The 230,686-nt window shown below is 68.6% G+C and carries 194 protein-coding genes and 1 pseudogene (2 of these 195 cut by a window edge); 89 read left to right on the top strand and 106 right to left on the bottom strand.

Features of this window, described 5'->3' with window-relative positions:
- Both AC3AP7_RS23485 and AC3AP7_RS23480 read right to left on the bottom strand, forming a co-directional pair.
- A protein-coding gene (locus AC3AP7_RS23485; protein ID WP_487362708.1) for an autotransporter strand-loop-strand O-heptosyltransferase crosses the window boundary here: on the bottom strand, positions 1-1,003 show its 5' portion. The gene continues 341 nt to the left of window position 1, outside the view; 1,003 of the gene's 1,344 nt are visible here — the first part of the coding sequence; its start codon is at positions 1,001-1,003; the stop codon falls past the left edge of the window.
- An 80-nt stretch (positions 1,004-1,083) separates the two neighbouring features.
- On the bottom strand, positions 1,084-11,211 hold the full coding sequence (locus tag AC3AP7_RS23480; protein ID WP_487362707.1) for an AIDA repeat-containing protein: 10,128 nt from the start codon (positions 11,209-11,211) through the stop codon (positions 1,084-1,086).
- Positions 11,212-11,720: 509 nt separating this feature from the next.
- On the opposite strand from AC3AP7_RS23480, the gene AC3AP7_RS23475 reads away from it, so the two are divergent.
- Positions 11,721-12,671: a hypothetical protein gene (locus tag AC3AP7_RS23475; RefSeq protein WP_487362706.1), complete on the top strand. Its 951-nt coding sequence runs from the start codon at positions 11,721-11,723 to the stop codon at positions 12,669-12,671.
- A gap of 138 nt (positions 12,672-12,809) precedes the next feature.
- On the opposite strand, the gene AC3AP7_RS23470 is transcribed toward AC3AP7_RS23475, so the two are convergent.
- Positions 12,810-17,072, bottom strand: a complete 4,263-nt coding sequence (locus AC3AP7_RS23470; protein WP_487364928.1) for a hypothetical protein — start codon at positions 17,070-17,072, stop codon at positions 12,810-12,812.
- A gap of 435 nt (positions 17,073-17,507) precedes the next feature.
- Here AC3AP7_RS23470 and AC3AP7_RS23465 point away from each other — a divergent pair, with 435 nt between their 5' ends.
- From AC3AP7_RS23465 to AC3AP7_RS23455, 3 genes are all read left to right on the top strand, one after another.
- A complete protein-coding gene (locus tag AC3AP7_RS23465) occupies positions 17,508-18,581 on the top strand; it encodes a leucine-rich repeat domain-containing protein (RefSeq protein WP_487364927.1) in 1,074 nt (357 codons plus the stop codon).
- 63 nt (positions 18,582-18,644) lie between these two features.
- Complete coding sequence (locus AC3AP7_RS23460) at positions 18,645-20,339, top strand: hypothetical protein (RefSeq protein ID WP_487364926.1); 1,695 nt, start codon at positions 18,645-18,647, stop codon at positions 20,337-20,339.
- 357 nt (positions 20,340-20,696) lie between these two features.
- Entirely contained in the window at positions 20,697-21,506 is an 810-nt protein-coding gene (locus AC3AP7_RS23455) for a hypothetical protein (protein ID WP_487364925.1), read from the top strand.
- Positions 21,507-21,594: 88 nt separating this feature from the next.
- Here AC3AP7_RS23455 and AC3AP7_RS23450 read toward each other — a convergent pair whose 3' ends face one another.
- Positions 21,595-23,121, bottom strand: coding sequence for a UxaA family hydrolase (locus AC3AP7_RS23450; protein ID WP_487364924.1), 1,527 nt, complete (start codon positions 23,119-23,121; stop codon positions 21,595-21,597).
- 144 nt (positions 23,122-23,265) lie between these two features.
- Between AC3AP7_RS23450 and AC3AP7_RS23445 the strand changes: the two genes are divergently transcribed.
- Positions 23,266-23,982, top strand: a complete 717-nt coding sequence (locus tag AC3AP7_RS23445; protein WP_487364923.1) for a FadR/GntR family transcriptional regulator — start codon at positions 23,266-23,268, stop codon at positions 23,980-23,982.
- A 389-nt stretch (positions 23,983-24,371) separates the two neighbouring features.
- Positions 24,372-26,012 (top strand): L-lactate permease, encoded by a 1,641-nt coding sequence (locus AC3AP7_RS23440; protein ID WP_487364922.1) that lies wholly within the window; start codon positions 24,372-24,374, stop codon positions 26,010-26,012.
- Positions 26,013-26,066: 54 nt separating this feature from the next.
- Here the strand turns inward: AC3AP7_RS23440 and AC3AP7_RS23435 are convergent, their stop codons facing one another.
- From AC3AP7_RS23435 to AC3AP7_RS23405, 7 genes are all read right to left on the bottom strand, one after another.
- Positions 26,067-26,801 (bottom strand): FadR/GntR family transcriptional regulator, encoded by a 735-nt coding sequence (locus tag AC3AP7_RS23435; RefSeq protein ID WP_487364921.1) that lies wholly within the window; start codon positions 26,799-26,801, stop codon positions 26,067-26,069.
- A gap of 198 nt (positions 26,802-26,999) precedes the next feature.
- Complete coding sequence (locus AC3AP7_RS23430; RefSeq protein ID WP_487364920.1) at positions 27,000-28,589, bottom strand: acyl-CoA synthetase; 1,590 nt, start codon at positions 28,587-28,589, stop codon at positions 27,000-27,002.
- Positions 28,590-28,652: 63 nt separating this feature from the next.
- Positions 28,653-29,825: an acetyl-CoA acetyltransferase gene (locus tag AC3AP7_RS23425; protein WP_487364919.1), complete on the bottom strand. Its 1,173-nt coding sequence runs from the start codon at positions 29,823-29,825 to the stop codon at positions 28,653-28,655.
- Between the two features lie 44 nt (positions 29,826-29,869).
- Complete coding sequence (locus tag AC3AP7_RS23420) at positions 29,870-30,673, bottom strand: SDR family NAD(P)-dependent oxidoreductase (RefSeq protein ID WP_487364918.1); 804 nt, start codon at positions 30,671-30,673, stop codon at positions 29,870-29,872.
- A gap of 25 nt (positions 30,674-30,698) precedes the next feature.
- On the bottom strand, positions 30,699-32,603 hold the full coding sequence (locus AC3AP7_RS23415) for a TRAP transporter large permease (protein WP_487364917.1): 1,905 nt from the start codon (positions 32,601-32,603) through the stop codon (positions 30,699-30,701).
- Positions 32,604-32,606: 3 nt separating this feature from the next.
- Complete coding sequence (locus AC3AP7_RS23410) at positions 32,607-33,626, bottom strand: TRAP transporter substrate-binding protein (RefSeq protein ID WP_487364916.1); 1,020 nt, start codon at positions 33,624-33,626, stop codon at positions 32,607-32,609.
- 102 nt (positions 33,627-33,728) lie between these two features.
- Positions 33,729-34,925, bottom strand: coding sequence for a sigma-54-dependent Fis family transcriptional regulator (locus AC3AP7_RS23405; RefSeq protein WP_487364915.1), 1,197 nt, complete (start codon positions 34,923-34,925; stop codon positions 33,729-33,731).
- Positions 34,926-35,128: 203 nt separating this feature from the next.
- Between AC3AP7_RS23405 and AC3AP7_RS23400 the strand changes: the two genes are divergently transcribed.
- From AC3AP7_RS23400 to tssA, 9 genes are all read left to right on the top strand, one after another.
- Positions 35,129-36,028 (top strand): LysR family transcriptional regulator, encoded by a 900-nt coding sequence (locus AC3AP7_RS23400; protein ID WP_487364914.1) that lies wholly within the window; start codon positions 35,129-35,131, stop codon positions 36,026-36,028.
- A gap of 477 nt (positions 36,029-36,505) precedes the next feature.
- Positions 36,506-37,096 (top strand): PPC domain-containing DNA-binding protein, encoded by a 591-nt coding sequence (locus AC3AP7_RS23395; protein ID WP_488324870.1) that lies wholly within the window; start codon positions 36,506-36,508, stop codon positions 37,094-37,096.
- On the top strand, positions 37,093-37,527 hold the full coding sequence (locus AC3AP7_RS23390; RefSeq protein ID WP_487364912.1) for a PPC domain-containing DNA-binding protein: 435 nt from the start codon (positions 37,093-37,095) through the stop codon (positions 37,525-37,527). The genes AC3AP7_RS23395 and AC3AP7_RS23390 overlap by 4 nt, the downstream gene beginning before the upstream one ends.
- 233 nt (positions 37,528-37,760) lie before the next feature.
- Entirely contained in the window at positions 37,761-39,173 is a 1,413-nt protein-coding gene (locus AC3AP7_RS23385; protein ID WP_487364911.1) for an MFS transporter, read from the top strand.
- Positions 39,174-39,392: 219 nt separating this feature from the next.
- Entirely contained in the window at positions 39,393-40,019 is a 627-nt protein-coding gene (locus tag AC3AP7_RS23380; protein WP_487364910.1) for an MFS transporter, read from the top strand.
- Positions 40,020-40,247: 228 nt separating this feature from the next.
- Positions 40,248-41,102 (top strand): alpha/beta fold hydrolase, encoded by an 855-nt coding sequence (locus AC3AP7_RS23375; protein WP_487364909.1) that lies wholly within the window; start codon positions 40,248-40,250, stop codon positions 41,100-41,102.
- 265 nt (positions 41,103-41,367) lie between these two features.
- A complete protein-coding gene (locus tag AC3AP7_RS23370; protein ID WP_487364908.1) occupies positions 41,368-43,782 on the top strand; it encodes a sensor histidine kinase in 2,415 nt (804 codons plus the stop codon).
- Positions 43,782-44,516, top strand: a complete 735-nt coding sequence (locus tag AC3AP7_RS23365; RefSeq protein ID WP_487364907.1) for a response regulator — start codon at positions 43,782-43,784, stop codon at positions 44,514-44,516. The genes AC3AP7_RS23370 and AC3AP7_RS23365 overlap by 1 nt, the downstream gene beginning before the upstream one ends.
- Before the next feature lie 38 nt (positions 44,517-44,554).
- On the top strand, positions 44,555-46,192 hold the full coding sequence (tssA, locus tag AC3AP7_RS23360) for a type VI secretion system protein TssA (RefSeq protein ID WP_487364906.1): 1,638 nt from the start codon (positions 44,555-44,557) through the stop codon (positions 46,190-46,192).
- A 58-nt stretch (positions 46,193-46,250) separates the two neighbouring features.
- Here tssA and AC3AP7_RS23355 read toward each other — a convergent pair whose 3' ends face one another.
- The 18 genes from AC3AP7_RS23355 to AC3AP7_RS23270 form a co-directional block, all read right to left on the bottom strand.
- On the bottom strand, positions 46,251-50,177 hold the full coding sequence (locus AC3AP7_RS23355; protein WP_487364905.1) for a type VI secretion protein IcmF/TssM N-terminal domain-containing protein: 3,927 nt from the start codon (positions 50,175-50,177) through the stop codon (positions 46,251-46,253).
- On the bottom strand, positions 50,174-50,845 hold the full coding sequence (locus AC3AP7_RS23350; protein ID WP_487364904.1) for a DotU family type IV/VI secretion system protein: 672 nt from the start codon (positions 50,843-50,845) through the stop codon (positions 50,174-50,176). Before AC3AP7_RS23350 ends, AC3AP7_RS23355 begins: the two co-directional genes overlap by 4 nt.
- 1 nt (position 50,846) lies before the next feature.
- Complete coding sequence (gene tssK, locus AC3AP7_RS23345; RefSeq protein WP_487364903.1) at positions 50,847-52,235, bottom strand: type VI secretion system baseplate subunit TssK; 1,389 nt, start codon at positions 52,233-52,235, stop codon at positions 50,847-50,849.
- 31 nt (positions 52,236-52,266) lie between these two features.
- Complete coding sequence (tssJ, locus tag AC3AP7_RS23340) at positions 52,267-53,025, bottom strand: type VI secretion system lipoprotein TssJ (RefSeq protein ID WP_487364902.1); 759 nt, start codon at positions 53,023-53,025, stop codon at positions 52,267-52,269.
- Between the two features lie 164 nt (positions 53,026-53,189).
- Positions 53,190-53,966, bottom strand: coding sequence for a hypothetical protein (locus AC3AP7_RS23335; protein WP_487364901.1), 777 nt, complete (start codon positions 53,964-53,966; stop codon positions 53,190-53,192).
- 19 nt (positions 53,967-53,985) lie between these two features.
- The gene (locus tag AC3AP7_RS23330) at positions 53,986-54,381 is read right to left on the bottom strand and encodes a DUF4150 domain-containing protein (RefSeq protein WP_487364900.1); all 396 of its coding nucleotides are present in this window, start codon (positions 54,379-54,381) and stop codon (positions 53,986-53,988) included.
- A gap of 9 nt (positions 54,382-54,390) precedes the next feature.
- Positions 54,391-55,056, bottom strand: coding sequence for a DUF3540 domain-containing protein (locus AC3AP7_RS23325; RefSeq protein WP_487364899.1), 666 nt, complete (start codon positions 55,054-55,056; stop codon positions 54,391-54,393).
- Between the two features lie 22 nt (positions 55,057-55,078).
- Positions 55,079-56,080, bottom strand: a complete 1,002-nt coding sequence (locus AC3AP7_RS23320; RefSeq protein ID WP_487364898.1) for a pentapeptide repeat-containing protein — start codon at positions 56,078-56,080, stop codon at positions 55,079-55,081.
- 47 nt (positions 56,081-56,127) lie between these two features.
- A complete protein-coding gene (locus tag AC3AP7_RS23315) occupies positions 56,128-58,800 on the bottom strand; it encodes a DUF2169 family type VI secretion system accessory protein (protein ID WP_487364897.1) in 2,673 nt (890 codons plus the stop codon).
- A 4-nt stretch (positions 58,801-58,804) separates the two neighbouring features.
- Entirely contained in the window at positions 58,805-61,366 is a 2,562-nt protein-coding gene (locus AC3AP7_RS23310) for a type VI secretion system Vgr family protein (RefSeq protein ID WP_487364896.1), read from the bottom strand.
- Between the two features lie 87 nt (positions 61,367-61,453).
- On the bottom strand, positions 61,454-64,105 hold the full coding sequence (gene tssH / locus AC3AP7_RS23305; RefSeq protein WP_487364895.1) for a type VI secretion system ATPase TssH: 2,652 nt from the start codon (positions 64,103-64,105) through the stop codon (positions 61,454-61,456).
- Between the two features lie 70 nt (positions 64,106-64,175).
- Entirely contained in the window at positions 64,176-65,168 is a 993-nt protein-coding gene (gene tssG, locus AC3AP7_RS23300) for a type VI secretion system baseplate subunit TssG (RefSeq protein WP_487364894.1), read from the bottom strand.
- Entirely contained in the window at positions 65,132-66,853 is a 1,722-nt protein-coding gene (gene tssF / locus AC3AP7_RS23295) for a type VI secretion system baseplate subunit TssF (RefSeq protein ID WP_487364893.1), read from the bottom strand. Before tssF ends, tssG begins: the two co-directional genes overlap by 37 nt.
- Before the next feature lie 57 nt (positions 66,854-66,910).
- Positions 66,911-67,324 (bottom strand): type VI secretion system baseplate subunit TssE, encoded by a 414-nt coding sequence (gene tssE, locus AC3AP7_RS23290; protein ID WP_487364892.1) that lies wholly within the window; start codon positions 67,322-67,324, stop codon positions 66,911-66,913.
- A 23-nt stretch (positions 67,325-67,347) separates the two neighbouring features.
- On the bottom strand, positions 67,348-67,836 hold the full coding sequence (locus AC3AP7_RS23285; RefSeq protein WP_487364891.1) for an Hcp family type VI secretion system effector: 489 nt from the start codon (positions 67,834-67,836) through the stop codon (positions 67,348-67,350).
- 229 nt (positions 67,837-68,065) lie between these two features.
- Entirely contained in the window at positions 68,066-69,553 is a 1,488-nt protein-coding gene (tssC, locus tag AC3AP7_RS23280) for a type VI secretion system contractile sheath large subunit (RefSeq protein WP_487364890.1), read from the bottom strand.
- 24 nt (positions 69,554-69,577) lie between these two features.
- Entirely contained in the window at positions 69,578-70,072 is a 495-nt protein-coding gene (tssB, locus tag AC3AP7_RS23275) for a type VI secretion system contractile sheath small subunit (RefSeq protein ID WP_487364889.1), read from the bottom strand.
- 367 nt (positions 70,073-70,439) lie between these two features.
- Entirely contained in the window at positions 70,440-70,565 is a 126-nt protein-coding gene (locus tag AC3AP7_RS23270) for a hypothetical protein (protein ID WP_488324869.1), read from the bottom strand.
- 162 nt (positions 70,566-70,727) lie between these two features.
- Between AC3AP7_RS23270 and AC3AP7_RS23265 the strand changes: the two genes are divergently transcribed.
- The 4 genes from AC3AP7_RS23265 to AC3AP7_RS23250 all read left to right on the top strand — a co-directional run bounded on the left by AC3AP7_RS23265 (position 70,728) and on the right by AC3AP7_RS23250 (position 73,109).
- Positions 70,728-71,072, top strand: a complete 345-nt coding sequence (locus tag AC3AP7_RS23265; protein WP_487364888.1) for an STAS domain-containing protein — start codon at positions 70,728-70,730, stop codon at positions 71,070-71,072.
- A 303-nt stretch (positions 71,073-71,375) separates the two neighbouring features.
- Positions 71,376-71,864: an Hcp family type VI secretion system effector gene (locus AC3AP7_RS23260; protein ID WP_487364887.1), complete on the top strand. Its 489-nt coding sequence runs from the start codon at positions 71,376-71,378 to the stop codon at positions 71,862-71,864.
- Positions 71,865-72,048: 184 nt separating this feature from the next.
- The gene (locus AC3AP7_RS23255) at positions 72,049-72,393 is read left to right on the top strand and encodes an STAS domain-containing protein (protein WP_487364886.1); all 345 of its coding nucleotides are present in this window, start codon (positions 72,049-72,051) and stop codon (positions 72,391-72,393) included.
- Positions 72,394-72,620: 227 nt separating this feature from the next.
- Positions 72,621-73,109, top strand: a complete 489-nt coding sequence (locus tag AC3AP7_RS23250) for an Hcp family type VI secretion system effector (RefSeq protein ID WP_487364885.1) — start codon at positions 72,621-72,623, stop codon at positions 73,107-73,109.
- A 127-nt stretch (positions 73,110-73,236) separates the two neighbouring features.
- Here the strand turns inward: AC3AP7_RS23250 and AC3AP7_RS23245 are convergent, their stop codons facing one another.
- Genes AC3AP7_RS23245 through AC3AP7_RS23230 form a run of 4 tightly spaced genes read right to left on the bottom strand, consistent with a single transcriptional unit; the run spans position 73,237 to position 77,016 of the window.
- Entirely contained in the window at positions 73,237-73,581 is a 345-nt protein-coding gene (locus AC3AP7_RS23245; protein WP_487364884.1) for an STAS domain-containing protein, read from the bottom strand.
- Between the two features lie 15 nt (positions 73,582-73,596).
- Positions 73,597-74,037 carry an ATP-binding protein gene (locus AC3AP7_RS23240; protein WP_487364883.1) on the bottom strand — a complete coding sequence of 147 codons (441 nt, stop codon included), beginning with the start codon at positions 74,035-74,037 and terminating at the stop codon, positions 73,597-73,599.
- Entirely contained in the window at positions 74,034-76,037 is a 2,004-nt protein-coding gene (locus AC3AP7_RS23235; protein WP_487364882.1) for a SpoIIE family protein phosphatase, read from the bottom strand. The genes AC3AP7_RS23240 and AC3AP7_RS23235 overlap by 4 nt, the downstream gene beginning before the upstream one ends.
- Complete coding sequence (locus tag AC3AP7_RS23230; protein WP_487364881.1) at positions 76,030-77,016, bottom strand: hypothetical protein; 987 nt, start codon at positions 77,014-77,016, stop codon at positions 76,030-76,032. The genes AC3AP7_RS23235 and AC3AP7_RS23230 overlap by 8 nt, the downstream gene beginning before the upstream one ends.
- 763 nt (positions 77,017-77,779) lie before the next feature.
- On the opposite strand from AC3AP7_RS23230, the gene AC3AP7_RS23225 reads away from it, so the two are divergent.
- The 18 genes from AC3AP7_RS23225 to AC3AP7_RS23140 all read left to right on the top strand — a co-directional run bounded on the left by AC3AP7_RS23225 (position 77,780) and on the right by AC3AP7_RS23140 (position 102,264).
- Positions 77,780-79,045: a 2-hydroxycarboxylate transporter family protein gene (locus AC3AP7_RS23225; RefSeq protein WP_487364991.1), complete on the top strand. Its 1,266-nt coding sequence runs from the start codon at positions 77,780-77,782 to the stop codon at positions 79,043-79,045.
- An 83-nt stretch (positions 79,046-79,128) separates the two neighbouring features.
- A complete protein-coding gene (locus AC3AP7_RS23220; protein ID WP_487364880.1) occupies positions 79,129-80,991 on the top strand; it encodes a sensor histidine kinase in 1,863 nt (620 codons plus the stop codon).
- Positions 80,981-82,336, top strand: a complete 1,356-nt coding sequence (locus AC3AP7_RS23215; protein ID WP_487364879.1) for a sigma-54-dependent transcriptional regulator — start codon at positions 80,981-80,983, stop codon at positions 82,334-82,336. The genes AC3AP7_RS23220 and AC3AP7_RS23215 overlap by 11 nt, the downstream gene beginning before the upstream one ends.
- A 297-nt stretch (positions 82,337-82,633) precedes the next feature.
- A complete protein-coding gene (locus tag AC3AP7_RS23210) occupies positions 82,634-83,107 on the top strand; it encodes a hypothetical protein (RefSeq protein WP_487364878.1) in 474 nt (157 codons plus the stop codon).
- Positions 83,108-83,179: 72 nt separating this feature from the next.
- On the top strand, positions 83,180-85,552 hold the full coding sequence (locus AC3AP7_RS23205; protein WP_487364877.1) for a DUF2345 domain-containing protein: 2,373 nt from the start codon (positions 83,180-83,182) through the stop codon (positions 85,550-85,552).
- A gap of 4 nt (positions 85,553-85,556) precedes the next feature.
- Positions 85,557-87,929 carry a hypothetical protein gene (locus tag AC3AP7_RS23200; protein ID WP_487364876.1) on the top strand — a complete coding sequence of 791 codons (2,373 nt, stop codon included), beginning with the start codon at positions 85,557-85,559 and terminating at the stop codon, positions 87,927-87,929.
- Between the two features lie 43 nt (positions 87,930-87,972).
- Complete coding sequence (locus tag AC3AP7_RS23195; RefSeq protein WP_487364875.1) at positions 87,973-88,674, top strand: hypothetical protein; 702 nt, start codon at positions 87,973-87,975, stop codon at positions 88,672-88,674.
- 45 nt (positions 88,675-88,719) lie between these two features.
- Positions 88,720-89,244: a hypothetical protein gene (locus AC3AP7_RS23190; protein ID WP_487364874.1), complete on the top strand. Its 525-nt coding sequence runs from the start codon at positions 88,720-88,722 to the stop codon at positions 89,242-89,244.
- A 189-nt stretch (positions 89,245-89,433) separates the two neighbouring features.
- Positions 89,434-90,072 carry a hypothetical protein gene (locus AC3AP7_RS23185; protein ID WP_487364873.1) on the top strand — a complete coding sequence of 213 codons (639 nt, stop codon included), beginning with the start codon at positions 89,434-89,436 and terminating at the stop codon, positions 90,070-90,072.
- 12 nt (positions 90,073-90,084) lie between these two features.
- The gene (locus AC3AP7_RS23180; protein ID WP_487364872.1) at positions 90,085-90,345 is read left to right on the top strand and encodes a PAAR domain-containing protein; all 261 of its coding nucleotides are present in this window, start codon (positions 90,085-90,087) and stop codon (positions 90,343-90,345) included.
- A complete protein-coding gene (locus tag AC3AP7_RS23175; protein WP_487364871.1) occupies positions 90,345-91,625 on the top strand; it encodes a hypothetical protein in 1,281 nt (426 codons plus the stop codon). The genes AC3AP7_RS23180 and AC3AP7_RS23175 overlap by 1 nt, the downstream gene beginning before the upstream one ends.
- A complete protein-coding gene (locus AC3AP7_RS23170; RefSeq protein WP_488324868.1) occupies positions 91,570-95,367 on the top strand; it encodes an ImcF-related family protein in 3,798 nt (1,265 codons plus the stop codon). Before AC3AP7_RS23175 ends, AC3AP7_RS23170 begins: the two co-directional genes overlap by 56 nt.
- A gap of 138 nt (positions 95,368-95,505) precedes the next feature.
- Entirely contained in the window at positions 95,506-95,958 is a 453-nt protein-coding gene (locus tag AC3AP7_RS23165; RefSeq protein ID WP_487364870.1) for a MarR family winged helix-turn-helix transcriptional regulator, read from the top strand.
- Positions 95,959-96,220: 262 nt separating this feature from the next.
- The gene (locus AC3AP7_RS23160) at positions 96,221-97,450 is read left to right on the top strand and encodes an MFS transporter (RefSeq protein ID WP_487364869.1); all 1,230 of its coding nucleotides are present in this window, start codon (positions 96,221-96,223) and stop codon (positions 97,448-97,450) included.
- 601 nt (positions 97,451-98,051) lie between these two features.
- Positions 98,052-98,555 (top strand): hypothetical protein, encoded by a 504-nt coding sequence (locus tag AC3AP7_RS23155; protein WP_487364868.1) that lies wholly within the window; start codon positions 98,052-98,054, stop codon positions 98,553-98,555.
- A gap of 225 nt (positions 98,556-98,780) precedes the next feature.
- Positions 98,781-100,307 carry a cytochrome c gene (locus tag AC3AP7_RS23150; protein WP_487364867.1) on the top strand — a complete coding sequence of 509 codons (1,527 nt, stop codon included), beginning with the start codon at positions 98,781-98,783 and terminating at the stop codon, positions 100,305-100,307.
- A gap of 4 nt (positions 100,308-100,311) precedes the next feature.
- On the top strand, positions 100,312-101,532 hold the full coding sequence (locus tag AC3AP7_RS23145) for a hypothetical protein (RefSeq protein ID WP_487364866.1): 1,221 nt from the start codon (positions 100,312-100,314) through the stop codon (positions 101,530-101,532).
- Between the two features lie 30 nt (positions 101,533-101,562).
- A complete protein-coding gene (locus AC3AP7_RS23140; RefSeq protein ID WP_487364865.1) occupies positions 101,563-102,264 on the top strand; it encodes a c-type cytochrome in 702 nt (233 codons plus the stop codon).
- A 159-nt stretch (positions 102,265-102,423) separates the two neighbouring features.
- Here the strand turns inward: AC3AP7_RS23140 and AC3AP7_RS23135 are convergent, their stop codons facing one another.
- From AC3AP7_RS23135 to AC3AP7_RS23125, 3 genes are read right to left on the bottom strand one after another with little or no spacing between them, the layout of a single operon-like run.
- Positions 102,424-102,777, bottom strand: coding sequence for a DUF6587 family protein (locus tag AC3AP7_RS23135; RefSeq protein ID WP_487364864.1), 354 nt, complete (start codon positions 102,775-102,777; stop codon positions 102,424-102,426).
- Complete coding sequence (gene feoB / locus AC3AP7_RS23130; protein WP_487364863.1) at positions 102,777-104,636, bottom strand: ferrous iron transporter B; 1,860 nt, start codon at positions 104,634-104,636, stop codon at positions 102,777-102,779. The genes AC3AP7_RS23135 and feoB overlap by 1 nt, the downstream gene beginning before the upstream one ends.
- Entirely contained in the window at positions 104,633-104,878 is a 246-nt protein-coding gene (locus AC3AP7_RS23125) for a FeoA family protein (protein WP_487364862.1), read from the bottom strand. The genes feoB and AC3AP7_RS23125 overlap by 4 nt, the downstream gene beginning before the upstream one ends.
- Before the next feature lie 358 nt (positions 104,879-105,236).
- Between AC3AP7_RS23125 and AC3AP7_RS23120 the strand changes: the two genes are divergently transcribed.
- Positions 105,237-105,602 carry a DUF2946 domain-containing protein gene (locus tag AC3AP7_RS23120; RefSeq protein WP_487364861.1) on the top strand — a complete coding sequence of 122 codons (366 nt, stop codon included), beginning with the start codon at positions 105,237-105,239 and terminating at the stop codon, positions 105,600-105,602.
- Between the two features lie 261 nt (positions 105,603-105,863).
- Positions 105,864-106,319 (top strand): copper chaperone PCu(A)C, encoded by a 456-nt coding sequence (locus tag AC3AP7_RS23115; protein ID WP_487364860.1) that lies wholly within the window; start codon positions 105,864-105,866, stop codon positions 106,317-106,319.
- A 145-nt stretch (positions 106,320-106,464) separates the two neighbouring features.
- Here the strand turns inward: AC3AP7_RS23115 and AC3AP7_RS23110 are convergent, their stop codons facing one another.
- From AC3AP7_RS23110 to AC3AP7_RS23100, 3 genes are all read right to left on the bottom strand, one after another.
- Positions 106,465-106,899: an Hsp20/alpha crystallin family protein gene (locus AC3AP7_RS23110; RefSeq protein ID WP_487364859.1), complete on the bottom strand. Its 435-nt coding sequence runs from the start codon at positions 106,897-106,899 to the stop codon at positions 106,465-106,467.
- 115 nt (positions 106,900-107,014) lie between these two features.
- Positions 107,015-107,704, bottom strand: a complete 690-nt coding sequence (locus AC3AP7_RS23105) for a CBS domain-containing protein (protein WP_487364858.1) — start codon at positions 107,702-107,704, stop codon at positions 107,015-107,017.
- Between the two features lie 100 nt (positions 107,705-107,804).
- Positions 107,805-109,247, bottom strand: coding sequence for an efflux transporter outer membrane subunit (locus AC3AP7_RS23100; RefSeq protein ID WP_487364989.1), 1,443 nt, complete (start codon positions 109,245-109,247; stop codon positions 107,805-107,807).
- Here AC3AP7_RS23100 and AC3AP7_RS23095 point away from each other — a divergent pair.
- Positions 109,235-109,420 (top strand): hypothetical protein, encoded by a 186-nt coding sequence (locus AC3AP7_RS23095; RefSeq protein WP_487365065.1) that lies wholly within the window; start codon positions 109,235-109,237, stop codon positions 109,418-109,420. The two genes, AC3AP7_RS23100 and AC3AP7_RS23095, sit on opposite strands and share 13 nt — an antisense overlap.
- Here the strand turns inward: AC3AP7_RS23095 and AC3AP7_RS23090 are convergent.
- The 5 genes from AC3AP7_RS23090 to AC3AP7_RS23070 are packed head-to-tail and all read right to left on the bottom strand — an operon-like array spanning position 109,417 to position 113,127.
- Positions 109,417-110,502: an HlyD family secretion protein gene (locus AC3AP7_RS23090; RefSeq protein WP_487364857.1), complete on the bottom strand. Its 1,086-nt coding sequence runs from the start codon at positions 110,500-110,502 to the stop codon at positions 109,417-109,419. The genes AC3AP7_RS23095 and AC3AP7_RS23090 overlap by 4 nt on opposite strands.
- Complete coding sequence (locus AC3AP7_RS23085; RefSeq protein ID WP_487364856.1) at positions 110,499-111,197, bottom strand: ABC transporter ATP-binding protein; 699 nt, start codon at positions 111,195-111,197, stop codon at positions 110,499-110,501. Before AC3AP7_RS23085 ends, AC3AP7_RS23090 begins: the two co-directional genes overlap by 4 nt.
- A gap of 1 nt (position 111,198) precedes the next feature.
- Positions 111,199-112,344, bottom strand: a complete 1,146-nt coding sequence (locus AC3AP7_RS23080; RefSeq protein ID WP_487364988.1) for an ABC transporter permease — start codon at positions 112,342-112,344, stop codon at positions 111,199-111,201.
- Between the two features lie 17 nt (positions 112,345-112,361).
- On the bottom strand, positions 112,362-112,586 hold the full coding sequence (locus AC3AP7_RS23075) for a DUF2964 family protein (RefSeq protein ID WP_487364855.1): 225 nt from the start codon (positions 112,584-112,586) through the stop codon (positions 112,362-112,364).
- 7 nt (positions 112,587-112,593) lie between these two features.
- Complete coding sequence (locus AC3AP7_RS23070) at positions 112,594-113,127, bottom strand: universal stress protein (protein WP_487364854.1); 534 nt, start codon at positions 113,125-113,127, stop codon at positions 112,594-112,596.
- Between the two features lie 292 nt (positions 113,128-113,419).
- Between AC3AP7_RS23070 and AC3AP7_RS23065 the strand changes: the two genes are divergently transcribed.
- Positions 113,420-113,761, top strand: a complete 342-nt coding sequence (locus AC3AP7_RS23065; RefSeq protein WP_487364853.1) for a c-type cytochrome — start codon at positions 113,420-113,422, stop codon at positions 113,759-113,761.
- Between the two features lie 46 nt (positions 113,762-113,807).
- Here the strand turns inward: AC3AP7_RS23065 and phbB are convergent, their stop codons facing one another.
- The gene (phbB, locus tag AC3AP7_RS23060) at positions 113,808-114,557 is read right to left on the bottom strand and encodes an acetoacetyl-CoA reductase (RefSeq protein ID WP_487364852.1); all 750 of its coding nucleotides are present in this window, start codon (positions 114,555-114,557) and stop codon (positions 113,808-113,810) included.
- 245 nt (positions 114,558-114,802) lie between these two features.
- Between phbB and AC3AP7_RS23055 the strand changes: the two genes are divergently transcribed.
- From AC3AP7_RS23055 to AC3AP7_RS23035, 5 genes are all read left to right on the top strand, one after another.
- Positions 114,803-115,636, top strand: coding sequence for a universal stress protein (locus AC3AP7_RS23055; protein ID WP_487364851.1), 834 nt, complete (start codon positions 114,803-114,805; stop codon positions 115,634-115,636).
- Between the two features lie 47 nt (positions 115,637-115,683).
- On the top strand, positions 115,684-116,097 hold the full coding sequence (locus tag AC3AP7_RS23050) for a response regulator transcription factor (protein ID WP_487364850.1): 414 nt from the start codon (positions 115,684-115,686) through the stop codon (positions 116,095-116,097).
- Between the two features lie 195 nt (positions 116,098-116,292).
- On the top strand, positions 116,293-116,664 hold the full coding sequence (locus tag AC3AP7_RS23045) for a DUF3564 family protein (RefSeq protein ID WP_487364849.1): 372 nt from the start codon (positions 116,293-116,295) through the stop codon (positions 116,662-116,664).
- Between the two features lie 325 nt (positions 116,665-116,989).
- The gene (locus AC3AP7_RS23040) at positions 116,990-117,658 is read left to right on the top strand and encodes a nitroreductase family protein (protein ID WP_487364848.1); all 669 of its coding nucleotides are present in this window, start codon (positions 116,990-116,992) and stop codon (positions 117,656-117,658) included.
- Between the two features lie 139 nt (positions 117,659-117,797).
- Positions 117,798-118,880, top strand: a complete 1,083-nt coding sequence (locus AC3AP7_RS23035) for a CorA family divalent cation transporter (protein ID WP_487364847.1) — start codon at positions 117,798-117,800, stop codon at positions 118,878-118,880.
- A gap of 21 nt (positions 118,881-118,901) precedes the next feature.
- On the opposite strand, the gene AC3AP7_RS23030 is transcribed toward AC3AP7_RS23035, so the two are convergent.
- Together AC3AP7_RS23030 and uraH are read right to left on the bottom strand one after the other, a co-directional pair.
- On the bottom strand, positions 118,902-119,093 hold the full coding sequence (locus tag AC3AP7_RS23030; RefSeq protein ID WP_487364846.1) for a hypothetical protein: 192 nt from the start codon (positions 119,091-119,093) through the stop codon (positions 118,902-118,904).
- Between the two features lie 347 nt (positions 119,094-119,440).
- On the bottom strand, positions 119,441-119,866 hold the full coding sequence (uraH, locus tag AC3AP7_RS23025; protein WP_487364845.1) for a hydroxyisourate hydrolase: 426 nt from the start codon (positions 119,864-119,866) through the stop codon (positions 119,441-119,443).
- A gap of 573 nt (positions 119,867-120,439) precedes the next feature.
- Between uraH and AC3AP7_RS23020 the strand changes: the two genes are divergently transcribed.
- Genes AC3AP7_RS23020 through AC3AP7_RS23005 form a run of 4 tightly spaced genes read left to right on the top strand, consistent with a single transcriptional unit; the run spans position 120,440 to position 125,025 of the window.
- Positions 120,440-122,137: a methyl-accepting chemotaxis protein gene (locus tag AC3AP7_RS23020; protein ID WP_487364844.1), complete on the top strand. Its 1,698-nt coding sequence runs from the start codon at positions 120,440-120,442 to the stop codon at positions 122,135-122,137.
- A 13-nt stretch (positions 122,138-122,150) separates the two neighbouring features.
- The gene (locus AC3AP7_RS23015) at positions 122,151-122,990 is read left to right on the top strand and encodes a CheR family methyltransferase (protein WP_487364843.1); all 840 of its coding nucleotides are present in this window, start codon (positions 122,151-122,153) and stop codon (positions 122,988-122,990) included.
- Positions 122,987-123,463: a chemotaxis protein CheD gene (locus AC3AP7_RS23010; RefSeq protein WP_487364842.1), complete on the top strand. Its 477-nt coding sequence runs from the start codon at positions 122,987-122,989 to the stop codon at positions 123,461-123,463. The genes AC3AP7_RS23015 and AC3AP7_RS23010 overlap by 4 nt, the downstream gene beginning before the upstream one ends.
- 14 nt (positions 123,464-123,477) lie before the next feature.
- Positions 123,478-125,025 carry a chemotaxis protein CheW gene (locus AC3AP7_RS23005; protein WP_487364841.1) on the top strand — a complete coding sequence of 516 codons (1,548 nt, stop codon included), beginning with the start codon at positions 123,478-123,480 and terminating at the stop codon, positions 125,023-125,025.
- Between the two features lie 27 nt (positions 125,026-125,052).
- Here AC3AP7_RS23005 and ftsH read toward each other — a convergent pair whose 3' ends face one another.
- Positions 125,053-127,197 (bottom strand): ATP-dependent zinc metalloprotease FtsH, encoded by a 2,145-nt coding sequence (ftsH, locus tag AC3AP7_RS23000; protein ID WP_487364840.1) that lies wholly within the window; start codon positions 127,195-127,197, stop codon positions 125,053-125,055.
- Between the two features lie 222 nt (positions 127,198-127,419).
- On the opposite strand from ftsH, the gene AC3AP7_RS22995 reads away from it, so the two are divergent.
- The 4 genes from AC3AP7_RS22995 (at position 127,420) to AC3AP7_RS22980 (ending at position 131,926) form a co-directional block, all read left to right on the top strand.
- Positions 127,420-128,847 carry an MBL fold metallo-hydrolase RNA specificity domain-containing protein gene (locus AC3AP7_RS22995; RefSeq protein ID WP_487364839.1) on the top strand — a complete coding sequence of 476 codons (1,428 nt, stop codon included), beginning with the start codon at positions 127,420-127,422 and terminating at the stop codon, positions 128,845-128,847.
- A 285-nt stretch (positions 128,848-129,132) separates the two neighbouring features.
- Positions 129,133-129,915 carry a helix-turn-helix domain-containing protein gene (locus AC3AP7_RS22990; RefSeq protein WP_487364838.1) on the top strand — a complete coding sequence of 261 codons (783 nt, stop codon included), beginning with the start codon at positions 129,133-129,135 and terminating at the stop codon, positions 129,913-129,915.
- A gap of 242 nt (positions 129,916-130,157) precedes the next feature.
- Entirely contained in the window at positions 130,158-131,189 is a 1,032-nt protein-coding gene (locus AC3AP7_RS22985) for an Acg family FMN-binding oxidoreductase (protein WP_487364837.1), read from the top strand.
- A 443-nt stretch (positions 131,190-131,632) separates the two neighbouring features.
- On the top strand, positions 131,633-131,926 hold the full coding sequence (locus AC3AP7_RS22980; protein ID WP_487364836.1) for a c-type cytochrome: 294 nt from the start codon (positions 131,633-131,635) through the stop codon (positions 131,924-131,926).
- 73 nt (positions 131,927-131,999) lie between these two features.
- On the opposite strand, the gene AC3AP7_RS22975 is transcribed toward AC3AP7_RS22980, so the two are convergent.
- The 3 genes from AC3AP7_RS22975 to AC3AP7_RS22965 all read right to left on the bottom strand — a co-directional run bounded on the left by AC3AP7_RS22975 (position 132,000) and on the right by AC3AP7_RS22965 (position 134,846).
- Positions 132,000-132,308, bottom strand: coding sequence for a hypothetical protein (locus AC3AP7_RS22975; protein WP_487364987.1), 309 nt, complete (start codon positions 132,306-132,308; stop codon positions 132,000-132,002).
- A gap of 396 nt (positions 132,309-132,704) precedes the next feature.
- Complete coding sequence (locus AC3AP7_RS22970; RefSeq protein ID WP_487364835.1) at positions 132,705-133,307, bottom strand: CBS domain-containing protein; 603 nt, start codon at positions 133,305-133,307, stop codon at positions 132,705-132,707.
- A gap of 462 nt (positions 133,308-133,769) precedes the next feature.
- Positions 133,770-134,846 (bottom strand): J domain-containing protein, encoded by a 1,077-nt coding sequence (locus AC3AP7_RS22965; RefSeq protein ID WP_487364834.1) that lies wholly within the window; start codon positions 134,844-134,846, stop codon positions 133,770-133,772.
- Positions 134,847-134,985: 139 nt separating this feature from the next.
- Here AC3AP7_RS22965 and AC3AP7_RS22960 point away from each other — a divergent pair, with 139 nt between their 5' ends.
- Entirely contained in the window at positions 134,986-136,929 is a 1,944-nt protein-coding gene (locus AC3AP7_RS22960; protein ID WP_487364833.1) for a putative bifunctional diguanylate cyclase/phosphodiesterase, read from the top strand.
- Positions 136,930-136,964: 35 nt separating this feature from the next.
- On the opposite strand, the gene AC3AP7_RS22955 is transcribed toward AC3AP7_RS22960, so the two are convergent.
- The 10 genes from AC3AP7_RS22955 to AC3AP7_RS22910 form a co-directional block, all read right to left on the bottom strand.
- A complete protein-coding gene (locus AC3AP7_RS22955) occupies positions 136,965-137,702 on the bottom strand; it encodes a GntR family transcriptional regulator (RefSeq protein WP_487364832.1) in 738 nt (245 codons plus the stop codon).
- Between the two features lie 39 nt (positions 137,703-137,741).
- Positions 137,742-138,140 (bottom strand): oxalurate catabolism protein HpxZ, encoded by a 399-nt coding sequence (hpxZ, locus tag AC3AP7_RS22950; protein WP_487364986.1) that lies wholly within the window; start codon positions 138,138-138,140, stop codon positions 137,742-137,744.
- 14 nt (positions 138,141-138,154) lie between these two features.
- On the bottom strand, positions 138,155-138,817 hold the full coding sequence (locus AC3AP7_RS22945) for a cysteine hydrolase family protein (RefSeq protein WP_487364831.1): 663 nt from the start codon (positions 138,815-138,817) through the stop codon (positions 138,155-138,157).
- Positions 138,818-138,890: 73 nt separating this feature from the next.
- Positions 138,891-140,531 carry an ABC transporter ATP-binding protein gene (locus AC3AP7_RS22940; RefSeq protein ID WP_487364985.1) on the bottom strand — a complete coding sequence of 547 codons (1,641 nt, stop codon included), beginning with the start codon at positions 140,529-140,531 and terminating at the stop codon, positions 138,891-138,893.
- A gap of 45 nt (positions 140,532-140,576) precedes the next feature.
- Entirely contained in the window at positions 140,577-141,269 is a 693-nt protein-coding gene (gene biuH / locus AC3AP7_RS22935; protein WP_487364830.1) for a biuret amidohydrolase, read from the bottom strand.
- 78 nt (positions 141,270-141,347) lie between these two features.
- Positions 141,348-142,274: an ABC transporter permease gene (locus AC3AP7_RS22930; RefSeq protein ID WP_487364829.1), complete on the bottom strand. Its 927-nt coding sequence runs from the start codon at positions 142,272-142,274 to the stop codon at positions 141,348-141,350.
- The gene (locus AC3AP7_RS22925; RefSeq protein ID WP_487364828.1) at positions 142,267-143,382 is read right to left on the bottom strand and encodes an ABC transporter permease; all 1,116 of its coding nucleotides are present in this window, start codon (positions 143,380-143,382) and stop codon (positions 142,267-142,269) included. Before AC3AP7_RS22925 ends, AC3AP7_RS22930 begins: the two co-directional genes overlap by 8 nt.
- A 51-nt stretch (positions 143,383-143,433) precedes the next feature.
- Positions 143,434-144,534: a BMP family ABC transporter substrate-binding protein gene (locus tag AC3AP7_RS22920; RefSeq protein WP_487364827.1), complete on the bottom strand. Its 1,101-nt coding sequence runs from the start codon at positions 144,532-144,534 to the stop codon at positions 143,434-143,436.
- The gene (gene atzF / locus AC3AP7_RS22915) at positions 144,531-146,429 is read right to left on the bottom strand and encodes an allophanate hydrolase (RefSeq protein WP_487364826.1); all 1,899 of its coding nucleotides are present in this window, start codon (positions 146,427-146,429) and stop codon (positions 144,531-144,533) included. The genes AC3AP7_RS22920 and atzF overlap by 4 nt, the downstream gene beginning before the upstream one ends.
- Before the next feature lie 374 nt (positions 146,430-146,803).
- Positions 146,804-147,856: an NAD(P)/FAD-dependent oxidoreductase gene (locus AC3AP7_RS22910; RefSeq protein ID WP_487364825.1), complete on the bottom strand. Its 1,053-nt coding sequence runs from the start codon at positions 147,854-147,856 to the stop codon at positions 146,804-146,806.
- Positions 147,857-148,050: 194 nt separating this feature from the next.
- Here AC3AP7_RS22910 and AC3AP7_RS22905 point away from each other — a divergent pair, with 194 nt between their 5' ends.
- The 3 genes from AC3AP7_RS22905 (at position 148,051) to AC3AP7_RS22895 (ending at position 152,050) form a co-directional block, all read left to right on the top strand.
- Positions 148,051-149,448, top strand: coding sequence for an AAA family ATPase (locus AC3AP7_RS22905; RefSeq protein WP_487364824.1), 1,398 nt, complete (start codon positions 148,051-148,053; stop codon positions 149,446-149,448).
- A gap of 5 nt (positions 149,449-149,453) precedes the next feature.
- Positions 149,454-151,235, top strand: a complete 1,782-nt coding sequence (locus AC3AP7_RS22900; RefSeq protein WP_487364984.1) for a cobaltochelatase CobT-related protein — start codon at positions 149,454-149,456, stop codon at positions 151,233-151,235.
- Between the two features lie 398 nt (positions 151,236-151,633).
- A complete protein-coding gene (locus AC3AP7_RS22895; protein WP_487364823.1) occupies positions 151,634-152,050 on the top strand; it encodes a hypothetical protein in 417 nt (138 codons plus the stop codon).
- A 30-nt stretch (positions 152,051-152,080) separates the two neighbouring features.
- Here the strand turns inward: AC3AP7_RS22895 and AC3AP7_RS22890 are convergent, their stop codons facing one another.
- Together AC3AP7_RS22890 and AC3AP7_RS22885 are read right to left on the bottom strand one after the other, a co-directional pair.
- The gene (locus tag AC3AP7_RS22890) at positions 152,081-152,914 is read right to left on the bottom strand and encodes a class II glutamine amidotransferase (protein WP_487364822.1); all 834 of its coding nucleotides are present in this window, start codon (positions 152,912-152,914) and stop codon (positions 152,081-152,083) included.
- Positions 152,915-152,961: 47 nt separating this feature from the next.
- Positions 152,962-153,633: a MarC family protein gene (locus AC3AP7_RS22885; RefSeq protein WP_487364821.1), complete on the bottom strand. Its 672-nt coding sequence runs from the start codon at positions 153,631-153,633 to the stop codon at positions 152,962-152,964.
- 368 nt (positions 153,634-154,001) lie between these two features.
- Here AC3AP7_RS22885 and AC3AP7_RS22880 point away from each other — a divergent pair, with 368 nt between their 5' ends.
- The gene (locus AC3AP7_RS22880; protein ID WP_487364820.1) at positions 154,002-154,217 is read left to right on the top strand and encodes a DUF3311 domain-containing protein; all 216 of its coding nucleotides are present in this window, start codon (positions 154,002-154,004) and stop codon (positions 154,215-154,217) included.
- Positions 154,214-155,692, top strand: coding sequence for a sodium:solute symporter family protein (locus tag AC3AP7_RS22875; protein WP_487364819.1), 1,479 nt, complete (start codon positions 154,214-154,216; stop codon positions 155,690-155,692). Before AC3AP7_RS22880 ends, AC3AP7_RS22875 begins: the two co-directional genes overlap by 4 nt.
- Positions 155,693-155,847: 155 nt before the next feature.
- Here AC3AP7_RS22875 and AC3AP7_RS22870 read toward each other — a convergent pair whose 3' ends face one another.
- The 3 genes from AC3AP7_RS22870 to AC3AP7_RS22860 are packed head-to-tail and all read right to left on the bottom strand — an operon-like array spanning position 155,848 to position 157,299.
- Positions 155,848-156,171 (bottom strand): DUF805 domain-containing protein, encoded by a 324-nt coding sequence (locus AC3AP7_RS22870; RefSeq protein WP_487364818.1) that lies wholly within the window; start codon positions 156,169-156,171, stop codon positions 155,848-155,850.
- A 38-nt stretch (positions 156,172-156,209) separates the two neighbouring features.
- Positions 156,210-156,668, bottom strand: coding sequence for a hypothetical protein (locus tag AC3AP7_RS22865; protein WP_487364817.1), 459 nt, complete (start codon positions 156,666-156,668; stop codon positions 156,210-156,212).
- A gap of 52 nt (positions 156,669-156,720) precedes the next feature.
- A complete protein-coding gene (locus AC3AP7_RS22860) occupies positions 156,721-157,299 on the bottom strand; it encodes a hypothetical protein (RefSeq protein WP_487364816.1) in 579 nt (192 codons plus the stop codon).
- Between the two features lie 423 nt (positions 157,300-157,722).
- Here AC3AP7_RS22860 and AC3AP7_RS22855 point away from each other — a divergent pair, with 423 nt between their 5' ends.
- On the top strand, positions 157,723-158,649 hold the full coding sequence (locus AC3AP7_RS22855; protein ID WP_487364815.1) for a flagellar brake protein: 927 nt from the start codon (positions 157,723-157,725) through the stop codon (positions 158,647-158,649).
- A gap of 328 nt (positions 158,650-158,977) precedes the next feature.
- On the top strand, positions 158,978-159,634 hold the full coding sequence (gene bluB / locus AC3AP7_RS22850) for a 5,6-dimethylbenzimidazole synthase (protein WP_487364814.1): 657 nt from the start codon (positions 158,978-158,980) through the stop codon (positions 159,632-159,634).
- Positions 159,635-159,662: 28 nt separating this feature from the next.
- Here the strand turns inward: bluB and AC3AP7_RS22845 are convergent, their stop codons facing one another.
- From AC3AP7_RS22845 to AC3AP7_RS22820, 6 genes are all read right to left on the bottom strand, one after another.
- Positions 159,663-160,292, bottom strand: coding sequence for a DUF4136 domain-containing protein (locus tag AC3AP7_RS22845; RefSeq protein WP_487364813.1), 630 nt, complete (start codon positions 160,290-160,292; stop codon positions 159,663-159,665).
- A gap of 29 nt (positions 160,293-160,321) precedes the next feature.
- A complete protein-coding gene (locus AC3AP7_RS22840; RefSeq protein ID WP_487364812.1) occupies positions 160,322-162,772 on the bottom strand; it encodes a CHASE2 domain-containing protein in 2,451 nt (816 codons plus the stop codon).
- 97 nt (positions 162,773-162,869) lie between these two features.
- On the bottom strand, positions 162,870-164,246 hold the full coding sequence (locus AC3AP7_RS22835) for a FecR family protein (protein ID WP_487364983.1): 1,377 nt from the start codon (positions 164,244-164,246) through the stop codon (positions 162,870-162,872).
- A gap of 56 nt (positions 164,247-164,302) precedes the next feature.
- The gene (locus AC3AP7_RS22830; RefSeq protein ID WP_487364811.1) at positions 164,303-165,001 is read right to left on the bottom strand and encodes a response regulator transcription factor; all 699 of its coding nucleotides are present in this window, start codon (positions 164,999-165,001) and stop codon (positions 164,303-164,305) included.
- A 436-nt stretch (positions 165,002-165,437) separates the two neighbouring features.
- Positions 165,438-165,836: a hypothetical protein gene (locus AC3AP7_RS22825; RefSeq protein WP_487364810.1), complete on the bottom strand. Its 399-nt coding sequence runs from the start codon at positions 165,834-165,836 to the stop codon at positions 165,438-165,440.
- 199 nt (positions 165,837-166,035) lie between these two features.
- Positions 166,036-169,335 (bottom strand): DEAD/DEAH box helicase, encoded by a 3,300-nt coding sequence (locus AC3AP7_RS22820; RefSeq protein WP_487364809.1) that lies wholly within the window; start codon positions 169,333-169,335, stop codon positions 166,036-166,038.
- 189 nt (positions 169,336-169,524) lie between these two features.
- On the opposite strand from AC3AP7_RS22820, the gene AC3AP7_RS22815 reads away from it, so the two are divergent.
- The 3 genes from AC3AP7_RS22815 to AC3AP7_RS22805 all read left to right on the top strand — a co-directional run bounded on the left by AC3AP7_RS22815 (position 169,525) and on the right by AC3AP7_RS22805 (position 171,814).
- Positions 169,525-170,358, top strand: a complete 834-nt coding sequence (locus AC3AP7_RS22815; protein ID WP_487364808.1) for a transcriptional regulator — start codon at positions 169,525-169,527, stop codon at positions 170,356-170,358.
- A gap of 110 nt (positions 170,359-170,468) precedes the next feature.
- On the top strand, positions 170,469-170,987 hold the full coding sequence (locus AC3AP7_RS22810) for an RNA polymerase sigma factor (RefSeq protein WP_487364807.1): 519 nt from the start codon (positions 170,469-170,471) through the stop codon (positions 170,985-170,987).
- On the top strand, positions 170,984-171,814 hold the full coding sequence (locus AC3AP7_RS22805; protein ID WP_487364806.1) for an anti-sigma factor family protein: 831 nt from the start codon (positions 170,984-170,986) through the stop codon (positions 171,812-171,814). The genes AC3AP7_RS22810 and AC3AP7_RS22805 overlap by 4 nt, the downstream gene beginning before the upstream one ends.
- A gap of 21 nt (positions 171,815-171,835) precedes the next feature.
- On the opposite strand, the gene ribA is transcribed toward AC3AP7_RS22805, so the two are convergent.
- Positions 171,836-172,483, bottom strand: a complete 648-nt coding sequence (gene ribA, locus AC3AP7_RS22800) for a GTP cyclohydrolase II (protein WP_487364805.1) — start codon at positions 172,481-172,483, stop codon at positions 171,836-171,838.
- Between the two features lie 226 nt (positions 172,484-172,709).
- On the opposite strand from ribA, the gene AC3AP7_RS22795 reads away from it, so the two are divergent.
- Complete coding sequence (locus AC3AP7_RS22795; RefSeq protein WP_487364804.1) at positions 172,710-173,153, top strand: CBS domain-containing protein; 444 nt, start codon at positions 172,710-172,712, stop codon at positions 173,151-173,153.
- Positions 173,154-173,162: 9 nt separating this feature from the next.
- Here the strand turns inward: AC3AP7_RS22795 and AC3AP7_RS22790 are convergent, their stop codons facing one another.
- Entirely contained in the window at positions 173,163-174,317 is a 1,155-nt protein-coding gene (locus tag AC3AP7_RS22790) for an acyl-CoA dehydrogenase family protein (RefSeq protein WP_487364803.1), read from the bottom strand.
- Positions 174,318-174,465: 148 nt separating this feature from the next.
- Between AC3AP7_RS22790 and AC3AP7_RS22785 the strand changes: the two genes are divergently transcribed.
- A complete protein-coding gene (locus tag AC3AP7_RS22785) occupies positions 174,466-175,548 on the top strand; it encodes a calcium:cation antiporter (RefSeq protein ID WP_487364802.1) in 1,083 nt (360 codons plus the stop codon).
- A gap of 28 nt (positions 175,549-175,576) precedes the next feature.
- Here the strand turns inward: AC3AP7_RS22785 and AC3AP7_RS22780 are convergent, their stop codons facing one another.
- Entirely contained in the window at positions 175,577-176,464 is an 888-nt protein-coding gene (locus AC3AP7_RS22780) for a LysR substrate-binding domain-containing protein (protein WP_487364801.1), read from the bottom strand.
- A gap of 651 nt (positions 176,465-177,115) precedes the next feature.
- On the opposite strand from AC3AP7_RS22780, the gene AC3AP7_RS22775 reads away from it, so the two are divergent.
- Genes AC3AP7_RS22775 through AC3AP7_RS22765 form a run of 3 tightly spaced genes read left to right on the top strand, consistent with a single transcriptional unit; the run spans position 177,116 to position 179,398 of the window.
- Entirely contained in the window at positions 177,116-177,943 is an 828-nt protein-coding gene (locus AC3AP7_RS22775) for a transporter substrate-binding domain-containing protein (RefSeq protein ID WP_487364800.1), read from the top strand.
- 55 nt (positions 177,944-177,998) lie between these two features.
- Entirely contained in the window at positions 177,999-178,745 is a 747-nt protein-coding gene (locus tag AC3AP7_RS22770) for an amino acid ABC transporter permease (RefSeq protein WP_487364799.1), read from the top strand.
- The gene (locus AC3AP7_RS22765) at positions 178,742-179,398 is read left to right on the top strand and encodes an amino acid ABC transporter permease (protein ID WP_487364798.1); all 657 of its coding nucleotides are present in this window, start codon (positions 178,742-178,744) and stop codon (positions 179,396-179,398) included. The genes AC3AP7_RS22770 and AC3AP7_RS22765 overlap by 4 nt, the downstream gene beginning before the upstream one ends.
- A gap of 293 nt (positions 179,399-179,691) precedes the next feature.
- Here the strand turns inward: AC3AP7_RS22765 and AC3AP7_RS22760 are convergent, their stop codons facing one another.
- The 3 genes from AC3AP7_RS22760 to AC3AP7_RS22750 all read right to left on the bottom strand — a co-directional run bounded on the left by AC3AP7_RS22760 (position 179,692) and on the right by AC3AP7_RS22750 (position 183,809).
- Positions 179,692-180,945, bottom strand: a complete 1,254-nt coding sequence (locus AC3AP7_RS22760; RefSeq protein WP_487364982.1) for a c-type cytochrome — start codon at positions 180,943-180,945, stop codon at positions 179,692-179,694.
- A 121-nt stretch (positions 180,946-181,066) separates the two neighbouring features.
- Positions 181,067-183,352, bottom strand: coding sequence for a xanthine dehydrogenase family protein molybdopterin-binding subunit (locus AC3AP7_RS22755; RefSeq protein ID WP_487364797.1), 2,286 nt, complete (start codon positions 183,350-183,352; stop codon positions 181,067-181,069).
- Between the two features lies 1 nt (position 183,353).
- The gene (locus AC3AP7_RS22750; protein WP_487364796.1) at positions 183,354-183,809 is read right to left on the bottom strand and encodes a (2Fe-2S)-binding protein; all 456 of its coding nucleotides are present in this window, start codon (positions 183,807-183,809) and stop codon (positions 183,354-183,356) included.
- 339 nt (positions 183,810-184,148) lie between these two features.
- On the opposite strand from AC3AP7_RS22750, the gene AC3AP7_RS22745 reads away from it, so the two are divergent.
- On the top strand, positions 184,149-184,565 hold the full coding sequence (locus AC3AP7_RS22745; RefSeq protein ID WP_487364795.1) for a hypothetical protein: 417 nt from the start codon (positions 184,149-184,151) through the stop codon (positions 184,563-184,565).
- A 116-nt stretch (positions 184,566-184,681) separates the two neighbouring features.
- Here AC3AP7_RS22745 and prpR read toward each other — a convergent pair whose 3' ends face one another.
- Positions 184,682-186,628 (bottom strand): propionate catabolism operon regulatory protein PrpR, encoded by a 1,947-nt coding sequence (gene prpR, locus AC3AP7_RS22740; RefSeq protein ID WP_487364794.1) that lies wholly within the window; start codon positions 186,626-186,628, stop codon positions 184,682-184,684.
- Positions 186,629-186,832: 204 nt separating this feature from the next.
- On the opposite strand from prpR, the gene prpB reads away from it, so the two are divergent.
- The 4 genes from prpB to prpF all read left to right on the top strand — a co-directional run bounded on the left by prpB (position 186,833) and on the right by prpF (position 193,125).
- Entirely contained in the window at positions 186,833-187,729 is an 897-nt protein-coding gene (gene prpB, locus AC3AP7_RS22735; RefSeq protein WP_487364793.1) for a methylisocitrate lyase, read from the top strand.
- Between the two features lie 29 nt (positions 187,730-187,758).
- Entirely contained in the window at positions 187,759-188,928 is a 1,170-nt protein-coding gene (gene prpC, locus AC3AP7_RS22730) for a bifunctional 2-methylcitrate synthase/citrate synthase (protein ID WP_487364792.1), read from the top strand.
- Positions 188,929-189,253: 325 nt separating this feature from the next.
- Positions 189,254-191,848: a Fe/S-dependent 2-methylisocitrate dehydratase AcnD gene (gene acnD / locus AC3AP7_RS22725; RefSeq protein WP_487364791.1), complete on the top strand. Its 2,595-nt coding sequence runs from the start codon at positions 189,254-189,256 to the stop codon at positions 191,846-191,848.
- A 71-nt stretch (positions 191,849-191,919) separates the two neighbouring features.
- Positions 191,920-193,125, top strand: coding sequence for a 2-methylaconitate cis-trans isomerase PrpF (gene prpF / locus AC3AP7_RS22720; RefSeq protein ID WP_487364790.1), 1,206 nt, complete (start codon positions 191,920-191,922; stop codon positions 193,123-193,125).
- A 188-nt stretch (positions 193,126-193,313) separates the two neighbouring features.
- Here the strand turns inward: prpF and AC3AP7_RS22715 are convergent, their stop codons facing one another.
- The 3 genes from AC3AP7_RS22715 to AC3AP7_RS22705 all read right to left on the bottom strand — a co-directional run bounded on the left by AC3AP7_RS22715 (position 193,314) and on the right by AC3AP7_RS22705 (position 196,097).
- Positions 193,314-194,318 (bottom strand): peptidoglycan DD-metalloendopeptidase family protein, encoded by a 1,005-nt coding sequence (locus AC3AP7_RS22715; RefSeq protein WP_487364981.1) that lies wholly within the window; start codon positions 194,316-194,318, stop codon positions 193,314-193,316.
- A gap of 368 nt (positions 194,319-194,686) precedes the next feature.
- Complete coding sequence (locus AC3AP7_RS22710) at positions 194,687-195,841, bottom strand: porin (RefSeq protein ID WP_487364789.1); 1,155 nt, start codon at positions 195,839-195,841, stop codon at positions 194,687-194,689.
- Between the two features lie 64 nt (positions 195,842-195,905).
- A complete protein-coding gene (locus AC3AP7_RS22705) occupies positions 195,906-196,097 on the bottom strand; it encodes a hypothetical protein (RefSeq protein ID WP_488324867.1) in 192 nt (63 codons plus the stop codon).
- 215 nt (positions 196,098-196,312) lie between these two features.
- Here AC3AP7_RS22705 and opgC point away from each other — a divergent pair, with 215 nt between their 5' ends.
- Positions 196,313-197,425: an OpgC domain-containing protein gene (gene opgC, locus AC3AP7_RS22700; RefSeq protein WP_487364788.1), complete on the top strand. Its 1,113-nt coding sequence runs from the start codon at positions 196,313-196,315 to the stop codon at positions 197,423-197,425.
- Positions 197,426-197,655: 230 nt separating this feature from the next.
- On the opposite strand, the gene AC3AP7_RS22695 is transcribed toward opgC, so the two are convergent.
- The 5 genes from AC3AP7_RS22695 to choX (AC3AP7_RS22675) form a co-directional block, all read right to left on the bottom strand.
- Positions 197,656-198,588, bottom strand: a complete 933-nt coding sequence (locus AC3AP7_RS22695; protein ID WP_487364980.1) for an alpha/beta hydrolase — start codon at positions 198,586-198,588, stop codon at positions 197,656-197,658.
- Between the two features lie 113 nt (positions 198,589-198,701).
- Complete coding sequence (locus AC3AP7_RS22690; RefSeq protein ID WP_487364787.1) at positions 198,702-199,193, bottom strand: thioesterase family protein; 492 nt, start codon at positions 199,191-199,193, stop codon at positions 198,702-198,704.
- Between the two features lie 31 nt (positions 199,194-199,224).
- Positions 199,225-200,190 (bottom strand): L-carnitine dehydrogenase, encoded by a 966-nt coding sequence (locus AC3AP7_RS22685; RefSeq protein WP_487364786.1) that lies wholly within the window; start codon positions 200,188-200,190, stop codon positions 199,225-199,227.
- Positions 200,191-200,242: 52 nt separating this feature from the next.
- Positions 200,243-201,172, bottom strand: a complete 930-nt coding sequence (gene cdhC / locus AC3AP7_RS22680) for a 3-dehydrocarnitine:acetyl-CoA trimethylamine transferase CdhC (RefSeq protein WP_487364785.1) — start codon at positions 201,170-201,172, stop codon at positions 200,243-200,245.
- Between the two features lie 44 nt (positions 201,173-201,216).
- A complete protein-coding gene (choX, locus tag AC3AP7_RS22675) occupies positions 201,217-202,167 on the bottom strand; it encodes a choline ABC transporter substrate-binding protein (RefSeq protein ID WP_487364784.1) in 951 nt (316 codons plus the stop codon).
- A 457-nt stretch (positions 202,168-202,624) separates the two neighbouring features.
- Between choX (AC3AP7_RS22675) and AC3AP7_RS22670 the strand changes: the two genes are divergently transcribed.
- Entirely contained in the window at positions 202,625-203,605 is a 981-nt protein-coding gene (locus AC3AP7_RS22670) for a GlxA family transcriptional regulator (protein WP_487364783.1), read from the top strand.
- Positions 203,606-203,948: 343 nt separating this feature from the next.
- On the top strand, positions 203,949-204,710 hold the full coding sequence (locus AC3AP7_RS22665; RefSeq protein WP_487364782.1) for an SDR family oxidoreductase: 762 nt from the start codon (positions 203,949-203,951) through the stop codon (positions 204,708-204,710).
- A gap of 62 nt (positions 204,711-204,772) precedes the next feature.
- Here the strand turns inward: AC3AP7_RS22665 and AC3AP7_RS22660 are convergent, their stop codons facing one another.
- A complete protein-coding gene (locus AC3AP7_RS22660; protein WP_487364781.1) occupies positions 204,773-205,297 on the bottom strand; it encodes a hypothetical protein in 525 nt (174 codons plus the stop codon).
- Positions 205,298-205,587: 290 nt separating this feature from the next.
- Positions 205,588-205,920, bottom strand: a complete 333-nt coding sequence (locus AC3AP7_RS22655) for a hypothetical protein (protein ID WP_487364780.1) — start codon at positions 205,918-205,920, stop codon at positions 205,588-205,590.
- A gap of 519 nt (positions 205,921-206,439) precedes the next feature.
- On the opposite strand from AC3AP7_RS22655, the gene AC3AP7_RS22650 reads away from it, so the two are divergent.
- Positions 206,440-207,138 carry a hypothetical protein gene (locus AC3AP7_RS22650; protein ID WP_487364779.1) on the top strand — a complete coding sequence of 233 codons (699 nt, stop codon included), beginning with the start codon at positions 206,440-206,442 and terminating at the stop codon, positions 207,136-207,138.
- 23 nt (positions 207,139-207,161) lie between these two features.
- Entirely contained in the window at positions 207,162-207,821 is a 660-nt protein-coding gene (locus AC3AP7_RS22645; RefSeq protein WP_487364778.1) for a hypothetical protein, read from the top strand.
- A 304-nt stretch (positions 207,822-208,125) separates the two neighbouring features.
- On the opposite strand, the gene AC3AP7_RS22640 is transcribed toward AC3AP7_RS22645, so the two are convergent.
- Positions 208,126-209,016, bottom strand: a complete 891-nt coding sequence (locus AC3AP7_RS22640) for a LysR substrate-binding domain-containing protein (protein WP_487364777.1) — start codon at positions 209,014-209,016, stop codon at positions 208,126-208,128.
- 101 nt (positions 209,017-209,117) lie between these two features.
- On the opposite strand from AC3AP7_RS22640, the gene AC3AP7_RS22635 reads away from it, so the two are divergent.
- Together AC3AP7_RS22635 and AC3AP7_RS22630 are read left to right on the top strand one after the other, a co-directional pair.
- On the top strand, positions 209,118-209,708 hold the full coding sequence (locus AC3AP7_RS22635; protein ID WP_487364776.1) for a LysE family translocator: 591 nt from the start codon (positions 209,118-209,120) through the stop codon (positions 209,706-209,708).
- Positions 209,709-209,710: 2 nt separating this feature from the next.
- Positions 209,711-210,103, top strand: a complete 393-nt coding sequence (locus AC3AP7_RS22630; protein ID WP_487364775.1) for a cupin domain-containing protein — start codon at positions 209,711-209,713, stop codon at positions 210,101-210,103.
- 213 nt (positions 210,104-210,316) lie between these two features.
- Here the strand turns inward: AC3AP7_RS22630 and arsH are convergent, their stop codons facing one another.
- The 9 genes from arsH to argC form a co-directional block, all read right to left on the bottom strand.
- Positions 210,317-211,066 (bottom strand): arsenical resistance protein ArsH, encoded by a 750-nt coding sequence (gene arsH, locus AC3AP7_RS22625; protein WP_487364774.1) that lies wholly within the window; start codon positions 211,064-211,066, stop codon positions 210,317-210,319.
- The gene (gene arsC / locus AC3AP7_RS22620) at positions 211,032-211,466 is read right to left on the bottom strand and encodes an arsenate reductase (glutaredoxin) (protein ID WP_487364773.1); all 435 of its coding nucleotides are present in this window, start codon (positions 211,464-211,466) and stop codon (positions 211,032-211,034) included. Before arsC ends, arsH begins: the two co-directional genes overlap by 35 nt.
- A gap of 19 nt (positions 211,467-211,485) precedes the next feature.
- Complete coding sequence (gene arsB / locus AC3AP7_RS22615) at positions 211,486-212,556, bottom strand: ACR3 family arsenite efflux transporter (protein WP_487364772.1); 1,071 nt, start codon at positions 212,554-212,556, stop codon at positions 211,486-211,488.
- A gap of 23 nt (positions 212,557-212,579) precedes the next feature.
- Positions 212,580-213,074 (bottom strand): arsenate reductase ArsC, encoded by a 495-nt coding sequence (locus tag AC3AP7_RS22610; RefSeq protein WP_487364771.1) that lies wholly within the window; start codon positions 213,072-213,074, stop codon positions 212,580-212,582.
- 12 nt (positions 213,075-213,086) lie between these two features.
- Complete coding sequence (locus AC3AP7_RS22605; RefSeq protein ID WP_487364770.1) at positions 213,087-213,581, bottom strand: arsenate reductase ArsC; 495 nt, start codon at positions 213,579-213,581, stop codon at positions 213,087-213,089.
- A 9-nt stretch (positions 213,582-213,590) separates the two neighbouring features.
- Entirely contained in the window at positions 213,591-214,067 is a 477-nt protein-coding gene (locus AC3AP7_RS22600; protein ID WP_487364769.1) for an ArsI/CadI family heavy metal resistance metalloenzyme, read from the bottom strand.
- A gap of 12 nt (positions 214,068-214,079) precedes the next feature.
- Complete coding sequence (locus AC3AP7_RS22595; RefSeq protein WP_487364768.1) at positions 214,080-214,403, bottom strand: ArsR/SmtB family transcription factor; 324 nt, start codon at positions 214,401-214,403, stop codon at positions 214,080-214,082.
- 566 nt (positions 214,404-214,969) lie between these two features.
- Positions 214,970-215,170, bottom strand: a complete 201-nt coding sequence (locus AC3AP7_RS22590; RefSeq protein WP_487364767.1) for a hypothetical protein — start codon at positions 215,168-215,170, stop codon at positions 214,970-214,972.
- 180 nt (positions 215,171-215,350) lie between these two features.
- Complete coding sequence (argC, locus tag AC3AP7_RS22585) at positions 215,351-216,280, bottom strand: N-acetyl-gamma-glutamyl-phosphate reductase (RefSeq protein WP_487364766.1); 930 nt, start codon at positions 216,278-216,280, stop codon at positions 215,351-215,353.
- A 139-nt stretch (positions 216,281-216,419) separates the two neighbouring features.
- Here argC and AC3AP7_RS22580 point away from each other — a divergent pair, with 139 nt between their 5' ends.
- The 3 genes from AC3AP7_RS22580 to AC3AP7_RS22570 all read left to right on the top strand — a co-directional run bounded on the left by AC3AP7_RS22580 (position 216,420) and on the right by AC3AP7_RS22570 (position 219,465).
- Positions 216,420-217,304, top strand: coding sequence for a LysR family transcriptional regulator (locus tag AC3AP7_RS22580; protein WP_487364765.1), 885 nt, complete (start codon positions 216,420-216,422; stop codon positions 217,302-217,304).
- A gap of 341 nt (positions 217,305-217,645) precedes the next feature.
- Positions 217,646-218,428 carry an SDR family NAD(P)-dependent oxidoreductase gene (locus AC3AP7_RS22575; protein WP_487364764.1) on the top strand — a complete coding sequence of 261 codons (783 nt, stop codon included), beginning with the start codon at positions 217,646-217,648 and terminating at the stop codon, positions 218,426-218,428.
- Complete coding sequence (locus AC3AP7_RS22570; RefSeq protein WP_487364763.1) at positions 218,428-219,465, top strand: AraC family transcriptional regulator; 1,038 nt, start codon at positions 218,428-218,430, stop codon at positions 219,463-219,465. Before AC3AP7_RS22575 ends, AC3AP7_RS22570 begins: the two co-directional genes overlap by 1 nt.
- A gap of 81 nt (positions 219,466-219,546) precedes the next feature.
- On the opposite strand, the gene AC3AP7_RS22565 is transcribed toward AC3AP7_RS22570, so the two are convergent.
- A complete protein-coding gene (locus AC3AP7_RS22565; RefSeq protein WP_487364762.1) occupies positions 219,547-220,674 on the bottom strand; it encodes an aminotransferase class V-fold PLP-dependent enzyme in 1,128 nt (375 codons plus the stop codon).
- A 349-nt stretch (positions 220,675-221,023) separates the two neighbouring features.
- Positions 221,024-221,227, bottom strand: a pseudogene (locus tag AC3AP7_RS22560) (AraC family transcriptional regulator N-terminal domain-containing protein); the annotation flags it as partial.
- 216 nt (positions 221,228-221,443) lie between these two features.
- Here AC3AP7_RS22560 and AC3AP7_RS22555 point away from each other — a divergent pair.
- Positions 221,444-222,277, top strand: coding sequence for an oxidoreductase (locus AC3AP7_RS22555; RefSeq protein WP_487364761.1), 834 nt, complete (start codon positions 221,444-221,446; stop codon positions 222,275-222,277).
- A 313-nt stretch (positions 222,278-222,590) separates the two neighbouring features.
- Here the strand turns inward: AC3AP7_RS22555 and AC3AP7_RS22550 are convergent, their stop codons facing one another.
- Positions 222,591-223,679: an AI-2E family transporter gene (locus AC3AP7_RS22550; RefSeq protein WP_487364760.1), complete on the bottom strand. Its 1,089-nt coding sequence runs from the start codon at positions 223,677-223,679 to the stop codon at positions 222,591-222,593.
- Positions 223,680-224,066: 387 nt separating this feature from the next.
- Here AC3AP7_RS22550 and AC3AP7_RS22545 point away from each other — a divergent pair, with 387 nt between their 5' ends.
- A complete protein-coding gene (locus AC3AP7_RS22545; protein ID WP_487364759.1) occupies positions 224,067-224,381 on the top strand; it encodes a DUF3331 domain-containing protein in 315 nt (104 codons plus the stop codon).
- A gap of 401 nt (positions 224,382-224,782) precedes the next feature.
- On the opposite strand, the gene choX (AC3AP7_RS22540) is transcribed toward AC3AP7_RS22545, so the two are convergent.
- Together choX (AC3AP7_RS22540) and betC are read right to left on the bottom strand one after the other, a co-directional pair.
- Positions 224,783-225,739 carry a choline ABC transporter substrate-binding protein gene (choX, locus tag AC3AP7_RS22540; protein ID WP_487364758.1) on the bottom strand — a complete coding sequence of 319 codons (957 nt, stop codon included), beginning with the start codon at positions 225,737-225,739 and terminating at the stop codon, positions 224,783-224,785.
- Positions 225,740-225,804: 65 nt separating this feature from the next.
- A complete protein-coding gene (gene betC, locus AC3AP7_RS22535) occupies positions 225,805-227,343 on the bottom strand; it encodes a choline-sulfatase (RefSeq protein WP_487364757.1) in 1,539 nt (512 codons plus the stop codon).
- Between the two features lie 127 nt (positions 227,344-227,470).
- Here betC and AC3AP7_RS22530 point away from each other — a divergent pair, with 127 nt between their 5' ends.
- Together AC3AP7_RS22530 and purU are read left to right on the top strand one after the other, a co-directional pair.
- The gene (locus tag AC3AP7_RS22530; protein ID WP_487364756.1) at positions 227,471-228,409 is read left to right on the top strand and encodes a choline sulfate utilization transcriptional regulator; all 939 of its coding nucleotides are present in this window, start codon (positions 227,471-227,473) and stop codon (positions 228,407-228,409) included.
- A 130-nt stretch (positions 228,410-228,539) separates the two neighbouring features.
- The gene (gene purU, locus AC3AP7_RS22525; protein ID WP_487364755.1) at positions 228,540-229,412 is read left to right on the top strand and encodes a formyltetrahydrofolate deformylase; all 873 of its coding nucleotides are present in this window, start codon (positions 228,540-228,542) and stop codon (positions 229,410-229,412) included.
- A 123-nt stretch (positions 229,413-229,535) separates the two neighbouring features.
- Here purU and AC3AP7_RS22520 read toward each other — a convergent pair whose 3' ends face one another.
- Together AC3AP7_RS22520 and AC3AP7_RS22515 are read right to left on the bottom strand one after the other, a co-directional pair.
- Positions 229,536-230,411, bottom strand: a complete 876-nt coding sequence (locus AC3AP7_RS22520) for a glycine betaine ABC transporter substrate-binding protein (protein ID WP_487364754.1) — start codon at positions 230,409-230,411, stop codon at positions 229,536-229,538.
- A 126-nt stretch (positions 230,412-230,537) separates the two neighbouring features.
- Positions 230,538-230,686 carry the 3' portion of an FAD-binding oxidoreductase gene (locus tag AC3AP7_RS22515; RefSeq protein WP_487364753.1) on the bottom strand. The gene runs 991 nt beyond the window's last position, so only the last 149 of its 1,140 coding nucleotides appear in the window; its start codon lies off the right edge, out of view; its stop codon occupies positions 230,538-230,540.

Below are 230,686 nucleotides of genomic sequence, written 5' to 3'. Positions count from 1 at the left end.
TCGACAACCCGATGAAAAACGCCGCATGCTTCAGCCAGCGCACGCGCTCGGCGAGGGGCCGGTCGCCGGTCTGGTCCTCGCAGCCGTGCGGAATGTGATTCCAGACGATGCCGGTGCCATGCACCGTCTTCTGGTCGATGCAGACGACCCGGTAGCCCTGCTCCTTCAGGAACGCGATCACGTCGTGCCAGCCGGACGGGTTGTTCCAGTACTTGCTCTGCGTCGAGCTTTGCGTCGCGATGCAGACGTAAGGTTCGGCGAGCGGCCGCCCGTCGTCGTCGCCGCACGCAATGCGCGGCGGATGCTCGGCCGGATCGACACCGAGAATGTACGCGGCGGTGCGGTGCAGCCCGACGAGCCGGAAGTCGCTCGGCTGACGCACGCAGTCGCGGTCGTCGAAAAAGAGGCCGAGGCTGTAGGTCGCGTAATAGCGCCCGGGGTCCAGCTCTTCGTGCGTGACGAACGCGATCTCTGGATACGCGTCGCGAAACAGCGGGATGATGAGGCCCGACATCGCGCAGGTCAGCCGGCAGCCCTGCTTGCGTCCGAACTCCGCGGCATACGGCATCCAGCCGAGCGTATCGCCGAGCGTGCCGACCGGAAACTGCACCAGCACCTGCATGTCGCGCGCGTCGTATTCGTAATCGGACAGCGGCTTGCCGTCGCGCCCGCCGGGCGCATCGAGATCCCACACAGTGATGCCGAAGCGCACGTAATAGCGCTTCGTGCTGCGCACCGTGCCGCTGCCGATTTCGGTCTCGTACAGGATGTTCGACGTGTCGAGGTCGCGCAGCACCACGCGCCAGCGCCCGTTCGGCAGCGCGATCCGGCAGCCGTCGTTGAAGTCGAAGCGGATGCCGCGCGGGCCGATCATCACCGGCACGTCGGCCGGCGGCGGATAGGCCGGCTTCGGCGGCGGCGCGGCCTCGGCCGCCGGCGCGCCGGTCCCGGCCGGCCCGGCGCCGGTGCTGTCGCCCAATGCTGGCTGCGTGGATTGCGTCATGGTCGATTCCTGCCGGTCAAAGGTTGCGTGTCCAGAAAGGTTGCGTGTACATCCAGTCGCACAAGGTCTATCAGACCTCGTCAAAAAACAAAGTGCATCGTCATGTCGATACTCTGCTGCGTTCCGCCGCCCGCATTGAACGAGCCGGTGTAGCCGACGGAGAAGTCCAGGTTCTTGCGCAACGTCGCGTCGACCTGCACGCCGCCGAACAGGCGCGAACGCGGCAGCGGCACACCCGGCGCCGAAAACGGCGTGCCGTCCTGCGCGCTCACACTCAGGTTGCGCGCGCCGTCGAGCAGTTCGCGCGCGTAACCGACATTCAGTTGCGCGCGCACCGGTCGCACGCTGTCGCCGAACGACCGCGCAAGCGAGAAGTCGAGGTACGGCTGCAGCGTATGGGTGGTCTGCGTGCCGACCGCGAGATCCTGGCCGGCCGCGCCGCTCTCGCCGAACCCCTGGCCGTGGAAGAACCCGTAGACCACGCCGAGGCGCGGCGTGAAGCTGAGCGCGCCGAGCGCGAGCGGCAGCGCCGCCTGGGTGCCGGCCGTCAGCGCGTTGCCGCTGTTGTTGCCATACGCGGTGCCCGCGGTGCCGAAGGGCCGGCGCGTGTAGATGTCGTCGTACGCATACGACAGCGCCGCCGACAGCCGCACCGGGCCGAACGTGCGGCCGCCGTACAGCGACGTGCGCAGCGTGTCGGCGCGCGCGCTGTCGCCGGTGCTGTCCTCGCTGAGGTCGCTGTGCGCGTAGCCGAGGGCGACGCCGAGCGTCGTGCGCGGCGCCGCGCGCCAGTCGAAGCCCGCGTCGAAGCGGTACTGCTGGACCCCGAAGCCGGGCGCGGCGCCGCTCGCGTCGAGCCGGGTCTGCACGCCGGTGCTCGCGAGCCACAGGCCACGCTGCGGCGACGCGCACGCGGTCCCGCCGGATGCACCGGATGCGCCATCGCAGGCCTGCGCCTCGCGGCCAAGCAGCTGCTCGCTGGCCGACAGCGCGTCGAGGGTCAGCGCGGTGCCGATCGCAGTGAACACGCTCGTGTCGACGGGCGCGACGACGGTGGCGGCATTCATCACGACGAGGTCGACCGAGTCGGGACCGTAGACCACGCTCTGGCTCACCGACGCAGCGCCTGCGCCGCCCGAGCTGACCTGGTCGAAGCGGCCGTCGAGCGAGCCCGCCGACACGATCGTGTAGACCGTGCGCGCGCCGTAGGTGCCGGGGTCGTAGAGCAGTTGCAGGCCGCCGTTCAGCGTCGCCTTGCCGGCGACCGCGAGTTGCGACGCAGACGTCGGGCTGACCTCGATCGTCAGGCTCGCGGCGGCGGCCTGCGTGTAGTCGCTCGCGATCGTGAGCGTGCCGATCGAGCCGCCGGGGCGCACGTTGCCGCTGTTGGTGACCGTGCCGCTGATCGTGCCGTGGCCGATCAGCGTGCCGGCTGAATTCACCTGCACGGTGCCGCCGAGCACCGCGCCCGGATCGGCGCGATCGCCGACCGCGAGCGTGCCCGCGCTCACGAGCGTCGTCCCGGCGAACGCCGCATTGTTGCCGTTCAGCGTCAATGTGCCGCTGCCGGCCTGGACCAGCGTGCCGGCGCCGCTGATGGTGTTCGCGAAGGTGACGTTGTCGGCGTGATCGAACGTGAGCTGACCGTTGTTGAGCACGTTGCCGGCGAGGTTGCCGCTGGTGCCGCCGTTGCCGATCTGCGCGACGCCGTTCTCGTAGATGCTGGCGCCGCTCGCGGTGCCGTACACCTGCACGACGCCGCCCTGGACGACCACCGTGCCGCTCACGGTGCCGCCGCTGTAAACCTGCTGCGTGCCGCCGCTCGCGACGGTGGTGCCGTTCGCGGCGCCGCCCGACGAGATCGTCTGCAGGCCGCCTCCTTCGATCATCGCGTCGTATGCGGCGCCGCCCGACAGGACGATCTGCGCACCGCCGCTGTTGATGACCGTGCGGCTCGCCACGCCGCCCGACGCGATCCGCTGTGTGCCGCCGTCGAGCTGCGCCTGCTGCGCGACGCCGCCAGCCAGTACCGACTGTGTGCCGCCGCTCGCGACGCGCGTCGCGAAGTCGCTGCCGCGCAGCGATTCGAGCGCGCCCGACGCGAGCTGTGTCGCGCTTGCGAGACCGCCGTCGAGCACGTCCTCGATGCCGCCGTCGAGCACCGCCGTGCTGCTCGCGAAGCCGGCCGACGAGACCGTCTGGACGGCTCCGCTGCTGACAATCGTCCCGGTTGCGAGCGCACCGCCCGAGAGCACCTGGACGCCGCCTGCGTCGATCGTCGTGACGCTCGCGACGCCGCCCGACAGGAGCGTCTGCGCGCCGCCGCTCGCTACTTCGGCGAGCGCCGCGAGGCCGCCCGCGCCGATCGTCTGCGTGCCGCCGCTGCTGATGAAAGCGGTCTCGGCAAGGCCGCCGGAACCGACGCGCTGCGTGCCGCCCGCGAGGATCGTCGTGGCCGACGCGGTGCCGCCGCTCACGTCCTGGGCGCCGCCGGTGGCGAGCGTCGTACCGGATGCAAGGCCGGCGGACGCAACCGTCTGCAGACCGCTGCCCGCGACGAGCGCGGCATGTGCGACACCACCGGCGCTCACTGTCTGCGTGCCGCCGAATACGGTGGCCGCGCGATCGGTGCCGCCCGAGACGACCGTCTGCGAGCCGCCGGCGAGGATCGTCTCGCCGCTGCCGGTGCCCGCGACGGTTTCGGTGCCGCCGCTTTCGATCTGCGTGCCGCTGGCGATACCGCCGGCTGTGATGGTCTGCACGCCGCCGCCGCTCACCGTGGTGGCGTCGGCGATGCCGCCCGAACTTACCGTCTGTGTGCCGCTTGCATTCAGCGTTGCCGATATTGCGTTGCCGCCGTCCAGTACCGTTTGCGTGCCGCCTGCATCGACCGTCGTGTTCGAAGCAACACCGCCGGAGTTGATGCTCTGTGCACCGCCGGAAAGCGTCGTACCATTGTCTACGCCAGCGGCGTCGATCGACTGCGTGCCACCCGCGAGAACCGTTGCGTTGTCATCGATACCCGAGATGTTCTGTACGCCGCCGCTGCTCACCTGGGTTGCGCTGGCCGTACCGCCTGCCGCAATCGTCTGCGTGCCGCCGCTGCTCAACTGTGTGCCGCTGGCGACGCCGCCGGCTGCGAGGGTCTGCATGCCGCCGCTGTTCACCGTGGTGGCGTCGGCGACGCCGCCCGAACTTACCGTCTGTGTGCCGCTTGCATTCAGCGTTGCCGATATTGCGTTGCCGCCGTCCAGTACCGTTTGCGTGCCGCCTGCATCGACCGTCGTGTTCGAGGCAACACCGCCGGAGTTGATGCTCTGCGCGCCACCTGAAAGCGTCGTGCCGCTGTCCGCGCCGCCGGCGTCGATGCCCTGCGTGCCGCCGGCAAGAACCGTTGCGCCCACATCTGTTCCCGAGACGTCCTGCGCGCCGCCGCTGCTCACCCACGTGCCGCTTGCGACACCGCCCGCGGAGACGGTCTGAACGCCACCGCTGCTCACCGTCGTCGCGTCAGCCACGCCGCCCGAGGCCACCTGCTGCTCGCTGCCGCTGTCCACCTGCGTGCCCTGCGCGCTGCCCCCGGAGCCCACCTGCTGCACGCCCCCGCCGCTCAGCACCGAACCGCTGGCCGTCGCTCCCGCATCGATGCGCTGCGCCCCGCCGCTGTTGATCGTCGTGTCGCTCGTGATCGCACCGCCGTACAGCGCCTGCACGCCTCCGCTGTTCACCTCGGTGCCGATCGCCGTGCCGCCGCCGCTGATCGCCTGCGTGCCGCCATCGTTCACCACGCTGCCGGCGGCTTCGCCGCCCGAGGCGACCGTCTGTGTGCCGCCGCTGTCGACCGTCGTCGCGCTCGCGATGCCGCCCGCGCCGAGAATCTGCGTACCGCCTGCGTTCAGCGTCGCCGATATGGCCGTGCCACCGGCCAGTACCGTTTGCGTGCCACCTGCGTCGACCGTCGTGTTCGAGGCAACACCGCCGGAATTGATGTTCTGCGCGCCGCCCGAGAGCGTCGTGTCATTGTCCACGCCGCCGGCGTCGATCGACTGCGTGCCACCGCCGAGGATCGTTGCGTTGTCATCGATGCCTGAGACATTCTGTACGCCGCCGCTGCTTACGAGCGTGCCGCTGGCGACGCCTCCGGCCGCGAGGGTCTGCGTCCCACCGCTGTTGATCGTGGCCGCGCTCGCGCCGCCGCCGGCCAATACGCTCTGCGTACCACCCGCATCGACGGCCGTGTTCGAGGCGATACCGCCGGAGCTAATCGTCTGGGCTCCGCCCGAAAGCGTCGCGCCGCTGTCTACGCCGCCCGCGTCGATCGACTGCGTGCCACCGGCCAGGATCGTGTCGCCGCGCGCACTGCCCGAGATGTTTTGCGTACCTCCGCTGCTCACCCGCGTGCCGCTCGCCGTGCCGCCGGCGTCGATGGTCTGCGTGCCGCCGTCATTCACCACGCTGTCATTGGCGTCGCCACTGCTGGCGACGGCCTGGACGCCGCTCGCGTCGATCGTCGTGCTCGATGCGACACCGCCAGAGCTAACGATCTGTGCGCCGCCCGAAAGCGTCGCGCCACTGTCTACGCCGCCCGCGTCGATCGACTGCGTGCCACCCGCGAGAACCGTTGCGTTGTCATCGATACCCGAGATGTTCTGTACGCCGCCGCTGCTTACAAGCGTGCCGCTGGCGACGCCGCCGGCCGCGAGGGTCTGCATGCCGCCGCTGCTCACCGTGGTGGCGTCGGCGATGCCGCCCGAACTTACCGTCTGTGTGCCGCTTGCATTCAGCGTTGCCGATATCGCGCTGCCACCGGCCAGTACCGTTTGCGTGCCGCCTGCATCGATCGTCGTGTTCGAAGCAACACCGCCGGAGTTGATGCTCTGTGCGCCACCTGAAAGCGTCGTGCCGCTGTCCGCGCCGCCGGCGTCGATGCCCTGCGTGCCGCCGGCAAGAACCGTTGCGCCCACATCTGTTCCCGAGACCTCCTGCGCGCCGCCGCTGCTCACCCACGTGCCGCTTGCGACACCGCCCGCGGAGACGGTCTGCGCACCGCCGCTGCTCACCGTCGTCGCGTCAGCCACGCCGCCCGAGGCCACCTGCTGCTCGCTGCCGCTGTCCACCTGCGTGCCCTGCGCGCTGCCCCCGGAGCCCACCTGCTGCACGCCCCCGCCGCTCAGCACCGAACCGCTGGCCGTCGCTCCCGCATCGATGCGCTGCGCCCCGCCGCTGTTGATCGTCGTGTCGCTCGTGATCGCACCGCCGTACAGCGCCTGCACGCCTCCGCTGTTCACCTCGGTGCCGATCGCCGTGCCGCCGCCGCTGATCGCCTGCGTGCCGCCATCGTTCACCACGCTGCCGGCGGCTTCGCCGCCCGAGGCGACCGTCTGTGTGCCGCCGCTGTCGACCGTCGTCGCGCTCGCGATGCCGCCCGCGCTGAGAATCTGCGTACCGCTTGCGTTCAGCGTCGCCGATATGGCCGTGCCACCGGCCAGTACCGTTTGCGTGCCGCCTGCATCGACGCTCGTATTCGATGCGGTCCCACCCGAGTTGATGGTCTGTGCGCCACCGGAAAGCGTCGTGTCATTGTCCACGCCGCCCGCGTCGATCGACTGCGTGCCACCCGCGAGAACCGTTGCGTTGTCATCGATGCCCGAGACGTTCTGTACGCCGCCGCTGCTCACCTGGGTTGCGCTGGCCGTACCGCCTGCCTCAATCGTCTGCGTGCCGCCGCTGCTCAACTGTGTGCTGCTGGCGACGCCGCCGGCTGCGAGGGTCTGCATGCCGCCGCTGTTCACCGTTGTCGCGTCGGCAACCCCGCCCGAACTTACCGTCTGTGTGCCGCTTGCATTCAGCGTCGCCGATATCGCGCTACCACCGGCCAGTACCGTTTGCGTGCCGCCTGCATCGACCGTCGTGTTCGAAGCAACACCGCCGGAGTTGATGCTCTGCGCGCCGCCTGAAAGCGTCGTACCGCTGTCCGCGCCGCCGGCGCCGATACGCTGCGTGGCGCCGGCAAGAACCGTTGCGCCCACATCCGTTCCCGAGACGTCCTGCGCGCCGCCGCTGCGCACCCACGTGCCGCTTGCGACACCGCCCGCGGAGACGGTCTGCACGCCGCCGCTATTCACCGTTGTCGCGTCGGCGACCCCGTCCGAACTCACCGTCTGTGCGCCGCTCGCGTTCAGCGTCGCCGAAATGGCCGTTGCGCCGGCCAATATGGTTTGCGTGCCGCCCGCATCGACCGTCGTGCTCGACGCGACCCCGCCCGAACTCACCGTCTGCACCCCGCCGGAGAGCGTCGCGCCGCTGTCCATGCCGCCGGCGTACACGTTCTGCACGCCCCCGCCGAAGATCGTCGCGCCATCGTCGATGCCCGACACGTCCTGCGCGCCGCCGCTGCTCACCAGCGTGCCGCTCGCCGTCCCCTCCGCCGCCACGCTCTGCGTCCCGCCGCTGCCAACGCGGGCGGCATCGGCAAGGCCGCCCGCGCCAACGGTTTGCAAACCGCCCGCGAATAGCACCGTGCCGGACGCCGTCGCGCCCGAATCCACCCGCTGTTCGCCGCCGGATACCGTGGCGCCGGTATCCACCGCGCCGCCGAACACCTCCAGCAGCGCCCCGGACAGCACCGATTCGTTCTCGCCGGTGCCGGACAGGTTCTCGCGCCCCGCGCTCAGCGTCGTGCCGCTTTCCGTTGCGCCCGCATCGATAGTCTGGGCGCCGCCGGCCTCGATCGTCGTATCCGACGCACTGCCGCCCGAACTCACCGTCTGCGCACCGCCCGACAGCGTCGCGCCGCTGCCCACACCGCCCGCATCGATCGTCTGCGTGCCGCCGGCAAGGACCGTTGCGCCCTCATCCGTTCCCGAGACGTTTTGCACGCCGCCGCTGCTCACCCGCGTGCCGCTCGTGATCCCGCCCGCAGCGACGGTCTGCGTACCGCCTGCATCGACGATCGTGCCCGACGCGACCCCGCCCGAACTCACCGTCTGCACCCCGCCGGAGAGCGTCGCGCCGCTGTCCACACCGCCCGCCAGCACGGCCAGAAGACCGCCCGACAATACGGTTTCACCGGTACCGCTGCCCAGCAGGTTTTCTTGTCCGCCGGCGAGCGTCGTGCCGCTTTCGGTTGCGCCCGCATCGATGGTCTGCGTGCCGCCGGACAGCAGCGCCGCCTCGGCCGCGCCGCCCGAACTGACGGTCTGCGTCGCACCCGCATCGATCGTCGTGCCCGATGCCGTGCCGCCCGTCAGCACCGTCTGCGAACCGCCGGACAACGTGGTCCCGCTGTCCGTCGCGCCCTGCTCGACGTCCTGCTGGCCGCCCGCCAGAATAGTTGCGTTCGCATCGATCCCGCTCACGGTCTGCAGGCCGCCGCTGCTCACGACGGTGCCGCTCGCGCTGCCGTCGACGACCTGCCAGCCGCCGCTGCCGATCTGCGCGCCGCTCGCGGCGGCGTCGGCGTAGACCCACTGCAGGCCGTTGTCGCCGATCGTCGTGCCGTTCGCGCTGCCGCCCGCATAAACGTTCTGCGTGCCGCCGGCGAGCACCGCGCCGCTGGCCGTCGCGCCCGAGCTGACCGTCTGCAGGCCGCCCGTCATCACCGTCGCGCCGTTGTCCACGCCGCTCGCCAGCACCTCCAGCAGGCCGCCGGACAGGACGGTTTCGCCGCTGCCCGCGCCCGCCAGCGACTCGATGCCGCCGCTGCCGATCGTCGTGCCGCTCGCGCTGCCGCCCGCGCGCACCGTCTGCGAAGTCCCGGACGTTACGCTCGTCGCATCCGCGACGCCGCCGGAGCCGACCGTCTGCGTGCCGCCGGCTTCGAGCGTCGCCGATACCGCGCTGCCGCCGGCCGATACCGTCTGCGTCGCCCCCGTTTCCACCGTCGTGCCCGATGCGATGCCGCCCGAACTCACCGTCTGCGTGGCGCCCGACAGCGTCGTGCCGCTGTCGATGCCGCTGCGGTAGACCGTCTGCGCGCCGCCCGCAAGGATCGTTGCGTTGTCATCGGTGCCCGACACGTTCTGCGCGCCGCCGCTGCTCACCAGCGTGCCGCTCGCGGTACCGTGCGCGAGAATCGTCTCGGTGGCGCCCCCATCGACGGTCGTCGCATCGGCGATGCCGCCCGAACTCACCGTCTGCGTGGCGCCCGCCGCGAGTGTCGCCGAACTCGCGCTGCCGCCGGCGGCAAGCGTCTGCACGCCGCCCGAATTGACTGTCGTGGCGGACGCCAGCCCGCCGCTCACGCGCTGGACGCCGCCGCTGTCCACCTGCGTGTTCGCTGCGACGCCGCCCGCGCCGAGCGTCTGCGTGCCGCCCGCGCTGAGCGTCGCGGAAACCGCGCTGCCGCCGCTCGACACGGCCTGGCTGCCGCCGCTCACGAGCGTGCCGCTCGCGATGCCGCCGGGCACGGTCTGCAAGCCGCCGGACAGCACGACGGCGTTTTCGTCGAGCGTGCCGCCATTGACCGCTTCGGACCCGCCGCTGCTGAGCGTCGTGGCGCTCGCGAATGCGCCGGCCGAGTACACGTCCTCCCAGCCCGTGCCGGTGACCGTCGTGCTGATCGCGCTGCCGCCGGCGACCCACTGGATGCCGGCGCTGTCCACCGTTGCGCTCGCCACGCCGCTGCCGTTGACGACCTGGCTGCCGCCGTCGATGAGCGTGCCGTAGGTCACGCCGCTCGCGTTGACCACCTGGCTGCCGCCGTAGACCAGCGTGCCGTACGCGACCCCGCCGCCGTTGACGACCTCGTGCCCGCCGTCCACCACGGTCGCGCTCGCGATCCCCTCCACGGACTGGCTGCCCGCGCTGATGACGGTGGCCACCGCGCTGCCACCGCCGTAGACGTCCTGTATGCCGCCGTCGACGAGCGCGCCGCTTGCGGCGCCGCCGCTGAAGATCGTCTGGCTGCCGCCATAGATCACCGCGCTGATGTCGAGGCCGCCGACCGTGATCTGCTCCCACCCCGGGCTGATCACCGTGCCCGACGCGATACTGCCCGACTGCACGCCGATGAAGCCGCCGGTGAGGATCGCGTCCTTCGCGAGCGAGTTGCCCGAGTCCAGCCAGATCGAGCCGCTTTCATCCTGGGTGCCGCTCGCGACGCCGCCGTCCTGCACCACCTGATAGGACGCGCCGGTGAGCACCGTGCCCACCGCGGAGCCGAATACGTTCTGCGTTGCGCCGTCGTTGACGCCGCCGCCATCGACGGTCGTCCCGCTTGCGAGCGCGCCCGCGCTGACCGTCTGCAGGCCGCCGGACGACACCTGCACCGCGAACGTCCGGCCCCCCGAGCTGACGGTCTGGCTCGTGGCGAGCAGCGTCGCGCCGCTGTCCACGCCGCCCGAATAGACGATGAACGAGCCGCCCGACTCCACCGTCTCGCCGTACCCCTCGCCGTAGAGGTTTTCGACGCCGCTGCTCACCACCGTGCCGCTTTCCACGCCGCCGGAGAGCACCGTCTGCACGCCGTCGTCCTGGGTAGCCGAGGCGATGCCGCCCGCGCTCACCCACTGCGTGCCGCCGCTGCCGACGATCGCGCTGATCGCGATGCCGCCCGAGTTGACGTACTGGTCGGCGCCCTGCGCGATCAGCGTTTCGAAGGCCGTGCCGCTATCCACCTCCTGCTGGCCGCCGCTCGCGAGCCACGTGATGCTCGTGGTGCCGCCGAGCACGTATTCGGTTGCGCCCGAGTCGACGATCGTATCGGACGTCGCGCCGCCGCTCCACACGTAGTCCGCACCGCCGGCGCTGATGGTGTCGAGCACCGCCACGCCGGAGAACACCCCCTGCGCGCCGCCGCTCGACAGCGTCGTGCCGTAGCTCGACCCGCCGGATATCGCCTGGGTGCCGCCCGCGATGACCACCGCGCTGCTCGCGGCGCCGCCGGACTCGATCGACTGGATCGCGTACGCGCCGCTGATCGTTGCGCTCACATCGAGTCCGCCGGACACGATGTTTTCGCTGCCGCCGGAGTCCACCGACGTCGACGACGCCGTTCCGCGCACCGTGAGCGTCGCGCCGTTGCTGACCACGAGACCGGCGGACGTCACGCCGGAGCTGACGGTCGCCGCATCCGGCGAGCGCGCGGGAAACATCAGCCCGGCAGTCATGAAGCACCCGAACAGCCAGCCGAGCAGACGCGACGCGCGAGCGCGCCGGCGTCCGAACAGGCGGACGCCGTAGCGGCGACGACGGGCGAGCGGCGTCATCGCCGCCCCCCGGTCGGGCCAGCGAGGACATGCATCGCCCTGGCACTTGCGTTGTTCGCCTGCACCCGCTTCGTTCCCGTAGTGTCTGCCTTGTGTGTCGTATGGGTTGCCCGCGTGTTGCGTGGGTATCACGTGGACATTGCGTGGTATCGCGTGGGTATCGCGACCCCGTCCCAGGCGTTTGGGACCACTCCAATATCGGCTCGCGCGACGCGGAACTTGAGAAAAAATGTTTAAAAAAACGAAGCTGTGGATACCGAAACATCGCGATTCTCTTTTGTAAAGCACGGTGTATTGGCACCTGATTGCACATTGCCCATCACCGGCAATCTCACGATGCCTGACGATGCGCGAAGTACGCGTATCGCAATCGTTTGCGCACCCACCGGCGGCACCTTGTGAATTCCACGAGAGGTATACCCATAAAGGCTCTCGTGGATCGAGTCGAGCCCCGGCCGACGCGTTCCGCCATCACGGGCTGCGCGTGTTGTCGTCCGGGTTCGAACGGATTGCGCGAAGCCAATCGGTCATTTTTTCTTGCTCCATTTCCGTTTCTTTCTTTTATTTTCCGATCATCGGATCGCTATTCTTTTTCGTATAAATTTTTTTTGTACGAGAGATTAATTTTATTTAGACGACGAATTCCCGGAGTGTGGGACGTGAACGTGATGCGGCACGGAAGCGATACCCTAAAGTTCGCGCGTCCGGGGCCGCTATACGGAATGGGACAACAGGATGGAGCGACGCGTGCAGGCGGCACCGATATGGATAACCAGCTGATTTCCGGTCACTATGCGGTGCCGCGTGCGCATCCGTTCACGGATGTGCCGGGGCCGTTCGGGTGTGGTGAGGAGGGGGTGCTCGCCGATGTCTCGCGAGGCGCGGCAGGCGAGCCCGCGCCTAATCCGTTTCGCGGAACACCGGACAAATCCGCTGCGCCACCTGCTCCGGCGAGGCGCGGCGCGCGACCCCGAAGCCGCGCGCTGGCGATCGGACTGGTCGCGGGTGCCGTCGCGAGCGTCGGTGCGCTCCTCGCGTGGCGGTACTCGCCCGATGCGCATCATGCGACGCCGGCGCTTGTCGCGGCGCTGCCGGCACAACCGGCCGTCGCCCACTCCGCGGTCGCCGCCATAGCGCAGTCATCCGACGAACCTGCGTCGAGCGTCTCGCATCGGGCTTTTGACGAGGCAACGGCCGGTGTTCACGATCGAATACCGTCGCGGCATGCGCGCGGCCTGTCTGGCCACACCCCGGCCCTGCGGGCACAGCGCACGCGCCTGGCGGAACGGCACCCGCGTCACGCGTACCCGTTTGCGCGGGCGGCCTCCGTCGAAAACGCACCGAGCTGGCTTCCCGAGAAGCAGCCGGCTCCCGCTTCGGTACCACGCGTGCCGCTGTCGAGCCGCACGCAGACCCCGCAATGGGATCCTCGCGCGCAGGGGCCGCTACTCGCGCACTGAGCGCGGGCAGCGGCACCGGTCCGGCCGCCGCGGCTCGCCCGCGACCGCGCAGCGCACGCAGCGCATACGCCACGACAAGAGTCTGCACGCGGGGCTAGGCGGGATCGGCGTCGCCCGGGCTCACTGGCCGCGAGCCGCTTACGCGTCGAGCGCCTCGCGCTGGCGACGCCGCACCGCATCGATGTAGCGGTTCGCGATTTCGCGCATCTGCGCGGTGTCAGTGTGGTCGACCGGCTCGTCCCGCTCGCTCTCGGGACGCGGATCAGGCCTGAGCTCCGTTACCCTGAGCGATGCCGTCGGCTGAACCGTGGCGGCCCAGGAGGCCTTCTTCTTCGTCGCCAGATAGTCGACATAGGCCCGGCGGCGTTTCACCGTCGACGGGCGCATGAACACGTCTTCGTAGTTCTTGACAGTCAGATGCTCGCGGATTTTGCCGTACTTCGCGTAGCGGTCCTGCGCGAGCCTGAAATCTGCCGGCGAGACGTCCGGCCGCCGGTTGCCGCGCGCGTCCTTCATGCCTTCCAGCTGACGCCGGCAGGCTTCGGTCACCCCGTCGAACAGCATGTAGATCGGATACATGCCGTGCACGTTCAATGTATAGGCATCCTCACCATGTTCCTTGACCCCGACGGCCAGCGAATCGCTGCCGGGCACGAAGCGCGTGTAGTGCTTGCAAAAGAGATAGAGCGGATTGTTTCCGAGGTCGCCGTGCTCGTCCATCATCTTCATCAGCGCTTCATGGTTGGCCGGATCGAACAGTTCCGTTTTCATGTTGTCGAGAAAATTCTTCTGCGCGGCCAGCGCCATCCCCTTCGCCACCTTCGCCGACGTGAAATGCAGCTTGGCCCGGTTGCGGTCGCGCAGGTCCGCCGCCTTGTCCGATATGCCGCCTTCCTTCGCGAATACGCTGTAGTTCTTGATGAAATCCTGCAGGTCCTCGCGGCTGTTTTCCATGATCCCCGAATGAATGAACAGGTCGTACACCATCTGGAGGTAATTGATTTCCACGAAGTCCCAGGCGGTATCGAAGAAAATGGCCCGCTCGTAGTTCTTCTCGGACAGAAACGCGTCCATGTCCACCGTATAGTTCTTGTCGAGCGTCGCGAAGCGGGACCCGCCGCCGCCGTGCGCGTACACATGGATCGGGTCGACTTCGGGCGCATCGTCGCCGTTTTCGCGCCACAGGATGTCGTTGCTCCTCCAGCGGGCGCGGTCAACCGAACTCTTCATTTCATCGAGCATGTCGTCGCGGAACGCCGTCTTGTCGCGCAGCGTGCCGCCATCGTTATGGATCGTGGTCGGCAGTCCGCGCAGCGCGGCGCCATCGAGCTGGGCGCGGGTCGACACGCTGTGGATCTGCGGCTCGCCCGGCGCGTTTTTCTTGTTGCTGAGGTCGCCATCGCGCTTTTTCCACGTGATCTCGCCGACACCCTCGACCAGCGTGTCGAGCTTGCCGTTCTCGGCGACGTACATCCCCTGCACCATTTTCTGATCCATCTGATCGTCGATGGTCACCTTGTTATCGGTGATGTCCCAGCCCGTGATACAGAGCTGATAGCGGCGGCGATCCACCGGGTCCATCTCCAGCAGTTGCTGGATCATCGGCGGATCCTGGTCCCGGTAATACACGGGCTCCGTCGACACGAGGTAGTACTTCGACGTGTCCGACGGATTGCGGATCTGCGAAGGGATGCCCATGACGCGCGAGATCAGCACGCCATTGGAGTCTTTATAGTTGAGCTGATACTTCAGCGAAGTGATCTTGTTGCCATAGTTGCCGAAATGTTCGTGCGCCGCATGCATCAGAAGCAGCGGCATCTCCGGCACCACATGCGGCAGGCTCAGCAAACGCGACGTCAACGGAAACTGCGAGGACGGAATCTTCTGAACGTCGTCCCACAGCGCGTTGAACACACCGTGGAATTCGTTTTCCTTATCGTCTGCGCTATCCGCACTCGGGCTCCTGTGGTCGCGCGCTTCCTCGGCCAGCGCCGCAAAAAAGTCCGAGCCCATCGCGTCGCGGAAATTTCCGATGGCTTCCTTGTAGGCGCCGCCCATCTCCAGGTCGCCGTCCGCGGCGGCATCCGAGCGCTGCAGCTCGCTCTGCAATGCGTCCATCGACAGATGGCCGGCCTTGAAATGGGTGAGGAACGCCGCGCGCCCTTCAACCGGATTCCTGCCTTTGGCGAACCAGCCCATCTGCTGGCGCACGGCCTCGCGGTCTTCGTCGGCAACCGGCTCGCCCGCGACGCGCGGCGTCTCGCGCAGCGCCCGCTCCACGAGATTGCTGAGCATCAGCATTTTCGCCCCGGCGAAATCCGGCTTCGCGTTCTTGCTGAACGCCTTGCTGTCCAACATATGCCGCACGGTCGCAGCCAGCCTGTCGCGGTCCTCCGGGATGCCGCGGGTACGGCTCTCGATGCGCTCCATGACATCGCCGACGTTCACGCGCCCGTGCACGGGGCCGGCGAAACTCGCGGCAACGTCGCTCGCCGTGATGGCGCTGCTCAGGTTGCGCGTCATCTTTTCATCGGCGTAGCGCACGAGCTTGCCGATCGTGCCATCGGACGCGATCGCGCGATCGTACCGGCGCAATGCGGTGAACACCGGTGTCAGCTCGATGCCCAGTTCGACAATGTGCACATTCAGGCGGTTCTCGTGCCCGATCTGGAACTGCTGCGACAGGAACAGCATCTGGATGGTGCGCAGCCGTTCGCGCACTTCCTCGACCAGCGGTCCGATAAAGCCCTGCTGCGTCGAGGTCTGCGTCGCTTCGTCCAGCGACCTGATCGCGGCCGCGAGCGACTCCGCGATCATGTCGTCGACGCTTTCCGTCACCTCGCCTTTTCGTTCTGGCCTGCTCCCGGCAAATTCACCCTGGATCCGCCTGAGCTCGTCGCCGAGCGCCGTTGCGGTGTGCTGGTTGCCCGGCATGAACGCCTTCGTCAGGAACACTTCGAGCGCGTTCTGTCGCAGCGCCTGGGCATCTTCCCCCCAGGCGCCGTCCCGGATCGCGTCGCCCACTCTGTTCAGCAGCGCCTCGAACTGGTTCAGCGAGGTACTGACGATCTTGTCGTTGAGAATCTCGTTCTCGTTAATGCCGAACGTATTCGAGTGCTTGTTCGGATGATTGAAAAATTCCGTGAAAATCAGCCTTGCGCCGATTCCGAATGCGAGAAACGACGAGATGCCGAGCACGATATTGGTGAAATCGGCCAATACGGGGTTGCTGATCTTGCTCGTCGACAGGTACTTGTCCGTTGCAAAGTAGGTAGTCGCCCCGGCCACGGCCCCAGCGGTACGCGCGACCAGTTCGCGCGCCTTGTTGGGCATCGTCACCCGGTCGGCGCGCGGCGATTCGCGCCGATACTCGACACCGCCGGCCAGACTGTGATTGTTCTTTCTGACGGGCAACTGCTCGACCCGGCTCACGTTATTACGGGTCAGCGTATTCTTCGCCAGGTAGTAGACGGCGGTCGATGCCAGCACCGACATGATGAAGCCGGATACCAGCGAACGTGCGAGCGCGCCCTTGACGTCCTCGATCTTGTGGATCATGTCGAGCAGCACATTCGCGCTGGCATAGATGCCGACGTTCAGCGCTGCGGGAATGAATTCCCCGGCCACGTCTTTCACGGAGCCGGCGACCGCGGAGCGCCCCATCTTCATGCGGAACGTTGCGGGCGCCCCGCCCATCTTGCGGGTAGCAAGCGCCACGAGGTCCGGCGCCGCCAGCGCGCTCGCCCCGAGCGCCCCCGAATAGGCCAGCGCTTGCCAGTCCGCCGGGCAAAACATTTCGACGATGACGGGCAGTCCGAACCCGAGAAAATTGCTCAGCATCGAAGCGGCAATATTCGCAGTCCATATATGGGCGCCCGGATTGAGCGGTTCCGACGGATATTGCGAATCGCTGTACGTCTGCGCCGTCGCCACACGGATGAACGCCTGCAGGCAGTGGTTGCGGTTGCCCTCCGACGCAGCGAGTGCGCTTTGATTGCGCGGCTCCTGCTTTGCTTTCTGATATCGCTGTTCCGAGGCAATATAGTCGCGCCCGGCGCGCACGATCTCGTCGGTCAGGCGGTCATGATGCTGATCGCGCTCGGCGCCCCGGCCAGGCGCCGACAGGTTCGAGGCGAGTTCGATCTCGTCCTGCGGCGCGGCAGTGCGTTCGACATCCAGCCCCGCGGCGGCAAAGCGTCGCGCACCCGAGCCGCTGACCACCAGCGCACCCTGGTCGCCACGCGGGCGAATCGCCATGTGATCCGTCCGCATGCGGGACGATCCTCTTTGTAGCGAGACCTGGCCACGCGCGTCGTTGCCGGTATGGCTCGCCTGCGGGGCGGCCGTGCTCGCGCTTTCGTCGGCGTCATGGCGGTCGGTGTGGTGGATCGAAGTAACCATGGATCGTGCTCCCATAACTGGATCGTGCGCGCTGGTTCATGCGCGTCACGCACGCGCAACGTGACGTGGCGCCTGCATTCTGGAAAATCCGGCATCACCACCGCGCAACGAACGCCCTCGCCCTTTCGCCTGGTGTACCGGTCTGACACAAATCTGTAATTGATGGCCGATTCTGTGCCATCCGGCCAGCCGGCATCGATGCGCGAGCGAAGCCGGCACCCGAATTGCGAAGCGCGCACGGCCCGGTCGCGGCCGCGCCGGCCGCGGTGAAGAGCGGCCTGCGTCGAAGACCGCGGGCGCCTTCGCAAACCACGACGGATCTTCCGATGCATCGCGGTCATCGCGCCCGCGCCTGATAACCTGGCGTAAAACGCACGCATTAGCGGGCGCGGAAGAAACCGACCAGGGACAGGCAACATGGAGCGGCGAAACATCGTGAGCGACCCCCGTGTCGACGCCTACGCGTTGACGCCGGCCAGCACGCCACCCGACGAGACATCGTCCACGGCGCGCGCCAACCGCACGGCACACGCCCCGGGGGTAAGCACGAGCCCGAGCACGAGCTTCTTCAACCGGTTCCCGGCCCTGCTCGCACGGGCGGCGGACCCGGATCCGTCGCGCCTCAGAATGCGCACGCTCGATTCCGTACGTGCCGCGATGGCCCTGCTGCCATCGGCGGTGCGAACCCACGCCGGGCGTGCGCCCACCGCGTCCACCGCCTCGTCCATCGCCAAGCTGCCGCCCGAGTTGTGGAGCGCGATCGCGAGGCAACTGGATCCGAATGACCGCAACGCATTCCGCCTCGCGTGCCGGGCGGGGTATCGCAGCGCCGTGCCGTCGAGACTCGCGATCCGCTCGGCGAGCGAGCTCGCGCGACTTCCCGCAACGTTCGCTCCCGCCCAGGTGCACGCGATCAAGCTGAGAGACGGCGCATTCGACGCCCGCGCGCTGTGCACGCTGCCCCACACGCTGCAGGAACTGACGCTCGGCTATGTGAGCGTGTCGGTCGACGCGCTGTACGAGGCGCTGCCGCGGCTCGACCAGTTGCGCAAGCTGCGCATCGACGGTCCGTACGGCCAGCGCGCCCACGACCTCACGCTGGCGATCGCGCCCTGTGCGGCACTGACCGACGTGACGTTCAACCGCTGCGGGATCGGCGACTTCGGCGCGACCAAGCTGGCGGAGAACCCGCGACTGCGCACGGTCAGCCTTTTCATGAACGGCATCACCGATGCCGGCGCGATCCGGCTCGCGAAGCACGCGTCGCTTCGCAACCTCGCGCTGGTCAGCGAGTCGGGCATCACCGACGCAAGCGCGATGCGGCTGGCGCAGCGCTCATTTCACTCGCTCAATCTGCGCCATTGCGCGATCCGCGACGCCGGAGCGCTCGCACTCATCAACGGGCGCCGGGTGAAGCACCTGAACCTGTCGGGCAACCCGCTGAGCGACGCATGCCGCCGCACGCTTGCCGAACGGGCAAACACGTACGGCATCACGCTGATTCTCTGAGCCCGCGCCGCCGGCACCGCGCCCGATTCCTCATCAACGACCAGACCGAACAGGCCCCCGACCATGCGACCGACCGACACTCCTTTTCCCGTCATGCCCGCCGCGGATCTTGTTGCGCCGCCCGCCGCGCCGGCATCGCCCGGCGCAGCGACAGCGGGCGCGCGCGAACGCTCGCCCGCCGACGCCGCGGCCGACGCCGCGTTTCCGGGGCTCGTCCGCAAGCGTCCGGGCAGCGACGCCCCCGCCACGCACGCGCAGAAGGTCGCCCAGCGCCGCAACACCTGCCTGCCGCTGATGCCGGCGAGCGCGAACTACACGCAGCATCCGCTGCACAGCCTGAACATTCAGGCTGTCGTGCCCACCGGTTCGGCCTCGATCCCGGCGCCGGACATCGAGCATGCGCCGCTTCATCTCGACGGCCTCGTGCGCACCATCGACGCCTTCGCCGAGGACCCCGCGCACCGGCTCGGCGAAGGCGCGTCCACCCAGCCCGCGCGCTATCTGCGGGAGGCGGCGACGCAGACCCTGTATCGTTGCAAGCTCAACCAGAACCGTCCGCGCAATACGTTCAGCGACGTGGTCATGCCGTGGATCCTCGCGCGCGGATTCGGCTTCGACGACGTGCCGCTACCGCTCTTTCTCGTGGACAGCGACAATCGCCTCGGGCTCGGCGCTAACGCGGTCTGGGTGGCGTCGCCGGTCATCGACGGCTTCAAGGACGTCGGGCGGTTTCTCGTCGAGTCGGGCGCCGACGCGGTCGAGCCGCATGCGCGCGAGGCCTATGCCGCGCATCTGCGCGACCACGACGATGCGCGGCATGCCGCACAGGCGCTGCGCAATTCGCCGGACATCAGTGCGCTGATCGCCCGCTTTCCGAAAGGCAGCTTCGACCTGCTGGATCCGTCCGGGCACGCGGCCCTGCAGCCGCTGCGCGGCCATGCGCGCGATGCGCTGCAAAGCCAGGACCGCATGATCGACCTGCTGCCGGACCGATACAGCCGTGCACTCTCGCAGACGTTTTATCTCGGCGAACAGGTCGACCACTGGGACCTGCAGAACGAAGCGCGCTGGAACACCGGCCTCCACACCGACGCCGAGGGCGTCCACGCGCCGATCGTCGACTGGGGCAACACCGGGCCGGTCGCCGGCTTCGGCGGTCAGCTCAAGCGCGACAGCCTGCGCGCGGCGAACCAGCCGGCGCGCGTCGACGACCCGTACGGACGGATTCCCGACGGGCTGACGCCGAGCGGCTACATGCAAAGCTTCCTGCGCGAAGAAGACCTCGCCTACGAAACCGTATCGATGACATTCGGCGCGCTCAACCGGTTGCCGCGCGCCGCGGTGCTGGCGATGCAGCAGCGCGCGGTCATCGAGCAGGAACGCGAGACCGAGCCCACGGCGAACACCCGTCACGGCGCCCCCGACGCCGCGCTCGCGATTGCGTGGCACGCGTCGCGCATCCCGGCGAGCCGCATCGAGCGGGTGATCCAGCGGATCTATGCACTGGGGACGGACGCGCGCCATCCGGCCTCGGTCGCGCAGCTGTTCTCGCAGAAAAACACCGGCTACCGGGACGCCGCGGCGCTCGCGGCCGCGCAGATCGCGCGCACGCAAGCGCTGATCGGGCGGGCGAAAGAGGGACGCCAGCTTGAACGGTGGATCGAGAAAAACAGCGAGCGCGCCGCGGAAATCGTCCAGCGGATTGCGCGCAAGCTGCACGGCCTGCCCGAGGATCCACGCGCCGCGCTGCGCGGGTGACACGGCGCCCGCGTATCGCGCGCCCTCCCCGCACGACAGCCCCACGCTTCGCGTTTGCGCGCATCGTTTCGCCGTCCGCCCGGCACGCGCGCGCGGAAGACGGTGAAATAGGAAAACGATCGGGACACCGACGCGGAAAACCGATGTGGAAACCGATGTGGAAGCGATAGGGACACCGATCGGCACGCCGCGTGCTCGCTGCGTTCGGACGCACACGGTCCCCCTTTTCAGCGCAGGCCGCCCTTGAGGTTGACTCTCATGCGAATCCATCTGTGGTCGTGTACGAGCGACGCGTCTAACGAGCCGCAAACGGCCCCCAAACCGTCCCAGCCCGCAGCGGCCTTCTCCGTGAGCCGCTTGCCGGCGGCGCTGCGCCGCCTCGACCCGCGCCCGAAGACGGCGCCGGCGCAGAGCGCCGCGGCGCCTGCCCGGCCGGATGCGCCTGCTGCACCCGATGCGTCCCTGGGCAAGGCATTCAAGCTGTCGGTGCCGAAACCGTCGGCGGCGAAACCGTCGCTACGCGAGACGCTTTCGCGCTTGCAGGCCTGTCCCGTGCCGCGCTTCCTGCGCAAGGAAGCGGAGCGCCCCGAGGCCGCACCGCCGCACAGCGACGTCGCGTACCGGCCGCCAACGGAGAAGCGTTCCGCGTCGCCGGCGTCCTCGCTGCGCTCGTCCAGCACGCTCGGCAAGTCGCTGCGCGCGCTGACGCCGCCGATGTCGTGGCGTGCCGTCACGGCGCCGCTCGCGAAGCCGTTCCGGCGCGGCGGGCGCAACCTGACGTCGTTCCGTCCTCCCGCTCCCCAGGCCCCCGACGGCCTCGAACGGCTGACATCGGCCGATCGCCAGGAACTGCTCCGGCTCGGGCTGGCGTACAACAACCCGGACGCGCGGGCCGCCATGCAGCCGATCGACACAGTGACGTATCTCGTGCGTGCGCTGCGGCATGGCCGGGCCAGCGACGCGCGCGCCTCCGCCGCGCTCGCCGAGATCGCCGGCGCGCTCGAGCGGCTCGGCGCACAGCCGCCGGCAGCCCAGCGCGCAGCCCTGAGCAAGCTGATTGCGCCGCTGCAGGAAAGCAGCCGCAAGCTGCGTGACGAAACGCTGCAGGTCAGGCTGGGCGAGATCGTGGCAACGATGAACGCGCTGCGCCCAGATTCGCACTCCTGAGCAAATCAGCACGCAAACCGGACGGCAACCCCGGCCGCACTCCACCACGGCGCCCGGCCGGCGCATGCGCGATGCCCGGCCGGCCCGCTCACATCTGCGCGCCGATCATCCACGGCACGAACTCCTCGTTGCCGACACCGAGCGCCTCGCTCTTGCTCTTCTTGCCCGATGCGACCTCGACGATCATCCGGAAGATTTCCTCGCCTTTCTGCTCGACGCTCGCGCCGCCGTCCATGATCTCGCCGCAGTTGATGTCCATGTCGTCGGCCATGCGCCGGAACATCGGCGTGTTGGTCGCCACCTTGATCGACGGCGCCGGCTTCGCGCCGAAGCACGAGCCGCGTCCCGTCGTGAACACGACGAGGTTCGCGCCGCTCGCGATCTGTCCGGTCGCGCCCATCGGGTCGTAGCCCGGCGCGTCCATGAACACCAGCCCGTGCGTGTCGATCGGCTCGGCGTAGCGGTAGACGCCCATCAGCGGCGACGAACCGCTCTTCGCCACCGCGCCGAGCGACTTCTCGAGAATCGTCGTGAGGCCGCCGGCCTTGTTGCCGGGCGTCGGGTTGTTGTCGATGCTGCCCTTCTCGCGCTCCGCGTAGCCTTCCCACCAGCGGATGCGCTCGACGATCTTCTCGCCCACCTCCGGGCGGATCGCGCGGCGCGTGAGCAGATGCTCGGCGCCGTAGATTTCCGGGGTTTCGGTCAGGATCGCGGTGCCGCCGTGCTGCACCAGCAGATCGACCGCCGCGCCGAGCGCCGGATTCGCGGTGATGCCCGAGTAGCCGTCCGAGCCGCCGCATTGCAGCGCGATGTTCAGATGCGACACGGGCAACGGCTCGCGCAGCGCCTCGTTCGCCACCGGCAGCATCGCGTCGACCGCGGCAATCGCGGCCGCGACGGTCTTCTGCGTGCCGCCCTCTTCCTGCATCACGAGCGGCACCAGCAGCGGCCCGGGCGTCACGCCCTCGGCGACGAACAGCGCGCCCATCTGGTTCGCCTCGCAGCCGAGCCCGACGATCACGACGCCGGCGAAGTTCGGATGCTTCACGTAGCCGCCGATGGTACGGCGCAACTGCTGGATCCCCTCGCCGTGATGGTCGATGCAGCAGCCGAAGCTGTGCGTGATCGGCACGACGCCGTCGACGTTCGGAAACGCGGCGAGCGCGCCCGGCGCGGCGAAATGCTGCGCGACGAGCTTCGTCACGGTGGCCGAGCAGTTCACCGTGCTGATCACGCCGATATAGTTGCGCGTCGCGACGCGGCCGTCGGCGCGCCGGAAGCCGTCGAACGTGAGCGGCGCCGCGGCGGGCGTCACCGGACGCAGGTCCGCGCCGAACGCATAATCGCGATCGAATGCGCCCATCGACAGGTTGTGCACGTGGACATGCTCGCCCGCCTGCACCGGCTGCGTCGCGAAGCCGATGATCTGGCCGTAGCGGCGCACCGGCGCGCCCCCGGCGATCGCACGCAGCGCGATCTTGTGGGCGGCCGGAATCGCGTCGCGCGCGACGAGCCCCCCGAGTTCGCCGAGCGCCGTGCCCGCGTCGATCGCGCCGCGCGCGATCGCCACGTCGTCGTCATCGTGCAGCCGGATCACATGCGGGGTCGGGTTCATCGTGGGTCTCCTGAGCGTGGGGCAATCGCCGTTTCATGCAGAGCTTGCCGAATGCGGGTACGCTTGTCGGCACTGGCGCATGATCGGCTCGCCCGGCGGGCGGCGCAAATTGGTCGGACCACCTCAACCGCGAGAAAAGCACTCATGGAAAGTCGCTCGACGCCGCCCGGCGTGCTGGCACAGACCGTCCGCACGCTTGAGGAGCGCATCCTCGAAGGCCGCTGGGCGCTGAACGCGCGCCTGCCGTCGGAGCGCGCGCTCGCCGGCTCGTTCGGCGTGTCGCGCTCGACGATGCGCGAGGCGATCCAGCGCCTCGTCAGCAAGGGCCTGCTCGAACCGCGCCGCGGCAGCGGGATCTACGTGGTGCAGCGGCGCCCGGTCGGGCTCGCCGCGCCCTGGCTGCAGCTGATCGACGACCATCCGCCGCTGCGCGCGGAAACGCTCGAATTTCGCCTCGTGTTCGAATGCGCGGCCGCGCGCTTTGCCGCGCAGCGCTCGACCACGGACGAGATGGAATCGTTCGCGGCGATCCTCGAACGGATGACCGATGCAGTCGCGCGCGCCGACGTGGACGCCGAGGCGCAGGCGGACGCCGCCTTTCACACCGCGCTCACCGCGGCCTCGCACAACCGGATGCTCGACCAGTTCTACGGCAGCGTGATCGCCGCGCTGCGCGATCACATCGCGCGCAACACCTACGACGCGACGATGAACAACGCGAACGCCGCCGCGCAGGCCCGCGCGCGGCTGCGGCAGCACGAGGCGATCTACCACGCGATTCACGGGCGCGACCCCGATGCCGCGCAGCGCGCGATGTACCTGCACATCGATTACGTCGGCAAGCAGTTCGACGCGCACTGACACGGTGCGCGACGCCGGCGCGCTCCACCCCGTGTTCGGGTTTTCACGCGTTTTCCCTTCGATTCACGCCACCTATGATGCCGGTCTACTGGTAGACCAGTAGACCACTCTACCGGGAACCGGTCCTTGCCGGCGAAGCGCGACGCGCGGCTGCCTGGCGGTGCGCGGTGGTGTCCGGTGCGGCTTCGTCATCTCGCACCGCGCATCCGGTACGCGATGCGCGCCGCCACCGCGGCACACGTCGGCTCGCCGCGTCCGCGCGCCGGCATGCAGGCTGTCCGGGCGATGAAGGCAGGCAGCGGTGCCGCGCGCACCGTGCGCCCGCCTCGTCGCCCGCGGCCGTTCGATAACCACGACTTTGCCCAGCACACGCGGGCCCAGGAGGCACAATGAATCCGGCAGTCGCTTTACCCCCGGGTGCACTCTATGCACAGCCGCTCACGCCCGTCGCACACTCGCTATTAGCGTCGTTTCTGGTGGCGGCGATTCCGATCGCCATCGCGCTCGTGATGCTCGGCGTGCTGCGGCGCCCGGCGTGGCAGGCGGCGCTCGGCGGGCTCGTCGCGGGTCTCGTGATCGCGATCGCCGTGTGGGGCATGCCCGCCGGCCTCGCGTTCAACGCGGTGGGCGCCGGCATGGCGCTCGCGCTGGTGCCTGTGATGTGGATCGTGTTCGCGGCGCTGCTGCTGTACAACATCGCGGTGAAGTCGGGGCGCTTCGAGCAGTTCAGGCTGTGGATGCTCGATCACCTGCCCGATGACCGGCGTCTCGTGCTGCTGGTCGTCGCGTTCTCGTTCGGGTGCCTGCTGGAAGGCATTTCCGGCTTCGGCACGCCGGTGGCGATCACCAGCGCGCTGCTGATCGGTCTCGGCTTTCCCGCGCTCGAAGCGCTCACGCTCACGCTGATCTTCAACACGGCGCCGGTGGCGTTCGGCGCGCTCGGCGTACCGATCACGGTGCTCGGCGCGGTGACCTCGCTGCCGGCCGGCACGCTCGCGGCGATGGTCGGCCGCCAGTTGCCGTTCTTCGCGTTCCTGCTGCCGTTCTACGTGGTGACCGTCTATGGCGGCGTACGTTCGATTCCGAAGCTGTGGCCGGCGCTCGTCGTGTCGGGCGGCAGCTTCGGGCTCACGCAGTTCATCACGTCGAACTACCTCGGCTACCAGTTGACCGACGTGCTGTCCTCGCTCGTCTCGCTGATCATCACGATCGGCTTCCTGAAGGTGTGGCGTCCGCAGCCCGATCCGGCGTTCGCGATGCAGCGCCCCGCGTCCGCGCAACACGGCGGCGCGCGCATCGGCTACGGCGGCTGGATGCCGTGGATCGTCGTGTCGGTCGTCGTGATCGTGTGGGTGCACGCGAACATCGCGTCGATCGGCGACACGAAGATCCATTGGCCGGGCCTGAACAACGCGGTGTTCGTCACGCTGTATCACAAGCCGTATGCGGCCGTGTGGGACTTCCAGCCGCTCGGCACCGGCACCGCGATCCTCGTGGCGGCGATCATCACGTCGGCGTGGACGCGCCTCGGCGTCGGCGACTTCTTCGGCTGCGTCGTGCAGACGTGGCGCCAGACGCGCATCGCGATCGCCACCGTGATGATGATCGTCGGCCTCGCGTATCTGCTCAACTACTCGGGCATGAGCTACACGCTCGGGATGGGCGTCGCCGCGACCGGCGCGCTGTTCCCGCTGGTGTCCGCGTCGCTCGGCTGGATCGCCGTGTTCCTGTCGGGCAGCGACACGTCCGGCAATGCGCTGTTCGGCAACCTGCAAGTGGTGGCGGCCCGTCAGCTCGGCTTCGACCCGGTGCTGATGGCGGCGACCAACTCGTCGGGCGGGGTGATGGGCAAGATGATTTCGCCGCAGAACATCGCGACCGGCGTGTCGACCACCGAGCTCAAGGGCAAGGAAGGCCTCGTGTTCGCGCGGACCTTCTGGCACAGCGTGCTCCTCACGCTGCTGCTCGGGATACTCGTGACGCTGCAGCAGCACGTGCTCACGTGGATGATCCCGGCGCTGCCGCACTGACCGGCGCGTGACCGGAGCGGCCGCCGGCGCACGCAATGCAACGCAACGCGACGCTCAGCGCGTCGCGTTTTCGCGGATGAATTCGAGGTGCGTGACGAGCGCGGTGCGCGCGGCCACCGGGTCGTGATGCGCGATCGCCTCGAAGATCCGGCGGTGCTGCGCCATCAGATGCGACAGGTCCGCATCGCGTTTCTCGAACGCCGCGTAGGTTTCCTCGATCGAATGCTGGACCAGGTTGTGCAGGCCGTGCATCACGTGCACGAGCACGATGTTGTGGGTGGCCTCGGCGATACGGATATGGAACGCCGCATCGAGTTCCGGCAGCGCGACGCGCCCTTCCACCGTCGCATACGGATCGTCCTGCCGGAATGCTATTTCCAGCGCGCCGAGCGCGGCTTCGAGATTCTTCAGGTCCGATTTGGTCGCGCGCACCGCGGCCAGTTCGACGGCCACGGCCTCCAGTCCTTCGCGCATCTCCAGGATATCGCCCGCCGCCTTGCGATGGCGCGCCATCAGGTGCGCGAGCGGCTCTGCGATCAGCGGCGCACTCGGGTCGGCGACCACGTACCCGCCGCCGGTTTTCCCGCAGATCAGCTTGCTGCCTTCGAGCCGCAGCAGCGCTTCGCGCACCGACGGCCGCGACACGTTCAGCTGCTGCGCGAGCTCGCGCTCGGATGGCAGCGACTCGCCGGCGCGCAGCGTGCCGTCGACGATCAGCTGTTCGAGCTGTTCGCATACCGCGTCGGAGAGCCGGAAGCGGGCGGGCGGGACAATCGGGGTATAGGACATCGACTTCGTTTCCTGGGCTTCGTTTCCTGGGCTTCGTTTCCTGGGCTTCGTTGCGTGAGCGCCATTGTCCGCGCGCGCGGAGCATGAACGAGGCCGCCGCGTCCGCTGAACGGCGCGCCAACCCCACCCCCGATTGTCACACAAACGCGCCGCCGCACGGCCCCGGTGCGGCGGCGCAGCCCGCTGCGCGCGGCACGCTCAGGCGAGCGCTTCGTTGCGCAGCGTGTCCCAATGCGCGGCCAGTTGTGCGCGCACATCCTTCTTCGTGATCTTGCCATAGGCCGATTTCGGCAGCGCCTCCCAGAACACGAAGCAGCGCGGATACTTGTAGCGCGCGATGCGGCCGTCCAGATGATCGAGCAGCGCCTGCGCGCTCACGTCGCAGTCCGGCCGGCGCACGATCACCGCGACGCCGAGCTCGCCCCAGACCGGATCCGGCATGCCGAGCACCGCCGCTTCGTGCACGGCCGGATGGCGCAGCAGCGCCTCCTCGATCTCGCGCGGATAGACGTTCGAGCCCCCCGAAATGTACATGTCCGACGAGCGCCCGGTGATGTACAGGAAACCCTCGCGATCCAGATGCCCAAGGTCGCCGGTATGAAACCAGCCATGCCGGAACGCCTTCGCATTCGCCTCCGGATGGTTGTCGTAGCCGCTCATCACTGCCGGGCCGCGCACGCAGATTTCGCCGGTTTCGAATGGCGCGAGACGCCGGCCGTCGTCGTCGCAGATCGCGATCTCGATGCCGGTGCGCGCATAGCCGCAGGTGCCGACGCGGCAGCCGGGCGCATCGTCGTCCTCGTGGTGCAGCTCGGGCGGCAGCACGGTGATGTTGCCCGTCACTTCGCCGAGGCCGTAGTACTGCACCAGCACGCGTCCGAGCTTGCGCAGCGCGTGCTGCTGGTCCGCGCGATACATCGGCGCGCCCGCATAGATCACGAACTTCAGCGAGCGATGATCGTAGCGGTCCACCGCGTCGTGCTCGGTAAGCCGCTTCACGATGGTCGGCACCGTGAACAGGTTGTCGATGCGATGCTGCTCGACAAGCGCCCACACTTCCTCCGGGTCCAGCTTCTCGCTGTCCGGCAGCACGCTCGCCGCGCCGCGCGCGGTATTGACGATCGCGTGTATGCCCGCGCCGTGCGACAGCGGCGCCACCACCAGCGAGCGCGAGCGGTGGGTCAGTCCCGGCATCAGGTCCGCGAGATGGTTCGTCACGACGAACGCCATTTGCCCATGTGTCAGCGTGCCCGCCTTCGGATAGCCGGTGGTGCCGGACGTGTAGAAGAACCACAGCGGATCGTCGCGATCGACGGTCTCGGCGTCGAACGGCTGCGCCTCGCCGGCGGCGAGCGCGTCGTAGGCGAGCTCGCCCGCGCGCGGCTCGCCGAGCGCGACCACGCATTCGAGCGCGGGCGACGCCGCCCGCACCGCCTCCACATGCGCGTCGAAACCGCTGTCGTACAGCATCACGCGTGCGCCGCTCGCCGCGCCCAGATAAGCCGCCTCGGGTGGCGCGATCCGATAGTTGGTCGGCACCCAGACGGCGCCGAGCTTGAACGCGACCCACGCGCTTTCGAACAGCGGCAGGGTGTTGCGCGCATGCACGAGGATGCGGTCCCCCTTGCGCACGCCCTGCGCGCGCAACGCGGCGCACACCGCATCCACGCGCCGGTTGATGGCCGCCCAGTGCCACGTGCGCCCGGCCGCGATGAAGCCGGGCTCGTCGGGATGGCGGCGTGCGACCTGCGTCAGCAGATCGCCCAGATTCATGACTGTCGTCAGCATGCTTGTCTCATGTTACGGATAACGAATCGAATTGGAACGGAAGCGGTGGAGAGCCGGCCGATCTCATGCGCGCCGTTCGAGAATGCTCACATAGTTCGTCACCGCCGCGCCGCCCATGTTGAACACGCCGGCGAGCGTCGCGTCGGCGATCTGCATGTCGCCGGCGCTTCCGGCCAGTTGCATCGCCGCCATCACGTGCATCGACACGCCGGTGGCGCCGACCGGATGTCCCTTCGACTTCAGGCCGCCGGACGGATTGACCGGCAGCCGCCCGTCGCGCACGGTCACGCCGTCGAGGATCGCGCGGGCGCCTTCACCGGGCTTCGCGAGCCCCATGGCTTCGTATTCGAGCAGCTCGGCGATCGTGAAGCAGTCGTGCGTCTCGACCAGCGACAGGTCGTCGAGCGTGACCTGCGCATCGCCGAGCGCGCGCTGCCATGCGCGCTGCGCGCCCGCGAACGCCGTGCGCTCGCGGCGCGACAGCGGCAGGTAGTCGCTCACCTGCACGCTCGCGCGAAAGCCGATCGCGCGCGCCGCGCCGCGCGCGGCCTCGGTCGACGCGATCACGAGGGCCGCGGCGCCGTCGGAGACCAGCGAGCAGTCGGTGCGCTTGAGCGGCCCCGCCACGAACGGATTTTTCTCCGACGGCGTGCGGCAGAAGTCGTAGCCGAGATCGCGCCGCATGTGAGCATAGGGATTCGCGGTGCCGTTGCGGTGATTCTTCGCGGCAATCGCGGCGAGCGCATCCGACTGGTCGCCGTAGCGCTCGAAGTAGGCCTGTGCGATCGTGCCGAAAATGCCGGCGAAGCCGCCCGCGACGCCGGCCTCTTCCTTCGCGTACGAGCATTTTTGCAGCACGTCGCCGACCTCGGCGGTCGGCAGCCCGTTCATTTTCTCGACGCCGATGACGAGCGCCACCTTCGAGCGCCCGGCGCGCACCGCGTCGAGCGCCGAATACAGCGCCGCCGAACCGGTTGCGCACGCGTTCTCGCAGCGCACCGTCGAGGCAAAGCGCAGCGCCGGAAGCGCATTGAACACGAGCGCCGACGGAAAGTCCTGGTAGACGAAGCCGCCATTGAACATCCCGACGTGCACCGAATCGACTGTCGACGCGTCGACGCCGGCGTGATCGAGCGCGCCGCGCGCGGCCGAGGCGATCATGTCTTCGGGTTCGAGCGCATCGAACCTGCCGAACGGCAAATGATGCCAGCCGATGATAAGGCATTGATTAGTCATGCTTAGGTTCCTGTATAAATGAAGAAAAGCGAAAACCCCGGGACTCAGATTTCGAGCACGCCGGCGGCAACGAAGCCGCCGTCGACCGCGAGCGTCTGACCGGTCACGTACGACGCATCGTCCGAGGCGAGAAAAGCCACCGCGCCGGCGATCTCGTCCGGCGTGCCGTAACGGCGCATCGGCACCTGGCGCAGATAGTTGTCGCGCGCCACGGGCGAATGCAGCGCCGCGACCATCGGCGTCTCGATCGGGCCCGGTGCGATTGCGTTGACGGTGATCCCGTGGCCGGCCAGCTCGATCGCCATCTGCCGCGTGAGGCCGATCACCGCCGACTTCGACGTGCCGTAAGCGGTGCGTCCGGCGCTCGCGCGAATCCCCGCCACCGACGCGAGATTCACGATGCGTCCCCAACGGTGCCGGATCATCTGCGCGGCGGCGCGCTGCGCGAGCAGCATGGGCCCGGTCACGTTGACGTCCATCACCGCGCGCCAGTGATCGAGCGGATAGCTCTCGAACGGAAAGGTCTTCGCGATGCCCGCGTTGTTCACGAGCACGTCGCAGCGGTCGAAGCGCGCGACGACCTGCGCGAACAGCGCATCGATCGAGGCGGCGTCGCCCGCGTCGAGCGCCAGCGCGAGCGCGTCGCGGCCCTGCTCGCGCGCGGCGCGCACCGTCTCGCGGGCCGCCTCCAGGTTCAGGTCGGCGACGACGACCGCAAAGCCGTCGTCGGCAAGCCGCTGCGCAATCGCGGCGCCGATGCCCATCGCGCCGCCGGTGACGAGCGCAACCCGACCGTTCGCGCGGGTCGCGCGGCGGGCGGGGGTGTCGGTGACGAAGGTGTCTGGCATGCGTAGCTCCAGGTAAGGTATCGGATCAGAAAGTGGGGTGAGCGGCCAGAAAGCCGGTGGAAATCCATGGGATAAACGTCACGACCGCGAGCGCGACGGCCAGCGCGAGCAGATAGCGCCACACGCGGCGGCTCACGCCGTCGGGCGACACCTTGCCGATCGCGCAGGCGGCGTAGAAGCCGACGCCGAACGGCGGCGCGAACAGTCCCATGCCCATCGCGAGAATCACGACCATCGCGTAATGCACGTCGTTGATGTGCAGTGCGCGCGCCGCCGGAAACAGCAGCGGTCCGAACAGCACGATCGCCGGAATCCCTTCGAGCACGCTGCCGAGAATCGCGAAGCAGACGACCGTCACGACGAGAAAGCCGGCCGGGCCGCCGGGCACCGCCTGCATCAGCTGCACGAGCTGGCCGGAAAAGCCCGAGCGCGTCAGCGCCCACGCCATCGAGGTGGCAAGACCGATGATCAGCAGGATCGCGCCGGACAGCGCGGCCGCATCGACGCACAGCCGGTAGAGCCGCCGCAGCGGCACCGGCCGGCCGAGCGCGCGCGCCGTGAACGCGAACAACAGCGTGTACGCGACGCCGACCGTCGATACCTCGGTGGCCGTCGCGATGCCGTCGACCACCGCGAAGCGGATCAGTACCGGCAACGCCAGCGCCGGCAGCGCGACCACGAACGCGCGCGCGATCTGCGCGAAGGACGCGCGTTCGCGCTGCGCGGCCGGCTCGCGCCGCGCGCGCCGCCAGCAGACGAGCGCGATCGCCGCCGTCGAGATCACCGCCGGCAGCAGGCCGCCGACGAACAGCGCGCTGATCGACACGCCGCACACCGCGCCGATCGTGATCAGCACGAGGCTCGGGGGGATCGTCTCGGTCATCGCGCCCGACGCGGCGAGCAGCGCGGCCAGTTCCTCGGGATCGGAGCCGCGCGCGCGCATTTCCGGGAACAGCGCGGGCGCGACCGCGGCCATGTCCGCGGCCTTCGAGCCGGAGATCCCGGACACGAGGAAGATCGCGCCGAGCAGCACGAACTGCAGGCCGCCGCGCACGTGCCCGAGCAGCGCGCACATGAAGTCGACGAGCGAGCGCGCAAGGCCGCTCATCTCCAGCAGCGCCCCCAGCAGCACGAACACCGGCACCGCGAGCAGCACCAGGTTCGCCATCCCTTCGTCCATCCGGCTCACGACGATATCGAGCGGCGCCTGCGTGACGAGCAGCAGATAGCTGACGGTCGCGATGCCGAATGCGAACGCGATCGGCGTGCCGAGCACGATCGCGCCGGCCACCAGCGCGACGAAAAACACCAGCAGGTTCAGATTGCCGATCGCGAGCAGCGCGGGCGCCGCGAGCCACAGCACCCCGGCCAGCGCGGCGACGCTCGCGAGCGCCGCCGCGCGCGCCTTCGTGCCGGGCAGCGCCAGCACCCGCGCAAGCGCCACGCAGAACATCAGCGCGGCGCCCACCGGCAGCGCGAGCGCGCGCAGGCCGTCCGGCATGCCGAGCGCGGGCGTCGTGATCGCCATCTGCTCGTTCGCATGCTGCGCGGCCGGCACGATGACGAGCGCGACGAACACGCACACGACGAGCGAGCTCACGCCCTGCGCCCACGCCTGCCAGGCGGGGGACCAGCGCTTGACGACGGCGGTCATCTTCATGTGCTCGCCGCGTGCGAGCGCGAGCACCGCGCCGAGCATCGCCAGCCAGCTGAAGAGCGCCGACGCCAGTTCGTCGGACCAGACGAGCGGCGCGTCGAGCCCGTAGCGCCAGATCACGCCGCACAGCAGGATCGCCACTTCGGCGACCAGCAGCGCCGCGGCCGCGAACTCGACCAGATGCACCAGATGGATCAGCGCGCGCGCGGCGATCCCGCGGCCCTGCAGGCTGGCGAGCGGCCCCGTTCGGAGAGGCGAGGAAGTCGGCTGCATGGCTTACCCCAGCTTGCCGGAGGACTGTTCGAGCAGCGCCCACGCCTGCGGACCGAACTTCTTCTGCCAGTCCGCATAGAAGCCGGCCTTGCGCAACTGGTCGCGAAACGCCGTCTGGTCGACGTCGTTGAACACGAGGCCCGCGCCCTGCAGCTTCGCGCGCAGCGACTGGTCCATCGCGACCACGTCCGCGCGCTCCTTCAGCGCGGCGTCGTTGACCGCGTTGCGCACGATCGTCTGCAGATCCGCCGGCAGACGCGCGAACGATGCCTTGTTCGCGAGGAACCAGAAGCCGTCCCACATGTGATTGGTCATCGAACAGTACTTCTGCACCTCGAACAGCTTCGCGGTGTAGATGATCGACAGCGGATTCTCCTGACCTTCGACGATATGCGTCTGCAGCGCCGAGTAGACTTCCGCGAAGTTCACGCTCGCCGGCGACGCGCCGAACGCGCGGAACATCGATGTCCACAGCGGGCTCGGCGGCACGCGCAATTTCACGCCCTTCAGGTCGTCCGGCGTGCGGATCGGCTTGCTCGCCATCGTGATCTGCCGGAAGCCGCCGTTCCAGATCCGCTCGAACGCGAAGATCGACGTCGTGCCGATCTGCTCGCGCACGTGCGCGCCGAGCGCGCCGTCGAGCGCGGCCCACACCGCGTCGTAGTCCTTGAACGCGAAACCCATCCCGCTGATCTGCGCGGACGGAATGAAGGTGCCGAGAATCAGCGGCGACAGCGTGAAGAAATCGACCGCGCCCGAGCGCAGCTGCGACAGCGTGTCCGTGTCGCCGCCCAGCTGGTTGTTCGGGAAAATCTGGATCTCGACGCGACCCTTCGACTCCGCGAGGACGCGGGCGGCCATCTGCTTCGCGCGCACGTTCATCGGATGCGTGACGGGCAGGTTGTTCGCGTAGCGCAGCGTGAATTCGGCCGCGCGCGCCTCGCGCGACACGAGCGACAACGCGGGCGCCGCCGCGGCGACCGAAAGAGCCTGCAGGAAGGATCGTCTGCTGATGTGCTGCATGGTTGTCTCCAGAATGGCCGGTCCGCCGGCCTTGTTTGATGAACGGACAAACAACGAACAAACGCGCCGCGGCGGCCGGACGACCCGCCCCGCGGAACAGCTTCAGGCCACGACCGCGGCGCCCGCGTCGGGATCGGCATCGAGCAGCGCGGCGCCCGCGTCGCGGATGTGCGGAATGCCGAGCGACTTCAGCTGCCGGTAAAGCGTGGAGCGGCAGATGCCGAGATCGCGCGCGGCCACCGAGACGTTCCAGCGCGTCTGCGCCAGCACGCGCAGCACGCGCTCGCGTTGCGCGCCGCGCGGGCCTGCCGGCGCACGGTGTCCGGGCGACGGCTGCACCGCCGTCCACGGCATGCCTCGATGCGTGTCTTGATGTGCGTCTCGATGAGCGCCTTGATGCGTGTCTTGATGCGTGTCTTGATGTGCATCTCGCTGCATGCCTCGATCCGCGTCTCGCTGCATGCGAGGCTGCACGCCGGCGCGCAGCAGGTCGTGCGGCAGATCGTCGGCGTCGATGTGCGCGCCGCGCGCGAGCGCGCACGCAGAGCGCAGCACCGCGCGCAGCTGGCGCACGTTGCCCGGCCACGTGCACGCCTCGACGCAGGCCCAGGCCGCCTGCGACAGCGTGACGGGAGCGCCCGCCTCCTGTGTGGCGATCCGCGCGACGAGCGTCCGCAGGTCCGTGCGCTCGCGCAGCGGCGGCAGTCTCAGCACGCCGACCGCGATCCGGTAGTACAGGTCCGCGCGGAACGCGCCGGCGTCGACGAGCACATGCAGGTCCTGGTGGGTCGCGCAGATCAGCTGGAAATCGACCGACAGCGGCTCGGTCGCGCCGAGCGGCGTGATTTCCCGCTCGGACAGCGCGCGCAGCAGGCGCGTTTGCTGCGCGGCGGGCATGTCGCCGATCTCGTCGAGAAAGAGCGTGCCGCCGTGGGCGCTCGCGAGCTTGCCCTTCAGCCCGGTCGCGAGCGCGCCGGAGAACGCGCCGCGCGCATAGCCGAAGAGTTCGCTTTCGATCAGCGTATCGGGAATCGACGCGCAGTTGAGCGCGACGAGCGGCGCGTCCGCGCGCCCCGCGCGGCGAACGCTGTACGCATGCAGTGCACGCGCGACAAGCTCCTTGCCGGTGCCCGTCTCGCCGAGTATCAGAACCGGCAGGCCGCGCTCGATGAAGCGCCTGCCGCGTGCGATGGCGTCGCGCATCGCGCGATCGGTTTCGTTATGTTCGTCCCACCCGCGTCCGGGGGCGTTCCCTTCCGGCAAGGCGTGGACGGGGTGGGCTGCTTTGTGGGCGCTCACGACTGTCTCCGTTCCATGATCGGGCCGCCGTGTCGGCGGCCGGCTCCGGGCCGTTGCGGGCCGGGGTGGCCGGTTGGGGCCCCTGCGCAACGACCTGTCGTGGACGCAGATTAGTGCGCGTCACTCATATTTTCCAATACAATAATCGTCACCCTGTCATACCTTTGCGGTATTAGTCCTGAGATCGATCCTGAGGAGCGACGATGGAGTTGCGGCATCTGCACTACTTTTCGGTGCTCGGCGAAACCCTGCATTTCGGGCGCGCCGCCGAGCGGCTGCACATTTCGCAGCCGCCGCTGTCGCGGCAGATCGCGCTGCTGGAGGAGGAACTGGGCGTCGTGCTGCTCGAGCGCAACCGGCGCAGCGTGCGGCTCACGGCGGCGGGCGAACGCTTTCTCGGCGACGCGAAAGAGATCCTCGCGTCGGTCGAGCGGGCGCGCCGCAATGCGCTGAGCGCGAGCCTCGGCCATAGCGGATCGCTGTCGGTCGGCTTCATGTTCGCCACCGCGTACAGCGTGCTGCCGCCGATCACGCGCGCCTACACGTCCGCCTACCCGGACGTCGACGTGCACCTGACCGAATCGATCCCGCGCCTGCTGATCCAGGAGATTCGCGAGAGCCAGACCGACGTCGCGATCATGTATCCGCCCGACGACCTCGAAGGGCTCGACACCCGCACGGTGTTCCGCGAACCCTTGGTGGCCGCGCTGCCCGCGCAGCATCCGCTCGCGCGCCGCAACGGCGCGATCGACGCGGCCGCCTTGCGCGGCGAATCGTTCCTGATCTCGCCGCGCGTCGCGGCGCCCTACGTCTACGACGCGATCGTCTCGCACTGCAAGCAGTGCGGCTTCACGCCGAAGATCCGCCTCGAAACGAACTACCAGCAGACGATCGTCAATCTCGTGAGCCAGGGGCTCGGCGTCGCGCTCGTGCATCGCTCGATGAAAACCGCGCGCCCGCTGAACGTGAAGTTCCGCCCGCTCGCGAATCCGCCGCACGTGGACGTGAACGTCACGTGGAACCGGCTCAATCACAATCCCTGCATCCAGACCTTCGTCGACATCGCACAGCAGCGCGCCGCCGAACTCCACCCCGGCGCGTGAGCGGCGTCGGGCGCGCGCAACCGTGCGCGGCCCCGCGCCTATCCCTCGCCTATCCCGCCGCCTATCCCGCCGCCTATCCCTCGCCTATCCCTCGCCTATCCCTCGCCTATCCCTCGCCTATCCCTCGCCTATCCCTCGCCTATCCCGCCGCTTATCCCGCCGCCTATCCCTCGCCTATCCCGCGCTTGTCGGGGGCTTGCGCCGCGCTTATCAGGCGCTTATCCCGCACGCACGCATGCCTCGCCCGGCGCATGCGTCGCGCGGCCGCGCGTCAGGTGTCGCATGCGCGCCGCGACACCTGACGCACTCCACGCCCTGTGTGCCCTCTGCGCGGGGCGCCGCGCGGTTCGTCCAACCGCCGCAGGCGAGCGCCCGGGCGCCCGTCCGGGGCCGCGCCGGCCACGCGCGACGCAGCACCGGCATCGATCTTGCGTAACGGGTCGCGCCCTACCCGGGCGTTCAGTGGAGAACCCAATCATGCATTCAACGATGTCCCCTCCGGACGACGCCGTGGCACAAGCACGGCGGCGCCCCGGGCGCACCGAGCCGAACCGGGCGTTTGCCCATCCGGGGCGCGCGCTCGCCCCGCGCATCGTCGACGCGGTGACGCGCCGCCGCACGCGCGAATGGCGCATCGCGCTGCCGCCGGGCGCGAACCTCGGCGCCACGCTGCATGCGCTGCTCGACGGCGAGCCGGCCTGCGCGGGCTGCGGACGCATCGACGGCGGCGTCTGCAGCCAGATCCAGTATCACGTGATGATGCACGCGGCGCACGGCCCGAAGCCGTATGTGTACGGACCGCCGATCGTGTGCCGCGGCGAGAACACGCTGATCGGCGCGAACTTCACGATCGGGCGTCGCGCGGACGGTTCGCGCATCCTGCATTGCCACGGCGGCTTCGTCGATGCGCACGGCACGCAGCACGGCGGCCATCTGATTCTCGAACAGACGCTCGCGGGCAGCGACGGCATGCCGTTGCGCGTGTGCCTGTTCGACGGCGTCGAACTCGTCGTCGCCCCCGATACGGAAACCACTTTCGATCTGCTGCAACCGGCTACGACCTCATGACCGCCCCGCTCTCTTCCGCCGTCTCCATCGAAACCGGGCACTACGGACGCCTCGTCGTCGCCCGCCTCAAACCCAACGAAGACCTGGTCGCGTCGCTCGAAGCGCTGTGCGCCGCGCACGGGATCGAACGCGCGGTGCTGCGCAGCGCAGTCGGCAGCCTGATCGAAGCGCAGCTCGCGCGCGGCTGCGGCGCGGGCGAGCAGCACGTGACGGTCAGCGGACCCGGGGTCGAGATCCTGAACGTCTCGGGCGAGATCGCGCTTGCCGGGGACGCGCCGCGCTCGTCGCTCAGCGGCGTCGTCGCCGATCCCGCCGGCAAGCTGTATGCGGGGCGCTTCCGGCGCGGCGGCAACCGCTCGTTCATTACGATCGAGGTCTCGCTGCAGGAGTGGGTCGTCGAGCAGACGCACGCAGTGAAGCGCCTCGACTGAACCGGGCGCTGCCGGGTCGGGCGCGGGGGAGCGGACGGTCCCTCGCGTGCGCGTGCGTGATGAACGTGATGGCCTGGTGAAAACCCGGAGTTGAGTCCACCTGATACCCCGGATCAAAAAACATCGTTTCAGCGCGCCGCCTCCTGCATTGCACAATCGGTCGGGCCACGTCAGCGCATCGCATGCCGGCGCCGCCGTCGTCGCCCCGACGTGCAGAACAGACAGGAGACAGCTTGAACGACCAGGAACTGCTTGCCCGGCCGGCGCGCGGCACCGCCGCCGCGGCCGTCACCGCCGGCGCGCCAGCCGGCGCGGCGCACCACGACCGGCGCACGACCGCCCTCGACGACGTGCCGCTGAACGCATTCCACGTGCGGATCGCCGGCCTCACGTTCGGGGCGCACTTCACCGAAGGCTATGCGCTCGGCACGATCAGCTACGCGCTCGTGACGCTGAACCGGCAGATGCCGCTCGATCCGTTCTGGCAGGGCATGCTCGGCAGCGCCGCGCTGATGGGCATCTTCGCCGGCAGCCTCGGGTTCGGCTGGCTGTCGGACCGGATGGGACGGCAGCGCATTTTCCTGCTGAGCTTCGTGATCATCACGCTCGCCGCGTTCGCGCAGTTCTACGCGAACTCGCCCGCGATGCTGTGCGCGCTGCGCGTGCTGATCGGCATCGGGATGGGCGGCGACTTCACCGTCGGCCATGCGATCCTCGCGGAGTTCTCGCCGCGCAGGCATCGCGGTACGCTGCTCGGCTCGTTCAGCGTGATCTGGACCATCGGCTACGTGATCGCCAACGTGGTCGGCATGCATTACGCCGACGCATCGCCGGACGCATGGCGCTGGCTGCTCGCATCGGCCGGCGTGCCGGCGCTCGCGATCCTGATCCTGCGCATCGGCACGCCGGAGTCGCCGCGCTGGCTGCACGGCAAGGGCCGCGTGGCCGAAGCGCAGGCGGTCGTGCGCCGGTACTTCGGCCCGCATGTGACGCTCGACGGTCCCCACCCGGGCGCGGGCGCCCATGCGCGGGCGCGCGGCGGCTTCGCGCGGCTGTTCCGGCGCGACCTGATCCGGCGCACGGTCTTCAACTGTGCGTTCTTCGTGTGCCTCGTGATTCCGTACTTCGCGATCTACACGTTTCTGCCGTCGATCCTGAAGGCCATCCGCCTCGACGACGGTTCGGGCGCGGACCTGCTGCTCAACGGCTTCCTCGTGCTGGGCGCGCTGGCGGGCATCTGGCTGACGATCGCGCTGTCGCGGCGGCGCTTCCTGATCGGCTCGTTCGCGGTCACGTGCGTGGCGCTGCTCGCGCTCAGCGTTTTGCCGGAGTCCGCGCCGCTCGCGATGATCGTCGCGTTCGCGGTGTTCACGCTGACGATGTCGGCGTTCTCGAACCTGGTCGGCGTGTTTCCGCCCGAATGCTTCCCGACCGAGGTGCGCGCGTGCGGGGTCGGACTGGCGATTGCGTGCAGCCGGCTCGGCTCGGCGGTGGGCACCTTCCTGCTGCCGATCGGCATCGCGACGCTCGGCTTTCACGCGACGATGTTCGCGCTCGCGGCGGTGCTCGCGCTGGGGATGGTCGTCTCGATCGCATGGGCGCCCGAAACGAAACATTTGACGCTGAATCAGGCGAGCGGCGGATAACGGGCAGCAAGCGTCGTTGCGCGATATTTCATACTTGTCAGATTGTTTTGTGCCGCCTTCTGTTGAAAGATGAACAGGAATCCGAATGACTTCAGGGTCATTCGGTTTTTCCTGCTTTTTTCTTTCCTGGGGGAGACACGTTGAGCGACGCGACCGGGCCAGCCGCCGGCCAACCGGATGAGGCGGCCGCGCGCGGCGGCTGCGGCGCCGATGCACCGGTTGCCGGCGATTCCGCTGCGCCAGCCGCCATCGTTGCGCGACCGGTTGCGCATACTCGGACACGGGCAGGTTTCCGCAACCGTCGGCATATCGTTTCTGACCGCGCTCGGCAGCCTGGGCCTCTACACCTATCTTGCGCCGATATTGCACGCGCTGACCGGGGCTGGCGACATCAAGTATGACCTTTGGGTCTGGGGCACCGGCGGTCTGATCGGAAGCTTTGCCGTCGGACCGTTGATCGACCGGACCGCCCATCCGGCCCGTCTGCTGACCGGGATTCTAGTCATCCTCACCGCGTCGCTCGCATCGCTGCCGCTCGTCGCCCCGGCCGGCCCTGTCGCGCTGGTGCCCTTTCTCCTCTGGGGCGCGATGGGATGGGCGTCACTCGCCCCGCAGCAGCATATGCTGCTCGACCTGCAGCCGGATCACGGTCCGGCAGCCGTCGCCCTCAATAGCTCGTGCAATTACCTCGGCAGCGCGGCAGGCGCGCTGATGGGCGGCGTGCTGATGTCCTCGGGCGTCAACCCGGCCGCGCTCCCGTACTATGCGGCCGCGGCGACGCTTGCGGCCGCGCTCGGCCACCTGGTGCGCCATCGCGTGCAGAGCACACGTCCCGCCCCCGCGTGACCGCTTGCAAAGCCACGGGACCGCGGGGTCACGGGGTCACGGGGCCGCCGCGCGGGCCTCGCCGCGATCGCCGCGCCCCCCGGCGGCCCCGATCCCGGCCAGCAATCGCGCCAGCCCCGGTGCCCGCCCCGCCACCCTTCAGAAAATCTGATTACTCCATTCAATTAAAAGCGTTTTTCTTGAACACCCGTTTGCGGCACAGTGCTACCAGAACGCCGGAGAACCGCCGTGAACCCGCATATCGACCCGACTCTTTTCGCCGCGCCCGACCTTTCGTTTGCCACGCTGCCTTCGGGCGTCGCGTTGCCCTACCTCGAACGCGGCGTCGGCGAGCCGCTGCTGTTCGTGCACGGCTCGCTGTGCGATTACCGGTACTGGGCGCCGCAGATGGAACCGCTCGCGCAACAGTTCCGCTGCATCGCGCCGAGCCTGAGCCACTACTGGCCCGCGCTCGACGCGTGCATCCAGAGCGAATTCGGCTGGGACACGCACGTCGCCGAACTGGCCGGGTTCGTCGGGGCGCTGGGTCTCGATTCCGTGCACCTCGTCGGGCATTCGCGCGGCGGCAATCTCGCGTATCAGCTCGCGCGCCGCTATCCGCGCCTCGTGCGCTCGCTCGTGCTCGCCGACCCGGGCGGCCCGCTCCTGCTGACCGACGACGAGGACGCGGCACTGCCCGCCGCCACCAACGTGCTGCGCTCGCGCGCGGCGAGCCTGATCGACGCCGGCGAGTTCGAGGCCGGGCTGGAACTGTTCGTCGACTCGGTCAGCGCGCCCGGCACCTGGAAGCAGAGCCCGCGCGCCTTCCGCCAGATGGCCCTCGCCAATGCGACCACCTTGCCGAAGCAGTTGTGCGATCCGCTGCCGGCGTTTTCGGCGTCGTCCGCCGCCGGCATCAAGTGCAGAACGCTGCTGATCGACGGGCAGCGCAGCCCGCGCATGTTCCGCAACAACGTCGCGGCGCTCGCGCAATGGGTGCAGTTCGCCGAACGCGTGACGATCGACGGCGCGACCCACGGCATGAACGTGTCGCATCCGCAGCAGTTCAACCGTCAACTGACCGCGTTCGTCAACGGCGACTGAGCCCTCTCCCTGCGGCCCGGTCTGCGCGTTATCCCGGCCGGATCGCCGTCGCATGCTGTCCCCACCGTCCGCCTGACCCCGGCAAAAGCGCGCGCCGACCCGGCCGGATCCCGGCTTCTCCGCCGCCGCGCCCGGTCCGGCGCCGGCCGCGCGCGCCCCGCGCCGGCGCGGCGGTCTGCGCGCGACGTGAGTTTGCTATCATTTCCCGAAATTGGCAGCGGACTCCGTTCATGAGAGATGTCGGCGCACTACGGGGAGGGAGCGCATGACGCGGGCACCGGCGTCGGCCCGCGCGCGCACGCTGGGTGGCGCGCTTGCGCTGGGCGTGGTCTATTACCTGCTCGCGCTGCCCGTCGCGAAACTGCAAGGCCCCGGCACGATCGCCGCCATCGCGTGGCCGGCGCCGGCTGTCGCGATCGCCTTCCTGTGGCCGCTGCCGCCGCGCCGATGGGCAATCCATCTGCTCGCGATCTTCGCCGCCATTGTCGCGGTCGGCATCTTCGATTCCCAGCCCTGGCGCACCGACGTCGGCTTCGGCGCACTCAACGTGTTCGAGGTCGTGCTGTGCGCGTGGCTCGGCCATCATTACGTCGATCGCACCGGCCGCCTCGCCAGCACCGCGAGCCTCGTGCGCTTTCTCGCGCTGCTGCCGCTGGCGGGCATCGGCCTCACGTCGGTGCTGGGCGCGACGCTCGCCGGTTATCTGACCCACACGGACTGGTGGCGCGAATGGCGCACGCTGATGGTCGGCAACGGCGTCGCGGTGCTCGTGCTGGTGCCGGCGCTGCTCGCGTGGCGGCCCACGCCGCCCGGTACGGCCGCCACGCCCGGCACGGGTCCGAGACACGCGAATCTGAGCGCGCCGATCGGCAGCGTCGCGGTCGTGCTGATTCTTGCCGCGGTCGCAGGCCTGCATCTGTCCGAGGAAGTCCAGCGCAGCGCGCTGTCGCTCGTGCTTGCCGCCACCGCGATCTACGGCGGACTGACCGGCGCGGCGGCGACCGTCGGCACCGCCGCCGTGCTCGGCGTGCTGCTCACGCTGATGCATCTCGGCCCGTACCAGTACGACGGCGCCGACAGCACCTGGCGGCTGCAGGTCGACATGGCCGGGCTCGCGATGCTGTCGTTCTTCGTCGCGGTCGCGACGCGCGAGCGGCGGCAACTCGCGCTGCGTCTCGAACAGGCGCGCCGGATGGAATCGCTCGGGCTGCTCGCGGGCGGCGTCGCGCACGACTTCAAGAACATCCTGTGCGCGGTCGACGGTTTCGCGGAAATCGCCGAGGGCCGTCTCGACGGCGCGTCGCCCGCGCTCGGACCGCTGCGCGAACTGCAGACGGCATCGGCGCGCGGGCGCGACCTGACCGAGCAGATCCTGCTCGCGGCGCGGCGCGGCGATCGCGTGCGCGAGACGCTTGCGCTCGCGCCGCTCGTCCATGAAGCGGTGAGCCTCGCGCGGCCGCTCGCCCGAGGCGGCGTCGCGATCGCGCTCGAACCGCCCGATGCGCGCATCCTCGTCGACGCGCACCAGGGGCAGCTCGTGCGCGCGGTGCTCAATCTCGTGCGCAATGCGTGTCAGGCGGCGCATGCGCAGGTGACGGTGCGCGTCGGCAGCGGCGACGCGAGCGCGGAGCCGATTGCGGTCGGCGACATTCCGCCCGAGTCCGCCGTATGGATCGAAGTGGCCGACGACGGCGACGGCATCCCCGCCGATCATCTGCCGCACCTGTTCGAACCGTTCTATTCGACGCGCGCGAAGGGTGCCGGCACCGGGCTCGGGCTCGCGATCGTCGCGGGCGTTGCGTGCGAGCACCAGGGCGGCGTGAGCCTCGCGACCAGCGCAAGCGGCACGCGCTTCCGGCTGCTGCTGCCGAGCGTGCAGGCGCGCGCGGGCGCGCACGCCCAGGTGGAGCCGGACACGTTCGACGACGCGTCCCGGCGCGCGCCGGCGGGTTCTCCCTTCGCGGAATCGTATTCGGGCGTACCGGCGGGTTCTCCCTTCGCGGACTCGCATTCGGGCGCGCCGGCGGGTTCTACCGCCGCGGAATCGTATTCGGGCGTACCGGCGGGTTCTCCCTTCGCGGACTCGCATTCGGGCGCACCGCCGGGTTCTCCGCTCGTGGAATCGTATTCGGGCGCGCCGCCGCGTTCTCCGCTCGCGGACTCGCATTCGGGCGCGCCGCCAGGTTCTACGAACGCCGTATCGCATTCGCACGCGCCGGCGGTCTCCCCCACCGTGGCATCGCACTCGGGCGTGCCGGCATCGCCGGCGCTGCCCACTGCGGCGCTGCCGGCCGATGCGCCGCAAGCCCCGCCCGGCAACGGCGAAACCGTGATCCTGATCGACGACGACAGCGCGTCGCGCGAGCGCACCGAGGACTGGCTGGCCGAACTCGGCTTCGAGCCGCTCGGCTACGCCGACGCGGAGCCCGCGCTGGCGCGGGCCGCGCAGTTCGACGGCGCGATCAGCCTGCTGCTCGCCGACGTCGACCGTGCGCCGGCCGATGCCGCCGCGTTCGCCGCCGGCCTGCGCGCCCGCGCGCCGGCGCTGCCCGTCATCCTGTGCTCGGCGCAGCCCGGCCTCGCGGGGATCGCGCACGCGGCCCGCGCGTTCGCGCTCGCCAAGCCATTCGACCGTGAAGCGCTCGGCCGTGCCGCCGCGCTTGCCCTGAAGGACCTCTGATGAGCCTGAACCCGCAACACGCCATTCTCGTCGTCGACGACGACCACTCGATGCGCACCATGCTGATCGAGTACCTCGCCGGCCACGGCTACCGGGCCGACGGCGCGGCAAGCGCGCTCGAAGCGATGAGTGCCTTTGCGGCGCGCCCGTATGACCTCGTGCTGCTCGATCTCGGGCTGCCGGACGGCGACGGCACCGAGCTCGCGCGCCGCTGGCGCGAGCAATCCGCGGTGCCGATCATGTACATCACCGGCCGCGACGACGAGGCCGACCGCGTGATGGGCCTCGAACTCGGCGCGGACGACTACATCACGAAGCCGTTCTCGCTGCGCGAGGTGCTCGCGCGCATGCGCGCGGTGATGCGCCGCGCGGGCGCGTCGGTGCAGACGCCGGTCACGCGCGGCAAGCATCCGCGCGCGTACCGTTTCGCCGGCTGGACGCTGAACCTGAATACGCGCCGGCTCACCTCGCCCGACGATGCCGCCGTGCCGCTCACGAACGCCGAGTTCAACCTGCTTGTCGTGTTCCTGAGCGCGCCGCAACGGATCATCTCGCGCGAAAAGCTGCTGGAAAGCACGCGCGCGTTCGACGACATCTACGACCGCGCGATCGACGTGCAGATTCTGCGGCTGCGCCGCAAGATCGAGCGCGATCCGAAGAACCCGACGCTGTTGCGCACCGAGCGCGGCGCCGGCTACTTCCTCGACGCGACGATCGAGCCGCTCTGGAACTGAGCGCCCGTTTCCCTCTGTTACGTACACCTTACTGATCTGTGAACGACCTCACGAACCTCGGCAAACAAGCCATTCAGGACGCCCAGCCTTGCGGCGCGGACGTGCGCGACGATGCGGAATTCGATCTGCTGCAGAACGAAATCGCGAAGATGTCGAACCCGGCGGCAAGCGGCACGCCCGACTGGAACGAAGTGGTGCGGCTCGCGAGCGTCCTGCTCGGCACCAGGGGCAAGGACGTGCTGGTGGCAAGCTACCTGGCAGCCGGCCTGCTCGCGACCCGCGAGCTCGAAGGCTTCGCGGACGGCATGCAGGTGATCGCCGACCTGTTCGACACCTACTGGGCCCAGCTCTACCCGCCGCTCGCGCGGCTGCGGGCGCGGCGCAACGCGGTGCAATGGCTGATCGACCGCGTGCGCGCGCAGGCCGACGAGCGCGACTGGTCGACCCTGCCGCCGCAGGATCCCGCGCAGGTCGAACGGCTGCGCGCGGCGCTCGCCGCCATCGACGCCGTCCTCGCCGACAAGGATGCCGACGCGCCGTCGATGCAGCCGCTGCGCGCGCTGCTCAATACCGTGCCGCTCGCCGAGGTCGCGCCGGACGGGGCGGGCGTGCCGGATGCACCGCCCGCGCCCGGGCCGGCGGCGCACGCGGCGCCCGGCGGTGCTTCTGCGTTCGGCGGCGCCGCGCCCGCCTCCGCGCCGGCCACGACGTCCGCCTCCACGTCCGCCACGATGGCCGCCTCCGCGCCCGCCTATGCCGCGGCCGCGCTCGCGCCGGTTCAGCCCGACTCGGCCGACGCGGCCGAGCAGGCCGCCACCGACGCGCTGGAACGCCTCGCCGACATCGGCGCATGGTACGCGGAAGCGGACCCGTCGAATCCGCTCGGCTTCCGGCTGCGGCGCATCGGCGCGTGGGCCGGCATCGAGCGCGCGCCGGCGGCCGGCGCCGGCGGCGAGACCGCGCTGCCGGGCCCGATTCCGCCGCTGCAGGATGCGTTTCGCGGACTGCAGTCGCGGGCCGCGCATCAGGATCTCGTCGGGTTTGCGGAGACGCAGTTGCGTCAGTATCCGTTCTGGCTCGACCTGCACGGCGTCGCCGCCCAGTCGCTGACGCTGCTCGGCGATGCGTGGGCGGCGGCGCGCCGCGAGGTGATCCAGGAGACCGCGAAGTTCGTCGCGCGGCTGCCGGGCCTCGAACAGCTGAAATTTTCCAACGGGATGCCGTTCGCCAGCGCGGACACGCTGCAATGGCTGCAGTCGATCGCGACGGCCGGCGGCGGCGCGGCGGCCGCGCCGCCGCCCGATCCGCTCGCGGCCGTGCTGGCGCGCGCCCGCGCGAATGCCGCCGACGGCGATCTGGCCGGCGCCGCGCAGTCGCTGCAGGACGCGATCGACCAGCACGCCGCGGCGGGCGCCCGCCTGCGGCTGCGCACCGCGCTGTGCGACCTGCTGCTCGAACACCGGCCGGGTGCGCGCCTCGACGCATTCGCGCGCGCGCTGGTCGCGGAAATCGACCGCTTCGACGTCGCCGCGTGGGACGGCCCGCTCGCCGCCGACGGCCTGCGCGCGGCCTACGCGATCCTCAGCCGCCACGACGACAACGGCGCCGAAACCGATGCGCTGCTCGCGCGCATCGCCCCGCTGAACGTCGCGACGGCGGTGAAGCTCATCGTCTGAGTGATGGTCTGAGTCGGCGTCCGGGCGCAGGCGCGCGGCGCGCGCCCCGCGCCCGGCCTCAGTTGCCCGCCGCCGTTTGAGCGGCCGGCCCGCGCCAGCAGGCCCCCACGTTCGGCGGCACGCCCAGACTGCCGAGGTTCGGCGCGCTGTCCGGCAGCGTCGGCACGGACGCCGGCAGCGGCGGGTTCTGTGCGGCGATCTGGTCGACGAGGCTCATCTGCTGCTGTTGCGACTGCGCGTTCTGGATCTCCTGCTTGCGCAGCGCGGTGCTCTTCGCGAGCGCCTCGTAGGCCTCGATCGTATGCGCCGCGTTCAGCACGCCGTCACTGCCGGCAAACACGTAGCTCACGCTCAGTTGCTGCACGCCGAGCGCCTTCAGCGCGGCTTCGTCGGCCGGGAAGTCCGCGGGGCCGAACTGATGCTGGCCGTTCGCGAAGTCGCCGAGGAACCCGGCCACGCCGAGCGGGCCCGGATAGTCGCGGGTCAGCGTCAGGTTGCCGATGCGGATCTGCAGCCGCGCGTCGCCGCACTGGCCGGCCTGCCATGCGAAGCTCGTGCTCACCGGGAAGTTGTAGTTGTTCAGCGTCTGCACGCCGGCCGCGCACTGGATTGTCAGGACCGTCGCGTACGGCTTCGCTTTCGCGCCCGCGTTCACGCCGGTCGGCTGCGACGTGATCGTCAGCGGCACGCTGGTCGCGCGCGCCGCGTCGGCCTGCTGTTTGGCCGTCGCCAGCGCCTGATCGAGCTGCGCGAGGGTCTGCTGCGCCTGCAACTGGGCCTGCTGCGCCTGCAACTGCTGGGTCTGCTTCGCGGCGGCGCTGCGCTGCTGTGCCTGCTGCTGCGAAAGCTGGCGACCCAGCGCATCGTTGAGCATCGGCAGGAAGCCGGGCGCGAACGGCACGGCGTAGCCCTGCGTCGCGATGATGTCGTAGCGGCTCGCGTTGCGCGCGAGGAACGGCTTCGCCACGCCGTCCACGAATGCCCAGACCGTGCCCTTCGCGCCGTATAGCTGGTCGAGCATCGCGCTCTTGTCGGGCGCGCCCTGCAGCGGCCAGATCACGTTCGCCTGCCAGTTGCGCTGCAGTTCGCACGACGCCTGCTGCTCGACATAGCTCACGACGAAGTCGAACGGCCCGCGAACCAGCTTCCACGTGAGCGCCTCGGAGCCGTCGCCGGGGCCGATCAGCGTCTGCAGCCGGGTGAGCGGCTGCAGCGCGTTCATCACCTCGGACGGCTGCGGCTGCGGGTTGAGCGCGAACTGATGGAAGTTCGCCGCGATCTGATAGTCCTTGCCGCTGCCCGCGCTGCTGTCGATCGCGAGCTTGTTCAGCTGACCGAAATACAGGCTCAGCGCATCCACCGCGCCGAGGTTGGTCCGCACCGTCTGGCCGCCGGCCTGCGGCGAACCGGCAAACGCCTGCCTGAGCGCCGACGCGCCGACCGCGTTGATCGCGCCGACCACCTTGACCGCCTTGTTGGCCGCGCCGGCGCGCGTCGCCTGCTCGCGCAGCTGCTGGAACTGCTTCGCGAGCACGATCCAGCCGGGCAGCGCGTTGGGGGTGCCCGCGTCGCCGTCCGGCGTGTCCGCGAACTCGTCCGCGACGCGCGCGATCAGCCGGAAGTACGGGCTCTGCGGGCCGCTCACGATGCCGAGCGCGGCACGCCAGTCGGGCTCGCTCGAATACGGCGGCTGGCTGCTGGCGAAGGCGTCGACGAACTTCTGCCACGCGGCGATGCGCTGCACGCGATACCACGCGTCGAACGCGGCGCGCTGCTGATCGAACTGCGCCGGGTTGCTGACGGCCGCGCGGATCTGCGCGGCGAGCGCATCGAGCGCCTGCTTGCCGGCCACCGTATAGACCGCCGGCACCGTGATGCCGGCGCTGTCTGCGGCGGCGGCCACGTTTGCGCCGGCGATGCCGCCCATGCCGCCCATGCCGCCCGCGCCGCCCGCGCCGAGCACCGCGCCCGCGAACGAGCGGCCCCCGGAACCCAGCGCGCCGGCCACGGACGCCGCGGCGCTACGGCCCCAGAAATCGCTCGCGCGCACCGGCGCGAGCGTCCCGCTGTCCGGCACGAGGCCGGCGAGCCAGGTCATCTGCGGATCGGCACTCACGAGCTGGTCGAGCAGCGCGCGCCGCGCGTTCAGGCGCTCGCGCAGATAACCGGCGTCGGCCGGCGACCAGGCCAGATACGACAGCGCAAGCTGGTTCAACTGCTGGTTCAGCGGCGCCGGATAGAGCTGGGTCGGCACCGGCTGCGGCAGCGCCTGCAGCGCGGCGCGGTCCGCGCCGTTCAGGCGCGCCTGCAGGAGGCTCACCGAGCGCGCGAGATCGAGGATCAGGCTCGCCTGCTCGGCCGCCGCATCCGGATCGGCGGCCGGGCTCGTCGCGTTCACGCGCGCGAGATCCGCCTGCAGATCCTGGTCGGTGGCCGGCTCGATCGCCTCGCGGTATTGCTTGACGAACACGCCGCGCAGACGCGACTCCAGCGCCGCGAGCCCCGCGGCGTCGCCGAGCAGCCCGGACAGCCAGCGCCGGTCGTTCTGCTCGACCTGCATCAGCAGGTCGTTCGACGACGCAAGCGCCGCCGCGTCCTGCGCGAGGTTGCCGGTCAGCGCGACACGCTCGGGATGCCCGTCGCGCACCAGCGCAAGCGTCTGCATGTCGCCGGAGAACGACACCGACAGCAGGATTCCGAGCGCGATCAGCACCAGCAGCCAGCCGGCCATCCCGATGCCCTGCGTGATGCGCTTCCACGGGTTGCCAAGGCGCGCCGGCTTCGACGCGCGCCGGTCCTGCGGCAGAATCCGGCCGAAGAAGTCGTGCAGGAACAGCCCCGCGATGCCGCCCGCGTGCCGCGGCGACGGCGGCAGCAGCCCGCCCGCGACGGCCGACGCCGCGCCGCCCTCCTGCTGGCCGCTGCTGAAGAAGATCCCCCGCAGCCACGGCCGCTCCAGATACGGATTGTCGGCGACGCACGCGGTGAGGAACATCACGAGGCCGGCACGCAGCTGGTCGAGCTCGTTCGGGAACATCAGCAGCTCGGGCGCCGGCTGCGGGTTGCGCGCGAGCAGCGCGAGCCGCAGCGCGTGCAGCCGCGCCATGATCGAATCGAGCGCGCGTCCGACGAAGGCCGCTTCGCTGTCCTCCTCGCGCTCGTCGGCGAGATACCCCATCGCCTGGTCGAGCGCGTTCGCCGGCAGCGCGGCCGCCCATTCCTCGAAGCCGTACAGGCGGTCGCTCTTGGTGATCAGCAGATAGACCGGGAAGCGCTTGCCGAACATCCGGATCAGCTGCTCGACGCGCGCGCGCACGACGCGCCCCTCGTCCGCGAAGCCGTCGGGGTCCGGCGACACGAGCCGGTCCGCGCTGACCGCCAGCACCAGCCCGTCGAGCCCCTCGCGCGGCCGGTAGCGGCCGAGCAGGTCGAGCCCGAGCTCCCACTCGCGGCGGTCCTGGTCGATGTCGTCCGCGTGCACGTAGCGCCCCGCGCAGTCGATCACGACCGCGCGGTCGAAGTACCACCAGTCGCAGTTGGCGGTCTGGCCGATCTGCGCCTGCTGGCTCACTTTCTGGATCGGCGAGGACAGCCGCGCGCGCGTGAGCGCGGTGGTCTTGCCGGTGCCCGAGCGGCCGACCACCATGAACCACGGCAGCACGTACAGCGGGTTGCCGCGGCTGCGCAGGTTCGAGCCGCGCAGCGTCGCGACCGCCGCCTTCCACTTGCGCCTGAGCAGCGTCTGCGGCGACGCGTCGGCCTCGACGCGCAGCGCGGCCGACTGCTTCGCGAGCCGGCTGCGCGAGCGCAGCAGCACGAACATGCGCCGCAGGAAGCCGACGACGAACAGCAGCGCGAGCACGCCGACGAACAGCGCGAGCGCCACCCACAGCGGCCACCCGAAGTACAGGACGACGCCCCAGCTGGCGAGCGCGAGCGCGATCAGCGCGACGATCCAGAGCAGCACGATGCCGAGCTTTTTCATAGGCGAATCTGCGCGAGCAGCGTGTCGACGGACTGCCCGACGACGTAGTAGTACACGCCATACAGCGCGGCCAGCACGAGCAGCGGCAGCACGATCGCGGTCAGCGTCGCGCCCGACAGGCGCGGCGCCAGGCGGGTACGCGCGGCCGGACGCGGCGCATCGCCGCCGTAGCCCTCCGGGAACAGCAGCTGGTCGGCGCCGGCCGGCAGTTCGCCCTCGGGCAGCAGCATCGCGAGATTGCTGCGCTTGATGTCGGTGAGCGCCTTCTGGTTGCGGTCGTACGCATAGCGCCCGCCGAAGCCGAGCGCGAGGCACAGGTAGAACACCTCGCGCACCGGCAGCCGCGCGGGCGTCAGTTGCGCGAGGCGCTCGTAGAACACGACGCCCGCGTTGCTCAGATTGCAGTAGCGGCGCTGCAGCAGGTGACGCTGCCATTGCGCGGCGCCTTCCCAGCGGGCCGCGAGCAGCACTTCGTCGGCCCAGGCGGCGAACGCGAACAGCGCCTCGTCGACGTCCGCCTCGGCGAGGCCCGCGTCGTGCGCGCGCAGCCGCGCGGCGGCGATCGCGCCGTCGAGCTGCGCGGTCAGCGTCGGCGCGTCGCCCGAGGGCTCGCGCACGAACGCGCGGACCTGCGCGAAAAGGGGAATCAGGCAGTCGGCAAGTTGCACGCTATCTCCGCAGCACGACGATTTCGGCACGCAGATCCTGCGGCGCGTCCGGCCATTGCAGCGCGATGCTCTCGTCGCGCTCCACCGCGTCCCACAGGTCGCTCGCCTGCTCGATCCGGAAGTAATACGACGACGCGCGCCGCGGCAATCCCTGCGGCGCATTCGGCATGTGAATCAGTTCGAGCCCCGGCAGCGCATGGCCGATCAGGCGCGCGACGTCGCTCGCGGTCGCGAGCCGGGCATCGCGCAGCACGCCGTCCACCAGTTGCCCGCCCGGCTGCTCGGAGCGCAGCACCAGATAGAAGCGGTTGCGCCGTGCGAAGAACGTGCGCGGCAGCTCGCCCGTGAACAGGCCGTCGCGGTATTCGAGCACCGCGAGATGCTCGGGGCCGACCGCGATCTCGCCGAGCAGGAAGCCGATCAGCGCCTGGGCGCGCGAGAAGCATGCGTACAGGTCCGCGTGTTCGTAGGCGGGCAGCCCCGGCGTGCCGTCCTGCGCTTCGCCGAGCATGTCGAAGCGCTCCGAAAACGCGCTCAGTTCGCCGACCAGCTGGCGCAGCGCGCCGTATACGTGCCACGGATGCACCCCGGGCGTCTGCGTCAGGTGCACGAGCTGCGGGCACGCGCGCGACAGCGTGCGCAGCGCGAGCAGAAACACCATGTAGCCGGGATCGAACTCGGCCTTCTGCAGTTCGCGCGGGCTCTTCAGTTCCTGCAGCTGGTGCGCGCGCCCGGCGAGGTCGTCGCGGATCTCGCGCACGATGCGCAGCAGCGTGTCGGACGCGGACAGCGCATAGCTCGGCGGGATGAAGCGGTCGGACAGCGCCACCGTATCGCCGATGCGCACGAGTTGCGCGACCGGAATCAGGTCGTAGTGGCCGAGGTTCGCGATCTCGCCTTCGAAGAACACCTTGACGACGTGCAGCAGCGTATGCACCGGCGCGGGCGGACCGTCCGAGTACAGGTCGGGCACCTCGGGCGGGCGCGCGAGGCTCGCGTAGCGGGTCGATGCGGCGGCCGCGTCGTCGGCGCTCTCGCACAGCGTGACGTTCTCGCCTTCGGCGGCGAGCTTGCGCACGCCGAGATACACGGTGAGCGCGCGCCCCTCGCCGACCGCGTCCGCGTCGAAGCGGCGCGGCGCAAGCACCGCGTTGCCGGGAAATTCGACGTAGGTGCGGTCCGGAAAGATCAGCTGCGCGGCCCGGATGTCGATCGTCTGGCTCGCGATCGCGGCCGCGGCGACGTCGAGCGCACCCGCCCCCCAGAAATGCGGAAGCCCGGTTTCAACCACCGGCTTGCTGCGAAACTGCTCATACAGCGCCGCAAGCTGGAAATGCTGCGGCTGCATGAACATGCCCTGATGCCAGTAGATGCCCTTGTTGTGGTCCATTGCTGCGGATCCGCCTTGTTCGGTCTGGGTTCTAGTTGCCGAGCTTGCGCAGCGGCGTCTCCGGCGTACCGGCGCCGGAGGCGGCGAGCGGCGCGCTGGCCGCGCCGCTGCTGCCGGCGAGCCGCAGCTCCTTGCCGCCGCCCTCCAGCTGTTGCGCGCGCTGCAGATCGGCCGCGCTCGGGCCGTTCGGCAGCACCTCCGAATTGATGATGCCCTGCGGGCCGAGGTTGAGCCGCACGACGAGCGGCCCCGGCAGCAGCGTGTGTTTCCTGAAGATGAAGCCGCTCGTCTTCGTGACGACCGGAATGTCGTACTGCCGCACCGCATTGGCCGCGCCCATCTGCGCGTAGCCGGCGACGAGGCCGATCGTGCGGGTGTTCTGCGCGCGGTCGAGGATCAGGTACGCGTGCTGGCCGGGTGCGACCACGTAGCGCGAGAACTGCAGGAACGTGGTCGGCACCTTGCCGGTGGCCATCGTGTTCGCGAGCGTGGCCGGATCCGCGGCGAGATTGCGAAAGGCCTGCGGGTCCGCCGTTTCGTAGATGCCGAGCAGCAGCGTGTGCGGCTCGCCGTCGTACTGGTTCAGGCCGGGGTCGGCGACGAGTTCGAGCATCACCGCGTCGGTCGCGTAGCTCCACGACACGTCCGCGAGCGGGTCCTTGCGCGGCCCGCCGCCGCAGCCGGCCAGCGCCGCCGCGCACAGCGCCGCGCCAAGCCACGCCAGCCCGCGCGCGATGCGCGCGGGCACGCCGCCCTTCGTGTCTCCCGCAACCCCCGCCGCCCAAACCATGCCTTGTATCCCGCCTTGATGTCATGAAGCCGTCTGCGTTGCCGCACATTCTCCAGCAAATGCGCGCCGTGTAAAGCACCGCGACGTTCCGGACGCCATTGTCGCGGCAACCGCGCGCCGCTGTACAGGCCCCGCGCGGCCCGCCGCAACGGCGCGCGGGCGGCTCAGACGAGCGGCACGATGGTCGCGTCGGCCTCGCTGTCGTCGGTGTACGGCATGAACAGGACCGCGTGCGGCGTGCCTTTCACGCGCGCGTAGTACATGTCGTCGGGGCCGAGCCGGTTGCGCAGCGCCCACGCGCCGAACTCGCGCGCGCCGACCTGCAGCGTGAGGCCCTCCTGCGCATATTCGAGCACGGTCTTCTCGGGCAGCTTGCCGCGCGGGCCGACCGCCTGGAAGTCGATCTTCGCGTCGCCGCCGTGCACGCCGAACACGACGCCCGTCCATTCGCCCGCGCGCGGGCCGAGCGCGAACCACTGGCCGAGCTGCTCCTCGCCGACGACCTCGAAGCGATAGTCCTGCGCGACGCCGGCTTTCGCGACGTTCGCGCGCGCGACGATCTTCGCGGGCCAGGCCGGCGTGTTTTCGAGCAGCACGGTTGCGCTGCCGAGCAGCTCGGGCGCGCCGCCCGCCTGCGCGGACCACGACAGCACGACTGGAAACGCCGCGCCGCGCGCCTCGCGCAGGCTCGCGGCGAACAGCGACAGCCCGTAGCGCACCGACGGCTTCGCGAGCGCGTCCTCGCTCGCGAGGACGAGCCACAGGTCGGCACGCGCGGCGTCGAGCGCGTCGAGGCCCGCGCGCCACGCGAGCTTCGCCGGCTCGTCCACCCAGAAGTGCCCCTGGGTGGCGAGGCCGTAGCGCTTGAGAAGCTGCGAGACGGCGCTCACGCGCGCGCCGTCCTGGTCCTTGTCGAAAGCGGTGATCCAGACGGTTTTCATGATTTTTGCGTCTCGCGGGTTAGCTCAGGACCATCACGACCGGCTGGCTGGGCGCGAGCACCGCGCCGACCATGTTGCCGCCGTTCTGCTGGGTCGGGTCGCCGAGCCGTACCGCCGGCGCGCCTTCCAGCATGACCGTCATGCTGCCGGTGACGAACTGCACCTTCCCCATCACCGTGCCGGACACGGCGCCGCCCGCCACGCCCGCTTCGTCGCCCGAGGTCAACGGAATCTCCGACGACGTGTTCAGCGCCGGCGCGCCCGCGATCAGCACGGTGGTGGTGGCCGGCGCGCCCATCGGCGGCATGCCGATATTCGGGTACGGGATCGGCACCGGGGGAGCCGGCGGCGCGGGCGTCTTGCATACGTCGGGCATCGCCATGCACTGGCCGCCCGCTTTGGTCACGACGAACATATCCGGCTCCTATCCGAGGTCGATCTTGGCGGCGTCGATCTTCACCTGGCCTTCTGCCAGCACGGTTGCGTGGCGGGCCGACACGTGCAGCCGCTCGTCCACCTGCATGCGCATGCGGCCGGCGCGCGTTTCGTCGGCGTTGTCGATCCAGCGCAGGCTGTCGCCGGCGCGCTGGACCAGCCGGCCCACCGTGCTCGTGACCTGCTGCGCGACCATGCCGAGCACGCCGAGGCCCGCATGCAGATGCTGGATCGCGGCTTCCACGCGCTGAAACTTGATTTCGCCGCGCGCGCCCTCCATGACGATTTCGGGGGCGCGCAACGCCACCCCCACAGCCGCGTTCATCTCCACCTGCTCGGCTTCCACGCGCAGCGCGCCCGCTTGCGCGTGCAGCGTCACGTCGCCGGGCAGCATCAGCGAGGCGCCTTCGGGCGCGGCGCGCGCCAGCACGGCGAGAATGTACGAGACGGTGTTCGGGCCGCCCGCGCACACGAGGACGGTGTCGCCGCATTCGGGAGCGACGAGACAGCTGTCGGCGCGCAGGGCGCGCTGCGGCGCGCTGCTCGCGGCGTCGAACAGGTACCACGGATCGGCGCGGCCGGTCACCGTGGCGTACGTGAGGCCGACTTGCGGGTCGCTGCCGGGGCGGGTCATCGGAACAAGCGTGCGGTTCATGAGCGGTTTCCTTGACGGGTATTCATTTCGGGCCGCGCGGCTGCCATTGCTCGGCGCGTTCGAGGAGGGGGTCGGTCGGGCGCGCACTGTCGAGCCGTGCGCCGGCGAACTGCGCGCCGTTGCGTACGAGCGCGTGAAGGTTTGCGCCGCTGAAGTCGGCCTGCGAGGCATCCGCGGCGGACAGGTCGGCATGCGAGAGATCGCAGTACGTGAAACGCGCCGACCTGAGCGCGGCGCCACGCCAGGTGCTTGCGGTCAGCACGGATTTGTTCCAGCGCGAGTCGTTCGCGCGCGCGTCGTCGAAATCGGCTTCGCTCGCGTTGACCATTTCGCACATCGCGCCGCTCAGATCGGCCTGCGTGAACACCGCCTGGATGAACGCGGCAAACAGGGCGTTCACGCCCTGCAGCGAAGCGTCCTGCAACTGCGCGCCGATCAGGCTCGTCCGGTCGAGGGTCGCGCCGGCCAGATTCGCGCGGCGCAGCTGTGCGCCGTCGAGGATCGCCATCGTCAGATCGCATTGGCGCAGGTCCTGCCCGCTCAGGTCGCAGCCGCGCAGGAAGGCCTGCACGAGCGACGCGCCGGCGAGGCGCGCGCGGCTCAGATCCGCGCCCATCACGGTGTAACGCTGCAGGTTCGCGCCCGTGTAATCGGTGTCGGCGTGCAGGCAGCCATGCGCGTCGCTGCGCACGAAGCGCGCGAGCCCGAACCGCGCGCCCGTGAAGTTGCAGCGATCGAATGCCGCATACGAAAAGTCAGCCGAGCGCGCGTCGGCGCCGCTCAGGTCCACGTTCTCGAAGCGCGCGCGCTGCGCGGTCGCCGCTTCGAGCGTCGCGCGTGCAAGACTCACGTCCTGAAGGTCGGCATTGGCGAAACGGGCGCGCCGGAGATCGGCTCCGTCGAGCATGACGTGGTGCAGGCGGCTGCCGGAAAAGTCGACGCCGGACAGATCGGCGCCGGACAGATCGACGCCCGTCAAAAGGCGTTGCGCCGCAAGCGCCGCGCGCGCTTCATCCGCGCTCATGCGTACCCGGCCTTCGCGGCCTGCGTGGGTGTTCCCGGGTGTCCTGCTCATAGGATCGGTGGCCTGAACTGGAGAAGAGTGCGCTCGATGTTCGAGCCTTCGAGCATCGCTACCGTGGGCTGCGTCCCGTCGAAATCGACGCCGTACAGGTTCGCGAAGCGCAGATACGCGCCGCTCACGTTCGCCTTGCGCAGCGACCCCTGGAACAGGTTGACGGCGTCGAGGTTCGCGCCGCTCAGGTCCGCCTGGGCAAAGCGTGCGCCCTTCGCCGACGATGCACCGAACTGCGCCCCCGGTGCCTGCGCCTTGCTGAAATCGGCGTGGTCGAGCACCGCGGCTTCGAACGTCGCGCCGCGCAGCTGCACGCCGGCCCAGCACGCGCGACTCAGCTTTGTCCGCGTAAAGCGCGCCCCGTCGAAGCACGTGGTCGCGTCCGCCCGCGAACCGCTCAGCGTGGCGTCGGCGAATTGCGCGCCGACTGCCTGCGCGCCGTAGAACTCCGCCTGCGCACAGGCGGCCTGGGAGAAGTCGCAACCGCCGATCTGGCTGCCGCTGAAGCTGGCTTTCGCGAGCGCCGCGCCGCTGAAGGCCGCACCGCTCAGATCGCAACCCGTGAAACTCGCACGCTCGGCGCGGCACGCCGACGCGTTCACGCCCGGCATTTTCGCCTGGTCGAAAAGCGCGCCGCGCAAATCGGCGTGCGCAAGCTGCGCGGCCGAGAAATCGGCGCCCGTGAAATCGCCCTCGGCCAGCCGCGCACCGCTCAGGTCGGCCCCGGCGAACGCGCTCCCCGGCGCGCTCGCGCGGCCAAGCTGGGCGCGCTGCAGGCCGGCTTCGCTGAAGTCGGTCCCGCGCAGCAGGGCCTGGGTGAAATCGACGCCTTCCAGACGGCTCGTCGCGAACGACGTCTTGTCGAGCGTCGCCCCGGAAAAATCCGCGCCGGACAGATCGAGACCCGCCAGGTCGAGGCCGCCCAGCGCATAGCCGGCAAGGCTCTGGCCGGCCGCATGGCGCGCGATCACGTCCTCGCGCGTGAGCGGCGCGCCGCCTGCCTCGCCCGCCGGCAGCCCCGGCAGCGCCACGGCGGGCCGCTTCGGGGCCGTCTGCGCCAGCACGTCGAGCGCCGCGAAGGCGTCCTGCGCGGCAGCGCCGCCCGGCAGCGCGAGGTGCTGCGCGGCCGTCGCCGCGTCGGGTTGCAGGTGGCGCGCGAGATCGGCGTCGCTCAGGTTGTAGCGCTTCATGACCGCGCGCGTCTCGCCATTCAGCGCGTCGATCAGCTTGCCGACGTCGGCGAACGTGGCGGGGGTATCCGGCGCCGGTGCCCGCATGTACTTCGCGATATCCGCCTCGCCGAGGTTGTGGCGCTGCATGAGCGCGCGCGTTTGCGCGTTCACCTCTTCGACGAGCTTGCCGATATCGCTCAGCTTCGTCGCGGGCAGTTCCGCCGGCTCCACCGCCTTCATGTAGCGCGCGATATCGGCCTCGCCGAGGTTGTACTTGCGCATCAGCGCCTGCGTTTCCGTATTGAGTTGCGCGGACAACCCATGCACGACCGAGAGTTCCGCCTTGACCGCCCCGCCCGCCGCAGCCGCCTGTTCCGCCGCCGCCGCGGCGGCAGCCGCCGCCCGCGCCTGCGCCGCGGCCGGCTCCGCTACCGGCGGCACGGCCGGTAGCGGCTTCGCCTTCACGGCCTTCGCCCTCTCGTCGCGAAACGCCTGTGCGTAGTGCTCGAACGCGAGCGGCGCCGTCGCCGACGCTTCCCAGACGGACTTGATGTGCAGCACGTCGCTCGCGTCGTCGTCGGCACAGCGAACGAGCGCCCGGTACAGCACGGCGCCGCATTCGAGTTCGGGAAAGAGCCAGACGGTCTCCGCATGCGCGGCCACCTCGCGCAGCGCGTCGCCGTCCGCCGTGCGGACGTTCACGAAGCAGCGCGCGCGCAGCCCCGGCAGTGCGCCTTGCTGGGTGCGCTGCTGCGCGTGCATGTTGTCGATCTGGAACGCCTCGTCGCCGGCAAAGTAGCCCGCGAGGCGCTGGTCCTGCGCCGCGGTCATGAACAGTTCCGCGCGCGTGTCGGTGGGCAGGTGCGGCCAGGCCGTTTCGAGCCAGCGTTCGTCGCAGGTGCCCAGATACTGCTGGCGCAGCGGCGCAGCAAAGCCGAAACCCCAGAAGCCGGCCGGCGTTGCGCGCTCGCCGGGCCGCGTCATCGGGTGCAGCTCGCGCTCGACATTCGGCAGCGCGAGCGGGCCGGCGGCGGCGCCGGCGCTATCGGGCAGATACCCCTTGCCGGACGGATTGTCCGCGAACGCCGGCCCGCCGTACGCGGTGGCGGGCTCGACCGGCATGCGCTCGTAGGCGAGCGGCGCCGAGATCGCGCCGCGCGCATCGAATTGCCGGTCGCCGCTGACCACGAGCGACTTCGACAGCGTACCGAGCCGCACCCGCACGCGCTGCTGCGCGACCCGCGTGCCCGCGGGCGCGCACGCCGCGCCGTAGACGAGATACTCGCCGGCGGGCTTCGGATAGCCCTCGTCGAGGATCGCGTCCTTGCCGAGCGCCTGCTGCATGAGCGGCCACATCTCATGGTCCGCCAGCAGCGCATCGGTCCCGCGGCCTCCGAAGCGGAAGCACGCAACCGCGCCGATGGCGAGCGTGTCGAGGCCGGCAAAGCGCAGACTGCGGTACAGCACGGCCATGTTGTCGGGTTTGAGGATTTTCATGGTCTCAGCCGAGCCGGATGACTTCGCCCGAAATCGCAATGGTCGGCGCCTCGACGTTGACCTGCGGCGCGCTAACCTCGAGCGTGGCCGCGCTCGTCAGCGAAATGGCGCCGCCGTCGAGCAGGATGTCGCCGTTGCTGGTCAGGTCGACGAGGCCCGTGGCATTGACCTGGAACGTCGAGCCGTTCACGAGCACCGAAGCCGGCGTCGCGGTGATCTTGTTCTCGTCCACCTCGATGGCGACGCGCGCTGGCGACGTGATGCTGACGCCGGCCTCGGCGACCATCGACACGTTCACCGCGTCCACCACCACATCGTCGGCGCTCGTGAGATCGATCAGCTGCTTCGCGTTGACCGAGACGGTGCTCGCCGTCATCGTGATGCCGAGCTGATTGGCCTTGATCTCGCTCGCGTACAGCGCGGCCTTGTCCGCCGCGGCGAATGCGCTCGCGCCCCGGTACAGCAGGATATGCGCGAGCGCGCTGCCCGCCATGCCGCCCGCCACCATCGGGAATACCTGCGCGTAGCTGTCGCTCGTCCACGGCTGCAGCTTGCCGGTGCCGCCGTTGTCGTCGTCGGCCATGCCGAGCGTCGCGGCCGCCGTGCCGGCCACCGCCAGGTTCGCCGCCACGTTGAACGCGGTGGCGATCTGGATATCGGTCTTGGCGGCCGCGAATGCCGCCGCTGCGATCGGGTCCTGGCCGGCGCAGATCGTCACGCTTTCCGTGCCCTTCAGGTTGGCGTTGGTCTTCAGCGAAAGCGAGTCGCCGTCGTGCAGCGAAATCGCCTGCCCTTTCTTCCACGTGACGTCGGACGACCAGGCAAAGGCGGTGTTGGCCGACATCGTGAACGACGTGGTCGCCGCCGCCGTGGCCGTGAACGACGGGCCGACCGTGACCGTCGTGTTCGCGCCGATCGTGTACTTGTTGCTGGCGCCCACGGTCAGGCTTTCCGAGCTGCCCGCCGTGCTCGTCCACAGGCTGCCGCCGCCCTTCGGGTCAGTCGAGCCGATGCCGATCGAGCTGTTGTGGAACGGCGAATGCAGCCAGATCGCCTCCTTGCCCTGGCTGTCGCCCATGAACAGCTGGTTGCCGCCCGCCGTGCTGATGCGGTTCGCGTGCGCGTTATCCTGCGTCACGACGTTCGAATTCTCCGAATTCGCCAGGCTGCCCACGATCACCGGCTGATCGGGATCGCCGTCGATGAACGACAGCAGCACCTCCGCATCCTTGTGCAGCGGGAAGTGCATGCCGTGATCGGTGCCGGAATACGGCGTGGCGAGACGCAGCCGCGCCGAGCCCTTGTTCGGGTTTTTTTCGGTCTTGTCGAACGGCAGTTGCACCTTGTACTGGCCAAACGCGTCGAGCTCGGCATACTGGCCGTCGCCTTCGCTGTCGATCGTCGCATTCATCGTGCCGGCCACGCGCGGCTTGGCCGTCACGCGTTCGGGACGGAACTGCGTATCGGCCGGAATCGCCCGGAAGCTGTTGCGGTAGACGATCTCCCCGCCGCGCGCGCCGTCGCTGTACGGGCTCTGCACGCCGCTCAGCAGTGCGCCCGCCTGCGAGCCCTCGTGATGCACTTCCGTCACCAGATAGCGTCCGTTGAAGCCGTCGCGGTAGTGATGCGCGAGCGTCAGGAAATAGCCGCTGCGCACGCCCACCGCGGTGCCCTCGCCCGAGAACACCTTGCCCGCGCACACCAGTTCCTGGGCGCGCAGCTTCGCATAGCGGTCGCCCTCCTGCTGGCTGCGCAGGTTCTCGCCGTACAGCACGACCTCGCCGATCCCCGACGCCGAAACGGTCGCGCTCGCCTTCAGCTGCAGCGCGGCCTTGCGGTAGTTGTAGTCCTGCAGCACGACCTCGCGCGGCAGCGGCTTTTGACGGCACACGAAGTCGCGCACCGAGTCCGCCGCCACGCCGGTGTCGAGCGAGTCGTCCGGACGGTACGCAACCGCCAGCGACTGCGCGTCGTGCATGACCTTGTCGTCGACGACGACGAGTTTCTCCGCGCTGCCGTCGTGGTCGAAGTAGTAGTAGATGCCTTCCTTCTCCAGCCAGCGCGAGACGAAGTCCAGGTAGGTTTCCTGGTACTGGCACACGAAGCTGCGCGGCCGGTACGTGCCAGTGAGGCGAAACTCGTAGTCGCCCGAGTTCAGCCGCCCGTTTTCGAGCACGGTGCGCAACGTATCGGGAATCGGCTGCTCGTCGAGGTATACCTCGGAGATGCGGAACAGCGAGAGCCGCCACAGCCGCGGCACCAGCACGGCGCGGTAGAACACGTAGCCGCCGGCGCGATGCAGCTGCTCGAACTCCGCGAGAATGCCGTGATAGGGCGCGCGCAGCGCGCCTTGCGGGCCGTAGAGCGTGAACGTCGCCGGGTGGCTCAGCATCGCGTCGAAGTCGATCGATGCATCGTCCGAAACGAGCGTCAGGACGAAGCGGAACGGCTGCGAGATCGACTCGAAGCCCTCCATTTCCACGACCGCGAACTTGTCCGCGTCAAACGCTCCAGAGGTAAACTCGAAGCGCCTGTTCGCCAACATCTGGTCAGCCATTGAGGCCATGCCGATTCTCCGTACGGGTGTCTTGCTGCCATTCTCGCGGCGCCGTTTCGCCGCATGATGTCAGCCGTGTTACGTTTGAAGCAGAACTCAGGCGGCGGCGCCGGGGAACGTCACGACGAATTCGCCGCTTTCGTCCACGTCCAGCGCCACTTCTTCGAGCGGCACACCCGCGCCCATGCGCGCCAGAATCTCCTGCGACATGAGCGGCAGCACGTTGCCGCGCAGAATGAAGTCGATATTGCGTGCCCCCGTTTCCACTTCCGTGCAGCGCGCGGCGATCTGCGCGACCACCGCGTCGCTGTAGACGAAGCGCATCTTGTTGTTGTGCGCCACGCGCCGCACCACCTTGTCGAGCTTGAGCCGCACGATGCCCGCCAGCGCCTCGCCCTGCAGCGTGAAGTAGGGAATCACGGTCATGCGCGCGAGCAGCGCGGGCTTGAAGTGGTTCGACAGGATCGGGCGCACGGCGGACAGCAGCGTCGCCGCATCGGGCTGCTCGTCGCCGGCCGTCATTTCGGTGATCACGTCGGTGGCCAGATTCGAGGTGAGGAAAATCACGGTATTCGAGAAATCGATCTCCTTGCCCTCGCCGTCCGACAGCATGCCCTTGTCGAACACCTGGTAGAACAGGTTCATCACGTCGAGGTGGGCCTTCTCCACCTCGTCGAGCAGCACGACCGAATAGGGCCGCTGGCGCACCGCCTCGGTCAGCACCCCGCCCTCGCCGTAGCCGACGTAGCCCGGCGGCGAGCCGATCAGGCGGCTCACGTTGTGCTTCTCCTGGAACTCGCTCATGTTGATGACGGTGGTCGACTTTTCGTCGCCGAACAGGATGTCCGCCACCGACAGCGCCGTCTCCGTCTTGCCGACCCCCGAAGGCCCCGCCAGCAGGAACACGCCCATCGGCTGCTCGGGATCCTTGAGGCCGGATTTCGCCGTCTTGAGCACTTCCGCGATCTGGTCCATCGCATGATCCTGGCCGCGAATGCGCGCCTTGAGCGTAGCCGACATGCCCAGCACGCTCTGCGCCTGGTCGCGCAGCATCTTGCCCACGGGTATGCCGGTCCAGTCCGAAATCACCCGCGCCACGACGTCGGGATCGACGTCGACGTGCACGAGCGGATTGTCGCCCTGGGTGGCCCTGAACGCGTCGGCCGCCGCCGCGATGGCGAGCGCGAGGCGCTGCAGTTCCTCCGGCGTGGCGCCGTCGGCCTTGGCCGCGTGGCGCGCCGAGCGCGCGTCGAGCAGCGCCTTTGCGGCGTCGCGCTGCTGCTGCCAGACGGTGCGCAGCGCGTCGGCTTCGGCGGCGAGCGCCTGCAGTTCGGCGCCGATCGCGTCGAGGCGCGCGCGGTCGACGGGCTGCTGATTGTCCTCGTCGCGTTCGAGGCCGCGCTGTTCGCGCTCGAGCGCCTGGATGCGGCGCTCCTTGTCTTCGAGCACGTCCGGCTTCGCGCTTTGCAGGACCTTCACGCGTGCGCAGGCGGTGTCGAGCAGATCGACAGCCTTGTCCGGCAACTGCCGCCCCGTGATGTAGCGGCCCGAGAGTTCGGCCGCGGCGACGATCGCATCGTCGCGCAGCACGACCTTGTGGACGTCCTCGTACTTGTCTTTCAGGCCGCGCAGGATCAGCACCGCGGTTTTGAGGTCGGGCTCGTCGAGCTTGACGAGCTGGAAGCGGCGCGCGAGTGCGGCGTCCTTTTCGAAATACTTCTTGTACTCGGCCCACGTGGTCGCCGCGACCGTGCGCAGTTCGCCGCGCGCCAGCGCGGGCTTGAGCAGGTTGGCCGCGTCCGAGGTGCCCGCCTGGCCGCCCGCCCCGATCAGCGTATGCGCTTCGTCGATGAACAGGATGATCGGCTTCGCCGATGCCTTGACCTCGGTGATCACGCCCTTCAGACGGTTCTCGAACTCGCCCTTCACGCTTGCGCCGGCCTGCAGCAGCCCCATGTCGAGGCCGAGGATCGTCACGTCCTTCAGCGAATCGGGCACGTCGCCTTCGACGACCCGCAACGCCAGGCCTTCCACCACGGCCGTCTTGCCCACGCCGGGATCGCCCACGCAGATCGGGTTGTTCTTGCGGCGCCGCGCGAGGATGTCGACCATCTGGCGGATCTCCGCGTCGCGCCCGAACACCGGATCGAGCTTGCCCGCACGGGCCTTTTCGGTAAAGTTCTCGCAGAAGCGCGCAATGGCGCTGCCGTCGCCGCCGGCCGCCGTGGCACCGGCGCCTTCGCCGCCCGCCTCGCCGGCTTCGCGCACGCCCGCTTCGATCGAGCCTGCGCACACCGGGTCGAACGAGCGCAGCAGGACTTCACGGTTCAGTGCGCGCAGGGGCGCGGCATAGTCGCCGGTCGCGTAGTAAGTGGGCCGCGCGAGGAAGGCGAGCAGCAGCGCGCCCGAACGGATGCGCGGTTCCTGCAGATCGACCGAGCCGATCAGCCAGGCGTCCTGGAGCAGTTCGAGCAGCAGCGGCGAGAACGCGGGGCGCCCCGCATTGCCGCTCTTCATCTCCTCGATCGACAGGTTGACGCCGCGCTGCACCAGCGCGGCGTCGATGCCCTGCTGGCGCAGCAGCAACGGAATGTCCGCCTGGAGGTCGTCGAACAGCTTGACGAGCAGGTGCTCCACGGTGATCTCGTAGTGGCTGCGCGACACGCACAACCCCACGCCATCTTCGAGCGCCTGCTTGCAGTAAGCATTGAGGCGGCCCACGAGGGGCTTGAGTTCGACCAGCAGCATGGTGGTTCTCCTCTTGTTCTGTCCTAAAGCGGCTAACGATAGTAAAGGGTCGGCGATAACGGTCCAGCGATCAGATGCAATACTGAACGCGGGTGGGCTGGCTCGCCTGTTCAGGCGCGAGCCACGTGTCGAACCCGAGCCGCGACCACTGGCCGCGGCCGAACCGTGCGGCACGCGCATCGTCGTGGTGCAGATCGAGCTCGACTTCCACGTCGAGCGGATCGATCAGGTAAAAGCGCGTGAGAAAACGCAGGCGCGCGTGCCCCGGCGCGCCAGGCAACAACTGATGAAACAGCGACTGCGGCAGGTCCGCGAGCCGCACCTTGATGGCGCTGCCGTAGTCGTCGATCTGCGTGCCGAGCCAGGTGTCTTCGCCCAGGCGGTTCGTGCCGCCCCCCGCGCCACCCAGCCGCCAGCGCTGATCGTCCGGGATCGGCTGCACGCGCCGCACACCGCATTCGACCGACACCTGCGCGGGCGCGAAGGCATCCGCCAGCATCGTCTTCAGGCCGAGCGCCGAGCGCGGCCGCTGGTTGAGCAGGCCCGCGTAGCGCAGCAGCCCGGCGCTGCCCGGCAGCAGCTCGACGCGCAGATCCGCATCGTTCAGCCCGACGAACGCATACAGATGATTGAGCGTCGCCTCGTCCCGGTCCTCGACGATGCGCTGCTCGACCCGGTACTTGGCCCACGCCTCGAACAGCAGCGGGTACAGCGCGTAGTGCACGATGTCGAGGAAATCGCGCGTGACGTGACGTCCATCGCGCTCTTCCTCGAACAGGTCTTCCGTGTAATACGTCGGCAGCGGCGAAGCCACGCCGTACAGGCCGAAGAAGTTGGCCGTGATGCGATAGCCGCCCTCCGGCAGCGGCTCGATCCGGTCGATGTCGTTTTCGGGAAAGCCGAGCCCGAGACGCGGACGCACCCGCAGGTTTTCGAGGTGACGGCCGGTATGCCGGTCGTACAGCCGCAGCAGACGGATCGCCTGAAAATAGGAGTACTTCTCACCGTTCGTGAGCAGCAGATCCTTTACAGCGTCGGCTGTTGCCCGAGTCTCGGCGGCCATTTGAATACGGTTCCTGAATTCGTGTCTTCGAGTTCGACGCGGGTGTACGAATTGATGCCGGCGTAATCGCCGAGAAAACGTTCCAGCACGCAGCCGAACAGGTACAGATCGCCGATGCCGGCGTAGTGGTCTTCGCGGCAGCGGATGCGCACGAACTGGCCGCGCTGGACCCCGCTGCGTCCGACCAGACGCGTTTCGTGCGTCGCCGTGACCTCGAGGATGCCTTCGATGCGACGGCGGTTGGCCGCCTCGGGCCCCTGGCGCCCCGAGAACACATAGAGGCCGAGCAGCTTGCGCAGATTCTCTGCGTTGACCACCGAAAGCAGATTCAGCGAGACATGCGAAATGAGGCACCAGAGCAGTTCCTCGCCGGTGGGCGGATCCTGCGCCGGGGTCACCGCGCGGATGTTGCCGAAGCTCATCTGGTCCGGCGAGGTGCTGGTGGGCTGGCTGATATCGCCGAGCTTCAGGCTCTCGGGCAACGCGCGGTTGGTACAGGTGATGCGGATCGACAGCGTTTCGCGCAGCGGCCTGTCCGAGGGCGGATAGTTGAGCGACAGGTAGACGTCGCTGCCGCGCTCGACGCTCGACGCGCGCATCGACGTGCGGTAGCTGAGCTGCGCGCCGCGCCCGTCATGGCGAAACATGCCGAACGGCTGGTAGAGGCGCTCCTGCGCGTTGCCTTGCTGATAGCCCAGCACCTGATCCACCGAGTAGACCTGATGATGCCGGCGATCCCTGCCTTCGGGCACGATGCGGTATTCGGTCGCGCGATGATCGTGCGTGATCGGATCGGCCGCGTGCGAAAACACGTTGATGGCCGGCACCACGTTGAGCATGAAGCTGTCGCCGCCGATCTCCGGCAACCATTCCGGTACCGAATCGAGCGTCATGACCACGCTGAAACTCGTGCCCTGGGCGCTGGAAGTCCAGCGCTGCAGGCCGACGATGTCGACGAACAGGAACTTCTCCGGCTGCGTGAAGAACTCCTGGATCGTCCGGTAGCCGCTGAACGCCTGGCTCGGATAAGGCAGCAGATCGTTGTCGAAACCGCTCAGGCGCAGGCTCTTCGCGCCCAGCGAGAGCCGCTCGCCGCTGCCGCTGGAAATGCGCACGTCGACGACGTGGTTCATCAGCAGCAGCAGCTTCGAGGCGTCCACGTAGCCGCCGCCGAGAAAGAGGCGAAGACTGTCGCCCCCCCATTGGGCAATGCCGAGTCCGCCCTGCAATTCGAAATCGATCATCAGCACGGGCGCGGCGCCGGCGTGGCTCAGCAGATTGACCTCCGCGATGCGCAGCGGCTCGACGTCGAGATCGCACGTCGTGCGAAAGCGGCACGCCGTGCCGTCGACCGGGACCGATGCAAGCTCGGTGCCCGCGGCCACCCGCGCCGGCTGGGCACGCGGCCCCTTGGGCGCAAAGCTGATCAGCGTGGAGGCCGGCACGGGCCGCAGATAATGCGGAAACAGCAGATGGGTGAGTTCCTGAACGAACTCGGGAAATTCGTCGTCGAGCTTCTGCCGCGTGAGCCCGGTCAGGAACGCGACGCCTTCGAGCAGACGCTCGACGTCGGGGTCCGCGGACGTGCCCGACAGCATCGGCGCGAGCGCGGGATTGACCCTTGCGAACTCGGCAGCCAGGCCTTTGAGCTTGTTCAACTCATCCTGGTAGTATCGATTGAACATGCCTGGCTGATGCTGAACGAAAGCTGAACGAAAAAGGGGATCGGGCTACACGCCAGGTCAGGCGATACTCACCCGGCCATTTGCCCCTACGGTTGTCGATATCTGCAACGGAATCTCGCGGTCGTCGACATCGAGCGTGCCCTCCAGCGCGAAGCGGATCGACAGCACGTCGGTCTCCTCGCGATTGAGCGTCACGCGCGGCGACTTCACCCGCGGTTCGTAGCGCAGCACCATGCGGCGAATCTCTTCCTCGATATCGCGCATGGAGCCCATCGCCGTGGTCCCGGCAAGATTCGTGAAGTCCGGCACGCCGAATAGCGGGTCGATCTGCACGCTGCCTTGCCGGGTATTAAGCAGCCGGCTCAGGTGACTCATCACCGAACGCACGAGAACGTCCACCTGGGTCTGGTTGGTGCGCTCCTCACCCGCCTCCCAGTGGGCAATCCGTTCGAGCAGCCGGCGCTCCCTCACGGCGAACTCCGCTTAAGCGCGCGTCAGGACTTCGGCGCGAGCCAGGAGTCCTCGGCCTCGATGCCGTCCGGATCGTAGGTCCACGTGATCTTCTCGTAGGTGAACGAGATGTCTTCCATATGGCCCATCTGCTTGTTTTCCGGCGCGAGGCAGTTCGGCGTCCACGAGCGGATGTTCGTGAGGATCGCGTTCGACAGCTTCACCGTGTAGTACTTCTCTTCCGTGCCCTTCGGCGAGATGCGGTAGTACTCGAGCGTGACGTCCTTCATCTGCTCGCCCGAAGTCAGCGCTTGGAACAGCTTGGGCGAGGACTTGTCGATTTCCTTCGTGAGGGTCATCGGCAGATGCACGCGCTTGCCGGTGGGCAGGCCCGTCTGCGGGCTCTTCGGAATCTCGATCGTGTGATCGACGGCCTGCACGAGAATCTTGCCTTCGTGGCCCTTGACCTTGGTCGAGCCTTCGATTTTCCCCTGATTCTGGCCTTCGAGTACGAGATAGCACGGCATTGGCATGATGGTTCCCCGCTAGTAGACAAGTGTTGAATGACGTTGGCCTGCGTGCGCTGATGCCTTGACGGGTGACGCCGGCCTTCCGGATCACGCCGCCGGCGCCCTCTGGCTCCGGCGGACCTGCTCAGCTTTGTGTGCGCTGCGCATGTTTCACATGTTGCAGGGGCGCTGTTACCGGTCCGTTTCAGTCTCGCCCTGCTGTGTTACCGATGAAACATCGCGCGCCGATCTTTTATTTCTTCTCCAGCTTGCCGACCAGCGACAGCGTGAACGATGCGCCCATGTACTTGAAATGCGGCCGCACCTTCAGGTCGACGCGGTACCAGCCCGGATCGCCTTCGACATCCGCCACGACGATTTCGGCCTGACGCAGCGGACGACGGCTGCGCACGCCCTCGGCGGGGTTGTCCATGTCGGCCACGTACTGGCGGATCCACGTGTTCAGCTCGCTTTCGAGGTCCACGCGCTCCTTCCACGTGCCGATGTTCTCGCGCTGGATCACCTTGATGTAATGGGCGAGCCGGCTCACGACGAACATGTACGGCAGTTGCGTGCTCAGCTTGTAGTTGAGCTCGGCCTCCTTGCCTTCCTTCGTATTGCCGAAGAATTTCGGCTTCTGCGCGGAGTTGGCCGAGAAGAACGCGGCGTTGTCGCTGTTCTTGCGCATCGTGAGCGCGATGAAGCCCTGCTCGGCGAGTTCGAACTCGCGGCGCTCCGAGATCAGCACTTCGGTGGGGATCTTGTTCTGCAGCTCGCCCATCGACTCGTACGTGTAGACCGGCAGGTCGCCGACCGTGCCGCCGCCCTGCGGGCCGATCACGTTCGCGCACCAGCGATAGTCGGCAAAGCTCGACGTGAGGCGCGATGCGAACGCGAACGCCGCATTGCCCCACAGGAACTGGTTGTTGCCGCCCGACACGTCTTCCTTGTAGTTGAACTTCTTGGCCGGCACCGTATCCGCGCCATACGGCACGCGCAGCAGGAAGTGCGGCAGCGTGAGGCCGACATAGCGCGCGTCCTCGGACTCGCGGAATGCATTCCACTTGACGAACTGCGGCCCTTCGAAGATCGACGACAGGTCTTTCAGGTTCGGCAGCTGGTCGTACGTGTCGACGCCGAAGAACTGCGGGCCGGCGGCCGCGATGAACGGCGCGTGGCTCATTGCCGCGACGCTCGCGGCGTACTGCAGCAGCTTGACGTCCTGGGTGCCCGGGCCGAACTCGTAGTTCGCGACGATCGCGCCGAACGGCTGGCCGCCGAACTGGCCGTATTCCGCCGTGTACAGGTTCTTGTAGAGGCCCGACTTCGTGATGTCGGCCGCGTCCTGGAAGTCGTCGAGCAGCTTGCTCTTGCTGACGCTCAGCAACTGGATCTTGACGTTCTCGCGGAAGTTCGTGCGGTCGATCAGGAACTTCAGCGAGCGCCACGCGGATTCGATCTTCTGGTAGTCCGGGTGATGCAGGATCGCATCGACCTGCGCGCACAGCTTCTGGTCGAGATCCGCGATCATGCTGTCGACGGTCGCCTGGGTGATCCGCTCGACGGCATGCTGCGGTTCGAGCAGCTGCGAAATGAACGCCTGGATCCCCTGGCGCGTAATGGAATACGCCTCGTCGCCCGGTTTGATCCGCGCCGACTCGACCAGCTGATCGAGCAGCGAACCACCCGCTGCGGCCTCAGGCGCCGCTGCCGGCGCCTGCTGTTTTTGTTCGTCACTCATGTGCTGCCCCCGATGGATGCGACATTACTTTTCCTGGATGCCGAGCTCGCTCAGCAGACGGGCACGCACGCCTTCGTCCTCGATCAGTTCCTGGACGCGCTTGCGGAAATCCGGAATGTTGCCGAGCGGACCCTTGAGCGCCTTCAGCGCATCGCGCAGCGCGATCATCTGGCGCAGCTCGGGGACCTTTTCGACGATCGCGTCCGGCGAGAAGTCGTCGATCGATTCGAACTTCATGTTCACCGCGAGCGCGGCGTCGGGATCGGCGTTCGCATCGAGCCGGTTCGGCACCGCCAGGTCGAGCGACAGTTTCTGCCCTTTCAGCACGTCGTTGAAGTTGTCCTTGTCGACGTTGATGGGCTTCATTTCTTCGATCGGCGTATCGTCGTCACGCAGCGTGAAGTCGCCGAGCACCAGCAGCTTCAGCGGCAGTTCGACTTCCGCCTTGGCATCCCCCGTGGCCGGGCGATACACAATATTGACGCGCTCCTTCGGCGCGACAGACCCGTCAGATGCCATGCTTGTCCCCTCTAACCAATATCGCAGCGTGAATGAAAACGGCTTGCTTCGAAATGCCCTAAAGCATAGCAGCATGCGCGTTTTTTTCGCTACATAAATCTGCGTTTAAACCGCCTCCATCGGCGTATCGCACGCAGCCCTTCGCGCGCGATGCACAGACGCTGCGGGATATCCGTTACCCCGTGTTTCAGGGGCTTTATCGTGCGGGCGCAACGTCGCCTCGCACGGCCGGCACGTTCGATGCTTTAACCGCTTCGCGCATTCCGGCGCACCCGTTTCCCATGCTACGCTACGCATCGCCGCCCGACAGGCGAATAACATACTCGCCTGTCTACGGCAGCCGGCGGAAAAACTTTTGGAAAGGCGCTCAAATAAAAGCATGGAAAAAAGCGAACCCTCGTTCGAATACGCACGCGGCGGCGAACCCGTCGCGCGCGACGACGGACAACGGGTCGCGCTGCGACGCGGCAGCGCCGCGTTGCGCCGCTTCCATGAATACGCTTTCGTGCCCGCCGGCACCGACCGATGAAACACATCGGCGCACGACCGGGGAATGCCGGAGGCGGCGGCAACACCGCCGCAGCCGGCCCACACAGGAACGGACAGCCGCGCGGCGCAGATGCGCGGCGGCTGCCACGACGCATGCGAGACCATTGTGGCAAACCAGTATGAAACGCTCGGGCAGGTGCTCGTCGTCGGCCTCGAAGGGGCCTTCAACAGCGCGAACGCCGCGCAGATCGAAGCGGGAATCATGCGCGAGCTCGACCAGGGCACCAACCAGTTGCTGCTCGACCTGAGCGCGCTCGACTACATCTCCAGCGCCGGGCTGCGCGTCGTGCTGGTGGCCGCCAAGCGGCTAAAGCAGTCGGCCGGACTGCTGGTGCTGTGCGGCATCCACAGCCAGATCCGCGAGGTGTTCGAGATCAGCGGCTTCCTGCATATCCTGAACGTCGCCGACACGCGCGCCCAGGCGCTCGAACGCTTCAACGAAGTCGCCTGAACCGCGGCGCGGACGCGCGCGCACTCCCGGACATCCGCGCGTCCCGCGTAAACCCCTACGCTCTCTCCCTGGTCCCGCGCGGCATCGCGCGGCGCGGGCGCGCGTCCGTCCTTCGGCGGGTCTGTTTCAACCGTAACCCGGCGCGGCATTTCTGAAACGCGCGGGTAACGGCTCACGCCCAGAATTCATCCCATGCACAGAGACGAACTGTGCGGGACCGCAAAAGGGCGGCACCCGACGAAACCGTCGCCGCGCCGGCAAGACCGCTGGCGCGACCCACTCAAATCAACTGGAGGACTTATCATGCCGATGCCGTGCTACCTCGTACTCGAAGGCCAGAATCAGGGGAAAATCGAAGGCTCGACCAAGGTCAAGGGCCACGAAGGCAAGATTCTCGTGCAGGCCGTCGATCACACGATCGAGATTCCGAAGAGCCCGCAGACGGGCCTGCCCACCGGCAAGCGCGTGCATCTGCCGATGACCCTCACGAAGGAAATCGACAAGTCCTCGCCCAAGCTGTTCCAGGCGCTGACTTCCGGCGAGCAGATGAAGGACGTCACGCTCGAGTACTACCGCATCTCGCCGAAGGGCACGGAAGAGAAGTACTACACGGTGAAGCTGTCGAACGCGATCCTCACGAACATCTGCTCGTGGACGCCGAACTGCCTCGCGCCGGAAAACAAGCAGATGGGCCACATGGAAGACATCTCGTTCACCTACGAGAAGATCACGTGGACGTTCGACCCGGACGGCATCGAGTCGGAAGACTCGTGGCTCGCGCCGAAGTCGTGATGGCCTGAAGCCGGGCCCGCGCCCGGTGCGGGCCCGGTGCGGACCCGACACGGGCCGCGTGCCGGATGGCCGCATCGCGCGGCCGTCCGCCGGCGGGCCCCCCGAACAGACACAACCGCTGACGCAATCGTAGACGCACCCCGCAAAACGCATCCCGCAGACGCATTCCGCGCAGGAGACCGCCGTGGCAAACCAGTATGAAATGTGTGAGGACGTGCTCGTCGTGCGTCTGCAGGGCGCACTCAAGAGCACGGACGCGCTGCAGATCGAAGCGGAAATCCTGCGCCGTCTCGACGAGGGCGCCAACCAGTTGCTGCTCGACCTGAGCGCGCTCGACTACATCTCCAGCGCCGGGCTGCGCGTCGTGCTGGTGGCCGCCAAGCGGCTGAAGCAGTCGGCCGGCGAACTGATGCTGTGCGGGCTGCGCAGCCAGGTGCGCACGGCGTTCGAACTGGTCGGGTTCATGAAGATCCTGGCCATTGCGGAGACCCGCGCGGACGCGCTGGAGCGCTTCGGCCAGTTCGCGTGAACGGCCGCGGCGCGGCAGCGGGCCGGCAACGAAGCGCCGCCGGCCATGTTTCAACCGTAACCGGAACCGGGATAGCTGAAATGTGCGGGTAACCGCGCGAGACCAGAATGTCTCACATGCACAGAGACGAACTGTGCGGGACCGCAAAAGGGCGGCACCCGATGAAACCGTCGCCGCGCCGGCAAGACCGCTGGCGCGACCCACTCAAATCAACTGGAGGACTTATCATGCCGATGCCGTGCTACCTCGTACTCGAAGGCCAGAATCAGGGGAAAATCGAAGGCTCGACCAAGGTCAAGGGCCACGAAGGCAAGATTCTCGTGCAGGCCGTCGATCACACGATCGAGATTCCGAAGAGCCCGCAGACGGGCCTGCCCACCGGCAAGCGCGTGCATCTGCCGATGACCCTCACGAAGGAAATCGACAAGTCCTCGCCCAAGCTGTTCCAGGCGCTCACCTCCGGCGAGCAGATGAAGGACGTCACGCTCGAGTACTACCGCATCTCGCCGAAGGGCACGGAAGAGAAGTACTACACCGTGAAGCTGTCGAATGCGATCCTCACGAACGTCCGCTCGTGGACGCCGAACTGCCTCGCGCTCGAAAACAAGCAAATGGGCCACATGGAAGACATCTCGTTCACCTACGAGAAAATCACGTGGACGTTCGACCCGGACGGCATCGAGTCGGAAGACTCGTGGCTCGCGCCGAAGTCCTGATGGCCTGAAGCCGGGCCCGCGCCCGGCGCGGGCCCGAGGCGGGCCTGACGCTGGCCGCAGGGGAAAACCCTGCCCCGAACCGACCCGGCCACGGGCCACGGGCCGCCTGACGCGGCCCGCGGCGCCGTTACGGCGCGTCGCCTGCGAGCGCGGCGAGCCCGGCCGCGCGGTCCGGGAAAATGCGGAACAGCGCCTCGAAACCGATCACCTGAAACACTTCGTACACCTGCGGAGCGAGCCCCGCGAGCGCAAGCTGATGCGCGGTGCCCTTTGCGATCTTGGCGGCCTTCAGCATCACGCGCAGGCCGGCCGAGCTCACGTACTGCACGTCGGTCAGATCCAGCAGCACGCGCGGCGCGCCCTGCACGCGCTCCGGCAACACCTCTTCGAGCTGCCGCGCCGTCGTGCTGTCGACCCGCCCCGCTACTGCCACCACCAGAACCGCGCCTTCGTTTGCTTCGCTGATATTCATTCCGTTCCTCGTTGCTCAGGACTGCGGCGCGGCGCCGCCCGGCGCGCCGACGCGCTTCGTGAAGCGCAGGCAGTTGTACGGCTCGCGGCGCTCGTACGCGACCTCGTCCATCATCTTTTTGACCAGAAATACGCCGAGCCCGCCGATCGCGCGTTCGTCGATGCCGCTCGTGATATCCGGATCGGGCAGTTGCAGCGGATCGAAGGCGACGCCGTCGTCGATCACCTGCGCGCACACCTCATCGCCCGACGCGCTCACGTGCACGCGGATCGGCTGGCGCGCCGAGCCGTAGGCGGCAATGTTCGAGATCACCTCGTCGAAGGCGAGCGCAAAGCTTTGCGCGAACGCGCGCGGCAGACCGCACGCGGCGACGAGCGCTTCGAACTGCCCGATCAGCGCGCCGACGTCCGGTGCGCCCGGGTCGAGCTCGGTATCGAATGTATGCGTGACGTTCATTCGGTGATGGCCCCCGATGCGGCAAAGCGAACCGCAACACAGGTGATGTCGTCGGATTGCGGCGCACCGTTCGCGAACGCGTAGACGTCGTCGACGACGCGCTTGAGCAGCGCCTCGACGCCGACGGCCGAGCCGCCCGCGAGGGTCTGCGCAAGGCGCGCGTCGCCGTATTCCGTATCCGCCGGATCGAACGCTTCGGTGATGCCGTCCGTATACAGCAGCAGCGTGGAGCCCGGCGCGAGCTGCGCGCGTCCTTGCGCATACTCCACGCCCTCGATCACGCCGAGCGCCATTCCGCCGGTTCCGGGCAACGCGGCGACCGTGCCGTCCGGTGCGATCAGATACGGCGGATTGTGGCCGGCGTTCGCATATTCGAACTCGCCCGTGCCGATATCGAGGATACCGTAGAACAGCGTGACGAACATCGTCGCTTCGTTGTCCTGCGCCAACAGGTCGTTCGCGAGCGCGAGACACGCGCCCGGGTCCGCCGCGCTCGGCGCGATCGCGCGCAGCAGCGTGCGCGCCACCGCCATGAAGAGCGCGGCCGGCACGCCCTTGCCGGACACGTCGGCGATCACCACGCCGATGCGCCGCTCCGACAGCCAGAAATAGTCATAGAAATCGCCGCCCACCTCGCGCGCCGGGATCATCCGCGCGAACATCTGCAGGTCGGGCCGCGACGGGAAGCGCGTCGGCACGATCGACTGCTGCATGCGCCGCGCGACGTCGAGCTCCTGCTGGATCGACACGAGCTTCGTATGCGCGTTGAACACGTTCTGGATCGTCAGGAACCACGGCCGCCATGCCTGCGGAATATCCGGGATCGAGCGGACCGCGCCGCGGTCTTCCTCCTGGATGTAGCGCACCAGCTTCTGCGCGGGCACGATCGCGTCGTTGTAGGTGAGGCGGCTCGCGATCAGCAGCATCATCGTGAGGCCGATCACGAGCAGCAGCACGCTCGGCACGCCGGTTTCGAGCGCGGTGCGCACGAGGTTCCACTGCGGCACCAGCAGCACGAGCCGGAACGGCGCGTTGCGGATCGCGAGCGTTTCGATATAGTAGCCGTGCTCGGCAAGCAGATGCTGCTGCGACGCGGCAAGCGTCGCGTCCAGCCCGCTGCGCAGCGCCGGCGGGAACGCGCTCGCGGCCGACAGCACTTCGGTCGCGCCGGCGTGCACGAGCTGCGGATGCGCGACGAGCTGCGCATGATCGTTGATGACGAACAGCGTGCCGAACGCCGGATCCCAGTTGCGCACGAACTGGTTCAGCCAGCCGAGCGTCAGGTCGAGCGAAACGGAGCCGCTGAACTGCGCGCCGTCGTAGACGCCGGCCGATGCGGTGACCATCACGCCCTGGCCGGCCTCGTCGAGATAGACCGGGGTCCAGATGATGCGGCGCGCCGGATCGCGCGACGGCTCGACCCCCGCGTAGAACGCCTTTTGCAGCAGCGTGTCCGCGTAGAAGAACTGCTTCGACGCGACCCACGGGTAGATGTTGATGAAGCGCCGCGCCGACGTGTAATACACCCAGGTCGCGCCCGGCAGGTTGGCCTTGATCGACTTGAACGCATCGTTCAGGCTCAGCGCCATTTCCAGGTCGCGCTCGAGCGCGGGCGTGCGCGCCCCGGGCAGGCCCGTCAGATTGCCCGCATCGGCGCTCGTCCACGGCGGCGGCAGCTGGTCGAGCGTCACGCTGCCCGGCACCGGCCCGGGCTGCAGCGCGCGCAGCAGCGTCGACGGCGGCGCGCCCTGCGGATGCAGCCGGAACCAGGTCTGCGCCTCGATGCGCATCGAGTTGACCGCGTCCGCGCTGCTCTTCACGAGCGCGTCGAGCGCGACCGCCTGCTCCTGCATCCGCTGCGCGAGACTCGCCTGCTCGGTGCCGAGCGTCATCTTGAACTGCAGATAGACCAGCGCGCAGGCCACCACCAGCACGCCGACAAAGGTGCCGCGCATCACCCGGTTGTAGCGCGCGAACAGCGCCGCGGTCAGGTCAGCCATAGCTCTTTCCCCGCAGGTCCGCGTCGTCCGCCGGATGCGCGAGCGCGATGTCGCACGCGGCCGCGTCCGGACGCGCGGGCGGCGGCGCGCCGGCGCCGATCCGTGCGAGGCGCTTTTGCAGCACGCCGAAGCTCGTCAGATGGAGGATTTCGGAGAACGCCTTGCGCGTCATCGACGCGGGGTCGGCCGCGCGCGCGCCCTGCTCCGCCGCCAGTTGCGCGATGACCTCCGGATAGTCCTCGATGCCTGCCACCATCACGTCGAACCACGTGAGCCACGCGGCCTCGATCGTCGGATCGGCCTGCAGCGCCTTGCACAGCCGGCCGATGCGCGTCGCCTGGTCGAGCAGGATCACCTCGATCTCCTCGTCGCTCGCGGCGAGCCGCTCGCGCAGCGCGCGGTCCCAGCGGATGCTGATTTCCGGCAGAAAGATATAGCGCAGCCCCTGGATGATGCCGATGCGCCGCTCGGCCGACGGAATCGTCGTGAAGCCGTCGATCGCCCAGCCGTCGCCCGGAAACCCGACGATCCGGCGCACCAGCTCGGCCGTGTTCGCGATGCGCCGCGGCTCGCGGAACAGCACTGTGAGACCGGGGCGCGCGTTGTCGGTCCATTCGTCCGGCGGCAGCACGCGGCCGACGAACGCGTCGGTCTGCGCCGCCGAATGCGCGAGATGGAACACGCCGGCCGCGAGCGCCGCCGCGTTGAAGCCCGACGCGGCGCGCACTTCGAGCCCCACCGACAGTTCCTGGCTGATTCCGTAGCGCCCGAGCACCGGCCGCAGGACGATCTCCTGGACGTGCGAGTCGCAGTTCAGCAGGCGCAGGATCGGCTGCACGAACGTCGTGAAGCGCTCGCCGACCGGATAGACGCGGCTTGCCGGCAGCGTGATGGCCCCGTGGCCGCGGATGCGGGCCAGTCCCCCGACGCTGTGCTGCTGGGTCAGACCCACGAAATAGTGGTCTGCGCCATCGTCCATCGACGTTTCCTGCACGTTGTCCCCAAGAAGCCGATCCGCGAGCCGGGTAGTCCGGCGGCTGTGGCGCCCGCGCGATGCCGCACCCGCGATGCCGCGCGACAGTCCCGACACGCGCCGCTGCGGTCCGCGCGGCCGCGCGCGGCCACGGCCCGCGCGCCGCGTCGGCGATGTTGTATTGCTGCGCGCGCCGGCCCTCGCCGCGAAATGCGCAGTGAAGGTACCCAAACGCGCGGGCCGCGTCAACCGCGCGCGCCGTCCGGCTTGAGCGCGCTGGCCGATGCAGCAGCATAGCGCTGCGCCCGCTTCCCGATGCGGCGAACAGACCCGATGTTGCCGTGCTCCTTGACCTTTCGGCGCACCGGGCGATGCGATAGGCATCGCCGCAGCGGGCGCGGCCGAGAATTCAGCCGGCCGGCGGGCGTCATTCCGGGGTTTCAGCCTCGCGCGCCGGGCCCGCCATCCGGCGCCGGAAAAAACTCAATCTAATCAAGGCGCCGGCCGGTTCAATCCGGTGCACGTCCATTGGCATGCCGCTTGCGTTAGCTCGGCCCGCTGTCACGAACAGCCCGGCGCGCGGCCTGCGCGCGCCGCCCAACACGCTGTATCGACACCCAGGATCCGGACACCGGACCCGCCCCCACAGAGGAGACACCCCGTGCGCAGCAGTTCATCCGTATCGCAACCCGCCGTCGGCCAGCCGCTCGCCGCCGCCGAACCCGCCGCCGGCAGCACGAAGTTCTGGCCCGAAGGCTGGTGGAAGCTGATGGAATTCCGCATCGGCATCATCCCGCTGCCGGTCTACCTGATCCTGCTCGCGCTGATCGCCGGCTTCGCGATCTCCGGCAAGGTGCCCGGCGAAATCTCGATGGCGATCGCGGTCCTCGCGTTCTTCGGCTTCACGTGCGCGGAAATCGGCAAGCGGCTGCCGTTCGTGCGCAGCATCGGCGCGGCCGCGATCTTCGCGACCTTCATCCCGTCGGCGCTGAACTACTACCATCTGCTGCCCAAGCCGATCCTCGTGCTGACGAAGGACTTCACGAAGTCGACCAACTTCCTGTACCTGTTCATCGCGTCGATCATCGTCGGCAGCATTCTCGGGATGGACCGGCGCGTGCTGATCCGCGGCTTCCTGAAGATCTTCGTGCCGCTCGCGCTCGGCACGCTCGCCGCGATGCTGGTCGGCACCGCGGTGGGCACCGCGCTCGGCCTCGGCGCGCGCCATACGTTCCTCTACATCGTCGCGCCGATCATGGCGGGCGGGGTCGGCGAAGGCGCGATTCCGCTGTCGGTCGGCTATGCGGAGATCCTGCATCTGCCGCAGGGCGAAATGTTCGCGCAGGTGCTGCCGCCGGTGATGCTCGGCAGCCTGACCGCGATCGTGCTGTCGGGTGCGCTCGACATGCTCGGCAAGCGGCGGCCGCATCTGACCGGCGAGGGCCGCCTGCAGCCCGGCGAAGCCGGCGACATCGGCCCGGTGCACGAGACGGTCACCGGCCAGGTGGATGTCGCGCACATTGCCGCCGCCGGCATCACCGCGATCACGCTGTACCTGCTCGGCCTGATGTGCCGCAACCTGTTCGGGCTGCCGGCGCCGGTCGCGATGCTGTTCATCGCGGTGCTGGTGAAGCTCGCGCGCGCGGTGTCGCCGCCGCTGCAGGAAGGCGCGCTGATCGTCTACAAGTTCTTCTCGACCGCGGTGACCTACCCGCTGCTGTTCGCGATCGGCGTCGCGATGACGCCGTGGGACAAGCTCGTCGCAGCCTTCACGTTCGCCAACGTGATCACGATCGTCGCGACGGTGACCGCGCTGATGGGCACCGGCTTCGTCGCCGGCCGCCTGCTCGGGATGTACCCGATCGACACCGCGATCGTCAACGCGTGCCACAGCGGCCAGGGCGGCACCGGCGACGTCGCGATCCTGACCGCCGCGAACCGCATGCAGCTGATGCCGTTCGCGCAGATCGCCACGCGCATCGGCGGCGCGATCGTCGTCACGCTGGTGCTGATCGGGCTCGCGCACTTCGGGTAATGCCCGCCGGCCCGCGCCGCGGGCTGTACGCCCGCCCGGCAATTTGCCACAATGAGCCGGCTTGAGACGTCAGCGAGGCATTGATGAGGTCGTTCGCCCGCATCCGGGTGCGCGGAATTCCGCTGTGGGGCTGGGCGGCGGCCGCGGTGCTGTACGTCGTGAGCGCCGGGCTCGCCGCCGATATCGCATGGCAGCGCTCGATCGACTCGATCGCGGCGGTCGGCGCGCACCGGCTCGACCTGTACGCGGCGGCGCTGCGCAGCGCGCTCGGCCGCTACGAAATGGTGCCGGGCATCGTGGCGCGCCAGGACAGCGTGCGCGCGCTGCTCGGCGCGCCGCCCGCCGCGCGCGGCGCGCTGCTGCATCCGGTCAACACCTATCTGCAGGCGGTGAACGACGATACCGGCGGCGTCGCGATCGACGTGATCGACCTGAGCGGCGAGGTGATCGCCGCGAGCAACTGGAACCAGCCGTTCACGTTCATCGGCACCAACGTCGCCTATCGGCCCTACTTCCAGGACGCGCTCGCGCAAGGCGCAGGCCGCTTCTTCGGGATCGGCACCAATACCGGCATGCCGGGGCTGTATTTCGCGAGCGCGGTCCGCGAGGGCGGCAAGCCCGTCGGCGCGGTCGCCGTCAAGGTGAGCGTCGACGCGCTGGAAGACGCGTGGCGCACGCCCGGCGAAGCCGCGCTGGTGGTCGACGCGAACGGCGTGATCGTGATCTCGACCGTGCCGGCGTGGAAATTCAGCGCCCTCGCGCCGATCCCGCCGCAACGGCAGCAGCAGATCGAAGCGTCGCGCCAGTATGCGGGGCGCGCGGTGCCGGTGCTGCCGCACCGCATGCTCGGCGACTGGAGCGCCGCGGCGCGCTTCGCCCGCTTTCCCGACTTCGGCCGCCCCGGACACACGCGGCGCTTTCTCGAACTGAGCCGCCGCGCGCCGCAGGCCGGCGACTCGCTGATCGTGCTACTCGACGTCGCGCCCGCGGTGCACCAGGTGCGCACCGCGCTCGCGTTCGTCACCGCGCTGTTTCTGATCGTCGGGCTCTACACGCTGTACGCGATCCAGCGGCGCCGCGCGATCGCGGAAAAGCTGCGTGCGCAGGACGCGCTGCGCCGCGCGAACGACCGTCTCGAAGCGACGGTGGAGGCGCGCACCGCGCAACTGAGCGCGGCCAACGCGAGCCTGCAGCAGGAAATCGCCGAGCGCGCGCGCACCGAGCAGGAGCTCGTGCACGCCGGCAAGCTGGCGGTGCTCGGCCAGATGGCGGCGGGCCTCACGCACGAGCTGAACCAGCCGCTCGGCGCGATCCGCACGCTCTCCGACAATGCGCGCGCGTTCATCGGCCGCAACCAGACCGCGCTCGCCAGCGCGAATCTCGAACGCATCGCGAAGCTGGTCGACGCGATGGCGGTGCTCACGAGCGAGCTGAAGGCGTTCGCGCGCAAGCCCGAGACGCAGCGCATCGCGGTGGCGCTCGACGACGCGGTCGAACACGCGCGCCTTATCTACGACGCGCGTCTGCGCGACGACGCGGTGCAGCTGGAGGTGCGGATCCCGGCGCAGCTGCGGGTCTGGGCCGACCCGAGCCAGTTGCAGCAGGTGCTCGTGAACCTGCTCGGCAATGCGCTCGACGCGGTGGCCGGACAGCCGCAGCGGCGCATCGTCGTCGAGGCGCACGCGCACGACAGCGCGGGCCGCGCGCAGCTGACGATCGCGGACAGCGGGCCGGGCATCGCCGACGAAGTGCTCGCGCATCTGTTCGAGCCGTTCGTCACGACCAAGCCGCGCGGCCGCGGGCTCGGCCTGGGGCTCGCGATCACGATGCGCATCGTGCAGGGCTTCGGCGGCCAGATCCGCGCGTCGAACCGCGCGGAAGGGGGCGCGCTGTTCACGATCGAATTCATGAGCATGACTGAACAAGGGGTGGTGGATGAACGATGAAGTGCGCGTAGTCGTCGTCGAGGACGACGAGAACGTGCGGCTCGGCGTCGAGCAGGCGATCGCGATCGCGGGCTTCTCCGTGCGCGCGTACGCGTCGCCGCGCGAGGCGCTGGCCGAGGCGCTGCCGGGCGCGCCGGTCGTGTTCGTGTCCGACGTGCGGATGCCGGAAATGAACGGCATGCAGCTGCTCGAACGGGTGCTCGCGACCGATGCGCAGATCCCGGTCGTCCTGATCAGCGGACACGCGGACATCTCCACCGCGGTTGCGGCGATGCAGGTCGGCGCGTACGACTTCATCGAAAAGCCGTTTTCTTCCGAGCACATCGCAAGCCGCGTCGCGCGCGCGGTCGAGAAGCGGCGCCTGACACTCGAAGTGGAAGGCCTGCGCGACGCGCTGCGCAACTGGCACGGCATCGAGGCGGTCGTGCTCGGCAAGTCGCCGGCGATCGCCGACGTGCGCAAGAAAATCCTGCGGCTCGCCGATACCGCGGTGCCGGTGCTGATCACCGGCGAAACCGGCACCGGCAAGGAGCTGATCGCGCGCGGCCTGCACGACTTCGGCAATCGCCGCGCGCATCATTTCGTCGCGCTGAACTGCGGCGGGCTGCCCGAACCGCTGTTCGAGAGCGAACTGTTCGGCCACGAACCCGGCGCCTTTACTGGCGCGCTGAAGCGCCGCGTCGGCAAGGTCGAATGGGCGCACCGCGGCACGCTCTTTCTCGACGAGATCGAAACGATGCCGGTGTCGCTGCAGATCAAGCTGCTGCGCGTGCTGCAGGAGCGGCAGATCGAGCGGCTCGGCGCGAACGAGCCAATTCCCGTCGATTGCCGGGTGATTGCCGCGTCGAAAGCGGATCTGGCGGAGCGCTCGAAGGACGGCAGCTTTCGCGCGGACCTGTTCTACCGGCTGAACGTCGCGCAGATCGAATTGCCGCCGCTGCGCGAGCGCCGCGAGGATATCCCGCTGCTGTTCGAGCACTTCGTGCTCGCGGCCGCGCGCCGTTTCGGACAGGCCGCGCCGGTCGTGTCGGCTGCGCAGATGTCGGAGCTGCTCGCGCATCAATGGCCCGGCAACGTGCGCGAACTGCAGAACGTGGCCGACCGCTTCGTGCTGGGACTGGCGGGCGACCGGCTGGTGCCCGCCGACGGCGGCGCGGCGCCGGCCGGCTCGCTCGCCGAACAGCTCGCGCGCTTCGAGTACGTGCTGATCGACGAGATGATGCGGCGCTGCAACGGCAACGTCGGCGAAGCCAGCGCGGCGCTCGGGATGCCGCGCAAGACGCTCTATCACAAGCTGCGCAAGTTCAGGATGCCGGGTGCAGACGAGGCGGTGGGCGAGGAGTGAGGAGACGCATCGGGTCGAGGCGATGGGATCGCAATGCGATGCGATTCGGGATTAAGTCCTTCATATCGTCAAACTTCGAAAACCATAGCATTCCTATTTATCTGTTTCTATCTGAATGCCGCGACAGCGAACGGGGCCGATACGCCGCGCCACCCACCCACGCGCCCGCCCCGGCATCCCGGGATCTGAACAAACGAGCGCACGAAAAATTGCGCCGGCCAGACGCATGAAAAGTCGGTCGGGCATCTCATCGCGGGGCATGCGAAACGCAAGGGCATCGTCGGGTTCTACCGGCAGATGCGCGGCGAGAACGGATCGCGCGATATCCTCGTTTTGCGGAGCATCCGCGCGCCGGAGAATCCGCTGCGGGCGGCAGCGAACGTCTCCCGCGAGTCAGACAGCCGCCCGGCGTCAGGCACGAGTCGCCACAGCACGACGTTTCACCTGACGCAGGCGCAGGGCGAAACGCTTGCGCAGACACGGCCTGACGAGCCCCTCGCCCATCAGGTGATGCTCGCAGGCAGGCCCGATGCGAAGGGCATCGCATCGGGCGCGGGGATCGGACTGACCAGCGCGACGATGCCCGGTACGCCTCCGCTGCAGACACAGCCCCCACTCCGCCTGTGGACGATCAACGATCCCTTCTCCTATCACCCCCCCACATCTCAAAAAACAGATAGGACTCCGATTTATCATTATTTTGCAGATATGTTGGAGATTCCAGACAAGCCAGGGGCAGTGCAATTGACGGGATGCGCGGTGCGGTTCTAGATTCCCTGGTCGATGGTTGCCGACGCAACCGTTGTGCCCTGCTTCTTTGAACGAGAGAAGGAACGTGCGTCGATGAATGCGGTATCGAGGGAATTCAGGGATACGCTGGAGCGTCCGGGTTCGCGCCTGACCCAGAGGCTCAGGCTGTGGGTCGGCCGGAAGAATCACGATCTCGACGTGCTCGACTTCAAGGTGCGCGGCGGGTTCTGCAAGGACTACAGCGTCGATGTGACGGTCACCTCGCCGCAACGCGATCTCGACGGCAAGGAGTACGTTGGCTGGCGCGCGGGCCTGCAGATCGATGAACGGGCCGCGGTGCCCTCGGCAAGCTGGAGCGCGCCCGTCGACCGTGCGGCGGCCACGTTCAACGGTGTGGTGACGCGCTGGAAGCGCGTGCGCACAAGCCGCGAGGAGTCGGCCTACCGGCTGCGCATCGAGCCGCGTTTTGTCGCGTACGGCAAGCGCATCATCGGGAGCGACGTCTACCGCGACGTGACGTTGCAGGAGCTGATCACCCGGGCACTGGTCGACCGCAAGAACTTCGACGCCTTCGATGTCGAATTCCAGATCGAAGGGCTGCAGGCAAAGATGGAAGCCGTGGTGAGGTACGAGGAGTCCCTCTGGAACTTCATCGCGCGTCACTGCCGCCGCCTCGGGGTGTTCTGGTTCTACCGGCAGGGACGAGGCACGGACGGCAGGCTCGACACGATCGTGTTCGCCAACCATCCGCGCGCGTACCTCCGCTCGATCGAGATGCCGCTGCTGGCCGCCGCGGGCCTGCACAGCGACTGGCACGAGGCGACGCAGGCCGTCCACGCGCAACGCACGCTGGTGCCGGCGACGGTTGAACTGTGGGAGCGCAACTACCGGAGCCCGGCGGACCCGCTGCGGGCCACGGCGAACGTCTCCTGCGAGGCAGACGACCGTTCGGCGTTCGGGCGCATCAGCCGCAGCGCCGAGGGCCATCTGACGCCGGCGCAAGCCGGCACGTTTGCGCAGACGCGGCGCGACCGGCAGATTGCGCGGCAGGCGACGCTCGCGGGCGAGAGCGATGCGAAAGGTATCGCGGCGGGGGTCGTCGCCAAGCTCACCAACACGAAGCTCGCGGGCGCCGAATACGGCTTCGTGATCACGTCGTTCAGGATGAAGGGCAGCCGCACGAAGCCGGCCTATACGCGCTTCAAGGCGATGCCGGCGCACCTGACGTACCGGCCCGCGTTTGACTTCGAGCGGGACTGGCGTTTTCTGCCGGGTCCCGTTGTGGGCGTGGTCACGACGAGCCACCCTACCCCCTACGGCGACATGGACGGGCACGGGCGGTACAGCGTGCAGCCGAAATTCCTGCAGGGCCCGGGCAGCAGCGACAACAGGCTGCTGAACCTGCGGCTGCTGCGTCCGTCATCGTCAGACCGGGGCGGCTTTCACGCGCCGCTGCTGCCGGGGACCGAGGTGCTGCTCGATGGCGAAAATCACGACGTGGACCGCATGTACATCAGCGGCGCCCTGAACGACTTCGCGCATCAGGATCCGGTGCGCGGCACGGATGCCCTCTTCAGTTACGCGATCTGGCGCGCGCCGCTGCTCGGCGCGGAGATCGTGTTCAACGACCTGCAGGGCAAGGAAAGCGCGCGGATCGCGACGGTGTATGGCCAGACGGCTTTCAACCAGGGCTATCTGCTCAACGGCAAAAAGCTCGCGCGCGGGGAAGGCTTCGAGGCGACGACGAAATCGTGGGGGACGCTGCGCGCGGCGAAGGGGCTGTTTTTCTCGGCGGATGCGGCGGCCGGGACCGATACGCCGCAGCTCGACATGCCCGCTGCCGTTGCGCAACTGAAGGCCGCGCTGCAGCGGGTGGAAGCGCTGGCTGCCGCCACCTCGCAGGCGGGCGCTGCCCCGGCCGACCGGGCCGCGCAGGCCGCGCTTCTCGACGGGCTCGACCAGCTTCGCGACGCGGGGCTGCTCGCGAGCGCACCCGGTGGCATGGCGTTCGTGACGCCGAAGTCGATGCAGCACTCGGCGGGCCAGAACGCGATTGTCACGGCAGGCCAGGACATGGACGTGAGCGTCGCCAGGCGGCTGCGCATGGCGGCGGGCGAACTGATTTCGCTGTGTGCGCACAGGCTTGGTATCCATCTGACTGCCGCGAAGGGGAAGTTCACGGCGTCGGCGCTCACCGACGGGATGGACCTGTTCGCCCAGAAGCAGTTGCGCGTCGCCAGCGAAAGTGCGGACGTCCAGGTATCGGCGAAGTCGAAGATCACGCTCAACAGTGGCGGAGCTTCGCTCGAGATCGAGGGCGGCAACATGACGTTCCATTGTCCTGGCGCGTTCACCATCAAGGCGGGTTCGTTCACGTTCATCGGGCCCGACAACGTGCCGACCCCGTTGCCGTCCCTGGCGAAGAGCAGCCTGAAGATTTCCGACCTGTATTCGCCCTCCCGCTGAAGCCATGATCATCAGCCCTCCCTTTCTCCCCGCCGCGGGCCTGTCGTCCAGCGATGCGTCGAAGCCGGACCCCATGATGGACCTGATCGACCAGTTCGAAATCGGCCATCACGGAGTCTGGCCGGTCACCTTCGACCGGCGTTCCCATTGCGCCATCCATCTGAACCCGGGCGAGCAGGCGGAGCCTGTGCGCGCGATCGCCGATGGCGACGTTGTGGCGTACCGCGTCTGCAGGAACGCCATCTCCGACGGCGCGACCGATTCGATGACCGGGAAACCTCTGCTGAACTCGAATGCCGGCTTCGTTCTGCTGCGGCACAAGACTGACACGGGCGACGGGCGCACCATCACGTACTACTCGCTCTACATGCACCTGCTGGACATGACCAGCCAGGAACACGTCATCCCCCAGCCTAACGATCCGCCGGAGGTTGGCTCGGCGAATGCGTTGCCCAAATGGCTGCTCGATACGGCAGGGGGCAAGGATGGCGTGGTCCAGACGGGCGGCACGAAGAAGGTCTATCGCAAGGACATGCTCGGGTACATGGGCCAGCATCAGGGCGTGACGCATCTGCACTTCGAAATTTTCATGGCGGAGGCCGATTTCATCGCCTGGTTCGACAAGGTACAGATCGGGGTGAAAAAACCGGCTCAGCCTGACACGGGCGACTATTGGGGGCACAGCTATTTCATCATTTCCGGCCCGCAGGAGTTCTATCCGCAACCGGCGGGCACTGATGACAGCTGGTTTCCCCGTGTGCCTGGCGGCTCGCTCGCAGCAGGCGACACGCTCTATGTCGAGGCCTGGTTCAACAAGGGGCAGCGCTTTACGCGCGCGTGGATCGATCGCGGTGGTAGCGGCAACGTGACACTACTCACGTCCGATCCGGTTGCGGACCCATACGACAGCGGTACCGATAGCCACCACAAACCGAAGCGCTACGAATACGGCCTGTATGACCGTGCGATGGCGCTCTATCCGGCGTGCCCGAGCGACGGCTATGAGATGCTGCGGTTCGGGCGCATTCTTTCGGATCATCCAACGCTGACGGCGGCGGATTGTGCAACCTGGATTGCAGTGCCGTTCGATGAGAACGACACGCTGGGCTATGTCAACATCGCGCCGGACGCGATCAAGAAGTTGTCTGATGCGGATTTCCCGTTCTTCACAGGCTGGCAAAAAGTCGGCGACGACAACACGCCGTTCAATGACGCCGGGCGATGCGATTACGCCACGCTTTGCGGGTTGACCGGCATTCAGGATTCGCTGCCATCGGCACGGCCGCTCGAAGCCGATCCAAACAACAGCAATGAGGTCGATCTGCAGCTTGCCAGCTACGTGCAGAACACGAGTGGTGTGGACAAGAAACTCAGGGGAATGGTGTTCAAGGCGCGCAGCGAGTGGGATCCCTCCGGCAACGCAGAACGGTACAAGGACCTGAACGATCCGTACGGTTTCTTTGGCAAGCAGAAGGATACGAACCCCGATGGATATACCAGGTTCACCGGTTTCCTGAGCAAGTTCCAGTTTCTGGACAAGACGCCGCTCGCCGGGCAGGAGCTATGGTTTTTCCATCCGCTGGCGTTTATCCGGCATTTCAGGAGGTGTGGGTGGCTGAGCCCAAAAGAGTACACGCTGATGTTTCCGCCCACCGCCCTTCGTTCCGTTGGGCATGGCCAATGGGTTTCAGAAAGAATCTCGCCATCGCGTGACACGATTGCTGGATATGGCGCTGAGTTAAACAAGGCCATGTGCAAATTTGGCATCACGAGGCCATTGCGGCAGGCGGCTTTTCTCGGCAACGCGATGCAGGAAACTCAGTGGTTTTCGCTGCTAACTGAGGGGGGAAGCACGCCTCCTCCGAGATATGCACCGTGGGTCGGGCGCGGATTTCTGCAACTGACCTGGCCGGACAATTACATCAAGTACTGGCGTTTTTGCGGCCGGCAGGTGGATCAGTCTCTTGCAGACCGATTGCATGAGGCTGCACATACCACCAACACGACTCGCAATAACCATGCACTTATGGCACTAGAACCAACTGTACCTGTGTCAATGCAGGAATGGCGAAGGTTATTGAGTATCGACAAATTCGATGCGACTGACAGTGCGGCAGCGTACTGGGCGTGGTCGGGTGCAGCTAAGTATGCCGACATGCAACCTGTCTTGCAACGTGAAACGAAAACGGTGGGAATATCCCCAATGGCTTATTTCAGCTGTGAATCGTTTGGACAGGTTGCGGCAACCGTCAACGTGGGACATCCGTCCAGCTCTTTTTCGAGCATCTACGGCTTGCAGGCACGGTTTCAGGGTTATACGAGCGCATTAATGGCTCTGACCGACTGGGTGGAGTTACATACCGGCAACGGTTCTTGATTCTGTTAATCGGATATCGCTTATTTTCAGGTTGAGGGTGAATATGGAGAAGCAGGTCGTCCTTTTGGGAAAATTTGTGGGCGTTGCATTGTTGTTTAGTCTAATCGCACATGCTATGGCTCAAGTCCCGAGCCCAGCAATTTCGACCGAGGCGATAGTAACCATTGGAGCATGTAAGTTCACGATTGCAAACATGTTTGGTGGCAAGTTCATCGTTCCGCATCCCGAACAAACACCTCCCCAACAGGGTGTCTATGACCTACCTGATACCGGACCAAATGCATCTTCTGTCATAGGAACCTTCGGGTTGTTTTGCGTAGACGCGAACGACGAAGGGATTGGCGCGATGCTGAATGCTAAACAGGTCGATGGCAAATGGCTGATGTACAACCCGTGGCCCAGCCCAAATGAGCCTGAGTTGATCCCCTTCAATCCGGATGCTCACCCGCAGACAGTTCAGTTCACGGGCAGCAACTGGACAGGCATGGGCCTTACGGTTGACGAGACCACTGGCGATGAAAAACATCGTGCCCGCATGTTCTATTTCTGTCTTGTTCACCGGACGCATGCACTTTGCGGAAAGTCGCCAGTTCAATGGCTTGCAGATACAGGCGAGCACAACGAGTTGTGGAAAATCAGGGCGATCTTGAAGTCCGTTAAATTTGTTGACGCGTCATCCTTTCTGGAATTGAGCCCGGCAATCGACCCAACATCTGTCTCCAGTAATCGAGGAAACAATGACTAAACATCCCATTCTCAAAGGTGAGCGACTCTTGAGTCGAGGTGGCGTATGACAATCAAAGCAATTGTCCGAGGACTCATTTCGGTGGCCTTTCAGGTCTTTCTGCTGACGGGACGGTCGAGTGGACTGGCAGCCGAAGCATCTCCAATGCTTACCGATCCGGCGATTAATGCCGCGTATAAAAATTGCGAATTATCTACGCTTCACAATAAAAATGACGACGTGCTCTCATCTGAAGAAAATCACTTTGATAATTTGACCGAAACCTATGGTAGTCAAGGTGTGCATGATCAATGCGTGGTGGCATTGAAATCTAAAACGTTGCTGCCTATGTCTTCATCCGACGGAAATTCGGGTGGAGAGTTTTTGTATATCATGATTGTGCGTCGCGCTTACCTTTCGCCAGGCTACATTTGCGAGGGCAGGGCAGACTATGACGAATGCCTGGAAAAGGCCGTTTTTAGTTATCGTGGATTTTACAAGGATGATCGAGGGAGATGGAAAAAGAGAGTTGGTTTCGTGGGCGATGTTGGCGTAAATTCCATTCAATCAATTTCGGAAACCATACAATGAAGCCTTCGGATGCGCCGCGGCAACTATCAACGTCGGGAAACCATCGGCCAAGTATGACAAGGTGAATGGCATTGTGGCGCGTTTTCAGGCGTACACATCGGCTTCAATGGTATTTCTCGATAGCCCAATGTTTCCGGACGCAAATGGTGTCGCACAAATCATGCCCCAAAGCTACATACCGAGGCGGCCATGAAGCTGAGCGTTTTTCTCTTCTGCGTGTTGAGTGCTGTAACTAACATTTCGCATGCCGATGATTCTGTCAGATCTGCTGAAGTAGGGGCAAAGAAGACCAAAGACCAGATCTATTTGTTTGGTCGCTGTAGCTTTCAGATACACGATCTTGCGGGAGGGATCTTCGCAAGCGAAGGTGGATCGGGAGCCTATACGTATTTGGACTTAAAAAAAGGAATTGATATAGAGGCAGGTTTTCGCTGCCTCACGCAAGCATCGCCAGATGGGATTGATGAGCAGCTGGATTCCAAATACGTGAATGGTCAGTGGATTTGGAGTGCCACCAATCAACCCTTTGAGGCAGCGCAGCATTTCCATAGCTACATCTTTGCGGGCAAAAACTGGAAGGGGCGCGGTAATACTTACGACGACACAATTGGCGAGGAGGCAAGGCGCCAAAGGCGATTCAACTTTTGTCTGGTGCAGACAGCTGGTCCTCAAGTTCTCTGCGTCAATACACCAGTCATGGCTCTCGATAGCCCCAAGAGCAATGTGCTACCCAAAATAATGGCTGTATTGAGAAGTATCGAATTTATCAGTCCGCCCTTACCGGCAGGTGCCGGAGCGGCAAGTCTCGTGACAGAACCGAACCAATAAACAATATCTCCAATGAAATCTCCCATTCGCAAAGGCGACGAACTCGAACATGGCGGAGAAGTGACTGGTGGCTCGCCGTGGATGAATGTCATGGGCAGGCCGCTTGCCCGCAAGGGCGACGCCGCGATCTGCGCCTTGCACGGCCCGACCACGATTGACGAGGGCTACGCCAGATTCCCCGACCGCGACGGCAAGGAGGTTGCCTTCCATCATTACCGCTGCGCGTGCGGTTGTCGCCTGATCTCGTCGCTGCAGCACGTCAATATCGCGTAATGCCGGTCGATCTTTCTCCTGCCGGACGCCCCAGCGCGTATCCGCCCAGGATGCGCTTCTGGCCATGGGCGGCTACCTGGTTCGTCTGTAACGTGTTCGGTCCGGTGATCGTGCTGCTTGCGTGGCCGAAGGGGGAGCCTGCAAGCGGCCTCAAGTTCTGGATCTGGGTGGTGGGGGCACCGAACGGGGTGTTCCTGGTCCTGCTTGGGTTTGCACGCGCGTGCTACGAGGTGCTGTGGTATCGCGCGTACTGGCGCGACCATCATCGTGACCGCTGGCTTGCGCAGAGAATCCGGTTCGCGCAGCGCCCGCTGCACGTACTCGGTGCGGGTTACTGTCTGCCGCTTGGCGGTAAGTCCCTCGCTGACGTTCTGGCAGGGAAAAGGTCGATCCTGAAGACGCAGGCACCGCGGCACGGCTCGGGGAAGGTCCTGTGCAGTCGCTTCGAGGACGATGACCCGCTTCTGGCGCACCAGGGCATGACGGATGAACAGGATGTAGAGGGTGGCGACGCAGACGTACAGATGAAAGCCGCTCCCGCTGCCCAGATGATCCGCGTTGCACTTGAACCGCTGGCTGGAACCATCCATGCGCTGACCCGCTACGAAAGGACGTACTGGCCGCAGGTGCGGGTACTCGTTGGGCCAGAAGCGGCTGACCTGCGTGTGGCACAGGTCCGGGAGGCCTTACAACTGGCGGCGCTGCCCCCACTTGCGGTTCAGGCCGTCGCCGCTGCCGAGGGGCTGCTGGTGGTCGATACCTGGCTCGATGCGCACGAGCACCGCCCGCTTCTCGCCGTCGCCGCACAGTGGTACGACGATGCCATCGACGAAGGTTCTACCGAAGGATGCGTCGCCGTGCTGTTCGACCCGCGCTATTTCAAGCTCCCGCCGGAAATCAGTCGCAAGGCTGCGCTGCACCGGCCCGTCCAGGGGATCGACGGCGAGGCTGAATATGGTTTCGCGAATGCCGCGCTCTGGGGCAAGGTCAAGGCCGCAGCAGTGACGCGCGCGTGGATCACGCGCCCGGTTGAGCACTGCGACCGCGCCCTCGCTGCGGCTGGTTTTCAGGCCGCGTCGAAGGACGCAGCACAGTACCGGCCCGATCGTACGGTTGGCAACGCGGGCGCGGCAAACGGCCTGCTGGCGATGGCTGCCGCCATTGAGGCCGGTGCGGCGGACGGTCCGCAACTGGTTGTCGATGGTCTGCAGTCGGCCATCCTCCATGTCATCCGCCCTGAACAGACAAACGCTTTCACGCATGACGACTCCCAGAAATAACCTGCAGAACATGGAGCCTGAAGCCATCGCCAGCAGGCCGGCTCCGAGCCGCGTATCGATATGGGGCATGCCCCTTGTGGCGCTCGTTCTCGCCATTGCCGCACTCCTGATGGTCTGGTTCGGGCGTGATCGTCTCGGTATCGCGGATGACGCAACCCGAACGCAGATATTGATCGGCATCCCGATCGGGCTGGTCATCATCGTCATTGTCCATCTGTTCGCCATATCGACTGGCGCATACGGTGGGGCAGCCAGACTGTTTCGCTCTGAAACTGGCGACGGCACGAAGCAGGCGAAACCGCTCAAACGCGACGCCCGCCTGCAGCGCATGGTCGAAGAACTACGCGTTTCACACGGCTGGTTCTGGCGTCGCCGCCTGCACTGGCTGCTGGTGAACGGCACGGACGAGCGCATCGATCAGGTCGCGCCCGGCCTCAGGCAGGCGGGCGTCATGCATGTGGCCGACACCCTCCTCGTGCATGCGTCGCCGGACGGCATCGAGGCCGCGGCGTGGCTCGGCCAGCTCCGGCGCCTGCACCGCCGCGCTCCGGTGGATGGCGTCGTGCATGTCGCCCGTGCAGACGATAAGGATACCGAACTGCTGCGCAGGCTTGCAGCGATCGCCACCGCGCTGGGCTGGGCCGCTCCCGTGATGTTCCTGCATCCGGTCACGGTGCGGGGTGGCCCGTCGGAGCGCTACGATGCCATCGGCACCTTCATGCCGGGCACGACGCGCAGGCAGGCGCAGGCCGCCGCCGCGAGGCTGCCGGCCTTGCTCGGCGCAGTCGAGCAGAGCACGGCAGACGCAGGCGTGCGGTGGTGTACCCGGAATGACCGTCGGGTGACCTGGCTGATGGAAATCTCGAAGTATGTCGGCGACCACGCCGGACGGATCGCCGCGGGCGCAGGAGCCCTGGCCGCGTCGAACTGGCTGCGCGCGCCGCTCGCGGGAATCCTGTTCGCCCCGGTTTTTCCGGGGCCGACGGTTGTCCCGGTACCGGTTGCCAATGTGAACGGCGGGAGCGGCGGGAACGGCCGTGACGGCGTACCCGGCGAGGCGGCCAGTGTGCCCGCGCCGCTCATCGTGACGCGCGAGCAGCCTGCCGCCCTGCTGCCGGTCTGGCGCGAGATCGCTGCTTCTGTGCCGAACTATCATGGCCGCCGCACGGGCTTTTACTGGCCGGACACGCTCGCGGCCTGCGCGCTGGCCGGCGCCATCGCATGGATCGTGCTGCTGGTGATTTCGGGCCTCGGCAACCGGACGCTGGTCCGCGATGCGCAGGCGGCTGCAGCAACCGCACTTGCCGCGCCGCCCGCCACCCCCCAGGCGCTGCGCGCGCAACTCGCGTTGCAGAACGAAATCGCCACGCTCGAATACCGCCGGCAGCACGGCGCCCCGTGGTATCTGCGTGCCGGCCTCTCGCGCAACGGCGATCTGCTCGACGCGCTCTGGCAGCCCTACCGGACCGTCGCGATCCGCAACATGCGCCAGCCCGTCGTGCAGGCGCTCGAAGGGCAACTGGCCCGGCTCTCGCAGATCCGCGCCGACGAGCAGCAGAGCCAAGCCGCGCAGCAACAGGCCTACGACCGCCTCAAGGCCTATCTGATGCTCGCCGCCCCGGCGCGCACCGACGCGCCGTTCCTGAGGGCGCAGATGCTGGCGGTCTGGCCGGCCATGCCCAGGATGCGCGCGGGCGAATGGCTCGATACCTCGCAGCAGCTCGCCCGCTTCTGGTCCGATCACCTGAAGGCGCATCCTGAGTGGCGGATCAACGCATCGCAGCCGCTGGTCACACAGATGCGTTCGACGCTCGTCAACCAGATCGGCCTCGCGGCAAGCGATGATGTGCTTTATCAGCGCGTGCTCGACGAGGCGCGTGGCAAGTACGCCGACGTGTCGCTCGCCACGATGCTTGCTGGCGCGGATGCGCATGGCCTGTTCACGACCACGCAGACGGTGCCGGGCATTTTCACGCGCGCGGCGTGGGAAGGCGTCGTCGAGAAGGCCATCGACGACGCCGTGAAAGGGCAGCATGTCGAGGGTGACTGGGTACTGACTGGCGACCAGCCGAGTGCCCGGATCAGCGCCACCACCGTGGAAGGCGCGGTCGGCGCGGCGCAGGCCGCCGTCGACGCCAGGAAGAGCGCTGATGATCTGAGGAAGCGACTGCGTGACCGGTATTTCACGGACTACACAGCGGCCTGGGCGACCATGCTCAACAGTTTCCAGTGGATCCCGGCGAACAGTTTCTCGGGGGTCATCGATCAGCTTACGCGCATCACTGATGCGCAGACCTCGCCGCTGCTGGCGGTGATGAAGTCGGTGCAGTACCAGGGCGAGGCAGGCCGTCCCTCGCAGGCGCTTACCGATACGCTGGTGCGCAAGGCGCAGGGACTGTTCGACAGCGGCGACAGCAACGCGACGCAGGCCCCCGTGGTCAACCCGCTGGACCGCACGTTCGGCCCGCTGCTGGCGCTGATGGGTGACGCCGGTGCCGCCTCGGCCGGCGGCAACGCCGGCAACGGGCAGGCTGCGAATGCCGTCGCGTTCAGTGGCGTGAGCCTGTCGCGCGTGCTGACGGCGGATACGACCGTGCGCCTGAAGCTGCAGCAGATCCAGGCCAGTCCCGATGCGCAGGCGATGGCACGCTCGCTCGCGCAGGCGATTTTCCAGGGCAAGCTCTCGGACCTGTCGCAGGCGCGCGACGACGCGGCGCTCACGGCTGCGAGCCTGGGCGCGCAATGGTCTGGCTTCGGGCAGACCCTGTTCGTACAGCCGCTCGACGCGGCCTGGCAGGCGGTACTGCAGCCTGCTGCCGCGAGCCTGAACGACGCGTGGCGTGCCGCGGTGGCCGCTCCTTTCCAGTCGTCATTCGCTTCGCGCTATCCGTTTGCGCCGACGAGCGCCGACGCGTCCTTTGCCGAATTCGGTCGCTACGTGCGGCCCGACACGGGACTGATCAGCCGCTTCATCGAGGTCGAACTGGCGGGCGTGCTCAAGCGCCAGGGCGACGAATGGGTGCCCAACGCACTCGCGCCGCAAGCGCTGCAGTTCGATCCGGCGTTCCTCGCGATGCTGCACCTGATTGGGCCGATGGGCGCACACCTCTACGCACGGGGCGAGGCGGGTTATCACTTCACGCTGATGCCGCTGGCGACGCCGGGTGTTACGCGCACGGAACTGGTCATCGACGGCCAGCCGCTTGTCTACTTCAACCAGCGTGAAACGTGGACCCCGTTCGCGTGGCCGGGCAACGGCCTGAACGGCCATGCGCGGCTGTACTGGCAGACGCTGGACGGCGGCCTGCGCATCGCGTTCGATGCTACCGGAGACTGGGCCTTCCTGCGGATGCTGGAGAAAGCCCAGGTGAAAGCGCTCGACGACACACGCTACGAGCTGGTCTGGAATGGCGGGGTGGCGAGTCGCGACGGCATCGGGACACGCTCGGCCGCGTCCGCTGCGGGTGGTACGGGTGGTACGGGTGGTACGGGCAGTATGGGCGGTACGGGCGACACGGGCGACACGGGCGACACGTTGGGCGAACCGACGGACACCGCCACGACCCGCGATGCAACCTCTCCGCTGCGCTACGTGCTGCGCGTGCAGGCCGGCGCGGGGCCGCTGGACCTGCTGAAGCTGCGCGGCTTCCGCATGCCGGAGCGCATCTTCGTGACCGGCCGGCCCGGCACGATCTCCGGACTGCCCTCGCTGCCGCCGCTGCCGCCGGCGTTGCAGCCGTGAGCGTCGTGTGGAGACCGATCCGGCGGCAATGCGGCGTGGCGGCGCGTAGATGATTTCACGCGCATAACGGCTCCGGAAGCGCGATGGTTATGAAGGTAATCTTTGCAGTTTACCTTCATAAACACTAGAATGGCGGACATGAATCCGCGTCCCGACTCCGCCCCGCCGCCCCTTGCCGGCACGCTCGCCGCCGAGATCCGCGCGTTGCTCGCACGGATGCGCCGCCGTCTTCGCGAGCAGGCGAGCCCCGGCGACTTCACGCCTTCGCAGCTTTCGGTACTGCAGCGGCTCGAGCGCGACGGCCCGGCCACCGTGTCGCAACTCGCGCGCGGCGAAGGCATGCGTCCGCAGTCGATGGGCACCGTGCTCGCGCCGCTCGAAACCGGCGGCTTCATCAGCGGCACGCCCGATCCGGACGACGGCCGGCAGACGCTGTGGTCGCTCACGCCGTCCTGCGCCGCGTGGTTCCAGCAAAGCCGCGCAGTCCGCCAGGACTGGCTGTGCCGCACCATCCAGGCGAAGTTATCGGTGCAGGAGCAGCAGCAGCTTGCCGCCGCCATCGACCTGCTCAAGCGGCTCGCCGACGACTAAGCCGCATGCGCGTCGTTCGACCATCCCAAAGTCTGCCCATGCGCGATTGCCCAGTCGTCCGTTGCAGCCCATCCGAGCCGCCCCGCCCGTCCCGCCCCGCTGCATCGCGCCCAGCACATGCACACGCACCGGCACCGGTACACGCACCTGCACACGCACCTGCACCTGCATACGCACATGCTCACGCACATGCTCACGCCTCCGCCCGCGCGACACGCGGTCGCCGCGCGCCCGCCGCGTCCGAACGCCGCGCGGAGTACGCATGAGCGATCCGGCCTGGAGCGTATTCCGCTCGCTGCGCAGCTTCAACTACCGGGTGTGGGCGGCGGGTGCGATCGTGTCGAACGTCGGCACGTGGATGCAGCGCACCGCGCAGGACTGGCTCGTGCTCACCGGCCTCACGCATCACAGCGCGGCGGCGGTCGGCGTCGTGATGAGCCTGCAGTTCGGGCCGCAACTCCTGCTGCTGCCGTGGTCCGGCTTTGCCGCCGATCACTTCGACCAGCGCCGCCTGCTGATGACCACCCAGGCGCTGCAGGGCGCACTCGCGTTCGGTCTCGGCGTCCTTACGGTGGCCGGCGTCGTGCAGTTGTGGCACGTCTATCTGTTCGCGCTGCTGTTCGGCTGCACGACTGCGTTCGATGCGCCGGTGCGCCAGACCTTCGTGTCGGAACTCGTCGGCGATGCCGACCTGCCCAACGCGGTCGCGCTCAATTCCACGTCGTTCAACGCCGCGCGGATGGTGGGGCCAGCCGTCGCGGGTCTCGTCATCGGGTCGGTCGGGGTCGGCTGGGCATTCGTGCTGAACGGCCTGTCCTTCGCTGCGGTGCTGGTGTCGCTGTCGCGGCTGCGCGTGGGCGAGCTTCGGGTGCGCGCGCGCGCCGCACGCGGCACAGGCAGTCTCGCGGCGGGGTTCCGCTATGTCTGGGCGCGCGACGACCTGAAGGCCATCCTGCTGATGCTGTTCCTGATCGGCACGTTCGGCCTGAACTTTCCGATCTTCATCTCGACGATGGCCGTCGGCGTGTTTCATGCGGACGCGAGCCGCTACGGGCTGCTGTCGTCGCTGATGGCGCTCGGCACGCTCAGCGGCGCCTTCGCCAGCGCGGGCCGCAGCTATCCGCGCTTCAGCGCGTTGCTGCTTGCCACCGCGCTGTTCGGCGCGGGCTGCGCGCTCGCGGCAATCGCACCGGGGTACGGCTGGTTCGGCGGCGCGCTCGTGCTCACGGGCGCTGCCGCCCTCACCTTCACGACCACCACCAACAGCCTGATGCAGCTGTCGACCGAGCCGGCCATGCGCGGTCGGGTCATGGCGATCCGTCTGGCCGTCGTGCTGGGTTGCACGCCGCTTGGCGCGCCGCTGGTCGGCTGGATCGCTGACCGCTTCGGGCCACGCTGGGCGCTCGGCGTCGCCGCGGCCTCCGGGGTCGGCGCGGCGATCGTCGCCGCGCGCGAGATGCTGCGCCAGCGCCGCCTCGCGCAAGAACCCTAGCGCGAACGCCCTGGCGCAAACATCCCGCCACCCATGCGTTGTTGCAAACGCGCTGTTGGAAACGCCTTGCTGCAAACGCCTTGCTGCAAACGCCTTGCCGCAAACACCCTGCCACAAACACCCTGCCACAAACACCCCGCCACAAACACCCCGCCACAAACACCCGCCACAAACACCCCGCCACAAACACCCCGCCACAAACACCCTGCCGCAAACAAGCACCCTGCCGCCGGTGCGCGCCGCGCATGCGTTGATGCGCAAGCCGGCCTTCCCGTCAATCAATCCCTACCATAACAGCCAGGCTGCATCGCAACGCGACGTGCTTTGCTAGCATGGCCCCTCTCCGATATCTCCGATGCCGGACGGCACGCGCCGTGCGCGATTCCGCCCGGCGCTCTGCCCGCCGAAAAACTGACACTCTAGCCATGCGAGCGGTTGTCGAATTCGTCCCCGTGCCTGCGGCCCGCGCATCGCGCGGCCGCGGCGCCGCGCATGCGCGGCACGGCAGCGCCGCCCCCCGGCCGCGCGCGGGCGCCGCTGCGCGCCCGCGCGCGACGCGCGATGCAGCCAGCCATCGCGACGCAGGAGCGACGGCATCGCAATGAGACAGGCTGTCACGCTGGTCCGGTTCCTGACGTGGCTCGTCCTCATCGGCGTGAGCGTCGGCGCGTGTGCCGGCGTTCTCGCGCCGCCGTTCGTCCCCCGGGTTGCCTGTCGGGTCGCCCCTCGGGCCACCCCTCAGTCCAACCCGCAAGTCACCACGCGGTTCACCCCGCCGCTCGCCCCATCGCTCGCGCAGCATCCAGACGGCGACGCGCCGATGCCGATGCCGACCTCGTGGCGCGGCGCATCCGCTCCCGTCCGCGCCGCGATGGACGCGGACGGCGTCCGCGACGTCACGCCCGTCACCAGCCCCGGCTGTCCGTGCTACATGCTGCAGCATCACACGCCGGCGTTGCCGCTCGTCACCGCACCGTGGCAAGCCATCAGCTTCTGGTTCGGCCGCACGCGCCGCGCCACGCCCGCCCGCCGCGGCATGAAGCGCTTCCGGCGGCGCGCCCATCGCAGCCGTGCACCGCCCGCAGGCGGCGCGCGGCACGCGTGACCCCGCGCACGCACCCACGCGCACGAACGTAGCAGGCCGCTTGCCGGTCTGCGCCGCGTGCGGCAAGCGGCAAGCGGGCGCGCCGCGCGCCTGCGCGCGCCTTCCCTCTTTCCCGCAGTGCCCGGCAGCCGTCGAGGAGACCGCGGCGCGCGTTGCGCGCACGCCGCGCGCGACGCGCCGCACCGGGCGGAAAGCGAGACCTCTCTCAAAGACAAGGAGATCGGTATGAACATGCTCGGCATGTATCCGACGTTCTACGTCCCGGGCATCGGCACCGCCTGGGTCATGGGCATCATCGGCGTCATTCACGTCGTGGCGTCCCACACATCGGTCGGCGCGTCGTTTCTGTTCGCGCTGCTCGAAACGCGCGCGGTGCGAGAAAACAAGCCGCAACTGATGGATTTCATCAAGAAGTACGGGATGTTCCTGCTCGTCTTCTCGTACATCATCGGCTCGATCACCGGGCCGGGCATCTGGTATGCGATCACCGTCGCGAGTCCGCGCGGCGTGAGCGGCCTGATCCACAACTTCGTGTGGGTCTGGGCGAGCGAGTGGGTGTACTTCACGGTCGAGGTGATCGGCGTCTATGCGCTCGTCTACCTGATCGGCAAGGTCGATCCGAAGACCCATCTGAAGCTCACCTGGTCGTTCGCGCTCGCCTCGTGGGCGACGATGCTGCTGATCGTCGGCATCCTGTCGTTCATGATGTGGCCGGGCAACGACCGCTGGTACGAAACCGGCGCGACCAGCGACGCGTTCTACAACGTCAACTTCTTCGCGCAGCTCGGCACGCGCACCGGCGCGATGTTCGTGATGGCCGCGCTCGTGGGCCTGCTGGTCGCGAGCCGCCTGAAGGACCGCGAGCTGCGCCGCAGCGTCGTGCGCTTCATCGCGCCGGTGGGGCTCATCGGCGGACTCTTTGCAGTCCTGATGTTCCTGTACTACCTGCGCACGCTGCCGAACAACGCGATCGTCATGCTCAACGCGACGCTGCTGCCGCTTTACGCGAGGGACATGGTGTCGGTGTTCGTCGTCGCGACGCTGTGGCTCGTGTTCGCCTGGTGGCGTCCGCATCAGGTCTATACGTCGCTCGCGGTGGCGATGTTCATGTTCATCGCGGTATTCGGCGTGTGGCCCGAGGAGCGGATGCGCGAATCGATGCGCAAGCCGTATGTCGCCGGCCAGTACATCTACGGCAACCAGATCATCGCGCGCGACGTGCCCGGCAAGGGGATCGTCTCCGAGGTCGGTACGGTGGCCGAGTATGGGCTGCTGCACGTGAACCCGTTCGTGCCCGACCGGCTGCGCACCGTCAACGACGCCGACGAACTCGAAGTCGGCCGGCTGCTCACGAAGATGGCCTGCGCGAACTGCCACTCGCTCGAACCCGGCGGCCCGCTGCGCAATCTGCCCGGCAAGTTCCACTACGCGACCGACCAGGACCTGATCGCAGCGTTCCTGCGCGGGCCGCTCAAATACGGCACGCAGCCGTACATGCCGCGCATCGACCTGCCGGACGACGAAATCGACGCCATCGCCCATTACCTCGCGGTGGTCGACAGCGGCAAGAACGTGAACCACCTGATCGCCCAGCAGCAGGCGCAGGTGCGGGCGCAACAGGACGCACGACAGGACGCAAAGCCGGACACAACCCCGGACGCGCAGCCGCAAGCCCAGGCCCAGCCGCAGCCGGCGGCCGCGCAGCCGGCGCAGCAGATGGCCGCGCTGCAACCCGTTTCGACAAGGAAGTGACGATATGGATATCGGAACCGTGATGAACACGATGCGCGACCCCGCCGGGGTGCCCGCGCAGCCGGTGGTGTTTCAGGTCTTGATGGTGATCACGTGGGTACTGCACATCGCCTTCGTGCACCTCGCGCTCGGCAGCGCCGGGCTCTCGATCTACGCGTTTCACCGGCGCCATGCCGGCGCGTACTGGGAGCGGCTGTCGATCGCGCTCACGAAGGTCGCGAAGGTCGCGGTGTCGCTGCTGATCGTGCTGGGCGTCGGACCGCTGCTGTTCACGCAGGTGATCTACGACCCGCAGTGGTACACGTCCAACGTGCTGTCCGGGCGCTGGGCGATCGCGTTCATCTTCACGCTGATCGTCGGCTACTGCTGCTGGTTTGCGTTCTATCACGCCAATCACGAGGGGGCGAAAAAGCACGTCGGCGTCTATGCGTGGGTCGCGCTCGCGCTGTTCTGCCTCGACGGGCTGATCATGCACGCCCTGTCCTATCAGGCGCTGCTGCCGCAAAAGTGGATGAGCTGGTACGCGCCCGGCGGCATGGTGGATACGCGCGGCGCGGCGCTGCACGCGATCCAGTGGCCGCGCTACGTGTTCATCATGAGCCTGTCGGTGCCGGCGGTCGGCGTGTTCCTGATCGCGTACGCGCACTACTTCGCGGGGCGCGCCGATCGCGAGCCCGATTACCGCACGTTCGCCCGCGCGCTCGGCCAGCGTATCGCGCAGTGGGGCTTCGCGCTGTCGATCGTGCCGCTGCTCGCGTGGCAGGCGGATTTTCCGCACGCGAGCGGCCTCGCGCTGCAGCCGGTCGGCTGGCTGCTGGTGGCAGGGCTTGCCGCGATGGCGCTGTGGATGCGCCGGCTCGACCGCGCGACGCACGGCTATCTGCCCGCGGCGGGCGGCTTCGCGCTGCTCGCCGTGCTCGCGCTGTGGCGCGAAATCATCCGCGTGCGCTACCTGCAACCCTTCGGCTACGACATCCGCACCTATACCGTGCATGTCGACTGGCCGTCGACCGTGCTGTTCTTCGCGACGCTCGCGGGCATCGGCGGCCTCGTGGGCGGCTTCTATCTGGTGCTGCTGTACCGCTCCGGACGCGTCCAGGGCGTCTATACGGCCGAGCGTTCCGTCGCGCGCATGGGCACCGGCGCGGTCGGCGTGCTGGTGCTCTGGATCGCCGTGTTTCTCGTCTACGGCATCGCGGTCATGTACCGCAACAGCTTCCACTGATCCGCTTCAACCGCTGCAGGAATCTCTCTCATGAAATCGATCCTTCGTTTCGGCCTCGCGCTACTGGTGCTGGTTCAGGGCGCAGCGCACGCCCAGTCTTCCGGACCCGCGCCCGATGTCGGCGCCGGCGAGCGGCGCGCCGCCGTCTGCTTTGCCTGCCACAACGCGAACGGCATCGCGCGCATTCCCGGCGTGCCGAATCTCGCCGGCCAGCCGCGCGACTATCTGGAGAACGCGCTGCGCGCCTATCGCGACGGCGCGACGCGCCAGAACCCGACGATGAACGCGATGGCCAAGCCGCTGTCGGACCGCGACATCGCCAACATCGCCGCGTACTTCAGCCTGCAGCTGCGGCTGAACAACGGCGACACCGCCGCGCAGGAGGTGATCGCGTTCGAGCGCGCGCATCCGGATGCGATGCGGCCGGTCAGCGCCGCGCCCGACGACGCGCCGCGCGTGGTGACCAACGCGCCCGCCGCAGCCAGTCCGCTGCGCGCCGGCGAGCATGTGTTCAACTCGGTGTGTTTCGCGTGTCACGCGACAGGCGCGGCGGGGGCGCCCAGGATCGGCGATCGTGCGGCCTGGTCGGCGCGCCTCGCGCAAGGCAACGCGACGCTGCTGCAGCACGCGCTGCACGGCTTCAACGCGATGCCGCCGAAGGGCGGCTGCGCGTCGTGCTCCGATGCGGACATCGGCGATGCGATCGCCTATATGGCCGCGAAATCGCGTTAGAGGACGCGGGGAGACGCCGGGGATCGCGGGGATACGGCGGGATCGCGCGTGGGGAGCACGGGGAGCGTGGGCTGCGTGTACTGCGTGGGCTGCGTGGGCTGCGTGGGCTGCGTGGGGAGCATGAGGCAAAGCCCGGCCCGCTGAGCATTCCCGTGCCGCTCAGCGCCCCTGTCCCGTGCGGCGATGAAACTGCAGCGGCTGACTCCGAGGCTGATCGAGCGGCTGATCGAGCGGCTGCCCCTCCGCCTGCGCGCCGCGCCCATCGTCGCTGCTGCCGCACGCGCCGCACGTGCTGCAGCCATCGCCGCAGCCGCTCGCCGCGTCCGCCTTCGGCAGCAGCCGCTGCCCGAGCCAGCGCAGCGCACCGGGCCGCCCCGGCTGCATCAGCGCGCGCGCCGCGGCGCTCTGCCCGCGCGCCGCGAGCCGCGGGGCAAGCTTGCGGAACATAAACAGCGCACTCGCGGCCACGAGCGCCACGATCACCGCATACTGCCAGCCGAGGCTCGCACCCATCAGAACATCCTCGCAATCTGGTACGTGATGAACGACGCCGCGTACGCCATCACGAACATATAGCCGAACGAGATCGCGACGTTGCGCCACGACCGCGTCTCGCGCCGGATCACCGCGAGCGTCGACATGCACTGCGGCGCGAACGCGAACCACGCGAGCAGCGACAGCGCGCTCGCCAGCGAGAAGTTCGTGGCGAGTGCGTGACCGAGGCTCGCGACGTCGGCGTCGCCGCCGCTCACCGCGTACACCGTCGCGAGCGCGGCGACCGCGGTCTCGCGCGCGGCGAACGCCGGGATCAGCGACAGGCTGATCTGCCAGTTGAAGCCGAGCGGCGCGAAAATGACCTGCAGCCCGCGTCCGATGTAACCCGCGAACGAATAGTCGATCGCCGGGCCCACCGCGCCGGCCGGCGGCGACGGAAACGTCGAGATGAACCACATCAGCACGGTCAGCGCGAGGATCACGCCGGTGAGCCGCTTCATGAAGATCGAGCCGCGCTCCCACAGGCCGATCGCGACGTCGCGCGCGCGCGGCAGCCGGTACGACGGCAGCTCCATCAGCAGCGCGTGTTCGCCCTGCTGGCCGCGCAGCTTCTTCATGATCCAGCCCACCAGCATCGCGCCGCCGATGCCCGCCGCGTACAGCACGAACAGCACCACGCCCTGCAGGTTGAACACGCCGAGCACGCGCTGCGCGGGAATGAACGCGCCGATCAGCAGCGCATACACCGGCAGGCGCGCCGAGCAGGTCATCAGCGGCGCGACGAGGATCGTGGCGAGCCGGTCGCGCGGATCCGTGATGCTGCGCGTGCCGAGCACCCCTGGAATCGCGCAGGCGAAGCTCGACAGCAGCGGGATGAACGAGCGGCCGGTGAGTCCGACCGACACCATCGCGCGATCGAGCAGGAACGCGGCGCGCGGCAGATAACCCGACTCCTCCAGCACGAGGATGAACAGGAACAGCACCAGAATCTCGGGCAGGAAGCCGAGCACGGTGCCGAGCCCGCCGATCAGGCCGTCGTTGACGAGACCGCGCAGCGGACCGTCGGGCAGCCACGCGGCCGCCACCGCGCCGAGCCACGTGAAGCCGTCGCCGATCGCATCGGTGATCGGCTTTCCGACCGAGTAGACCGCCTGGAACACGAGGAACATCACTGCGGCGAGGATCGCGAGACCGAGCACCGGATGCAGCACCCAGCGGTCGAGCAGATCGTCGCGCGCATCGGTGGCGCGCGGCATCACGACCGTCGCTGCGAGCAGCGCGCGCACGCGCGCGTGGATCGCGTCGGGGCCGGGATCGGCGGCCGCCGCGTCCGCAGCCCCGGGTTGCGCGCGGTCCGCGCCGGCAACCGTCCGGTCGAGCACCTCGACCAGCCCGCGCGCGCCGCCGCGCCGCACCGCCACGGTCTGCACGACCGTCACGCCGAGTTCGCGGCCGAGCGCCGCGACGTCGATCTGGATGCCGCGCCGCGCGGCCGCATCCATCATGTTCAGCGCGAGCACGACCGGGTGGCCGAGCCGCTGCACTTCGAGCACGAAACGCAGGTGCAGGCGCAGATTGGTTGCGTCCGCCACGCACACCACGAGGTCGGGCGGCGCCTCGCCCGGGTAGCGCCCGAGCAGCACGTCGCGCGTGATGCGCTCGTCGGGGCTCGTCGAATCGAAGCTGTAGGCTCCCGGCAGGTCGAGCACCTGGATCGGCCGGCCCGACGGCGCGACGAAACGGCCGACCTTGCGCTCGACGGTGACGCCCGCATAGTTCGCGACCTTCTGCCGCCCGCCGGTCAGCTGGTTGAACAGCGCGGTCTTGCCGCAATTGGGATTGCCGACGAGGGCGATGCGCAATGCCGCGGCGCTCATGAGCGGCCCTCCTCGCGCACGCTCACGCGCTCCGCCTCGGCGCGGCGCAGCGCGAAGCGGGTCGAGCCCACCTGGATCAGCAACGGGTCGGCCCGCCACGGTCCGCACGCGACCACCCGCACGGGCTCGCCGGGCACGAAGCCGAGATCGCGCAGGCGCTGTGCAATCGGATCATCGGGCTGGGCGTCGTCGACGCGCTCGACGATCGCGGTGGTGTGTTTCGTCAGGTTCGAAAGGCGCATAACGGGGCGTAGTCCAGAAAAGCAAATGATAACCGTTCTCATTATAAGAGATGTTTTGCGCCCGGGCGGATTTGTCGGCGGATTACGTGGCGCGGCGCGGTGCGGCATCCTGCCGCGCCAGGCTTTGGGCTTTGGGCTTTGGGCTTTGGGCTTTGGGCTTTGGGCTTTGGGCTTTGGGCTTCGGGCTGCGTGCTCCGTGCTCCGTGCTCCCGGCTCAGGGCTCCCGGCTCAGGGCTCCCGGCTCAGGGCTCCCGGCTCAGGGCTCCCGGCTCAGGGCTCAGGGCTCAGGGCTCAGGGCTCAGGGCTCAGGGCTCAGGGCTGCCGCGATGTTAGACTGCGCGACGTGATCCCGCTCCCGATGACGTCCGTCCGACTGCGCACCTTGCTGACCGCCTGGCTCGGCCTGCTGGCCATGGCGCTGATCGTGCTCGCGCCGCTCGTGAGTCAGCTCGAACGCGCCGCGACGCACGACGCGACGCTCGCCGCGGCGCCGCTGTGCGCCGCGCAACCCGCCGGCACGCACGGCAAGCCGCCGCCGCTGCACGATTCGCTCGCGGCGTGCGGCTACTGCAACCTGCTCGCGCATCCCACGCCGGCGCCCGCGCTCGCGGCGCCCGTCGCCACCGCGCTGATCCTGCTGTGCGCCGCCGCGCCGGTGTTGTCCACCGGCTTCCGGCCGCGCGACGCGTTCCCAGCCGGCCAGCCGCGCGCGCCGCCGCGCTGAGCGGGCCCGCCCGGGTCCGCTGCGGCGCGCTGCAGCCCGCTTACGTCCGCCTGCGCCCGCCTGCGCCTGCTTCCCGCCGGTCCCCGTCACCGTTCCTCCGAGCCGCGAACCCGCGCGCCCTGTCCGTACCCCGGCACCTGTGCGCCGTGCGGCGCGAAGGGCGCTGCCGTTCGGGGCGGCAGGCATCGGCTCGCGGACCCGCGCCGTGCAGCACACGACCGTTACCCGTATTCCCTTTTTCCGTCCACTACTGAGGAATTCATGATGATCAAACGTACTTTGCTGGCACTCGCCGCTCTCCCGCTGTGCGCCGCCGCGATGCAGGCGCAGGCTGCCTCGTCGGGCGCGCTGATGGTGTCGAAATGCTGGATTCGCTCGCTGCCGGCAAGCCTGCCGTCGGGCGCCTACTTCGAGGCCATGAACATGAGCGACAAGCCGGTCGATCTGACGTCGGTCGACACCGACGCGTTCGGCATGGTGATGATGCACAAGACCATCAACGCGGGCAGCACGTCGAAGATGGTGATGGTCGACAAGGTGGGCGTGCCCGCCAACGGCACGCTGTCGTTTGCGCCGGGCGGCTATCACGTGATGCTCGAACAGCCGAAGCATGCGCTGAAGGTCGGCAGCACGATCCCGCTGAAGTTCACGTTCAGCAACGGCGATACGCTCACCGCGCCCTGCGCGGTGAAACCCGCCAGCACGATGGGCGAGTAACACGGTCGGGTCACGCGGCCGGGTCACCACGTGGTCGAGGCAGACCCGTCACCCGGGCGCGTTCGTGCGCCCGGCGGCCGCGCGCCGCCGTGCGCACGCCGATGCCGGGCGGGCGCGAGAGCCCGCGCATCCGCCCGCACGCCGCTCAGCCGATCGCGAGGCGCTTGTGCCCGGCCGGCGCTTTCTTCGGCAGCGTCAGCGTCAGCACCCCGTCCTGATACTGGGCGCTCGCGCGGCTCTCGTCGAGCTCGCTTGCCAGCGTGAACGAACGGTTGATCGAGCCGGTATAGCGTTCGCGGCGGATCACCCGCTCGCCTTCCTTCTCTTCCTTGTTGCGCTCGGCCTTCGCGTTGATCGACACGAGCCGGCCGTCGATCTGCACGTCGATATCGTTCTTGTCGATGCCCGGCAACTCCGCTTTCACCGTGTAGCCACCGTCGTTCTCGGCCACGTCGATCTTCATCGACGCCGCCGGCCGCTCCTCGCCCGACGGCAGGCTGCGCAGCGGCCGGAACAGCCCCTGGAACAGGTCGGACACCTGATCGGGCAGAAACGGATCGTAGCTGGTCAGATTGCTCATGCTCGTTACTCCGTGATGACATCCATGACACGCAGGGATGCGGTTGGCTGCCGCCGCGGCGCGGCAGCGACGATAGCGCAGGACCGTGCAGGCCGCACAGCCTGCGCCGCGCGGCTCACATCGGCGTGAACACGACCGGATAGCCGAGATGGTCTTCCACGCCCTTCACGCCCGGCACACGCTCGACGCACACGCAAATCGCGTTGCGTTCCTCCTCGGAGTTCACCGTGCCCCAGACATGCACGACGCCTTCCTTCACGACGATGCTGTCGGCCGGCAGCGTCCAGCGGTGTCCGCCGAGCGCCTGCAGCACGTGGCGCTGGATCGCCTCGTCGCTCGCCTGCACCTGCGGATCGGCTTCAGTGGCGCGCGCGAGCGCGCGAATCAGGTTGGCGCGGCTCACGATGCCGACGAGCCGCCCTTCGTCGAGCACCGGCACGCGCTTGATATGGTGGCGCACGAGCAGGTCCGCGACGTCGGCGAGCGGCGTATCCGCACGCACCGCGATGACGTTGGCCGTCATCACGTCGGACACTTTCAGCGCGTGCTCTTTCAGGTATTCGCTCGCGAGCCGGCGCGTCGAATGCAGAAACTCGGCGAGCCACGAGCGCTGCGGCTGCCCGGTGCCGAGTTCGACCCGCCGCAGCAGATCCCCTTCGCTGACGATGCCTTCGACAAAACCGTGCGCATCGACCACCGGCAGCCCGCTGATGTGATGCGTGGTCATCAGCGTCGCCGCATCGTGCACCGACGTTTCGGGGGTGACGGTGACGACCTCCGTCGTCATGATCTCCGAGGCTTGCATGGCGTTTCTCTCCCAGGGGCTCATGCCCCAACGCGTATCACTGTAGACTGCGCGCCGTCCCCGACGTTGACGCCGATCAAACGAAGCCGGCGCGCTCCGTTCAGCGCGCGGCGGCCGGCGCACTCCAGCCGCCGCCGAGCGCCGCGTACAGCGCGACGGTGTCCTGCAGCCGCTGCGCTTTGGCCTGCAGCCAGGCAAGCTGCGCCTGGTGGTACTGGCCGTCGGCGACGAGCAGATCGAGGTAGCCGACCGTGCCGGCCGCGTAGTCCGCTTTCAGGAGCCGCAGCGCCTCGGCGGACGTATCGAGCACGCGCGTTTGCGCGGCGAGCGTGGCCGCGTCGTTGTCGAGCGCGCGCAGCGTGTCGGCGACCTGCTCGAACGCGGCAAGCACGACCGCGCGGTACGCGTTGCGCGCGGCATCGTAGGCGTCGAGCGCCGCCTTGCGTTGATACCAGAGCGCACCGCCATGAAACAGCGGTGCATCGAGCGCAGCGCCGACGCTCCACGTGCGGGCCGCGCCCGCGAAAAGCGACGGGACCGTGAGGTTGCCGAAGCCGCCCGCGGCCGACAGCGTCAGTTGCGGCAACAGCGCCGCGGTGGCGACGCCGATGTCGGCCGACGCCGCATGCAGCGCAGCCTCCGCCTGCAGGATGTCGGGCCGCTGGCGCACCAGCGCGGACGGCAGCGTCCGCGGCAGCCGGGCGGGCAGCGCGATGTCCGCGAGCGACAGCGACACCGCGGCGGTTTGCGCCGGAAACTGGCCGCTCAGCGCCGCGAGCAGATCGTCGGCCTGCGCGCGTTTCTGACGCAGCTGCGGCAGCGACGCGTCGAGCGTCGCGCGCTCGCTCTGCAGCGTCAGCACCGCCGCATACGCGGTCGCGCCCGCGCGCACCTGCGCGTCGGTGAGCGCGATCTGCTCGTCGACGAGGCCGATCATCTGCTGTGTCGCGTCGATCTCGTCGCGATACGCGGCGCACGCAATGACGGTATCGACCACGTTCGTGCTGAGCGTGAGCCACGTCGCGGCCAGCGCGTCGCGCGCCGCATCGGTCTGCGCGGCAAGGCTCTCGACCTGGCGGCGCGCGCCGCCCCACAGGTCCAGCGTGTAGCTGATGGTTCCCGACAGCGTGAACAGGTTGAAGATCGAGGCCGGCAGATTCTCGCCGATATGCAACGGCGAATAGCGCTGCCGCTGCGCGCCCGCCTGCGCGTCGACCTGCGGGTAGAACACGCCGGCGCCCGCGCGCAGCAGATCGTCGCTGCGGCGCAGCGCGGCCTGCGCCTGCGCAAGCGTCGGGCTGCCGGTGAACGCCGCGCCGACCGCGTCGTCGATCGAGCGGCTGCCGAACGCGGTCCACCAGTCGTCGCGCAACGGTTCGAGCGCGCTGAAGCGCTGCGTCTCGCCGGCAGCGTCGAGCGGTCCGCGCACCGGCGCGCCCTGCTCGAACTGTGTCACCGGCGGCGCGGCCGGCCGCGCGAAGTCCGGGCCGAGCGCGCATCCGCCGCCGGCGAGCGCGAAGGCGAGCCCGCATGCAAACGCCAGCGCGCGTGCCGGCCCCGCGGCCTGCCCGGCTGGTGCGTCCGGTGCGGCTGGTGCGTCCGGTGCGTCCGGTGCGGCTGGTGCGGCTGGTGCGGCTGGTGCGGCCGGTGCGGCCGGTGCGGCCGGTGCGGCTGGTGCGCGCCGGCCCGCGCGCCGCCTGCGCGTGGCGCAGCTAGCTCGCGGCAATGTAGACATCGACGATCTGCCCAGGATAAAGCCGCAGCCCCGGCTGCGGCACCACATGAAAAATCACCGGCAGCACCCGCACGTCGACGCGCTCGGTGCGCTGGTCCGACAGTTCGATCTTCGGTGTGACATACGGCTGCACGCGCGCCACCTGCAGATCCGCCTGCACCGACGTGCCGCGGATGAACATGCGCGCCTTCAGCGCATGCGGGTCGGGAAGCCGGTCGATCAGGATTTCGTCGACGAAGCAGCGCACCGCGAGTTGCTGCTGCGGCGTGCCGAGCACGATCGCGGGCTCGAAACCCTGCTGGTAGCTGTCATAGACGCCCTGCGGCGACAGGTACGCGCCGAGCGCGGCGTTCAGCGCCAGCACGCGGCCGTCGGCCGGCGCGCGCAGCGTGTAGTGATCGAGCAGCGCGTGCGAGGCCGCCGCGGCCTTGCGCAGCGCGTCGACCTGCGCCTGCTGGTTGCGCACGTCGTAGACCCAGGCGCCCGCGTGCGTCAGATCGTATTGCCGCGACGCGACGTCCAGATTCGCGCGCGCCACCTTCAGCGCATTCGCCGCATTGTCGAGCGTGTCGCGGCTCACCGCTTTCGGATCGATCTCGTATGCGCGCTCCTGCTTGTCGAATGCATCCTCGGCCATCTTCAGGCTGGCCGCCGCCGCGCCGACCTGTGCGCGCGCGACGTTCAGCGTCTCCGCGCGCGGCTGCGCCTTCAGTTCGTCGAGCAGCGCCGCGGCCGCGTCGGCTTGCGCGTCGAGCTGCGCGGCGGTGGCGCGCGGCACGCGGTCGTCGATCGTCAAAAGCGGCGCGCCGGCCTTCACGAGATCGCCGTCGTGCACGTCCAGCGCGACGACCGGGCCGCTCACGTCCGGGTACACGTTCACGTTCTCCCCCGCCCCCTGATCGCTCTCGACGATCCCGATCGCGTAGACGCCGTGCGCGTAGGGGTTCGCGGCCGGCGCGAACACTGGCGGCTGCGGCGACTGCTGCAGCCCGAACACCCAGGCCGCCGCGAGGCTCGCGACGAAGCCGACGAATGCGATCGCAAACAGGATGCGCTGCTTCATGGCGGGCTCCCGGTATCGACGTGCATCAGGCGGCCGTCCTCCATGTGCAGGATGCGGTCCGCGTAGTCGAAGATGCGGCTGTCGTGCGTGACGATCACGATGCAGCGCTTCTCGTTGAGCACGTCGTGCTTGACGAACTCGATGATCGCGCGCCCGGTGTCGCCGTCGAGCGACGCGGTCGGCTCGTCGAGAATCAGGATGTCGGGCTGGCTGACGATCGCGCGCGCGATCGCGACGCGCTGCTGCTCGCCGCCGGAGAGCTTCACCGGCGGCAGCGCCGCGCGGTTCGCGAGGCCGACGATCGCCAGATATTTCAGCGCTTCGGCAAGCGCGTCGTCCCAGTCGCGCCGCTTCAGGATCAGCGGAATCGCGACGTTTTCCGCGGTGCTCAGGCGCGGAAACAGGTGATAGTCCTGGAACACGAAGCCGATGCGGTTCAGGCGGAACGTCGCGATCGCATCGTCGGACAGCGTCCACAGATCGACGCCGTCGACGCGCACCGTGCCCGCATCGGGCCGCAGGATGCCGGAAATCACGCTGAGCAGCGTCGTCTTGCCGCTGCCGGACGGCCCGACGATCAGCAGCATCTCGCCGAAGGACGCCTGCATGGCGACGCCGTCGAGCGCGCGGGTGCGCGCGTCGCCTTCGCCGAACCATTTGCTGACGCCTTGCGCGTCGATGGCGAGCGGCGCCACGTCAGCCCCGGAAAATGTCGAACGGCTCGATGCGCAGCACGCGCCGCACGCCCAGATAGCTCGACAGCCCGGCGATCACGACGACCATGCCGAACGCGAGCGCGAGGTTGCCGAACGTGATCAGGGCGCCGTAATCGGGAATGCGCAGCCGCGCGAGCGCAATCGACGCCGCGCACAGGCCCACGCCGAGCCCGTAACCGGTGAGCGCGGTGAATGTCGCCTGGAACAGGATCATCCCGACCAGCTCGCGGCGCTTCGCGCCGATCGCCTTCAGCGCGCCGAATTTCTCCAGATTCTCGAGAATGAACGTATAGAAGGTCTGCCCCGAAATCGACAGGCCGACCACGAAGCTGATCACCGTCATCAGCAGGATGTTCGTGCCGAGGCCCGTTTCGTACTTGTAGAAGCGCGCGATGCGGTCCATGAACTCGGCCTTCGTGTACGCGACGTAGCCGAGCGCGGCGACCGCCGCCTTGATGTGCGCGATATCCGCCGCGGACTTCGGCTCGACCAGGATGTACGAGGTCGTAAAACGCGTGCCCGGCAGATACTCGATCGCGCGCGTGTACGTCGTATAGAGCGTGGGCGTGCCGAACAGCCCGCTGCTCGATACCGTGGCGATGCCGACGATCACGCCGCGGTGATCGTTCAGCTCGAAGTCGGTGCCGAGCTGCGGATTCTCCAGCTTGGGAAACTCCGCGTCGTCGATCGCGATGAAGCCGCCTTCCGCGTAGATGTCCTCGATGCGGCCGGCCACCATGTGCGGCCAGCCATAGAGCGTCGTGTCGTCGAGCCCGATCACGGTGGCCGCCTGGTAGGTGCCGTCGCGCAGCTTCACGAGCGCCGCGCCCGAAAAAAGCGGCACGGCGTAGCGCACGCCGTCGATGCTGCGCACCGCGTCGAGCACGTAGTCGGGCATGCCGATGCTGCTCGCGATCGTCTGCACCGCGGGATCCATGACCCAGACCTTTGCGCCGATGTTGATCACCGTCGACGACGACTTGTTCAGAATGCCCGCGAACAGCGACGTCATCTCCACCATCAGGAACACCGCGAACGTGATGCCGACGATCAGCGCGGAGAACTTCGCGCTATCGTTGACGAGCAGCCTGAAGGCAAGCTTGAGAATGCCGCTCGCGCCGCGCAGTGTCTTCACGGGCCTCCTCAGCCGTCATCGGACGGACCGGGATTCAGCAGCACGACCACCGCGCCGAGCGACACGATCAGCACGACGGCGCCGGCCACGAGCGCGCCCGGTACGTCGAATACGAGCCCATGAATGCACACGCCGATCGCGAACAACGCGGCGAACGTGGCGAGCAAGGCGCACAGCGTGCGCAGCGGTCCGGGCGTATCGCCCGGCTTGCGCGACAGCGGCAGGCGTTTCATCGCGGCCTCACGCGTGCGCGCGCGGCGCATCCGGTGCTTCCGGTGCTTCCGGCGCTTCCGGCGCTTCCGGCGCTTCCGGCGCTTCCGGCGCTTCGGCCGCGCCGGCGGCGGCGGTCTCGCGCACCTGCAGCACCGGCACGTCCGCGCCGCTCGCGACGCGCTGCGCGACGCTGCCGAGCAGCGCCTGCGCGAGTCCGCGGCGGCCGTGCGTGCCGAGCACGATGAGCTGCGCGTCGATCTCCCGCGCGTGGCGCAGCAGACAGCGCGCGATGTCGTCGTGCAAGCCGGCGGTCTCGATCAGTTCGACCTGCGCGTCGACGCCCGCGTCGCGCAGCGCCGTCGCGGCCGCGTCGAGCGCGTGCTGGCCCGTGCGCCGCAGCACGGCGAGCAGGCCGGACGGATCGTCGTGGCCGACGTAGGTGTACAGCAGCGTCTTGTCGATCACGTGCACGGCGAAGACCTTGCCCTGCATGTGCTTCGCGATGCGGATCGCTTCGGCCAGCGCGCGCGCGGCGCACGCGCTCCCATCGACTGCGGTCATGATTCGCTGATACACGGCGGACTCCACGGGTTGCACCGGCCGCGTGCGGCCAGCGCCGGGCGCGCCGCGCAGGAAGCGCACGATACACAGGATGCACGGCCCGGATGTCCTCATCATCGGGCCTGCCGCGCCGGCCGGCTTGACGTGCGTCAAACGCACCGGGACCGCGCGCGATCCGTTGATCTCGCTCAAGCGCGCGCCGCGCGAGTGCGGCGACGATCGTCGTACCGGCACGCCGCCGGCGCATCCGCGCGCCGCGCGCGTCTCGCCCTCACCTGCTGCGAGGCTCCTCATGAATGCGTTGCGTCTGCTCACCGCGACCGGCGTCGCGACCGTCCTCGCGTGCCACGCGGCCCGCGCGCCGGCGGCCGGCGACGACGCCGCCGCGCTCGTCGACCGGCATCACTGCATGTTCTGTCATACGGTCGATGCGCCGTTTCTCGCGCCTTCGTTCCAGCAGATCGCACGCCGCTATCGCAACGTGCCGGACGCGCGCGCGATGCTGGAAAACAAGCTGCGCCTGGGCGGCAAGGCGCACTGGGGCGACACGCCCATGCCGATGCCGCCCGAGCGCGGCGGCGAGATTTCGCCGCAGGACGCGCACGTGCTGATCCAGTGGGTGTTGAGCCAGTGATCCGGCGCCGCGCGCGGCGGCGCGTGCCTTCGCGCGCGCCGCCGCATCAATGCATGTGCATGCCGCCGTTGATCGCGATCTCCGCGCCGGTGATGAAGGCCGCGTCGTCCGAGCAGAGGAATGCGACGAGCGCCGCGACCTCGTCCGGCTTGCCGAGGCGGCCGAGCGGAATCTGCGGCAGGATCCGCGTGTCGAGCACGTCCTTCGGGACGGCCTCGACCATCGCGGTCGCCAGATAACCCGGCGACACCGTGTTCACGGTCACGCCGTGCCGCGCGACTTCGAGCGCCAGCGCCTTCGTGAAGCCGTGCACGCCCGCCTTTGCCGCGCAGTAGCTGGTCTGCCCGAACGCGCCGCGTTCGCCGTTCACCGAGCCGACGTTGACGATGCGCCCGAAGCCGCGCGCGCTCATTCCGGCAATGAACTGCTTCGTCACGTTGAACAGGCCGTCGAGGTCGGCGCGCAGCACCGCGTCCCAGTCGGTGCGCGTCATCTTGGCAAACGTCGTGTCGCGCGTGATGCCGGCATTGTTGATCAGGATGTCCACGCGGCCGAGTTCGTCGAGCACGCGCTTCGCGCAGCGTTCGCACGAATCGTACGACGTGACGTCGAGCTCGAAAGCCTGAAAGCGCCGCCCCTGCTCGCGCTCGTGCGTGAGCCAGGTGGCCGCGTGATCGTTGCGGGGCGAATGCGACATCGCGACCGTGACGCCCGCGTCGTGCAGCCGCCGGCTGATCGCCGCGCCGAGCCCGCCCATGCCGCCGGTGACGAACGCGATGCGTTGCGTGGTGCTCATGCTGTTCTCCGTTCAAGAGACCTGAAAAGTCGTGCAGCGGTGCGCCCGGCTTCACGCGCATGCCGGGCCGCGCCGCGGGCAGGCCGGGCCGGGGCCGCCGGCGTGCCGCTTCACTATAGGAGCGCGCTCGCGGCACCGGTTGACCTGCATCAACGCGGTGGGCGGCGCGCCCCCTACACTGCTTTTCACGTACCGGCGCCGCCGGTTGCGCGCGTCGCTCGCGCGCGTCTCCTGGGACTCTCGCCATGCGCTACAAAAGCCTCCTCGTTCATCTCGACACCAGCGCGCGCACGCCCGTGCGCCTCGAAACCGCGCTGGCGCTCGCGCGGCGTTTCGACGCGCATCTGGACGGCCTCTTTTCGGTGTTCATGCCGCAGCCTTACAGCTTCTATGAATCGACCGGCACGGCGGCATGGTTCGACGCGCGGCGGCGCGAGCGCGAGCAGCATCGCGCATCGGTCGAGCGCCTCTATGCCGCCGAATGCCTGCGCGCGGGCGTGAACGGCAACTGGTTCGCCGCCGACGGCGATCCGAACGTCGACGTGCCGCGGCGTGCGCGCTGCGCCGATCTGGTCGTCGCCGGACAGGCGGATGCGACGGACCCGGACGGCTTCATTGCCGAGCACTTCGTCGAAAACCTCGTGCTGTCGGCGGGGCGGCCGGTGCTGCTGCTGCCGTATGCCGGGCACTTTCCCGCGCTCGGCACGCGCATCCTCGCCGCATGGGACGGCAGCCGCGAAGCGGCGCGCGCGGTGCACGACGCGCTGCCGTTCATCGCCACCGCGCAGCAGACCACCGTGCTCACGATCGACGCGCAAGGCGCCGATACCGGCGACAGCGCGCGCGCGTCCGGCACCGACATCGCCCTCGCGCTCGCGCGCCATCGCGCAAACGTCAAGGTCGAGCACACGGTCGGCGCATCGCCGGGCGACGCCCTGCTGTCGTACGCGAACGACCTGCAATGCGACCTGATCGTGATGGGCGTCTACGGCCATTCGCGCTGGCGCGAACTGGTGATGGGCGGCGCGTCGCGCACGATCCTGCAGTCGATGACGGTGCCCGTGCTGATGGCGCACTGATATGGCTCGCCCCGCGCGCCCCCTTCGCTCGACATGATCCGTCCGACATGACCTTGCGCGTGTTTCTGGTCGACGATGCCGCGCCGGTCAGGCGGCGCATTGCGCTGCTGCTCGCGGATATCGCGGGCGTCACGATCGTCGGCGAGGCCGAAGACGGCGAGAGCGCGCTTGTGGCGCTGCTGCGCGACCCGGTGGACGTCGCGCTGATCGACCTGCAGCTCGCGGCCGGTCATGGCCTCGATGTGATCGCCGCGTTGCGCGCCGCGCGCCCGCGGGTCGTCGTGATCGTGCTGACGAACCATTCGGCCCCGGCGTTCGAGACCGCCTGCCGCCTCGCTGGCGCGCACCATTTCTTCGACAAGACCGACGACTACCTGAACGTTCGCCGCACCGTCGCGGCGCTCGCGGCACGCGCGCCGGCCGGCGGCCCGGCCGGCGCCGGCCAGGGAGGTGCGCGCTGATGTTTGTCCGCTGATGTTTGTCCGCTGATGTTTGTCCGCTGAAGTACGCCTTGACGTCGGCCTTGATGTACGCCTTGATGTACGCCTTGATGTACGCCTTGACGTGCATCAATACGCGCGTGACTGCGTGCGCGATCCTGATAGCGGCGCTCCGCGGCTGCGTCGCGGAGCGCCGGAATCGGCACAGGAGGCGCAATGCGCATCACCGTACACCTCGACACGTTCGCGCACAGCGCACCCGCAACCTACGCGATCCTGTGGCTCGACCGGGACGCAGGCAAATGGTCTCGCGAGGGACACGCTGGCCTCCCGCTTCCCGCCTGGGGACCGCTCGTGCTGACGCCCGGGCGCACCGCCATCGGCACGCCCGGCGCCAGCGCGCCCTGCTGCATGCTGGAAGGACTCGACCTCACCGCAACGGATGGCCCGTATGAAGGCGAAACCGGCGTCGCGCTCTGGCTGCGCGACCCGCTCGCCGCGCCGGTGCACGGGCAGTGGCACGTGCAATGGGTCGATCCGGACGAGGCCACGCCGGAGCACAGCGTATTCGCCGACGACGAAACGTAACGCGACCGGACGCACATCCGCCGTTCGTCTCCGCCGGCGGCGACCTCCTGCCGCTTGCCGCCGTTTGCCATCGTTTGCCGCGGCTTGCCGCCGTTTGCCGCAACCTCCTGCCGCTTGCTGCCGCTTGCTACCGCTTTCCATCGTTTGCCGCCGCTGGCCGTCGCCTTCCGCCGCCTTCCATCGCTTGCGCTCCCGCTTGCGCGCCCACTTTCACCCCGGCCGCAGCCGGACGCGGCGTTGATCAGGATCAACGCGCACCGCCGGCAGGCCGTTATCGTGAATCCGACCACATGCATGCCTCGCTTCGATCCAGACGGAGTTCCCTATGAGCACCACGGAGTTGCTGACCTACGCCCCCGCCCCCGCGAGCGCGCCCGCGCCGACGCGCGGCGAAGCGCCCTCCACGATCCCGCTGCCGCGGCCCGATCTGGGCGCGGCCGGCTCGTTGATGGCCGCGCTGTCACTGCGCGCCAGCACGCGCGAATTTGCCGACGCACCCCTCACCACGCAGATGCTCGGCGCGCTGCTGTGGGCCGCCGACGGCGTCAACCGCGACCTCACCGGCGGACGCACGGCGCCGTCCGCGCATGGACGTCACGAGATCGACATTCATGTCGCACTGCCCTACGGCGTCTATCGCTACGACGCGCCGCACCACCGGCTCGTGCTGACGCGCGCGGTCGATGCGCGCAACCTCACCGGCTACCAGGACTTCGTCGGTGCGGCACCGCTCGATCTGGTCTATGTCGTGCGCGCGTCGACGCTGCTGGATGCGCCGCCGCAGCAGCGCGAACTGCTCGCCGCGATCGCCGCCGGCGCAATCTCGCAGAATGTTTCGTTGTACTGTGCATCGGTCGGGCTCGGCACTGTCGTGCGCGGCTGGATCAATCACCGGCTGCTGGCCGACGCGCTCAGCCTGAACGAAGACGAACTGCCGATCCTCGCGCAGACGGTGGGCCGGCGCATCAGCGCGCTGAACACGCTCGATGGCTGACGCCGCCGCGCGGCGCGCCGGTCGTCGCACCGCTCTGCCCCGCCGCCGGGCGCCCCCCGGCGCGGACGCCGCCGCGCAGCGCAGCGCGTCGCGCCCGCCGGGCGCACACGCGGGGGCGCCCGGCGCCGCACGCGACACCGTGCCGGCAGGACAGACGCCCGACCCGCAGCGCCACGCGCCGCAAAGGACGCCCGGTGAGCACGCCCCCGCGTCCGCGTCATCGCCCGGCGGCGTGGCGGCCGGCGATGACGCGCCGGGCCATGCGTTTCTGTTTCGCACCGGCGGCGCCTGCCGCGAGATCAGCTTCGGCGCTGCGATCGAGTGGCTGCAGCGCGGCGACGACAAACGCGAATTCCTGTGGCTGCATTTTCATGACACCGCGCGCGTGCTGCAGGACTGGCCGATGCGCCTGCTGCAGTTGCCGCATCTGTTCACGGATACGCTCGACGGCGGCTCGCGTTCGACGCGCGTCGCCTACGACAACCACGGCCTGATCGCGGTCATCAACGACGTCGACTACGACTTCGCGCGCACCGAGCCGCTCGCCGTCGCGACGCTGTGGCTTTACGCGGGCGGCCGCTTCCTGCTGAGCGTGCGCAGCCTCGCGCTGCGCTCGGTGGCCCGGCTGCGCAACGAACTCCGCTCGGGCACCACGTATGAAAGCCCGCTCGCGCTGCTGATCCATCTGCTGCGCGAGCAGCGCGACACGCTGGCCGATATTGCCCGCGATGCCGCGCAGCGCTCGAATCAGGTCGAAACGACGCTGCGGGCGAACCGGCTGCCGGCCCGCGCGCAACTGGGCAGCATCCGCCGCGATCTGGTGCGTCTGCGCCGGCTGCTCGCACCCGAGCCGGCCGCGCTGTTCCGGCTCGTGAGCCGGCCGCCGCGCTGGATGCGCGACGAGGATGCGCAGGCGCTGCGCCAGGCGGCCGAAGCGTTCGCGCTGACGGTGCGCGACATCGACGGCCTGCAGCAGCACATCGCACTGCTCGAAGAGGAGATTGCGGCGCGCGTCGGCGAACATACGAACCGCAACGTGCTGATCCTGACCGCCGCGACCGTCATCGCGCTGCCGGTCAACCTGATCTCGGGACTGTTCGGCATGAACATCGGCGGCATGCCGCTTCGCTACGACGCGCACGGCTTCGCGCTTGCGCTGCTGCTCTCGATGACCCTGACCGCGCTCTGCACCGCGCTGGTGTTGCGGCTGTGGCGCGCCTGACGGCGCCTCGCGCGGCGCGCGCTACGCGCCCTTCGATGCCGCAATGCAGCGTACCCGCACGGCCCGCAAGCGCGGCGCACTGACTGACCGCACCGCGCGCAGCGCACGCGCCTTGTAGCCGGCCGGAACCGCATCGACGAACGGAATGCCGCATACGCGCGACACGGCCAGCGTCGGGCCGTCGACGCCGTGGACCCGCACGACGGCCAGCACGGCGGCGGCATTCCCCGGCAGCGCGTCCGCCAGCGCGATACCGAGGCCTTCGGCATTGGCGGCGTCGGCCCCCGCTGCGAGCGCGGGGCCAGCGCGATCCAGTCGGTCTGCCCGGAGCCGATCTTCGCGAACAGCGCGTCGGCGTCGCGCTCGTCGCGCGCGGCGAAGAACCCCTGTGCGCCGTCGCGCGCCGGTGCCGCGCGTACTTCAGCGGGCGTGCCGGGTGCCGCCGCGAATGCGGCGGGAGCAGCCACGCGGACCCGGCACGGCCGCCCAGGCGCCAGCTGAAACTCCACGAACCCGGCGCGGCTGCCGCCGCCCTGAAGCGCGCCCTGAAGCGCGCCCAGTCAGTTGCCGCGATAAGTCGAGTAGCCGTAAGGGCTCAGCAACAGCGGAATATGGTAGTGCTGCGCCGTGTTATCCACCTTGAACGGAACCTCGACCTCCGGAAAAAAGGTCGACTGGTTCAGTCGGGCAAAGTAATCGCCGGTGCGGAACACGACGCGGTAGACCCCGATACTGAAGTGTTCTTTGTCGGGAAACAGTTCACGAATGCGGCCCTGCTCATCGGTTACGCCCGACGCGAGCTCATGCCACCCGCTTGACGTCTTTTTCTCCAGATCGACCGTCACACCCGGCGTTGGCCGCCCGGTCTGCAGATCGAGAATATGCACGCTCAACGGATTGTCCGCTGCAAAGGCGACGCCGCTGGCGACGAGCGTAAGGCAGGCGGCGAAGATCGTACGAGAAACGGCCTGAATGAATTTAAGCATCCTAATCTTTCTCCAAAGCGCTTTCTGCAAAGCGACGCAAGCCGGCAGGCTAACCTCGTCGCGGCGTGCCGTCAATGATACGGGTACCCCTGCGCAGGCGCGCAGTCCGACGCGCGAGCCCATTGCGTCGGTCCGTATTGATACAGAGCCGACTCTCATCGGTGAGGCCGACAAGCACCTGCCCGACGGTTGTCGGCAACGCGGTTACCCGAACCGCATCCGGGTACGTCCGGTGAATCGGCATCGCCCGCGAGACAGCACGACCGGGATCCCTCCCGCGCTTCCTTCAAGCCACTCAGTTCAACGTCGCCACACCTTTAAAAGTCATACCAATTCCCCTCTACCCGCATCGAAAGAAAAAGAAATACCGATCAGGGCAAATCCGATATAAACCTTGCATCATTTTGGCCGATATACCGGAAGCGGCATGCTAAGCGCATTCGATTGAGGCAGCCGCGGTTTTACCTACAACATAACCCTGAGAGCCACGCCGCACGGTGTGTCGCGGACGACACGAGCGTGCATGCGTGAACCATGCAGCAACCATCACGTCAGCTCAACGAGGAGAGCACCGTGGAACATTCGACGCCCGAGCGCCAGCTGGAACTCCACGAACTCAGCGCGGTTACCGCCGCCCTGAACCGCGTCCAGGCGGTCATCGAGTTCGACCTGCAAGGCATCATCCTTCACGCCAACGACAACTTTCTCCGAACGCTCGGCTACACGCTCGACGAGGTGCGCGGCCGGCATCACCGGATCTTCTGCGACGCCGAATACGCGCAAACCCCCGCCTACCGCCAGTTCTGGGAAAAGCTCGGCCGCGGCGAGTTCGATCAGGGCGAGTACCGCCGCCTCGCAAAGGACGGCCGCGAAATCTGGATCAACGCGTCGTACAACCCGGTGTTCGACACCGACGGCAAGCCGTACAAGGTCATCAAGTTCGCCACCGACATCACCGCCGCGCGCCAGCAGAACGCCGAGTACGAAGGCAAGGTGCGCGCGGTCGACCGCGCGCAGGCGGTCATCGAGTTCGATCTCGGCGGCCACGTGCTGAGCGCCAACCAGAATTTCCTCGACACGCTCGGCTACCGGCTCGACGAGATCCAGGGCCGGCATCACCGGATGTTCTGCGACGAGGCGCACGCCGCCAGCCCCGAGTACCGCGAGTTCTGGGCGCGGCTAAACCGCGGCGAGTTCGACGCCGGGCGCTACAGGCGCATCGCGAAGGGCGGCCGCACCGTCTGGATCCAGGCCACCTACAACCCGATCTTCGACGGCAGCGGCCGGCTGCACAAGGTCATCAAGTTCGCCACCGACGTCACCGCCCAGGTCGAGCTCGAAGAGCAGGTGCGCCGCCGCGCGGACGACGACCGGCGCAAGGTCGCGCTGCTGCTCGAAGTGGTCAGCAAGGCCGCCGCCGGCGATCTGACCGGCGGCGTCGCGGTGGCCGGCGACGAGCCGATCGACCAGCTCGCCGGCGGCATCCGCGCGATGATGGACGATCTGCGCAACGTGATCGGCAAGGTGGTCGAATCGTCCGGCAGCTTCTCGGCGTCCTCGCAGGACATCGCCGGCCGCGCGAACACGGTGGCAAGCGGCGCGCAACTGCTCGGCGCGACCGTCGAGGAGATGAACGCGTCGATCGAGGAACTCACCGCGTCGATCAACTCGATCGCCGACAACTCGCGCAGCGCCGACCATCTCGCGAAGGACACGCAGCAGGAAGCCGAGCGCGGCGCGAAGGCGATCGCGCGCTCGATCGACGCGATGGAGCAGATCAACCGCTCCTCCGAGGACATCGGCGAGATCGTCAAGGTAATCGGCGAGATCGCGAGCCAGACCAACCTGCTCGCGTTCAACGCGGCCATCGAGGCCGCGCGCGCCGGCGAGCACGGGCTCGGCTTCTCGGTGGTGGCCGACGAGGTGCGCAAGCTCGCGGAGCGCTCGTCGCAGGCGACCAAGGAAATCTCGAAGCTGATCGGCGAATCGGTCAAGCGCGTCGCCCAGGGCAGCGAAATCTCGAAGCAGGCGGGCGAGGCGTTCGACCGCATCGTCGTCGGCGTAAGCCGCACGACGCAGGCGATCTCGGAGATCTCGTGCGGCGCCGACGAGCAGCTGATCGCCGCGCGCGAGGTCAGCACCGCGATCCAGCAGGTCGCCGAGGAGACCGAGAAATCGGCCGCCGCATGCGACACGATCGCGCGTTCGAGCACGACGCTGCTGCAGGGCGCGCAGACGCTCGACCAGACTGTCACGCGTTTCGTGGTCTGACGCGGGAGGCCCCGTGGAGGCAGACCGCGAAGACCGCGACGTCGATCCGGCGACGCGCCGCGCGCTGTTCGACCAGGTGCGCCGGCATACCGGCATCGTGATGACCGAGCGCAAGTGGACCATGCTCGAAGGCCGCCTGCGCCGGCGCGTGCGCGAGCTCGCGCTCGACGGCTATCGCGACTATCTGGGCGTGCTGCAGGCGCGGCCGGGCGAGGTGCAGGATTTCATCGATCTCGTCACGACCAACGAGACCACGTTCTTTCGCACGCCGCGCATCTGGGAATACTTCGCGCAGCAGTTCCTGCCGCGCTGGTTCGACGCGCATCCCGACACGCCGCTGCGGATCTGGTCCGCGGCGGCCTCCAGCGGCGAGGAAGCGTACACGGCGGCGATGCTGTGCGAGGAGTTCCGCGCGCGGCACCCGGCGCTGCGCTACCGGATCGTCGGGACGGACATCGCCGATGCGATCCTGCGCAAGGCGAGCGCTGCGCACTACCGCGGCCGCAGCATCGAGCTGCTGCGGCAGACGCACCCCGCGCTCGTCGAGCGCTATTTCAGCGCGGTGGACGACGGCTACACGGTGCACCCCGCGCTGCGCGCCAATGTGACGTTCCGCCGTCACAACCTGCACGAGCCGCCCGGCGACATCGGGCCGGCCGACGTGACGCTGCTGCGCAACGTGCTGATCTACTTCGACGCCGACGGCCAGCTCGCGGTGCTCAACCACGCGCGGCGCGCGATGGCGCCGGGCGGCGTGCTGATCGTCGGCGAGTCGGAGTCGCTCAGCCGCTTCGAGCTCGGCTTCGAGTTCGAACAGCCGCTCATCTACCGCAATCCGCCGGGGGCCGCATGAACGCGCCGCGCGAAATCCAGGTGCACATGGGGCAGCTCGCGCTCGGCAGCGACGCGGACGTGCTGCGCGCGACGCTCGGCTCGTGCGTCGGCATCGGGCTGCTATGGCGCGAGCGTGCCCTCTACGGGCTCGCGCACTGCCTGCTGCCCGACGCGCCGCAGCGCGCGGGCGCGTCGGCCGCGAAGTACGTGACCGACGCGGTGCCGGCGCTGCTCGCGCTGATGCAGGTGCCGCACGCGGCGCACCACGCGCTCGAAGCGGTGCTCGCGGGCGGCGCGAACATGGTCCACTACCCGCGCCGGCCGCTGCACGCGCCGATCGGCGAGCAGAACGTGCAAACCGCGCGGCGGCTGCTCGACGCGCTCGGCGTGCGCGTGATCCATCAGGACGTCGGCGGCGAATGCGGCCGGCAGATATGGATCGACTGCGCGCAGCACGCGTTCACCGTCAAGACGATTGGCCGCCCTCTTTGAACGGGATACCTGACATGTCCACCGAAATCGCCTCTTCAGGCGCCGGCGCAACCGAGCTGTTCGGCTCGTTCCACCTCGGCGCAACCGAGCTCGCGCTGCCGGTCGCCGCGCTGCAGGAAGTCGTCGCCTATCCGGCGGCCGTGACGCCGGTGCCGCTCGCGCCGGCCCATCTGCTCGGCCTGTTCAACCTGCGCGGCACGCTGATTCCGATCCTCGATCTGCGCGCGCTGCTGCACCTCGCGCAGGATGCGCTCCCCGCGACAGGCAAGATCGCGATCGTCGAGCTCGGCGAGCTGCGCGTCGGGCTGCTGTTCGACGCGACCGGCGAGATCCTGCGCGTGCCGGCCGCGCAGCGCGTCGCGTTCGAGCAGCCCGACGCGACGCCGCCGGTGATCTGCGGCGCGCTCAAGCTCGACGGCGGCGAGCGCATCCTGCAGATTCTTTCGGCGGCCGCGTTGCTCGGGCTGCCGGATGTGCCGCAGCTGCATCATCGCGCGACGCGCGAACGGCGCGCGCAGCAGGCGCAGCGTCGCCAGACGGTTGCGTTTCGCGTGGCCGGCGCGCATCTGGCGCTGCCGATGGCGGCCATCCGCGAGATCATCCGCGTGCCGGCGATGCATGCGTCGCCGCTCGCCGACCCGGTCTGCACCGGCATGCTGAACCTGCGCGGCACCACGGTGCCGGTGATCGATTTCGTCCGCTTCATGGGGCTCGCGGACGACGCGGGCGACGCGGGCGACACCTCGTCGCCGGGCAGCGCCGACGAGCGGCGCATCGTCGTGCTGAACCTGCCGGACATGCTGCTCGGGCTGCTGGTCGACGAAGTACGCAGCATCGTTGCGTACCGCGACGACGAACTGCTCGCGATGCCCGCATACAGTCGCCGGCACGTCGCGCTGTTCGCGGGATGCCTCGGCAGCGAAGGCCACGACAGCATGATCCTGCTGAACCCGGACGCGCTCGCGACGCACGAGCGGCTCGCGGCAATCGCGCGCGGACACCGCGAGCTGTACCGCGAACGCGGCACGGAGGCGGACGCCGCCCGCGCGCGCAGCGGCGGCAGGCGCGAGACGTATGTGACGTTCCGGCTCGGCCAGCTGCTGGGCGTGCGCATCGGCCAGTTGCGCGAGGTGATCGACTACAGCGACGCGATCGTCGTCACGCCGGGCGCGCCCGGCTTCATCCGCGGGGTGCTGCAGGTGCGCCGCGAACTGCTGACGGTGATCGACGTGCGTGCGATGTACGGCATGGCGCCATACGAGGATCTGACCCGCGCGAAGATTCTGGTGGTCGATTACGGCGGCGACAAGTACGGGCTGATCGTCGATGCGGTGGACAACATCGTGACGCTCGACAGCGCGCGCCGCATCGCGGTGCCCGCGCTGCTCACGCGCCAGTCGGGCACCGACTGGGGCAACGGCATGACCGAGGCGATCGAGCTGCCCGGTCGCGGCACGCTGATGCTGATCGACCCGGCCGCGCTGTGCGAGCGGGCCGCCGCACACGAAGCGGACCTCGCGCACGCGGCGGCCGCGGTGGTCGAACGCGTTGCCGTGGCGTAGGCGCAGGGGCGCGCGGCGCCGGCTGCGCTAGCCGCGCCACGGGACGCGAGCGGTGAGCGCCGGTTGCGGCTTGGTGGGCTTGGGTGTGGCGGTTTCTGCGGTTTCTGCGGTTTCTGCGGTTTCTGCGGTTTCTGCGGTTTCTGCGGTTTCTGCGGTTTCTGCGGTTTCTGCGGTTTCTGCGGTTTCTGCGGTTTCTGCGGTTGCAGTCGCTGCGGTCGCTGCGGTCGCTGCAGTCGTTTCCGCCAACGCGGCCATCCCGTGACGAGCGGCCGGCTCCACCGCGCCGGCACGCCCGCCGCCCTCAGTCTCCGGCCCCCCCGCGCCGCCGGTGTCAGCGCCCGCGAACAGCGTCTGCAGCGCATCGTGATCGAGCACCTCGTGCTCCAGCAGACGCCGCGCGATCGCGTCGAGCAACGCGCGCCGCTCGGCCAGCGTGCGCGCGACGCGGTCGTGCGCGTCGGCGAGCAGCCGCCGCACCTCCTCGTCGATCAGTTGCGCGGTGCGCGCGCCGCAGCGCGGCCGGGCGCCATCGGGCAGCCAGAGCGCGGCGCCCGGGCCGTCGGCGTCGCCGACGCTCGCGAGCCCGAGCCGCGCGCTCATCCCGTAGCGCATCACCATGTGCCGCGCCATCGCGGTCGCGCGTTCGAAGTCGTTTTCCGCGCCGGTCGACACGTCGCCGAACGCGATCTCCTCGGCCACGCGGCCGCCGAGCAGCGCGTCGAGCCGGTCGAGCAGCTCGCTTTCGCGCAGCACGTAGCGGTCCTCGGTCGGCACCTGCTGGGTGTAGCCGAGCGCGGCGACGCCGCGCGGAATGATCGACACCTTCTTCACCGGATCGCAATGCGCGCGGCTTTGCGCGACGAGCGCGTGACCCGCCTCGTGATAGGCGATCGTCACCTTCTCCTGCTCGTTCATCACGCGGCTCTTGCGCTCCATGCCGGTCATCGCGCGGTCGATCGCCTCGTCGAAGTCGCTCATGTCGACCGCCGGCTTGTTCGCCTCGGCCGCGCGCAGCGCGGCCTCGTTGACCACGTTGGCGAGATCCGCGCCGACGAAGCCCGGCGTGCGCGCCGCGAGCTCGCCCAGATCGACGTCGTCCGCCATCGTCACGTGCCGCGTGTGCACCGCGAGAATCTGGCGGCGCCCGTTCAGGTCCGGGCGGTCGATCGCGATGTGCCGGTCGAAGCGGCCGGGCCGCAGCAACGCCGGATCGAGAATCTCGGGCCGGTTGGTAGCCGCCATGATGATCACGCCGGAGTTCGGCTGGAAGCCGTCCATCTCGACGAGCAGCTGGTTGAGCGTCTGCTCGCGCTCGTCGTTGCCCGACGCGACGCCGGCGCCGCGCACCTTGCCGAGCGCGTCGAGTTCGTCGATGAAGACGATGCACGGCGCCTTCTGCTGCGCCTGGCCAAACAGATCGCGCACCCGCGCCGCGCCCACGCCGACGAACATCTCGACGAACGCCGAGCCGCTGATCGAGAAGAACGGCACCTGCGCTTCGCCGGCCACCGCCTTCGCGAGCAGCGTCTTGCCGGTGCCCGGCGCGCCGACGATCAGCACGCCCTTCGGGATCTTGCCGCCCAGCCGCCGGTAGCGCGCCGAGTCGCGCAGGAACGCGACGATCTGCTGCAGCTCCGCTTTCGCCTCGTCGATGCCGGCGATATCGTCGAACGTGATGCCGGTCGCGCTCTGCAGATAGACGCGCGCCTTGCTGCGGCCCATCCCGGTGAAGTCCTGCAGCCCGCCCGCGCGGCGCGCGAGCACGCTCCACAGCAGCGCGAGGCCGGCGAGCGGCAGCGCCCACGACAGCAGCGCATCGCCCCAGTTGCCGTCGAGCGCGCCGCGATAGCGAATGTGGTGCGCGCGCAGCGTATCGAGCAGATGCGGGTCGGCAATGCGGATCGTCGAGAACGGCCACGGCTCGCCGCTCTGGCGAATCGCGTCCGCTTCGGACGCGGGCAGCTGGCTCGCCGCCGCCGGCATGCGCAGCGTGCCGCTCACGCGGGTCGGCGTCACGTCGAGGCTGTCGACATCGCCGGCCGCGACGAGCCGCTCGAAGTCGCTGTAGTCGATCGACGTGGCCGGCGCCTTCAGCGCGAGCACCTGCAGGACCAGCAGTACCGCGAAGACCAGCATCGCGATGAAGCCGGCGTTGTCGAATTTGCGCTCCATGCGGGCCACCGTGGTCGATCCGTGCGCGAACCGCGCCGCGCTCAGGCCCTAGCATCCCGCGCCGCCGCGCCGCGCGGCTTGACTTCGATCAAGCGCGGCGCCTCCCGATCCGGCGCGCGCGCAAGATCGTCCGGCGCGTTGCCTGATCCACGTCAACGGCTGGCCGCGCCGATGCGCTGCAATGAGCACATGGCGACGTGATGCCCCACCGGCGAGGCTGCGATGAAACTGACCTTTCTCGGCGCGACCGAGACCGTGACCGGCTCGAAATATCTGCTGGAAGGCGCGGGACTGCGCGTGCTGGTCGACTGCGGACTGTTCCAGGGCACCCGCAACCTGCGCGAGCGCAACTGGAACCCGTTGCCGGCCGCGCCCGACACGCTCGACGCGGTGATCCTCACGCATGCGCACATCGATCACAGCGGCTACCTGCCGGTGCTCGCGCGCGCCGGCTTCCGCGGCCCCGTGTACTGCACGCACGGCACGGCCGAGCTGTGCGACATCCTGCTGCGCGACAGCGCGCGGCTGCAGGAGGAGGAAGCGGAATTCGCGAACCGGCACGGCTATTCGAAGCATCACCCGGCCGAGCCGCTCTATACGCTCGACGATGCGCAGCGCGCGCTGCAGCTGCTCGTGCCGCAGCCGTTCGACACCCCGGTGCCGCTGAACAGCGAGGTCGTATTCCGCTTCCTGCCGTCGGGCCACATCCTCGGGGCCGCGTCGGTGCTCGTCTGCTGGCGTCATACGCTGCTCGCGTTTTCCGGCGATCTCGGACGCGCCGACGATCCGATCATGCGCGCGCCGCGCGCGCTCACGCATGCCGACTACGTGGTGGTGGAATCGACCTACGGCGACCGCCTGCACGACACGTCGAACCCCGAAGATCAGCTGAAAGCGGTGTTCGACCCGACCTTCGCGCGCGGCGGCGTGGTCGTGATGCCGTGCTTCGCGGTCGGGCGCGCGCAGGCGGTGCTGTACTACATCGCGAAGCTGAAGGAAACCGGCCGCATGCCCGACGTGCCGGTCTATCTGGACAGCCCGATGGCCACCCGCGTCACCGAACTCTACCGGCGTCATCTGAACGAACACCGGCTGACGATCGCGCAGGCGCACGCCATGGACAAGGCAGCGATCTTCGTGCGCAGCGTCGAGCAGTCGAAGGCGATCGCCGCGCAGCACGGACCCCGGGTCATCATCGCCGGCAGCGGCATGGCGACCGGCGGGCGGGTGCTGCACCATCTGGGCCTGTACGCGCCGGATCCCCGCAATACGATCGTGCTGGTCGGCTTCCAGGCCGCCGGCACGCGCGGCGCGGCCATCGCCGCGCACGCGGCGGCCATCAAGATCCACGGCGCGTATGTGCCGGTGCGGGCGCAGGTCGCGGAAATCTCGTCGCTCTCCGCGCACGCGGACTACCCGGAGACGCTGCGCTGGCTCGCGGCGATGCGCGACCCGCCGGCGCGCACCTTCGTCACGCACGGCGAGCCGGCTGCCGCCGATGCACTGCGCCGGCGCATCGTCGAGACCCTCGGCTGGCGCTGCGAGGTGCCGCTTTATCAGCAGAGCGTCGAGCTGGCCGAGCGGCCGGCATCGACGGCCATGCCGAACCATGCCGGGCCGCCCGGGGAATCCGCGCCGGCCCTCGCCTGACCCGGCGCGCGACACGTGCGCATATCGGTGAGTAGGAATTGTCCTACATCGCATCCCGATCGCCTACGAAATCTTCAAGCATCGCCGATTTGCTTCCGATCCCGCGCACACGATACTGACGCTCAAGGAACCCCGCCGGCGCGGCCGGCCGAGGGCTCCCACCCCGGGCGCGCGAGCACTTCGCCGCGGCGCCGCCGGCGCGCCGCGACCGACGGCGGCCGGCGGCGACCCGCACGCTGGCCCGGCTGTCTCGACCTCCGACCCGAGCATGCGCAGGAGCTGATCATGTACGCCTCTTCCGTTCGCGACACCGGCGTGGCCGCCCCGCTGACCCAGGCGCCGCGCGACGTCCCCGCCGGCGCGTCCGCCGACACGCTCAAGCGCCCCGCCGCGCGCTGCTCCGCGTGCTCGATGCGCGCGGTCTGCATGCCGCCCGACCTGTCGCCCGCCGAGCTGGCGCGACTCGACACGACGATCTGCGCGAGCCGGGCGGTCAAGCGCGGCGAAACGCTGTACCGCACCCACGACACGTTCCAGAGCATCTACGCCGTGCGGGTCGGCTCGTTCAAGACGGTCGTCATGCACCGCGACGGGCGCGAGCAGATCACCGGCTTCCAGATCGCCGGCGACGCGCTCGGGCTCGACGCGGTCTGCAGCGGCTATCACAACTGCGACGCCATCGCGCTCGAAGACAGCACCGTCTGCATCATTCCGTTCAGCCAGCTGGAGACGCTGTGCCGGGAAATCCGGCCGATGCAGCACCACGTGCACCAGATGATGAGCCGCGAGATCGTGCGCGAATCGAGCCTGATGATGCTGCTCGGCACGATGACCGCCGAGCAGCGCGTCGCGATGTTCCTGCTGAACCTGTCGCGGCGCTTCAAGGCGCTCGGCTACTCGGCCGCCGAGTTCAACCTGCGCATGACGCGCGAGGAAATCGGCTGCTATCTCGGCATGAAGCTCGAAACGGTGAGCCGGATGTTCTCGAAGTTCCAGCGCGACAAGCTGGTCGACGCGCGCGGCAAGCAGATCCGCATCCTCGACCCCGACGGGCTCGCGCAGGTCTGAACGCCGGATGCCGCGCGGCATCCGTGCGGCGCGGCGGCCCCGCTGCCGCACGCCCGTTGATTTCGGTCAACCCGCGCGCCGCCCGGCGCGGCACGATGGCAAGCGGGCCCCGGTCGGGTCGCACCGGGTCGTACCGGGTCGCTCCGGGTCGCTCCGGGTCGCTCCGGGTCGTACCGGGTCGCCAGGGTCCACGCCGGCCGGCGTTGTTGCGCGGCCGCACCGAGAGCAACCGGAGACAGCCGATGAACGACGCCTCGCGCCCCACCGCATGGGATCTCGCCGCCACCCGCCCCGCGCCGGCGGCCGGCCTCGAAGCGCAGCTGCGCTACGCGCTGCGCTGCGCGATCCTCGCGCCGTCCAGCCACAACAGCCAGCCGTGGCGCTTCCTGTTCGAGCGCGACGCGGTGACGCTCTGCGCGGACCGGCTGCGCGCGCTGCCGGTCATCGACCCGTTCGACCGGGAGCTGATCATCAGTTGCGGCGCGGCGCTGTTCAACCTGCGCGTCGCGCTCGCGCATCTCGGGCTCGCCTACGCGATCCGGCTGTTTCCTGCCAACGCGGATCCGGACGTGATCGCGCATGTGCGCGTGCTGCCCGAAGGCTTCCGCGATGCATCGATCGCGCCGTTGTTCGACGCGATCGCGCAGCGCGTGACGACGCGCACGGCGTTCGCCGCCGGGCCGCTCGATGCGGCGCTCGTCGCGCAACTCGTGGAAGCCGGCGAAACCGAAGGCGTGCAGGTGAGCGGCATCGCAGCGCCGGCGCAGCGCGCGCACGTCGCCGAGCTGATCGCCGAGGCCGACCGGCAGCAGTTCGGCGATCCGCGCTTTCGCCGCGAACTCGCCAACTGGATTCATCCGCGCCGCAGCAGCGACGGCATGCCCGCCTACGCCGCCGGACTGCCGGCGCTGCTCGACTTCGCGACGCCGCTGCTGGCGTCGGCGTTGCGCACGTTCGATGTCGGCGACGGCGTCGCGGCCGCGCATCAGCGGCTCGCGCAGGGCTCGCCGCTGTTCGTCGCGATCGCGACCGGCACCGACGACCGCTTCGCGTGGCTCGCCGCCGGCCAGGCGCTGGAGCGGCTGCTGCTCGTCGCGACCCGCGCGGGCCTGAGTGCGTCCTACCTGAACCAGCCGATCGAGATCGATGCGCTGCGCGAACGGCTGCGCGCGCTGGTCGGCGGCGCGACGTATCCACAACTGCTGCTGCGGGTCGGCCGGGGGTCGGCGGCGCCGCATGCGCCGCGCCGCCCGCTGCAGGAGGTCGTGACGTGAGGTCCGGCAGGCACGGCGGCGGCGCTGCGCCTGCGCTGCCGGGTGCGCGCGCCTCGTGCTTTTTGCGCGGTTCGCGGGTGTTGCCTGGGTTGCCTGGGTTGCCTGGGTTGCCTGGGTTGGCTGGGTTCGCGAACTCGCCTGCGCTGCCTCGGTTGGCGAGCTTGCCTGCGCTGCCTCGGTTGGCGAGCTTGCCTGCGCTGCCTCGGTTCGCGAACTTGCCTGCGCTGCCTGGGTTCGCGGACTTGCCTGCGCTGCCTGGGTTCACGAACTTGCCTGCGCTGCCCCGGTTCGCGAACTTGCCTGTGCTGCCCAGGTTGGCGAACTTGCCTGCCTTGCCCGCCACGTATGCGTTGCCTGCTACGCCTGCCGATTCGCCTGCCTCGCCCGCCACCCTCGCCTCGCCCGGCAGACGCCCCCTGCTCCCCGCGTCCCTTGCGCTCCTTGTGCTGGGCGCCGCCGGCGCGCATGCGCAGGCTCCGCAGCCCGACGAACTGCTCGCGCAGCATCACTGCACGTACTGCCATGCGGCGCAGACGCCTTCGCTCGCGCCGCCGTTCGACCGGATCGCGGCACGCTACCGCCATGTGCCGGACGCCGCCGCGCGCATCGAGCACGTCCTGCGGGCAGGCGGCCCGAATCATTGGGGCGACCTGCCGATGCCGCCCCCCGAGGATCGCGGCGGCCCCCTCACGGCCGTCGAAGCCCGCGTGCTCGCCGAATGGGTGCTGCGCCAGTAGAGCATCCGGGCGGACGCGGCCGCGCGTACCCCGCGATACGCGCGCGTCACGCGCCTCGCCCCGGTCAGCGGTATCAGTGACGCGTGTCGGCCGCGCGGCGATACATGTCGAGCAGCTCACACTCCGCGCGGTCGAACGCGTCGCGCACCGCATCCTCCGGCGTCGACGACGTGCAATGCGGCAGCGGACGCAATTCGCTCGCGCCGATCACGAGATCGAGGCGCGCGTCGTACATCGCAATGCCGAGCGCGCCCTTCATTGCCTCGATCGCCAGATGACAGCCCGAAACCAGCGGCGAGAAGCGCTCGATACGCACAAGCTGCGCGGCGGCCTCGGCTTCGAGCGAGGGCGAGCCCGCAAAACCGAGGTAAGCGATCTGCATGCTGACGCCCATCTCCCCCTCCCGAGCGGGCCCGCGTGCGCGCAGTCCGTAGCGTCAGTCGACGCCGGATCGGGCGGCCAGGGCCACGGCTGTCGGTACATCATGGGGGCTGCAGCGGGCCACGCGTTGACATGTGTCAAGCGAGACCACGAGATACCGCGTGCGCAGCAAGTGCAGCAAGTGCAGCAAGTGCAGCAAGGGCGGGAGAGCGCCATGCCAGGAACAAGGTGTCAGGAACAGGATGCCGCGAAACGCGGCGCGGCTCACGCATGCCGCGACGGCGCGGCACGGCCCGCGATCGAGAGAGCATGCCGGCGAATGCGCTGCGCGCCGCGCCACGCCGCCGGCGTATCGCCGGCCAATGCGCGACGCGCGATGCGATGCGACGCCGCGCGGTCACGCGAAACGCCGGCCCGTCATCGCGAAGAAGATATCGGCTTCCGTCACCATGCCGACCACGTGACTGTGCTGATCGAGCACCGGCAGATTGCGCACGCCGCGCGCGCGGAACAGCTCGATGACGTGCGTCAGCGGATCCTCGGCGCAGATCGCGTCGAAGTCCGTCGACATGACCGAGAACACCGGATGATAGGGAGAAATTTTCTTCGGAGGCCGAACTGTCCGGGCATACGGGCAGTGCGCATAGATCACCGGCTCGTGTATCAGCTCGCGGCGCGTCACGATGCCCGCAACGTCCGCATACGGGCTCAGCACCGGCAGGACGTCGAGATGGTGGCGGTGCAGCAGATCGAGCGCGACGCCGATCGAGGTGTCGTGGCGCACGGTGGCGAGCGGCCGGCTCATCACGTCGCCGCACGTCAGCGCGCGCAGTTCGTGCGTGCCTTCATGGCGGCGAATGTCGTCGAGAAACGCGTCGAGTCCGACGCCGGCCCGCTGCAGCTGGGCCCGATAGACGGCGATGCAAGGGCCGCCGTCGCGATGCCGGTCCCGCGAATACACCGAATGAAGCCAATGATTCAGCGCAGTATAGAGTGACATCGTGTCATTCCCCCCTGCATTGCCCGAGCGCCATTCCAGGTGCTGCTACCGCCATGTCGTCAGCCTGACACCGACTTTACAGGATGATGACTGTTTACTCCGATAAATCCAAGTGAGGGTTTATGCGGGGGTTTTTATATTTTCACGGACTTTTTCTGAGGATTGCCAGGCGGGTTTGTGCCCTGCGCAACGGCGTTTTCGTTCCGGAAAACGACTGCCGTAAAAGGCCGGCTTTAAAGCTCCTTTAAATAGCATCTGAATCGCGCTGCAATGCGGCATTTTCGTCGTATTTTAGGCATGCTTTTTGTCCCGATTAGCATGACTTTATTTTCTCCGCACGCCGCTTTTTGCGCTTCTTTTAAATCGCTTGTTAATGCGAAAATCCTCCCGGCCGGGCGAGCGGCGCTCGTCCGTTCGCGCTCCTGAACGCCGGCGCCGCGATGCGGTCACGCCGCGCTTCGGTCACGGCGCTTCGGTCACGCGTCCGGCCACCGTCCTCGGGCTGGCGGACAGCGGCGCCGCTGCGTGCGGGCCGTCCGGGGCGCGCGCGCGGGGCGCCGCCGCGGGCGCCGTCCCCCAGAGCTGCGCGGCAAGCGCGCGCGTCGCGGTGTCCATGGCCGCGTCGACGCGCGACTGCACCGTCACGACCCGCCAGATCGCACCGTCGATGTCGCGCAGCTCGACGTGCACGTGCACCGCCGGATCGGACACGAGGCGCCCGTACGCCGACCACGTCGGATGACCATCGACGGTATCGCGCTCGCCGGGCGCGTCGAGCCGCATCGCCTGCGCGTTGTGACGCAGATACGCCGGAATGTAGCGCGCCAGCCCGAATGGCGGCGCGGGTTCGCGCGCAAGCACGACCGCGGCGGCCCCGGCGCGATCGGTGAACGTATCGATCGGCTCGCCGGCCGCATCCGTGCGGTGCGTATGCTGCCAGCGGCCGTCAATGCGAAGGGTCGCCTGCGTGAGCGGATCGATCCACGCGTACGGCGCGGGCGGCGCATACGGCGCGGGCGGCAGGCCCGGCGCCGCCGCGCGTGGCGCATCCGGACGAACCGGGCGCCCCGGCCCCGCGAGGTTCGCGACCAGCAGCACGCAGGCGGCCGCGAAGCACAGCAGCGCGGCGGCGAACAGGCCGCGGTGCAGCGCGCGGCGACGCGCTGCGCGCTGCACCGCGCCCGTCGCCGGGGCCCACCCGTGCTGCGTCGCAGCGTCGTCGAAAGCACGCGCGTCGACGCCCGGCGCCGCCCCGTCGGCCGTCCATGCGGCCTCGGACGGCACGCCCCACGCGTACGCGTGATCGTCGCCGGCGGCCCGTTCGCGCTCGTGATCACGGAGTTCGCGGTCGTAGGCGGCGCGGCGCTGCGGATCGCCCAGCACCGCGTACGCCTCGTTGACGAGCCGCATGATGCGCGGCGCATCCGGGCTGCGGTTGCGATCCGGGTGGTAGCGCTGGCTCAGCGCCTTGTAGGCCGCACGGATCACATCCGGCGGGGCGCTGCGCGAGACCTTCAGGTTGTCGTAGTGCGTATGCATCGGGGATATCCGGCGCGGCGGCGGGTCGCTGTGCCGGATATCGGCACGCACAGACCGAACTTTATCGCGATGCCGCTCAAGATACGCGCGCGGGTGCCGTTACACAGCGTTACGTCCAATTTTCAGCCCAGGGGCATCGATGGTCTCGCTCGCCCGCCTCAAGGAGTCCTTTGCCGTCGACGTCAGCGACCCGGCGCTGGTGCGCTCGCAGTTGCAGGCGTTCAGCCGGCACGTGCCGCTCGTCTATGCGATCCTGATCGTCAACACGGCGGCGGTGGCGATTACGCACGTGCGTTTCGCGCCCGCGTGGGTCGCGATCGACCTGCCGGCCGTGCTGTGCGCGCTCGCGCTGCTGCGCTGCGTCGTCTGGTGGCAGCGCCGCCACGACAGCTTTCCGCCGCAGCGCGCAGTGCAAAAGCTGCGCCGCACGCTGTGGCTCGCGACCGTCTTCGGGCTGCTGTTCACCGCCTGGTCGGTGCTGCTGTTCCGCTATGGCCCCGCTTACGAGAAGGCCCAGGTCGCGTTCTACATGGCGACCACGGTGGTCGCGTGCGTGTTCGGGCTGATGCACGTGCGCGCCGCCGCGCTGCTGCTGCTCGCGATCGTGATCGGCTCGTTCACCGCGAGCCTGCTCGCCGAGGGCCGCGAGGTGTTCGTCGCGATGGCGATCGACATGCTGTTCGTCGGCTGCGCGCTCGCGTTCATCGTGCATCTGTACTCGCGCAGCTTCGACCAGCTGATCCACTCGCAGCGGGAGTTGCAGGCCAATCAGGCGGTCGCGCAGAAGCTGAACGACGAGAACTTCCGCCTCGCGAACATCGACAGCCTGACCGGCCTGCCGAACCGCCGCAGCTTCTTTTCGTCGCTCGGCGCGCTCGCCGAGCAGGACGGCGACGGACCGGCGCAGTTCCAGATGGGCCTGATCGACCTCGACGGCTTCAAGCAGATCAACGACATCTACGGCCATTCGAGCGGCGATCTGGTGCTGCGCGAGGTCGGCGCGCGCCTGCTTGCGCTCGCGGATCCGACGCTGTTCTTCGCCCGTCTCGGCGGCGACGAGTTCGGCGTGATCGTGCAGCGGCGGCTCGACGAGGCCGAGCTGCTGCGGCTCGGCGAGACGATCTGCACGCGCCTGAGCGCCCCGTACCCGCTCGGCGACCACACGGCGGAGCTGTCGGGGACGGTCGGCTGGGCCGGCTTGCCGCCCGCGCGGGTCGGCGTCGCCGACCTGTTCGAGCGCGCCGATACCGCGCTTTACGTCGGCAAGGGCAGCCAGCGCGGCGCGGCGGTGGTGTTTTCCGCCGAGCACGAACACCAGGTGCGGCGCGCGAGCCTCGTCGCGCAGGAACTGCGGGCCGCGCATCTGGACGACGAGCTGTACCTGATGTTCCAGCCGATCTGCGACGCGCAGCGCAACGGCGTGGTCGGCTACGAGGCACTGGGCCGCTGGCGCAGTCCGAAGCTCGGCGAGGTGAGCCCGGAGGAATTCATCCGCATCGCGGAGCGCACGGACCTGATCCGCGGCGTGACCGACGCGCTGCTGCGCAAGGCGCTCGCCGAAGCGGCGAAGTGGCCCGCCGACGTCTATCTGTCGTTCAACCTGTCGGCGCTCGACATCGCTTCGGTCACGCGTGCGCAGCGGCTGCTCGACCTCGTCTTCGCGAGCGCGATGCCGCCCGCGCGCGTGCACTTCGAGATCACCGAGACCGCCCTCACGCGCGACTTCCGCCAGGCGCGCGCGTCGCTCGCGCTGATCAAGCAGGCAGGCTGCCGCGTCTGGCTCGACGATTTCGGCACCGGCTATTCGAGCCTGAGCCACGTGCACCGGCTGCCGTTCGACGCGCTGAAGATCGACCGCAGCTTCGTCGCCGATATCGACACCGATCTCGCGTCCGCGAAGATCGTCAAGTCGGTGCTGGATCTGTGCCGCAATCTCGGCCTTGCGTGCATCGTCGAGGGGGTGGAGACCGGCGCGCAGCGCGAAGTGCTGGCCGCGCTCGGCGGGCGCGTGATGCAGGGCTACCTGTTCGGCCGCCCCGCGCCCGCGGACACGCTGGGGTTCGCCGTGGCGAGCGCGGGCTGAACCGCGCGGCGCCCGGGTTGCCGCGTGCGCGGCGCTCAGGACACGAACGGCAGCTTCTGGTCGCGCGCCGCCGCGAGCATCGAAAGCGTGATCTTGCGCACTTCGAGCTTGCTCTGCGTGATATGCGCGCGCAGCAGGATCGTCGCCTCGGCCTGCTTGCCGCGCTCGATCAGGTGCAGCATCGTGGCGTGCTCGTCGTAGGTCGCGCTCGTGCGGTGCGGCTTCAGGAAGTCGAGCCGGCGCACGATGCGGATGCGCTCGGTCACCTCGTTATGCACCCGCAACATTTCGCCGTTGCCGGACGCCGCGACCAGTTGCCGGTGAAACTGCTCGTCCATCCCGAACATCGCGACCGGATCGCTTTCGCGCGCCTGCGGCGCGACGCACCAGACCGCCTTCAGCGCGTCCAGCGCCGCGTGCGGCGCGTTGCCGCCCGCGACCCGTTCGAGCGATGCGAGCTCCAGCACGATGCGCAGATCGTAGAGCTGGTCGAGCTGCTCGAAGTTGATTGGCGCGACTTTCCAGCCGCGCCGGAAGCCGACTTCGAGGTAGCCTTCGCGCTGCAGCCGGAACAGTCCGTCGCGCATCGGCGTACGCGACACCCCGTAATGCTGCGCGATGTCGCTCTCCGAGAAGCGGTCGCCCGGGAACAGACGAAAACTGAAGATGTCGTTCTTCAACTGCTGATAGACCTGCTCGGCCAGCGGGTTCGCCCCGCTTGCGGCAAAACCCGCGCCGCCCGGCTTGACGTCGATCGCATCCGTTTCACTCATCTTGCCGGCTCTCCGCAGTCATATGCGTATTATCGTCGGTCACGGCACCGGGATCAGGCTCACGTGCGCGGCGACGATCCTCCAGCCGCCGTACGCCGTGCCGCGCGCGCCGATGCGCGCCCAGGTCTGCATCTGGCGGCCGAGCAGCGCGGTCGCGTCGCTGGTGAACTCGGTGCTGACGCTCGCGTGGTCCTCGCCGAACGCGGTGATCACGGTGCGGTGCAGCCGGCGCGAAGCCGGCACCGGCTCGCACGCGGCGCGCCATGCGCGAATCGCCGCGCCGCCGTGCTGAACCTCGGCAATGCCGTAGCGCACGGTGGCGGGCGCGTCCCAGAAGAGCGCGTTCATCGTGTCGAGGTCGTGCTCGACGAGCGCCCGCTCGTAGGCCTCGAATGCCGCCGCGACCTCCGCGACGATCGCGGGCCGGTTGATTTCCAGATTGGCGTCGTTCGTCACAGTGCGCGCTCCAGTGCCGCAAACGGCGCGGTCCAGCCGACGATGCCGCCTTGCGAGCGGATCATCGCGAGCGTCGCGTCGCGAAAGGCGGGGATATAGCTCGCGGTCGCATCCTCGACGAGCAGACACGTATAGCCGCGATCGTTCGCCTCGCGCATGGTGGTCTGCACGCAGACTTCCGTCGTCACGCCGGCGAACAGCAGATGGGTGATGCCGCGCGCGCGCAGCACGTCGTCGAGCGGGGTGGCGTAGAACGCGCCTTTGCCGGGCTTGTCGATCACCCGTTCGCCCTCGCACGGCGCGAGCGCGTCGACGATCGCGTTGCCGGGCTCGCCGCGCACGAGGATGCGCCCCATCGGCCCCGGATCGCCGATCCGCATGCTCGGCGCGCCGCGCAGCCGCTTCGCGGGCGGGCAGTCCGACAGGTCCGGCGCGTGCGACTCGCGCGTATGCACGATGTACAGGCCGGCGCGGCGCGCGAGCGCGAGCAGCGCCGCGACGCACGGCACGATGTCCGCCAGCAGCGATACGTCGTTGCCGAGCGATTCGCCGAAGCCGCCCGGCTCGACGAAGTCGCGCTGCATGTCGATGATCACGAGCGCCGTGTGCGCGGGTTCGAATATGAACGGCGCGGGTTCGGCCTGAATTTCGGTCGGCATGATCCGGCCTCCTTCCATGATTGATTAGCAGTGCGTATCTTAACCCGTCTCCCGCCGCAGCGGTGGCCGGGCGTCAGGCCGGCACGGCTTCGGCAGGCACGCCGGCAGGCGCGTCGACGTGCCCCGCCATGTGCTGGCCCAGCACCGCGCGCTGCGCGCCCGCGGCCGGCGTCTCGTAGACGAGCCGCCCTTCGGCCATCACGACGATCCGGTCCGCGAGTTCGAGCAGTTCGTCGAGGTCCTCGCTGACGAGCAGCACTGCCGCGCCGCGCTCGCGCGCCGCTCTCAGCCGCGCATGAATTTCGGCGACCGAGGCGAAATCGAGGCCGAACACCGGATTCGCGACGATCAGCACGTCCACCGGCTGGCCGAGCTCGCGTGCGAGCACCGCGCGCTGCACGTTGCCGCCCGACAACGTGCCGATCATCCGCTCCGGCGCCGGCGGCCGCACGTTGAACGCGTCGATCAGCCGCAGCGCGCGCTCGCGCATCGCGTGCCGGTCGAGCCGCCACGCGCGGCCGCGCAGCGGCGCGCGGTCGAAGTCGCGCAGCGCGAGATTCTCGGCCACGCTCATGCCCGCCACGCACGCATTGCGCAGCGGCTCCTCGGGAATCGCGAACACGCGGCGCGCGGTCATCTGCGCGCGCGTCGCGCGATACGGTTCGCCCGCGACACGCATCTCGCCCGCCACCGGCCGGCGCTGCCCGACCAGCGCCTCGACCAGTTCCTTCTGTCCGTTTCCCGAGACGCCGGCAAGCCCGAGAATCTCGCCCGCGCGCACCGCGAGGCTGACGTCGCGCACCGCGGCATGGCCGCGGTCGTCGTGCACCGATACGCCGCGCAGCGCGAGACGCACCACCGCGTCCTGCGCGAGCGGCGCGCGCGCGACGGGCGCGACGGGCACGGCCCCGGCGGACGCCGGCGCGGGCGTCGGCGCCGGAACCTGTGCCTGTCGAGGGCGTGCCGCCTGTTCCGTGCGCGCCGGCTGCGCGCCCGTCCCCATCATCCAGCCGGCAAGCTGCTCGCGACCGGTCGCCGCCACCGCGCACGTGCCCACCTGACGGCCCTTGCGCAGCACGGTGACGTCGTCCGCGTAGGCCATTACCTCGCGGAACTTGTGCGTGATCATCAGCACGGTCAGCTCGCCATTCGTCGCGAGCGTGCGCATCAGGCCGAGCACCTCGTCCGCTTCCTGCGGCGTGAGCACCGAGGTCGGCTCGTCGAGAATCAGGAAGCGCTGGCGCAGATACAGCTGCTTGAGAATCTCCAGCTTCTGCTTTTCGCCCGCCGCGAGGCTCGCGACCGGCGCATCGAGCGGCAGCCGGAACGGCATGCGCTGCATGAACGCGGCGAGCGCCGCGCGCTCGCGCGCCCAGTCGATGCGCCACGGCAGACGGCCGCGCGCGAGCAGCAGGTTCTCCTCGACGGACAGGCCCGCCGCGAGCGTGAAATGCTGATACACCATGCCGATGCCGAGCGCCTGCGCGTCGCGCGGCGACGCGATCCGCACCTCGCGGCCGTCGGCGGCGATCTGCCCGGCGTCGAGCAGACCGTAGCCGACCAGCCCCTTCACGAGCGTGCTCTTGCCCGCGCCGTTCTCGCCGAGCAGCGCGTGGATCGTGCCGGGCGCGATCTTCAGCGACACGTCGTCGAGCGCGCGAAACGCGCCGAACCGCTTCGACGCGCCGATCACTTCGACGCCGAGCGCATGCATCGTCGCGGCGGGCTGGTTGTACGGGGCGGGGATCGTCGTCATCGTTCAGTGTCCGAGCGCGGCAATCAGCGCGTGCGAGTCCGACACGGTGCCGAACACGCCGCCCTGCATCAGGATCATCTTCAGCGCGGCGTCGTGATTGCCGCGCTCGGTTGCGCCGCAGCAGTCGGCGAGCACCGTGCATTCGAAGCCGCGGTCGTTCGCTTCGCGCATCGTCGTGTGCACGCAGACGTCGGTGGTGATGCCGGTGAGCACCAGGTTCGCAATGCCGCGCGTGCGCAGGATCAGTTCGAGATCGGTCGCGCAGAACGAGCCCTTGCCGGGCTTGTCGATGACGATCTCGCCGGGCAGCGGCGCAAGCTCGTCAATGATCTCCCAGCCCGGCTCGCCGCGCACGAGGATGCGCCCGCACGGCCCGGCGTCGCCGATCCCGATGCCGTGCGTGCCGGCGCGCCGGCTGCGCCAGCGCTTGTTGGCAGGCAGGTCCGACAGGTCGGGACGATGCCCTTCGCGGGTATGGATGATCGTGAAGCCCTGCGCGCGCATCGCCGCGAGCACGCGGGCGATCGGCTCGATCGGCGCGCGCGTGAGCGACAGGTCGTAGCCCATCTTGTCGACATAGCCGCCGTAGCCGCAGAAGTCGGTCTGCATGTCGATCACGATCAGCGCGGTGTTCCCGGCGCGCAGGTTGCCGTCGTACGGCCACGGATACGGTTGTGCTTCGAGGAATCGGTTCATGGGGTAAGGTCTCGATGGATCCCGGGCAAATTCAGGCAAATTCAGACAGGTTCGGGCAAGGCCGGACGACGCGCCGCATCAGCGCGTGAGGCTCAGTTCGCCCGGCGCGCCCGCGAGCGTGCGGTCGGGCCGGCAGTTGACGATCATGATCGCGAGCGTGAGCACGTAAGGCGCGGCGTTGAACAGGTAGTAGCCGCCTGTCACGCCGACCGCCTGCAGCGCCGGACCGAGCGCGCCGGCCGCGCCGAACAGCAGCGCGGCGGCGAGGCAGCGCAGCGGCTGCCAGCGCGCGAAGATCACGAGCGCGACGGCCATCAGCCCCTGGCCGCTCGACAGGCCTTCGTTCCAGCTGCCCGGATAGACGAGCGACAGATACGCGCCGCCGACGCCCGCAAACGCGCCGCCGAGCGCGGTCGCGGCAATGCGGATGCGCGTGAGCGGATAGCCCATCGCGCGCGCGGTCTCCGCGTTCTCGCCGACCACCCGCAGCATCATCCCCCAGCGCGTGCTGCGCAGCCCCCACTGCAGCACGAACGCGAATGCGATGCCGGCGAGGAACAGCGGGTTGAAATGCAGCGCGTTGTGCAGTTGCGCGGACGGCGCCCAGCGGCCGAAGTCGAGCGAGCGCAGCATCGGCGCCTGCGGCTCGATGAACGGCTTGCCGAGATAGAACGCGACGCCGGTGCCGAACAGCATCAGCGCGATCCCGAACGCGATGTCCGAGACGCGCGGCAGCGAGCACACGAGCCCGTGCAGCGCGCCGAGCAGCAGCCCGACGCCGGCTGCGGCGAGCACGCCGAGCCACGCGGAGCCGCTCAGACAGGCCACCGCGTAGCCGCTCATCGCACCGGACACGAGGATGCCCTCAAGCCCGAGATTCACGCGCCCGCCCTTCTCGGTCAGGCACTCGCCGAGGCTCACGAACAGATACGGCGTGCTCACGCGGATCGCGCCGGCGACGAGCGACACCAGCAGGATCGCCAGCGGCGAATGCAGCTCATGCATGAGTGTTCTCCAGTTGTCCCGCCGGCTCGCTGACGGCGAGCGCCTGCAGTCTGACGCGCCACGCCGCGAGACGGCCGCCGAATGCTTCCCACGCGAGCAGGTTCGCGAACAGCAGGCCCTGCAGCACCAGCGTCGTCGCGTCGGGCAGATCGAGGCGGCGCTGCAGCAGGCTGCCGCTCGCCTCGATGCCGCCGATCAGCACCGCGCACACGATCACCGCGAGCGGATTCTGGCGCGCCGCGAAGGCCACGAGGATGCCGCTGTAGCCATAACCGGCGAGCAGCGACGCATTCGCGCTGCCCTGCACCGCCGCCACCTCGAACATGCCGGCGAGTCCGGCGGACGCGCCGCCGGCCGCGCACGCGACGAGCGCCAGCCGCCCGACCGGCAGGCCGACGAGGCGCGCGGCGCGCGGGTTGCCGCCGACGATGCGCATCGCGAAGCCGGGTGTGCTGTGGCGCACGAACAGCCACGCCGCGACGCACGCGAGCGCGCCCCACATCAGGCCCCAGTGGACTTCGAGTCCCGGCATCGAGCCGATCGACAGCGCGTCGGGCACCGGATACGTCGACGGCTTGTTCAGGCTCGCCGGATCGCGCAGCGGCCCCTCGACGAGCGACTTGAACAGCGCGATCGCGATGTAGGCCATCAGCAGGCTGCTGATCGTCTCGTTGACGCCGCGCCCGTGCCGCAGCGCGCCGACCGCGCCGATCCACAGGCCGCCCGCGACCATCGCCGCGAGCGCCATCAGCGGAATGCCGACGAGCCACGGCGTGCCGGCGGGCAGGCATTGCGGCACCACCGCGGCCGCGAGCCCGCCGAGCGCGAGCGCGCCCTCGCCGCCGATCACGACGAGCCCGACCTGCGCGGGCAACGCGACGCACAGCGCGGTCATCATCAGCGGCGAGGCGCGCAACAGCGTGCTTTGCCATGCGAACGACGAGCCGAACGCGCCCTCGAAAATGAGGCCGATCGCATCGAACGCGGGCGCGCCCTGCAGCAGCAGGAACACGCAGAACAGCGCCAGCGTGCCGGCCAGCGCGCACGCGGTGGGCAGCGCGGGCAACGCCGCAAGCATCAGTCGGGCGGAACCCGGATTAGGACGCATGACAACGCTCCAGAAACGGACACGGCGGCGCGACGGGAACGGGGCCGATCATCAGATCTGCCCCACCACGCCCGACACGAGGTAATTCATGCTTTCCAGCGTGTAGTCGGTCTGGATGTGCTCGGTCCCGCTCGCCACCACGACGGCGCCCTTGTTGTCCTTGATCGGCCCCTTGAAGATCACGAAGTTGCCGGCCAGCATCTGCGCCTTCACCGCGTCGGCGTTCTGGCGCGCGGCCGCGACGACCTTCCTGCCGTACGGCGACATCTTCACGAAGCCCTCCTTCAGCCCGCCGCGCATGATGTTCGGCTGCGGCCGGCCGTTCTGCGCGTTGCCGACGAGCGCCTTGTACGGCGTCGCCCAGTCCCATTCGGCGCCGGTCAGATAGCCGTTGGGCGCGAGCGCCGCCTGGCTCGCGTGATAGCCGCAGCTCATCACGCCGCGCTTCTCGGCGGTCTCGATGACGACCTTCGGGCCGTCGACGTGACAGGTCAGCACGTCGCAGCCCTGATCGACGAGGCTGTTGGCCGACTCGGCTTCCTTGACCGGCATCGACCAGTCGCCGGTGAAAATCACGTGCGTGGTGATCGACGGATCGACCGACTGCGCGCCGAGCGTGAACGAGTTGATGTTGCGCAGCACCTGCGGAATCGGCTTGGCGGCGACGAAGCCGAGCTTCTTCGTGCGGCTCATGTGGCCGGCGACGACGCCGCTCAGGTACTCGCACTCGTCGATATAGCCGAAGTAGCTCGTGATGTTGGCCGGATCGCCCTGCTTCCAGAGACCGCCGCAGTGCGCGAAATGCACGTGCGGATACTTCGCGGCCATCTTCAGCACGTGCGGATCGAAGTAGCCGAACGAGGTCGCGAAGATCAGCGTCGCGCCGTCTTCCTCGATCATCGCTTCCATCGTCTTTTGCACGGCGATGGTCTCGGGCACGTTTTCTTCCTCGACCACCTTCACGTTCGGCAGGCCCTTGATCACGTTTGCCGCGGCGGCCTGCGCCTGGTTGTAACCGTAGTCGTCGCGCGAGCCGACGTAGATCACGCCGACGGTCAGCTTGCCGCTCGCGGCGAACGCGCGGCCGAACGGCGTCATCGCGCCGAGCGCGAGCAGACTGGCGTGCTTCATGAAATGACGGCGATTGCTCATGGTGTGTCCGGTAGGGTGGAGAGGGAAAGGGATGCCGCGGACGCAGCGGCGGCGGGCAGGCTGGCGCGGTAGGCGAGCCAGCCGCCGAACTGCGTGATATCGGTTGCGCCCGCATCGGCCGCGACGGCCGCCGGTTCGCAGATGAAGCCCTTGACGCGATGTCCGTCGGCCAGCTCCACGGTGCCGATGCCAAGCGGCGCGGGCACCGCCGCGACGAGCGCGCCGAAGCTGCGCAGCGGCACCTGCCATAGCTCGACGTCGATCGCGCGCGACGGCGCCGCGCCCGCCGCGGGCGGCGTCGGCAGCCGTGCGAGCGCGGGCTTCGCCGGCTGCGCGCCCGCAAGCGCGTAGAGCCGGTAGGCGGGCGCGGTCTGCGTGGCGGCGACGAAGCGCGCGCCGGCTTCGAGCAACTGGCCGTTCAGCGGCTGGCCGCGCAGATGCGCGCCGGCGACGGCGAGCGTCACGTGCGGCTCGTCGAACGGCAGCGGCGCGATCGCAATCTCGCCGGACAGGTCGGGGGCGTCGGAGAACAGCGCCGCGAGCTGCGCGCCGAGCACCGCGAGCCGGTGATCGGCGCCGGCCGGCGCGATCAGCGTGACGCCGGCCGGCAGCCCGTCCGCGCGGGGCGCGCACGGCACCGCGAGCGCACACAGGTCGAGCAGATTGACAAAGTTCGTGTAGTAGCCAAGCTGGCTGTTCAGCGCGAGCGGATCGTCGCGCACCGCCGCGATGGTCGGATGGGTCGGCGCGGTCGGCACGACCAGCACGTCGATCTCGTCGAAGACGGCCTGCGCGACGCGCTTCAGGTCGGCGAGCCGGTACTGGCCGACGAACGCGTCGACCGCGCTGTAGCGGTCGGCCTCGCCGATCACGCGCGCGACGACCGGGTCCATCGCGTCGCGGTGCGCGTCGAAGAATGCGCCCACCGCCGCGCGGCGCTCGGCGACCCACGGGCCGTCATACAGCAGCGCGGACACCTGGGTGAACGGCGTCAGGTCGACCGGCGCGGGCGGGCAGCGCAGCGCGCCGCCGATGCGGTGCAGCGCGTCGGCGAAGGCCTGTGCGGCCTGCGCGTCGCCGAAGAACTCGGGCCGCGCCGGCGCGCCGACGCGCAGCGGCGCGCGCGCCGCGCCGAGCGACGGCACGCGGCGCGCGTAGCGGTCGCGCGGATCGAAGCCGGCCAGTTGCGCGAGCACGTGCCATGCGTCGGCCACCTCGTGCGCGAAGATCGACACGCAATCGAGACTCTCGCAGGCGGGCAGCACGCCGCGCTTGCTCACGAGGCCGAGCGACGGCTTCAGGCCGACCAGCCCGTTGAAGCCGGCGGGGACGCGGCCCGAGCCGGCCGTGTCGGTGCCGAGCGAAAACGCGACGCAGCCGGCCGCGACCGCCACCGCCGAGCCGGAGCTCGATCCGCCTGACACGTGCGCGTCAAACTCGACCTGACGCACCGCGCCATAGGGCGAGCGCACGCCGACGAGGCCGGTCGCGAACTGGTCGAGGTTGGTCTTGCCGATCAGGATCGCGCCGGCCGCGAGCAGACGCTGCACCGCCTGCGCGGACGCGTGCGGCACGTACGCAAAGTCGGGACAGGCGGCGGTGGTCGGCACCCCGGCGACGTCGATGTTGTCCTTGACTGCGAACGGCACGCCGAACAGCGGCATGCGGGCGAATATCGCATCGCCTTCGCGCGCGCGCAGCGCATCGAGTTCGGCGGCGCGCGCGTGCAGGACGTCGGCGCCGAACCGGTGGATCCACACTTCGGGGCGCGCGAGCGCGTCGAGCCGCGCGAGCGTGTCGTCGACGCAGCGCGCCGCCGTAAGGGCGCCCGCGCGGTAGCGTGCGCTCAGCGCGCGGATGGTGAACAGACGGGATGATCGGGTGTCGATGGACATGAGTTCAATCTTGCATACAAGTTTGAACTCGATAAAGCACAGGCTGTGCCAACGCAGATTCCAACCGGCCTGTGCGAACGGCCGGCCCCGATCTGGCGGGCCTTTGCGCGATGCTGCAGTGCCGCGTGCACAGGCGGGGCGAGGCGTCTTGCGCGCGCGCCGCCTCCCCTATGTTTGTGCACCGTTCCCCATTGAAGGGCACGCGCGCCCCGCGGCGGGACGTCCGTGCGTGCCTGCGTGTGCCTGCGTGTGCCTGCGTGTGCCTGCGTGTGCCTGCGCGTGCCTGCGCGTGCCTGCGCGTGCCCGTGCGTGCCCGTGCGTGCCTGCGTGTGCCTGTGCGTGCCGGCGCGCGCCCCCCGCTCCGTGCGCGCCGCCTAGGCGCCGTGTTCGGCGACGCGCCTCGCCAGGTTCGCGTCGTAGCTCGAATGCACGTGGGTGCGCGTGCGTTCCGGATACGCATATGCATACGCGCGGCGCAGCGCAAGCGACGCCTCATGAAAACCGGAGAGAATCAGCTTCTGCTTGTTCGGATACTGCGCGATGTCGCCGACCGCGAAAATGCCGGGGCGCGAGCTTTCGTAATTCGACGTATCGACGACCACGCGCCCGCCGAGCAGCGCGAGCCCCCACTGCGCGATCGGCCCCAGTTCGGCGACGAGCCCGTACAGCGCGATCAGGTGATCGGCCTCGATCCGCAGGCTGCCGCCGAGCTGTTTCAGCCCGATCGCTTCGAGCCGTCCAGCGGGGGCATGCAGGCTGCCGATCGTGCCGACCTCGAAGGCCATTTCGCCGGCCGCGACCGCCGCGCGCATCTTCGCAACGCTCGAATCGACCGCGCTAAAGCCGTTGCGCCGGTGCACCAGCGTGAGCCGCCGCGCGACCTTGCGCAGCGCGAGCGCCCAGTCGAGCGCGGAATCGCCGCCGCCTGCGACGATCACCCGCTGGCCCGCGAAATCCTCCGCGCGCCGCACGCTGTAATGCACCTGAGCGCCTTCGAGCGCGGCCGCCTCCGGCAGCGCGAGCCGCTGCGGCGCGAACGCGCCGTTGCCGGCCGCCAGCAGGATCGCCGCGGCGTCGAATGTGAGCCCCTGCGCGGTGCGCACGCGCCAGCGGCCGTCGTCCTGCTGCAGGACGGTGTCGACGCGCTGCCCGAGCCGGATCGGCACGTCGAACGGCCGGCACTGCACGAGCAGACGCTCGACCAGCTCGCGCGCGGTGCAGGAAGGAATCGCCGGGATGTCGTAGATCGGCTTGTCCGGGTAGAGCTGCGTGCACTGTCCGCCGATCTCGTCGAGCGCGTCGACGATCTGGCACGACAGGCCGATCACGCCGGCCTCGAAGGCGGCAAACAGGCCGACCGGCCCCGCGCCGACGATCAGCACGTCGGTGCGCAGCGCACCGTCCTCAGAAGCGGCGATATCGTTCATCCGAAGGTCCTTGCTTTGCGGGCCGGGGCCGCGTGTCACGGCATGTCACGGCATGTCCCTGCCTGCCACCTTAGCGGCTCGCCCCGGCCCCGGCAACGAAGCCACCACAGCCGGTAAGGACAGGCGCGCTAAGATGTCGGTCTGTTGACGGTCCTCCCTTCTCCGGTTCTGTTCCCTACCCCAGCCGCGCAGCGATGAACGACCCCGCCCTCACCGACGACGACCGCCTCGGCCTCCATGTGCGCGCCACCGACTCCGGCACCGAATGGTGGCGCGTGAGCATCGGCGAGCGCCTCCATACGTTTCGCCTCGAACACGCGGTGGAGTCCGGCGACGGCCCGGCACGCGTCGACATCGACCTGGTCGTCGACGAGGAAAACCTGCAGGCGAAGCTGAAGAAGTGGCAGCGCGAGGGCTTCGCGTTCGCGCCGCGCGACGCCGCGCCGCCGGCCGATGCCGACGGGCGCGCCGCCTTCATGCCGGCGCTCGCGCGCGCGGCGGCGGCCTTCGCCGCGGCGCGCGGCACTCCGTCTGCGGAGCGTGCTGAGCGTGCTGAGCGTGCTGAGCGTGCTGAGCGTGCTGAGCGTGCTGAGCGTGCTGAGCCTGCTGAGCCTGCTGAGCCTGCTGAGCCTGCTGAGCCTGCTGAGCGTGCTAAACCCGCTGACGCCGCTCACCCCGGCCTCACGCCGCGCGGCGCGCACGACGCCCGCGCCGGTGCGGCGAGCGTGCGCATCGCCGGCGTCGACGTGCCGTGCGGCGCGGGCGGCCCGCATGTGCCACGCGTCAATCCCGCGTACCTGTTTTCGGCGCGGGTGCACGACGTCGTCGCGGACATCGTCGAGAACCGGCGCGTGCTGCTGATCGGCCACACCGGCGCGGGCAAGACGAGCCTGATCGAGCAGATCGCGGCGCGCGCCGGGCAGGGCGTCGTGCGCGCGAACATGAATGGGCAGACCACCGTCGGCGACTTCGTCGGCTTCTGGACCGTCAAGGGCGGCGAGACGCTGTGGGTCGACGGTGTGCTGCCGGGCGCGATGCGCGACGGGCAGTGGCTGATCGTCGACGAACTCGACTTCGCCGAGCCGTCGATCCTCGCCGCGCTCACCGCGGTGCTCGAACCGCGCGGCTGCCTGACGCTGAAGGAAAAAGGCCACGAGGTCGTCGCGCCGCATCCGTCGTTCCGGCTGTTCGGCACCGCGAACGCGGTCGGCGCGATGAGCCCGTTCCGCCATCTGTACCAGGGCGCGAACCTGATGAACGAAGCGTTCCTCGACCGCTGGCGCGTGTACCTGCTCGACTACCTGTCGCCCGCCGAGGAAGCCGAGGTGCTGGTGCGCACGCTCGCGCCGCACCTGACGCCCGCGCTCGCGCGCACGCTCGCGGCGATCGCCGCCGACTGCCGCGCGGCGTTCGCGCGCGAAGACCTTGGCTGCGCGTTCTCGACCCGCCGCCTGATCGACTGGGCCGAGCTGATGCTGCGCACCGGCGACCCCGAGCGCGCGGCGGGTCCGGCCATCTACGCGAAGATCGGGCCGGAGGACGCCGCGCTGATTCGCGGCATCATCCGCCATCACATTGCGCCAGCTGGGTGAGCGCGATGCCGGCGCCGCGCGACGCGCAGGGCTTCGCGTTCGAGACAGCGCTCGGCAAGATCGCGCGCGTGCTGACCGGGCAGTACGGCATCACCGTCGCATTCAGCCCCGACGGCCCGCGCGTCGAGCACGACCGCATCGTGATTCCCGATCATGCGCCTCACGAGGCGCTCTCCCCCGACGTGCTGACCGGCTACCTCGATCTGCTGGTCGCGCGCGCGAAGCATTCGGCGCTCGCGCTGTTCGACGCGCAGCCGCCGGGGGTCCTCGCGAGCCTCGCGCAGATCATCGAGGACCGCCGGGTCTGTGCGCGGCTCGTCGAGCAGTACCCGGGCGCGCGCTGGTTCATCGGCACGCTGCGCGCGCATTCGGCGGCGCGCGCGCAGCGGCAGTGGCCGCGGCTGCGCTGGCGCGAGCGTCTGCTCTGGCGCATCGAACGCGTGCTGTGGCATGAAGCGGCGCCGGCGCGCGAGGCGGGCGCGTCGCTCGACGCGACGCTCGCCGCGCTCGACACCCTGCTCGACGCCGCCGCGCGCAGCCGGTCGAGCGCGGAAAGCGTGAGGCTCGCCGGCGAGATCGTCGCCCGGGTGCGCGCGCTCGCGGCCGGCGACGCGAACAACATGATGTTCACCGCGAGCGGCGCGGACGCGCTCGATACGCACCGCGCGCCCGGCGATGCCGAGGACGGGGATCACGCAGATCACGCGGATCACGCGGATCACGCAGGCCGCGCCACAGCCGACGACGCCGCGCCGGCTGGCGCCCACGACGACGTGGCGGGCCGCGTCGGCATGGCGCACACGCTCGCCGACGCGCTCGCGCAAGCGGCGCAAGCAGCACAAGCCGCCGAAGCGGCCGAAGCGCCCGCCGCGGCCCGCGCCGACGCAGCCGGGCCGCCGCGCGCCACGCTGTCGATCCCGCTTGCCACCGAGTTCGACGTCGTCGCCGAGCGCACGGGCAGCGGCGACGCCGCCGCGTGGCGCGCGCTGCGCACCGAAGCCCGCGCGCACACCGCGCAACTGAAGGCGCGCCTCGAACGCGCGCTGAGCGCCGACGAGCGCACGCGCTGGCAGCGCGAGCAGGAGCGCGGCGAAATCGATCGCGCGGCGCTCGCGCGGCTCGCGACGTCGCCTGGCTACCGCACGCCGTTCCGCGTGACGCGCATCGCGCGCGGACGCGACGTCGCGGTGACGCTGCTGATCGATCGCAGCGGCTCGATGGCCGGCCGCAAGATCGAACTCGCGCGCCTGTGCGCGGCCGCCCTCGCCGATGCGCTGACCCAGCTTGGCTTCGCGTGCGAAGTGCTCGGCTACTGCTCGCTCGAATCGGCGCCGATGCGCGCGCTGTACGAGCGGCAACGCGCAGCGGGCGTGGACCTGCGGCGCTACAACCGTCTCGTCGAGCGGCTCGATCTGCAGGTCTACAAGCGCTTTGGTTCGAGCGACCTGAGCGGGCTCACGGCGATCGACTGCGGCCACGAGAATCCGGACGGCGAAGCGCTCGGCTGGGCCGCCCAGCGGCTCGCGGACCAGCCCGCCGGCCGGCGCATCCTGATGGTGTTCTCGGACGGCTACCCGGCCACCGGCGACGGCGATCCGCGGGTGCTGCGCAGCGATCTGCGCGAGCGGGTCGCGGCGATCGGACAACGCGGCATCGAGCTGGTCGGCATCGGTGTGCTGACCGACGCGGTGGAAGCGTTCTATCCGCACAATGTCGTCGTGAGCCGGCTGGCCGAGCTGCCGTCCACGGTGTTCTCCGTGCTGGGCGCAATGCTGCTGCGCCGCTGAGCGCGCATCGCGGCGAGGGTGCGGCCCGCCGCGTACCTGTGCGCCCGCGCAAGCGGCCCGCCTCCCGCGCCGCCCTTGTCCCTGCGTTCGCACATGCACGCGCACGCGCATGCACGCGCATGCACTCGCACTCGCACTCGCACTCGCACTCGCACTTGCACTTGCACTTGCACTTGCACTTGCACTTGCACTTGCACGCGCACGCGCACGCGCCGCCACCGATCCGCTCGCTGCCCCGATGTTTCGTCGCTGCAACGTTTTACCGCCCCTACCCGCCATCAGCGCCGCAGGCGCATGCGCCCACGCCCGTCGCGACAGGCGTGGCGTGCTTGTTGCTCGATCACGCGAAGGCGGCGCGGCACGCCGCGCCGCTCCCGAACCGTCTTCCGGAGACCGCGATGAATCCGACCCGCTTCGCAACGGCCGTAACGGCCGCCGTGCTCGGCTGCGTCCCGCCGCTTGCCCTCGCCGACGACACCCCGAACCTTTCCCGGGACGAGCTGATGCAGATCGTGCCCGGCTCGCACGTCGTCAGCACCAGTGCGAAAGGCAATATCCACCGCTGGACGAACGATGCGTCCGGCAGCTTCGTCGCAAACTGGGAATCGCCGCCGCAGACGAAACGCGACAGCGGCAACGCGCCCGGCACCTGGAAGATCAACGGCAACGGTCAGTACTGCGTGCGCATCGAATGGGGCCGGCTGCAACCGGAACACTGGTGCGCGTTCCTGCAAAAGACCGCCGACGGCAAGTACGGGATCGCCACGGACGGACACAGCCAGTGGATTCCGGCGACGTTCGAACTGAGCCGCTGACCTGCGCGAGCGCTCCCGGGCCTGACGGCGTCACACGCTGCGCGGCGTGAACGCGTGCTGCGCGAGCACGCCGTCGCGCGCGACGAGCGCGGTGCGCTCGGGAATCTCCTCCCACCAGCCGGGCAGATCGACCAGCGGTTCGGACAGCACGAGCAACGCCTTTTCACCCGCGGCCGCGATGCGCCGGTCGTGCGGATACAGCGCATGCAGATGCTCGTACGACGTGCTGTGATACAGCGAACGCGACGCCTGTTCGCTCGAATAACGCACCGCGATGAGCTGCTCGCCGTCGGTCGCGCAGATCGTCATGTTCAGCGGCGCCTCGACGTCGTTGCGCCGGCCGGTTTCCTCGACGAAGCCGGCCATGCGCTCAAGCGCCGCCAGCGGCTCGGTTTCGAGTCCGAACGTCAGCGCAAGATAGAACAGCACCTCGGAATCGGTCGACCCTTCGATCGACGCAAACAGCGCCGGGGCGACCGCCAGCATCAGTTCGCGGCGAACCCGCGGGTACTGGCGCACCAGACCGTTGTGCACGAACAGCCACCGGCCGTGCCGGAACGGATGGCAGTTGGTCTCCTGCACCGGCGTGTCGGTCGCGGCGCGGATGTGCGCGACGAACAGCGGCGAGCGGATCGCGCGCGCCGCCTCGCGCAGGTTGCGGTCGTTCCAGGCCGGCTGCATGCAGCGGTAGCGGAACGGAATGTCGTCCGGATGCCCGTACCAGCCGATCCCGAAGCCGTCGCCGTTGGTCGTCGTCTGGCCGAAGCGCGCATGCAGGCTCTGGTCGATCAGCGAATGGCGGGCGCGAAACAGCACGGTCTCCAGCTGCAGCGGGTTTCCGGTGTAGGCAAGCCAGCGGCACATCGTCACTCTCCACGGTAAGCGTTCAGGGGCGCGCCGGCGGCGCGCGGCTACTTCGGCGGCAGTTGCGCGATCGGTGTCAGAAAGTCCGAAAAGCCGGTGAGCATGATCTGCACGCCGATGCACAGCAGCAGGAACGACGACACCCGCATCGCGACCTTCGTGCCGTCGACGCCGAGATAGCGCGCGAACACGGCCGCGCGGCTGTAAGTCACGTAAACCACGAGCGCGACGATCGCCGAGATCGCGACCGACGCGACGCTCGACAGCAGAAACGCCGACAGCTTGTGCGTGCGGTTCGCGTTCAGCGCGATCGCGGTGGCGATCGAGCCGGGTCCGGTGGTGAGCGGCACGGTCAGCGGAAAGAACGCGTTCGAAGTGACGTTTTCCGCATCGACGCGCCGCGGCGGCGGTCCGCTGCTCACGGGCGTATCCGGCGCGTTCAGCATCTTCCAGCCGGCCACTGCCACCGCCAGCCCGCCGCCGATGCGCAGCGCCTCCAGCGAGATGCCGAAGAAATGCAGCACCGGCGTGCCGAGAAAGAACGCGACCAGCAGCACGATGAACACGTTGACGCCGATCTTGCGCGCGAGCGCGTTGCGCTCCGGCGCGGTGAGCGACGCGGTGCGGTCGAGAAACACGAACGCGACGCCGAACGGATTGATGATGCTGATCAATCCGGTGAAGCCAAACAGGATGTCCGAGATCAGGCTTGCCGCCATGACGTGCGATCCGCTGCGCAGGGCGGCCAGCCGGCTCCGGAGGGAACGCGGGCAGCCGCGGTTGCAATCCGGGGCCAGCCCCGGGCTCACGACGCGGGCGCGCCGCCCGGGGCCGCGCATGCGGCCGCCGACGGGCGCCCAGGCCGCATCATAGCGCGCCGCGCCGGCGCACAGGTGAGCGCTTGCCGGCACAGGCGCGCGCCGCGTGCGCGCTGCCGCATCGCAGCAAAGCATCGGCGGGCCCGCCGCGCCGGCGCGGATTCGCGGGCGAATTTTGAAGAGGGCTTTACGGCACCAACCTCCAGGGCATAAAGTCGGGCCGCTAGACCTGCTTCACCAGAGGTATGAACCCAACAAGGAGTCAAAACATGTCGCATCGCCTGCTGGCCGTGCTGCCGTTCATCGGCATCCTGCTCGGCGTTCCGTTCGTCAACCGTGTCGAGCCGCTGGTGCTCGGCATGCCGCTGGTGCTCGCTTGGATCGTGCTCTGGGTCGTGCTGACCGCGGCGATCATGGCGCTCGTCTACCGGCTCGATCCCGTCAACCGTCAGGACAGCGCGGCCGCGCAGGAGAACCGCTCATGAGCAGCGCTCTCGTCATCATTGCCGCGGTCACGCTGATCGCGCTGCTTCTCGGGCTGCGCGCGCGGCGCGGCCATGACATGAGTCTCGAACAATGGACCGTCGGCGGCCGCAGCTTCGGCACTGCTTTCGTGTTCCTGCTGATGGCGGGCGAAATCTACACGACGTTCACCTTCCTCGGCGGCAGCGGCTTTGCTTACGGCAAGGGCGCCCCGGTCTACTACATCCTCGCATATGCGACGCTTGCTTACATTCTGTCGTACTGGATGCTGCCGCCGATCTGGCGCTACGCGAAGCAGCACCGGCTCGTGTCGCAGCCGCACTACTTCGCGCGCCGCTACGAGAGCCCGGCACTCGGCGTGCTGGTCGCGCTGGTGGGCGTGACCGCGCTGATCCCGTACCTCGTGCTGCAGCTGAAGGGGCTCGGGATCATCGTCTCGACGACCTCGTATGGCGCGATTCCGTCGAGCGCGGCGATCTGGATCGGCGCGGCGGTCGTGACCACCTACGTGATCGTGTCCGGCGTGCGCGGCTCCGCATGGAACTCGGTGGTCAAGGACACGCTGATTCTCGCGGTCGTGCTGTTCCTCGGCATCTACCTGCCGATCCACTACTACGGCGGCCTCGGCGCGATGTTCCATGCCATCGATACCGCGCGCCCCGGCTTCCTGAGCTTCCCGGCGAAGGGTTCGAGCGTCACGTGGTTCCAGTCGACGGTGCTGCTCACGTCGCTCGGCTTTTTCATGTGGCCGCACACGTTCGGCTCCGTGTACACCGCGAAGGACGAGCGCATCTTCCGCCGCAACGCGATGGTGCTGCCGCTCTACCAGCTGATCCTGCTGTTCGTGTTCTTCGTCGGCTTCGCCGCGGTGCTGAAGGTGCCGGGGCTGAAGGGCGGCGACATCGACCTGTCGCTGTTCCGGCTGTCGCTGCAGACCTTCGATCCGTGGTTCGTCGGCGTGATCGGCGCGGCGGGCGTGCTGACCGCGCTGGTGCCGGGCTCGATGATCCTGAACACGGCCTCGACGCTGCTCGCCAACGACGTCTATCGCGGACTGTTCAACCGCGCGGCGCCGGATACGACCGTCACGCGTCTCGCGCGATTCCTCGTGCCGGTGGTCGCGCTCGTCGCGGTCGGCTTCACGCTGCATGGCGGCGAGACCATCGTCGCGCTGCTGCTGATGGGCTACAACTTCGTCACGCAACTGTTCCCGGCGCTCGTCTGCAGCCTCGCCACGCACAACCGGGTGACGAAGCAGGGCGCGTTCTGCGGCATCCTGACCGGCGTCGCCGTGGTGGCGATCACCTCGACGATGCACCTGGGCATCGGCCAGCTGTTCCCGTTCCTGCCTGAAAGCCTGAAGGACGTGAACATCGGTTTCGTCGCGCTGGCGCTGAACGTGATCGTGCTCGCGCTCGTCAGCGCGCTCACGCAGCCGCGCGCGAGCAGCCATCCGCAGACGCATCCGCACGGCTGAAGGTTGCCGCCGGCGCGGGCGCGGCGGACTGCCGTGCCCGCGATTGGACGAACGCTGCAACGGGCCGCGTATGGTGCGATAAGTGATTGATGACCGCTACCGCCTGGGGGCAGAAGCGCCGCGACTCGCGGCAGCGCAGACACCCCGCAACACGGTCAGAGCGGCCCGCGCGGACGAGGGCCGTATCGATTGTCAGCATCGACGGGTGCAAGCAGCAGTGACACGATGATTACGATAGGCGCAACGAACAGGAAATACCCGACGCACAGCAAACCGGAGCGATTGCTGTCATGCAGCCGACGCACGTTGTACGACAGTGTAGTGACCAGCGTCAGCACGGCAAGTGCATAGCGCACCAAGCCGCCAGGGGGCAGCATGCCGGCGAGCATGCCGGCCACGAGCCCGTGTAACACGATAAACGCGAGGAAGTCGCGCCGTGCGGCGCGACCGGCATAGCGGAACGCGTCGCGGTAGCCCACGAGCCATGCGCGCAGCGCGCGCACTACCCACCCGGGTATCACGGCAAGCTGCGCCGCGTGAGCAGAACAGCCGCATACACGAGCACGCACCCCCCCGGAACCACGCCCAGCGGATAAAGAGGAAACGCGTCGAGCGGCAACGCAACCCCAATCCCCATGTCCCTCACCGCGCGGCTGAACACTGCCGCACGTGCATGTAATATGGCGAAGCACGATGCGGCCGGTAAGCCGGCAATCAGCACGAGCCACGCATACGCGTAAGCGCGTCCGGTCGCCCGTGCCAGCCGCCTGCATCCGGCAAGCGCGGCGCCCATCGCGAATCCCAGAAACGCGAACGACGCGAGCGCGGCTGCGCGATGAACAACGAAACCATTCGGTTCGGCGGCAATGAACGACACAGTACCCGGTCTCGCGCCGACGATCGCCGCAAGCAGTGCATCGTATAAGTGATTGGCCACGATCGGGAATAGCACGGCGAATGCGATCGCTCCAAGCATGGCCTCGCCATTCTTCGATCGGGTCAAGACGACTTTGTCAGGCCGCATTGCATCAGAACCTCAGCACAGGGACCTGCGCGTGCAGTTCTCGCACGGTCTGGTCGATGCGGGTGACGGTGTCCAACATCACGAGTTCACGGTTCGCACGGTTGTACTTGGCTACCGCAATCGGTGCCGACTGGCCGCCGTCGCGCTGTACGAACACCGCACGTGGATTACGGTACAGTGCGACGTTGGGAAATGGATCGATGCCCATTATGTAGGGCGAAAACGTCGGAAGGGTGCGCTCGCGCGTCAGCACGTCGGGAATCAGTCCACCAAGTTCGGGCAACAGCTGGACCACGTTAGTAAAGCCCGCATAGTCAAGCTTCACCACACTCGCTCCGGTATCCCGGGTCGTTACGCCGATGCCGAGTGAACCCTTGACGAATTGCCAGAGTGACATGTGTCCGTCCGTCACCCGTTTGCCGTCGATGTATGTGTCGCGCAACGTGTAGATTTGCAGCACAACGCGATAAATCTGCGTCAGACTTGGACCAATCGTATTACCTAACGATGGAAAGCCCGGCTTCGGATAGATCTGCTCCGCGATCAAATACAGCCCTGTTGGAGTAGCGTAGCTAATCGTCATGGAAATTTTCGAATGTTTCGAAAAATCAAAAAATATATTCTACCCATGTAATTCAATATAAACAAGCAGTCCTTATTTTTAATATAAAACGCTTATCAAAATCTGCGACCAGCACCCGTCTTCATCCGATCAGGCGAGCTTTCGAGTTCGCATCAATCCTTGATTGCCTGCCGGAAGCCCGGCATTCCCACTATGATCAGCAGCAATTGCAAGCCCCCCGACGTCTTCGTCAGGCAATCGCCTTCGGTGCGATCTGCCCAAGCCCGCCCCACAGCGTTGCGCGCGCGAGACACTCAACGCGCGTTCGAATGGAGAAGGCGCCGCTTTACGCGCCGTCCAGCGCGCGGCGACTGAAAAAAAGTCTGCTTTTTGGTATCGTTGTTGCCACAACAATTCCCACTCCCTTCGATATCAATCACGCCAATGAACGAAGACACCGTGGACTCACCCGCCGGGAACGCGTCGGCCGCGCTCACTCCCGAAGCCGTACCGGTCGGCACCCCGCTCGACTGGCCGATCGCCGACGGCGACGGCACACTGCTGTTCGACGCCGGCGCCGTGCTGGTCAGCATCGACGAACGCCGCTTCCTGTTCGAGCATTTCCGGCCCCAACGCGCCGACCTGCTCGTGCCTGCCGCCCCCGACGAGCCGGGCGGCGCCGCGAATGCGGGGCCCGGGCCGCTCGGCGTGAAAGACATGCATCTGACGATCGGCGCGCTGATCGGCGTGCGGACGCAACCCGGCAGCGCCGGACCCATGCACCCGTGCCGCATCATCGGTTTCGCGCCGAACCAGGCGTTGTTCGCCACCCCGCCGATGCTCGAAGGACAAGTCGTGCCGCTGCGCGCGGGCGAGAACGTCGAAATCGTCGCGATCGCGAGTCACGCCGTGTTCCGCTTTGTCTGCACGGTCGAGGCGCTATGCCAGTTGCCGTTTCACTACATGGTCCTGTCGCGGCCCGGTGCGATCCGGCGGCTGCGCGAACGCAAATCGATTCGCGTGCGCGCGCACATTCCGGTGCGCTTCGGGCTCGGCGAGAGCGGCGACACATATGACGGCATCGGCCTCGCGAAGGGAGTCAGCGCGGGGGGCATGTCGCTCGCCGCGTCGTGGGCGCTGGGTCCGGTCGGCGAGCGCATCCGCGTGTCGTTTCCGCTCAAGTCGAAAGAGCTCGACATCCGCATCGACACCTCCGCCCTGATCCGCAACCTGCAGCGCGGCGCAGACGGCGAGCCGGTCGTTCATGGGCTCGAATTCGACCAGCTCACGAACGAGGAGCAGATGGCGATGAAGGTCTTCGTGTTCGACCGCCAGGACGACGTGCTGTACTGGACCAACGGACCGAAGTAGCGCGCGCGGAAAACGCCGCATCCGGCGGGTCCGGCGCGGCGGTCTAATGGCGGTCTAATGGCGGTCTAATGGCGGTCTAATGGCGGTTTTCTGGCCGTTTTCTGGCCGTTCGCCGCCCGTTCCCCCGCCGGCTTTCGCCCATCCCAATCCATCAGTACTCCGTATCATCAGGTAACTGCCCCCGCACGGCGCAAGCGGATCGCGCACCCGCGCATACCGGCGGGCGCCGCCCGGCATCCGGCTATAATGAGCGCGCCCATCCCGCGTGAATGACGCGCATCGCCGCGCCACGCCCCCTGACTCCTGGCGGCCTGCCGCGCCCTGTTCCATGGCCCAGCGTTTTAACGATTCCGACCGCGCCGCCGTCTACCGCGCGATCCACGAGCGGCGCGACATGCGCCACTTCCTGCCCGACCCGGTCGACCCCGCCGTGCTGCAGCGGCTGCTCGACGCCGCGCATCACGCTCCGAGCGTGGGCTACATGCAGCCGTGGCGCATCGTGCGAATCACCGACCGCGCGTTGCGCGTCGCGCTGCATGCGATCGTCGAGCGCGAGCGGCTCGCCACCGCCGACGCGCTCGGCAAGCGGCGCGACGAGTTCATGAAGCTGAAGGTCGAAGGAATGCTCGAATGCGGCGAGCTGCTCGTCGTCGCGTTGATGGACGGCCGCGACGCGCACGTGTTCGGGCGCCGCACGCTGCCCGAGATGGACCTCGCGTCGGTCGCCTGCGCGATCCAGAACATGTGGCTCGCGGCGCGCGCCGAGGGGCTCGGCATGGGCTGGGTATCGCTGTTCGAGGTCGAGCCGGTATGCGCGCTACTGAAGATCCCGCCCGGCGCGCGGCCGGTCGCGATGCTGTGCGTCGGCCATGTCGAGCAGTTCTATCCCGAGCCGATGCTCGAAAGCGAGCGCTGGGCGCGGCGGATGCCGCTCGCCGACTGCGTATCCGAAAACGGCTGGCCCGCGCCGCACGACGCCCGCTAACACCCGCCCGCGCCGGCGTTCGTGGCGCTCAGGGCTGCCGCGGTTTGACCGACACCACTTCGGGCGCGCCATCCGGCGCGGTGCGCAGCTTCACCCGCCAGTCGGCTTCGCCCACGTACGGCAAACGGGCAAGTGCGCTTTTCACGAGATACGGCAGCGCCGGCACGATCCGCGGATCGCGATCCTCGCTCGCCGCGCTCACCGTGTAGCGCTCGGCGCCGGTCGCATTCGAGAAGAAGCGCAACGTCAGCGAATGGCGGTAGCGCGGCCCGCCGAACAGCGCGCCGAGTCCGCCCGACAGACCGCCCGCGCCCGTCCCCGCGCAGGCGCCGCCCGCGCAATCCTGCTTCTGCTCGCTCACGCCGACGCTCGCGGGCCGCGTGTCGAACGCGATCGATACGCGGTAGGCGGCGCGCGCGTCGTCGGCCGCGACAAAGCCGTGCCGGGCCAGCTCCGCCTCGACCCATTGTTCGGACTGCATGGTATCGTCTTTCAATGCGGGTAATGGCGCGTCCGCGAATGCATAGGTCTGCGCGCCCTGCAATTGCGCGTCCGGCGGCTCCGTCCGCACGTCCGCCGCGATGCCCGCGCAGCCCGCAAGCGCTGCGCCGAGGCCCGCCGCCGTCAGCGCGGCGAGCATTCTGCTGGTGTTCTTCATCGATTCCCCCGTTGCAGGCGTGCCGCCGCTCATGCGGCGCGCGCCGGTTCGCCGTCGAGCGCCGGCAGCCACAGCGTGAACGCCGTCCCCTGCCCCGGCGCGCTTTCCACCCGCACATCGCCGCCGTGGCGGGTCACCACCGTTTTCACAAAAGCCATCCCGAGGCCGGCGCCGTCGCTGTCCGGCTGACCGTCCGCGCGAAAGCGCCGGAAGCGCTCGAACAGCCGGCGCTGGTCCTCGGGCGTGATTCCGTAGCCCTCGTCGCGAATCGTGCATTCGACCCGCCCGGGCGCGCCGCGCGCCGGACCCGTGGTGCAGGTGATGCGCGTGTGCGGCGGACTGTACTTGACCGCATTGTTCAGGATGTTGACCAGCGCGCGCGTCATCAGCGAGCGGTCCGCGCAGATCCAGTAGGCGCCGTCGGCCACGCCGCCCGTTTCCAGGTGGATCTGCTTCGCATGCGCCTGCGGCCAGACCTCGTCGCTGGCGTCGATCGCCAGTTCGTTCAGGCTCACCGGCTCCAGTTCATACGCCTGCGATTCGGCGCGCGCGAGCTGCACGAAGTCGTCCGCGAGCGTGAGCGCCCGTCGCGAGTAGCGCTCGATCCGTTCGAGCAGCTCGCGCTGATGCGCGGACTCGACATGCGCGCGCTCGATCTCGACCAGCGCGAGAATCGAGGCCTGCGGCGAGCGCATGTCGTGCGACAGCAGCCGCAGCGCATCCTCGCGTTGCCGCTCGGCGGCGTGCAGCGCGGACACGTCGACGAGGCCGGCGATCCAGCCGGTCTCCTTGCCTTGCGCATTCTTGCAGACCGCATAGCGCAGCAGATGATCGCACGCGCGCGTGTCGCGCACCTCGATCCCGTGCGCCATCAGGTCCGCGAACGCGCGCTGCGTCGGATCGAGCATCGCGGGCCAGTGCGTGAGCGCGCGCAGCTGGCGCGCCGCGTCGTCGTCGCGGCCCGTGTCGATCGCCTTCACGAAGCTCAGGCCGCCGAACACGTCGCGCATCGGCCGGCCCTCCGGCGTCGCCGCGCCAAGCCGCGCGAAATGGGCCTTCGCCGCATGATTCGCGAGCAGCACGACGCCGTCGGCATCGCTGACGAGAATCGGCTCGGGCACGCTGTCGAGGCTGTCCCAGACGAAACGCTGCATGTCCTGCACGCGCTGCGCCGCCTGCGCCATCAGCGCCATCTGCTGCTCCAGCACGTCGCCGCCGAACTCGCGGCGCGGCTGCGGCGCGCGCGGCAGCAAATGCGGTCCGTCGGCGAGGCGCTGCAGTTCCTTGCGCAGATAGGCCATCGTCGTTTCGAGGCGGCGCCAGTTCCAGACCGGATAGACGACGACCAGCCCGATCACCGCGGGCACCGGCGACAGCCACAGCCGCGCGCCATACAGCAGCGCCGCGCTGCCGGCGACGACCAGCGCCGCCAGCCCGGCGGTCAGGAGCAGCGAGCGGCGCGGCGACAGCACCAGGAAGCCGCCGAGCAGCGCCGCGAGCGGCAGCAGCGATGCAAACACGAGCAGCAGCGCGCCGCTCGGCTCGATTTCGCGGCCGGTCAGCAGCGTATCGAGCACGTTTGCATGGATGTAGACGCCCGGCAGCGGTCCGAGCCGGCCCGACACCGGCGTCGCAAAGCGGTCGTACAGCCCCGACGCCGTCGCGCCGATCAGCACGAGGCGGCCGCGCAACTGCTGCGCCGGCACCTTGCCGTCGACCACGCTCGCGAACGACACATGCGCGTAGTGCTGCGCGTTCAGGCTAAACGGAATCAGAAAGCGGCCGTCGCCGCCGCCGCCGGGTGACGCGCGTCGCGCGTCGTGCGGCGGCAGCGGCTGCGCGAGCCGCAGCGCGCCGCTGCGCACCGCGCGCCAGACCGGCACCATCAGCTGCGGCCAGCGCGTCGGCGGGTCGCCCTCGAACAGCGCGACGCTGCGCACGATGCCATCGCTGTCCACTTCGAAATTGATGTGGCCGAGCCCCGCGGCGGCGGCCGCCAGCGGCGCGACCGGCTTCACGACGGTGCGCTCGCCGCTGGCGTCGGCCGGCGTCAGCAGCACCGGCAGGTAGGTCGGGTCGAGCGAGACGGCATGCGCGAGCAGCGCGTCGTCGGGGCTCGGCTCGGTGAACAGCACGTCGTAGATCACCGCGGCCGGCCGCGCCTTCGCAAGCTGTTCGAGCAGCGCCGCGTGCACGCTGCGCGGCCACGGCCAGCGGCCGAGCTGTGCGATGCTCGCATTGTCGATCTCGACCACGACGATATCGGCCAGCGTCGGCTGGCGGTGCAGCGCCAGAAAGCGGTCGTACACCAGATGGTCGAGATCCTCGCTCGCGTGCCCGAGCGCGCACAGCAGGATCACCGCGACGCCCAGGCAGCCGAGCATTGCCCATTCGAGCAGGAAGCGCCGGCCGGCGCGCCGGCCCAGCCGGGCGCGCGGATCGAGGCTCAGGCGCGAAGAAGTGGGCGAATCGGAACGCAAGGGCACAATGGCACAAAATCGGCGCAAATGCGCGACGCTCAAGCGCAGCGCAAACACAGGCGACGGACAGGATGACGAACGGTCGGGACGGAGCCGTTCAGCGGGCCTGGGTAAACACGCGGATCGGACTGCCCTTCTGATAAAACCGGCCGTTGTCGAACTGCTCGGCGATCACGGTCCAATAATAAACGCCGCGCGGCAGATCCGACACGACGATCTCGCTGCCCGACAGATCGGGCCGGTCGACGAGCGGCGCGCGCAGGTCCGGGCTCGTGCCGAGCACGAAGCGAAAGCGCGTCGGCGCGCCGCCGCTCGCGAACCAGCGGAACCGGTAATCGTGGCCGCGGCTCGCCTGCGCCGACGCATCGACGCCGAGCCGGTGACGCTCGAACGAATAGGTCTGCGACAGACCTTCGAGACCGTTGGGGTCGATCGCCGCGATGCGCACGAAATACGTGCCGTCGGGCAGCGCCCCGAGATCCGCATGCGGCGCGCGCACGCGCACGTCGCGCACGGTATCGAGCAGGTCCGCGTCGCGGCCGACCTGCACGCGGTAGCCCGCCGCCTGCGGATCGGCGGCCAGCGCGAAGGCGACCGTCGCGTCGTCCTGCACCTTCCCGGGATCCTGCAGCTGCGGCGGCGCGAGCAGCGCGAGCGGCGCGCCGATCGTGCCGCCGGTGTCCGTCACGCTGCCGTAGCGCGCCCGCACGAGCTGCTGCGACGCCTGCAGCGGCACGCCCGGCGGCGGCGCCGCGGCGCTTGCCGGATCGACGCCGACCGCGCCGTCGAGCACTTCGACCGCGGTCCGTCGGTCCGCGCTGTCGTAGCTCACCCGAAAGTGCGTGCCGCGCACGCCGGCCACCACCGACGGCGCGCGGATCTGGAAGCGGTCGTCGTGATGCTGCGCATGCGTGACTTCGCTGTCGACCTCGCCGCGCCTGAGCCCGATCACCCGGTCGCCGGCGTCGGTCAGCACCGTCTTGCGCAAGCGGAGGATGTCGATCGATGCGCGCTGCGACACCATCACGTGCGAGCCGTCCGGCAGCCTCAGCGTGACGAAGCCCTGGTCGCCGGTGCGCACGCGATCGCCCTCGCCGAGCTGCATCCCGACCACGAGCGGCGTATAGGGTCCGGCGCCGAACGCATGCTCGACCGGCCCGCTCGTCGCCACCACCTGTGCGCTTTGCGCCTGCTCGCGCAGCAGCGCAGCCGGCAGCTTCAGCGCGATGCCGGCCGGCAGACGGCGTGGCGCGGGAACGTGGTTGAGGCGGGCGAGCGCGGGCCAGTCGTGCACGTCGTGCAGATAGCGCGCCGCGATTTCATACAGCGTGTCGCCCGCATGGGTCAGATAGGGCACCGTGGCCACGGCCGGATGCGGATGCGCGACCCGGCGCGGATGCGCCTGCGCCGCGGCGAGCCGTGGCGCGAGCGCCGGCGCGAGTGCGAGTGCGAGCACGAGCGCCGCGCGCGGCATCGGCCGCGCCCATGCGCGACGCTTGCCGCGCGCCGCGGGCGTCGGTACGGCAACGCTCACGCCTCCCCCCTGTCGAGCCGTTCGAGCCGGTAGCCGTAGCCGTAGATCGGCGTCAGCCGGTAGCCGTTCTCGGGCCGCAGGCCGAGCTTGCTGCGCAGCATCGACACGTGCGTATCCATCGTGCGCGACGGAATCTCGGTGGCCTGCTTCCAGATCGCTTCGAGGATGTGCGCGCGCGACAGCGGCCGGCTCAGATGCTGAAACAGCAGCAGCGCCAGGTCGAACTCCTTCTGCGTGACCGCGACCGCCGCGCCGCGCACGATCACGTGCTTTGCCTGCAGGTCGAACTCGTAGTCGCCGAAGACTTCGCGCGAACCGCTGGTGTTCGGCGGGTAGGCGCGCCGCAGCAGCGAGCCGACCCGCGCGAGCAGCACCGCTGCGGACACCGGCTTGACCATGTAGTCGTCCGCGCCGGTGTTCAGCATCGACGCAATGTCGTGCTCCTCGCCGCGGCTCGTCATGAACAGCACGGGCAGGCGCTCGGAGAGACTCTCGCGGACCCAGCGCAGCACTTCGTCGCCGGTCATGTCGGGCACGTTCCAGTCGAGCACCAGCAGGTCGAAGGTCTGGCGCCTGAGCTGGCGCACCAGCAGGCGCCCTTGCCCGAATGCGTGACAGACATGCCCCGCGGCCGACAGCGTCTGACAGACCAGGTCGGTCTGGGCCGGATCGTCATCCAGGACTGCAATTCTCATAACTCTCCGCCATGCTATTGCGTTTTTCGTATCTGGACGGCCGCGTATCAAACGACGGTCGGCGACTGCGTGGCGAGCGCGCCGGCGTGGCCGGCCGCGACGAAGCGCGCGCCGCCCCGCATCCGCAACCGCCCCCGTCCCGCCCGAAGCTATACGCTCAAACAGCAGTTCCAAACAGCCGACACACCAGGCCGACATCCCTGGCCGACATACCATCTCAAAAACATGGCGCACGAATGCATCGTTTCTCGCCGTCCGGATCGCTGCGATGCGTCTGCGCCCTCGCTCGACCCGCCCCCACGGCGGACGATTTCATCATAATCGAAACCGCCCTCACGATGCATCAACGCCACGGACACCGGCGCGCTACCCGCCACCTGTGCGGCCCGCGCGACGCGCCTGTGCCGGGTTGGCCCCGTCCTGCTCCTGCCTCGCGTCATGCACCGCTATTCAGAAGCGATGCCTCGATTTCATCCTTGTCGGGCGATGCGACACGACGGCTCAACGCCGCCTCCAGATGACCGCGCACGTGCTCCCACGCGCCGTGCGCGTAGTCCGGCTGGGCAGCCGCCCAGCGCTGCGCGAGCCCGAATACCCGCCGCACCGTCGCGCCGCAATGTCCCAGTTCGCGCGCGCCGGGTCCGGCTGCCTCGCGCAGCCATTCCGCTAGCCACGGCATGTCGGCGGCGCAGGAATCCGCATACGCCTCGAGCGCCGCGCGCGCGTGCACGTCGTCCGCCACGTCCATTTCGATGCGCTGCAGACGCTTTTGTACGCCGCGTCCCGGCGCGCGCGCATCGAACGGAATGCGCAGGGTGCGCGGTCTGAAAAACATCGGATTCCTCGCTGAACGGTCTGCCACCGGTTGCGCTGCGGATTGCCCGCGCGATGCATCCGGCATGAACGTCCGTGAAGGTGCGGCCGCGCGACGGTCAATTCACATTGACGTGCTGCAGCAAAGTATAGGGAGGGTCTCGAATTAAATCGTTTAAGGATTGTCAGATCGCCGCGTATGCATCTGACCGTCCTCGCGATCAGGTAGGTTCGACCTGCGGAATCGGCTCAAACAGCGCATCGAGATCGTCATCGGAAAACTTGACCGACGCCTGTGCGTCGTCCGACAGGATGCCGTCGGCGAGCGCCGCCTTGCGCTCCTGCAACTGCACGATCTTTTCCTCGATGCTGCCGGCCGCGATCAGCTTGTACACGAAAACCGGCTTGTCCTGGCCGAGCCGGTGCGCGCGATCGCTCGCCTGGTTCTCGGCGGCCGGATTCCACCACGGATCGTAGTGGATCACCGTGTCGGCCGCAGTCAGGTTCAGCCCCACGCCGCCCGCTTTCAGGCTGATCAGGAACAGCGGCACCTCGCCCCGCTGAAACCGCTCGACCGGGCTCGCGCGATCGGCGGTGTCGCCGGTCAGCGTCACGTAGGGGATGCCGGCCTTGTCGAGCGCGGCGGCAATCAGCGCGAGCATGCCGGTGAACTGCGAAAAGAGCAGCACGCGCCGCCCTTCCTCGATCAGTTCCGGCAGCATCGCGAGCAGCAGTTCGAGCTTCGCCGATTCCTTCACGCGCGCCGCGCGTTCGAGTTTCACGAGGCGCGGGTCGCAGCAGACCTGGCGCAGCTTCAGCAGCGCGTCGAGCACGATGATGCGGCTGCGCGCGAGCCCCTGCGCGCTGACCGCCTCGCGCACCCTGGCTTGCATCGCAGTCCGTACGATTTCGTACAGGTCGCGCTGCGCGCCCTGCAGATCGACGCTGCGCACGATCGTGGTCTTCTGCGGCAACTCGCTCGCCACGTCGTCCTTGCGGCGGCGGAGCATGAACGGGCGCAGCCGGCGCGCGAGCAGATCGCGCCGGACCGTGTCGCCGTTGCGCTCGACCGGATTGCGCCAGCGCTTCGTGAAATCCTTCTGCGTGCCGAGAAAACCCGGCAGCAGAAAGTCGAACTGGGCCCACAACTCGCCCAGGTGGTTTTCGAGCGGCGTGCCGGTCACGCACAGCCGGTGCCGCGCGCGCAGCGCGCGCACCGCACCCGCTGCGCGGGTCGCGGCATTTTTCACGTGCTGCGCCTCGTCGAGAATGAGCAGGTGATAGTCGTGCTCGGCGAGCACCGCGTGATCGCGCCATAGCAGCGCGTAGGTGGTCAGCACCAGCTCATGCTCGCCGATCCGCGCAAAACGCTCCTTGCGCTGCGGTCCGTTCAGCTCCAGCACTTTCAGATCCGGCGCGAAGCGCTGCGCCTCCGCGCGCCAGTTGTGCACGAGCGTGGTCGGCATCACGACGAGCGCGGGCCGGTCGAGGCGGCCGGCCTCCTTCTCGGCGAGCACGTGAGCGAGCGTCTGCACGGTCTTGCCGAGACCCATGTCGTCGGCGAGCACGCCCGCGAGACCGTGTTCGCGCAGGAACTGCATCCAGCTCAGGCCCTCGCGCTGATAGGGCCGCAACTGCGCGCGCAAACCGCGCGGCACCGGCACCGGACGCACGCCGGCGCCCCGCTGCAGGCGGCTCGCGAGCTCGCGCAGCGACGCATCGCCGCGAAACTGCCAGCGGCCGGTATCGTTGAGCGAGGCGAGCCGGCCGGCATCGAGCGCGGGAATCCTCAGCGTGTCCTCGGCCTTCCAGCTGCCGAGACCGTCGAACAGATCGACCAGCACGCGCACGACCGGCTTCAGACGTCCGGCGCGCAGCCGCAGCCGTTCGGCGCGCTCGGTGGTGAGTTCGATCGGCTCGTCGTCGTCGATGCTGTCCAGCGCGCCGCCCAGCCAGCGGCGGTCGCGCCGGAACAGCCCGGCGAGCAGCGGTTCGAGCCGCACCGTGCGCTCGCCCACGGCGATGCCCATCTCCAGATCGAACCAGCCGTCGCCCGCCTGATGCGCGGTCCCCTCGATCGCATCGATCTCGATCACGCGATGGCGAAACGCCGGCGCAACCGTCACGCGCCAGCCGCCGCGTTCGAGTTCGGGCACGGTGACGTCGACGAACGCGGCCCACGCCTGCGAATCCGGCAGCGCGAGCATCGTCTCCGCGAGCGCGTGGCGCGCGGAGGCGCGCGCCGGCACCACCTGCAGGCCGGCCTTGCGCAGTTCGAGCAGACGCTGCTTTTCTTCGTCGTAGCGGCGCCGGATCTGGATCACGCCGCCGCCCGGCAGCGGTACCAGCGTCGCGCGGCTGTCCGTGCGCACGCTGACGCCCTCGTAGTCGAAAGCGACCGTCGCGACGTCCGCCGGTTGCGCGCGCGCGGGCGCGCCCGGCAAGCCGCCGGCGAGCGTGGTGAGCGCGAGCACCGGCACCGGCGGCGTGTCGATCACGCGCACCGCCGCATGCTCGGGCGCGGCGGGCGGCGGCGGCAAGCCGGGTGCGAGCTCGCGCAGCATCGCCGCGACGAGCGGCGCCTCGGCGAGCGAGATCGGCGGCATCGCCAGATAGTCCGGCAACTGCGCGAACGGCAGCGAAAGCTCGACGATGCCCGCTTCGCCGGCGCCGGCATCGACGTACCAGACGGGCTCGGTGGCGAGCACCATCGCGGCGGCCGGCTCGGTGCGCAGCACCGGGCGCAGCCGCCCGTCGGGCTGGGTCTCCCAGTCGATGCGGCCGGGGCGCGCCGCGCCGCGCGTGAGCGCGCGCAGCGGCACACGCGCGGACGCGTCGCCGGCCGGCGCCGGGAACAGCCGTCCGGTCGCGATCAGCCGGTGCAGCACGTCGCCGCCGCTCGCGCCGCGCAGCGGGAAATGCCCGTGCCGTTCGCGCGCGTGATCGAGCCACAGGCTGCGCAGGATCACGAGGTCGTCCTCCGTGACGAACTTCGGCGGCTTGATCAGCGCGGCCTCGACCTGGCTCCACGGCTCGTCGAGCGCGCGGATGTCGCCGTCCGCGTCGCGGCGCGCCTTCAGGAGCTGGATTTCGTGACGCTGGTGCAGACGCGACCAGCCGAGCTGGTACGCAAGCGCAATGCGCGGCGCGGACGCGGCCGCACCGGTGTCCGCATCCGCGTGGGCGCGAAAGCGCGTGAGCCAGCGCATCAGCTCCGGGCGCACGCCGTCCTGCGGCGCCTCCAGCAGTTCGCGGCCGGCCAGCAGCAGCGCGGCCACGTGCTTGCACTGAAAGCCGACCGGACAGGTGCAGTCGCCTTCGACCCAGGGTGCGTCGTCGACGTCGTAAAAGCGCACGTCGACCACGTAGGGACGGCGTTGCGTGCCCTGCACTTCGCCGTGCAGCGCATGGTGATCCCAATGCACGTGAGAGACGGCATCGACGTAGTCGCGCGCCTTCGCGAGCGTTGCCGCGCCGAGCCAGCGTGCAATATCTTCACGGTCGTAGAAAACGGACGACATCCGGGCGATCCATCGTGGCAGGTTCAGATTGTTCCGGCACGGCCGGCCGGGACCAACCGGGTATTGTACGCACGTGCGGAACGCGGGCGCCGGCGCGGCGCGCGGAGCACGTGGCGGCGCCGGCCCTGCGGTGGAATAAACCCGCCTGCGCCGGTGTTGGCCATGACAGCCCCCTCCTCCCGCCCCCGTATGTCCCCTCCCGAGCGCCCCCTGTCCGAAGCCGACATCCAGGCTTACGTCGATGGCGAACTGACGCCCGAACGCGCGCGGCGGCTGCGCCGCTACCTGCGCGCCGAGGCCGGCGAAGCGCGCCGCGTCGCGTTCTATGGCGCGCTGAACGCGCAATTGCGACGTCGCTTCCCGCCGGCCGACGCGGCCGCGCCTCGCGACGCCGCCGGTGCATCGGATGCATTCGGTGCATCGGACGTATCTGGCAGATCGGATGCATTCGGCAGATCGGACGCATCCGGCGGATCGGACGCACCCCGCGCATCCCGCGCACATGCCAGCGCACGCACCGGCAGGCGGCGCGCACCGGGCGCACGGCGCGCGCTTCGCGTCGCCCTCGCCGCGCTGGGCGTCGCGCTGACGGCGGCCGGCGGCTGGCTCGCCGCCGCGCAGGTTTCGCCGCCGATGCTCGACGATGCCGCCGTGATGGCGCTGATCCGCGCCCAAAGCGCGCCGGCAACGGACGCCGTCGCGCCGCCCGGGCGATCGCCGACGGCGGCCGACGCCCCCAACCTCCGCGCCGCGGGCATGCGCGTCGTCGCGACGCAGACCGTCGCGCTCGGCCCGGCCGCCCGCGTGCTCGAATACGTCTATACGAACCGCGACGGCCAGCCGGTGGTGCTGCTCTGCGCGCGGGCATGGACCGCGCGCGCGCAGCCGCAATGGCGGGCGCGCCGCGTCGGCCCGCTGCGCCTGCTCACGTGGACGCGCGGCCGCCGGCGTTATGTGCTCGCCGGCGCCGCCCGCACGCACGATCTGATGCGCGCCGCCGATCTGCTGACGCTGCAGCAGTGAGTTCCGGCCAGACGGAATAAGATCGCTCCACACGTGTTTGCCTCGCAAACCTTTCCCGTCGCGCGCGGCCCCGCCGCACGACGCCCGACTGCACGCCACATACAGGCTCAATGGACATACGCGACGAGTTGATGGAGCACGTCCCGCGGCTGCGGCGCTATGCGAGGGCGCTGATCAACAACCGCGAGCTCGCCGACGATCTCGTTCAGGACACGCTGGAACGCGCGCTCGGGCGCAGCGAACTGTTTCGCGCCGGCACGGATCTGCGCGCGTGGCTCTTCACGATCATGCACAACGTGTTTGCGAACCAGGCGCGCAAGGCGTCGACGCGCGCGGTGCACGTGCCGGTGGACGACGCCGGACTCGCCGCGGACGAACTGACGGTGCCGTCCACGCAAAGCCACGCGCTGGAAATGCGCGACCTCGACTACGCACTGCAGCGGCTGCCCGCCGAACAGCGCGAGGTCGTGCTGCTCGTCGGACTCGAGGAAATGAGCTATGCGGAGGTCGCGCTCGCGCTGGGCATCCCGCTCGGCACGGTGATGTCGCGGCTGTCGCGCGGCCGCGAACGGCTCAGGGCGTTGATGGCGGGCGCGCAGCCCGGGACGAAACTGCAGGTGGTCAAATGAAAGAACAACCGACGCCCCTCGACGACGACACGCTGCACGCGTACGTCGACGGCACGCTCGACGGCGCGCAGCGCGACGCGGTGGAACGCGCGCTCGAACGCGACCCGGCCCTCGCCGCGCGCGCAAGCGACTATTTCGCGCTGAACGGCCTGCTGCGCGAGCGCTACGACCGCATCCTCGCCGAGCCGGTGCCGCGCCGTCTGAGCGCGCGCGCGAGTGCGCGGCGCCCTCGCGCCGCGAACGGCCGCTGGCCGTTCGGCGCGATGGCGGCGTCGCTGCTGGTGGGCGTGGCGCTCGGTCTGGGGGCCGGCTTCGCGCGGGATCTGCCGCTTCCGGGCATGCCGGGCGGCGCATCGCACACGCGGGCGGTCAGCGCGAGTCCGGGCGAAGGCTTCGCGCGGCAAGCCGCGCTCGCGCACGTGGTCTACATGCCGGAGGTCGAACGTCCGCCGCAGATCGGCGCGGCGCAGCAGCAGGATTTCGCGCAGTGGCTCGCGAACCGGCTCGGCACCGACATGCACGCGCCGATGCTCGACAAGAGCGGTTTCGAGCTGACCGGCGGGCGGATCCTGCCGGGCACGGACGGACCGGTCGCGCAGTTCATGTACCGCAGCGCGCACGGCGAGCGCGTCACGGTCTGTATTTCGCATCGCGCCCAGAGCGCCGACACGACCGCGTTCCGGCTCTACGAAGACGGTCCCGTGAAGGTGTTTTACTGGGTCGACGGCGACTATGGCTATGCGGTGTCGGGCGGCATCGCGCGCAAGGTGCTGCTGCAGCTCGCGCACGACGTCTACGCGCAACTGACCGCCGGCGCAGGCGGCTAGCGCAGCGGCGCGCGACCGTTCTTACTCGTTCTCGTCGAAGTAGTGCCCGAACTTCGTCTGCTTCGTGCGGATATAGCGTTCGTTTTCCCCGCGCATCGGAATCGCCAGCGCGACGCGTTCGCACACCGGAATGCCGTGGCGCGACAGCGTGTCGAACTTCTTCGGGTTGTTGCTCATCAGCCGCACCGACGTGACTTTCAGCGTGCGCAGAATACCGGCCGCCGAGTCGTACTCGCGCGCATCGTCCGGCAGGCCGAGGTCGAGATTCGCTTCGACCGTGTCGCGCCCCTGCTCCTGCAGCGCATACGCGCGAATCTTGTTCGACAGGCCGATGCCGCGGCCCTCGTGACCGCGCAGGTACAGCAGCACGCCGCAGCCTTCGGCCGCGATGTAGCGCAGCGCCAGGTCGAGCTGCTCGCCGCAGTCGCAGCGGTACGAGCCGAGCACGTCGCCCGTCAGACACTCCGAATGCAGGCGCGTGAGCACCGATGCCCGGTTGGCGACGTCGCCCATCACGAGCGCGAGGTGCTCCGCGCCGCTGTCGCAGACGCGAAACACATAGGACCGGAAGGTGCCGTAGCGGGTGGGCAACGTGGCGACCGCGTCGAGCGTGACGCATTCGCCGGTGGTGTCGACGTCTGCGAGCGTCGGATCGTGAGGCGTGGGCATAGCGTTGGACAAAGGACTGGCATGAGCCCGTGGACCACCGGGCAATAAGGTTCGGAACTGGAGTTTACCGCTAATCGGCCCCGCTCACCCGCGCGCCGTCGCGTCCGCGCACGGCCGTGCCCGAAACAGCCGCGCCGCCTATACTGCACTGAACTGCACTGAAGCGCCCGCCCCCTCCCCCCGCCACGCCGGACCCGGCGTGCTGCATTGCGATACGGAGCCCGTCATGACGACCGTTGCACAACTGCTGAAAGCCAAACCAGACCAGCACGTCTACACGATCGCCGCAAGCGATTCCGTCTATCACGCGATCCGGCTGATGGCGGAAAAGCAGATCGGCGCGCTCGTGGTGACCGAGGGCGAGAGCATCGTCGGCATCGTCACCGAGCGCGACTACGCGCGCAAGGTCGTGCTGATGGAACGCGCGTCGAAAGAAACCCCGGTGAGCGAGATCATGAGCAAGGCGGTGCGGTTCGTGCACCTGGGGCAGAGCGCCGAGGAATGCATGGTGCTGATGACCGAGCGGCGCATGCGCCACCTGCCGGTGATCGACCGCGACCGGCTGGTCGGCATGGTGTCGATCGGCGACCTCGTGAAGCACATCATCGCCGAGCAGCAGTTCACGATCCAGCAGCTGGAGTTCTACATCACCGGCGAGCAGCGCTCGTGAGCGCGCGCGTCAGCCGGACAAGCCGCGCTGCATCTCGCGCGCGATCACGATCTGCTGGATCTGCGTCGTGCCCTCGTAGATGCGGAACAGCCGCACGTCGCGATAGAAGCGCTCGATCCCGTACTCGCTCATGTAGCCCGCGCCGCCGAAGATCTGCACCGCGCGGTCCGCGACCCGGCCGCACATCTCGGTGGCGAACATCTTCGCGCACGAGGCCTGCAGCGTGACGCGCTCGCCCGCGTCGCGGCGGCGCGCGGCGTCGACGATCATGCAGCGCGCCGCGTAGATGTCCGCGCGGCTGTCCGCGAGCATCGCCTGAATCAGCTCGAACTCGACGATCGGCTTGCCGAACTGGCGCCGCGCCATCGCGTAGCGCAGCGCGTCGGCGAGCATCCGGTCGGCCGCGCCCGTCGCGATCGCGACGATGTGCAGGCGCCCCTTGTCGAGCACCTTCATCGCGGTCTTGAAACCGACGCCCTCGCGCTCGCCGATCAGGTTGGCCGCGGGCACGCGGCAGTTCTCGAAGATCACGTCGCAGGTATGCGCGCCCTGCTGCCCCATCTTGCGGTCGGTCTTGCCGAGCAACAGCCCCGGCGTGCCGGCCTCGACGAGAAACGCCGAGATCGCGCCCGCGCCGTCGCCCGCCGCGCCGGTGCGCGCCATCACCGTGAAGAGGCCGGCCTCCGGCGCGTTCGTGATGAAGCGCTTGGTGCCGTTGAGCACGTAGTGCGCGCCGTCGCGCACGGCGCGCGTGCGCAGCGACGCGGCATCCGAGCCGGCTTCGGGCTCGGTGAGGCAGAACGAGCCGATCAGCTCGCCCGACGCGAGCCGCGGCAGATACTTTTCCTTCTGCGCGGGCGTGCCGTCGATCACGATGCCGGTCGAGCCGATGCCGTTGTTGCTGCCGATCGCCGAGCGAAACGCGGGCGAGGTCATGCCGAGTTCGAACGCGGCGAGCACCTCCTCTTCCATCGTCAGGCCGAGACCACCGTATTCCTCGGGCAGGCACAGCCCGTACAATCCGAGCGCCTTCATGTCGTCCAGCAGCGCGGGCGGAATCTGGTCGGTTTCGGCGACGAGCGCCTCGTTCGGCACGAGCCGCTCGCGCACGAAGCGGCGGATGCTGTCGAGCAGCAGGGTCAGGGTTTCGTCACTGCGAATCACGATGATTCCTTGAAGAACGCAAAATTTCGCCGCCCGTCGTTCGGGGGTGGCCGTGCTATTTTATGATATTAGGGTGCATTCCTGATTGATTTCATCCCGCGCCGCACACGCGCTTGCGCCCGACCGTCACGAAAAAGGAACGACACCGATGAGCACGCATTCCACTGTACTGCCGCGCTGGACGATCGGCGCGCCGATCGCGGCGTGGGTCATCCTCGGTCTCGCGTTCGCGTGGCCGGAACACGGACTGCTGCTCGCGCTGGTCGCCGCGGCGCTCGCCGGCGCGGTGTTCGCGGCGGTCCATCACGCGGAGGTCGTCGCGCATCGGGTCGGCGAGCCGTTCGGCACGCTGGTGCTGGCAGTCGCGGTCACGGTGATCGAGGTTGCGCTGATCGTCTCCGTGATGCTCTCGCACGGGCCCGAGAAAGCCGATCTCGCGCGCGACACCGTGTTCGCCGCGGTGATGATCGTCTGCAACGGGATTATCGGCCTGTGCCTGCTGGTGGGCGGCATTCGCCATCGCGAGCAGGACTTCCACGCGCGCGGCGCGTCGGCGACGCTCGCGGTGCTCGCGTCGCTGTCGGTGCTTACGCTGGTGATGCCGAACTTCACGACCTCGCAGGCCGGCCCGCTGCTGTCGACGTCGCAGCTCGCGTTTGCGGGGGTGTCGTCGCTGGTGCTGTACGGCACGTTCGTGTTCGTGCAGACGGTGCGTCACCGCGACTATTTCCTCGCGGAAAACAGCGGCGCCGAAACGCATGCCGCCCCGCCCAGCCACACGCTCGCGCTGCTGAGCAGCGTGCTGCTGCTGGTCTGCCTCGTCGCGGTCGTCCTGCTCGCGAAGCTGCTGTCGCCGACCGTCGAGCACGCGGTGCAGGCGATCGGCGCGCCGCCGGCCGTCGTCGGGATCGTGATCGCCGCGCTGGTGCTGCTGCCCGAGGGCCTCGCCGCGCTGCGCGCCGCGCGCGCGGACCGTCTGCAGACGAGCCTGAACCTCGCGCTCGGCTCGGCGCTCGCGAGCATCGGGCTGACCATTCCGACCGTCGCGGCGGTGTTCCTGTGGACCGGCCAGCCGCTCGTGCTCGGCATCACCGCGAAGGAAACCGTGCTGCTGCTGCTCACGCTGCTCGTCTCCACGCTGACGCTGAGCGGCGGACGCACGACGGTGCTGCAAGGGGTCGTCCATCTGTCGCTGTTCGCGACCTACCTGTTCCTGTCGTTCGCGCCGTAGTGGCGCGGTCGCGCGAGGTCGCGCGGGATCAGGCGGGGTCGTCGCGATGCGCGGCGATCCACTCGCGAAACAGGTGCAGCTTCTGCTGGTGCGCCACCGAATCCGGATAGACGAAAAAGTAGCGCGCACCGGTCGTCAGCACCGCGTCGAACGGCCGGACGAGGCGCCGTGCGGCGACGTCCTCGTCGATCAGCACGAGGTCGCTGATCGCGACGCCGAATCCCTGCAGCGCGGCGTTCGTCGCGAGATCGAGCGTGTCGAAGCTCGGCCCCTGACCGGCATCGATGCTGCCCGCGCCGACGTGATCCAGCCACAGCTTCCAGTCGCGATGGTCGCGGGTCGGATGCAGCAGCGTGTGGCGGCGCAGATCGTCGAAGCGGCCGAGTGGCCGCTCGTCGAGCAGATGCGGCGCGCAGACCGGCGTGAGACGCTCCGCGAATAGCGGAACCGCGTGCACGTCCGCGCCAGGCGAATGGCCGTAGATGATGGCGGCGTCGAACGGCTCGATCTGGAAGTCGACGTCGTGCTGCCAGGCCGTCGTGATCTGCACGTGCAGGTCGGGGTACTCGACCTGAAACTGCATGATTTTCGGCAGCATCCAGCGCATCACGCAGGTGGGCACCTTCAGCGCGAGGTCGGTGCGCTGCCGCGTGAGGCGCAGCGAGATTTCCTCGATGCGCGCAAAGCTCTCCTTGACCGCCGGCAGCAGCAGTTCGCCTTCGGCGGTGAGCGTGAGGCCTTTCGCATGACGCCGGAACAGCGGGAAGCGGTAATAGTCTTCGAGCGCGAGGATCTGCCGGCTGACCGCGCCCTGCGTGAGGCACAGGTGCTCGGCGGCGCGCGTGAAGCTGCGATGACGCGCGACCGTTTCGAAGATCTGCAGCGCATTCAGCGGGGGGAGTCGTCGCGTGGCCATCGGGCGGATTCCGGCTATCAGGAAATTGCATTGCGGCAGGCCCGGGCGAAAGCGGGTCCGGCCGCCGGTGAGGCTGTCAGGATACGCGATTCAAAAACAGGACGGGGGGCGTTGGGCGAGGCCGTGCATGCGTGGGGCTCATGTGCGGAGGGGAAGTGCGGCGAACGGGAGACGGGCAGGAGCCGTCATTCGGCGAGCGGGGAGGCCTGTTCGTTGAACGGCTGTCGTACTCCGGCACCCGACGGGTAACGCTCGCGATGCCGGCGGGATCGGTGCGCTATCTGAACGTGTGGCTGAAGGCGCCGTCAGGATTGGCGTAGGGGGGCGCGTCCTTTCGGGCGCCGACCGGGCCGGGGGCGAACGAGGCCCGGCTCGACACCGCGCGTACGCCCATGATCGTTCGTGGAGGTGAGCGGCGTTGTCCGACCCGATACCCCACCCCGCCCCACCCCGCCCCTCGCATGAGCCCCCCTCATGGCGTCCATGCACAGATTTCGATTGGCGGCGGATTTTGGCATACCTACAGTGCAACCAGCCCCGGCCCACACGACGCGCGACCCATGCGTCCGGCGGCCGGCCGGCGGCGAGGCGGCGCATCGACCGCTCCGGTTTCCCGCTTTCTTTCCCGCATTTTTCGACAGAGGAGCCACCATGCATTCCGCTCATCGCCTTTCACTGCGCGCGCAGCGCGCGTTCGCGGCGGCCGTCGGCGCGCTCGGCTGCGCGGGCATCGTCGCGTTCGGCGCGTTCGCGGCGCCCGCCGCGCACGCGGACGCGCTCGATACGATCGCCCATTCCGGCGTCGTGCGCATCGGCGTGTTCGAGGACTATCCGCCGTTCGGCTCGATCGGGCCGGACATGCAGCCGCAGGGCTACGACATCGACGTCGCCAGTCTGATCGGCCGCGCGCTTCATGCCAGGGTCGAACTCGTGCAGGTCACCGGCGACAACCGGATGGCCTATCTCGCCGACCACAAGGCCGACATGCTGCTGTCGGTCGGCGAAACCCCCGAGCGCGCCAAGGTGATCGACTTTTCGCAGGCATACGCGCCCTACTATCTCGCGGTGTTCGGCCCGAAGAACCTGAAGGTGAAGGACGCGGCCGACCTCGCCGGCAAGACCATCGCGGTGGCGCGCGGCACGCTGGAGGACCTGAGCGTGTCGAAGATCGCGCCGGCGTCGGCGACCGTCAAACGCTTCGACGATCCGAACGGCGCAATTTCGGCATTTATTTCTGGTCAGGTACAGTTGCTCGTGGTCGGCAACGACGTGGGCGCGACAATCCTCGCGCGTCACCCGGCAAACGACCCCGAACAGAAGTTCGCGCTGTTCAGCTCGCCGGATCACGTCGGGCTGAACAAGAACGAGCCGCGCCTGATGCAGAAGGTCGATGGCGCCATCGCCCAGGCCCGCAAGGACGGCACGCTCAACGCGATCTGCGAGAAGTGGCTGCGCGCGCCGCTGCCGGCCAGCCTTTGATCCGTTCGCCCGGTGCGCGCCGGGCGAACCCTGTTGTCACGACTTGCGGCCTGTCATGAGCTATACCTTCGATTTCAGCGGCTTCGGCCTGTACGCCGGGATGCTGGCGCGCGGCGCCGCGATGACCGTCGGGCTCACCGCCGCCTCGACGGTCGCGGGCGGCCTGATCGGCATCGGCGGCGCCGGCATCGCGGCCGGCGGCCCGCGCTGGGCGCGCGCGCTGATCGCCGCATACGTGGAGCTGATCCGCAATACGCCGTTCATCGTGCAGCTGTTCTTCGTGTTCTTCGGGCTGCCGAGCCTCGGCGTGCGCATCAACGAGATCGAGGCGTCGATCCTCGCGATGACGGTCAACCTCGGCGCCTATGCGATCGAAATTGTCCGCGCGGGCATCGAGTCGATTCCGCGCGGCCAGTTGCAGGCCGCCCAGGCGCTCGGGCTGCAGCGGCGCCAGATCTTCCGCCACGTGGTGCTGCCGCAGGCGCTCGCCAACGTGTTTCCGGCGCTGACGAGCCAGGTGCTGATCGTGATGCTCGGCTCCGCGGTCGTCTCGCAGATTTCGGTGCCCGACCTGACCTATGCGGCCAATTTCATCCAGTCGCGCAATTTCCGCTCGTTCGAGAGCTACCTGATCATCACGGTCGTCTATCTCGGGCTCGCCATCCTGCTGCGCCAGCTGCTGAACGCGCTCGGCCGCCGCCTGTTCGCCGGACGCGCGCCGCATGCGGCGCAGCGCGCGCCGCGCCGCTGGCGCTTCGGCCTCGTCGCGGCGCGCGCGGTCTCGACGGAGCGCGGATCATGATCCAGTTCACGCTCTGGGATATCGCGCGCGACCTGCTGCTGTCGGCGCGCTGGACCATCGTGCTGTCGCTGCTCGCGTTCGCGGGCGGCGGCGTGGCGGGCTTCGTGCTGCTCGCGATGCGCGTCTCGCCGCTGCCCTGGCTGCGCCGCGTCGTGACGGTGTACGTCGAACTGTTCCAGGGAACGCCGCTGCTGATGCAGCTGTTCCTCGCGTTCTTCGGCCTGCCGCTGCTCGGCATCGACGTGTCGCCGTGGACCGCCGCCATCGTCACGCTGACGCTGTACACGAGCGCGTACCTCGTCGACATCTGGCGCGGCTGCGTCGAGGCGGTGCCGCGCGGCCAGTGGGCAGCCGGCGCGAGCCTCGGCATGACGTTCGGCCAGCAGCTGCGCTACATCGTATGGCCGCAGGCGAAGAAGATCGCGGTCGCGCCGACGGTCGGCTTTCTCGTGCAGGTCGTCAAGAGCACCGCGCTCACGTCGATCATCGGCTTCACGGAGCTGACCAAGACCGGCACGATGATCACCAATGCCGCATTCCGGCCGTTCCCGATCTACGGCATGGTCGCGCTGATCTACTTCGCGATGTGCTTCCCGCTCACGCGCTACGCACGGGCGCTCGAAAAGCGTCAGCGCGTGCACAGCGAACGCTGACGGCGCGCGGCCGGCGGGTTCGGGCCGCGTGGGTTGGGCTTGGGCTTGGGCTTGGGCTTGGGCTTGGGCTTGGGCTTGGGCTTGGGCTTGGGCTTGGGTGTGGCCAGGCGCGGGTTGGGCGCCGCCTGGCATGGCAGGGCGCTGTTGAGCGCCGTTTCGCGCACAGGGTGCGCCAGGCGCGCGTCGTGCCCCTTCAGCGCAGCCCGCCCAGCGGCAATGCCGCCGCAACACCGTGTCCAGACAGCGGCCAGCCTGCCCGCCGGCCGCATCGCCGACGCTCCCGGGCTCCCGCGCTAACGCGCCGCCTGCGTCGATTTGCGCAGCTTGCCGACCTCCGCCGGGGTGACGGCCGGTGCGCCGTTGTTCCAGCCCGCGCGGATGAACGTCAGCACGTCGGCGATCTGCCGGTCGTCGAGCACGTCGGCGTACTTCGGCATCCGGTACGCGGCCGGAATACCCTGGATCACCAGCGTGCCGGTGCCGTTCAGCGTCACGTTCACGAGCGACACCGGATCGCGTTCGAGCACGTTCGGATTGCCGGCGAGCGGCGCGAGCAGCGGCGCGAAGCCGCGCCCGTCGACGCCGTGGCAATGCATGCAGTAGGTGCCGTAGACGCGCGCGCCCGCGTCGTTCGCCGGCCGCGCGAGCGACACCCGGGTTGCCTGCGCGTCGTACGCATACGCCCGCGCGCCGGTTCCGCCCACCGGCGGCAGCGACTTCAGATAGCGCGCGATCGCGGTGATGTCCGCGTCGCTCATGGTCTGCGTGCTGATGTTGACGACGTCCGTCATCGAGCCGAACGCGGTCGCATGGGCGTTGGCGCCCGTTTTCAGGAACGCCGCCAGTTCCTGCTCCGACCAGCGGCCGAGCCCGGCATTGGCCTCGCCGGTCAGATTCGACGCGAACCAGCCGTCGAGCAGCGCGCCGCTCAGGTAGGCGGCGCCGCCCTCGTCGAGCGCCCGCTCCTCGAAGCCGACGCCACGCGGCGTATGACAGGCGCCGCAATGCCCGAGCCCCTGGACCAGGTACGCGCCGCGATTCCACACCGCATCCTTGCCCGGCTTGTCCTGGTAGACGCCGTTGCGCAGGAACATCGCGTTCCACAGCTTGAGCGGCCAGCGCATATTGAACGGCCAGCGGATCTCCGACGCGCGGTCGGCCTGCGCGACCGGCGCGACGCCGTGCATGAAGTACGCGTAGAGCGCCGCGACGTCGGCGTCGTCGACCTTCGCGTAGGACGGATACGGCATCGCCGGATACAGGTTGTGGCCGTCTTTCGCGACGCCCTCGCGCAGCGCCCGCGCGAAGTCCGCCTCGGTATAGCGGCCGATGCCGGTCGCCGGGTCGGGCGTGATATTGGTGCTGAAGATGCGCCCGAGCGGCGTGGCCATCGGCAGGCCGCCCGCGAACGGCTTGCCGCCCCGCGCGGTATGACAGGCCGCGCAGTCGCCGACCGCGGCCAGATACTCGCCGCGCCCGATCAGCGCCGTGTCTGCCGTGCTGTCCGACGTAGCCGCCGCAGCCGCCGTAGCCGACGTCACCGCCATGTCCGCCGCGTATGCGAACGACGGCAGCGCGCACGTCGCCGCGCACGCGATCACAAAGGCGCGCGCAAAAGCGAACGTCACGCCGAGTCTTTTCATGAGCCCCTTCATCGTCGTCCCCCCGTCACGCGTGCTGCAACTGGTTGCCGACCGGCAGCTTGCGTAGCCGCTTGCCGGTGGCCGCGTAAATCGCGTTGGCAAGCGCCGCGCCGAGCGCGGCCGTGCCCGGCTCGCCGATGCCGCCGGGCGCCTCGCCGCTGCGCACGATATGCACCTCGATCGTCGGCGACTCGTCGATGCGCAGCATGCGGTAATCGGTGAAATTGCCCTGTTCGACGCGGCCGTTGCGGATCGTGATCTCGTCGTACAGCGCCGCGGTGATGCCGAACACGATTCCGCCCTGCATCTGCGCGTCGATCGTGTCGGGATTGACGACGTGCCCGCAATCGACCGCGCACACGACATGCTCGACCCTGACCTCGCCCGCGTTCACGCGCACGTCGACGATCATCGACAGATAGCTGCCGAACGCGTGCATCACCGATACCCCGCGGCCGTGCCCCTGCGGCACCGCGCGGCCCCAGCCGGCCGCGCGCGCGGCGGTGTCGAGCACGTTCAGCGCGCGCGGCGCATGGCCGAGCAGCGCGCGCCGGTACGCGACCGGATCGGCGTTCGCGTGCGCGGCCAGCTCGTCGATGAAACTCTCGACGACGAAGGTGCCGCGCGTCGGCCCGACGCCGCGCCAGAACGCGGTCGGCACCGTGCGCGGCTCCTCGCGCACGTAATCGACAAGCTGGTTCGGCAAGTCGTACGGCAGATCGGCGGCGACCTCGACCGCATCCGGGTCGACCCCGTCGTGCACCGCCGGCGGCGCGAAGCGCGCGAGAATCGACGAGCCGACGATGCGGTGCCGCCACGCCACCGGCTCGCCGCTCGCGTCGAGGCCGGCGGAAATCCGGTCGTAGTAGTACGGCCGGTACATGTCGTGGCGGATGTCCTCCTCGCGCGACCAGAACACCTTGACCGGCACGCCGCCCGCCTGCTTGCCGATCTTCAGCGCCTGCACCGCCATGTCGACTTCGAGCCGGCGGCCGAAGCCGCCGCCGAGCAGATGGTTGTGCACCGTGATCCGCGCGGCCGGCAGGCCGGTCTCCCGCACCGCCGCGTCGACGATGCGCGTCGGCACCTGGGTGCCGAGCCACAGCTCGCAGCCGTCCGGGCGGACATGCACGGTGCAGTTGACGGGCTCCATCGTCGCGTGCGCGAGAAACGGCTGTTCGTAGACCGCGTCGACCCGTGTCTTCGCGTGGGCGAACGCGGCATCGACGTCGCCTTCCCGGCGCGCGACCGCGCCCTTGCCATGCTCGGCCGCCGCGGCCAGGTCCCCGACGATGTCCTGCATCGACAGCGTCGCCCCCGCGCCCTCGTTCCAGCGGATCGTCAGGGCGGCGAGCCCGCGCTGGGCCGCCCACGTGTGATCGCCGATCACCGCGACCGCGTTGTCGGCCTTCACGACGTCGCGCACGCCGGGCATCGTGCGCGCGACGCGGTCGTCGACGCCGGCGAGCGTGCCGCCGAACACCGGGCAGGTCGCGATCGCCGCGTACACCATCCCCGGCAGGCGCACGTCGAGGCCGAACTGCGCGCTGCCGTCCACCTTCGACGGCGAGTCGAGCCGCTTCACCGCCGTGCCGATCACGCGAAAATCCTGCGGCGGCTTCAGCGGCACCTGCTGCGGCAGCGGCAGCTTCGCGGCCGCGTCGACCAGCGCGCCATAGCCCAGGCTGCGGCCGCTCGCCGGATGCACGACCGTGCCCGCCTGCGCGTGGCAGCTTGCCGGATCGACGCGCCATTGCTGCGCGGCGGCCGCGACCAGCAGCAGGCGCGCGGCGGCGCCCGCGCGGCGCATCGGCTCCCAGGCGTAGCGGATCGAGGTCGAGCCGCCGGTCAGCTGGCCGCCGAGCAGCGGGTCCGTGAACAGCGCCGCGTCGGGCGGCGCGTGTTCGAGCGTGACGGCGTCGAGCGGCACTTCGAGCTCCTCGGCGATCAGCATCGGGATCGACGTATAGACGCCCTGCCCCATCTCGACTTTCGGCATCACCAGCACGACCTTGCCGCTGCGATCGATCTGGATGAACGCGTTCGGCGCGAAGGCGCCGCCCGGCGCGGGCTCGCTCGCATCGCCGCCGATCACCGCCGCCGAGGCCGCCGAGGCTGCCGAAGCCGCTCGCTCATCGGCAGCGGCCGCGGCCGCGGCCGGCCAGCTGAAGCCGAGCAGCAGGCCGCCGCCCGCCGCCGCGCCGACGCTCGCACTGAACGCAAGAAAACGCCGGCGCGAAAAGCCGCGCCCCGCAGGCCCGGCCGTCTCGTCGTCCGGCGCGGGCGGAAGATCGCGTGGAAGCAGGTTCATCTCATGCCTCCTTCGCGGCTTGCCGGATCGCCGCGCGGATCCGGCCATAGGTGCCGCAGCGGCAGATATTGCCGGCCATCGCCGCGTCGATGTCGGCGTCGCTCGGCGCGGGAATCTGCGTAAGCAGCGCCGCCGCCGACATCACCTGCCCGGACTGGCAGTAGCCGCACTGCACCACGTCGAGCGCGCGCCACGCCTGCTGCACCTTGCGGCCCGCCGGCGTCGCGCCGACAGCTTCGATCGTCGTGACCTTGCGCTCGCCGACCGCGGCGACCGGCAGCACGCAGGAGCGCACCGCAGCGCCGTCCAGATGCACCGTGCATGCGCCGCACTGCGCGATCCCGCAGCCGAACTTCGTGCCGGTCAGCCCGACGAGATCGCGCAGCACCCACAGCAAGGGCATGTCGGGCGGAGCGTCGACGGTCACCGTCTGGCCGTTGATGTTGAGCGTGGTCATAGGCAGGACTCCCGGAGGGACGAAGGGGAAAGCGGGCGCGCCGGACGCCTCCTGCTGCGCCCGGCGCGCAACGGACATTCAGGGAAACGAACGGATTGTAGCGAGTCTTTAAATACGCTGCGCACGCGGTGCAACACGCGGGCGACGCGAGGCCGCATGCGACTCGCATCGCGCGCCCTGCCGGTCCTGTCGCGCGCAGAGGCACCCCGCGCCCCACGCCGCGCCGCACACCGTGTCGAAACGTCAACGCAACGCGCTGCGCATTCTCGCGGGCACGGGTAGATTGACGGCAGGACCGCCGCCCGGCGCGTCAACGCTCGTCTTTGCCCGGAGCCCGCCATGAACGACCCGCAAGCCACGTCCTTTCTGTCGGCGATACGCAAGCCGCTGCTCACGCTGCACAAGGCCATCCTCGATCACGAACGCGCGGTCTACGAGCAGGAAACCGGGCCGGTGACGCCCGCCGCGTTTTTGCAGGCGCTGATCAACAGCGCGGGGTTTCGCTGGCTGTCGCCGTTGTCGACCGTGATTGCGCGCGTCGACGAAGTGCTTGACGACAAGGACGCGAGCGACATCGAGCGGATCGGCACAGCCGAGGCCGTCGCCGCGCTGTTTTCGCCCGCCGCGCCGGACAACCCCTTTCTGCCGCACTATCTCGGGCTGTTGCAGGCGAACGCGACGATCCTGCACGCGCATGGCAAGGTGTCCGAAATACTCCGCACGCTCGACGGCAAGCCTGCCGTGCAGCCGCAATGAGCCGTGCGGCGCGCGGTCTCGCCGCGCCTCCCGGCCTCGCATGAAGCGACGCGCCCGCGAAACCGGCGTGCCCGCGAACACGCCGCGCCTGCGGCGCGGCGCGCCGCACTACGGGCTCAGCGCGCCGCGTTCAGCTTGCGCCACAGCGTCGTCTTGCTGATGCCGAGGGCGGCGCAGACCTTGTCGCGATCGCCACCAAACGCGTCGAGGGCGGCGCGGATCCCGTCCGCCTCGACGCGCCGGCTGCGCTCGCGCAGCGTTTGCTCCGGCACGCGCGCGTCCGGTTCGAACAGCTCCGGCGCGACCGCCTCCAGCAGCGCGACGTCGAGCGCCGGCAGCGGTCCGCTGGGCGCATCCGCATCCGCCAGTTCCACCGCGACGCGCTCGATCACGTTCTGCAGCTCCCGTACGTTGCCCGGCCACGGATGGCGGCACAACGCCTCGACGACCGGCGCCAGCACGCGCGCGGCTTCGTCGACGCCCGGCAGCCGCGCGCGCAGGCGCGCTTCGCGCCGCGCGGCCTGCGCCAGCAGCGCCGCGGCGAGCGGCGCAATATCGGCGACCCGCTCGCGCAACGGCGGCAGCACGATGTTCAGGATGTTGAGCCGGTAGTACAGGTCGGCGCGAAACGCGCCCGACCCGAGCGCGACGGTCAGCGCGCGATGCGTCGCGGCGACTATGCGCACGTCGATGCGCACCGGCTCCGTCGAGCCGAGCCGCACCACCTCGCGCTCCTGCAGCACCCGCAGCAGCCGGCTCTGCAGCGGCAGCGGCATCTCGCCGATCTCGTCGAGAAACAGCGTGCCGCGATGCGCGGCTTCGATCAGCCCCGCCTTGCCGCCGCGACGCGCGCCGCTGAATGCGCCTTCTTCGTAGCCGAACAGTTCGCTTTCGAGCAGCGATTCGGGAAACGCGCCGCAATTGAGCGCGACGAACGGAAAATCGCGCCGCGCGCTCAGACCATGCAGGCTCTGCGCGACCATTTCCTTGCCAGTGCCGCTTTCGCCGCGGATCAGCACGGTCGCGTCCGAGCGCGCGTAGCGCCGCACGCGCTCGCGCACCCGCGCGATCGGCGCGGACATGCCGATCACGTCGTCGAGCCGGTAGCGCGCCGTGAACTGCTGCGCGCGCGGGCGCGAGCGCAGCGTGCGGTCAAGCCGCTCGACCGCGCGCAGTTCCTGGAAAGTCAGCACGGCGCCCGTCGTCACGCCGTTGTCGACGAGCGGTCCGCGATGCACGACATGGCCGACGCCGCGCACGCTGACGAGCGCTTCGCCTTCGCCTCGCGGCAGCGCGCCGTCGAGCTCCGGCGCGAGTTCGACGAGCGCGCGGCCCACCGCGGCGGCCGGCTCGATGCCGAACAGCGCCGCGAGCCGCTGGTTGAGCGCCTCGACGCGCCCCTGCGCATCGAGCGCGACCACCCCGTCGCGCAGATGCTGCAGCACGTTGTCGAGCCGCTGCCGCCGCACCGTTTCGCCCCACGTCGCCTGCGCGAGTTCGAGCGCGTTGTCGAACGCCGCGCGCACCGACGCGCGCGAATACAGGAACACGGAATCGAGCCCCGCGCGCGCGGCAAGCTCGGTGACCATGCCGGGTCCGACGACGGTGTCGACGCCGCGATCGCGCAGATCGAGCACGCACGCTTCGGCATCCTGCGCGGACTGGTACGACGCGAACACGACGTTCAGCCCGTAGGCCGCCACGAACCGCCGCACCTCGGCGGGCGTGTCGCCATGCGTGACGAGCGCGACCTGCGATGCGTCGCGGCGCGCGCGGGCGAGCGCGTGCATCACGTCGAAGCCGGTCGGCGCGATCAGCACGACCGGCACGCCGGCGCGCGACTTCAGATAGCTGCCGTTCGACCCCGCCGCCACCACCACGTCCGGGCCGTCGCGGCCCGCCGCGCGGATCTCGGCGACCGCGTCGTCGTAGCCGCGCGAGACGAGCCGCAACTCGGCACGCGCGTCGTAGTCGCCGGCGATGTCGCGATACAGGTCGCGCAGCTTCGTAATGCCGATCGCCCAGATGCGGGGCCGCGGCGGAACAGGAAAGGGGCGGTTCATCGGCGCTCGGACGGGGTGCGCCGGCAACGCGGCGAATGCCGCATTATGCGCGCGCCGTTTCATTTATGAAATGTCATTTTGCATGAATGAAATCAGGCGTCGCCGAACGAGGACGATGAATTCATGGCAAATCAGCGACTTAGCCGTCTTCCGGCAGCTGGCCCGCTCCTTGCACTGAAGAGCGCCAACTTTCCAGGAGACTCCGTGAGCACCGAACCCAGACTCCCCCACAGCGCCGGCGCGCGCTTTCGCGCGGCCGTCGCGCATGCCCAGCCGTTGCAGGTGGTCGGCGCGATCACCGCGTACGCGGCGAAGATGGCCGAGGCCGTCGGCTTCGAGGCGCTGTACCTGTCGGGGGGCGGCGTCGCGGCCAACTCGCTCGGGCTGCCCGACCTCGGCATCAGCACGATGGACGACGTGCTGATCGACGCGCGCCGCATCACCGACGCCACCGGCCTGCCGCTGCTGGTCGACATCGATACCGGCTGGGGCGGCGCCTTCAACATCGCGCGCACGGTCCGCTCGTTCATCAAGGCGGGCGTCGCCGCCGTGCATCTGGAGGACCAGGTCGGCCAGAAGCGCTGCGGCCACCGTCCGGGCAAGGAAGTCGTCGCCCAGGACGAGATGGTCGACCGCGTGAAGGCCGCCGTCGATGCGCGCACCGACGACCAGTTCGTGATCATGGCGCGCACCGATGCCGCCGCGTCCGAGGGGCTCGACGCCGCGATCGGGCGCGCGCTCGCCTACGTGGAAGCCGGCGCGGACATGATCTTCCCCGAGGCGATGCGCACGCTCGACGACTACCGCCGCTTCAAGGCCGCGGTCAAGGTGCCGGTCCTCGCGAACCTGACCGAGTTCGGCGCGACGCCGTTCTTCACGACGACCGAGCTGCGCGACGCGAACGTCGACATCGCGCTCTACTGCTGCGGCGCGTACCGCGCCATGAACGCCGCCGCGCTGAACTTCTACGAAACCGTGCGGCGCGACGGCACGCAGAAAGCCGCCGTGCCGACGATGCAGACGCGCGAGGATCTCTACCGCTATCTCGGCTATCACGCGTACGAGGCGAAGCTCGACGCGCTGTTCGCCGCACAGAAATAACCGCCATTCAGGAGCGAGAGGACGACACCATGAGCGAAGCAGACCAGACGGGCGCCGCAGCCGGCGCGTTCAAACCGAAGAAATCCGTCGCGCTGTCGGGCGTGACGGCGGGCAACACCGCGCTGTGCACGGTCGGGCGCACCGGCAACGACCTGCACTACCGCGGCTACGACATCCTCGACATCGCCGGCAGTTGCGAGTTCGAGGAGATCGCCCACCTGCTCGTGCACGACAAGCTCCCCAACGCCGCCGAACTCGCCGCCTACAAGACGAAACTGAAGGCGCTGCGCGGCCTGCCCGCGAACCTGAAGGCCGCCCTCGAATGGCTGCCCGCCTCCGCCCATCCGATGGACGTGATGCGCACCGGCGTGTCCGTGCTCGGCGCCGTGCTGCCCGAGAAGGACGACCACGGCACGCCCGGCGCGCGCGACATCGCCGATCGCCTGATGGCCTCGCTCGGCTCGATGCTGCTCTACTGGTACCACTACGCGTACAACGGCCGGCGCATCGAGGTCGAGACCGACGACGACTCGATCGGCGGCCACTTCCTGCATCTGCTGCACGGCAGCGAGCCGCGCCGCGCGTGGGTGCAGGCGATGCATACGTCGCTGAACCTGTACGCGGAGCACGAGTTCAACGCCTCGACCTTCACCGCGCGCGTGATCGCCGGCACCGGCTCGGACCTCTACTCGGCGCTCGCCGGCGCGATCGGCGCGCTGCGCGGGCCGAAGCACGGCGGCGCCAACGAGGTGGCCTTCGAGGTGCAGTCGCGCTACGCGAGCCCCGACGAGGCCGAGGCGGACATCCGCCGGCGCGTGGAGAACCGCGAGGTGGTGATCGGCTTCGGCCACCCGGTGTACACGATCGCCGACCCGCGCAACAAGGTGATCAAGGAAGTGGCGCGCACGCTGTCGAAGGAGGCGGGCAACCCGAAGCTGTTCGCGATCGCCGAGCGGCTCGAAACGGTAATGGGGGACATCAAGAAGATGTTCCCGAACCTGGACTGGTTCAGCGCGGTGTCGTATCACATGATGGGCGTGCCGACCGCGATGTTCACGCCGCTGTTCGTGATCGCACGCACCGCCGGCTGGAGCGCCCACGTGATCGAGCAGCGCATCGACAACAAGATCATCCGCCCGAGCGCGCATTACACGGGCCCGGAGAATCTGAAATTCGTGCCGCTCGCCGCGCGTCCCTGATGCGACCGTGATGCGTCCGTGATGCGGCCCGATATCGCCGCCGTGGCGCGCGCACCGCGATGGATTCCGGCCTCGACGCGCGCAGGCGCTGGCAAGGCCCGCTTGCGACGAGCCGGGCGGCGCGAGCCTGCCCGGCAAACGCCAGCGCCCGGCGCAATCCGGCTAGAATGCCCGCAGTGATTCCCGCCGCCCCGTGCCTCGCGATGCCGGCCTTTGACCCGACCTGCGCGTCCTGCCTGATCCGCGCGACCCGCGCGCGCGCCGCCGCCCGTGCGCGCGGCGCCGTACCGGTCGCCCCGACTCTCCTCACCTTCGTCCCTACGCCATGAACACCGCCTACCGCACGCCCCTGCCCGGCACCGCGCTGGATTATTTCGATGCGCGCGCCGCCGTCGACGCCATCCAGCCCGGCGCCTACGACCGCCTGCCCTATACGTCGCGCGTGCTCGCCGAGAATCTCGTGCGCCGCTGCGAACCGGCCGCGCTCGACGCGTCGCTGCGGCAACTGATCGAACGCAAGCGCGAGCGCGATTTCCCGTGGTTTCCGGCGCGCGTCGTCTGCCACGACATCCTCGGGCAGACCGCGCTCGTCGACCTCGCCGGCTTGCGCGACGCGATCGCCGCACAAGGCGGCGACCCCGCGCAGGTCAACCCGGTCGTGCCGACGCAACTGGTCGTCGACCACTCGCTCGCCGTCGAATGCGGCGGCTTCGATCCGGATGCGTTCGCGAAGAACCGCGCGATCGAGGATCGCCGCAACGAAGACCGCTTCGATTTCATCAACTGGACGAAGCGCGCGTTTCGCAACGTCGACGTGATTCCGCCTGGCAACGGCATCCTGCACCAGATCAACCTCGAACGGATGAGCCCGGTCGTGCAGGTGAAGGACGGCGTCGCGTTTCCGGACACGCTGGTCGGCACCGACTCGCACACGCCGATGGTCGACGCGCTCGGCGTGATCGCGGTCGGCGTGGGCGGCCTCGAAGCGGAAAGCGTGATGCTCGGCCGCGCGTCGTACATGCGGCTGCCGGACATCGTCGGGGTCGAGCTGAGCGGCCGCCCCGGCGCGGGCATCACCGCAACCGACGTGGTGCTGTCGCTGACCGAATTCCTGCGCAAGCAGAAAGTCGTCGGCGCGTATCTCGAGTTTTACGGCGAAGGCGCCGCGGCGCTCACGCTCGGCGACCGCGCGACGATCGCGAACATGGCGCCGGAATTCGGCGCGACCGCGGCGATGTTCTACATCGACGCGCAGACGATCCGCTACCTGAAGCTCACCGGCCGCGACGACGCGCAGATCGACCTGGTCGAGCGCTACGCGAAGGAGACCGGCCTGTGGGCCGACCGTCTCGCGGCCGCCGAGTACGAGCGCGTGCTGACGTTCGATCTCGCGAGCGTCGTGCGCACGCTCGCCGGTCCGTCGAACCCGCACCGGCGGCTGCCGGTCGCCGAACTCGCCGCGCGCGGCATTGCCGGCAAGGTCGAGGACACGCCGGGCCAGATGCCCGACGGCGCGGTGATCATCGCCGCGATCACGAGCTGCACGAACACCAACAATCCGCGCAACATGATCGCCGCCGGCCTGCTCGCGCGCAACGCGAACCGGCGCGGACTCGTGCGCAAGCCGTGGGTCAAGAGCTCGCTCGCGCCCGGTTCGAAAGCGGTCACGCTGTACCTGCAGGAGGCCGGACTGCTGCCCGAACTCGAACAACTGGGCTTCGGCGTCGTCGCGTATGCGTGCACGTCGTGCAACGGCATGTCCGGCGCGCTCGATCCGGCGCTGCAGCAGGAAATCGTCGCGCGCGACCTGTATGCGACCGCGGTGCTGTCGGGCAACCGCAACTTCGACGGCCGTATTCACCCGTATGCGAAGCAGGCGTTTCTCGCGTCGCCGCCGCTGGTGGTCGCGTATGCGATCGCCGGCACGATCCGCTTCGACATCGGCAAGGACGCGCTCGGCGTCGACGCCGACGGCCGCCCCGTCACGCTCGACGACATCTGGCCGTCCGACGACGAGATCGACGCGATCGTCGCCGCGAGCGTGAAGCCCGAACAGTTTCGCAAGGTGTACGAACCGATGTTCGCCGCGAGCGCGCAGCACGACGCGCCGGCGAACCCGCTGTACGACTGGCGCGCGGCGAGCACGTACATCCGCCGCCCGCCCTACTGGGAAGGCGCGCTCGCGAGCGCGCGCACGCTGCAAGGGATGCGCGCGCTCGCGGTGCTCGGCGACAACATCACGACGGACCACCTGTCGCCGTCGAACGCGATCCTGCCCGATAGCGCCGCCGGGGAATATCTGGCGAAGATGGGGCTGCCGGAAGAAGACTTCAATTCGTACGCGACCCATCGCGGCGACCATCTGACCGCGCAGCGCGCGACCTTCGCGAACCCGACGCTCAGAAACGAGATGGCGGTCGAGCACGGCGCCGTACAGACCGGCTCGCTCGCGCGCATCGAGCCCGAAGGCCGGATCACGCGGATGTGGGAAGCGATCGAAACCTACATGGCGCGCAAGCAGCCGCTCATCGTGATCGCCGGCGCCGACTACGGGCAGGGCTCGTCGCGCGACTGGGCCGCCAAGGGCGTGCGCCTCGCCGGCACCGAGGCGATCGTCGCCGAAGGCTTCGAGCGGATTCACCGCACGAACCTGATCGGGATGGGCGTGCTGCCGCTCGAATTCAAGCAGGGCGTGAACCGGCTGACGCTCGGCATCGACGGCACCGAAACCTTCGACGTGACCGGCGAGCGCGAGCCGCGCGCGGACCTGACGCTCGTGATCCACCGTCGCAACGGCGAGCGCGTGGAGGTGCCGGTCACCTGCCGGCTCGACACGGCCGAAGAAGTGTCGATCTACGAAGCGGGCGGCGTGCTGCAGCGCTTCGCGCAGGACTTTCTCGCGTCGGCGCAAGCCGCGTGAGCGCCGGCGCGGACCGTGCGCGCTGCACGGTCCGCGCGGCTTCCCTCAACCCGACCAGGACGATTCATCCGATGGCTCACGCACCCCAGATCAGGATTGCCGCCACCTACATGCGCGGCGGCACCAGCAAAGGCGTGTTCTTCCGCCTCGAAGACCTGCCGGCCGCGGCGCGGCAGCCCGGCGCCGCGCGCGACGCGCTGCTGCAGCGCGTGATCGGCAGCCCCGACCCATACGGCAAGCAGATCGACGGGATGGGCGGCGCCACGTCGAGCACCAGCAAGACCGTGATCGTCGCGCGCAGCAGCCGGCCCGACTATGACGTCGACTACCTGTTCGGGCAGGTCGCGATCGAGCGCGCGTTCGTCGACTGGACCGGCAATTGCGGCAACCTGTCGGCGGCGGTCGGCCCGTTCGCGATCGCGAGCGGTCTCGTCGACGCCGCGCGCGTGCCGCGCGACGGCGTCGCGACCGTGCGGATCTGGCAGGCCAATATCGGCAAGACGATCGTCGCGCACGTGCCGATGACCGGCGGCGCGGTGCAGGAAACCGGCGAGTTCGAGCTCGACGGCGTGACCTTCCCGGCCGCCGAAGTGCAGCTCGAATTCATGGACCCGGCCGCCGACGAGGACGGCGCGGGCGGCGCGATGTTCCCGACCGGCAACGTGGTCGACGATCTCGACGTGCCGGGCGTCGGCACGCTGAAGGCGACGCTGATCAACGCCGGCATCCCGACGATCTTCGTCGACGCCGAGGCGGTGGGCTGCACCGGCACCGAGCTGCAGGACACGATCAACGGCGACGACGCGGCGCTTGCGAAGTTCGAGACGATCCGCGCGTACGGGGCGCTGCGCATGGGCCTGATCCGCAGCCTCGACGAAATCGCCGCGCGCCAGCACACGCCCAAGGTCGCGTTCGTCGCGCGGCCCGCCGGCTACGTCGCGTCGAGCGGCAAGACGGTGCGCGCGCAGGACGTCGATCTGCTGGTGCGCGCGCTGTCGATGGGCAAGCTGCATCACGCGATGATGGGCACCGCAGCCGTCGCGATCGGCACGGCCGCCGCGATTCCGGGCACGCTCGTCAATCTGGCGGCCGGCGGCGGCGAGCGCGAATCGGTGCGCTTCGGCCATCCGTCCGGCACGCTGCGGGTCGGCGCGCAGGCGCGCCGCGCAGGCGACGCGTGGGTCGTCACGAAGGCGATCATGAGCCGCAGCGCGCGCGTGCTGATGGAAGGCGCGGTGCGCATTCCCGGCGACGTGCTGGGGGCAGACGGCGTCTGAGACGCGGGCTCGCGGGCCTGCGCCCGGCGTTTCAGTCGGCGTGGGCCCGGCGTTTCAGCCAGCGTGGGCCCGGCGTTTCGGCCAGCGTTTCGGCCGGCGTTTCGGCCGGCGTTTCAGCCGGCGTTTCAGCCGGCGTGGGCCCGGCAAGCATGCGCGCGCGCCGGCTGCGCCGCGCGCGTGCGCCCCGCTCAACCCCGGCGCGGCGGCAGATACAGAATCGGATTGATCGGCATGCCGTCGTGCCGCAGTTCGAACAGCAGCGCGACGCGCGTGTTGTCCTCGCTGCCCATCTCCGCGATCTGCTCGCCCTGGCGCACGAAATCGCCGGTCTTCACCAGCAGCTTGCGGTTGTGCGAGTACGCGGTGAGAAAGTCCTTGTCGTGCTGGATGATGATCAGGCTGCCGTACTCGTTGAGTCCGGTTCCGGCATACATGACGCGGCCGTCGGCGGCCGCATAGACCGGGTCGCCGGCCTTGCCGGCGATTTCGATGCCGCGCGTCTGCCCCGGCTCGAACGGTGCCACGACGGCACCCTGCGCAGGCCACGCAAGCGCGACGCGCCGCGCGTGGCGCGCCAGTTCCTCGTCCACGTGACGCACCTCGGCCGCGCCGAGCGGCGGCGCGCCGACCTGCGCGGCGCCCGAGGGCGCGCCCGCCGGCGACGGCGCGCCGTTCGCCTGCGCGCCACCGGGCGGCGCACCGTTCGCGCTGCGCGCGGCCCTCTGCGCCGCGCGCGCCGCCCGCAGCGCTTCGGCATAGCGCGCCTCGGCGGCGCGCACTTCGCGCACCGTTGCCGGCGACGCCACGTGCAGCACCTGCCCCGGCCGCAGCCGCGCAGACGCCTTCAGATGGTTCCACGCCAGCAATTCGCGCACGCTGCAGCGGTGATGCTGCGCGATGCGGTCAAGCGTATCGCCACGCCTGACCCGGTAAGTCAGCGGCGGAAAATGCTCCGGCCGCGGCAGCGCGACCGGCGCCGCCGCGAGCGGCGCGCTCGCGCTCGCGGGCGCCGACGGCGCGCTCGCGGCCGACGCGCCAGCGGCCGCCGCCGGCGACCCGCCTGGCGCCGCGACCGGCGCGCCGTGCGCCGTCTGCCCGCCCGGCTGCGCGACATTCGCGCAGCCGCTCACCACCATTGCGAGGCAGACCCCTGCCAGGCCTGCCCGCGTTGTCCTGTCGAAGCGACGTCTCAACACATTCGACTCCTGCCGTTTTGCGTCGGCAAGCACGCGTATTCCCGCGCCGGCAGCGCCGCGCGCGTGCATGAGCCGCGCTGCGATCCTGCCCCTGCGGAGGCTGCGTCGTGACAACCCTCTCCCGCGCCTTGCCGCGAACCTCGGCCTACGTCGTCGAACCTCGCTCAATAGGCGCGTTCGGCGCGCGCAGCACCCGGTTCCTGGTTGAAATTCCATCGAATTGTAAAATGACCGTGCGCCGAAACGCGCCGTCGGAACAAACTGATACAAAACGTTACGCGCGGTATCGCGCGCGACAACGTTTGCGTTTGTTCACTATTTATCGGCCGGACGGGGGACGAACTTGAGCGCCGCGACGCGCGGCGTCAGAACTTGTGGCGGATCGCCGCGCGCACCGCGAACTGGTTCGATGACGAGGACACGCCGGCCGAGCCCGGAATGTACGCATCGTCGAGCACCGTATCGGTCGTGCCGCCGGCCACTTTCTGATAAGCCGCCTGCAGATACAGATCGGTGCGCTTCGACAGGTCGTAGTCGGCCATCAGGCCGAACGTGTGGTAGTGCGGATTCGCGTTGCCCGAGGTCGCGTCCATCGTGCCCTCGGTGTAGACATATTCCATGCCGACGAAGAACGCCGGGCTCAACTGGTACTTGCCGTTCAGTTCGAAGTTCTGGAATTTCAGCGCGCCGATCGTGCCGCCGTTCGGCGCGACGATCGAGCCGACGTACGCCGACGTATCGAGCGCCGCCGGCTCCCCGACGTTCGTGTTCGTATAGACGACGCCGAGCGTCGCCGCGCCGAACGTATAGTTGACCCCGCCGCCGAAGATGCGCAGCCGCCCGGAGATGAAGTTCGCGTCGTCGGTCGCGACCGCGCCGCCGGCGCTCAGGCCGGGGTTGTCGGCCTGCAGGTAGGCGCCCGCCACCAGCAGTCCGCCGTTCGCGTACTGCGCGCCGAGGCTGTAGAGACGGTTGGCGGCAAACCCCGTTGCGTTGCTGAAGCCGTACAGGCCGCCGAACTGCAGTCCGGCGAAATCCGGACTGGTGTACTTGACCGCGTTGTCGACGCGAAACGAATTGTCCGTATTGTCGTTATCGTACGGGTGCGACAGCAGATAGCCGCCCCAGTTGCCGTTCGCGGTGGTCTGCGCGAGATAGTCGACCACCGGGTCGTACTGCCGGCCGAGCGACACCGTGCCGAAATTCGACGACGTCAGCCCGATGAAAGCCTGGCGTCCGAACAGGCGGCCGCCCTGGCCGAACCTGCCGGTCGACAGGTCGAAACCGTCCTCCAGATCGAAGATCGCCTTCAGGCCGCCGCCGAGCGCTTCCGAACCCTTGAGCCCCCAGCGGCTGCCCTGCGCGTCGCCGCTTTCAAGCTGATACGCGGACTTGTCGCCCGCGTTGCTCGTGAAGTTCAGCCCCTCGTCCAGCACCCCGTACAGCGAGATGCTGGACTGCGCAAAGGCCGGCCCGCCGATCGCGGCCAACAGCGCCGCGGTGAGAATTTTCCGGTTCATGAAGATTCTCCCGATCTGCCGTGCCCGGCGCACCGACCGCGTGCGCCGGGACCGCTTTTCATCATTATTGTTCAGCCACGCACTGCCTGCCCAAAATCGCATCATCGGCCCTGAAACGATGCTTGCACACCGCTCGCGGGTCGTCCATCGGGACCGCTGCACCCCTCGCAAAGCGTTGCGAAATGCCCACTGCGGCGGGTTCGGGATTGACCGCGATCGCGCTTCGTGGCGTGGCGGCGGCGATGCGTTGCATCATCGTGTCACCGCCCCCGCGACCGCCCGCCGGTCATGAGGATATGAAATAATTGCGCGGACAGGCAGGCGCGCCGCGCCGGTTCCGCCGCCGGAATGCTTCGCTATCCTGCGCGCCTGCCTGCGGCCAGCCGGCTATCCGCGCCCGCTCCCCCGAGGCCCATGCCGCACCGCCGCGCCCAGCGCGGCTTCGCGTGCAGGCCGCTCCGGTTCACCGTCATGCACAAGCCGTCATCTTCCCGTCTCGTCGAACTCGATTTTTTCCGCGGTCTCGTTCTGCTCGTGATCGTCGTCGATCACATCGGCGGCAGCATCCTCACGCGCGTGACGCTGCACGCCTACGCGCTGTGCGACGCCGCCGAAGTGTTCGTGTTCCTCGGCGGTTTCGCCACCGCCACCGCCTATGCGGCGCTCGCCGCGAAGCGCGGCGAAGCCGATGCGCGCCATCGCTTCTTGCGGCGCGCGCTCGAAATCTATCGTGCGTTTCTCGTGACCGCGGTGCTGATGCTGACCGTCAGCGCGGTACTGGTCGCCTTCAGCATCGACGCGCCGAACATGAGCGACGGCGATCTCGAAGACCTGATGCACACGCCGTTCGCCGCGTTGAGCGACATTCTCCTGCTGCGCCGCCAGCCGTATCTCGCGACGGTGCTGCCGATGTACGCCTTCTTCGCGCTGAGCGTGCCGCTCGTGTTGCCGCTCGCGCAGCGCCGGCCGTGGTGGCTGCTCGCGGGCAGCGTCGCGCTGTGGGCGGCGGCGCCGTGGCTCGCCGGCTACCTGCCGTCGTTCGACGGGGAGCCGTGGGCGTTCAACCCGTTCGCGTGGCAGGTGCTGTTCGTCGCGGGCGTGATCGCGCAGCGTCAGCCGGTGTATCAGACACTCGCGGCACGCCCGGCCGGCCCGCTGCTGACGCTGCTCGCGCTGGCGCTCGTGGCGGCGGGCGCCTGGTACCGGCTGTCGGGCGCGCAAGCGCTGTCCGACCCGGCGCTGAAGCAGAATCTGTCGTGGATGCGGATCGTCAACTTCATCGCTATCGCCTGGCTCGTCGCGAACCTGGTCCGGCGCGGCTGGGCCGCGCGGATCGCACGACGCCTGCCGTGGATCGGCCTGATCGGGCGTCACGGACTGCTGTGCTTCGTGGCCGGCACGGCGATCTCGCTGCTGGTCGACTCGCTGCTCTATACCGCCACCGACGGCTATCTGAGCATCCCGCTCGGCCTGCTCGCGGACGCCGCCGCCCTGGCGGCGCTCTATGCGGTGGCGCGGGTCGCCGATCCGCTCACGCGCCGCTTCGGGCGGCGCGCGCGGCAAGCGGCGGCCGATTCCCGCTGACACACTTCCACGGACGCATCCGCCGGGCGAGCCTGCGGACGACAGCGGCAAATGCGGCCTGAAACGCGGCCTGAAACGCCGCTAAAAACGCCGCTAAAAACGCCGCTAAAAACGCCGGCACAAATGCTCCCACAAACGCCGCGGCGCGACGCCGGCTCGCCGAACCGGCACGCAGACGAGCCGCCACGCCGGCACGCAGTCACACAGACGGGCACCCGCGCGCAGGCCCGCTAGCGGCACCCGGCGTCGATCAGAAAACCGCAGACGCGCGCATGCAGCCGCTGCACGCCCGGGCTCGTCGCGAGCGCGCGCCAGCAGCCATGCACGAGACCCGGCGCGACCCAGCACTGGACCGTGCCGCCGGCCGCCGCGATGCGCTCGGCGAACGCGCGCGCGTCGTCGCGCAACGGATCGTGCTCGACGCCGATCGCGAGCACCGGCGGCAAGCCGTCGAAGCGGCGGGCGTCGATCGGCACGGTCCATGCGGGCGGCAACGCTTCGCCCCAGTACAGCCGGCTATAGCGGCGAACCGCGGCAAGCGTGAGCATCGGCGCATCCGCTTCGGTGTCGCAAGCCGGCGGCTGCGGCTGCCTGCCAAGCATCGGATAGACCAGCGCCACGCCTTTCAGCCCGCTCAGCGCTTCGTCGCGCGCCCGCAGCACGACGCTCGCGGCGAGGTTCCCGCCTGCGCTGTCGCCCGCCAGCAGCACCGCGCCGGCCGACGCGACACCGGGCAATTCGCCCGCGAGCGCGGCACGCGTGACCGCGAAGCAGTCGTCGTGCGCGGCCGGCGCGGGATGCTCGGGGGCGAGCCGGTAATCGACGGCGATCACCGCCAGCCCGGTATCGGCCGCCAGGCGCGCGGTTACGGGCGCGTGACTGTCGAGCGAGCCGAGCACGAAGCCGCCGCCATGAAAAAACAGCAGCGTCGCGGGTGCCGCCACGCCCGCGCGCCGGCCGTACTGTCGCAAGCGGATCGGCCGACCAGCGGGCGTCGTCCACGTGAAATCGCGCACGTCGACCCCGGCCGGCAGCGGCGGCGTGAACGCGGCCGCGAGGCGCTCGTACGCTGCTCGCTGCGCGGCGATCGTCAAGGCGGCCTCGTCCTCGGGATACAGGGCGGCCACACGTGCGACAAACGCCGCGATCTCCGGCTCCAGCATTTTATTCAAGACTCCTTATCTACTGAACCATGGATCGTATGATCCGCCGCCCGATCCGCCGCCCGATCCGCCGCCCGATGCGCCGCTCAACCCGCCTCGCTCCGCCCCATCCGCTAGCGTGGCGCCCGAGCCGGCAGCCCGATCACCCGCGCGAGCCACGCCGCGGGCGGCCGCCGCGCATCCGCGTCGCCAAGCGCGCGCACGCGCGCGGCGACGTCGGGGTCGAACGGCGCGGCCTTCGGCCCGCCGGTATCGACGTGCAGCAGCATCTGCTCGCATGCGGCGACCGGCTCGACGGTCCCGTCCGCGAACATCTCGAAGTACACGTGCAGCCGCTTCGCGTCATGGCCGACCACCCGCGTCTCGACGCGCAGCGGCGTGCCCGCCCTGACTTCATGCAGATAGTTCAGATGCGCTTCGAGCGTGTAGACCGACCGGCGGCGCGCGCGGCGCGCCGCGTCGTCGAGACCGATGTGCGCAATCAGCGCATCGGCCGCGAAGCTGAAAATCAGCAGGTAATATGCGTCGCGCAGGTGACCGTTGTAGTCGACCCATTCGGCGCGCACGCGGTCGCGATACGGGGCAAGCGAGGCATCGGCGTTCATCGGTTCTCCTGTTGATTCCGGCGCACGACGCTCATTCCCCGGGATGCAGACCGTGGCGCGCCTTCGCGGCCGCCACCGCCGCCAGCACGCTCGTGATGCAGTCGTCGCGATAGCGTTCGAGCGCGGCAATCGAACGCGGCCCGAGCTGCTCGGCAGTGCCCTCGACCACGCGCTCGATCAGCGCGTCGGTGAGCGGCGGCGCGACGAGCTTCGTCCACGGCAACTCCAGCGCCGGCCCGAACTGCTGCATGAAGTGTCGCATGCCGGCGTCGCCGCCCGCGAGCGTATAGGTGAGGAACGTGCCCATGAACGACCAGCGGATGCCCGCGCCAAAGCGGATCGCATCGTCGATCTCGCCGGTCGTCGCCACGCCGTCGTTCACGAGGTGCAGCGCCTCGCGCCACAGCGCTTCGAGCAGACGGTCCGCGATGAAGCCCGGCACCTCCTTGCGCACCCGCAGCGGCTGCATGCCGAGCGAGCGGTAGACCTGCAGTGCCGCGTCGATCGTCGCGGGCGCGGTCTGGCCGCCGCCCACCACTTCGACCAGCGGCAGCAGATACACCGGATTGAACGGATGCCCGACGAGACAGCGCGCCGGATGCGCGGCGCGCGCGTAGAAATCGCTCGGCAGCAAGCCCGACGTCGAGGACGCAATGATCGCGTCGGGCTTCGCCGCGTGGCTGATCTGCTCGTGCAGCGCGAGCTTGAGCGAGTCGCGCTCGGGCGCGCTCTCCTGGATGAAATCCGCGTCGGCGACGCAGGCGTCGACCGTCGCCGCGAACCGCAGCCGCTGCGGCGAGGCATCGGGCTTCAGCCCGGCGCGTTCGAGCGCGGGCCACGCGTGCGCGATGCGCTCGCGCAATTGCCGCTCGGCGCCCGGCGCCGGATCCCACGCAATCACGTCGAGCCCGTTGGCGAGCGCCCGCGCGACCCAGCCGCCGCCGATCACGCCCGTGCCGATTGCCGCAAATGTCCTGATATCGACGATCACCGTCATGGATGACACATTCCTTGCAAGTTCATGAATAAAGGTTGTCCACGCAACCGCTTCAGGCAAGCGGCATCGACGCGCGGCGCTCCAGCGCGCGTTCGCCGCGCGCCGGCAGACCGAGCTTGCGGCGTCCTTCGGCCGGCGTGAGCACCCGGCCGCCGAGACGCTCGACGATCTCGACCGCGCGCGTCACCAGCGTGCCGTTGCTCGCGGGCACGCCGCGTTCGAGCCACAGGTTGTCTTCGAGCCCGACGCGCACGTGTCCGCCGAGCAGCATCGCCTGCGCAACCATCGGCATCTGCATGCGGCCGATGCCGAAGCCCGCCCATTGCGCGCCGGGCGGCAGGTTGTCGACCATTGCCTTCATCGTCGTCGTATCGGCGGGTGCGCCCCACGGAATGCCGAGGCAGAGCTGGAAAAGCGGCGGCGCGTCGAGCAGCCCCTCCTTCAGCAACTGCGTGGCAAACCACAGATGCCCGGTGTCGAAGATCTCCAGCTCCGGCTTCACGCCGAGCGCCTGGATGCGCTGCGCGCCGGCGCGCAACTGCGCGGGCGTCGACACGTAGATGAAATCGCCGTCGCCGAAGTTGAGCGTGCCGCAGTCGAGCGTGCAGATTTCCGGCAGCAGTTCCTCGACGTGCGCAAGGCGCGTGAGCCCGCCAACCAGGTCGGTGTTCGGACCGAAGCGCATCGGCGTCTCGCCGGCCCCGATCTCCAGATCGCCGCCCATGCCCGCGGTCAGGTTGATGATGACGTCCGTCTGCGCCGAGCGGATCCGGTCGACCACCTCGCGATACAGGCTGGGGTCGCGGCTGCCGCGCCCGGTTTTCGGATCGCGCACGTGGCAGTGCGCGACGGTGGCGCCGGCTTTCGCGGCCTCGATCGCGGCATCGGCAATCTGCTTCGGCGTGACCGGGATGGCCGGATGCCGGCCGACGGTGTCGCCCGCGCCGGTCACGGCGCAGGTCACGATGACTTCATGATTCATGCGGTGCAATCCTTTTCAAAAACGGGAGCGGACAGCGCGTCCGTCTACAGGCCGAGATACGCCTTCACGGCCGGCAAACCCGGCTGGCCGTCATAGGTCTTCACGCCCGCGAGCCACGTGTCGAGCACCTGCGGATGCGCGCGCAGATAAGCCTTCGCGGCGTCGGCCGGTTCCTCGCGGTTCATCACCGCCTGCATCACCTGGTTTTCGAGCCCGGTCGTGAAGCGCAGGTTCGACACGAGCCGGCCCGCGTTCGGGCAGCGCTGCACATAGCCGTTCGAGGTCAGCGTGTAGACGCGCGCCTCGCCGTAGTTCGGCCCGAACACCGCGTCGCCGCCGGCGAGGTAGTTCATCTTCATCTGCAGGTTCATCGGATGCGGCTCCCAGCCGAGGAACACGACCCACTTTTTGTCGCGGATCGCCCGCCCGACGCTCACCAGCATGCCGGCCTCGCTCGACTCGACCAGCTTGAAGCCGCCGAGGCCAAACGCGTTCGTATCGATCATCTTCTGGATCTTCGCGTTCGCGCTGCTGCCCGGTTCGATGCCGTAGATGCGCCCGCCGAGCGCGTCGCGGTACTTCGCGATGTCCTCGAAGGTCTTCAGTCCTGCCTGGTATTCGTCGCTCGGCACCGCGAGTGTCGCCTTCGCGCCGGACAGGTTCGGCGGCTGGAGCACGTCGATGTCCTTCGCATCGAGGAACGGCTGGATCATCTTCTGCTGCACCGGCCACCAGTAGCCGAGCGAGACGTCGAGCTGGCGGCTCTTGAGCCCGGCAAACGAAATCGGCACCGACGTGACGGTCACCACCGGCTGATAGCCGAGGCCCTTGAGCACGGTCGCGGCGAGCGCCGTGGTGGACGTGATGTCGGTCCAGCCGATATCCGCGAAGTGGACCGTGCGGCAGGCCGCCGGATCCTGCGCGAACGCCGGCGATGCCAGCAGACCCATCAGGCAACCCAGTCCCGCGGACCGGACTTTGACGCGTAACTTCATGGCGCTCCCCTCTTTGACGCACTGTATGTGGTTCGACGGAGCACGCCGCGCGATGCGCGGCGCCCCGGACTTCCCGTGCCCCCGGATGGCAGCGGGCCTGAACTGAACGGTACCGTCCGGCGGGTGCGCCGATGCGACCGTCAGCGACCCGTACTTGACCGCATGCGACCATGAGGGAAAACCAGCATCCCGGTCGGCGGCGCGCGGCGCGGCGCCCATGGGGCGTGGCATGCGGCGCGGGGCGGCCGCCCGCCCGGCCGAATATTGACGGCCTTGCCGCGCCGCACGCCGCTTGCTACGCTGCCGCACGGCCCGCACGGCCCGCACGGCCCGCGCGCCGTGCGCCGTGCGCCGTGCGCCGTGCGCCGTGCGCCGTGCGCCGTGCGCCACGCGCCGTGCGCCGCGGCCGGATGCCGTCGGCGCAAGGCGGCGCCCGCCTTCACGTACGCTTGCCCCGATGCCCGAAGACCTTTCCTTCCTGCTGCTCCCCGGCTTCTCCGCACTCGGGTTCATGTCGGCCGTCGAACCGTTGCGCGTCGCGAACCGCTTTCGCGGCGATCTGTACCGCTGGCACATCCTGAGCCTCGACGGCGAGCCGGTCGCCGCGAGCAACGGCATCGCGCTCGGCGCGGAGGCGGCCATTGCCGGGGTGCCGCGCGCGGACACGGTGTTCGTGGTGGCCGGCTTCGAGCCGCTCGCGTGCTACGGCCGCGCGCTCGGCGAGTGGCTGAGGCGCCTCGACTGCGCGGGCGCGACGCTCGGCGGCATCGATACCGGCGGATTCGTGCTTGCCGAGGCCGGCCTCTTTCGCGCCAGCGACCGCCTGACCGTGCACTGGGAAGCGCTGTCCGCGTTCCGCGAGCGCTATCCGACGCTGCAGGCGAGCCAGGAACTGTTCGAGATCGGCGCGCGGCGCATCACCTGCGCGGGCGGCACCGCGTCGATCGACATGATGCTCGACCTGATCGGCCGCAGCCACGGCGCCGCGCTCGCGTCGGCGGTATCCGAGCAGTTCGTGCTGAGCCGGATCCGCCAGCGCTCGGACCATCAGCGCATGCAGATCGCCGTGCGCTACGGCGTGCACAACCCGAAGCTGATCCAGGTGATCGGCGTGATGGAGCAGCACATGGAGGATCCGCTCGCGCCGGACCAGCTCGCGCAGGCGATCGGCGTGACGCGCCGCCAGCTGGAGCGGCTGTTCTGCTCGGCGCTCGGCGACACGCCGACGCGCTTCTACCTGCAGCTGCGCCTCGGCCGCGCGCGCGAGCTGCTGCAGCAGACGGACATGTCGATCACGTCGGTCTGCGTCGCGTGCGGCTTCGAATCGCCGTCGCATTTCTCGCGCACGTATCGCGCGCGCTACGGCGCGAGCCCCCGCAGCGACCGCTCGCCATCGCCGCGGCCGGCGGCCGGCGTGGCGACGGCCACGCCCACCTGACGGCCTTCAGGCCCCCGCGCTGGCGCCGGCACAACGCAAACGCGCATCGGACACGGAAAGCACGCGGCGCGCGTCGCAGGCAGCCTGATGCGGCCGCGCATCCGGTTCCGGCGCCGTGTGCCGGCCACCCCGCGTGCGCGTCGTCGAACGAGTTTTTCTCACCCGGAGCGGGACTTAATCTGCTTTGCCTTCGCATCGGGCAATCGCTATTCTGGCGGCTGTCCCGGTTGATGCGGGCGGGCGCGACTCACGCGCGTCCGGTATCGCGCCGGTTGCCCGCCCCGCATGACCCGCTATCCCCTCTGGTGCCGCTCACCCGCTCCTCTTCGATCAAGGCTCGTCAATGGCTAGCGCTTCGCAGACACCGCTCATGCTGATCACGGGAGGCAGTCGTGGCGTCGGCGCGGCGACCGCGCGTCTTGCGGCCGAACGAGGCTACGATGTCGCGCTCAGCTTCGTCGCCAGCGAGGCCGCCGCGCTCGCGGTGGCGGCGGACGTGGAAGCCGCCGGGCGGCGGGCTTTGCCGGTGCGCGCGGATAGCGCGGACCCGGCGCAGGTCGCCGCGCTGTTCGCCGCAATCGACCACGAGTTCGGGCGGATCGACGTGCTGGTCAACAACGCCGCGATGCTGGCGCGGCAAGCGCGGCTGGAGGACCTCGAATTCGAGCGCATGCAGCGGATCTTCGCAGTCAACGCGATCGGTCCGATTCTCTGTGCGCAGCAGGCGGCTAAGCGGATGTCCCTGCGTCACAACGGACGGGGCGGCGCGGTGATCAACATCTCGTCGGCATCGGCGCGGCTCGGCAGTCCCAACGAATACGTCGACTACGCCGCGTCCAAGGGCGCCGTCGAGACGTTCACGACCGGTTTTGCCAAAGAAGTCGCGCGCGAAGGCATCCGCGTGAACTGCATCCGCCCCGGGCACATCTACACCGAGATGCATGCGAGCGGCGGCGAGCCGGGGCGCGTGGATCGCGTGAAGGATTCGATCCCGATGGGACGAGGCGGTCAGCCCGAGGAAGTGGCGCGGGCGATCCTGTGGCTGGCCGGCAGCGAGGCTTCGTTCATCACCGGCACGTTCCTCGATGTCACCGGCGGCAAGTGAGCCACGGCGCGCGGCCGCGCGGCAACGGGCGCGAGGCTTCGCCGGGCCGGCCGGCGCGCCGGTCAGCGATCGCGCGCCGAACCCGGCCGGCGGAATCCGTTCTGCACCCAGGCCGTCGCGCTCGCCCGGTTGAGCGTGAAGTTCGGCTCGACCTGGACTTGCGCGATCTGCTCGCCAAACGCGTCGAACGCGGTGAGAAGCGCGTACGGCTCGTCGTCGTCGGGGACGATGTCGAGCGTGACGTCCAGTTCGCCTTCGCCCGTCGACGCGGCGACCGTCACGCGTTTATGCAGCTGCATGCGCAGTTGCTGCTCGTGGCGGCGCAGGACCTCCGACGCGGTTTTCACCAGCGTATTGAATGCCGCCGTGTCGAGCGGCTTCGGATCCTTCTTGTTGCGGCCCATTGTCCACGGCCCGACCAGCGCGGGTTCCGGCTCGCCGTCCTTGATCATCTCGACGGCCCAGCCGTCGTCCTCCTCGTTCTTGACGACGCGCGCGGTCCAGCCGTTATCGCGCCACAGCGTGTCGCCGTGCAACGTTTCGAGGGTTCCGGCGGAATCGGGTGAGGAAAGGGCGGTATCGGTCATGGGGAATTCGCTTGCGTAGAGGGGGCTGTCGACGGGGAGCTGTCGGCGCCAACGCTGGATTTTACCAACCGGTGGCGCAGGGACCGGGCAAGGAAGCCTGGAGGACCGGGCGCGGCATCGGCAGCCCGCCCGCGCGCCCTGATGCCGCGCCCGGTGCAGCCCATGATGCAGCCCATGATGCAGCCCATGATGCCAGCCCCCGATGCCAGCCCCCGATGCCGGCCCCGCGCTGCCCGCGCGCTCCGACAGACGTCAGCGCCGGAGCGCCCGGGGCACGCGGGGCGCCCGGGTCAGACGGTCCAGGTCCCGTCGATCGGGTAATTGAAAATCGGGGTGAACGTCACGCCGACCGCTTCCATATCCCTGCGCCCGTCGACAACCATCTCCTTCAGCCCGTCCAGTTGTGCCGCATGCGCTTCGGTGTCCCAGACGCTCACTTGCACGATCGAGCCTTTCGGCGACACGCCGGCATAAAAGTGCAGGAGCCCCGGCAGCCGTCTGAGGGCCGGGATGATGTACGCGGAGGTCTTCCTGCTCGCGGCGTCGACCTCGGCGAACCGGCTCGGCTCGAAGCTCGCACGCGACACGCGGACAACAGCGGTTGCCGGCAACGACTCGGCCATGGTGATCCTTTCTGTCATGGGGACCCTGCCTTTGGACAATGACATCACGATGATTCGTCAGTGTATAGCAGCCCGAACGCGGCCGGACACTCGTCCTGCTGGCTAACGGACCTCCGCCCGTCCTGCTGGCTAACGGACCTCCGCCGCGCGGCGACGCGTCCAGCACGCGTACTGGCTGTCTGTGTCGCACAAGCAATGCCCGGAAGAGAGGCTGCCCGTGCGCGGAGACGCTCAAAAGCCGGCCGCCGGCGGGCACTGACGCCGCAGAGGCCTCTCTGCCTGGACGGACGACGCAGGGCGCGGCGAAGCGGCGTGACCGCGCCATCCGGTCGAGGCGGCTCACCGCATGCGCCCTCGACGGCTGCACGGCCGCACGTCACGCGGTGTGCGTGGATGAAGCGCAGGCGTCCACTGCATCCGTTCTCTCACAACCCGCGTACAAGTGTTTGCCATCCCGCCAGGGTGCGGATCGCACCGCCTGGGTGACGGCGTCGCGATGGCGTCCTGAGGAGACAGTTCATGAAACGTTCCATTGGCATCGTGGTGGCCGCGGTATCGCTCGTGTCGCTCGTGTCACTCGGCGCTTGCGGCGGCGGCAGTGGTCCTGCTCCACGGGTGGTGCAATACCCCGAGAATCAGGCGATCTGGTCCGCACTCGGCGGTGATTCGGCTGCCCCGGCTGCCGTGGCCGGCGTCGTCAACGCGGCGGTCACCGGCCTTCTGGCAGACCCGGTCGAGGCGCCGTATTTTGCCGCTGTAACAGGCAACACCAGCCACAGCAGTGTGGCGCATGATACCCCCGCCCGACTCGAAGCCTGTCTCACGCTGCAGTTCGACTCGCTCCTCGGCGGCCCCTACACGTATCCAGGACCGGTCACGGTTCCCGGCGATATCGATTCGCAACCCGAAATGTGCCAGGACATGACGACCGCGCACAATGACGTCGGCGTTCCGGGTTGTGTATTCGACCAGTTCATGGTGGATCTGGTAGCCGTCCTGCAGAGCAAGCTGTCGGCCGCGGACTTCGCCGCATTGACCTCGACGACCAACGGAACCTACGAACTCACGGAGACGAATTCCGCAGGCATCCCGGTCGGCACGAAGTTCCAGTACAGCGCGGTGCCCACGCTGTTCAACCTGCGCAGCACCATCATTAGCGCGACGCCCGGCGGCCCCGTTTACCTGCCTCCTACGGTTGCAACATCATGCTCGGACTAACCGCGACGCGAAGCACGCGAGTCATGACGGGGCTCGCCGCCGCGACGTTCGTCAGCATTGCCGCGATTGGCTGGATGCACACGCCGCAGGGCCGGCACCTCCTTGCCCGACTCGGCGTTGCATGTCCTGTTGAAACGGTCGCCCCCCAGCTCGTGCTGTCCCTGCGCAACCACGCCATTTCACAGGAGCGAGGATGGTCGCCGGCCCCCGGGCGCCCGGCCCTGGGGCTGCAGCTCGATCGCAGTACCGAGGCCGACGTGGCTCAGAAAATGCGGCGCGGCAATGTGCGTTGCGACGCGATATCCCGCGGCTTTCACTACCTGCGCTGTCGGGACGTGCCCGCCCAGCTGCTCGGCACGAACGGGCCGCCCGTAAGCGAAATATGGTTTAGCTTCGGACCGCATCGCACCCTGGTGGCCATCAATCTGTACCGCCGGGACATGACCGAACCCGAAGCCCGGCAGAGCTGGCAGATCGCCGTGCACACTCTGCGGAACGAGCTGGGTGCTCCGACATCAGCCAGCGGCGATACGACGCTCGCATCGCTCATGGAAAAGCCCGTGGCAGTTGCAAGGGTGAACTATGCCTATTCGGACTACATCGCGACAGTGACCGCATCTCACTTGCCTTATGGAGGACTGGCCGTGCGCGAGCAGTACATGTCGGCGATCGCGATGCGATAAACGATGCGCTAAAGGGAGAGGCGGTGAAAGCCGGAGCCCGGCATTACGCCGGGCTCTTTCGCGAACGGGGCGGCGTTATGGGGGGCGGCATTATGGGGGCGGCGTTGTGGGGGCGGCATTGTGGGCGGGCGGCGGCGCGGCCCAGCGCCCGGAGGCCGACTATCGCGAGCGTCCCGTTCGCGGCACACACAGCCCGCATGCGCTTTGCCTTCCTTGCAACAGGCTGCGCCGCGCGACGACGCGCCGAACGCGCGTTATTCCGGCAGATCGACTCCGCGCGATAGCCGGCCAGCGCGGGGTTGCGTCACGCCGCGCTCGCCCGTTGCTCGCGTCGGGCGAGCGCGTCGTTCGCCATCGATTCGCGTACGTGGCGCGCGAATTCCTGCGCCGCGGGCTGCACCGTCGCGGGCAATCGCAGGCAGATCGCAAACGGCGGCAGTTCGGGCAAGCCGGTTGCCCGAGGCACGAGCGTCTCCAGATCGGCCGGCACCGTGGAAGCGAGCCACGTCGTGACGGCGAGGCCCGCGCGCACCGTCGCAGCGGTCGCCTCGATGTTGCCGCTCTCGAACACCGTGCGCCACGCAATGCCTTCGTCCGCGAGCGCGCCGAGCACGACCGGCCGGAACGCGCAACGCTCGTCCACCATCGACAACGGCAACGGCCGCTTCTGCCATGCGTCGCTGCCGCGTCCCTTGACCCACACCAGCGGCTCGATGCGGACGACCTCGCCTTCGGCTTCGCTCGCGACATATTCGACCAGCGACACGTCCACCCGGCCGCTGTCGACGGCTTCGCCCAGTTCCGGCGATGCCGCGCACACCAGCGAGATGTCGACGAGGGGATGCGCCTCCGCGAATGTTTTCATCGCGGACGCGAGCCGCGTCACGAGATCGTAGGGCACCCCTACCCGCAGCGCGCCGCGCAGCGGCCGTCCGGTCATCTCCGCCCAGATGTCGTCGTTCAGCCGCAGCAGCTTGCGCGCGTTCACGAGAAACTGCTCGCCCTGACGCGAAAGCGCCAGCTTGCGCGTCTTGCGCACGAACAGCAGGCAATCGAGCACGTCTTCGAGGCGCTTCACCTGCTGGCTCACCGCACCCTGCGTCATGTGCAGCAGGTTCGCGGCGACTGTCATGCTGCCGCTGTCGGCGACGGCAACGAAGGTACGGATCAGATCGAGGTCCAGATTCCGGCTCATCTATGCATTATTCCGCGTAATGGATCACATCAATATTATTCCCTTTCAGTATGCGTCGCCGGTCCGTACAGTGCGGATCTCACTCTTCCAGGCGTGTGCCGATGACCTCGATCCTGCCGCTTCTCCTTTTCGTCGTCGTTTCGACCGTGACGCCCGGTGGCGCCACCACGCTTGCCACGGCCTCGGGTGCGCGCTTCGGCTTCATACGCTCGATTCCGCTGATGCTCGGCATCGCGGCGGGCCTCGCCCTGCTCGCCGCAATCGCGGCACTCGGGCTCGGCGGCTTGCTGCTCGCGCTGCCGTCGCTGCAAAACGCGGTGAAAGCGCTCGGCTCCGCGTATCTGCTGTGGCTCGCGTGGCGCATCGCGCGCAACGGAGCGCCCCATGCGGGCAACGGCCTCGCGCGTCCGGTGACGCTCGTCAACGGCTTTCTGCTGCTCTGGCTCAACCCGAAAAGCTGGGCGATGACGGTCGGCGCGGCGGCATCGTTCGCGCTGCTCGCGAGCCATCCGAGCCGCCTCGCGATGCTGCTCGGCACCGCGTTCGGGGTGGCTGCGTGTGCGTCGCTGGCACTCTGGTGCGCGCTCGGCGTGCTGCTCGCGCGGTGCTTCCGAACGCCGCGGCACTGGCGCATGCTCAATCTGGCGATGGGCGCGCTGCTCGCCGCCTCCCTCATTCCGACCTGGAGATAGGCATGGCATCCCCTCCGTTTGCCGAATCGTTCGACGTTGAAGCCGCGTTCGCCGATGTGTCCGATTACTGGTCGCCGAAAATCGTCGCGCAGGTCAACGACCAGTATGTGAAGGTCGCGAAAGTCCGGGGACAGCTCGTGTGGCACGACCACGAGCACGAGGACGAACTGTTTTTCGTGGTGCGCGGCCATCTGAAGATCGAATATGAAAACGGACGTGTCGTCGATCTGCCCGCAGGCTCGATGCACGTCGTGCCACAGGGCACGCTGCACAATCCGGTCGCCGACGACGAATGCTGGATCGTGCTGATCGAGCCGGTGCAAACGAAGCATACGGGGCACGTGGACTCGCCCTTGACAAGGACGATCGAAGAGCAGTTGCGCGGATCGCGCTGAGTTCGCGCTTCCTGCAAAGCGAAAGCCCGCCCGCTTGCGGACAGGGGACGGCATGCGCCGGGTCGGCCTGAGATGCGCGGTGGGAGCGGACGTTCGGCATCGTGCTCGAAGCGGTCGTGCAGTTGCACGGGTGATTTCTGATGCCTACATCTGCATGACCATGTCGGTCTAAAGCGGACGAGGTTCCCGAATCGTTTCGCAGTGCAAAGCAGATCAGATACCGCCCTGGTTCACACGCTTCATCAGTGCCTCGCCACTCTCCTTGCGTTCGCTATACCGGTCGACCAGATAGGGACCGATATCGCGCGTGAGCAACGTAAACTTCACCAGTTCTTCCATCACGTCCACGACGCGATCGAAACTGGCTGATGGCTTCATGCGCCCGCGCTCGTCGAATTCCATGAAAGCCTTGGCCACCGACGACTGGTTCGGGATCATCAGCATGCGCATCCAGCGTCCAAGCACGCGCATCTGGTTGACCGCATTGAACGACTGCGAGCCGCCGCTGACCTGCATCACGGCGAGCGTCTTGCCCTGCGTTGGCCGCACCGCGCCGGACGAAAGCGGAATCCAGTCGATCTGCGCTTTCATGATGCCGGTCATCGCGCCGTGGCGCTCGGGCGAACACCAGACCATGCCCTCGGACCACAGCACCTGTTCGCGCAGTTCAGCCACCTTGGGGTGCGTGTCGGGCGCGTCATCGGGGAGCGGCAGACCGCTCGGATTGAACGTGCGGACCTCCGCACCCATCGCCGTGAGCAGGCGTGCCGCCTCTTCGCTCAGCAGGCGGCTGAACGAGCGCTCCCGCAGCGAACCGTACAGCAACAGGATGCGCGGGGGGTGCGGAGAACGCTTCGTGGCCTGAAGCCGGTTGATGTCGGGTACGCGAAACAGCGCCGCGTCGACCTGCGGCAGATCATTCACGAAATCAGTTGCCGGCGCGGACACGCTTGCCCTCCGCATCGACGACCGCTTCGCCGTCCTCTTTCGCGAATGCGCCGCGTTGTGCTTCAGGCAGGATATCCAGCACGACTTCGGACGGGCGGCACAGGAGCACGCCCAGCGACGTCACGACGAAAGGCCGGTTGATCAGTACGGGATGATCCATCATCGCATCGAGCAGCGCGTCGTCGGTCAGTGCCGGATTGTCCAGATGCAGTTCTGCGTACGGCGTTCCTGTCTGGCGCAGCACGTCGCGCACGCGCAGCCCGGACTGCCGGATCAGTTCAACCAGCGTGTCGCGGGACGGCGGCGTTTTCAGGTACTCGATGACGACGGGTTCGATGCCCGCATTGCGGATCATCGCGAGCGTATTGCGCGACGTCCCGCAGGCCGGGTTGTGATAGAGGGTGACTTCGTTCATTGCGTTGTTTCCGTCACGTTCAGGCGCACTCGTACCAGTTCTTCGAACGGTTGACGATACGCACCACGAGCAGCATGACCGGCACTTCGATCAGCACCCCGACGACCGTGGCGAGCGCCGCACCCGAGTTGAATCCGAACAGGCCGATTGCCGTCGCGACGGCCAGCTCGAAGAAGTTCGACGCGCCGATCAGCGCAGACGGGCACGCGATGGTGTGCTTCTCGCCAACCGCGCGATTGAGCCAGTACGCCAGCGCCGCGTTGAAGAACACCTGGATCAGGATGGGCACGGCAACGAGTGCGATGACAAGCGGCTGCTCGAGGATGGCCTCACCCTGGAAGGCAAACAGCAGCACCAGGGTTGCGAGCAATGCCGTAATCGACCAGGGACCGATCTTTGCCATCGCGGCTTCAAAAGCGGCCTCGCCATTGACGCGCAGCATCTTGCGCAGGAGCTGCGCGAGGATCACGGGAATCACGATGTAAAGCACGACCGAGGTGAACAGCGTCGCCCAGGGCACGGTAATCGCGGACATGCCGAGCAGCAGGCCAACGAGCGGCGCAAATGCGACCACCATGATGCTGTCGTTCAGTGCGACCTGCGAGAGCGTGAAGAGCGGGTCGCCCCCCGTCAGGCGGCTCCAGACGAACACCATCGCCGTACAGGGCGCGGCAGCGAGCAGGATCAGTCCGGCCACATAGCTGTCGAGTTGCGCGGCGGGCAGCAACGGGGCGAACAGGTGCTTGATGAAGAGCCATGCGAGGAACGCCATCGCGAAGGGTTTGACGAGCCAGTTCACCACGAGCGTGACGCCGATGCCTCTGATGTGCCGACGTACTTCATGCAGCGAGCCAAAATCGACCCTGACCAGCATCGGAATGATCATCACCCAGATCAGCAGCCCGACCGGCAAATTGACCTGCGCGTATTCCATGCGTCCGATCGCCTGAAAAGCGCCGGGAAGCATCTGACCGAGCAGGATGCCGGCGACGATGCACAGCGCGACCCAGACGGTCAGGTATCGCTCGAAGAAACCGATGGCTGGCTTCGACGTAGTCTTGCGCGCAGCGGCAATATTGGGCATGTTCATGAGGCGGCTCGATGGAGAAAGACTCAGCTTTGCTGGATGCCGTTGAGCGCCTGCTGAAGCTCGGCATTCCCCAGCCGGTGAAGCGGTAGCTCAAGCAATTGCAGCACGCGGTAGCCGATGGCCTGGCGAGTCAGTTCGAACGCCTGGCGCTTGCCTTCATCGCCGCCCGGGGCGTTCGACGGATCCGCATATCCCCAGTGCACCTTGACGGGGCTGCCCGGCCACAGCGGACACGGTTCGGCGGCGGCGCTATCGCACACGGTAATCACGATGCGCATGGACGGTCCGCCTTCCTGAGCGAATTCATCCCAGCTTTTGCTCCGATAGCCGTCTGTATCGACACCGGCGTTCGCCAGTGCCTCAAGCGCGAACGGATTGATGCGCCCGCTCGGGGCGCTGCCCGCGCTGAATGCGCGCACATCCTTGCCGAGCTTCTTCGCCCAGTGGTTCAGCATGCCTTCGGAGAGCACGCTGCGCGCCGAGTTGTGTGTGCAGAGAACCAGTACGTTCGTGGTCATGGCCGCAGCCCCTTATTGATTTCCGATATCGCTTACGGCCCTCTTCAGGGCGACCGCGTCCAGCTTGTCGAGCGGCAACGAAAGGAAGAGTTCGATACGTCGCTTCAATGTGACGGCGGCATCCCGGATTGCCTGACGCTTTCGCTCCGCGTCCCCTTCGAGGGAAGCCGGATCGGCCACGCCCCAGTGGGCGGTGATCGGTTGTCCCGGCCAGACGGGACACACTTCACCAGCCGCCTTGTCGCAAACCGTGAAGACGAAATCCAGTGCAGGCGCCCCGTTGCGCGAAAACTCGTCCCAGCGTTTGCTGCGCAGGCCATCGGCTTCGATCCCGAATTTCTGAAGGGCTTCCCGCGCAAAAGGATTGATCTCGCCAGCCGGATGACTGCCTGCGGAGTACGCCTTGAAACGGCCGGCTCCATAGTGGTTGGTCAGCCCTTCTGCGAGGATTGAGCGCGCCGAATTGCCCGTGCAGATGAACAGCACGTTATAGATCCTGCCGGTCATGGGAGTCTCTCAGCAGCAGGCCGAACCGGCCGGTTTCACAGGAATGCCGATGGTGTTTCCGCGTGGCGCGCAGCAGGCGGCGACGTCGGCCGATGTCCGGGTCTCGCGGCTTTCGCCATAGACGGCGACGCGCTCAAGAGTATGAAAGTTCTCCCACGCGATCCCTTGCGGATCGACGATCCAGTGCTTGTCGCTACGCGCGTAGCAGCAGGTTGTTTCACCCTGGTCGAACAGGGCCATGTCCGCTTCCCGCGCACGCCGCGCGAGTTCGGCCAGTTCTGTCATGTCGTCGACCTGAAAACCCAGATGATCGACACCGGCTTTCGTGCCGCGCGTGGAGATAGCGAAGTTCACGCGGGGATCGTCCAACATCCACTTCGCGTAATCGGCTTCGACACGCGCTGGTCCGGCGCCAAAAAGCTTCGAATAAAACGCGACGCTAGCCGCGATATCGTCAACGTGGACGTGCACGTGAAAGCGCTTCATGGATCTTCTCCGTCAGCATGGGCACGAATCGGCGCCCGGCGGAAAACAGGGCTGCCCCTGGCAGCAGTTCTCGGTCAGAAATCCGAGGACCGCATTCATCTGGTCGTATGCCGCCCGATAGATCAGGCTTCGACCATCGCGCTCCTGCGTGACCAGCCCTGCGTGCATCAACTCCTTCAGGTGAAAAGAGAGCGTCGCGTTGGGCACGTCGAGCTGAGCCGCGATGGCGCCGGGTGTCAGGCCGTCCGGTCCGGCCACAACCAGCATGCGGAATACGCGCAAACGAAGGTCGTGGGCGAGCGCTGCCAGGGCGCGGATGATGTCTCTCTCTTCCATATTTCCAATATATTCGAATTATTTGGTCAAGGCAAGGAAATCATGGGAGGTCTGGGCCTGGCGATCCTCGTTCCTCCCCGGAACGACTGTCCCTTTTCAGAGAACGGGCGTTAGCCTATTGCGACACCGCGTCCGTTTCGGGGCGGCGTGTGCGGGTCGCCGGTCCAGGCGCGTCGGCGCCTTGCCGTCGCTCCACACCTGCCGGGAAAAGATGTTCAAGGCGACGTTCAGTTCTTTGAGGCTAGCCCGAATGCATCAACGGCCCACATTTCGCCTGCGCGGACGTGAGGCGACTGCGCGAGCCACGCGTCGAGCGGCGTCAGACGGATGCCCGGCGAGACCGCACCGCCGAACGACTCTGAGACAAACGGCGCGCGATCCTCAGGGCGGCGGACGACCTGAACGATGTGGGTGATCCCGCGAAGACGAGGATGGTTGCTCGCCCACGAAGGCTCGCCCATTTTCAACCCAATCGTGGCGCAGCGAGGAAGACTCTGTACCGTAATACGGCCCCCTTCGAGGACAACGCCCGTTCGGGTCCCGATTTCGTGGATGATCCGATCCGACTACCCTTGCAGGGCTTCGATGTCACCAGAACTAAACACCGCGCGGCCGGCGGCTTCGTTCTCTGCTCGCATCGCCCTAGTGAGGAGAAAACGGGTCCAACCCGAGCAGTCGATGACCGGCGGGTCCGCTGACAGGCCTTCCGATTTCGTGCCACGCTCATAGCCGACCCGGCCTGTATAGGTTTGCACGAGGTTCCACATCGTTCTCTCAGCCCACTCGAATTGCATGACACCCCCGGTTGCTGCGGCCTGTGTCTATGATCGCTTCGTTCGTGCCTCGCCGATCCGGTGGCGGATATCGGGCGAGGGGAACGTCCGTTGTCGAATTGGCAACAGCAGTCGGCACACCGGCCCCCGAACGTTAGCTCAAGCCCTCGGCCACTATTGCCGCGTGAGCATCAGGTTCAGATTCTGAACCGCAGCTCCCGATGCCCCTTTGCCGAGATTATCGAAGACCGCGGACAGCAGGACGTGCCCGTGTTCGGCGTCATGAAATACGCTCAGGTGCATGTCGTTCGTACCGTTCAGCACTTGCGGATCCAGGTATTTGACCGCGCCCGATTCGGGCCGCGGCAAGACGCGTATATGCGTCATCCCGGCATAGCGGCGCGCGAGGCACGCGTGCAGCGTGGCGCCATCGGCGTCCGGTGCCAGCAGCCGCAACGCCAGCGGCACCGTCAGCACGATGCCCTGGCGAAACGCGCCATACGCCGGGACGAAAATGGGACGCTGCGCGAGCCCGGCGCGCTGCTGGATTTCCGGCGTGTGCTTGTGCGTGAGTTCCAGGCCATAGACCTGGTACGAAGGCGCACTGGCCGCGCCCGGCCCCTCATGTTCCTCCACGCCAGCCCGCCCGCGTCCGGAATAGCCGGATACCGCGTGAATGCTGAGCGGGTAATCGCCGGGTATGAGCCCCGCCTGCACCAGAGGACGCAGCAAGCCGATCGCGCCGGTCGGATAGCAACCGGGATTGGTTACCCGACGTGCGTTCGCAATGCGCTCATCCTGTCCCGGCGCCATCTCCGGAAAGCCGTATGTCCAGTCGGGATGGATGCGATGGGCGGAGCTTGCATCGATAACCCGGACAGCCGGATTGAAGATGGCGCCCACGGCCTCGCGCGCGGCGGCATCCGGCAAACACAGGATGGCGATATCGCAGCCATTGATGGCTTCTGCACGCCGCCGCGAATCTTTGCGTTCCGCCGCAGCGAGCGTGAACAGTCGGATGTCGGTCCGGTTGCGCAGCCGGTCGTGGATTTGCAGCCCGGTGGTGCCCTGGTCGCCGTCGATGAAAACTACGGGTGCGCTCATATGTGGATGACTCCGCTGACTGTGGGTTTATCGGAAGACTGGAACGGAAAACGAGCCCCTATGTTGCGGGGACGGCTAGAATAGAGAAAGTTGAATTTCATAACGCAAACATTCAGTTTTTCTGAATCTGGACGCCGTCATGCGAGAAATCAGCCTGGACCGCCTGCGCACGCTGGTCGCCGTAACGGACCGCGGTTCGTTTGCCGAAGCGGCGCGCGCATTGCACCTGGCGCCGCCGACGGTCAGCCTTCACATCGCCGAACTCGAAGACCGCATCGGGGCTCCCCTCCTGTTGCGCAAGCGCGGACATGTGGGGCCGACGTCAACAGGCGAAGTGCTGGTGGAGCGCGCACGCCGGCTGCTGGCCGACGCGGAGCAGGCGTTAGACGATATTCGGCGCCAGGTCGAGGGGCTCGAAGGGCGTGCGCGTCTCGGCGCGTCAACGGGCGTGATCGCGCACCTGCTGCCGCAGGCGCTCGAGGTGCTGCGCAAGCACCATCCCGCCATCGACATTCAGATTGCCGTGCTGACTTCGCAGGAAACCCTGTCGCGGCTGGTGGACGGCACCCTGGATGTCGGGCTGGTCGCGCTGCCCCAGCCCCCGGTGGCCGGACTCGTGATCAAGCCCTGGCGCCGCGACCCTGTGATGGCCTTTGTGCCGGCGCATTGGCGGTGTCCGGCCCGCGTTACCCCTGAATGGCTCGCGGCCCAGCCGCTCATTCTCAATGACGCGACCACGCGTCTGTCGCGTCTGACCGCGGAGTGGTTCGCGGCCCGCGGGCACCATCCTGCGCCGCGCATTCAGCTCAACTACAACGACGCGATCAAGAGTCTGGTCGCAGCGGGTTACGGCGCCGCGCTGTTACCCCACGAAGCGACGACGCCGCTACCCGACCGGCGCATTGTCATGCGCCCGCTGCGCCCGGCGTTGTGGCGGCGGCTGGGCATTGCCTGTCGGGCGGGGTACGTCGAGCGTTCCACGCAACACGTACTCGGTGTGCTGTGGGATCTGCGATTGAGATAGACGTCGACGTTTTCCGCTTTGGCCCGTTCTCGCGGGTACTGGGAGAGGCGGCCGGATGGCCGTTGCATTCATGCGTGCCGCGACCCGTCGGCCAGCCGTCGTTCTCGTGCAATCGGACGCACCGCGCGCCCCTCGACGCGCAACGCCGCGCCCGTCGTGGCGGATGCCCGCTCCGGGCCGGCCGAGGGTCTACGTGGGTCAATATTCGATGCAAATGACGACACGGCGTGGGCTGCGCAAGCAAATGGGCGCGATCGGAATCAGGCATGGCGCGTTATGCTAGTGCCGCCCACGGTTCAAACGCCTACTATCGGGCTATCCAATCGAACCACGGAGAAGTAATGAAACCCGCTACGGCATTGATCACTGGCGCGTCAAACGGCATTGGTCTGGATCTGGCGCGTCTCCATGCCAGCAGGGGCGGCGATGTCGTTCTGGTTGCGCGCTCGCGCGACAAGCTCGAATCAGTCAGGCAGGCGCTCCAGACGGAGCATGGCGTGAAAGCGTATGTCATCGCAGAAGACCTCGCCGACCCCGGTTCGGCCGATCGAATCTTCGCCGCGACCGAGTCACGAGGGCAAACCATCGACATCCTGATCAACAACGCCGGCTTCGGCGGCCACGGCACATTTGTCGAACGCGATCTCAAGGCCGAGCAGGCGATGATGCAGGTCAACATGGTGACGCTGACCAACCTGACCCATCACTACCTGAAGGGCATGGTGGCCCGTCGGCGCGGGCGTATCCTGAATGTCTCCTCGACCGCATCGTTCATACCGGGCCCCCTCCAGGCCGTGTACTACGCCACCAAGGCCTATGTCACCTCGTTCACCCAGGCCATTGCCGAAGAAGTCCGCGAGTACGGCGTGACCGCCACGGCGCTCTGCCCCGGCGCGGTGGCGACGGGGTTCGTCGCCGCCGGCAATCTGCAAGGCGTGAGCGTCTGGAAGAACGCGCGGTCGGCGGAGTCGGTGGCACGCTGCGGCTACGAGGCCATGGAGCGCGGCAAACTGGTGGCCTTCAACGAAGGCAAGCTGCACCTCATGCTCGACTGGATTGTTCCGCTGCTGCCGCGCAAAGCCGTGCTGAAGATGTCGCGTCAGGCAATGGAAAAGGCGGCTTGATGAAGCAGGCCACGCGCTTTTCCGTGCATCCGGGCTGGAAACTCGTCGCCGTCGATCTGGAAATCGAGCCCGGCGACCTGCTTGCGCTGGCCGGACTGCCCGCGGACCTGTTCAGCCGCAAGGACGCCACGCTCACGCCCGCCGAATACTTCCGTATCTTCCACAGTCTCGAGACGATGGTCGGGGAAGCCCAGTTGCCGGTACGGCTCGGTAGCGGCATCCCGGTCGAGTCCTTCGATCCGGCGCTCTTTGCGTGCCTGTGCAGTCCGAATCTGAATGTCGCGCTCGCCCGCCTCGCTCAGTACAAGCGCCTTTGCGGACCCCTGGCGCTGGATGTTGCCGTCGGCAGAAACAGCACGGAGGTGTGCATCGAATGCTACGGCTATGACCGTCCGCTACCGCGCAGCCTGTGCGCGATGGAAGTGATTTTCTTCACGCAACTTGCGCGCCTCGCCACGCGGCACGCGATTCACCCGATCGAGACGGAACTGGCGATCCTGCCGGATCAGACCGGGCCGTGCGAAGCGTTTCTCGGCTGCCGCGTGCGGCAAGGCAGCCGCAATCGCATCCGCTTCTCGGCGGAGGACGCCGCGCGGCCGTTCCTGACCGAGAACGTAGCCATGTGGCAGTTCTTCGAGCCGGAGCTTCGGGCGCGACTCTCGAAACTCGACGCACAGGCCAGCGCGCGCGAACGCGTCCGCAGCGCGCTGCTCGATATGCTGCCGAGCGGCCAGAGCAGCATCGACGACATTTCGCGCCGCCTGGCAATGAGCAAGCGATCGCTGCAGCGCCATCTCGCCGGCGAAGCGGTCAGTTATCAGGACGTGCTGAACGGCACGCGGCGGGAACTGGCGAGCTACTACCTTGCCTGCTCGGCCATTTCGCCCGGCGAGATTGCGTTTCTGATCGGCTTTCAGGACACCAACTCATTCCTGCGTGCCTTCAAGGGATGGACGGGCGTGACGCCCGGGGACTACCGCCACTTGCACGCTCGTCCGGCCACGCCCGAGCGTTGCGCGAGCATCGCACATCGGTGACGCGCAAACGCTTCGCCCCTCGCCCCATCGCCCCATCGCCCCCTCGCGCGCCGCCCCGCACCCTTGCGCTCGCGGAGCGCGCTACCGAACCCGGTCCAACGCGCGGGCGAACCGCTCGACGGCCGCGTCGACGTCATGCAGCTTGTCGAGCCCGAACAACCCGATGCGGAATGTCTTGAAGTCCGCCGGCTCGTCGCATTGCAGCGGAACGCCGGCTGCGATCTGCATGCCCGCCTCGGCGAATTTCTTGCCGGACCGGATGTCGTCATCGTCCGTGTAGCAGACGACGACACCCGGCGCCTGAAACCCTTCGGCCGCCACGCTCCTGAAGCCCTTCCCGGCCAGCAGCGCGCGAATGCGCGCGCCGAGTTCGAGCTGTTCCGCCCGCACCTTGTCGAAGCCGTATTCTTCCGTTTCCTTGATGACGTCGCGCAGCGTCGCAAGACTATCGGTGGGCATCGTGGCGTGATACGCGAATCCGCCCTTCTCGTAGGCTTCCATGATCTGCAGCCATTTGCGCAGATCGCAAGCAAAGCTGGTGCTGGTCGTCGCATCGATGCGCTCGCGCGCGAGCGGCCCGAGCATGACCAGCGCGCAGCCCGGCGACGCGCTCCAGCCCTTTTGCGGCGCGCTGATGAGGACATCGACGCCGCTCGCTTCCATGTCGACCCAGATCGTGCCCGACGCGATGCAGTCCAGGACGAACATGCCGCCGACCGCATGCACGGCGTCGGACACCGCGCGCAGATAGGCCTCGGGCAGCATCATCCCGGATGCGGTTTCGACGTGCGGCGCAAAGACCAGATCCGGCCGGTGCTCCCGGATCGCGGCGACGACTTCGTCGATCGGGGCCGGCGCATAGGCGGCCTCGCGTCCGGGTTCGAGCGGGCGCGCCTTCAGCACGATCGACGCGGATGGAATGCTGCCCATGTCGAAAATCTGCGACCAGCGGAAGCTGAACCAGCCGTTGCGGATGACCAGGCACTTCTTCTGCGTCGCGAACTGCCGGGCAACGGCTTCCATGCCGAAGGTCCCGCTGCCCGGGACGATGACGGCCGCCTTCGCGCGGTAGACTTTCTTCAGCGCAGCGGAGATATCGCGCATGACGCCCTGAAAGCGCTGCGACATGTGATTGATCGACCGGTCGGTGTACACCACCGAATATTCGAGGAGCCCGTCGCGGTCGACATCGGGAAGTAATCCTGGCACGTTCGCCTCCGGTAAAGGATGAACCCTGTGATCCCGGCGCGCGGTATTCGTGAGCGGATACCGCTGCGCCAATGTAAATCGGCTTGATTCTGCTTTTGTGTCCCGATGCCGGCCGATTCTGGCGGAAGCCGCCCGCAGCCTGGGGGACGGGCGCCGCCTGCGCGGTGCGCGCAACGCCTTGCGACGCGCCGGCAGCACACCGCGCCCGCCGGGCTGACGATACCACGTATGGCCCCGCGCGACGCGCCGCATGAAGGCTTCACCGATCGACCGGCGAACGAAGAAGCTTCGCGCGGCACGACGTCGCGGACGCACGCGCGCCGATCCACGCCCGACGCCCGCGCGCCGATGCCAGATGGTGACGCGCGTCGTAGACGGCGAGACGGGCGCCGGAATACCCGCGCTTGCGGCCCTGGCAAACGATCACGATACCGGGGTCGTCCAGCACGGGCGTGCGCGCCAGCAGCCGGTTCGCGCGCAGGATGCGGACGCCCGGCAGCGCCGTCAGGTTGGAGCGCGCGTCGGGCGCCCATGCGCGTAACAGCGCTACCATGCGCTTCGGGCTTCGGGCTTCGGGCTTCGGGCTTCGGGCTTCGGGCTTCGGGCTTCGGGCTTCGGGCTTCGGGCTTCGGGCGCACAGCGCCGGCTGCGCCGTCGAAGCGCGTTTCGCATTCACAGTTTTGTGCAACAAATTGAGCGGAATGCGGCTTAATAAAGCTTGCCGGTCAGATTAGCATGCACTTTCGACACACATCCGGGAGGATCTTCAATGACATCCAGCAAAACGCTGCTCATCACCGGCGTCAGCAGCGGCTTCGGCCGCGCGCTCGCACAGGAAGCGTTGGCGGTGGGACACAAGGTGGTCGGTACGGTGAGAAGTGCCGAGGCCAAGCGCGAATTCGAATCCCTGTCCGCGACGGCCGCCTGGGGACGCGTGCTCGACGTGACTGACTTCGACGCGATCGACGGCGTCGTGGCCGAAATCGAATCCGGCATCGGGCCCGTCGACGTGCTTGTCAACAATGCCGGCTACGGCCACGAAGGGATCATGGAGGAGTCGCCGCTCTCCGAGATGCGCCGGCAGTTCGATGTGAACGTATTCGGTGCGGTAGCCATGATGAAGGCCGTCCTGCCCTTCATGCGCGCGCGCCGCCGCGGCCACATCCTGAACATCACCTCGATGGGCGGCCACATCACGATGCCGGGGATCGCCTATTACTGCGGGAGCAAGTTCGCGCTGGAAGGCATCTCCGAGGCGCTGGGCAAGGAGGTCGAGCCGTTCGGCATTGCCGTGACCGCGGTGGCGCCGGGCTCATTTCGCACCGACTGGGCGGGTCGCTCGATGACGCGCACGCCCCGCTCGATTGCGGACTACGACGCGATCTTCAATCCGGTCCGCCAGGCCCGCGAGGAAAAAAGCGGCAAGCAACTGGGCGATCCGGCGAAAGCGGCTCGCGCGATGCTGGCCGTCATTGCAGCGGATCATCCGCCCGCGCATCTTCTGCTCGGCAGCGACGCGCTCGGGCTCGTGCGCAACAAATTGTCGGCCATCGGCGCGGAAATCGATGCCTGGGAGGCCACGACCGTGTCGACAGACGGCTGATGCCCGCCAGCGCGGCAACGCTGGTCGACACGCCGCGGGCCCGGCGTCGGGCACGGGCGGTGCAATGGCCGCCGGATGTGAAAAACCGTGGGCGATGCGACGCAGCCGCCCGTTCGCGAAGCACCGGATACGCGAGATACGCCGGATACACTGGACACACCGGATACGCCTGATACACCGGATACGCCGGACACACCGGACACACCGGATACGCCGGACACACCGGACACACCGGACACACCGGACACGCCGACCGGCGGCTCCGCGTCGAATCCCGCCCTTCTCGCGTCGCATCGGTGCGCCGTCGCCCCCGCTAGCGCCGCACCCAGTCGCTCCACAGCACCATCAGCACGGTCATCAGCGCCGGACCGATGAACAGCCCGAGCAGCCCGAAGGTCTCCGCACCGCCGAGAATGCCGAACAGCACGAGCAGAAACGGCAACCGCGTCGAACTGCCGATCATCACCGGCCGCACGAAGTGCTCCGCCACGAACACGACCACGAAGCCGAACCCGACGAGCCCGATCGCCGCGGCCGCCGTGTGTTCGACGAGCAGCCACAGCCCCGCGCCGCAAAACACGAGCGGCGCGCAGAACGGCAGCATCGCGGCGATCGCGGTGACGAACGCGAGCAGCGTCGCGTGCGGCACGCCGGCCACCGCATACGCGATCCCGAGCAGCGCACCCTCGCCGATGCCCACCACGACGAGCCCCGCGACGGTGCCTCGCACCGCCGCCGCCATCCGCTCGATCAGCTGCGCGCCGCCCTTGCCGAACGCGCGCTGCGCGCCCGTCAGCAGCTCGCCCGACAGCCGCGGCCCCGCCTGGAAAATCACGAACAGCGTGACCAGCATGAAGCCGAACACCATCAGCCCGTGCGCGGCGCGCAGCCCGAACTGGCGGCCGAACGACATCACCGCGCCGCCGTGCAGCCCCTTGATCGCGGGCGACTGGCGCAGCGGCTGCGCGAGGTTGGCCTGCCACCAGTCGGCAATCTGCTGCGCGCCGAACGGCAGCCGGTGCACGAAGTCCGGCATCGCGATGCCGTTCTGCTGAACCGCGTGAACCCAGTCGACTACGTCATGCACCTCATGGGTCGCCTGACCGATGCCGAGGGCCACCGGCAGCACGATCAGGACCGCGATCGCCACGGTCATCAGCGCGGCGACCAGCGTCGTGCGTCCGCGCAACAGGCGCGCCTGTTCGATCTTGCGCAAAACCGGCCATAGCGCGATCGCGATCACGGCCGCCCATCCGACGGCCGGAATGAAATCGCGGATGACCCACAGCGCGAGCAGCACCAGCCCCGCATACAGCGCGAAGGTGGCGGCCTGCTGCGCGCGCTGGCGCCCGGCAGCGGGCCGGGCGGACTCGGTCGGACGTTCGGACGGACGTTTCAGCATGAAGGCTCGCAAGAAAGTGGACAGGGTGCGCCGGGCGTGCGCGTTTGCCGACCCGAAAACCGCAAACCGCGTACACTGCCGGTCCGGCTGCGCACACGGCGTGCCGTACACACGGTGGCACGCGCCCCGCCATTCAGGGCTCGGACAGTCTACCCTGTCAGCAAATAGCAAGCTTTGGGCCATGTCGCGCTGCGGGCAACACTGCGTTGCAAAATTGGCACCAGCCCGAAAATCGCCCTCGATTGCCCCGAAACCCGCGCCGTTTCTTCCGATCCGTAAAGTCAAGCGGTATTGTTGCTAATTCAACAACAGTGTTTCAACCGGCGCACAATGGCTATTAAGCGTGCGCAGTAATAAATTCGGCTCTCTACATCTACGGAGCCGAAGATGAAGACTACGGAGCCTTTTCCTATTGCCGGTGCCAATGGCGTGCGCATCGAAATTCTCGAACGCTCCGACACCACGCTGGTGATCCGCTGGGTCGAACCGGGCCGCTGCCACTACGGCGAGCAGCGGTGGCGGCGGCGCTCCGCGCATACGTCGGGTACGTGCGCGGTGTCGCGCCGCAAGATTCGCCGCGGCGACGCGGTGTTCAAACCCGCGGAACGCCCCGCCCCGTCCAATGCGGCGGCGATGATCTCGGTCGAAACGCTGTACAGCCTGATTCCGGAGTGGCAAGCGCTGGCCCTGCAGGCAGCTTGAGCGCGGACAGCACAGCCGCCGGTGCGGGCAACCGGTGGCCGCTGGCGTCCCGGACCGGCCGCGGATGGGTCGGGGCGGGGGTATCGGGGCAAACGGGGCGATGGAGGCAAAAGGAGCGCTAGTGAAATGGCCGGCTTGAGCCGGTGTCGTTGTGCTCGCAGGCCTTCGCAATCGGCATGTGGCCGGACGTCTTTTTACCTGTCTCGTTTGCTAAGGTGTCCTGTTCGAAAAGACACTTCGCGCGGCGTCCCGAACGCCGTCAGCATCGTCTTCAGGCATCGAATCGTCCGACGCCATGACGGCGCGGGGAGACGTGCCGTCATGGTGTGTCGTTTTCCTGAGTTGACCGGAGCCGGACCGCCGGCGCGCCCCCGCCCCGGCGGCGGCTTCGCAACGCGCGCCTAATGCGACGCGAGCGAGGTCTGAACCGCTTTCAGCCCATCCGCGCCGCTGAGCGTATCCACGCCTTCGAGCCAGTGCCTGAGCATCGCCGGATGCGCCTGCAGCGCCTGCTGCGCGGCAACGTTCACGTCGAGCTTGTCCTGCAGCACCTTCGCGATGATGTGATTCTCCAGGTCGACATTGAACGTGATCTGCCGGAACAGCTTCGCGAGGTTCGGGCACTGCGCGGCGAAGCCCGCGCGCGTCACCGTGTTGACCGTTGCGCCGCCGTAGTTCGGGCCGAAATACGCGTCGCCGCCGGCCAGGTAGGTCAGGTGGAACTTCGTGTTCATCAGATGCGGCTCCCACGCAAGAAACACGATCCACTGATGCGCGCGCACCGCGCGCTCGACCTGCGTCAGCATGCCGGTCTCGCTCGACGCGACAAGCTGCCAGTTGCCGAGCCCGAACGCCTTGTCGGCGATCATCCGGCTGATGTTCTGGTTGGCCGGCGCGCCCGGCTCGATCCCGTAGATCCGGTCGCCGAACTGGTCCGCGTGCTTCGCGAGATCCGCGAAGCTGTGCACGCCCGCCGCCGCGACGTAATCGGGTACGGCCAGCGTGAATTTCGCGTTGGTCAGGTTCGCGTGCAGCACGTCGATCGAATGCTCGTCGACGAACGGCTTCACGAGCGGCCCCTGCGCCGGCATCCAGTTGCCGAGAAACACGTCGATCTGCCCTTTCTTCAGCCCCTGATACGTGATCGGCACCGACAGGTTCGACACCTGCTGCTGGTAGCCGAGACCCTTCAGCACGAGGCCGGCCATCGCGTTGGTCGCGTCGATGTCGGTCCAGCCCGGGTCCGCCATGCGCACCTGCGCGCAGGCGGGCGGATCCGCGCGCGCGGCGGGGCTGGCCGCTGCCGCGCAGCAGACGGCCAGCAAGCTGGCAAGCAGGGACGTCCAGGATCTTTTCATCTTCGGCTCCATCAGTAGGTGCGGTTCGTTATGCGGAAGAAGGCATCGGCACGGCCGGCATATCGCTAGGGCACGACGCGCGGAAAGCGCGCCATCGCCTCGAGCGCATCGAGTTCGAGGTGATTGCGCATGAAGCGCTGGCTCGCGTCGCTAAACGGCTGCCAGTCCCACGACTGCACGCGTCCCCGGGTCGTCGCCTCGAAGTGAAAGCGCCGCCGCCGCTGGCTCGCGAGCACCGCCTCGTGCAGCGCCGGCAGGTCCCAGCGCAGCGCGGTCTCCGCGCGCCACGTGTCGAGCAGCGCCGCCGATTCGGGCTCGCCGGCGAGGTTGTGCAATTCCTGCGGATCGTCGGCGAGGTTATAGAGCTGGTCCGGATCGGCCGGCGAATGGACGTACTTGAACTCGCCGCGCCGGATCATCACGATCGGCGCGAGCGCGCCTTCCGCGAGGTACTCGCCGAGCGCTTCGTCATGGCCGCCCTCGCCGCGCAGATGCGGCACGAGGCTGCGGCCGTCGACCGGATCGGGCCAGTCCGCGCGGCGCTCGCCGGTCGCGAGCTCGACGAGCGTCGGCAGCAGGTCGAGGTGCGACACCGCCGCGCTCACCCGACGCGGCTCGAACTGCCCCGGCGCATGCACGATCAGCGGCACGCGGATGCCGCCCTCGAAGCAGGTCATCTTGTACCAGAGGCCGCGTTCGCCGAGCATGTCGCCGTGGTCCGACGTGACGACCACGATCGTGTCGTCCGCGAGGCCGGTCGCTTCGAGCGCGTCGAGAATCGCGCCGAACTGCCGGTCCACGTATGACAGCGCGCCGTAATACGCATGCCGCGCGGCGCGGATCTGCTGCGCCGTCGGCGGCGTGCGGTCGGTTTCGCAGACCGCGCGCAGGCGCTGCGAATGCGGGTCGCTCTGCGCGGCGCTCAGCGTGACGCGCGGCATGTCGATCTCGTCGTCGCGGTACAGGTCCCAGAACGCGCGCGGAATCGCATACGGATCGTGCGGATGCGTGAGCGACGCGACGAGGCAGAACGGCCGCGCGTCGCGCCCGGCCGAGCGCTCGCGGGCGATGTCGAAGAGCTTCTGGCGCGCGGTGAACGCGACCTCGTCGTCGAAGTCGAGCTGGTTCGTGCGCACGCACGGGCCGGCCTCGATCACCGAACTCATGTTGTGGTACCAGCTCGGACGCACGTCCGGCTGGGACCAGTCGGGCACCCAGCCGAAGTCCGCCGGATAGATGTCGGTCGTGAGCCGCTCTTCGAACCCGTGCAGCTGGTCGGGTCCGCAGAAGTGCATCTTGCCGGACAGGATCGTCCGGTAGCCGGCCGCGCGCAGGTAATGCGCGAAAGTCAGGGTTTGCGCCGGGAATTCGGCCGCGTTATCGTAGGCACCGATCTTCGACGGCAGCTTGCCCGCCAGCATCGAAAAGCGCGCCGGCGCGCACAGCGGGCTCGCGCAGTACGCGGCGTCGAATACGACGCCGCCGCGCGCGAGCGCATCGATGCGCGGGGTGCGCGCGATCGCGTGACCGTAGGCCGGCAACGCGAACGGCGTCATCTGGTCGGCCATCAGGATGAGAATGTTCTGCCTGGCGTGAAGGCTCATGAGCGGTTCGTCCGGAATCTTGAGAAATCGGCGCCGCCGGACCCGTCGGCGGCGCGAACCTTCACTATTGCCGCTCGTTCATGCGCTGTGAAGGCATTCAATGCTTATAGACCCATAAGGGGGAGTTATGCCGAGACCGGACCGCTTGCCGCCGCTGCAGACGCTGTCGGCATTCGAATCGGCTGCGCGGCTCGCGAGCTTCAGCGCGGCCGCGCTCGAACTCGGCTCGACGCAGCCGGCGGTGAGCCAGCGCGTCGCGCAACTGGAGGAGGACCTCGGCACGCCGCTGTTCGCGCGCGGCCACCGCGGCGTGTCGCTCACGCCCGAGGGCGCGCGGCTCTATGAAGCGGTGCGCGAGGGGCTCGAAACAATCCGCGCCGCCACGGCCGACATCCGCGCGCGCCGCGCCACCGGGTCGCTCACGATCCTCACCGACTTCGGCTTCGCGACCTACTGGCTGATGCCGCGCCTCACGCGCCTGAAGCAGCTGATGCCGGACGTGGACGTGAAGATCATCACGTCGCAGGCGGGCTTCGACCCGCGGCGCGACAGCGCGGATCTCGCCATCGCGTTCGGCGACGGCGACTGGGCGCCGTGCACCTGCGCGCGGCTCTTCCCGGAGCAGGTCACGCCGGTCTGCACGCCGGCGTTCCGCGCCGCGCATCCGGGGCTCGGCCGGGCCGCGGACCTGCTCGCGCTGCCGTTGCTGCACGTGCAGCCGACCGAGCCGCAGCGCTGGCTCGGCTGGCGCGACTGGTTCGCCGCGCAGGGGCTCACCCCGCCCGCCGAGCCGCATGGGATCACGTTCAACAGCTATGCGCTGGTGATTCACGCGGCGCTGATGAACCAGGGCATCGCGCTCGGCTGGACGCCGCTCGTCGACGATCTGCTCGCAAGCGGGCAGCTCGTGCGGCTGCTCGACACGCCGGTCGTGACCGCGCGCGGCTATTTCCTCGTCTGCCCGCCGACCCGGCCGCAGGCCCCGGCGGTCGCGCTGCTGCGCCGCTGGCTGTTCGACGAGTGCGGGCAGCGCGCGCCGCACTCCGCCGAAGCCGCGCTGCGCTGACGCGCCGATACCAGCATCACGGCGCTTCGGTTCTATCCGCGCGCGGCGTGCGCTGTTTTACTGGAGTCCGGGCGCGCCGCGCTGCACAGCGGCCGCGCACACGCACTCCCCTTCGCCGCCGAGGACCCGCATGTCTGCCACCGATCGTTCCCCTTCGTTCGTCCTGACCCTGTCCTGCCCGAGCGCGGCGGGCCAGGTCGCCGCTGTCGTCGGCTTTCTCGATCGCCATCACGGCTATATCGACGAGCTGACCGTCTTCGACGACGACATCAGCGCCCGCTTTTTCGTGCGCTGCGTGTTCCATCCGGCGCGGCCCGGCATCGCGCTGGATCCGCACGCGCTGCGCCGCGAATTCGCGCCGATCGCCGCGGACTTCGGCATGGACTGGGCGATTCACGACGTCGCGCTGCGCCCGAAGGTGCTGATCCTCGTGTCGAAACTCGAACACTGTCTCGCCGATCTGCTGTTTCGCTGGAAGATGGGTGAACTGAAGATGGACATCGTCGGCATCGGCTCGAATCACCGGGATCTCGCGCCGCTCGCGGCGCAGCATGGCCTGCCGTTCCGGCATCTGCCGCTCGACCCCGAGCGGCGCGCCGAGCAGGAAGCGCAACTGCTCGACCTGGTCGAGACGAGCGGCGCCGAACTGGTGATCCTCGCGCGCTACATGCAGATTCTCTCCGACGACCTGAGCCGCAAGCTCTCCGGCCGCGCGATCAACATCCACCATTCGTTCCTGCCCGGCTTCAAGGGCGCGCGCCCGTACCACCAGGCGCACGCGCGCGGCGTGAAGCTGATCGGCGCCACCGCGCACTTCGTCACCGAGGATCTGGATGAAGGGCCGATTATCGAGCAGGTGGTCGAGCGCGTGGATCACGCCTATGGCCCCGAGCGTCTGCTCGCGGTCGGCCGGGACGTCGAATGCATCACGCTCGCGCGCGCCGTGAAGGCGTTCGTCGAGCGGCGCGTATTTATCAACGGGGAGCGGACAGTCGTGCTGTAACGCGAAAGCCGGCGCCGCGCCGGCTTTCGCGTCCGGCGGGTGCCGGCGGCACGCGGCCCCCGAACGGAGCCGCATCGCGCCGCCCCGGCCGTGCGGGCGCACGACCGCCCCTCACGGCGCGCGTCAATGCGTGCCGGACAACCAGCCGTCGACCTCCGAACCGTGTGCGGCAATCCACTGGTCGGCTGCCGCATCGGGCTTCGCGCCGTTCTCGGTGGCAAGCATCACGCCGTCGATCTGCCCCGGCTTCCACTGGAATTTCTTCAGGAACGCGACGACGTCAGGTGCCTTCTTTTCGAGGTCCGGGTTGATCACGCTGTCGACGTGTTCCGCGTTGCCGTACACCTTCTTCGGGTCGTCGAGGAACTTCAGCTTCCACTTCGCGAACATCCAGTGCGGCGTCCAGCCCGTGACGATCACCGGCTTCTTCGCGTTGATCTCGCGCGAGAGTTCCGCGGTCATCGCGCTGCCCGAGCTCGGCATCAGGTTGTAATTCAGGCCGTAGGCCTTGATCGCGTCGTCGGTGCGCTTCATGATGCCCGCGCCGGCGTCGATGCCGACGATGCGGCCGTCGAAGTCCGCCTTGTGCGCTTCGAGCTGCGCGATGCTCGTTTCGGGCACGTAATCCGGCACGACCAGACCGATCCGCGCATCCGGGAAGTTGGTGCCGAGATCGACCACCTTCGTCTTGAACTGCGCCCAGTACGCGCCCTGCGTGACGGGCAGCCACGCGGACAGCGTCGCGTCGAGGTCGCCGCGCGCGACACCCTGCCACATGATGCCCGCCGCCACCGGCACGAGCTGCACCGGATAACCCAGGCGCTTTTCGATCACCTGCGCCGCGACGTTCGACGTCGCGACACTGTCATCCCAGCCTTCGACGTAGCCGATCTTGATCGTCGGTCTGGTATCGGCCGAAGCCGTCGCGGCGATGCCCGCGAGCCCGAACACCGCGGACGCCAGCGCACTGCAGAGCAGCCGTTTCCTCATGCCTTTCATGGTCGATCTCCTTGTACCCGCGAGTGCGGTGAGTCTTCAGCATCGCCAACCAGAAATCGCCCGTGAGTGGCCTTTACGACGTCCGGTTGTCCAAATGCGACCTGCATGCCGCGCCCGTGCGGCCGGCTATTTGTCGATCACGAGATCCGTGAGCGGCTTGCTGCAGCACAGCAGCACCATGCCCTGATCGATCTCGCGCTGGCGGATGCCGCCGTTGTGCTTCATCTGCACTTCGCCCGACACGAGCTTCACCTTGCAGGTGCCGCACATGCCCT

Source organism: Paraburkholderia sp. PAMB 6770 (genome assembly GCF_057748135.1).
This window is presented reverse-complemented; position numbering and strand designations above follow the sequence as displayed.

Bases quoted from the DNA above. Each gene is read 5' to 3' on its own strand.
- AC3AP7_RS23480 (WP_487362707.1), bottom strand. From the start codon at position 11,211: ATGACGCCGCTCGCCCGTCGTCGCCGCTACGGCGTCCGCCTGTTCGGA.
- AC3AP7_RS23470 (WP_487364928.1), bottom strand. From the start codon at position 17,072: ATGGTTACTTCGATCCACCACACCGACCGCCATGACGCCGACGAAAGC.
- AC3AP7_RS23460 (WP_487364926.1), top strand. From the start codon at position 18,645: ATGCGACCGACCGACACTCCTTTTCCCGTCATGCCCGCCGCGGATCTT.
- AC3AP7_RS23450 (WP_487364924.1), bottom strand. From the start codon at position 23,121: ATGAACCCGACCCCGCATGTGATCCGGCTGCACGATGACGACGACGTG.
- AC3AP7_RS23445 (WP_487364923.1), top strand. From the start codon at position 23,266: ATGGAAAGTCGCTCGACGCCGCCCGGCGTGCTGGCACAGACCGTCCGC.
- AC3AP7_RS23440 (WP_487364922.1), top strand. From the start codon at position 24,372: ATGAATCCGGCAGTCGCTTTACCCCCGGGTGCACTCTATGCACAGCCG.
- AC3AP7_RS23435 (WP_487364921.1), bottom strand. From the start codon at position 26,801: ATGTCCTATACCCCGATTGTCCCGCCCGCCCGCTTCCGGCTCTCCGAC.
- AC3AP7_RS23430 (WP_487364920.1), bottom strand. From the start codon at position 28,589: ATGCTGACGACAGTCATGAATCTGGGCGATCTGCTGACGCAGGTCGCA.
- AC3AP7_RS23425 (WP_487364919.1), bottom strand. From the start codon at position 29,825: ATGACTAATCAATGCCTTATCATCGGCTGGCATCATTTGCCGTTCGGC.
- AC3AP7_RS23420 (WP_487364918.1), bottom strand. From the start codon at position 30,673: ATGCCAGACACCTTCGTCACCGACACCCCCGCCCGCCGCGCGACCCGC.
- AC3AP7_RS23415 (WP_487364917.1), bottom strand. From the start codon at position 32,603: ATGCAGCCGACTTCCTCGCCTCTCCGAACGGGGCCGCTCGCCAGCCTG.
- AC3AP7_RS23410 (WP_487364916.1), bottom strand. From the start codon at position 33,626: ATGCAGCACATCAGCAGACGATCCTTCCTGCAGGCTCTTTCGGTCGCC.
- AC3AP7_RS23400 (WP_487364914.1), top strand. From the start codon at position 35,129: ATGGAGTTGCGGCATCTGCACTACTTTTCGGTGCTCGGCGAAACCCTG.
- AC3AP7_RS23395 (WP_488324870.1), top strand. From the start codon at position 36,506: ATGCATTCAACGATGTCCCCTCCGGACGACGCCGTGGCACAAGCACGG.
- AC3AP7_RS23390 (WP_487364912.1), top strand. From the start codon at position 37,093: ATGACCGCCCCGCTCTCTTCCGCCGTCTCCATCGAAACCGGGCACTAC.
- AC3AP7_RS23370 (WP_487364908.1), top strand. From the start codon at position 41,368: ATGACGCGGGCACCGGCGTCGGCCCGCGCGCGCACGCTGGGTGGCGCG.
- AC3AP7_RS23365 (WP_487364907.1), top strand. From the start codon at position 43,782: ATGAGCCTGAACCCGCAACACGCCATTCTCGTCGTCGACGACGACCAC.
- AC3AP7_RS23355 (WP_487364905.1), bottom strand. From the start codon at position 50,177: ATGAAAAAGCTCGGCATCGTGCTGCTCTGGATCGTCGCGCTGATCGCG.
- tssK (WP_487364903.1), bottom strand. From the start codon at position 52,235: ATGGACCACAACAAGGGCATCTACTGGCATCAGGGCATGTTCATGCAG.
- tssJ (WP_487364902.1), bottom strand. From the start codon at position 53,025: ATGGTTTGGGCGGCGGGGGTTGCGGGAGACACGAAGGGCGGCGTGCCC.
- AC3AP7_RS23335 (WP_487364901.1), bottom strand. From the start codon at position 53,966: ATGAAAACCGTCTGGATCACCGCTTTCGACAAGGACCAGGACGGCGCG.
- AC3AP7_RS23330 (WP_487364900.1), bottom strand. From the start codon at position 54,381: ATGTTCGTCGTGACCAAAGCGGGCGGCCAGTGCATGGCGATGCCCGAC.
- AC3AP7_RS23325 (WP_487364899.1), bottom strand. From the start codon at position 55,056: ATGAACCGCACGCTTGTTCCGATGACCCGCCCCGGCAGCGACCCGCAA.
- AC3AP7_RS23320 (WP_487364898.1), bottom strand. From the start codon at position 56,080: ATGAGCGCGGATGAAGCGCGCGCGGCGCTTGCGGCGCAACGCCTTTTG.
- AC3AP7_RS23315 (WP_487364897.1), bottom strand. From the start codon at position 58,800: ATGAAAATCCTCAAACCCGACAACATGGCCGTGCTGTACCGCAGTCTG.
- AC3AP7_RS23310 (WP_487364896.1), bottom strand. From the start codon at position 61,366: ATGGCCTCAATGGCTGACCAGATGTTGGCGAACAGGCGCTTCGAGTTT.
- tssH (WP_487364895.1), bottom strand. From the start codon at position 64,105: ATGCTGCTGGTCGAACTCAAGCCCCTCGTGGGCCGCCTCAATGCTTAC.
- tssG (WP_487364894.1), bottom strand. From the start codon at position 65,168: ATGGCCGCCGAGACTCGGGCAACAGCCGACGCTGTAAAGGATCTGCTG.
- tssF (WP_487364893.1), bottom strand. From the start codon at position 66,853: ATGTTCAATCGATACTACCAGGATGAGTTGAACAAGCTCAAAGGCCTG.
- AC3AP7_RS23285 (WP_487364891.1), bottom strand. From the start codon at position 67,836: ATGCCAATGCCGTGCTATCTCGTACTCGAAGGCCAGAATCAGGGGAAA.
- tssC (WP_487364890.1), bottom strand. From the start codon at position 69,553: ATGAGTGACGAACAAAAACAGCAGGCGCCGGCAGCGGCGCCTGAGGCC.
- tssB (WP_487364889.1), bottom strand. From the start codon at position 70,072: ATGGCATCTGACGGGTCTGTCGCGCCGAAGGAGCGCGTCAATATTGTG.
- AC3AP7_RS23270 (WP_488324869.1), bottom strand. From the start codon at position 70,565: ATGGAAGCGGCGCAACGCGGCGCTGCCGCGTCGCAGCGCGACCCGTTG.
- AC3AP7_RS23260 (WP_487364887.1), top strand. From the start codon at position 71,376: ATGCCGATGCCGTGCTACCTCGTACTCGAAGGCCAGAATCAGGGGAAA.
- AC3AP7_RS23250 (WP_487364885.1), top strand. From the start codon at position 72,621: ATGCCGATGCCGTGCTACCTCGTACTCGAAGGCCAGAATCAGGGGAAA.
- AC3AP7_RS23245 (WP_487364884.1), bottom strand. From the start codon at position 73,581: ATGAATATCAGCGAAGCAAACGAAGGCGCGGTTCTGGTGGTGGCAGTA.
- AC3AP7_RS23240 (WP_487364883.1), bottom strand. From the start codon at position 74,037: ATGAACGTCACGCATACATTCGATACCGAGCTCGACCCGGGCGCACCG.
- AC3AP7_RS23235 (WP_487364882.1), bottom strand. From the start codon at position 76,037: ATGGCTGACCTGACCGCGGCGCTGTTCGCGCGCTACAACCGGGTGATG.
- AC3AP7_RS23230 (WP_487364881.1), bottom strand. From the start codon at position 77,016: ATGGACGATGGCGCAGACCACTATTTCGTGGGTCTGACCCAGCAGCAC.
- AC3AP7_RS23225 (WP_487364991.1), top strand. From the start codon at position 77,780: ATGGAATTCCGCATCGGCATCATCCCGCTGCCGGTCTACCTGATCCTG.
- AC3AP7_RS23220 (WP_487364880.1), top strand. From the start codon at position 79,129: ATGAGGTCGTTCGCCCGCATCCGGGTGCGCGGAATTCCGCTGTGGGGC.
- AC3AP7_RS23215 (WP_487364879.1), top strand. From the start codon at position 80,981: ATGAACGATGAAGTGCGCGTAGTCGTCGTCGAGGACGACGAGAACGTG.
- AC3AP7_RS23210 (WP_487364878.1), top strand. From the start codon at position 82,634: ATGCGCGGCGAGAACGGATCGCGCGATATCCTCGTTTTGCGGAGCATC.
- AC3AP7_RS23205 (WP_487364877.1), top strand. From the start codon at position 83,180: ATGAATGCGGTATCGAGGGAATTCAGGGATACGCTGGAGCGTCCGGGT.
- AC3AP7_RS23200 (WP_487364876.1), top strand. From the start codon at position 85,557: ATGATCATCAGCCCTCCCTTTCTCCCCGCCGCGGGCCTGTCGTCCAGC.
- AC3AP7_RS23195 (WP_487364875.1), top strand. From the start codon at position 87,973: ATGGAGAAGCAGGTCGTCCTTTTGGGAAAATTTGTGGGCGTTGCATTG.
- AC3AP7_RS23190 (WP_487364874.1), top strand. From the start codon at position 88,720: ATGACAATCAAAGCAATTGTCCGAGGACTCATTTCGGTGGCCTTTCAG.
- AC3AP7_RS23185 (WP_487364873.1), top strand. From the start codon at position 89,434: ATGAAGCTGAGCGTTTTTCTCTTCTGCGTGTTGAGTGCTGTAACTAAC.
- AC3AP7_RS23180 (WP_487364872.1), top strand. From the start codon at position 90,085: ATGAAATCTCCCATTCGCAAAGGCGACGAACTCGAACATGGCGGAGAA.
- AC3AP7_RS23175 (WP_487364871.1), top strand. From the start codon at position 90,345: ATGCCGGTCGATCTTTCTCCTGCCGGACGCCCCAGCGCGTATCCGCCC.
- AC3AP7_RS23170 (WP_488324868.1), top strand. From the start codon at position 91,570: ATGTCATCCGCCCTGAACAGACAAACGCTTTCACGCATGACGACTCCC.
- AC3AP7_RS23165 (WP_487364870.1), top strand. From the start codon at position 95,506: ATGAATCCGCGTCCCGACTCCGCCCCGCCGCCCCTTGCCGGCACGCTC.
- AC3AP7_RS23160 (WP_487364869.1), top strand. From the start codon at position 96,221: ATGAGCGATCCGGCCTGGAGCGTATTCCGCTCGCTGCGCAGCTTCAAC.
- AC3AP7_RS23155 (WP_487364868.1), top strand. From the start codon at position 98,052: ATGAGACAGGCTGTCACGCTGGTCCGGTTCCTGACGTGGCTCGTCCTC.
- AC3AP7_RS23150 (WP_487364867.1), top strand. From the start codon at position 98,781: ATGAACATGCTCGGCATGTATCCGACGTTCTACGTCCCGGGCATCGGC.
- AC3AP7_RS23145 (WP_487364866.1), top strand. From the start codon at position 100,312: ATGGATATCGGAACCGTGATGAACACGATGCGCGACCCCGCCGGGGTG.
- AC3AP7_RS23140 (WP_487364865.1), top strand. From the start codon at position 101,563: ATGAAATCGATCCTTCGTTTCGGCCTCGCGCTACTGGTGCTGGTTCAG.
- AC3AP7_RS23135 (WP_487364864.1), bottom strand. From the start codon at position 102,777: ATGGGTGCGAGCCTCGGCTGGCAGTATGCGGTGATCGTGGCGCTCGTG.
- feoB (WP_487364863.1), bottom strand. From the start codon at position 104,636: ATGAGCGCCGCGGCATTGCGCATCGCCCTCGTCGGCAATCCCAATTGC.
- AC3AP7_RS23125 (WP_487364862.1), bottom strand. From the start codon at position 104,878: ATGCGCCTTTCGAACCTGACGAAACACACCACCGCGATCGTCGAGCGC.
- AC3AP7_RS23120 (WP_487364861.1), top strand. From the start codon at position 105,237: ATGACGTCCGTCCGACTGCGCACCTTGCTGACCGCCTGGCTCGGCCTG.
- AC3AP7_RS23115 (WP_487364860.1), top strand. From the start codon at position 105,864: ATGATGATCAAACGTACTTTGCTGGCACTCGCCGCTCTCCCGCTGTGC.
- AC3AP7_RS23110 (WP_487364859.1), bottom strand. From the start codon at position 106,899: ATGAGCAATCTGACCAGCTACGATCCGTTTCTGCCCGATCAGGTGTCC.
- AC3AP7_RS23105 (WP_487364858.1), bottom strand. From the start codon at position 107,704: ATGCAAGCCTCGGAGATCATGACGACGGAGGTCGTCACCGTCACCCCC.
- AC3AP7_RS23095 (WP_487365065.1), top strand. From the start codon at position 109,235: ATGCAAACGCCAGCGCGCGTGCCGGCCCCGCGGCCTGCCCGGCTGGTG.
- AC3AP7_RS23090 (WP_487364857.1), bottom strand. From the start codon at position 110,502: ATGAAGCAGCGCATCCTGTTTGCGATCGCATTCGTCGGCTTCGTCGCG.
- AC3AP7_RS23075 (WP_487364855.1), bottom strand. From the start codon at position 112,586: ATGAAACGCCTGCCGCTGTCGCGCAAGCCGGGCGATACGCCCGGACCG.
- AC3AP7_RS23070 (WP_487364854.1), bottom strand. From the start codon at position 113,127: ATGACCGCAGTCGATGGGAGCGCGTGCGCCGCGCGCGCGCTGGCCGAA.
- AC3AP7_RS23065 (WP_487364853.1), top strand. From the start codon at position 113,420: ATGAATGCGTTGCGTCTGCTCACCGCGACCGGCGTCGCGACCGTCCTC.
- phbB (WP_487364852.1), bottom strand. From the start codon at position 114,557: ATGAGCACCACGCAACGCATCGCGTTCGTCACCGGCGGCATGGGCGGG.
- AC3AP7_RS23055 (WP_487364851.1), top strand. From the start codon at position 114,803: ATGCGCTACAAAAGCCTCCTCGTTCATCTCGACACCAGCGCGCGCACG.
- AC3AP7_RS23050 (WP_487364850.1), top strand. From the start codon at position 115,684: ATGACCTTGCGCGTGTTTCTGGTCGACGATGCCGCGCCGGTCAGGCGG.
- AC3AP7_RS23045 (WP_487364849.1), top strand. From the start codon at position 116,293: ATGCGCATCACCGTACACCTCGACACGTTCGCGCACAGCGCACCCGCA.
- AC3AP7_RS23040 (WP_487364848.1), top strand. From the start codon at position 116,990: ATGAGCACCACGGAGTTGCTGACCTACGCCCCCGCCCCCGCGAGCGCG.
- uraH (WP_487364845.1), bottom strand. From the start codon at position 119,866: ATGCTTAAATTCATTCAGGCCGTTTCTCGTACGATCTTCGCCGCCTGC.
- AC3AP7_RS23010 (WP_487364842.1), top strand. From the start codon at position 122,987: ATGAACGCGCCGCGCGAAATCCAGGTGCACATGGGGCAGCTCGCGCTC.
- AC3AP7_RS23005 (WP_487364841.1), top strand. From the start codon at position 123,478: ATGTCCACCGAAATCGCCTCTTCAGGCGCCGGCGCAACCGAGCTGTTC.
- ftsH (WP_487364840.1), bottom strand. From the start codon at position 127,197: ATGGAGCGCAAATTCGACAACGCCGGCTTCATCGCGATGCTGGTCTTC.
- AC3AP7_RS22995 (WP_487364839.1), top strand. From the start codon at position 127,420: ATGAAACTGACCTTTCTCGGCGCGACCGAGACCGTGACCGGCTCGAAA.
- AC3AP7_RS22990 (WP_487364838.1), top strand. From the start codon at position 129,133: ATGTACGCCTCTTCCGTTCGCGACACCGGCGTGGCCGCCCCGCTGACC.
- AC3AP7_RS22985 (WP_487364837.1), top strand. From the start codon at position 130,158: ATGAACGACGCCTCGCGCCCCACCGCATGGGATCTCGCCGCCACCCGC.
- AC3AP7_RS22975 (WP_487364987.1), bottom strand. From the start codon at position 132,308: ATGCAGATCGCTTACCTCGGTTTTGCGGGCTCGCCCTCGCTCGAAGCC.
- AC3AP7_RS22970 (WP_487364835.1), bottom strand. From the start codon at position 133,307: ATGTCACTCTATACTGCGCTGAATCATTGGCTTCATTCGGTGTATTCG.
- AC3AP7_RS22965 (WP_487364834.1), bottom strand. From the start codon at position 134,846: ATGCATACGCACTACGACAACCTGAAGGTCTCGCGCAGCGCCCCGCCG.
- AC3AP7_RS22960 (WP_487364833.1), top strand. From the start codon at position 134,986: ATGGTCTCGCTCGCCCGCCTCAAGGAGTCCTTTGCCGTCGACGTCAGC.
- AC3AP7_RS22955 (WP_487364832.1), bottom strand. From the start codon at position 137,702: ATGAGTGAAACGGATGCGATCGACGTCAAGCCGGGCGGCGCGGGTTTT.
- AC3AP7_RS22945 (WP_487364831.1), bottom strand. From the start codon at position 138,817: ATGCCGACCGAAATTCAGGCCGAACCCGCGCCGTTCATATTCGAACCC.
- AC3AP7_RS22940 (WP_487364985.1), bottom strand. From the start codon at position 140,531: ATGCATGCGCTCGGCGTCGAAGTGATCGGCGCGTCGAAGCGGTTCGGC.
- biuH (WP_487364830.1), bottom strand. From the start codon at position 141,269: ATGAACCGATTCCTCGAAGCACAACCGTATCCGTGGCCGTACGACGGC.
- AC3AP7_RS22930 (WP_487364829.1), bottom strand. From the start codon at position 142,274: ATGCATGAGCTGCATTCGCCGCTGGCGATCCTGCTGGTGTCGCTCGTC.
- AC3AP7_RS22925 (WP_487364828.1), bottom strand. From the start codon at position 143,382: ATGCGTCCTAATCCGGGTTCCGCCCGACTGATGCTTGCGGCGTTGCCC.
- AC3AP7_RS22920 (WP_487364827.1), bottom strand. From the start codon at position 144,534: ATGAGCAATCGCCGTCATTTCATGAAGCACGCCAGTCTGCTCGCGCTC.
- atzF (WP_487364826.1), bottom strand. From the start codon at position 146,429: ATGTCCATCGACACCCGATCATCCCGTCTGTTCACCATCCGCGCGCTG.
- AC3AP7_RS22910 (WP_487364825.1), bottom strand. From the start codon at position 147,856: ATGAACGATATCGCCGCTTCTGAGGACGGTGCGCTGCGCACCGACGTG.
- AC3AP7_RS22905 (WP_487364824.1), top strand. From the start codon at position 148,051: ATGAACGACCCCGCCCTCACCGACGACGACCGCCTCGGCCTCCATGTG.
- AC3AP7_RS22900 (WP_487364984.1), top strand. From the start codon at position 149,454: ATGCCGGCGCCGCGCGACGCGCAGGGCTTCGCGTTCGAGACAGCGCTC.
- AC3AP7_RS22895 (WP_487364823.1), top strand. From the start codon at position 151,634: ATGAATCCGACCCGCTTCGCAACGGCCGTAACGGCCGCCGTGCTCGGC.
- AC3AP7_RS22890 (WP_487364822.1), bottom strand. From the start codon at position 152,914: ATGTGCCGCTGGCTTGCCTACACCGGAAACCCGCTGCAGCTGGAGACC.
- AC3AP7_RS22885 (WP_487364821.1), bottom strand. From the start codon at position 153,633: ATGGCGGCAAGCCTGATCTCGGACATCCTGTTTGGCTTCACCGGATTG.
- AC3AP7_RS22880 (WP_487364820.1), top strand. From the start codon at position 154,002: ATGTCGCATCGCCTGCTGGCCGTGCTGCCGTTCATCGGCATCCTGCTC.
- AC3AP7_RS22875 (WP_487364819.1), top strand. From the start codon at position 154,214: ATGAGCAGCGCTCTCGTCATCATTGCCGCGGTCACGCTGATCGCGCTG.
- AC3AP7_RS22865 (WP_487364817.1), bottom strand. From the start codon at position 156,668: ATGCTTGGAGCGATCGCATTCGCCGTGCTATTCCCGATCGTGGCCAAT.
- AC3AP7_RS22860 (WP_487364816.1), bottom strand. From the start codon at position 157,299: ATGACGATTAGCTACGCTACTCCAACAGGGCTGTATTTGATCGCGGAG.
- AC3AP7_RS22855 (WP_487364815.1), top strand. From the start codon at position 157,723: ATGAACGAAGACACCGTGGACTCACCCGCCGGGAACGCGTCGGCCGCG.
- bluB (WP_487364814.1), top strand. From the start codon at position 158,978: ATGGCCCAGCGTTTTAACGATTCCGACCGCGCCGCCGTCTACCGCGCG.
- AC3AP7_RS22845 (WP_487364813.1), bottom strand. From the start codon at position 160,292: ATGAAGAACACCAGCAGAATGCTCGCCGCGCTGACGGCGGCGGGCCTC.
- AC3AP7_RS22835 (WP_487364983.1), bottom strand. From the start codon at position 164,246: ATGCCGCGCGCGGCGCTCGTGCTCGCACTCGCACTCGCGCCGGCGCTC.
- AC3AP7_RS22830 (WP_487364811.1), bottom strand. From the start codon at position 165,001: ATGAGAATTGCAGTCCTGGATGACGATCCGGCCCAGACCGACCTGGTC.
- AC3AP7_RS22825 (WP_487364810.1), bottom strand. From the start codon at position 165,836: ATGTTTTTCAGACCGCGCACCCTGCGCATTCCGTTCGATGCGCGCGCG.
- AC3AP7_RS22820 (WP_487364809.1), bottom strand. From the start codon at position 169,335: ATGTCGTCCGTTTTCTACGACCGTGAAGATATTGCACGCTGGCTCGGC.
- AC3AP7_RS22815 (WP_487364808.1), top strand. From the start codon at position 169,525: ATGTCCCCTCCCGAGCGCCCCCTGTCCGAAGCCGACATCCAGGCTTAC.
- AC3AP7_RS22810 (WP_487364807.1), top strand. From the start codon at position 170,469: ATGGACATACGCGACGAGTTGATGGAGCACGTCCCGCGGCTGCGGCGC.
- AC3AP7_RS22805 (WP_487364806.1), top strand. From the start codon at position 170,984: ATGAAAGAACAACCGACGCCCCTCGACGACGACACGCTGCACGCGTAC.
- ribA (WP_487364805.1), bottom strand. From the start codon at position 172,483: ATGCCCACGCCTCACGATCCGACGCTCGCAGACGTCGACACCACCGGC.
- AC3AP7_RS22795 (WP_487364804.1), top strand. From the start codon at position 172,710: ATGACGACCGTTGCACAACTGCTGAAAGCCAAACCAGACCAGCACGTC.
- AC3AP7_RS22785 (WP_487364802.1), top strand. From the start codon at position 174,466: ATGAGCACGCATTCCACTGTACTGCCGCGCTGGACGATCGGCGCGCCG.
- AC3AP7_RS22780 (WP_487364801.1), bottom strand. From the start codon at position 176,464: ATGGCCACGCGACGACTCCCCCCGCTGAATGCGCTGCAGATCTTCGAA.
- AC3AP7_RS22775 (WP_487364800.1), top strand. From the start codon at position 177,116: ATGCATTCCGCTCATCGCCTTTCACTGCGCGCGCAGCGCGCGTTCGCG.
- AC3AP7_RS22770 (WP_487364799.1), top strand. From the start codon at position 177,999: ATGAGCTATACCTTCGATTTCAGCGGCTTCGGCCTGTACGCCGGGATG.
- AC3AP7_RS22765 (WP_487364798.1), top strand. From the start codon at position 178,742: ATGATCCAGTTCACGCTCTGGGATATCGCGCGCGACCTGCTGCTGTCG.
- AC3AP7_RS22760 (WP_487364982.1), bottom strand. From the start codon at position 180,945: ATGGCGGTGACGTCGGCTACGGCGGCTGCGGCGGCTACGTCGGACAGC.
- AC3AP7_RS22755 (WP_487364797.1), bottom strand. From the start codon at position 183,352: ATGAACCTGCTTCCACGCGATCTTCCGCCCGCGCCGGACGACGAGACG.
- AC3AP7_RS22750 (WP_487364796.1), bottom strand. From the start codon at position 183,809: ATGACCACGCTCAACATCAACGGCCAGACGGTGACCGTCGACGCTCCG.
- AC3AP7_RS22745 (WP_487364795.1), top strand. From the start codon at position 184,149: ATGAACGACCCGCAAGCCACGTCCTTTCTGTCGGCGATACGCAAGCCG.
- prpR (WP_487364794.1), bottom strand. From the start codon at position 186,628: ATGAACCGCCCCTTTCCTGTTCCGCCGCGGCCCCGCATCTGGGCGATC.
- prpC (WP_487364792.1), top strand. From the start codon at position 187,759: ATGAGCGAAGCAGACCAGACGGGCGCCGCAGCCGGCGCGTTCAAACCG.
- acnD (WP_487364791.1), top strand. From the start codon at position 189,254: ATGAACACCGCCTACCGCACGCCCCTGCCCGGCACCGCGCTGGATTAT.
- prpF (WP_487364790.1), top strand. From the start codon at position 191,920: ATGGCTCACGCACCCCAGATCAGGATTGCCGCCACCTACATGCGCGGC.
- AC3AP7_RS22710 (WP_487364789.1), bottom strand. From the start codon at position 195,841: ATGAACCGGAAAATTCTCACCGCGGCGCTGTTGGCCGCGATCGGCGGG.
- AC3AP7_RS22705 (WP_488324867.1), bottom strand. From the start codon at position 196,097: ATGATGCAACGCATCGCCGCCGCCACGCCACGAAGCGCGATCGCGGTC.
- opgC (WP_487364788.1), top strand. From the start codon at position 196,313: ATGCACAAGCCGTCATCTTCCCGTCTCGTCGAACTCGATTTTTTCCGC.
- AC3AP7_RS22695 (WP_487364980.1), bottom strand. From the start codon at position 198,588: ATGCTGGAGCCGGAGATCGCGGCGTTTGTCGCACGTGTGGCCGCCCTG.
- AC3AP7_RS22690 (WP_487364787.1), bottom strand. From the start codon at position 199,193: ATGAACGCCGATGCCTCGCTTGCCCCGTATCGCGACCGCGTGCGCGCC.
- AC3AP7_RS22685 (WP_487364786.1), bottom strand. From the start codon at position 200,190: ATGACGGTGATCGTCGATATCAGGACATTTGCGGCAATCGGCACGGGC.
- cdhC (WP_487364785.1), bottom strand. From the start codon at position 201,172: ATGAATCATGAAGTCATCGTGACCTGCGCCGTGACCGGCGCGGGCGAC.
- choX (WP_487364784.1), bottom strand. From the start codon at position 202,167: ATGAAGTTACGCGTCAAAGTCCGGTCCGCGGGACTGGGTTGCCTGATG.
- AC3AP7_RS22670 (WP_487364783.1), top strand. From the start codon at position 202,625: ATGCCCGAAGACCTTTCCTTCCTGCTGCTCCCCGGCTTCTCCGCACTC.
- AC3AP7_RS22665 (WP_487364782.1), top strand. From the start codon at position 203,949: ATGGCTAGCGCTTCGCAGACACCGCTCATGCTGATCACGGGAGGCAGT.
- AC3AP7_RS22660 (WP_487364781.1), bottom strand. From the start codon at position 205,297: ATGACCGATACCGCCCTTTCCTCACCCGATTCCGCCGGAACCCTCGAA.
- AC3AP7_RS22655 (WP_487364780.1), bottom strand. From the start codon at position 205,920: ATGGCCGAGTCGTTGCCGGCAACCGCTGTTGTCCGCGTGTCGCGTGCG.
- AC3AP7_RS22650 (WP_487364779.1), top strand. From the start codon at position 206,440: ATGAAACGTTCCATTGGCATCGTGGTGGCCGCGGTATCGCTCGTGTCG.
- AC3AP7_RS22645 (WP_487364778.1), top strand. From the start codon at position 207,162: ATGACGGGGCTCGCCGCCGCGACGTTCGTCAGCATTGCCGCGATTGGC.
- AC3AP7_RS22640 (WP_487364777.1), bottom strand. From the start codon at position 209,016: ATGAGCCGGAATCTGGACCTCGATCTGATCCGTACCTTCGTTGCCGTC.
- AC3AP7_RS22635 (WP_487364776.1), top strand. From the start codon at position 209,118: ATGACCTCGATCCTGCCGCTTCTCCTTTTCGTCGTCGTTTCGACCGTG.
- AC3AP7_RS22630 (WP_487364775.1), top strand. From the start codon at position 209,711: ATGGCATCCCCTCCGTTTGCCGAATCGTTCGACGTTGAAGCCGCGTTC.
- arsH (WP_487364774.1), bottom strand. From the start codon at position 211,066: ATGCGGAGGGCAAGCGTGTCCGCGCCGGCAACTGATTTCGTGAATGAT.
- arsC (WP_487364773.1), bottom strand. From the start codon at position 211,466: ATGAACGAAGTCACCCTCTATCACAACCCGGCCTGCGGGACGTCGCGC.
- arsB (WP_487364772.1), bottom strand. From the start codon at position 212,556: ATGAACATGCCCAATATTGCCGCTGCGCGCAAGACTACGTCGAAGCCA.
- AC3AP7_RS22610 (WP_487364771.1), bottom strand. From the start codon at position 213,074: ATGACCACGAACGTACTGGTTCTCTGCACACACAACTCGGCGCGCAGC.
- AC3AP7_RS22605 (WP_487364770.1), bottom strand. From the start codon at position 213,581: ATGACCGGCAGGATCTATAACGTGCTGTTCATCTGCACGGGCAATTCG.
- AC3AP7_RS22600 (WP_487364769.1), bottom strand. From the start codon at position 214,067: ATGAAGCGCTTTCACGTGCACGTCCACGTTGACGATATCGCGGCTAGC.
- AC3AP7_RS22595 (WP_487364768.1), bottom strand. From the start codon at position 214,403: ATGGAAGAGAGAGACATCATCCGCGCCCTGGCAGCGCTCGCCCACGAC.
- AC3AP7_RS22590 (WP_487364767.1), bottom strand. From the start codon at position 215,170: ATGTGGAACCTCGTGCAAACCTATACAGGCCGGGTCGGCTATGAGCGT.
- argC (WP_487364766.1), bottom strand. From the start codon at position 216,280: ATGAGCGCACCCGTAGTTTTCATCGACGGCGACCAGGGCACCACCGGG.
- AC3AP7_RS22580 (WP_487364765.1), top strand. From the start codon at position 216,420: ATGCGAGAAATCAGCCTGGACCGCCTGCGCACGCTGGTCGCCGTAACG.
- AC3AP7_RS22575 (WP_487364764.1), top strand. From the start codon at position 217,646: ATGAAACCCGCTACGGCATTGATCACTGGCGCGTCAAACGGCATTGGT.
- AC3AP7_RS22570 (WP_487364763.1), top strand. From the start codon at position 218,428: ATGAAGCAGGCCACGCGCTTTTCCGTGCATCCGGGCTGGAAACTCGTC.
- AC3AP7_RS22555 (WP_487364761.1), top strand. From the start codon at position 221,444: ATGACATCCAGCAAAACGCTGCTCATCACCGGCGTCAGCAGCGGCTTC.
- AC3AP7_RS22550 (WP_487364760.1), bottom strand. From the start codon at position 223,679: ATGCTGAAACGTCCGTCCGAACGTCCGACCGAGTCCGCCCGGCCCGCT.
- AC3AP7_RS22545 (WP_487364759.1), top strand. From the start codon at position 224,067: ATGAAGACTACGGAGCCTTTTCCTATTGCCGGTGCCAATGGCGTGCGC.
- choX (WP_487364758.1), bottom strand. From the start codon at position 225,739: ATGAAAAGATCCTGGACGTCCCTGCTTGCCAGCTTGCTGGCCGTCTGC.
- betC (WP_487364757.1), bottom strand. From the start codon at position 227,343: ATGAGCCTTCACGCCAGGCAGAACATTCTCATCCTGATGGCCGACCAG.
- AC3AP7_RS22530 (WP_487364756.1), top strand. From the start codon at position 227,471: ATGCCGAGACCGGACCGCTTGCCGCCGCTGCAGACGCTGTCGGCATTC.
- purU (WP_487364755.1), top strand. From the start codon at position 228,540: ATGTCTGCCACCGATCGTTCCCCTTCGTTCGTCCTGACCCTGTCCTGC.
- AC3AP7_RS22520 (WP_487364754.1), bottom strand. From the start codon at position 230,411: ATGAAAGGCATGAGGAAACGGCTGCTCTGCAGTGCGCTGGCGTCCGCG.